Source organism: Teichococcus vastitatis (assembly GCF_003604215.1).
Taxonomy (GTDB): domain Bacteria; phylum Pseudomonadota; class Alphaproteobacteria; order Acetobacterales; family Acetobacteraceae; genus Pseudoroseomonas; species Pseudoroseomonas vastitatis.
In genome coordinates, this window is sequence record NZ_QXGS01000002.1 from 329139 (window position 1) to 494840 (window position 165702).

The following is a 165702-nucleotide window of genomic DNA, read 5'->3' on the forward strand; positions in this document are numbered from 1 at the left end:
AAGCGGCCGCCCACCAGCCAGCCGCCGCCCGCCTGCAGCGCGGTGTCCAGCGCGGCGAAGGGGCGGGCCAGCGTCGCCGCCGCAGCGGCGGCCTTGGCCGCGTCGTGCTTCGGGCCGGCCGGGCGGTGCGTCTGGATCTGCAGGCTGAACGGCTCCACCTCCGTGGCCGCCCAGAAGGCCCACTGGCTCATCAGCGCGTCCTCCACCGCATCGCGCGGGGCGAGCTCGCCGCCATGCTTGCGTGCCAGGTAGAGGTTGATGGCCAGCGACTCGTACAGCACCAGCCCGTCATCGGCGATCACCGGAACCCGGCCATTCGGGTTCAGCGCCAGGAAATCGGGCGAAGCGGTGTTGAACGGGGCATCCGCCGCGGCCGGGTCGGGCAGGCGGTAGGACTGGATCACCGGCACATGTTCGAAGGCAAGGCCCAGCTCGCGGGCCAGCCACACGGTGCGCGTCGCGCGGGAGCGCAGCACGCCATAGATCGTCAGCGCCATTCTCGGCCTTCCTTGCATCATCGGGCGGCGCAGCCTGCCCGCGCCGGGGCATGGCGGCAACCCGCCATGGGGCACGCGAACAGGGGGGGCGCGAACGGATCGGGACCTCGCCCTCGGCGGCGCTTTCTGGCAAGCAGCCCGCTTCATTCGCAACGGGAGCCCCGGCATGGCCGACATCGCCATCGACATCGGCGGAGAAATCTTTCACGCCTTCTTCGAGGACAAGGACGCGCCCAAGACCTGCGCGCGCTTCCGCCAGCTGCTGCCCTACCGGGACCGCATCATCCATGTGCGCTGGAGCGGCGAGGCCTGCTGGATTCCGATGGGCGAGCGCGACCTGTCGATCGGCTACGAGAACGCCACCTCCTATCCTGCGCCGGGCCAGATCATCGTGCATCCGGGCCAGATCACCGGCGTGTCGGAAACCGAGATCCTGGTGGCCTACGGCCCCTGCTGCTTCGCCAGCAAGGCGGGTCAGCTCGCCGGCAACCATTTCCTGACCATCCGCGAGGGGCTGGACCGCCTCGCGACCGTGTGCCGCTCCGTGCTGTGGGACGGCAACAAGCCGATCGTGTTCTCGGCCGGGGGCTGAGGCGCCGCCGGCCCGGAACGGCGCACGGCGCTGCCGCCTCGCGTCAGCGCGGCTTGCTCATGAAGCGGTGCGGGATCCCGGCGTCGAGGAACTCGCCGCCTTCCGCAGCGTAGCCCAGCTTCTCGTAGAACAGGATGGCATGGGTCTGCGCCTCCAGCACGAAGCGGCGCACCCCGGCGAGCGCGGGATCGGCCTCCACCGCGCGCATCAGCGCGGCGCCCAGGCCGGTGCCGCGCGCCGACTGCCGCACCGCGACGCGGCCGATCTTGGCAGTGGCGCCCCCGTCCTTCAGCAGCACGCGGGCGGTGGCGGCCGGCGCGCCCTCGCGCAGCGCCAGGAAATGCAGGGCGGTGGCATCGTGCTCGTCGATCTCGATCTCGGCGGGAACATTCTGTTCCCGCACGAAAACCTCCATGCGGATCGCCATGCAGGCCTCCACCGAGGCGGGGTCGGTGGCGCGGAAGATGGCGGGGGGCGTCGTTGGCGTCGTCGTCATGACGCAGGGCATGCACCGCGCGGCGCCGCAAGAAAAGTCCCGGCCCGCGACGCGCCGCTGGTCCGCCGCCGCCGGGCGGGTCGGCCGACATCCCGCCCCTGCCGATGATGCGCGGCATGCAGCCCGCAGGCCTGCCATGCGTTGCCCGGCAAAGGAGATCCCGGCCATGCCCGACACCCCGCCCGACGACCCGATGCAGCGCCCGGCACGGGAGCGGCCCGGCAACCACCCCAATGCCGCGCCCGGCGAGCATCCCGATCCCCGCGCCGCGCAGCCCGGGCCACGCCCCGGCGAGCCGGACCTGCAGGGTGGTCCCGCCGGTGCCGGCTCCACCGGCGGCACCGGCGACAGCCGCGGCTGACCCGCATCCGGCGCCGGATCAGCGCGACGAGCGGGAAATCACCGACAATGCCGCCGCGCTGATGGACAGCTGCCCCAGGGTTTGCGTCAGGTCGCGGATGAAGCCCCAGGTCTCGTAGGGACTGGGATCCTGCGGCACCACCACGAGGCTGCCGGGCGGGATCGGCGGCCCGCCGGCCTGCCAGGCGCCGAGCCCCGCCGGCACGCTCTGCCCGTTGGGCAGCACCACGAAGGCGCGCCCCCCGTCGGCGAAGCGCTGCTGCCCGCCCGAGGCCCGCACGTATTCGGCGGCCTTCCAGCCGGAGGTGAATTGCAAGCTGCCCGGGTTCAGCACGGCGCCCACCACCGTGACCTCGTTCGGGCGCTTCGGGATGGCGATCAGGTCGCCCGGCTCCAGCAGCACGTCGAGTTCCGGCCGTGCCGCCAGGATCACCGGGTTGGCTTCCACCACCATGCGGCCGGCGGCGCGCGCCTCGCGCAGCGCCCCGGCCATCTCCCGCCCCGCCGTGATGGCACCGCCGAGATCGAGCCCGCTTGCCTTGGAGCCGGCCACGGCCTGCCCGGCCGCCACCTGGATCAGGCTCTGCTCCAGCTCCCGCGCGGTGCGGTTGAAGCCTTCCTGCTGCTTCTGCCGCACACTGTCGCGGGTGAACACCGCGCCATAGGGATAGGCCTGGGGCGACAGCCCGCCGGCACGGGCGATCAGCTCCGACAGGCGCTCGCCGCGCCGGATGTCGTAGATGCCGGGGCGCAGGAACTCGCCCACCAGCGTCACCGGGCCGCTGTCGCGGTCGCCGAAGCCGCGCGGGATGCGGATGCCGTCGCGCGGCGACAGCCGCACCGCGGCGAAATTGCCGGAGCGCAGGTCGAGCAGGGTGCGCTGCAGGGAGATGGCGCCGGCCTGTTCCAGCGGCTCGCGCGACAGCTCCACCGCCGACAGATCGGCCGTGTCGGTATGGCCGCCGGCCGCCGCCAGCACCTGGTCGAGGCCGGTGTTGTCCAGGATCGGGTACAGGCCCGGCAGCCGCGCCTCACCGGACACCAGCACGGCCTGGTCGAGCAGGAAGGGCAGCAGCGCCGGGTAATCCAGAAACACCTGCGGGCAGGGCGGAGCGCCGAGGTCGGGGAAGCCGGCCCCCCGCACATGCGCGAAGCGCACGGGGGAGGAGCGGGCGGCGATGGCCAGGGATTGCAGCGCCGGGCATTCGGCGGACGCGGCCGGGGCGGATGGCAGCGGCACCCCTGCCGCGCCGGGTGCCGCCACCGGCATCGCCGCCGGCGGCGACACCGATGCCAGTTCGCCGCGCAGCGCCCGCTGCACCGGCGGGCTGGCCAGCCACAGGATGTCGGCCTGGGACAACAGGATGACCTCGTCATCCTCGCGCAGCGGCAGCTCGGCCTGGCGCTGCAGCACACGGCCGAGGTCGAAGGCGCTGAAACGGCGCACCCGCGTCGCCGGGTCGACCCGCCATACCACGCCGAGCCGCACATAGGGATCCGTCCGCACCAGGCGCGGATCGGCCAGCAGGCCGCGCAGCCCGCCCCCTGCCGGGCGCAGCAGCGGCTGCACCACGTGGCCCACCACCCGCACCTGCCCGGCGGCGACGTTGAGCCCGGCCTGCACTACCACCGCGTCGCCGCGCCGCAGCCGCGCCTGGGCATTCACGTCCGACAGGCTGCGGCGCCCGGCAGGGTCGGTGCCGTGCAGCAGGAAGCGGTTGCCGGCGGGGCGCAGCGCCTCGCCGCCCAGGCGCAACAGGCTGGAAACCGGCAGGGCGGCCACGCCGGCCGGCAATTCATAGATGCCCGGCCGCGTTACCTCGCCCGCCACCGCCACCGTGGGGCCGAGCGGCGGCACCACCACGCGCTCGCCCTCGCGCAGGCGCAGGTCGGGCTGGCCGGGCTCTGAGCCGATCACGCTGTACAGGTCGATCACCCGGCCGCCGCGCGGCCCCTCGACGCGGATCGCGCGCAGCGAGCCGCTGCGCTTCACCCCGCCCGCATGGCCCAGCACGTCCAGCACCGAGGCCAGCGCGGGCAGGGCCTGCAGCCCGGGCCGCATCACCTCTCCGGCGACAAACACGCCGATCTGCCGCAACTGGCCCACCGAAACGAAGGCTTCCGAGCCGCCCAGCTCGCGCGCCACCCGCTCCTCGATCTCGGCGCGCAATTCGCGCAAGGTGCGGCCGGCGGCGGAGAACGGGGCGAGGTCGGGCAGCATCAGCGTGCCGTCTCGGGTGATCCGCAGCGTCTGGTTCTGCCGCGTGCGGCCGCGGATCGACACCAGCACCTCGTCATCGCGGCCGAGGACGTAGTCATCCGGCAGGCCGCCGGACACCGGCGCGGCGGGCGCCGACAATAGGTCGCGGAAGGTGTCGTAGCCGAACTGCCGCAGCGGCGGCGTGCCCGGGGGCAGGCCCGCGGCGGAGTCGAGTCGCGCGGCGAAGAAGGCTTCGGTCTGCGACAAGGGCTCGGCGAAAGCCGCGCCGGCCATCGGCGGCTGTGCCGGGTGCGGCGGTGGCGCCAGGGTGGCGGGCGGCGCGGAAGGCACCGGGGCCGGCGCATGGCGCGAGCCGGTGGCCTCCAGGATCCGCTGCATGATGTCCTGCTGCACCGCCGGCGGCAGGGCGGGCAGCGGCAGGCCGCCCGGCAGCACGGAGGGCAGGGAGGGCGGCGACAGCCAGGGACTCGGCACCTCGCCGCCGGGGGCCGGCTGCGCCAGGGCGGGCGCCAGCCGCGTGCCCAGCAGGATGCCCGCCATCAGCAGCCGGGCAGCGCGGCACGGAAGGGCCGCCACGATCCCCTTCTGGGACCGGGCAGCCGGATCGGCGGGGCGGGACACGGTTTCGACGCCACCTTGCAGCGCGGGCAGCATCATGCCGCTCGCAAAAACGTGATGCTTGGCTTACCATTTCCTGTATGCCGATCCAAGGCCGCAATATGTCCTCGGCGAGAACCCTACTGCTGGTCGATACTGCCCGGCGGATCGGCCCTCGCCCCTTGACCTTCTACGCCCTGCACAAGCTGGGCCAGGCCGCCGGCCTGCCGCAGCGCCGGCTGCGGCCGGACGCGCCGCCGCGCCTGGAAGGCGGGGTGCTGCCGCCGCGCCTGCCGCCACCCCCGGAGCTGCCGCCCGCGCATCGGGCACGACTCCGCGCCGCGGCGGCGGCGCTGCCTCCGGCCGTTCATCACGGCCCCTTCGATCCCGCCGGCGGCGCCCTCGGCCTGGACCTGTTCCGCGCCGGTGACGTGCGCCCCGTGTGGGAGGTGAACCGCCTAGCGTGGCTGCCGCTGCTGGTGCAGGCGGAGCGGCTGTGGCCGGGCGAGGGCTACCGGGCGCTGCTGTCGGAGCGCCTGCAGGCGTGGTGCCACGCCAACCCGCCCTTTCGCGGGCCGAACTGGGCCTGCGGGCAGGAAGCCGCGTTGCGGGCGCTGAACCTGGCGCTGGCGCTGCTGCTCGCCGGCGCGGCCGAGGCGCCTTCCGCGGCGGCGCGGGAGGTGCTGCGGCTGCATGCGCGGCGCATCGCCGCCACCCGCGCCTATGCCCGCGCGCAGGACAACAACCACGGCATCAGCGAGCCGGCCGGGCTGCTGGTCTGCGGCTGGCTGCTGGGCGAGGCCGGCACGGCGCGCCGCGCGGCGCGCGCCCTGTCGGCGGCGGTGGCGCGGCTGGTGGCGCCGGATGGCGGCTTCGCGCAGGTGTCCACCGGTTATCACCGCCTGCTGCTGGACACGCTGGCGGTGGTGGAAGCGCTGCGCCGCGCCCTGCGGCGGCCACCGCTGCCGGCGCCCTTCGCCGCCCGCGCCGCCGCCGCCGCGCACTGGCTGGCGCGGCTGGTGGCGGATGATGGCGCGCTGCCGCGACTCGGCCACCAGGATGGCTCGGCGCTGGCGGACCTGTCGCTGGGCGGGCCGGAAGATGCGCGCGGCAGCGCCGAGCGCGCGCTGCGCCTGTTCGCCGGCGGATCGGCCGGCTTCCAGGAGGACGCCGGATGCCGGTGGCTCGGCCTGGAGGAGGCGGTGGCGGTGCCGCGCCCGGCGGCTTGGCGGGCCAGCGGCAGCATGGGCTGGGAAGCCGGCGGCGCCCGCGCGCTGCTGCGCACCGGACCGCTGCGTTTCCGCCCCGGGCAGGCCGACCTGCTGCACCTGGAGCTGTGGGACGGCACCCGCCCGGTGTTCGCCGATGCCGGCACCGGCGCCTACAACCCGCCCGAAGCGCAACAATGGTGGCTCGACTACTTCCCCTCCGCCGCCGCGCACAACACCATCACCTTCGACGGGCGCGAGCCGATGCCGCGGCTGTCGCGCTTCCTGCTGGCCCGCTGGCCGCGCCTGCGGCCCCTGCCGGATGGCGCGGCGCTGCGCGACGCGCGGAACAACAGCCACCGCCGCACCGTGCGGGCGGAGGGGCGCCACTGGCTGATCGAGGACCGGGTGGCCGGCCCGTTCCGCGCGCTGGAGCTGCGCTGGCGTCTCGGCCCCGGTGAGTGGCGGCTGGACGGGCAGGGAGCCTGCGGCCCCGCCCTGCTGCGCATCGAGGCCGACGCGCCGCTGGTGGTAGCACTGGAGCCCGGATGGGAAAGCCCCGCCTATGGCGAGGCGCGGCCCTGCACGGTGCTGGTGGCGCGCGCCGCGGCGCCGGTGCGCTGCCTGCTCAGCCGGGTGGCGCTGCCGTGACCATCGCGCCCTGATGCCGCTGCATCACCTCCTGCGCGGCGTGCTGCGCCTGTGGCGCTGGCTATTGCCGGCGCTGCTGCTGATGCTCGGGCTCGGCGGGGCGGTGATCCTGAACTGGCCGCGCGCCTACCTGGCCGAGGCGGTGGTGGCGCCGGCCGAAACCACGGGCGTCGCGGTGTCCACCCTGATCTCGGCCAATGGCCTGACGCCGGGCAGCCTGCTGGACACCCGCCCGGGCGGCAATTTCGCCGTCTACCTGTCGGCGCTGCGCAGTCCCGAGGCGGCGGCGATGCTGGCGCGCGATACCGCCATCCTGGCCGATCTGGCGGCGCAGGGCGAGGCCGGGCTGCTGGCCCCGCTGAAGCAGCTTCTCGGTCTTGGCCGGGCGCCCGACGGGGATGACGTGGAGCGCTGGCTCGACCGCAACTTGGCGGTGACCCAGTCGCTGGCTTCCGTGACCTGGACGCTGGAGCTGGCGCATCCGCGACGCGAGGCGGCGCTGGACGCCCTGGTCCGGCTGCACGGCTTCGCCGAGGCGCGGGTGCGGCAGGACCTGATGGCCGTGGCGCAGCGGCGCATCGCCGCGCTGGAAGGAAGGCTGGGGCAGGAGCGCGACATCTACGTCCGCACGCCGCTGTTCGAGCTGCTGGCGCAGCACCAGCGCATCGCCTTGGTACTGCGCGCGGACGAGGCGGTGGCCGCCCGCATGGTGTCGGGTCCGGGCGCGCCGCTGCGGCCCTCGCTGCCGAACCGGCCGCTGCTGCTGGCGCTGCTGCTGGTGGCGGCACCCCTGGCCTGCCTGTTCCTGGCCGCCTGCTGGGTGTTGCTGCGCGGGTCGCAGCCGCCGCGGCGCGCCGGCGCATGACGGTGCCGCCCGCCACGTCCTGGCAGCGGCTGGGCGCGGTGCGGATCGACGCCGCCGGCTGCGGCAGCCTGGCCGGACTGGCTGCGGCCGCCCTGCACTTCGCCGGGGCGCTGAAATCCACCCCGCCCGGCGCCGCCCTGCCGGTGGACCTGACGCTGCTATCGGCCGCGCTTCTGGTGCCATCGCTGCTGGTTCTGCTGCTGACCCGGCGCTGGTGGCTGCACGGCGCCCTGGCGCTGCCGCTGGCCGGCGCGGCACTGTTGTGGCTGTGGCTGGTGCTGGCCGGTTCCTGGAGCCGCTCCGCCGTGATCCTGCCGCAGAAGCTGCCCGAGATCGTGCTGCTGGGGCCGGTGATGCTGATGGCGGGCATGCTGGTGGGGGCGGATGCGGCCTCGCGCCGCTGGCTGGATCGGGCGACGCTCGGCACCGGGCCGCTGGTGGCGGCCTCGGTGGCCTGGGGGCTGGCCACCGGCAAGGTGGTGCTGGGGGGCCTGGCCGGCGCCAGCCCGGACCTGCTGCGGGTGCAGTACCAGCTGGCCGGGCTGGCCATCGCCTGCGCCGCCGGGCTGGGCGCCGTGCGCATCGTGGAAGCGGCGGCCTGGCCGTCCCGGTTGTTCTGGGGTGTCTTCACCCTGGCCTTGTCCGCTGCGGCGCTGCTGCCCGGCGGGCGGATGGGGCTGATCTCGCTGATCGTGTCGGTGCTGCTGACGCCGGCGCTGCGCTGCTGGTCGGCGCATCGCCCGGCCGCCGCGCTGCGCTGGGTCCTGGCGGCGGCACTGGCGGGCGGGCTGGGCCTCGGCCTGCTGCTGCTGCCATCGCAGGCCATGGACGGGCTGCGCACGCTGGAGCGCTTCACCGAAGGGGGCATGGAAGCCTCGGCACGCCCGGCGCTGTGGCGCGCGGCGCTGCACTGGGCCGGCGAAACGCTGCCGCTCGGCCTCGGCACCGGCGGGTTCACCATCGCCGCCGGCCATGGCGAGCGGCGCGGCCTTTATCCGCACAACCACCTGCTGGAAGCCCTGGCCGAAGGCGGCCCGGTTGGGCTGCTGTTGTGGCTCGGCTGCTTCGGCGGCGGCGCGGCGGTGCTGCTGCTGCGGGCCCGCCACGCGGCGCCTGGGCGGGTGGCGCGGATCGCGGCGCTGGTGCTGCCGGTCGGGCTGGCGGCCATGGTTTCGACCGACCTCGGAAACCGGATGGTCTGGTTTGCCCTGGGTCTGGCGCTGTCAACGGGCATGGTGGCCAAGCGTGTTGAGTGAAGGCTGGTACCGCCGCCGCGGCAAGCGGCTGGCGGATGTGATCGGGGCGGCGCTGGGGCTGCTGTTGTTGTGGCCGCTGCTGCTGGGCACCGCCCTGGCGGTTCGCCTGGCGCTGGGCCGGCCGGTGCTGTTCCGGCAACGGCGCGCCGGACTGGGGGGCGAGCCTTTCACCCTGCTCAAGTTCCGCTCCATGCGCGACGGGCTGGGCGACGACGCGGCGCGGCTGACGCCGTTCGGTCGCCGGCTGCGCGCCTCGGCGCTGGATGAGCTGCCGCAGCTGCTGAACGTGCTGCGCGGCGAGATGAGCCTGGTCGGGCCGCGCCCGCTGCCGGAAGCCTATACGGCGCGCTACACGGCGCGGCAGCGGCGCCGGCTGGAGGTGCGGCCGGGCCTGGCGGGCGTGGCGCAGGCGGCCGGCCGCAACGGCCTGCCCTGGGCAGAGCGGCTGGAACTCGATGCCCGCTACGCCGAGGCCGTCACGCTGCGCACCGATGGCCGGGCCGTGGCAGGAACCTTTGCCATTCTGCTGAGCGGGCGTGGCGTTCACGCCCCTGGCCACGCCACCATGCCGGCCTTCGGCCCCGCTGAAGCTGAAGTTGCGGAAAAGTCCAGAGGGAATTAGTAACTTCTGGTTGAATTCTCCTCTTGCTCCAAGGGGCGAAAGGCTGTTTCGATCCGCGTGTAACTTAAACGTGATGCCCGGAAATGGCCGCCATTCCCCTCCGCAGCAGCGGCGACACCCAGCAGCGATCGGCGGACAATGGCGCGACGGCGGTGCTGGTGTTTCCCAGCCGCTCCCTGCCATCCAAGGCGCCGCGGCTGCGCCTGCACCTGTCGCCGCCGAGCCTGGTCGGCGGCGAGCTGGCGGTGCTCAGCCGCACCCTGACCGATGGCTGGATCGCGCCCGCCGGCCCGGTGCCCGAGCAGTTCGAGCAGGCAGTGGGAGAGGCGGCCGGCTTCGCCCACACCGCTGCCGTGGCGTCCGGCACCGCCGCGCTGCATCTCGGCTACCGCGTGCTGGGGGTGGAACGCGGCGACGAGGTCTGGACCCAGAGCCTCACCTTTGTCGCGACCATCGCGCCGGCGGTGCAGATGGGCGCCCGCCCGCGCTTCCTCGACGTGTCGGCGGAGAGCTGGACGCTGGACCCCAACCTGCTGGAGGACCAGCTGCAGAAGGCGGCCACCAAGGGCCGCCTGCCGCGCGCCGTGGTGCCGGTGGACCTGTATGGCCAGCCCTGCGACCTGGATGCCATCCTGGCGGTGTGCGGCCGCTGGGGCGTGCCGGTGCTCTGCGACAGCGCCGAGGCGCTGGGCGCGCGCTACCGGGACCGCCCGGTGGGCAAGGGCGCGGCGCTGGCCGCCTTCTCCTTCAACGGCAACAAGATCATCACCGCCGGCGGCGGTGGCGCGCTGGTGTCGGATGACCCGGCGCTGATCGCCCGCGCCCGGCACCTGTCCACTCAGGCCAAGGAAACCGCGCCGCACTACCAGCACGAGACCACGGGCTATTCGTACGGCCTGTCCTCGGTGCTGGCCTCGGTGGGGCTGGCGCAGATCGGCGCCCTGGACGCCCGCGTCGCCGAGCGCCGGCGGGTGTTCGACCGCTATGCCGGGGCGCTGTCGGACCTGCCCGGCCTCAGCCTGATGCCGGAGCCGTCCTGGGCCCGCTCCTCCCGCTGGCTGTCGGTGATCCAGATCGACCCCAAGGCCTTCGGCACCACGCGGGAGGCGGTGCGCCGTGCCCTCGAGGCCGCGCAGATCGAGAGCCGCCCGGTGTGGAAGCCGCTGCACATGCAGCCCGCCTTTCGCGGCGCCCGCTTCCACGGCGATGGCCTGTCGGGGCGCCTGTTCGAGCGCGGCCTGTGCCTGCCCAGCGGCAGCATGAGCGCCGAGGAACAGGACCGGGTGATCGACGTGATCCGTGGCTGCTGCAAGGGCTGAACCAGCGATGCGCCTGCTCTACCTGCACCAGCATTATTCCGCGCCCGAGGGTGCCACCGCCACTCGCAGCCACGCCTTGGCGCACGCCCTGGTCCGGCGCGGCCACGCCGTGACCCTGGCCTGCGGCCGCTACGAAGGGGCCGTCACCGGGCTGGACGGGCCGTTCGCCGGCGGCCGGCGCGATGGCACCGTGCACGGCCTGCGCCTGGTGGAGTTCGACATCCCCTGCGGCAACAGCCAGGGCTTCGGCGCCCGCGCCGCCGCCTTCGGCCGCTATGCCGCCCGCGCCGGGCGGCTGGCGGCGGGCGGCGACTGGGATCTGGTGATCGCCTCCTCGACGCCGCTGACGGTGGCGCTGCCGGCGCTGCTGGCCCGCCGCCTGCGCGGCACGCCCTTTCTGTTCGAGATCCGCGATCCCTGGCCCGAGCTGCCGCGCGCCATGGGCGGCGTGCCGGGCTGGGCGCTGGCCGGCATGGGACACCTGGCCGATGCCGCCTGCCGGCAGGCCGCCGCCGTGGTGGCGCTGAGCGAGGGCATGGCGCAGACCGCGCTCAGCCGCGGCGCCGCGCCCGAACGGGTGCATGTGGTGCCGAATGGCTGCGACCTCGACCTGTTCGGGCCGCACATCCCCGCCTGGCGCCCGATGGAGGCGGCGCCGTGGGAGATGCTGGCGGTGTATGCCGGCGCGCATGGCCGCGCCAACGGCCTGGAGCAGCTGCTGGACGCGGCCGCCCTGCTGCTGGCCCGCGGCGAGCACCGAATCCGCCTGATGCTGGTGGGCGAGGGCAGCGAGAAGCCGCGCCTGCAGGAAGCGGCGGCAACGCGCGGCCTGCACAACCTTTCCTTCATGGCGCCGCTCGGCAAACGCAAGCTGGCCAGCCTGCTGGCGGGGGCGCAGGTCGGGCTGCACTGCCTGGCGCCGGTGGCCGAGTTCGCGGAATGGACGGCGCCGAACAAGCTGATGGACTACCTCGCCGCCGGGCTGCCGGTGGTGTCGAACCTGCCCGGCCACGGCGCGCGGCTGCTGGCCGAGGGGCCCTGCGGCATCGCCACGACGCCCGGCGATCCCGCCGCCCTGGCCGCGGCGCTGAGCTGGATGGCGAACAACCCTTCGCCGCGCATCGCCATGGGCCATGCCGCGCGCGAGCAGGCGGTGCGCCGCTGGGACCGCCGCCTGCTGGCCCGTGACTTCGTGGCCATCGCCGAGTCGGCGGCCGAATCCTCCTCCCTGGTGTCCCTGGTTGCCGCATGAGCCTTCCCGAACTGCATCTGGTCGCCGCCGCGCGGCCCAACCTGCCGAAGCTGGCCGCGCTGTGGCACGCCCTGGCGGCGCAACCCCGCTTCTGTCGCCCCGTGCTGCTGCACACCGGGCAGCACCAGGACCCGGCGATGTTCGATGCGCACCTGGCCGATCTCGGCCTGCCGCGGCCGGACGTGTCGCTCGGCGTGCTGTCGGGCGGCGGACACGCGGCGCTGACCGGCCGCACCATGATGGCCTGCGCCGAGCTGTGGGCGCGGCGCCGCCCGGCCCTGGTGGTGGTGGCGGGCGACGTGGACGGCACGCTCGCCGCCGCTCTGGCGGCCCGCAAGCTCGGCATCCGCGTCGCGCATCTGGAAGCCGGGCTGCGCTGCGGCGACCGCGACATGCCGGAGGAGATCAACCGCCGTGCCGTGGACGCGGTCAGCGACTTGCTCTGGGCGCCGGACCACGACACCGCCGTCCGGCTGCTGGCCGAGGGCCACGAGCCCGCCGCCGTGCGCGCCGTCGGCAACGCCATGATCGACACGCTGCTGGCGCGGCTGCCCGCCGCCCTGGCCCAGGATCTGCCGCTCGGCCTCGGCGAGCATCTCTCCGCCGGCGGCTACGGGGTGGTGACGCTGCACCGGCCGGCCAATGTGGACAGCCGCGCCACCCTTTCGGTGCTGCTGACGGCACTGGCGCGCGTCACGGCGCGGCTGCCGCTGGTCTGGCCGGTGCATCCGCGCACCGCCGTGCGGCTCCAGCAATTCGGCCTGGCCATCCCGCCGGGGGTGCGGGTGCTGCCGCCGCTCGGCTACCTCGACTTTGCCGGGCTGCTGGCCCGCGCCTGCCTGGTCGCCACCGACAGCGGCGGGGTGCAGGAGGAGGCGGCGGTGCTTGACATCCCCTGCCTGACGCTGCGCCCCTCCACCGAGCGGCCGGTGACCCTGGCCTCCGGCGCCAACCGGCTGGTGGACCCGGCTGCCCTGGCCGAGGCGGTGGACGAAGTGCTGGCCGGCGCCTGGCCGGCGGCGCGGCCGATCCCGCTCTGGGATGGCATGGCCGGGGCGCGCATGGTCGCGCATCTGCGCGAAACGCTGCAGCGCCCGGCGGCGCCCACCCTGGAGGAGGCGGCGGCGGCCGCCGCCCGGGCGGCCAGCCTGGCCGCCGCCCTGTCCCCGGCGCCGCAGCGCGCGCTGCAGGGGCTGCATTGATGCCGCCCGACGAGGCGGAAAGCGCCGCCCCGCCGCTGGTGTGCATGCTGTCGGCGGCGCATCCGCCGACCGATGTGCGGGTGGTGGCCAAGGAAGGCGCGGCGCTGGCCGGCGCCGGCTGGCGCGTGCTGCACCTGTGCCCGGCCGCTGACGCCGCGGCGCCGCGCAGCCATGCCGGCGTCGCCATCCGCACCTATCGACGGCGCGGCGGCTGGCGCGGGCGCATCGGCAACATCCCGGCCCTGGCGCGGCGCGCGGCGGAAAGCGGCGCCGCCGTGCTGCACGCCAGCGAGCCGGATGCCTGGCTGGCCGCCCTTCTGGCCGCCCGGCGCAGCGGCGCGCGCGTGGTGCTGGACGTGCACGAGCATTATCCCTCCCGCCTCGATGACCGCCTGCCGCAGGCGCTGCGCCCGCTCGGCCGCGCCGCTATCCGCCTGGCCTGCCGCGCCTTGTCCCGCCGCGCCGACGCGGTGGTGGTGGCCAAGGACGGGCTGGATGGCGACTTCGCCGACCCGGCGCGCATCGTGCCCGTGCGCAACTATGCCGCGCCGGAGCCGGTGGTGCCGCGCCATCACGCGCCGGGGCCGCTCACCCTGGTGCATCTGGGCGCGCTGGGCCGGGCGCGCGGCGCGATGGAGATGCTGGACGCGCTGGCGCTCTGCCCCACCGGCACGCGGCTGAGCCTGGTGGGCCGATTCACCGACGGGTCGGAAGCGGCGTTCGCCGCGCGCGCGGCGCGGCTCGGGCTCGAGGCGGCGGTGGCGCGGCATGGCTGGATGCCGCACCGGGCGGCGCTGGACCTCGCCGCCACCGCCGATATCGGCCTGGTGCTGTTCCAGCCAGGAGTGGAGAACCACCGCCTCGCCCTGCCGCACAAGCTGTTCGACTGCATGCTGGCCGGCCTGCCGGTGATCGCCCCCACCTTTGCCGAGGAGGTGGCAGCGGTGATCCGCGGGGCCGGCTGCGGCCTGCTGGTGGACACCGCCGACCCTGCCGCCATCGCCGCCGCCGTGGCGCGGCTGGCCGATCCGGAGCGGCGTGCGGCGCTGGGCGCCGCCGGCCGCGCCGCCGCGCTCGGCCGCTTCGGCTGGAACGCCGAGGCTGAGCGGCTGGTCGGGTTGTACCACCGGCTGGCGCCGCTGCCGCGCACTGCTGCCGCATGAAGCTCGGAGGTGCCATGCCGCTGCCGCAGGACGAGGAGGCGGCATACGCTTCACCGCGCCGGGCAGCCCGCCTATACGCGGCGATCATGGCCCTTCCCCGCATCCTGCTGAACCTCGGCCTCGACTCGCTGCTGGCCGTCCTTGCCCTGCCGCCCGCGCTGTGGATGGCATCGCCCGGGCAATGGCCCCCCGCCTCCTGGTGGCTGGGCGCCGTGCCCGGCGCGGTGCTGGCGCTGCTGGTAGCCGGGCTGCCGGTGCGGCTGCCGCAGCAATACTGGCGCTTCGCCGGCCTTCGCGACCTGGTGGCGGTGGTGGGCGCGGGCCTGGGCGGCGCGCTGCTCTTCGCCCTGGGCCTGCACGCCGCCGATGGCTGGGCGCCGGACAACCTGGCCTTTCCGCTGATCCACGCCTTCAGCCTGTCGGCGTTTCTGCTGGCGCCGCGCATCCTGGCCCCGCTGAAGCAGGCCCACCGCGTCGGCCAACCTTCCGAGGAACCGGCGCGGCCGGTGCTGCTGGTCGGCACCGGCGACGCCGCCGACCTGTTCATCCGTGCCCTGCAGCAGCAGCGCACGCCCGATTACCGCGTGGTCGGCATCCTGGCGCGCTGGCCGCGCTCGGCCGGGCGGCGCATCCATGGCCACCCGATCCTGGGCGGGCTGGAGGAAGCCGGCGAGGTGCTGGAACGGCTGCGCGCCGAGAACCGCCTGCCATCGGCCATCGTGCTGGCCGACCCTGACCTGCACGGGCCGGCGCTGGAGGAATTGCTCGACACCGCGGACCGCAACGGCGTGGTGGTGAAACGCGCCCCGCGCCTGACCGCGCTGGACCCGGCCCGGCGCGAGGCGCCGCTGCGCCGCGTCGACCTGCGCCCGGTGGCGATCGAGGACCTGCTGGACCGCCCGCAGGTGCCGCTGGACCGGGAAGGCATGGCCCGGCTGGTGCAGGGCCGGCGCGTGCTGGTGACCGGCGCCGGCGGCACCATCGGCGGCGAGCTGGCGCGGCAGGTGGCCGCCCTCGGCCCGTCGCAGCTGGCGCTGCTCGACCATGGCGAGTTCGCCCTCTACGGCATCGACCTGGAGCTGGCCGAGACCCATCCCGGCGTGCCGCGCCGCGCCCTGCTGGCCGATATCCGCGACAGCGCGCGCATCGCCCGGTTGATGGAGGATGTGCGCCCCGAGCTGGTGTTCCACGCCGCCGCGCTGAAGCATGTGCCGATGGTGGAGAACGATCCGCTGGAAGGGCTGCTGACCAACGCCCTCGGCACCCGGATCGTGGCCGATGCGGCGCGCTCGATCGGCTGCCTGGCGATGGTGTTCATCTCCACCGACAAGGCGGTGAACCCGACCAGCGTGATGGGCGCCTCCAAGCGGCTGGCCGAGATGTACTGCCAGGCGCTGGACGTGCAGGCGCGGCACGGCGAAGGCGGCATGCGCTGCGTCACCGTGCGCTTCGGCAATGTGCTGGGCTCCACCGGCTCGGTGGTGCCGCTGTTCCGCCGCCAGCTGGAGCGCGGCGGGCCGCTCACCGTGACCCATCCCGACATGCGCCGCTACTTCATGACGGTGCGCGAGGCGGTGGGGCTGGTGCTGCAGGCCAGCGTGGTGGGCGCCGAGGACAGTTATTCCAGGGATGGCGCCGCCCAGCCGCCCGAGCTGGCCGATGGCGGCATCTTCGTGCTCGACATGGGCAAGCCGGTGAAGATCGTCGACATGGCGCGCCGCATGGTTCGCCTGGCGGGGCTGCGGCCGGATGAGGATGTGGAGATCCGCTTCACCGGGCTGCGTCCCGGCGAGAAGCTGTTCGAGGAATTGTTTCACGGCCAGGAGCCGCCGCGGCCGACGCAGTTTCCCGGCCTGATGGTGGCGACGCCGCGCACGGCGGACACCGCGCTGGTGGGCCGCGCCATTGATGAGATCGCCCAGGCGGCGCGCGGCGGCCACGCCAAGGCGGCGCTGGCGCAGCTGGCGCGGCTGGTGCCCGAATTCGACCACAACCCCGGCACGGCGCCGGCGGCGAAGGCCTGACCATGCCTCTGCCGGCCGCCCTGCCTCGACGAGAGCTTGAGACATGGAAGGTCCGGCATTGCCGCCTCGCTGGTGGGGCCGCGCCCGCGCGGCGGACCCCGCCGCCCCGCTCGCGGAGCCGCTGATCGCCCGCATCGCGGCCCGCACCGCGCGGGTTGGCGTGGTCGGCCTCGGCTATGCGGGCCTGCCGCTGGCGCTGCGCTTCGCCGAATGCGGCTTCGCCGTGTCCGGCTTCGACATCGACCCGGCCAAGCGCGAGGCCATCGACGCCGGCCGCAGCCCGGTGCACGGCATCGACGATGCGCGGGTCGCCGCCGCCGCGATCCGCGCTGAGGCCAGCCCCGCCGCGGCGGCGGAATGCGACGCCATCCTGATCTGCGTGCCGACCCCGGTCGGGCCGCACAAGGAACCCGACCTCGGCCCGGTGCGGGACACGGTGGCGGCGCTGGCGCCCCATCTCCGCCCCGGCCAGGCAATCGCGCTGGAAAGCACCACCTATCCCGGCACCACGGAGGATTTCGTGGTCGCGGCGCTGCGGGAGGCCGGGCTCGCGGTGGGCCGCGACGCCTTCGCCCTCTACAGCCCGGAGCGCGAGGACCCCGGCAACCCGGAGGGCACGGTGGGCCGCGTGCCGAAGCTGGTGGCCGGCGCCACGCCGGACTGCCTGCGCGTGGCCGAGGCGCTGTACCGCCCGGTGGCCGGCACGCTGGTGCCGGTGTCCTCGCTGAAGGCGGCCGAGCTGGCCAAGCTGTACGAGAACGTGTTCCGGGCCGTGAACATCGGCCTGGTGAACGAGCTGAAGCGGATCAGCCACGCCCTTGGCCTCGACGTGCACGAGGTGATCGACGCCGCCGCCACCAAGCCCTTCGGCTTCATGCCGTTCCGCCCCGGCCCCGGCCTCGGCGGCCACTGCATCCCCGTGGACCCGTATTACCTGGCCTGGAAGGCGCGCGAGCTGGGCGTGCCGAGCGATTTCGTGGAACTGGCCGGGCGGGTGAACGATGCCCAGCCCGGCTACGTGGTGGGGCGGCTGCGCGATGCGCTGGATGCGCGCGGCCGGGCGTTGCGCGGCGCCCGCATCCTGCTGGTCGGGCTGGCCTACAAGCCCGGCGTGCCCGACACGCGCGAAAGCCCAGCGGCCGAGATCTTCCGGCTGCTGGACGGGCGCGGCGCCCGCATCGCCTATCACGACCCGCTGGTGCCGCATTTCCCGGCGACGCGCCGGCTGGACGGCGCCGCGCCGCCGCTGCGGAGCGAAGCGCTGACACCCGAGATGCTGGCGGCACAGGACGCCGTGTTGATCGTGACGCCGCAGCCCGGCATCGATTTCGCCCTGCTGCGCCGCCATGCCCGGCTGATCGTCGACACCCGCGGCGTGTACCGCGACGCCGCGGTGTGCACCGGCTTGCCCGTCGGATTGCCCGATGAAACGCGCGGTGATTTCCCAGAAATGGCCGAACCGGCTTATCACGCGGTGATCCAGGCCTGACCCCCGGTTCCTCCGGGGAGGGTTCCTACTTCCCGGAGCGATCCGCAGACATGCCCGACACCAACCCGCCGCCGATCAACCTGTTCGACATGAAGGCGCAGCAGGCGCTGATCCGGCCGGAGATCGACCGCCGCATCGCCGCCATCCTCGACAGCGGCGCCTTCATCAACGGCCCGGACGTGCAGGAACTGGAAGCGCAGCTGGCCGCCTTCTCCGGCGCGAAGCATGCGGTGGGCGTGTCCTCCGGCACGGACGCGCTGCAGATCGCCATGATGGCGGAAGGCATCGGCCGCGGCGACGCGGTGTTCCTGCCCGCCTTCACCTACACCGCGACCGCCGAGGTGCCGCTGGTGCTGGGCGCCACGCCGGTGTTCGTCGATGTGGAGGAAAGCAGCTTCAACATCGACCTCGCCGACCTGAAGCGCCGCATCGCGCTGGTGAAGCAGGAAGGGCGGCTGCGACCGCGCGCGGTGGTCGGCGTCGACCTGTTCGGCCGCCCCGCCGACTGGCCCGCCCTCCAGGAGATCTGCCGCGCCGAGGGGATGTTCGCCCTCGACGACGCGGCGCAGGCTTTCGGGGCTGCGCTGCACGGCAAGCGGCTGGGGCAGTGGGCGGATGCCGCGGCGCTGAGCTTCTACCCGACCAAAACGCTGGGCTGTTACGGCGATGGCGGCGCCATCCTGACCCATGACGGCGACCGGGCCGAACTGTACCGCTCCCTGCGCACGCATGGCGAGAAGACCCGCTACGAGGTGGCGCGCACCGGCATGAACGGCCGGCTCGACACCATCCAGGCGGCGGTGCTGCTGTGCAAGATGACGCTGCTGGAGCAGGAGCTGAAGGACCGCGCCCGCATCGCCGGCTGGTATGCCGAGCGGCTGGAGGGGCATGTGGTGGTGCCGGGCGAGCAGGATGGCGCCACCAGCGCCTGGGGCCTGTATTCCGTGCTGCTGCCCGACGCCGCGACGCGGGAGCGGGCGCAGGCGGCCATGAAGCAGCGCGGCGTGCCTTCGGCCATCTATTACCCGAAGCCGCTGCACCACCAGCCCGCCTATGCCGGCGCCCATGCCGAGGGGCTGCGCCAGGCGCCGCCGCTGCCGGTCAGCGAGGCCCTGTGCCACCGCATCCTGGCGCTGCCGATGCATCCCTACCTGGACGAGGCCCAGGTGGCGCGGGTGTGCGAGGCCTTGATCGCCGGGCTGTGACGCCGCTCAGCCCGCCAGCGCCACGCGCTCCGCGGACATGGGCTCCAGGGCAACACGCCAGGTAAAGGCGCGCGAGCCGGCGGGTGGCAGCACCACCACCCCCGGCTTGCTGGCGAACTCGCCATCCCAGCCGGCCGGGCTCGCCGTGCCCTGCCACGGCTCGATGCACAGGAAATCGGCGCCGTCCGGCTTCGACCACAGGCCAAGATCGGGATAGCCCTCCCAGGAGAAGGTCAGCGCCGGGCCGCCCGGCGCGGCATAGCGCACCGACCGGCTGGCGAGGCCGCGCCAGATCAGCGCATCCCGCGCGAACAGCCCCGGCGCCAGCGTCAGCTCGCGGCCGCGGATCGGTGACGGCTCGCCCTCGCCGAGCAGGCCGCCGGACAGGTAGTGCACCGGCCCCGGCTCCGCCGCTTCAAAGGTCAGCCTGTGCGCGTCCTTGGCCAGGCCGGGCCGCAGCGGCCAGCGGAAGGCCGGATGCGCGCCGAGGCTGAACGGCAGATCCCCCGGGCCAGGGTTGCTGACCGTCACGGTGCAGCGCAGCCCCGCCGCCCCGGCGGCGTATTCCACCTCGAGCCGAAAGGCGAAGGGAAAGCCGCCGCGGCTTTCCGCATCATCCTGCAGCACCAGCCTGACCGCGTCGTCACCCCGCGACAACCAGTCGAAGCGCCGGTCGCGGGCGAAGCCGTGCTGCGTCATGCCATAGGCCCGGCCGGCATGGCGCAGCGTGTCGCCGGCCAGCTTGCCAACGATGGGAAACAGGATCGGGGCGAAGCGCGGCCATTCCGGGCCGGCATTCCACAGATACTCAGTGCCATCGGCGCCGCGCAGGCCGCACAGCTCGGCGCCGCCGGTCTTGATGGTGGCGGACAGGCCGCCGCCGGTGATGCTGTGCTGCTCGCTCATGCGGGGTTCTCCTCGGCGCGGCGCTGCTCATACGTCTTGGCGTGCAGATAGGCGAGGGCGTGCAGCGTGGTGTCGAGGCCGGCCGCCCCGGCTTCCTCCAGCAGGAAGCCGAGGATCGGGTCGGCCTCGACGCGGTGGCCGGCTTCCAGGTCGCGCAGCATGGAGGCGGTGTAGCGGCCCGCCGGGTCGGCGAGCAGGGCGCGGTATTCGTCCAGAAAGGCCATTGTCATGGGATGGCCGCGATGCGCGGCGATGGCGGCGTTGCGCTCCAGCAGAGTGTGCATGAAGGCGGTGCCGCCCGGCGCGCGGGCGATCTGCCCGGTGGAGCCGCGCAGCAGCACCGTGCCCGCCGCCACCGTACCCAGGTGAACCAGCTTGGCCCAGAGCACCCGGCGGATGTCCGGCACCGCCTCGGCCAGCAGGCCGCCCTGCCGCGCCAGCGCGGCGAAGGCTTCGACGCGCGGCGACAGCCCGCCATCCAGCTCGCCGAGGGTGAGGCTGCGCCAGTCCGATAGGTTGCGCACGGTGCCGGTGGAATCGAGGGTGGCGCGGATCTTGGCCACGCCGCCCAGCACCGCCGCCTCGCCAAAGGCGGCCCGCAGCGTGTCAATATGGCCGAGGCCGTTCAACACCGGCAGGATCGCGGTGCCCGGCCCGACCGCCGGCCGGATCGCGTCGATCGCATCCTGCAGGTCATAGGCCTTGCAGGTGAGCAGCACGACGTCCCAGCCGGGCCGCACCTCCGTCGCCAGCAGCGCGGTGACCGGCCGGCGCCAGGCCCCGAACACCGGGCACTGGATCGTCAGCCCGTCGCGCTGCAGCTGTTGCTGCCGCCGCGGCCGCACCAGGAAGGCCAACTCGGCGCCGGCTTCCAACAGCCGTGCCCCGAAATATCCGCCAAGCGCTCCCGCGCCCAGAACCAGCACCCGCATCACCCGTCCGCCATCCGTGAGGGCGCCGATGATGCCGTGCGGTTCCCGGCCTGCCGAGCGATATTCGGCGATGCAGGGATGTTGCGTCCGCCAAAGATCCGGGCGGGCCGGGCAGCCATCCGGCCCGGCTTGCGGCATTCCGGCGTCACCCTCGCTGTTGGGGTGGTGAAACGCGGCGCTCATCGCCCCTTCCGGGTGCTGGTCAGCAGCCAGGAAGGCTTGGGAGCAACTCCTCCAACACGGCGCCACCCTCCGGCGACGCCGGCCCCGAGCACTTCTCGGTCAGCGGCATTCCGTTTCTGCGTCCGGCGCAGAAGGCCACGGTGAGCGAGAGCGGGCGGCTCGGCGCGCAGCAGAGCGACATCGTTTTCGCGGCCGCCGAGACGACCCGCATGCCGATGATCGTCACCAATGCCAGGCTGCCCGACATCCGATCATCTTCGCCAGCCGCGCCTTCCGGGAGATGACCGGCTACCACCTCGAGGAGATCCTCAGCACCCATGGCCGCTTCCTGCAGGGGCCCGAGACCGACCCGAACACCGTGTCGGAGGTGCGCCGCGCCATCCGCGAGCACACGGAGATCGCCACCGAGATCCTGAACTATCGCAAGGACCGCTGCACCTTCTGGAACGCGCTGTTCATCTCGCCCGTCTACACCGCGGATGGCGAGCTGATGTATTCTTCGGCTCGCAGCTCGATGTCAGCCGCCGGCGCAATGCCGAGGACGCGCTGCGGCAGGCGCAGACGATGGAGGCGCCGGGCCAGCTGACCGGCGGCATCGCACATGATTTCAACAACCAGCTGCAGGTCATGGTGGGCTATCTCGGCCTCGTGCAATACGCCCTCGACCGCCCGGATCTGGATCGCGAGCGGATGTGGCGGTCGCTGGAATCGGTGCAGTCGGTGGGGCGCGCCACCACCCTGATCCAGCAAATGCTGGCCTTCGCCCGCACGCAGCGGCTGGAGGGCCGCACGCTGGGCAACCCTGTCTCGCTGGAGCTGCAGCTGCAGCCCCGGCTGTGGAATTCCCGCCTGGACCCCAACCAGGCCGAGGTGGCGCTGCTCAGCATCCTGCTCAACGCGCGCGACGCCATGGCCGCCGGCGGCTCCCGTTGCCAGGTAACCATCACCACCGCCAAACGCGAGCTCGACACCGGCGCGGCCGCCGAGATCGGCAACTTGGCCGCCGGCCGCTTCGTGGAGCTGGCGATCGCCGATACCGGCACCGGCATGCCGCCGGAGATCCTGGCGCGCGTGGTGGACCCGTTCTTCACCACCAAGAAGGAAGGCAAGGGCACCGGGCTCAGCCTGTCCATGGTGTACGGCTTCGCCAAGCAATTCGGCAGCGCGCTGCGCATCGAATCGGAGGAAGCGGTCGGCACCACCGTCCGGCTGTTCTTTCCCGCCCATGCCGGCGAGGAGCGGCCGCTGCCGCAGCGTGACGTCCGGGCGGTCGACCGGCCGGGCAGCGAGGCCCTCCTGGTGGTGGATGACCGGGCCGACGTGACCGAGCTGGCCCGCGTCGTGCTGGATTTCGGCTCTTCCGTGCTGACCGCTTCCAACGGGCGCGAGGCGCTGGAGGTGCTGGACGGCGCCTGAAGGTGCTGCTGACCACCGGCTATGCCGGGACCTCGATAGAGCGCAGCGAGGCCGGCGGCAGCGAGTTCGAGATGATCGGCAAGCCCTATGGGCGGCTGGAAACGATCCGCCGGGTGCGCATGATCCAGGACGGTCCCACCGGGGTCGCGTGAGGCGGCACGGCGGCGCCTCTTGCAGCGCAGCGCCGCGAGGGCCTACTCCTTGCCGCCGGCATCCCCATGGCACGGCAGTGACGAACCAGAACCAGCATCCGGACACGAAGAACACCCTGACCCCTGCGCTGCTGCTCGGCGTGCTGGGGGTGGTGTACGGGGATATCGGCACCAGCCCGCTCTACGCGCTGCGCGCCTCGCTGCTGCACTTCTCCTCCGACGGGCTGGAGAACTGGGAGATCCTGGGCGTGCTCAGCCTGATCTTCTGGTCGCTGGTGCTGGTGGTGACGGTGAAATACGTGCTGCTGATCCTGCGGGCCGACAACCGCGGCGAGGGCGGCATCCTGGCGCTGATGGCGCTGGCGCAGCGGGTCGGCCGCGGCCAGTCCGGCAAGCATCTGATCATGCTGATCGGCATCGCCGGCGCCTCGCTGTTCTTCGGCGACGGCATCATCACCCCCGCCATCTCCGTGCTGTCGGCGGTGGAGGGGCTGAAGGTGATCTCCCCCGCCTTCACCGACGCGGTGATCCCGATCTCGCTCGCCGTGCTGCTGGCGCTGTTCCTGGTGCAGTACAAGGGCACCCACACCATCGGCAGGGTGTTCGGCCCGATCACGGCGCTGTGGTTCGCCAGCCTCGGCGTGCTCGGCCTGATCGAGATCGTGCGCGAGCCGGCGGTGCTGGCGGCGCTGTCGCCCTGGTACGCCATCGAGTTCTGCGTCCGCTACCACCTGGCGGCGTTCATCGCCCTCGGCTCGGTGGTGCTGGCGGTGACCGGGGCCGAGGCGCTGTATGCGGATATGGGGCATTTCGGCGCCCGGCCGATCCGGCTGGTCTGGCTGTGGGCGGTGCTGCCCGCCCTGACGCTGAATTACTTCGGCCAGGGCGCCCTGCTGCTGGCTGACCGCGCCGCGCTGGAAAACCCGTTCTACCTGCTGGCCCCGGATTGGTTCCGCCTGCCCCTGGTGGTGCTGGCCACCGGCGCCACCATCATCGCCAGCCAGGCAATGATTTCCGGCGCCTTCTCCATCGCGCGGCAATGCGTGCAGCTCGGCTTCCTGCCGCGCATGACCATCACCCACACCTCCGAAACGGAGGAAGGGCAGATCTACATGCCGCAGGTCAACGTTGCCCTGTTGATCGGAGTGATCATCCTGGTGCTGTCCTTCCATGATTCGGACAGCCTGGCGGCGGCCTACGGCATCGCCGTCACCGGCACCTTCCTGTGCACCACCTGCCTGGCCGGGCTGGTGTTCCGCCGCCAGTTCGGCTGGTCGCGGCCGGCCGTCGCCGCGGTGGTGGTGCCGATGCTGCTGCTGGATGCGTCCTTCTTCATCTCCAACGTGCTGAAGGTGCCGGAGGGCGGCTGGGTGCCGCTGCTGCTGGGGGCCTGGCTGTTCACCGTGATGCTGACCTGGCGGCGCGGCCGCGACCTGCTGTTCGCCCGCTTCCGCCAGGACAGCCTGCCGCTGAAATCCTTTCTGGCGCGGCTGCCGCAATCCCGCACCATCCGGGTGCCCGGCATCGCGGTGTTCATGACTGGCCAGGCGGATTACGTGCCCAACGCCCTGCTGCACAACCTGAAGCACAACAAGGTGCTGCATGAGCGGGTGCTGTTCGTCACCGTCGAGAACCTCGACATGCCGCAGGCGCCGCAGCGGCGCGAAGTGTCGGAACTGGCACCCAACATCCACCGCGTGATGCTGCGCTACGGCTTCCAGGAAACGCCCAACATCCCGCGGGAGCTGGAAACGCTGCGCGAGCAGGGCGTCGCGTTCGAGCCGATGCAGGCCAGCTATTTCCTGGGCCGCGAAACCGTGGTGGCGGCGGTGGTGCCGAAGATGGCGCGGTGGCGGCAATGGCTGTTCGGCGCGATGAGCCGCAACGCCATGCCGGCCACCGAGTTCTTCCGCATCCCGAGCGACCGCGTCGTCGAGCTTGGCGTCCGCGTCGCCATCTGAGGCGGGGTCGCGCCCACCGCCGCCGCGCCTGCTGCTGATCGGCGCAGGCGGCCATGGCCGCGCCGTGCTGTCGACGCTGCGCGACGCCGGCTGGCCCGATCCGATCGGCGTGCTGGATGATGGCGGTGCCTCCCTGCCGGGCGTGCCCTGCCTCGGGCCGGTGTCGCGGGCCGCCTCGCTGTGGCGGGAGGGGCCGCGCGCGGCGCATGTGGCGCTGGGGCAGAATGCGCTGCGCCGCCGCCTGGGCGAGGAGCTGCTGGCCCTGGGCTTCGGCCTGCCGCCGATCCGCCATCCCTCCGCCGTGCTGGCCGGCGATGCCGAGCTGGGGCAGGGCAGCATCGCCATGCCCCGTGTTGTGCTGGGCGCGGCGGCGCGGGTCGGCCCGCATGCCATCCTGAACACCGGCTGCATCGTGGAGCATGACTGCGTTCTCGGACCCGGCTGCCATGTGGCGCCGGGCGCCGTGCTGGGCGGCGGCGTGCGCCTCGGCGCCGGGGTGCTGCTGGGCATCCAGTGCGGCGTGCGCCCGGGGATCGCGATCGGCGAGGGCGCCACCGTGGGCGTGGGCGCGGCGGTGGTGGCGGACGTGCCGGCCGGCGCCACGGTGGCCGGCGTGCCGGCGCGGCCACGCCCGGGCTGAGGCGCCGCTTCGCAACCTGCCCCTCCCGTGGAATGCTGCCCCCGGTGGCCGCCCGGCAGAGGCGGCCCCGGGTGGAAGCAGGGGAGAAGCACCGCATGAACCGCAGGGACTTGGCGCAGGGCATGATGCTGGCGGCCACATTGGGCGTGCTGCCCGGCACCGGGGCGGGGGCGCAGACGCCCGCGGGACCGCAAGGCTGGGTCACCGCCTGGACCGGCTCGGCCCAGGGGCCCTACCCGATCGGCAACCCGTCCGCCCAGCCGAACCAATCCTTCGCCTTTCCCCGGCCGGAGGAGGGCGCGCGCGACCAGAGCTTCCGCCTGGTGCTGCGGCCCGATTTGTGGGGACGCCGGGCCCGGCTGCGCTTCTCCAACGCCTTCGGCACCCGGCCGCTGCAACTCGCCGGGGTGCATGCCGGGCTGCACTGGGGCGGCGCGGCGGTGCTGCCCGGCAGCAACCGGCCGGTGCGCTTCGGCGGTGCCGACTCGGTCACGGTGCCGCCCGGCGGCCAGATCTGGTCCGACGCGGTGGAGCTGCCCTTCGCCGCAGAGCCGGATGCGGCGCTGCTGTTCGGCCGCAAGCTGGCGGTGTCGTTCCACGTCGCCGGTTCCTCCGGCCCGATGACCTGGCACGCCAAGGCGCTGCAGACCTCATACGTGACGCCGCCCGGCGCCGGGTCGCGCGGCGCGGAGGAGGGCGAGGCGAGCTTCCCCTTCTCCACCGCCTCCTGGTTCTTCCTCGACGCGGTGGACATGACGGCGCCGTCCGGCACGCCGGTGGTGCTGTGCTTCGGCGACTCGATCACCGACGGCACCGCCTCCACCATGAACGGCGACGACCGCTGGCCGGACGTGCTGTCGCGCCGGCTGCACGCCGCGCTCGGCAACCGGGTGGCGGTGGTGAATGCCGGCATCGGCGGCAACCAGGTGGTCGGTCCGGCGGAATACGGGCCGCAGAAGCCCTTCCCCGGCGGCCCCTCGGCGCTCGCGCGGCTGGAGCGCGACATCACCTCCCTGTCCGGCATCCGCAGCGTGGTCTGGCTGGAAGGCACCAATGATTTCAGCCGCAACGGCAATGCCAGCTTCGAGGCGGTGCGCGACGGCATGCGCCAGGGGGTGGAGCGCCTGCGCGCCGCCATCCCCGGCATCCGGGTGGTGGGCGCCACGGTGACGCCGGCACTTGGCAGCAGCAGCGCCGCGCATGGCCATGCCGAGCAGGACGAGAAGCGGAAGGCGCTGAACAGCTTCATCCGCGAGGGCGGGCTGTTCGACGCGGTGGTGGATTTCGACGCGGCGACGCGCGATCCGGCGACGGGCGGGCTGCGGCCGGAAATGGTGCCCGATTCGACGATCGGCGGCCCCGGCGACAAGCTGCACCCGAACCGCGCCGGCTATCTGGCGATGGGCCTGGCGGCGGATCCGCAGGCGGTGCTGCCGCGCGGTTGATGCGGCGGGCGGGCGGGCCAATGTGCAGATCATGGACCGCACCTCCGTCACCACCGTGTTCGCGCTTCACTTCCTGGGCGGCAGCGCCCGCGAATGGGAGGCGGTGGCGGAGCGGCTGCCGCCCAATCTCCGCCTGATGGCGCTGGATCTGCCCGGCTTCGGCGACGCGACGGGCAGCGGCGGCCACGACGTGGCCGCCATGGCCGACCATGTCGCCGGCCAGATCCGCGCCCAGGCACCGCGCCGCTGGATGCTGGCCGGGCACAGCATGGGCGCCAAGGTGGCCGCCGCCATTGCCCGGCGGGCCGAGGACGGCGCGCCCGGCTTGTCCGGGCTCGCCGGGCTGGTGACGCTGGCCGGCTCGCCACCCTCGCCGGAGCCGATGGCGGAGGAACGGCGGCGGCGCATGCTGGGCTGGTTCGCCGGCCCGGCGGAGCAGTCTCGCGCCGAGGCGGAAGGCTTCATCGACGCCAACACCGCGAGCCGCCTGCCGGACCCATTGCGGGAGCTGGCGGTGGAGGATGTGCTGCGCGCCGACCGGGCCGCCTGGATGGCTTGGCTGGAACGCGGCTCGCGCGAGGACTGGTCCCGCCGCATCGGGCTGCTGAACACCCCGGCGCTTGTTCTGGCGGGGGAGGCGGACAGTGACCTGGGGCCGGATGCGCAGCGCCGCCTGATGGCGCCCTATTTCAACGCCGCGAAGCTCGCCACCGTGCCGGGTGCCGCGCACCTGTTGCCGCTGGAAGCGCCGGACGCGGTGGCGGAGCTGATCGGAGGCTTCGCCCGTCGGGCCGGCTGAGGCCCGCCTCAGCCGTCAGCCGTTCCGCCAGAACTGCCACGCCGTTCCCAGCAGGCCGGCCACGATCAGCAATAAGCAACAGCCTTTGAAGAAGCGCAGCTCAGCCCGGTTGTTCCGCCGTGCCGCAGCCCGGTCGGCCCGCGCTTCCAGCGACGCTGGCGGCTGTTGGCGGGCGTGGAACACGGCCAGGCTCCAGACGGGCACCTGGTCCGACAGCTCCGCGCGGGTGCACACCAGAAGCAACAGCAGCCCCAGGATCATCACGCCCGGGAAGCCCAGTAGCCACGCCACCAGGATGGCCAGCGCGGCGAGGCCGGCCAGCGCCGCCCAGGCGAGAAGTTGCGCCAGCCGGCGCGATGATGGGTCCATGATGGCGGCTCCGCAGCACCGGCCCAGGCTGGCACAGGCTGCGGCCGGGCGGGCGGCTTTCCTCAGCGCCCGGCCAGGGCCCGGTTTTCCAGCCGGGACACCAGCCGCACCACCGGCCAGAGCAGCAGGAAATAGGCCAGCGCCGCCGCCACGATGGGCGTCGCGTTGTAGGTGGCGTTCTGCGCCTGGCGCGCCTGGAACAACAATTCCGGCAGGGCAACCACGGACGCGATGGAGGTCAGCTTCACCACCTCCAGCGTGTTGCTGACCAGATCGGGCAGAACGTTGCGCACCGCCTGCGGCAGCACGACGTGGCGCAGCGTCTGGCCGCGGCTGAGCCCGGTGGAGCGCGCCGCCTCCATCTGGCCGCGCGGCACGCTCTCGATGCCGGCGCGGAACACCTCGCCGTAATAGCTGCCGGTGTTGAGCAGGAAGCCCAGCGCCACCGCGCCCCAGGCGCCCACATCGATCCCGGCGAAGGGCAGCCCGGCATACAGGAACACCAGCAGCACCAGGGGCGGGATGGCGCGGAAGACATCGGTCCAGCCCGCCGCCAGCAGCCGAACGAGGCGCGGGCCGGAGGTGGACAGCAGCGCCAGCACCACGCCGCCCGCGAGGCCGAGCGGCACCGTCATGGCCGACAGCGCCAGGGTATAGAGGAAGCCGCGCCACAGGATCGGCCAGGCCTGGGTGACGATGTCCCAGTTCAGGAAGGCGAACAGGAAGTCTTCCATGAGTGCTCGGCTAGCCTTTCACGGTGCGGTTCACGCTCTGCTCCTTGCTTCACTGCGCTGCTTGCGACCGCATGGTCGGGTTTCCAGCCATGCGGTTCACGCTCTGCTCCTCGCTTCGCTGCGCTGCTTGCGACCGCATGGTCGGGTTTCCGGCCATGCGGTTCACGCTCTGCTCCTCGCTCCGCTGCGGTGCTCGCGACCGCATGGTCAGCGCTTCCAGGCGAAGCGCGTCTCGATCCAGCGGCCGAGCGCGACGACGGGAATGAACAGCACCAGATAGGCGATCGCCCCCAGCGTCAGCGGCGACGGGTTGGCCGAGAACGACATGGCGCTCTGCGAGGCGCCGAGGATCTCGGCCACGCCCACCACCGAGCCGAGCGCGGTGCCCTTGGTGATGGCGATGGTGCGGTTGGTCAGCGGCGGCACGGTGATGCGCAGCGCCTGCGGCAGCACCACCATGCGCAGCGTCTGCAGAAAGGAAAGCCCGGTGGAGCGTGCCGCCTCCCACTGGCCCTTCGGCACGGCGGTGATGCCGGCCCAGAAGATCTCCTCGGAAAACGCCATCAGCACCAGGGTCAGCGACAGCCAGGTGGCGGCGAAGCCGGAGATCGACAGCCCCGCCGCCGGCAGGCCGAAGAACAGCAGCACGATGATGACCAGCGGCGGCAGGGCGCGGAACACGTCCACGGTGAAGATGATCGCCCAGTTCAGCACGCGCAGCCCGAAGGAACGGATCACCGCCAGCGCCAGCCCGAGGGCGAGGCCGCACACCACGATCAGCAGCGCCAGCACCACGGTCAGGCCGAGCCCCTGTGCCACCAGCGGCAGGTACTGCGCCATGACCTTCAGGTTGAAGAAGGAGAAGATGAAACTGTTCAGCGCGTCCATGGCGATCCGGCCTCAATGCCGGTCGATCTGGCGGATAAAGGCGCGGGTGCGCTCGTGCCGGGGCGCGTCGAAGATCTGCGCCGGCGGTCCTTCCTCCAGCTTCTGGCCATCGGCCATGAACACCACGCGGTCGGCGGCGGCCTTGGCAAAGGCCATCTCGTGGCTCACCACCACCATGGTCATGCCGTCCTGCCGCAGCTCGCGCATCACGTTCAGCACGCCGCCCACCAGCTCGGGGTCCAGCGCGCTGGTCGGCTCGTCGAACAGCATCACCCGCGGCTCCAGCGCGATGGCGCGGGCAATGGCGACGCGCTGCTGCTGGCCGCCCGAGAGCTGCGCCGGGTAATGGTCCATCCGCTCCGCCAGGCCGACGCGGTCGAGCGCGCGGGCGGCGAGCTGGGCCGCCTGGTCCTTGTCCTGGCCCAGCACCTTGCGCAGCGCCAGCATGACGTTGGCCCGCGCGGTCATGTGCGGGTACAAGTTGAAGCTCTGGAACACCATGCCGATGCGCCGCCGCGCGGCGTTGAGGTCGGTCTTCGGGCTCAGCAGCTCGATGCCGTCGACCTGGATGGAGCCGTCATCCGGCTCCTCCAGCCGGTTCAGGCAGCGCAGCAGGGTGGATTTGCCGGAACCCGAGGGGCCGATGATGAACACCAGCTCGCGCTCGGCGACGCTGAGATCCACGCCCTTCAGCACCGCCAGCCCGCCGAATTTCTTCCAAAGGCCACGGGCATCGATGATCGGGGGCGAGTGGGTCATCGGACCTCCTGAACGCGGCGCAAGGGGCGCCTATAGCGGGTCCGGCCCGCGGGGCGAATGGCCAAGGCCGCGGCGTGCCGGATTCCGGCACGCCGTTATCGCCGCTCGATCCGCCCGTCGAGGCGCGAGCGGGAGGCGCCCTCCAGCCGGATATAGGCCGCCACCACATCCTCCAGCGGCGGGCCGTTGTCGTAGGAATCCAGCGCCTTGTCGCGGAACGGCGTATAGCCGTCGCCGCCGCGGCGGGTGAAGTTGTTGGTCACCACGCGATAGACGCGCTCCGGGTCGAGCGGCTTGTAGCCATCGCCGTCCCGCACGCTGACGGAGCGGACGCGCTGTCCGGCCGGCGCGGCGGGATCGAAGCCGTAGCGCAGCCCGCCAACCTGGGCGAAGCCGCCGCCATTTTCGGCATAGCGACCGAGGCCGATCTCCAGCGCCTGCCGCAGGTCGCTGCCGCGGATGGTCAGCGTGGCCAGCGTGTTGCCGAAGGGCAGCACCTCCAGCACGTCGCCCAGCGATACCTGCCCCTGCGGCAGCCCGGCGCGCAGCCCGCCACCATTGGTCACCGCCACCTCGGCGCCCGGCACCGCGGCCAGCATGGCGTCGGCCACCAGATTGCCGAGGCCGCATTCGCCCTTGCGGCACTCGCTGTTGGACAGCGCCACCGGACTCTGCCCCACCGGGCGCGCGCGTAGCTCGGCCAGCGGCTTGCCATAGCCGGCCACCAGCGCGGCGACGGAGGCGTCCTCGGCCAGCTCCGGCGTGACCGGCAGCACCCGCCCGCCCTGCGCCAGGATCCTGCCATCCGGCGCGAGATCGAGGTCGAGCCGGCCGAGCCAGCGGCCATAGGCGCCGGCCTGCACGATGCGCACCGCGCGGTCGGGTCCGTCCACCATCACGGGGGAAGAGCCTTCCGCCTCCGGCAGGCCGTTGCCCAGCAGGGTGTGCGAGTGGCCGCCGACGATCAGGTCGATGCCGGGCACGGCGGCGGCGAGGCGCTGGTCCGGCACCAGCCCCAGATGCGACAGCACCACGATCGTGGCCGGGCCCCCGGCGCGGATCGCGGCGCTCGCGCGCAGCGCCGCCTCCCGCGCGTCGGTGAAGGCCACGGTGGGGCCGGGGGAGGAGGCTTCCGGCGTGGTCTCCGTGGTCAGGCCGATCAGGCCGATGCGCTGCTCGCCGTGGCGGAACACGGCGTGGCTGCCGATCCGGCCCTGCAGCAGCGGCTCGCGACTGACGTCCAGATTGGCCGAGAGCAGCGGGAAATCCACCAGCGCCGCGTAATCCGCGAGCCGCTGCGGCCCGCCGTCGAATTCGTGGTTGCCGAGCGTCATGGCGTGGGTGCGGTTGGCGCGCTGCACCGCCGCCTCGGTCCGGCCGTTGTGCGCCGTGTGGTACAGGCTGCCGGTGAACTGGTCGCCGGCATCGAGTCGCAGCACGCCGCGGCCCTCGGCGCGCGCCTCGGCCTCCAGCATGCTCCAGCCGCTGGCCAGCCGGGCCGAGCCGCCGACGCAGGGCCGACCTTCGCGGCAGGTGCCGCCGGTGGGCTGCTGCCCGTCATGCTTGGCGTGGAAGTCGTTCAGGTGCAGCAGGCTGACCCGCGATCCGATCCCCTGCGCACGGGTCCCGCGCAGCGCCGGAATGGCCAGGGGAACGGCGAGGCTTGTGGCCAGCAGGGCACGGCGGGACAGCAAGGCGCGCATCGGCAGCAATTCCCCGTTGGAGGCACAGAACTCTCTCGATACGCATGCTTTAGCCCAAGACTTGCCGTATTCGGAATGTCCCTTGTGCGAACCGGCCGGCGGGCGGCGGCCCGCCGGTCGTCCTGTTGCTGGCTGTGAGACTGGAACCACCATGCAGGTCTACCTGCCAATCGCCGAGATGTCGGTCGATGCGACGCTGCTGTTGGGCATCGGCTTTGGCGTGGGGTGGCTTTCCGGCCTGTTCGGGGTGGGCGGCGGCTTTCTGCTGACCCCGCTGCTGATCCTGGTCGGCATTCCCGCGCCGGTGGCGGTGGCCTCGGGCGCCAATCAGACGCTGGGCGCCTCGGTGTCCGGGCTGATCGCGCAGTGGCGGCGCGGCAATGTCGACCCGCGCATGGGGCTGGTGCTGCTGGTGGGCGGCTTCATCGGCTCGGCCATGGGGGTTGAGCTGTTCGCCTGGCTGCGCCGCCAGGGCCAGGTCGATCTGGCCGTCTCGATCTTCTACATCGTGGTGCTGGGCAGCGTCGGCGCGCTGATGGTGCGCGAAAGCGTGCGCGCCATCCTGCGCCGCCGCCGCTCCGGCGGCCCGGCGCGGCTGCACGCCCACATGTGGATGCACGGCCTGCCGTTCAAACTGCGCTTCCGCAAGTCGCGCCTCTACATCTCGGTAATCCCGCCCATGCTGGTGGGGCTCGGCATCGGCGTGCTGTCGGCGGTGATGGGCGTCGGCGGCGGCTTCATGCTGGTGCCGGCGATGATCTACCTGCTGGGGATGCCCACCTCGGTGGTGATCGGCACCTCGCTGTTCCAGGTGGTGTTCGTCGCCGCCAACGTGACGCTGCTGCAGGCGGTGCAGACCGGCAGCGTCGACATCGTGCTGACCCTGCTGCTGCTGCTGGGCGGCGTGGCGGGCGCGCAGTTCGGCGCTGCCATGGGCACGCGGCTGCGGGGCGAGGAAACCCGCGCCCTGCTCGGCCTGCTGGTGCTCGGCGTGGCGCTCAGCCTGCTGTGGGGCTTGGTGGCGACGCCGGACAGCCTGTTCGCCATCGGCCCGATCCCGACATGAGGCGCGCGAGGCGCGTTCTGCTGGCGCTGCTGCTGGGCCTCGGCATCGCTTCGGGCGCGCATCCCGCCCTGGTGCGGCCCCTGGCGGCGCAGCCCGCGCCGGCAGCCCCCCTGCCGCCGCCCCCGCCGCCCGCGCCGGGCAATCCGGCGGCCGCGCGCCCGCCCCTGGTGGCCGAGCTGTCGCAGGAGCGGGTGGACATCACCACCGGCTTCAGCGGCACCGAATTGCTGGTGTTCGGCGCCACCGAGCGGTTGCTCGGCGGGGAAGGCGGCGACGACGTGCTGGTGGTGGTGCAGAGCGGCGCCGAGCCGATGATCGTGCGGCGCAAGATCCGTGTGCTCGGTCTCTGGCTGAACGGCCCTTCCGCCCGCTTCCGGCAGGTGCCGGGCTTCTACCTGATGGCCGGAACCCGCCCGCTGCGCGAGATGCTGCCGCCGGAGGAACGGGAGGCCAAGCGGCTCGGCGTCGACCACCTGCCGCTGCAGTCGCTCGGCATCCAGGATCCGGCTTACCGCCAGGCCCTGCTGCAGTTGAAGCAGAGCGCCCGCCTCTGGCACGAGGAGGAGGAGGCGGTGCAGATTTCCGGCGCCCGGCTATTCCGCGCCCGCCTGCCGCTGCCCGCCGCCACCGACACCGGCGACTACCAGGTGCAGGTGCTGCTGGTGCGTGCCGGCCGCGTGGTGGCGCGGCAGGAGCTGGGCTTCCGGGTGGAGCGGGTCGGCGCCGCCGCGCGCATCGCCGATGTGGCAGCCACCGAGCCCGTGTTGTACGGTCTGGCCTGCATTCTGTTGGCCGCCTTCGCCGGCTGGCTCGGCAGCGTGCTGTTCCGGAGGGGATGAATGCCCGAAGCTGCGCGGCGCGACCGTGTTTTCCTGGTGATGGTGGATGACAGCCAGGAGCGGCGCGTCGCCATGCGCTACGCCTGCCTGCGGGCGCGCAATGGCGGCGGCCGCGTCGCCCTGCTGCGGGTGATCGAGCCGGAAGGCACGGTGGAATGGGCCGGCGTCGGCGCCATGCTGCAGGAGGAGCGGCGCGAGGAAGCCGAGAAGCTGCTCTCCGCCTTGGCCGCCGAGGTGCAGGAGATCACCGGCGGCCTGCCGATCCTGCTGATCCGCGAGGGCGAGACGCGTGACGAGCTGCTGGCCCTGCTGGAGGAGGATCCGCGCCTGTCGATCCTGATCCTGGCATCGGGCGTCAATGGCGGCGGGCCCGGGCCGCTGATTACCGCGCTGACCGGCCGCTACGCGCCGCGGCTGCGGGTGCCGCTGACCATCGTGCCCGGCAACCTGGATGACGTGGAGCTGGCCCGCGTCACCTGAGGGCGGGCGGTGCCGCGGCCCTTTGCGGTTGCAGCGGCGCGCCGGATGTCCCACATCCCATGCGGACCGGATACCCGACCTTCACGCACGGAAAAGCGCTCATGTTCATTGAAACGGAATCCACGCCCAATCCCGCCACGCTGAAGTTTCTGCCTGGCCAGGACGTGATGGGCGCCGGCGGCACTGCCGACTTCACCTCGGCCGAGGCGGCGTCCCGTTCTCCGCTGGCCGAGCGGTTGTTCGCCCTGGATGGCGTGGCCCGCGTCTTTCTCGGCGCCGACTTCGTCACCGTCAGCAAGACGGCCGGAACCGAGTGGGAGGCGCTGAAGCCGCAGGTGCTGGCGCTGCTGATGGAGCACCTGATGGCGGGCCGCCCGGTGTTGCTGGGGCAGGAGTTCACCGACGAGGCGGTGGAAGAGGACAGCGATCCCGCCGATGCCGAGATCGTGGCCCAGATCAAGGAGCTGCTGGACACCCGCGTGCGTCCGGCGGTGGCCGGCGACGGTGGGGACATCGTGTTTCGCGGCTTCCGCGACGGCATTGTCAAGCTGCATCTGCAGGGTGCCTGCTCGGGCTGCCCGTCCTCGCGCGCCACGCTGAAGCATGGCGTCGAGAACATGCTGCGCCACTACGTCCCCGAGGTGGTGGCGGTGGAACAGGTCGAGGTCTGATCCGGCCGCTTCCGCGGCGGGGCCAGTGCCCCGCCGCGGCCCCGCTCGTGTCAGCGCCCCGATCCCCGTGCGGTCAGCCGCGCCAGGGCGTTCTCCTGGCGCGGGCTGAGCGCCAGGAAGCGCAGCCGCAGCACGGCGTCCTCATGCTCCACCACCTGCGCCTCGATGCGGCCGAGCCCGTCGACATCCACGGCCAGCGCCTGCCCTGCCCGCATTGTGCCGGCCGCCCAGCGCAGGGCACTGCCGCCGCGCGACATGTTGATCACCGCGGCGCGCTGCGGCGCGGCACCGGGCAGCAGCAGCCGCGCGAACAGCGCCACCTCCGCCCGGTCGGCGCCGCGCCGCGCGGGAACGGAGCGCCGCCGCCACAACAGCCAGCCCACGCCCCCGAACATGGAAGCCGCCAGCCCCCCCAGCCACAGCGGTGCGGCGTCCTCGGCCTCGATGGTCGTCGACGCCGGTGCCCCGAACAGCGGCGGCAGCCGGTCGCCGGCCGTGCTGCGGCGGGGCGGCGTCGCGACGGAGGGCTTGGCCGGTGCCGTGCCGCCGCCCAGCAGAAGCACCCCGATCGCCTGCAAAGCCGCATCGTGGTTGCGCCGGCCCTGGTGCCATTCCCCGGGGGTGAGGGGCAGTGCGGCGGGGTGGGTGGCCAGCCGGTCCATGCGACGACGCAGGCTTCGCCGCGCGGCGAGCGTCGCCTCCACCAGCCGCAGCCGGGCCCGCAGCCCCTGGTCGGCCGGCAGGCCCGCATCGTCCCGCATGGCCAGGAACAAGCCCTCCAGGCTGCTGTCTGCCTCGGCGCGGGCGGCACGCAGCAACTGCCGGTCCGCCTCGGCCAGGGTGGAGCTCCGCTCCAGCAGCCGCAGCGTCACGGCGTCCTCGCGGGCCTGCGCGTCCCGCGCGGCGTGCCACAACAGCCGGGTCCGGGCCGAGGCGGCGAAGGACGAGCCCGCTTTCGCCGGCCGGTGGCGCAGCAATGCGGCCGCCGCGCCGAGGCGCAGCACCCGCAGCAGGCTGCGTCGAACAGGCCGAAGGGCCAGGAACACGGCGGCACGATCCTTGTTCTGCTGCGGCAAGGCGCCGGAGGGCCGGCGGCATCCGCGCAGACTGGCCCGATTGCTTTGCGAAACCATGAAGGCGCCACAAGGCCCGGCGCGCCCGCGATCGGGATTCCGCAACCGTTTCCCGGCGCCGCCTCCCGCAGCATCCCTCCCGGAACCATCCCCGGGGAACGATGTCCCATGAAGGAATTCCCCCGTGGACCCATCCTTGGGCAATCCCCCGGGCAATCCCCTGGGCAACCCCCGCCTCCCGGTCTAGGAAGCCCCGCATGGACAGCAAGCCGCGCACTGCCGACATCGCCCGCAGCACCAGCGAAACCCAGATCCAGGTGTTGCTCCGCCTGGACGGCACCGGGCAGGCGCGCGTCAACACCGGCATCGGCTTTCTCGACCACATGCTGACGGCGCTGGCGCGGCACAGCCTGATCGACCTCGAGGTGGACGCGAAGGGCGACCTGCACATCGACTTCCACCACACCACCGAGGATGTCGGCATCGTGCTGGGCCAGGCGGTGAAGCGGGCGCTCGGCGACAAGCGCGGCATCCGCCGCTACGGCGCCGCCCTGGTGCCGATGGACGAGGCGTTGGTGGAGGCCGTCATCGACATCTCCGGCCGCCCCTTCCTGGCCTGGACCGTGGCGTTCCCGCGCGACAAGGTCGGCGCCATGGACACCGAGCTGTTCGAGGAGTTCTTTCGCGCCTTCGCCATCAATGCGGGCATCACCCTGCATGTGATCCAGAAGGCGGGCAGCAACGCGCACCACATCGCGGAAGGCTGCTTCAAGGCGCTGGCGCGCGCGCTGCGCCAGGCGGTGGAGCCCGATCCGCGAGCGGCCGGGGCGATTCCCTCCACCAAGGGCTCGCTCGACGGATGAGCCGGGCCTGGACGGTGCACCCGCCGGCCAGCCTGCCGGCCTCCTCGGTTCCCGCCGCCGGCACGCCCGCCCGCAGGCCCGCCGCCGCGCCGGCGCGAGACGCCGGGCTGCTGCTGATCCCGGAGCGGTTCTCGCTGCTGGCGGCGCTGCTGCCGCCGCTGTGGTTCCTGCTGCACCGGCTGTGGTGGCCGTTGCTGGCTTATCTGGTCTTCAGCCTGGCGCTGGCCATGCTGGCGCCGCGGGGCAGCGCCCTGCCGCTGGGGCTGGCGGCGCAGCTTCTGGTGGGGCTGCACGCGCAGGATCTGCGGCGCTGGCAGCTCGCCCGGCGCGGCCGGCCGGCCGCCGCGGTGGTGCTGGCCCGGGATGAGGCGGCGGCGATGCTGCGCGCATTGGATGCGCGCCCGGACTGGGCCGCGCTGGAAGCGAAAGGACCTCGGGCATGAAGGTGGCGGTGGTGGATCCCGGCTCGGGCAACCTGGCATCGGTGCTGCGGGCGCTGCACCGTGCGGCGTCCGACGCCGGCCTGCATGCCGCCATCACAGTGGAAACCACGGCCGAGGCGGTGGCGCGCGCCGACCGCATCGTGATGCCGGGCCAGGGCGCTTTCGCCGCCTGCCGCCGCGGCCTGGACGCCATGCCGGGCATGGTGGAGGCGGTGCAGGAGGCGGCGATCCACCGGGCCGTGCCGTTTCTCGGCATCTGCGTCGGCATGCAGCTGATGGTGGAGCGCGGGCTGGAACACGGCGTGACGCCCGGCCTTGGCTGGATCGGCGGCGAGATGGCGCCGATGGACCCGCGCGATGCCACCGGCGACGCCCTGCCGCTGCCGCAGATGGGCTGGAACGCGCTGGATTTCACCCCCGAAGCGCATCCCGTGCTGCACGGCGTCACGCCGGGCGACCACGCCTACTTCGTGCATTCCTTTGCGCTGTCCGGCGGCCGTCCCGGCGAGGTGCTGGCCACCACCGATTACGGCGGGCCGGTGGCCGCCATTATCGGCCGGGACAACCTGTTCGGCACCCAGTTCCATGTCGAGAAAAGCCAGTTCACCGGCCTGCGCATGCTGGCCAATTTCCTGCAATGGTCGCCCTGAGCATGTCGGCGCTGAACCATGAGCTGCTGGTGGAGCGTACCGAGGCGCTCGACGAGGCCGATCTGGCGGATCTGTGCGAAGCCACCGATGCCGCCATCATCGAGGGTGGCGGCTTCGGCTGGGTGGAGCCGCAGGGACGGGAGGCGCTGGCGCGGCATTTCCGCGGCGTGCTGCTGGTGCCTTCGACCGAATTGTTCATCGCCCGGCTCGACGGCGTGCCGGTGGGCTCGGCGCAGCTGATCCGCCCGCCGCGCAACAACGAGGCGCAGGCCTTCGGCGCGCAGCTGACCCATGCCTATATCGCACCCTATGCCCGCGGCCACGGGCTGGCGCGGCTGCTGGTGCGGCGGGTGGAGGAGCGGGCGGCCTCGCTCGGCCACCGGGTGCTGAACCTCGACGTGCGGGAAACGCAGAGCACCGCCATCACCCTGTTCAAAACCATGGGCTACACCCAATGGGGCACGCACCCGGCCTATGCGCGGGTGCGCGGCCGCACCGTGGCGGGCCATTATTATTTCAAGCTGCTGGAGCCGCCGCATGGCCGCGCCCTCGACATGCGGGCCGGCGGCTGAGATCCGCGCGGCCGAAGGAATCCCGATGAGCTTCACCCTTTATCCCGCCATCGACCTCAAGCAGGGTCAGGCCGTGCGCCTCAAGCGCGGCGACATGGCGCAGGCCACCGTCTATGGCGACCCGGCCACCCAGGCGCGGGCCTTTGACGAGGCCGGCTTCGAATGGCTGCATGTGGTGGACCTCGACGGCGCCTTTGCCGGCCGGCCGGCCAATGCCGCGGCGGTGGCCGCCATCCTGTCCGCCACCTCCCGCCCGGTGCAGCTGGGCGGCGGCATCCGCGACATGGCGACGGTGGAGGCCTGGCTGTCGCGCGGCATCGCGCGGGTGATCCTGGGCTCGGCGGCGGTGAAGGACCCGGATTTCGCCCGCGCCGCCTGCCGCGCCTTCCCGGGCCAGGTGGCGGTCGGCATCGATGCGCGGGACGGCATGGTGGCGACGGAGGGTTGGGCGGAAACCAGCGGCGTGTCTGCCCTCGACCTCGCGCTGGGCTTCGAGGATGCGGGCGCCGCGGCCATCATCCACACCGACATCGACCGGGACGGCATGCTGGGCGGCGTCAATGTGGAGGCCACGGCGGCGCTGGCGCGGCGGCTGTCGACGCCGGTGATCGCATCGGGCGGTGTCGCCGGGGTGCAGGACATCACCGCGTTGCGGGCTGCCGGCAGCGTCGCCGGCACCATCATCGGCCGGGCGCTGTATGATGGCCGCCTGACGCCGGCCGAGGCGATCGCCGCCAGCCGCCCCTGAACGGCGGTTCGCCGGCCTGTGTTCCGGAATGGAACCGGCTTCCGGAGGCCGCGTTTACCGGCCGCCCGCTCGCTCCAGGGCGGCCGGAACAAGGGAACAGCCAGGATGTCCGAACTCGTGGTGGTGGGCTTCGATGACCCCGGCCAGGCCGACCAGGTGCTCGCCAAGCTGGGCAAGCTGCGCCAGGAATACCTGATCGACCTGGAAGACGCGGTGATCGCGGTGCGCGATGCCGATGGCGAGGTCCGCCTCAAGCAGAGCATCAACCTCACCGCCGCCGGCGCCGCCTCGGGCGGGTTGTCGGGCGCGCTGTGGGGCTCGCTGGTCGGGCTGCTGTTCCTGAACCCGCTGGCCGGCATGGCGATCGGCGGCGCCATCGGTGCCGGCACCGGCGCGCTGTCCGGCTCCATGGTCGATTACGGCATCAATGACGACTTCATCCGCTCCCTGGCGGACACCATCCCGAACAATTCCTCGGCGCTGTTCGTGCTGATCCGCAAGGTGCAGCCGGAAAAGGTGCTGGCGGAACTGGCCGGCATACAGGGTCGGGTGCTGCGCACCTCGCTGTCGCCGGAGCAGGAGGGCCGGCTGCGCGAGGCGCTGGCCGACCATCAGGCGGTCGCCGCCGCGCCGGCAGGGCCAGGGGCCGGGACCGGAACAGGAGTCGTGGGCGGGCTGGGGGCGATGCCGCGGCCGGGCGCCTGAGCACCCGGCGCAGGGATGCGGCGAGCGGAACGGGCCCGCCGCCGCCCGCGAGGCCACCCGGCAAGGTCAGGCCAGCGTCACGGCCTGGTCGAAGGCCAGGCGCGGCAGCCGGCCGAACAGCCCGCTCTCGTCGCCATAGCCCAGATTCACCAGCATGTTGGTCTTGCAGCCGCCATCCGGGAAGAACGCCTCGTCCACCTTGGCGGCGTTGAACCCGCTCATCGGCCCGGTATCGAGGCCGAGCGACCGCGCCGCCAGGATCAGATAGGCGGCCTGGAGCGAGGAATTGCGAAAGGCGGTGGCCTCGGCGAAGGCGGGGCTGCCGGTGAACCAGGACTTCGCATCGGCATGCGGGAACAGCTCCGGCAGCTTGCTGTAGAACGCCACGTCCCAGGCGACGATGGCGATCACCGGGGCGCTCATGGTCTTCTCCAGATTGCCGGATGACAGTGCCGGGCGCAGCTTCTCCTTGGCCTCGGGCGTGCGGATGAAGACGAAGCGGGCCGGTTCGCAATTGGCGCTGGTGGGGCCCATCTTCACCAGCTCGTACAAATCCCGCAGCGTCTCGTCGGACACCGGGCGATCCTGCCATTTGTAATGCGTGCGGGCGGTGCGGAACAGCTGGTCGAGCGCCTGGGCGCCGAGAGGTTCGGCCATCGGATCTCACTCCTGTGCGTTGCAGCACAGAATGAGCCGCGGCGGCGCGGCTGCCAATCCCGCCCGCCGATGATGGTGATTGCCCGCTTGAATGACGCACCTCCTCGAATGGCGCGCATGAAAACGCCCCGGATGGCGGACCATCCGGGGCGCGTCGTGTTCTCCGACGGGAGCGGCGAGGATTACTCGTCGCTGACCATCTGGTTGCGGCGGCGGATCGCGGCGCCAAGGATGTCGCCCAGCGACGCACCGGAGTCGGCGGTGCCGTACTCCTTCATCGCCTCGCGCTCCTCCTCCACTTCCTTGCCCTTGATGGTCAGGGCCAGGCGGCGGGCGGCACGGTCCACGGCCGTGACCTTCGCATCAACCTTCTCGCCGATGGCGAACTTGTCGGGGCGCTGGTCGTTGCGGTCGCGGGCCAGCTCGGCGCGCCGGATGAAGCCGGTCAGCACCTCGTCGACCTTCACCTCGATGCCGTTCTGCTCGACCTTGGTCACGATGCAGGTGACAACATCGTTCTTGCGAACGCGATCCAGCACCTCGGCGGCGGGGTCGGCGGCCAGCTGCTTGATGCCGAGGGAGATGCGCTCCTTCTCGACGTCAACGTCCAGCACCTTGGCCTTGACGACCTGACCCTTCTGGTACTCGGCCATCGCCTGCTCGCCGGCGACGTCCCAGGACAGGTCGGACATGTGCACCATGCCGTCGATCTCGGGAGCCAGACCCACGAACAGACCGAACTCGGTGATGTTGCGGATCTCGCCCTCGACGATCGAGCCAGGGCCGTGGCTCTCCAGGAACAGCTCCCAGGGATTGCCCTGGGCCTGCTTCAGGCCGAGCGAGATGCGGCGCTTCGGCTCGTCCACGTCCAGGATCATCACGTCGACTTCCTGCGATGTCGCGACGATCTTGCCCGGATGGACGTTCTTCTTGGTCCAGCTCATCTCGGAGACGTGGACCAGACCCTCGACGCCCGGCTCCAGCTCCACGAAGGCGCCGTAATCGGTGATGTTGGTCACGCGGCCGCTGAACTTCGCACCCACCGGGTACTTGATCGCGACGCCTTCCCACGGGTCGGACATCAGCTGCTTCATGCCGAGGCTGATGCGCTGCGTCTCGGAGTTGAAGCGGATCACCTGCACGCGGACCTGCTGACCGATGGTCAGGGCCTCGGAGGGGTGATTGATGCGGCGCCAGGCGATGTCGGTGACGTGCAGCAGGCCGTCCACGCCGCCGAGGTCGACGAACGCACCGTAGTCGGTGATGTTCTTGACCACGCCGTCGAGGATCATGCCTTCCTTCAGGCCCTGGATCAGCTCCGAGCGCTGCTCCGCACGGGTCTCTTCGAGGACGGCGCGGCGCGACACCACGATGTTGCCGCGGGCGCGGTCCATCTTCAGGATCTGGAAGGGCTGCGGCGAGCCCATCAGCGGGCCAACGTCGCGCACCGGGCGGATATCGACCTGGGAGCCAGGCAGGAAGGCCACGGCGCCGCCGAGATCGACGGTGAAGCCACCCTTCACGCGGCCGAAGATGACGCCGTTGACGCGCTGCTGCGCGTTGAACGCCTTCTCCAGGTTGGTCCAGGCTTCCTCGCGGCGGGCCTTCTCGCGCGACAGCACGATGGAGCCGTCACGGTCCTCGTAGCGCTCGACGAACAGCTCGATGACGTCGCCGGGCTTGACTTCGGCCTTCTGGCCCTGCGGCGCGAATTCCTTGAGAGGGACGCGACCCTCAGACTTCAGCCCGACATCCACGACCGCGAAATCGTCGTCGACGCGGATGACCTTGCCGGTAACGACGGAGCCGGCGAAGCCGGTATCGGCGCCAAGCGTGGCGTCGAGCAGGGCGGCGAAGTCTTCCATGCCACCCTGGGTCGTGGAAAGGCTGTTGGCATTTGCCATGAAGTGCGATGTTCCTGATCCGGCCGCGACTCGCCGCCACGGCAGGATTCCTGCGCCCCCATTCGCATGGGCACGGCTTGACCGGGCATCCTGCGCATGGGCGGATGCCGCTCGGTCCTGTTGATGTGGGTGGTGTTTCCGGCCCGCCCGTTTCCGGCCCGGCATCACGGCCGGGGCCATGAAGCGGGGGCGCCCCGGCACCAGTTCGGTTCCAGGGCGAAGCGTTCGCCTAGGCTAATCCCGCGAAGGCGTCAAGCGGAATCACGGCGTGGGCGGAAGCGTGATCCCGGTGCCCCCGCTTCAGGCGGAAACCCGCGCCCCGCGCACCGCATCCGCCAGCCCGCGTACTTGGTCGAGCACCCGGCGCAGCGTCTCCGGGCGGGCCCGGCCGCGCTCGTCGAGCGACTGCGCCAGGGTGTCGATCAGCGCCGAGGCGACCACAGCGCCGTCCGCCACCTGCGCCGCCTCGGCCGCCTGCTGCGGCGAGCGGACGCCGAAGCCGATGGCGATCGGCAGGTCGGTGTGCCGGCGCAGCCGCGGGATGGCCTCGGCCAGCGCATCGCGGGTGGCGCTGCGCGTGCCGGTGATGCCGGCGATGGCGACGTAGTAGATGAAGCCGCTGGTGCCTTCGAGCACCTTGGGCAGCCGCGCCTCGTCGGTGGTCGGCGCCACCAGGCGAATCAGGTCGAGGCCTTGCTCGCGCGCCGGGATCGCCAGCTCGTCGGCTTCCTCCGGCGGCAGGTCCACCACGATCAGCCCGTCCACGCCGGAACACGCCGCCTCGGTGCAGAAGCTGTCGATGCCATAGGACAGGATCGGGTTGAGGTAGCCCATCAGCACTACGGGAGTGTCATCATCCGCGCGCCGGAAGTCGCGCACCATGGCCAGCGCGCCGGCTAGGCTGCCGCCCGCCTTCAGCGCCCGTTGCGCCGCCAACTGGATGGTCGGGCCGTCCGCCATGGGGTCGGAGAACGGCACGCCCAGCTCGATCAGGTCGGCACCCGCCCCGGGCAGGCCGCGCAGCAGCGCCATGGAGGTCGCCGGGTCGGGGTCATAGGCCTCGAGATAGGGCATCAGCGCGCCGCGTCCCTCGGCCTTGAGCTGGGCGAAGCGCGCGGCGATGCGGCCGCGGCGGTCGAAGCAATCGCGGCCGGAACCGGGCGGCCCGGAGTCGGAGGGGCTCACAGCTGCTCTCCCAGGTGCTTGGCCACGGTGAAGATGTCCTTGTCGCCCCGGCCGGACAAGTTGAGGATGATGATCCCGTCGCGATCCATGGTGGGCGCCAGCTTCAGCACCTGCGCCAGGCCGTGCGCCGATTCCAGCGCCGGGATGATGCCTTCCAGGCGCGAGCAGAGCTGAAACGCGTCCAGAGCTTCCCCGTCGGTGGCGCCAACATAGGTGACGCGGCCGATCTCGTGCAGCCAGGAATGCTCCGGCCCGATGCCGGGATAATCCAGCCCGGCCGAGATGGAATGCGCTTCCTGGATCTGCCCGTCGCCGTTCTGCAGCAGGTAGGTGCGGTTGCCGTGCAGCACGCCGGGGCGGCCACGGTTCAGCGAGGCGGCGTGCTCCGGCGTATCCATGCCGCGCCCGGCGGCCTCGACGCCATAGATGGCGACGCCCTCGTCATCGAGGAACGGGTGGAACAGCCCCATGGCGGAGGAGCCGCCGCCGACGGCGCAGACCAGCGCATCCGGCAGCCGGCCTTCGGCGGCCAGGATCTGCTCGCGGGTTTCCTCGCCGATCACGCATTGGAAGTCGCGCACCATCTGCGGGAAGGGGGCCGGGCCGGCCACCGTGCCGATGCAGTAATAGGTGTCCGCGACATTGGCGACCCAGTCGCGCATGGCGTCGTTCATCGCGTCCTTCAGCGTGCCGGCGCCGGAGGTGACCGGCCTCACCTCGGCGCCCAGCAGCTTCATGCGGAACACGTTGGGCGCCTGCCGCTCCACGTCGGTGGCGCCCATGTAGACGATGCATTTCAGGCCGAACAGCGCGCAGGCCGTGGCGGTGGCGACGCCGTGCTGGCCGGCACCCGTCTCGGCGATGATGCGCGGCTTGCCCATGCGCTTGGCCAGCAGGATTTGGCCCAGCACGGCGTTGATCTTGTGCGCGCCGGTGTGGTTCAGCTCCTCGCGCTTGAAGTAGATCTTCGCGCCCTTGTCGGGCTGGCCGGAGGCCGCGCGGCAATGCTCCGTCAGCCGCTCGCACAGCCAGAGCGGGCTGGGGCGGCCGACGTAATCCTTCAGCAGCCGTCGCCATTCCGCCAGGAAGGCGGGGTCGTTGCGCGCGGCGTTGTAGGCCTGTTCCACTTCCTGGATCACCGGCATCAGCGTTTCAGCGACGTAGCGGCCGCCGAACTCGCCGAAGCGGCCGCGCAGGTCCGGGCCTTGGCGGAGGGAATTGGGCAGGGGCTGCTGGTTCACGGTTGCCTCCGTTACTCGGAAGGCAGTGTTAGCGCGGGCCAACGCGCGCGGGTAGGGGCGCCTTCGGGCCGGATCGCCGCGTCAGGGCCAGGCGGCATCCTCGGCGGCCAGGGCCACGCCGCGCAGGATGCGCCGTTCCTCGGCCAAGGTCAGGCCGGCCTCGGCGCGTTGCAGCGCCTCCGCGGAGTGGCGGCGCGTGGCATCGCCGAGGCCCGGCAGCGGCGCCAGCAGGCTCAGCGTCTTCTGCAGCCGGATGCCGACCTCCAGCAGGCCGGCGCCGTCCCGCGCGATGGGGCGGAAGAAGCCGTCCAGCAGGTCATCCGCTGACAAGGCCGGCACATGGACATGCGGGTGCTCGACCGTCGGCTCGGCCGGCGTGGTGGACCATTCCTCCAGCAGCCGGCCGCCGGCGGTGAGCACGCCGATGGCGGTGCCGGGGTCGTTCACCGCGGGCGACAGGGCGCGCGACGCGATCTCCGACAGCACCACCAAGCCGAAGCGCGGGTCCTGGTCGTAGGACCGGCTCTGTTCAAGGGAAAAGGCGCCGCGCAGCCGTTCGTCCACCTCCTCGCCGGGATCGGTGGCGAGGCAGCAGAGCGGACGCCGCGGATGCGCGTAGCTGCCGGGCAGCATGACGAGGTGGACCTTTTGCCCGGCTTCCTCGGCGAGCGCTTCGAGCCGCCCGAGATCGACGTGCTGCAGGTAACCCTGTTCGGCGGGAAACACCGGATGGGCGGAAGGCGGCAGCGGCACGGCGGGGCAGCCGCCGAGATGCGGCTGCTTCGCCAACTGCTGCAGCGCGACCCGCGCCGCCTGCTCGATGCGCGCCGTGGTTTCGCCGACGCGGCCGAGTCGTGACAGGTGCTCCATCCAGCGCACCAGCGTCACCACGATCCAGCCGATCACCAGCACGGTGACGACGAACAGGATCACCCGGCCGCTTTCGCCATAGATGCCGGTGCTGAGGGCGATGATGCCCGACACCGCGAACAGGAAGCTGCCCAGAAAGGTGGAGATGGCGTTCTGCGCCGAGCGGTCCTCGATCAGCAGGCGGGTGGCGCGCGGGGTGGTGTTGTTGGTGGCCGCGGAAAAGGCCGACACCATGGTGGTGAGCGAGAAGGTCGTCACCGCCAGCATCGACGAGGCCAGGATGCCCAGGATGTTGTCCACCGCCTCGGCACCGATCGAGGCGGTGATCCGGTAGGGGATGAAGGGCTCGGCCACCGCGGCGAACAGGGCGGTCGCGACCGCCAGAAGCGTGAACAGGGCTGCCCGGAACCACAGCCGGCGGGTCAGCCGGGTCCACAACCACCGCCAGCGGCTCATCCCTCGCGCTCCTCGTTCCTGCCGGCAGCAAAGCGCCAGCGTCGCGGACGGTTGCGACCCGGATGGCGGCGGCGGCCGCTCGCTAGCCCGCCGTTTCGGCCATCTCCAGAACCCGGAGGCGGTTCGTGAAGGAGCGCACGTGCGGCGTCTCGGTGCAATCCTCCATGCCCGGCCGCGGCCGCCGGCACCACACCACGAACACGGCGTTGGCCAGCACCGGCTGGTGGTCCGCCGGCAGGGCGCGCAGGAAATCGAGCGGCATCTGCTCAAGGCGGCCCTTGTGCAGCACGACCCAGGCATATTCGACGCCCGCCGCCGGCTGCTCTGCCTGATGAAGCCGGAGTGCCAGCACCTGGCGGAAGGGAGCCGGCGCTAGCACCAACTCCTCCGCCGCGGCATGCCCGGCCAGGAACTCGGCGACCTCGGCCCAGGCACGGTCCTGGTACGGAAAGGACAGGGCGGGGGGCGTGCTGGTGCGCAGGAAATGCTGCAGGGAAGCGAGGTGCAGCGGGCCATCCCGGTCGCCAGCGGCGAAACCGGGATGCAGGCGCCACACCACGAACACGGCATTCGCGAAGATCGGCGCGGCCCGGCGTGCCAGCTCCGGCAGGAAATCGGGCGGCAGCCGCGAAAGCTCGCCCTTGTGCAGCACCACCAGATCGGGCCATTCGCCAGGCTCCGGCGCGTCGCTGACCTGGCGGCAATGGGCCAGCCACGGATGGAACGGCGCCGGCGCGACAACGCGATCCGCCGCGGCGGCGCGGTCCTGCAGCAGCGTCGCGACGTCCTGCCAGGCCGGGTTCAGCGGCGCCGGAGCCGGGATGCTCCGCGCCGCCGCGAGGGCCGGCCCCCCGGTCCTGGGCAGGCCGATCAGGTGCAGCCTGAAGGCCTTGAGCCGCAGCCGGCCCGCAACGCCCGCCGGTTGCGTCAGGCGGAACTCCAGATCAACGCCGGCCAGCGCCTCCGGCACTTCGAACAGCAGCGAAGCGTGCAGCCGCCGGGTGAATTCCAGCTGAGCAAGGATGGTGTGCCCGCCCTGCGCATCCACCTGTAAACAGAAGGGGCCTTCCCCATCGGCGTCCGCATCGATTTCAAGGGCGAAGCGGCCGGTGCCGAGCTTCTGATAGGGACCGTAGAACGCCCATCGCCCAGTGCCCGTGAGCGGAACGGTGACCGCCTCCCGCTCCACCGTCGCCACGCCGGCGGTGCGGAACTGCGTCATCCCGTTCGCGAGATAATCCTGCAGGATGGTGCTCTCGCCACGACGCACCGCGAAGCGGCGATGCTGCGCCAGCACGAATGCCTCGATCGCGTCGATGGTGCGGCGGGCGGCCTGGCCATCCCGCGGGCCGAAGGCCATCTCGGCCCAGAAGGCGCGCCGGGACGCATGCGCGGCGGGATGGCTCAGCGCGAAGGCAACGGTGTTCGCGAGGTTCGCAAGGGTGCAGACGGGGCCGTAATCGACGCGGACCGGCTGTTCCAGCATACGGGCCAGCAGGAAGTCCGGCTCGGCAGGATTGTCGAGCAGCACCATCGGCATGTCGATCGCACAAAGCTCGAAGCCGATGCCGGAGGTGTCGGTCACGGCGCAGTCGAGGCCCAGGAAATGGTCCAGCCGCGACAGGGTGGGTGAGGCGCGGAAGCGGAGTTCCGCGACCTCCGCCGCGTCGGTTTCCAGCGAATGGGTGAGCATCACCACGTTGAAGCGCTGCTCGAGGATGGCCTCGGCCTCGCGCAACCGGTGGCCGCGTTGCGCGTGGTGCAGGCTTCCGTCATGGCGAAAGGTCGGGCAGTAGCCGACGATCGGGCGGGCGTCGAAACCATAGGTGGCGCGCATCTGGCGCTGGATCTCGGCCTTGCGCGCGGCGCCGCGCTGCAGCAGGTCGATCTTGGGCGATCCCAGGCTGCGCACCACGGTGGTCCGGCTGCGCCACTCCGGCGACATGTGCTGCTGGTCGTCGATGATGCCCTTGCCACTGTAGGGCAGCAGCAGCAGGTCCACGTCCAGCGTCAGCGCGCCCCGCTTGGCGAGGCCGAGGCCGTGGGTGAGGAACACCCGTGGGCGCGGCGCGGCGCGCAGCGCGACGTCCTGCAGGCTGACATAAGCATCGGCATCATAGCGGTGGACGCAGCGCAGCCCCGTGGTCACGGTGTGCCGGCGGCCGCGCGCCTCGGCGATCAGCGCCTCGAACAGCGAATTGTATTGCGGTTCGTCCAGGACGAAGTGGAAGTGCATCAGGCCGGTTCCGCAGGGTCAGGTCAGCCGGGTAGCCCGGTGCAAACCCGCCGTCGCCCTGCGGCCCGGGGGCCGGGGCCGGAGGGCGGGATCAGCGCGACGCGGCGGCGATGCCGGTACCGGCGCAGGGAGGCGGGATGGCGGCATCGGCACGCGCGTGGCCTCAGGAAACCGCCTGCACCACCGGAGCCAGGGCGGGACGCGCCAAGCCGTGCTTGATGGAGGTGGTGGAAATGCCCTCGGTGCGCGGCAGGTACACCACCTCGCAGATGTCCTTGTACTGGTCGAACCGGCCCGCCCAGTCATCGCCCATCACCAGCACATCGGCCCGGTAGTGGCGGATGTACTCGCCCTTCAGCTCCAGGCTTTCCTCGGCGAACACCTCATCGACGTGCTGCAGGCTGGCGACGATGGACATCCGCTCGTCCTGCGGAAACACCGGGCGGAGGCCCTTCTTGGAATAGTTCAGCGCATCGGTGGAAACACCCACCACGAGCCGGCTGCCGAGGGCGCGGGCGCGCTGCAGGATGCGCAGGTGGCCGATGTGAAAAAGATCGTATGTTCCGAAGGTGATCACGCACCGCGCTCGACCACTCATGCCTGCATCCTGTTCCGCGATGACGCTTTATGCCGCCTCGGCATTCTCATAACATTATGGAGAGCGCTACCGAAAGGCAATTTCGTCCGGTTGTCTATTCCTCCGAGTTGTAGCTCACGCGGCTGACCACCCGATTAAGTTGAGGCCGGCGAAGGGGAAATGCCGCGATTCGGCGCCGCCCGTGGTGCCGGCGGAGATGCGGGCCCGGAATGCAAAACGGCCCGCCGGATTGTTCCGGCGGGCACGGGAGGGCAACGGGCCACAGCGGAGGCCGTCGCCGGCGGAACCGCTGGCGGCAGGCGGGGCCGGAGCCGCCGCCGCAGGATCAGTAGCGGTATTCTTCGTGCTTGAACGGACCGTTCACCGGCACGCCGATATATTCGGCCTGTTGCTGCGACAGCCTGGTGAGCTGCGCGCCGACCTTAGCCAAGTGCAGCGACGCCACCTTCTCGTCGAGCTTCTTGGGCAGGGTGTAGACCTTGCACTCGTAGTTCTTGTGGTTGGTCCACAGCTCGATCTGCGCCAGCGTCTGGTTGGAGAAGCTGGCCGACATCACGAAGCTCGGGTGGCCGGTGGCATTGCCGAGGTTCACCAGGCGGCCTTCCGACAGCACGATCAGCCGCTTGCCGTCGGGGAAGATCACCTCGTCCACCTGCGGCTTGACGTTGTCCCACTGGAAGTTGCGCAGCGCGCCGATCTGGATCTCGGAGTCGAAGTGGCCGATGTTGCAGACGATGGCGCGGTGCTTCATCGCGCGCATGTGGTCCAGCGTGATGACGTCCACGTTGCCGGTGGCGGTGACGAAGATGTCGCCCTTGGGCGCGGCATCCTCCATGGTCACGACCTCATAGCCTTCCATCGCGGCCTGCAGGGCGCAGATCGGGTCGGCTTCGGTCACCATCACGCGGCAGCCGGCGTTGCGTAGCGACGCCGCCGAACCCTTGCCCACGTCGCCATAGCCGGCGACCACCGCGACCTTGCCGGCCATCATCACGTCGGTGCCGCGGCGGATCGCGTCCACCAGCGACTCGCGGCACCCATACAGGTTGTCGAATTTCGACTTCGTCACGCTGTCGTTCACGTTGATGGCCGGCACCTTCAGCGTGCCCTTCTTGGCCATCTCCCACAGGCGGTGGACGCCGGTGGTGGTTTCCTCCGACAGGCCGCGCACATTCGTCAGCAGCTCGGGGTACTTGTCGTGCATCAGCACGGTCAGGTCGCCGCCGTCATCGAGAATCATGTTGATGTCCCAGCCATTCGGCCCGCGGACGGTCTGCTCGATGCACCACCAGAACTCCTCCTCGTTCATGCCCTTCCAGGCGAAGACGGGGATGCCGGCGGCGGCGATGGCGGCCGCGGCGTGGTCCTGGGTGGAGAAGATGTTGCAGGACGACCAGCGCACCTCGGCGCCGAGCGCGGTCAGCGTCTCGATCAGCACGGCGGTCTGGATGGTCATGTGCAGGCAGCCGGCGATGCGGGCGCCCTTCAGCGGCTGGGACGGACCGTATTCCTCGCGGATCGCCATCAGGCCGGGCATCTCGTCCTCGGCCATGGAGATCTCCTTGCGGCCCCATTCGGCCAGCGAGATGTCCTTCACCTTGAAGTCGTTGAAGCCGGTCGCGTTCGTGTCGGGCATGGGTGTTCTCCAGACGATGACGCGCCGGGTAGCACGGGCCGAGGCCTGAGGACCAGCCCTGTTCGAAAGACATAAGAATGTCTTTATGTGGTCATCCGAAGGTCAGCAGATGCTGCAGAAAGGCCGGCAGGAGACGCAGCGGATCCGGCCCCGGGCGGGGCCGCAGCACCCAGAGCGACGCGGCCTTCGCCTCCACGTCGTAGAACTCCAGCACGGCGCCGTAGCCGCGCAGCCGGTGCTCCACCATGTCGTGCATCATCAGGCGCGGCGGCGCCGCCGGGCAGGCGAGCAGCGCGGACAAGGCGCAGGCGACGCGGAACCGGCCATCCACGAACAACAGATCCGGCGTCTCGTCGCGCTCCGCCCAGGCCTTCCACTGCGTCGCCACATAGTTCGGCCACAGCTTCATGCTGTCGGTGCCCACGGGTCCGCCCCAGGCGCCGGTCGGGCCGATCTGGCCGTGCAGGATGTTGAGCCGGCCTTCCCGGATCGCCGGGCGCAGCTCGGCATGGCTGCGCAGGGCGCTCACCCAGTTGCGGTCCGAATCCACCGCCACCACCGCGTCGAAGCCCTGGCGCACCGCTTCCAGGGTGGAGCCGCCGGTGCCGAACTCGGCGTAGCGGCGGTGGCCCTCCGCCAGCACCTGGCGGAACAGCGCCAACTCCGCTTCCGACATGTGCGGGGCGCCGATCACCGGCGGGGAAAGGGCTTCGGGCATTTTGCCTCCGGGTTCGGACATCCACTCAGTGGCGATCGGCGCCACCCTCGCCGAAGCCCATCACCAGTTCCTGGATCCGCTTCGGGTCGCCCTGCTCCATGACGCGGCGGGCGAAGCGGGCGCAATCATCGATCTTCAGCGTCCGCACCACCTGCTTCACCCGCGGAATGGCGCTGGCGTTCATCGACAGGGTGCGGATGCCGAGGCCGAGCAGCAGCGGCACCAGGCGCGGATTGCCCGCCATCTCGCCGCACACCGAGACCGGCATGCGCAGGCGCAGCGCCGCCTCGGTAGCGAACTGCACCAGCCGCAGCACGGCGGGATGCAGCGGGTCATAGAGATGCGCCACCTCGGTTTCCGCACGGTCCACCGCCAGGGTGTACATAGCGAGGTCATTGGTGCCGATGGCGAAGAAATCCGCCTCCAGGGCGATGGCGTCCGCCGCCAGCGCCGCGCCCGGCGTCTCGATCATGGCGCCGAGCAGCGGCAGCTTGTCCGGCAGCGGCACGCCCCGGCGGCGCAGCCGGCGCACCACGCGGTCATAGATCTCGCGCGCCTGCCGCACCTCCTCCGGCACCGTGACCATGGGCAGCAGCACCCGGATCGGGCTGGCGGTGGCGCCGGCGACGCGCAGGATGGCGGCGAACTGCGCTTCCAGCAGATCCGGCTTCTTCAGCAGCATGCGGATGCCGCGCAGGCCGAGCGCCGGGTTGGGGCCGGCATGGAACGGCTCGATGCCGTCCGCCAGCGCCTGCATGTCCTTCTCGCCGCCCCAGTCCAGCACCCGGATGGTGACGCCGTCGCCCGCCATGGCCTCCACCACCTGGGTGTAGGCGGCGACTTGGGCTTCCTCGTCCGGCAGGTCCTCGCGGTTCATGAACAGGAACTCGGTGCGCAGCAGCCCAATCCCCTGGGCGCCGGCCTGCGCGATCAGCGGCAGCTCGGCCGGGATTTCCAGATTGGCCTGCAGCTCCACCTCTTCCGCGTCCACGGTGATGGCAGGCAGGCGGCGCAGCTTGGCCAGGCGGGATTTCTCCCGCGCATAGCCGGCCAGGGCGTCGCGCCCGGCCTCCAGCGCCGCGGCGCCCGGGCGCAGCACCACGGTGCCGGCGCCGCCATCCAGCACCGCCTCGTCGCCGCGCCGCGCCGCCTCGGTCAGGCCGGTGCAGCCGAGCACGGAGGGGATGCCCAGCGCCCGCAGCATGATGGCCGTGTGGCCGTCCGAGCCGCCTTCCTCGGTAGCGACGCCGGCGATGCGGGTGGGGTCGAGCAGCGCGGCATCGGCCGGGGTCAGCTCCTCCGCCACCAGGATGGAGCCGGCCGGCACTTCCTTCAGGGAACGGAACGGGGTCGCGGTCAGGTTGCGGGTCAGGCGGCGGCCGATCTCGCGCACCTCGCCGGCGCGGCGCCGCAGCCCGGCCTTGTCATCGTCCTTGGCCGCCAGGATGGCGCCGGCGATGGCTTCCGCCTCGTCATTCACCGCCGTTTCGGCCGACAGCAGCTCCTCGGCGATGCGGCGGCGGGCGCCGCGGATCAGCCGGCTGCCGCTCAGCATCATGGCATAGGCGTCGAGCAGCGGCTCCAGCTCCTCCTGCGCTTCCTCAGGCAGCACGCCCAGGCGGGCCTTGAGCTTGGAGATCTGCTTGCGACTGGCCGCCACGGCGGCGTCGAGTCGCTGCCGCTCCCCCTCCACCTGCGCCTCGGTGACGACGCGGCGGGGTGCCAGGGCGGGCGGCTCGCTGGTGTCGAACACCGCCCCGATGGCGACGCCGGGACTGATGGCGATGCCGGAGAAGCGCGCCTCGCGCGATTTGCGCGGAAGGCGCCGGGCAGGCTCGTGGAGGGAGGTGGCGGGCGGGGTCTTCTCGCGCTTCTCAGTCTTCATGGAAACCGGCCTCGATCAGGCCGGCCACCGCATCCAGTGCTTCCCTGGCGTCCCACCCTTCGGCTTCCACCACGACTTCGCTCCCCTTGCCCGCGCCCAGCATCATCAGCCCCATGATGGAGCATGCCGGCACCTTCTGGCCATCGCGCCCGACGGTCACGCAGGCAGAAAAACGCTCCGTCAGCGAGACCAGCTTGGCGGCGGCGCGGGCGTGCAGGCCGCGGCTGTTGATGACCGGCACCACGCGGCGCAGCAGCAGGGGGTTGCTGGCCTCCTGCCCGGCCGCCGGCGGAAGCGCGGGCTGGCCGCCCAGGGTGTCGGACGGAGCCAGAACGGGCACCGGGCGCCGGAACGGGCTGTTCATGTCGGGATTTCCTTCGGTGACGCCACGGCGCCGTGGTTCAGGCCGGCTTGACGCAGGCCATGGCATTCGCCGCGGCACAGCGGGCCGGGGTGGCGCAGGCGATGTATTTGCGCCCCGCCATCATGGCGTGCTCCACCGCCGGGCCCAAAGTCTCGGCGCTGCGGATCCGCGCCAGCTTCACCAGCAGCGGCAGGTTGAGGCCGGCGATCACTTCCACCGGGCAGCCGGGATGGCCATCCCCCTGCGCCACCGCCGTGGCCAGATTGGACGGGGTGCCGCCGAACATGTCGGTCAGGATCACCACGCCATCGCCCTGATCCACGGCGGCGACGCGCCCGAGGATGTCGCGCTTGCGCGCCTCCATGTCGTCATCGGGACCGATGCAGACCGTCTCGACCTGCGGCTGCGGGCCGACCACGTGTTCCATCGCCAAACGGAATTCCTCGGCGAGGTGGCCATGACTGACCAGAACCATGCCGATCATGAGGGGTACGCCGTTAAGTGGTACAAGTAGAAGGGGCCTCCCGACCCGTTGCGCTGAGCGGCGGGGCGACATTCTGTTCGCCGCCTCCCGCACCCATGGCCCCCATGCTGGGGGCCTGCAAGGCACGCAGTTCTCGGTGAGTTAGATCGACGCGCCAACCCTGTTCGGCAAGATGCGCCGAAAGCATCTCGGCCATCAGCACGGAGCGATGCTTGCCTCCCGTGCAGCCAAGAGCGACCGTCAGGTATTTTTTGCCCTCCGCGGCATAGCGCGGCAAGAGCGGGTCCAGCAGCGCCGTCATGCGTTGCCAGAATGGATCAAAATCCGGGTCCTGCCGGATGAACCCGGCCACCGCCGCGTCGCGCCCGGTCTGCGGCCGCAGCACCGGGTCGTAATGCGGATTGCGCAGGAAGCGCAGATCGAACACCAGATCCGCCTCCCGGGGCAATCCGCGCGGAAAGGCAAAGGACATCACCGCCACCGCCAGGCCCGGCAGAGCGTCGCCGGCGGGGCGGAAATGCCGCTCCACCAGCCGTCGCAGATCCGGCAGCGGCCGCTCGCTGGTGTCGACCACCCAGTCAGCATCGTCGCGCAGCGGCGCCAGCAGCGCGCTTTCCCGCGCGATCCCGTCCGCCACCGAGCCGCCCAGGGGGCCGCCGGGCGCCAGGGGATGCCGCCGCCGGGTTTCCGAGAAGCGCCGTAGCAGCACCGCCTCCTCCGCCGTGACAAACAACAGCTCCGCGGCGGTGCCAGGTGCCTGGCGCAGGCGGTGCAGCAGCGCCAGCAGCTCGGCCGCGTCGAAGCCGCGCGTGCGGGCATCGACGCCCACCGCCAGCGGCACGGTGCCGCCGTCACGCACCACGTCTTCCAGGATCGCCAGCGGCGGGTTGTCGATGCTCTCGAAGCCGAGGTCTTCCAGAATGCGCAGCACGGTGGCCTTGCCGGCGCCGGACAAGCCGGTGACCACCACCACCGGCCGGCGCGACGCTGCCGCGGGGCTCACGCCGCGAAGGCCCCGGCACGCTGTGTCATGCGGGCCTCGGCCGCGGCCAGCGCCAGGCTGAGCTTGGCGGGGGCGGAAGCCTCGAAGGCATGGAGCGCGAGACGGGGCAGGCTGCCGCCGGGCACCGCGAAGCGGCACGGCTCCGGCAGCCGGGGAATGGCTGCCTGCGGCGCGAGGTCGACCACCAAGCGAAGGGGGGCCGGGCCATGCGGCAGGTTCTGGAAGATGCCGACGCCGCGGACCTCCAGCAGCCCGGCCAGCGCGTCCGGCGCCGTGGCCAGGGCGGTGCCCTCCGCCTCACGCAGCGAAACCTGATCATCGGCCACGAGCGCCCAGCCGAGCTGCATCAGCCGGAGCACCAGATCGGACTTGCCGGATCCCGGAGGACCCAGGAACAGCACGCCGGCCCCCTGCGAGGCCGCGCAGCTCCCATGCAGCAACATATCGACTTCCGGCTCCGCTTCGGGGGGGTGGTGCTGAAATCTGGTGAAATATGACATTTCCTGGGCGAGTGTGGAAGCAGGAGAACTGGACTACTTCAGGTTGAAATTTGGGGGTTTCTGGGAATTTGCCTATGACCAGATCCATGACCACATGAGTATATCAAGGATATTGTAGTGCTGTAGGATCCATCCTCAATCGTGGCTCATGAAAGATGCTTGCTCCTCAACAATAAATGTGGATTGTAAACATCTATATTGTGGAGAACTCGAGTGCAGAACTTCAGCGTTCGGAACTCGGCCGGCGCTGCTGGATCCGCAGCCGCCAGCATAATCAATCGATGGATGCCCTGACCTTCACCAACGCTCCCGGCGCCATCTCTGCCAGCTTCAACGTCGGCGCCGGGCTGAAGCCGAGAGCTTCAGCTTCCAGAACGGGAAGATGACCGAGGATCAGGCCCCATAAACGATCTCGCCTGGAGCACTACGCTGTGATTCACAGCTCCTCCTGAAGAGAAGTGGATCATGGCCGACTCGTTCTGGCTCACCGACAAGCAGATGGAGCGTCTGCGGCCGTTCTTTCCGAAGCCGCGTGGCCAGGTGCGGGTGGATGACCGGCGGGTGCTGAGCGGCATCATCTTTGTGAACCGTAATGGTCTGCGCTGGTGCGATGCGCCCGCAGCTTATGGCCTGCCAATGGCCCTCGACAATGGCTGGCTCCTTTGGAGCCGCAGGGCGTGTTCGCATGGATGCTGCTCGAGCCCGCCAAGGTTGGTCAGGACAACGACACAATTATGATCGATGCTACCCACCTCAGGCGCACCGCACCGCCGCGAGCCTCAATGCTCAACAGGGGGCTCTGGCAACAAGCGAGGCCGCTTCATCGGTCGAACAAAGCGAGGGCTGGACTCCAAGCTCCCTGGTACTACTGATGCCGAGAGCCGGCCGGTGGGCATGCTCCTCAGCGCCGGCCCGCGATGCGACTGTCTCGGAACCAAGGCGCTGCTCTCTTCGCTGCCCTCGGCCAAGGCGCTGATCGCCGGCCGGGGCTATGACGCGGACTGATTTCGTTGGGCTCTGGCAGATCGCGGTATCGAAGCCTGCATCCCCTCCCGCAAGGGGCGCAAGCTCCCCATCCCTCATGATCCGGTCCTCTATCGTCAGCGCCACCGCATCGAGAACCTGTCTGCTCGGCCAAAGGACTGGCGTCGTATCGCTACGCGTCACGACCGCTGCGCCAAGGTGTTCCTCTCGGCCCGCGCCTTGGCTGCGGTGGTCATGTCCTGGCTGCGACGACCGCATCAGTGGGTGCGCTTGCTCGCCTCAGCCCTCCGATCCCGCCTTTTGCTGCCCGAGCCGCCGCCCTAGCGCCAGGGTCAGCGGTGCTCCTGTGATGCCATGCGCCACGACCGATCCGCAGATCGCCAGGCTCACGGCGTGCCAGATGACGGGCTCTCCTGTTCGGTGCTCCATCAGCGATGCGTAGTAGATGGCGGCCACTGCAATAGGTCCGAACCAGCCCATGAACAGCGCCTCCGAGGGGGTGTGGACGTCGCGAAGGAAGGGGCGCAGGAGTAAGAGCACTGGCGGGCGGCGCAGCAGGAGAACAGCGACCACGAGCAGCAGCCCGCTCCAGCCCAGGTCGAGCCAGCCCTTCCAGGGCAGCACGGTTCCCAGCATAATGAAGATCGGGATGGCGAAGAAGCGATTCACGGCCTCCTGTCCATGCTCCTCGTTCTGGCGGTCATCCTGGCTGATGACCTGCGTGAACATGGCGCCGGCCGCAAAGACCAAGAGCACCTCGTCGCTCTTGATCAGCCGTCCCGCGCCCACCGCGAGCAGGGCGAGCGCCACTGTATAGACGAGGCGCCACTCGCTCTTGATCGCATCGCGCCGCTCCGCTGCTTGCAGGAGCCTGGCTGCGCCGTAGCCGATCGCGAGCCCGAACAGAGTGGCCACGCCCACGTCCCATAGAAGCGTCTTGGTCAGCCAGTGAATGAGCGCCTCGCCCTCGGGCCGCGTCAGTATCAGAAAGGGCAGGAATACGAAGAGGTAGCCCAGCCCGTCATTGGCTCCGGACTCGAAGGAGATGGCGTGGCGGATGGGCTCGGGGATGTTCTCCTTGGCCTCCTGGCCGGTGACGATGGGGCTCGCGGCCACGGGATCGGTGGGGGTGATGATGGCGCCGATCAGCGCGGCCATCCAGAAGGGGAGCCCCAGGATCAGGAAAACCAAGGCCGTGCTGATGGCCCACATCAGGACCATAGCGAGGCCAATGAGCAGGAGCATCTCACGCCAGTTCTGGCGTGGGTAGCTGCCCGGGATACGCAGCGCCACGCCCACGAGGCCGATACCGAGCGTCAGGCGGGCGGCCTTCTCCATCAGGGTAGCGCGGTCCCCCGTCGCTTCGGCGTCGATCAGGTTGAAGACTTCGGGGCCAACGAGGACGCCGATGGCCAAGGCCAGCAGCGTTGGAGGGAGCAGGCTGCGGGACAGCCGCTTGGAGCCGAGCCCCAGCATCAGGGTGGCGGCCCCAAGCACGGTGACGATGGTGTTAAAGTTGTTCATCCGAGGTCCTGACCCGCTGCCTGTCTGATGGCTTGGCGATGCCGGGCGCCTGAGCCACTGACCAGACGTCAGACGGGAGCGAAGGTTCCCGGCCGTACGGATAAAGTTGTCCCTCTGTCGCGCCGAGGCACTCGAGGAGAGATCCCGATCTGATTAATGAGGCCTGACCTTGGTTTCTGCTTCCTGCGCGGCACCCAGTTGATGATGCTATGTGGCCCGGTGACGATCGAGGCGCTGCGGGTAGGCGATGAGGTGACCACCTGCGCTGGGTTCCGCCCGGGTGACGTGGCTGGGCCAGCGCGTCGTGGACCCGGCGGCGGTGCAGAGGCCGGCCAAGGCGATGCCGGTCCGCATCCGCATGAGCGCGCTGGGTGAGAACCTGCCGCAGCGCGATCTGCTGGTGTCGCCCGACACTGCCTGTTCTTTGATGCCCGGCCGTTCACCAGCCGGTCGGCGGTGAACAGCGCCAGCATCGCGGAGCGCGCCCGGGCGCTGGGCCTGGCGGAGCCCGCGCTGGCGCTCGCGTCCTGAGATCGCGGGCAGCCCGGGACACCGGGCCGCCTTAACCCAGCGGCAGCCGCACCACGAAGCGGGCGCCGGCGATTTTGCCGTTTTCGCCCCGCCGGTTCTCGGCGGCGATGCGGCCACCCAGCCCCTCGACGATCTGCCGGCTGATCGACAGGCCGAGGCCTGAATGCTTGCCGAACTGCTCGCCCTGCGGCCGTTCGGAATAGAAGCGGGCGAAAATGCCGTCCAGCTTGGCTTCCGGGATGCCGGGCCCCTCATCCTCCACGGTGAACTCCATCACGCTGCCGGCCGGGCGGGCGCGCAGCCAGACCTTGCCATTGGGTGGGGAAAACGAGATGGCGTTGCCCAGCAGGTTGCGGAACACCTGCACCAGCCGGCCCTCGACGCCGCGCACCACCATGGGCCCCGGCGGCATCTCCAGGATCACTTCCGGGTCTTCCGGCTTGCGGGTGGTGTTGTGCAGCTCGGCCAGCGCCGGGAGGATCGGCGCGATGTCCACGGGCTCGGAGGCGGTGCGCGACAGCTCGGCATCGACGCGCGACGAATCGGCGATGTCGGCGATCAGGCGATCCATCCGCACCGCATCATCGGCGATGATCGCCAGCAGGCGCTTCTGGTGGTCCGGATTCTCGATGCGCCGCAAGGTCTCGATCGCCGAGCGCACGGAGGTCAGCGGGTTGCGCAGCTCATGCGCCACGTCGGCGGCGAAGCGCTCATTCTGGTCGATGCGGGCCCAGAGCGCCGTGGCGGAGGATTGCAGGTCGCGCGCCAGGATGCCGATTTCGTCGGTGCGCGCCAGCAGCGGCACCGGCACCGACCCGGCACGGCCCTTGCCCTGCCGCATCGCCGCCGCGGCGCCAGCCAGCGCCAGAATCGGCGAGGCGATGGTGCGCGCGAGATAGAAGGACGCGGCCACCGTCAGCAGCAGCGCCAGCAGAAACAGCGCCAGCACCGAGGAGCGGATTTCCAGCAGCCGCTCATCCACCTGCCGCGCTTCCCGGGTCAGCAGCACGATGCCGACGCTCTGGCTGCCGCGCCGCGCCGGCTCGGCCACCGACACCAGCAGCCGCCCCTCATTGGTGCGGCGGATATAGGGGCGCACGCCGCCTTCCAGCGCCAGCCGCAGCTCCTGCTGCCGGTCGGGACCGAGGGCGGGCTGCCAGTCGAAGGAGGGTGCGCCGGGAGTGACGTCCACCACGACCTCGCCACCGCCGCCGCTGCGCCAGCGCGGCAGCCATGCCAGGATGCGGTCATAGATGGAGGCCAGCGTGCCGGAAAAGGCCGAGCGCGGCTCGGGGGGCGGCAGCGGCTCGGTGACGATGGCGCCGCCCTGGCCCTCGCGCACCCGGCTGTCGGCCACCAGCAGGCCGGTGGTGTCGAACAGCTTGGCCTGGGTGTTGGGGCTGGGCTCCACCAGCCGGCGCAGCAGGGGCCGCGCCACGTCGGGCACCAGCACCGGGCGGTCGTCCTGCACCCGCGCCGCCGCTTCGGCGATGCCGCCGGCGTAGATCCGGGCCTGGGTGCGCAGGCTCTCGACCTCGGCCGAGAGCAGGCCGTTCTGGTACTGGTCGAGATACAGCAGCGACGCCGCCAGCAGGGCCGGCGCCACCGCGTTGAGCAGCAGGATGCGGCGCAGCAGCGGCGAGCCGCGCAACCGCGTCTGCTCGGGCCGGGTGACCATGGGGGCAGCCTCGGCGGGGCGGCCGCTGGCATCAGGCATGGACGGTCCCTGACCTGGTGTTCCCCGGCATCAGCCTTCCTTGTAGCGATAGCCGATGCCGTACAGCGTCTCGATCATCGAGAAGTCGTCGTCCACCTGGCGAAATTTTTTCCGTACGCGCTTCACATGGCTGTCGATGGTGCGGTCATCGACGTAGATCGCCTCGCCATAGGCCGCGTCAATCAGCTGGTCGCGGTTCTTCACCATGCCGGGGCGCTGGGCCAGGGTCTTCACCAGCAGGAACTCGGTCACCGTCAGCTGCACCGGTTGGCCCTTCCAGGTGCAGGTGTGCTTGGTCTCGTCCAGCACCAGCTCGCCGCGGGTGATCACGCCGGAGGGCGGCGCGCCCGAGCCCTCGGCGCGGCTCGCCTCGTTGCGGCGCAGCAGGGCGCGGATGCGCTCCAGCAGCAGGCGCTGGGAGAAGGGCTTGGTGATGTAGTCGTCGGCGCCGAGGCGCAGCCCCATCAGCTGGTCCAGCTCCTCATCCTTGGAGGTGAGAAAGATCACCGGCATGGAGGAACGCTGGCGCAGCCGCTGCAGCAGCTCCATCCCGTCCATGCGCGGCATCTTCACGTCCAGCACCGCGAGGTCGGCGGGGCGCGACAACAGCCCCTGCAGGGCGCTTTCGCCATCGGTGTAGGTCCGCACCTGGAAGCCTTCCTGCTCCAGGGTCATCGACACCGAGGTCAGGATGTTGCGGTCGTCATCGACCAGGGCAATCGTGGCGGGCATGGGGTGCGGCTCCTGAGGTCCTTCTGCGGCGCCGGGCGAGAACAAGGATAGCCCCTGCGGCACAGTGTAAGATACGCGACGATTGTGGCACGGGGCGGGCCGCAAGATGGTGGATAAGGGGTGATTCGGATGATGGACAAGGCCGAGGCCGCCTGGACGGCCCGGGCGCTGCTGCGCGGCGCGCGATCCGCGGTGCTGGCGACGCAGCGGGACGGGCAGCCCTTCGCCAGCCTGGTGACGCCGGCCATGGCGCCGGACCTGTCGCCGCTGCTGTGGCTGTCCAGCCTGTCGGAGCACACGCGGCAGTTGCAGGCGGAGCCGCGCTGCGCCCTGCTGATCCAGGGCCAGGCCACGGAGGCGAACCCGCAAACCGCCCCTCGCGTCACTGTGACCGGCCTGGCCGAGCGGGTGGAGCCCGATCACATTCCTGCGCTGAAGGCACGGTGGCTGGCCCTGCATCCCTATGCCGCCCTGTACGCCCATTTCAGCGACTTCTCCCTTTGGCGGGTGAAGCTCGGGGGCACGCAGGTGGTGGGAGGGTTCGCCGCGGCGTTCCGGCTCCGGCTGGCCGATCTGCTGCCCGATCCCGTCTCCGTCCGGGCCATCGCCGAGGCCGAGGCGGGGGTATGTGCGCACATGAACGAAGATCACCCCGATGTACTTGAAAACATGGCGATTGCACTGGCCGGGCAGCTCTCCGGCGAGTGGCGGATGGCGGCCTGCGACGTGGATGGCTGCGACCTCGTCGCGGGGGAGGACCGGCGCTGCCGGGTGACGTTCAAGCTACCCGTGGTTGATGCTTCGAGCCTGCGGGATGCACTGGTGGCGGCGGCGGATAAGGCCCGAACGCTTCTCAAAAAGTGAACTTCATGACCGAAGAGCCTGCGATCTTGTACGGCAATATGACGACTACACGAACGTTGACCCGGGAAGTTGCGTTGCCCTAGGGTCCGCCTGCCTGCCGGAAACGGTGCCCATGCGGTACGATGGTGTACGAGATGCGGACCTTTCGGAGGACAATCAATGGCTACTGCCCCGGGGCCTTTCCCTGGAGGAACAGCGCCTTGACCGGAGATGACCCGCTGATGACCACGCCGAACACCGTTCCCGCCGCCCAGGCTCTCGCAGGGACGGGCGTGACCTCTTCCTTCGCCATTCACCCCAACCTGACCGCCGCCGGGCTGTACGCCCACGCGCTGCGCCGCGGCGAGGGCCGGCTGTCCGCCGACGGCGCCTTCATGGCGGTGACCGGCGTGCACACGGGCCGCTCCGTCGCCGACAAGTTCGTGGCCGAGGACCCGGAGGTCTCCAAGGAGATCTGGTGGGGCAAGGTCAACCAGAAGCTGGATCCGGCCAAGTTCGCCGCCTTCACCGCCGATGCCCGCAAGTGGCTGGGCGAGCGGAAGGAGCTGTTCACCCAGGACCTGTATGCCGGCGCTGATCCCGAGCACCGCATCAAGGTCCGGCTGGTGACCACCAATGCGTGGCACGCCCTGTTCGCCCGCAACATGTTCATCCGCCCGCCGGTCGGGGAGTTGGAAGGCTTCGCCCCGGACTTCACCATCCTGCACGCCCCGGAGATGGAGGCGAAGCCGGAGCATGGCGGCCGCCCGAACTCCACCACCCTCATCGGGCTCTCCTTCGCGCAGAAGACCATCTGCATCGCCGGCACCTCCTATGCCGGCGAGATCAAGAAGAGCATCTTCACGGTGATGAACTGGCTACTGCCGGCGCGCGGCGTGCTGCCGATGCACTGCTCGGCCAATGTCGGCAAGAATGGCGACACCGCGCTGTTCTTCGGCCTGTCCGGCACCGGCAAGACCACGCTGTCCTCCGACCCCGAGCGCGCGCTGATCGGCGATGACGAGCATGGCTGGTCGCCCAAGGGCGTGTTCAACTTCGAGGGCGGCTGCTACGCCAAGGTCATCAAGCTGTCCCAGGAGGCCGAGCCGCAGATCTGGGACGCCTCCCACCGCTTCGGCGCCGTGCTGGAGAACGTGGTGGCCGATGAGCGCGGCAACCTCGACCTCGACAACGGCTCGCTGACCGAGAATACCCGCGCCTGCTACCCGATCGAGTTCATCCCGAACACGGTGCCGGGCGGCCAGGCGGGCCTGCCGAAGAACGTGGTGATGCTGACGGCGGACGCCTTCGGCGTGCTGCCGCCGATCGCCCGGCTGACGCCGGCGCAGGCGATGTACCACTTCATGTCCGGCTACACCGCCAAGGTGGCGGGCACCGAGAAGGGCCTGGGTAAGGAGCCGCAGGCCACCTTCTCCACCTGCTTCGGCGCCCCCTTCCTGCCGCGCCACCCGGAAGTGTACGGCAAGATGCTGGCCGACCTGATCGCCCAGCACGGCGCCCAGGTGTGGCTGGTGAACACCGGCTGGACCGGCGGCGCCTATGGCACCGGCCAGCGCATGAGCATCAAGCACACCCGCGCCCTGCTGCGCGCCGCGCTGGACGGCTCGCTGGCGCAGGCCGAGTTCGCGACCGATCCGTTCTTCGGCCTCGCCGTACCGCAGAACGTGCCCGGCGTGCCGGCCGAAGTGCTGAACCCGCGCGACTCCTGGGCCGACAAGGCGGCCTATGACAAGCAGGCCAAGCACCTGGTGTCGCTGTTCGAGAAGAACTTCGAGAGCTTTGCCGGCGCGGTGAGCGACGAGGTGAAGGCGGCGGCGCTGAAGAGCGCCGCCTGAACCCGCCGGATCGGCGTTGAAGGGGGCGGGGCCGCGAGGCTCCGCCCCTTTTTCGTGGAAACAGCCCCTCCATGGCGCACAAAAAGCCGCACCTGCCGCAGAAGATCTGCGCCGCCTGCGGCCGCTCCTTCGCGTGGCGGCGCAAATGGGCGCGTGACTGGGACCAGGTGCGCTACTGCTCCGATGCCTGCCGCTCCGGCCGCAATCCGGCCTTGCGGGCGGCGGTCCCACCCGCCCCGCGGCGGCGCTGAGACCGGCGCGGACTTGGCCGCGCCGGACGGCTTCCTCTGGGGCGCCGGCCGATTTTTCCATGGCATCCCGGTGAATGAGCGTTCATAACGCCGCGCGGGCCGCCCGACTCGGATGGCCCGGACCCGCCGGTGAGCGGGGAGCACGAGGCTGCACCGGGCGCGACCCCCTTCAGGGACGCGTGGCGGCGTTTCCGGCCACATGGTGCGTTCCGCGGTTCCCGCGGCCACCCCATGCCGCCCGAGACGCCGATTGCCCCTTGAGGGGGCGAGATCCCGGTTCGGTGTTCGCCGCTGTCCGCATCGCCCCACAAGGACCCCGCCCGCGGCACTGCCCGGCGGGGGGACGCCAGGCCCGCAGGCAGAACCATGCCGCGGACCGCGATGCCAAGGACGATTCATGTTCGACAACTACTTCCGCAAGGACATCGACTGGGCCGGCAAGACGCTGACGCTGGAAACGGGCAAGGTTGCCCGCCAGGCGGACGGCGCCGTGATGGCCCGTCTCGGCGACACCATCGTGCTCTGCACCGTGGTGGGCGCCCGCTCGGTGAAGCCGGGGCAGGATTTCTTTCCGCTCACCGTGAACTACCAGGAGAAGGCCTTCGCGGCCGGCAAGATCCCGGGCGGCTTCTTCAAGCGCGAGGGGCGTCCCTCCGAGGCCGAGACGCTGATCTCTCGCCTGATCGACCGCCCGATCCGCCCGCTGTTCCCGGAAGGGTTCCGCAACGAGGTGCAGGTCATCGCGACGGTGTTGTCGCATGACATGGAGAACAATCCGGACATCGTGGCGATGGTGGGCTGCTCCGCCGCGCTGACGCTGTCGGGCATTCCGTTCTTCGGCCCGGTGGGCGCGGCGCGCGTCGGCCTGATCGAGGGCGCCTATGTCCTCAACCCGACGCTGGAGCAGATGAAGACCTCCAAGCTCGAGCTGGTGCTCGCCGGCACCGCCGAGGGCGTGCTGATGGTCGAGTCGGAGGCCAGCGAGCTGTCCGAGGACGACATGCTGGGCGCCGTGACCTTTGGCCACAAGGGCTTCCAGCCGGTGATCGAGGGCATCATCGAGCTGGCCGAGCGCGCCGCCAAGGAGCCCTGGGACCTGCCCGAGGAATCCGCCGAAACGGCCGCGCTGAAGACGAAGCTGGCCGAGCTGGGCTCCGCCTCGATCGGCGAGGCCTACAAGGAGACCCAGAAGCTTCTCCGCCAGAAGAAGGTGGGCGAGGCCAAGAAGGCGATCCTGGCGCAGCTGTCGCCGGAGGAGGCCGAGGCCGCCAAGGGCCTGCTGAAGGAGCTGGAGGCGGACGTGGTCCGCAACGCCATCCTCGACACCGGTATCCGCATCGACGGCCGCGACACCAAGACCGTGCGCCCGATCATGGCCGAGGTCGGCGTGCTGCCGCGCTCCCACGGCTCGGCGCTGTTCACCCGCGGCGAAACCCAGGCCTTCTGCGTGGCCACGCTGGGCACCGGCCAGGATGAGCAGATCATCGACCAGCTCGCCGGCGAGTACCGCGAGAACTTCATGCTGCACTACAATTTTCCGCCCTACTCGGTGAACGAGACGGGCCGGATGGGCAGCCCGGGCCGCCGCGAGATCGGCCATGGCAAGCTGGCCTGGCGCGCCATGAAGCGCCTGCTGCCGGAGAAGTCGACCTTCCCCTACACCATGCGCGTGGTCTCCGAGATCACCGAGTCGAACGGCTCCTCCTCCATGGCCACCGTCTGCGGCACCTCGCTGTCGCTGATGGATGCGGGCGTGCCGCTGAAGCGCCCCTGCGCCGGCATCGCCATGGGCCTGATCAAGGAGGAGAAGGGCTACGCCGTCCTGTCCGACATCCTGGGCGACGAGGATCACCTCGGCGACATGGACTTCAAGGTGGCCGGCACCGAGGAGGGCATCACCGCCCTCCAGATGGACATCAAGATCACCTCCATCACGCCCGAGATCATGCGCATCGCGCTGGAGCAGGCCAAGGGCGGCCGCCTCCACATCCTGGGCGAGATGGCCAAGGGCCTGACCGGCGCCCGCACGGACGTGGCCGCGAACGCGCCGAAGATCACCGTGATCCAGGTGCCGAAGGACAAGATCCGCGAAGTGATCGGCACCGGCGGCAAGGTGATCCGCGACATCGTCGAGACCACCGGCACCAAGATCGACATCGAGGATGACGGCACGATCAAGATCGCGTCCACCTCCCCCGAGGCGACCCAGGCCGCGATCGACCGCATCCGCGGCATCACGGCCGAGGCCGAGATCGGCGTGATCTACAACGGCACCGTGGTGAAGACGGCCGATTTCGGCGCCTTCGTGAACTTCCTCGGCGCCAAGGACGGCCTGGTCCACATCTCCGAGCTGTCGAACGAGCGCGTCAACAAGACCACCGACATCGTCAAGCAGGGCGACAAGGTGAAGGTGAAGGTGCTGGGCTTTGATGACCGCGGCAAGGTGAAGCTGTCCATGCGCGTGGTGGACCAGGCCACCGGCGCCGACATCACCGAACAGGTCGGCGCCCGCCGCCCGCGCGGCGAAGGCGAAGGCGGCGAGGGCGGCGAGCCCCGGGGTGAGCGCGAGCCTCGCGGCGAACGCCGTGAGCGCCGTCCGCGCCGGGACTTCGACTGATCGGTTTTCCGGCCAATGGGAGCGCGACCGTGACCGGTCGCGCTCACCAAAGATTTCAAAAAATTTCAGGGAGAGGTCTGAGATTCCGTGCAGGCCTCCCTAAGTGACGCTATCGTTAAAATAGTTTGCAGGGACGGTAAGCTGCGGTGAAGGCAATCAACGCGATCCGGATGGGCGGTGTGGACGTTCTTCCACTGGTGGAAGGCGGCAAGGGTGTTGCGGTTTCCACCGGCGCGTCCTGTGGCGAATGGGCGGGCGCCGGCGGCGTCGGCACCTTCTCCGGCGTCAACGCCGACAGCTATGACGGGGACGGCAACGTCATCCGGCAGGTGTATCACGGCCGCACCCGGCGCGATCGCCACGAGGAACTGGTGGCCTATGGCATCTCCGGCGGCATCACTCAGGCGCGCGAAGCCTATGAGCGGTCCAACGGCCAGGGCCGGGTCCACATCAACGTGCTGTGGGAGATGGGCGGCGCCGAGCGCATCCTGCGCGGCGTGCTGGAAGGCGCCAAGGGCCTGATCAACGGCGTCACCTGCGGCGCCGGAATGCCCTACAAGCTGGCCGAGATCGCCCGCGAATTCGGCGTGTTCTATTATCCGATCGTGTCTTCCGGCCGCGCCTTCACGGCGCTGTGGAAGCGCTCCTACAGCAAGGTGTCCGAGCTGCTGGGCGGCGTGGTGTATGAGGACCCTTGGCTGGCCGGCGGCCATAACGGCCTGTCGAACTCCGAGGACCCGCACAAGCCCGAGGCCCCCTACGACCGCGTGCTGAAGCTCCGGCAGCAGATGCGGCAATTCGGCCTGGGCGAGGTGCCCATCATCATGGCGGGCGGCGTCTGGTGGCTGGAGGAATGGGAGGACTGGATCGACAATCCGGAACTCGGCCCGATCGCCTTTCAGTTCGGCACCCGCCCGCTGCTGACCCAGGAAAGCCCGATCAGCGAGGCCTGGAAGCAGCGCCTGCTGACGCTGAAGCCCGGCGACGTGCTGCTGCAGCCCTTCTCGCCCACCGGCTTCTATTCCTCGGCAGTGCGCAACGAGTTCCTGCAGGACCTTGAGGCCCGCAACGAGCGGCAGGTGGCGATCAGCCCCGAGCCGGTCGGCGAGCACACCGCTGAATATGGCGTGGGCCCACGCAAGCGCCTAGTCTGGCTGGCACCGGGCGACCTGGCGCGGGTGAATCAGTGGGAAGCCCAGGGCTATACCGAGGCCCTGCGCACGCCCGACAACACCCTGGTCTTCGTGACGCCCGAGAATGCGCGGGAGATCCTGAAGGACCAGACCGACTGCATGGGCTGCCTTTCGCATTGCCGGTTCTCCAACTGGACGCAGCACGCGCCCGACTACAGCAATGGCAAGAAGGCCGATCCGCGCTCCTTCTGCATCCAGAAGACGCTGCAGGACATCGCGCATGATGGCGCGATCGAGCACAACCTGATGTTTGCCGGCCACAATGCCTACCGCTTCGGCCAGGACCCGTTCTACTCCAACGGCTTCATCCCGTCGGTGAAGCAGTTGGTGGAGCGGATCATGTCCGGCCGCTGAGCCGGACCACCCGGCCCGGAACGGAACGGAACGCGCCTCGCCGCAAGGTTGAGGCGCGTTTTTCATGTGTGCCTCCTGCCTTTCTTTTGCCAGCCAAAGCAGGCAGCCTGAGGATGGCTGTTTGTGCAGAGGCGCGGGTCGGGCCCGCCGGCTTCCGGATGGCCACCCGAAACGCCTAGCAGGAACATCCGAGATGTTGTTGTTGATACCCGGTCCCGTGCAGACCCGTCCCGAAGTGCGGGCTGCCATGGCGGTGGATATCGCCCCGTGGGACCGCGACTTCTTTCCCGAATACATCGCCATCCGCGAGAAGCTGCGCGACGTGGCCGGCGGCGTGGCCGGCCAGCACGCCTGCCTGCCGCTGCAGGGGGCCGGCCACTTCATCACCGAGGCGGCGATCCGCTCCTTTATCCCGCCTCAGGGGCAGCCCGGCGCCGGCAGGCTGCTGATCCCGATGAACGGCGCCTATGCCGAGCGCATGGCGCGGCTGGCGCGGGAAGCCGGGCGCGCCGTGGTCACGCTTCCCTGCCCGGATACACGCGGCGTGACGCCCGCCGAGATCGCCCTGGCGCTCGCCGCCGACCCGGCGATCTCCCATGTCGGCGTGGTGTATTCGGAAACCGGCAGCGGCATCGTCAATGACGTGCCGGCGATCGGCGCCGTGGTGCGGGAACACGGCCGGCGCATGATCGTCGATGCCGTCTCGGCCTTCGGCGCGCTGCCCTTCGACCTGAAGGCGCAGCCGGAGGTCGACGCGGTGGTGTTCACCTCCAACAAATGCATCGAGGGCCTGCCCGGCCTCGGCTTCGCCATCTGCCCGGTCGAGCGCGTCGAGCAGGCGGCGGGCCAGGCCGGCTCCTGGTCCTTCGACCTGGCCGACGTGTATGCTACGGCGCAGCGCGCCGGCTGGGGCAGCTTCCGCTTCACCCCGCCGGTGCAGGCGCTGCATGCCTTCGGCATCGCGCTCGACATCTTCCTGGCCGAGGGCGGGCAGCCGGCGCGCCTCGCCCGCTACCGCGAGAATTGCCGCATCCTGTACGAGGGCGGCCGCGCGCTGGGGCTGAAGCCCTATCTCGACTGGAAGCAGCAGGGGCCGATCATCGCGCTGTTCCACCAGCCGGAGCATCCGGGCTTCGGGCTTCAGCGCTTCGTCGACGCGCTGAAGCGGCGCGGCGTGCTGATCAGCAATTTCCACAACACGGTGGAGCCGACCTTCCGCATCGGCTGCATCGGCCATGTGGGGCCGGACGAGATCCGCTTCGCGCTCGGCGCCATGCGCGGCGCGCTGGATGAGCTGGGCGTGCGGCGGCGCGACGCCGCCTGAGGCGGCCGGGGTGGCGCCACGCCACCCCGGGGCGCGGCGGCCCTCAGTCCACCGCGATCCTGGCGTCGCTGACCAGCCTGGCCCAGCGCAACCGCTCCTCGCCCATGAACCGGCCGAGCGCGGTGCCGCCCATGCGGGACGGCTCGGCGCCTTCCTCGCGCAGGCGGCGGGCCACCTCCTCGGTGGTCAGGCTGTCGGCGATGGCGGCCTCCAGCCGGGCGCGGATCGGGGCGGGCGTGCCCCTGGGCGCCAGGATGCCGTACCAGGCGGAGGCGCGGTAGCCGGGCAGGGCAGCCTCGGCCACGGTGGGCACCTCCGGCAGGGCGGCGATGCGGTGTTCGCCGGTCACCGCCAGCGGCCGCACCAGCTCGCCCTGGATCAGCGCGACCACGGATGGCAGGGTGGTGATCATGAAGGGGATGTGCCCCGCCACCACGTCGTTCAGCGCGGGGCCGGCGCCGCGGAAGGGCAGGTGCTCCGCCTCGATCCCCGCCATCTGGAACATCAGCGCCGCGGCCAGATGGCTGGCCGAGCCGTTGGAGGCGGACGCATAGGCGAAGGCTCCCTTGGCCGCCTTGGCCTCGGCCAGCAGCGCCGTCAGATCGCGCGCCTGGCTGCCGGGGCCGGCGACCGCCACCAGCGGGGCGTCCGCCAGCAGGGCCACCGGGTCTAGCGTTTGCAGCGGGTCGAAGCGCATGTTGGGAAACAGCGACTGGTTCACCGTCATCGGCCCCTGATTGCCGACCAGCAGGGTGTAGCCATCCGGCTTGGCCCCGGCGACCTGGTCGGTGGCCAGGTTGCCGCCGGCACCCGGCTTGTTCTCCACCACCACCGCCTGGCCCAGCACGGCCTGCAGCCGCGCCGCCACCACGCGGGCCACGTTGTCCGTGCCGCCGCCCGGGGCATAGGCCACCAGCAACCGGATGGGGCGGGTGGGCCATGCTTCATCCGCCTGTGCCGCGAGCGGCAGGCTGGCGAAGGGTGCGGCGGCGAGGGCTTGCAGCAGGCTGCGGCGATGCATGGCGGGACGTTCCTTGTTATGGGGGTTCATTCGGCGGCGAGGCGCGGTGCCGCCGCCTCGGCCAGGCCCTGGGCCGGCAGCAGCAGGTGGCCCTCGAAGATGCGGCGGGCGGTGCGCAGCACGCTGGCCCAGCGCACCGCCTCCCCCTCCATCCCGAGGCCGATCTCCAGCACTCCGGCGGGGTGGGCGATGCGCACGCCAGCTACCCCGGCGCCCTCGTCCGACGTGGCGAGTTCGAAGGCGACGGTGCCGGGCGTGCGCGCGGCGACCGCCAGGGTGATGCCGCCGGTCACCGCCATGGCGCGGTGCACCGCGTGCGGCGTCAGGTAGCGGGCGGTGAGGGTGGCGCCGTCCCGCCCCGGGCCGAGCAGGGCCGGCTTCGGGATCACGCTGTTCGCCACCGCGCCGAGGCCCATGCGCCGGCCGGCTTCCAGCCGCAGCGCCTCGATCCGCCCCAGCAGGGCGGCATCGGCCTCGATCGCCTCGGGCGCCAGGGCGGCATCGATGTTGAGGCTGGCGGCAGCCACCAGCAGCATCGGCATGGCGCCGTCCACCAGCGTAACGTCCAGCCCATCGATCAACTCCCGCCGCAGGCCGGAGGGAAACAACCGCCCGGTCTTGCTGCCGGCCACGTCGCAGAAGCGCAGCGCGACCGGCGCGGCGGTGCCGGACACGCCGGGGATGCTGGCCGCGCCCTCATAGGTCACCTGGCCGTCCGGGGTCTGCACCACCGCTTCCACCCGCGCGCCGGTGTTGCGGTTGCGGATGCGCACGATCGTGCTGGGGTGGCGCGGCGTCACCAGGCCGCATTCCAGCGCGAAGGGCCCAACGCCGGCCAGCATGTTGCCGCAATTGGGGCGGGTATCGACGGTGCGGCGCTCCACCGAGACCTGCGCGAACAGGTATTCCACGTCGATGTCGGGCTCGGCCGAGGGGCCGATGATCGCCACCTTGCTGGTCAGGCTGTTGCCGCCGCCGATGCCGTCGATCTGCAGGGGATGCGGCGAGCCGAGCGCCGCCAGCAGCCATTCGTCGCGCCGCGCCGGATCGGCGGGCAGGTGGCCGGCCAGAAAGAACGGGCCACGGCTGGTGCCGGCGCGCATCAGAATGCAGGGCAGGCGGATCGGCATCGGCGTCTCCAGTGCGGTGGCGGTTTGTTGCCGCGAGTTCTGCGCCCGCACCAGATCTTGCTGAAGTGCAAAGATCGGCAGAATTCTTGCGTCCGACGCAAGAAGGCCCAGTCATGCCGATCGACCTCGACCAGCTCCGCACCTTTGTCGCCGTGGCGGAAGCCGCAAGCCTGACCCGCGCGACGGAGGTGCTGCACCTGTCGCTGCCGGCGGTGTCGCGGCGCTTATCGGCGCTGGAGGAGGAACTCGGCGTGGCGCTGCTGTCGCGCTCGACGCGGCGCGTGGCGCTGACGCAGACGGGGCGCGAATTCCTGCCGCGCGCCCGGCGCCTGCTCGACGAGCTGGAGGAAAGCCTGCTCGGCATCCGGGAAACCGCGGCGCGGCGCCGCGGCCTCGTCACCATCGCCTGCATCCCGACGGCGGCGTATTATTTCCTGCCGGCGACGCTGGCCGATTTCGCGCGGCGCTTTCCGGCGGTGCGGGTGCGGGTGATGGACCTGTCGGCGGACGGCGTCATCGACGCGGTGGCCACCGGCGGCGTCGAGTTCGGCATCGGCATGGAAGGCGCCGGCCATCCGGAGGTGGAGTTCCGCCCGCTGCGGCGCGATCCCTTTGTGCTGGCCTGCCGGCGCGACCATCCGCTGGCGCGCCGCCGGAGCCTGCGCTGGGCCGACCTGGCGGAGGAGAAGCTGGTCGGCGTGTCGCGCCGGTCCGGCAACCGGCTGATCCTGGACCGCGCCCTGCTGCCGCTCGGCATCCAGCCCAACTGGCGCTACGAGGCGGAACACCTGTCCACCAGTCTCGGCCTAGTGGAAGCCGGGCTCGGCGTCGCGGTGGTGCCGCGCCTCGCCCTGCCGCGCGGGCCGCATCCGGTGCTGGTGGCGCGGCGGCTGGAGGAACCGCGCATCGAGCGGGCGACCGGGGTGGTGTTCCGGCGCGGCTCGGCGCCCGGGCCGGCGGCGCGCGCGCTGCTCGACCTGCTGGAGCGGCGCATGGCGGCCGGATGAGGCGCCGGTCGCCCGCGGCCGGCGGTCAGCCGGTTGCGCCGCCGCGTCTCAGAAGATGAACCCCACCGCCTGCCAGCCGAACCAGCACAGCGCCACCAGCACGCCGGCGGCGAACAGGCATCCGGCGGCGGTCACCGCCATGCCGATGCCGGTGACGCGGCTGTCCTGCTCCACCACCCCGAGGGCCATGATGATGGTGCCGAAGGCCGGCGGGCCGTTGGTGCCGGGGCCGGGCAGGATCAGCATCGCCGCCGCCAGCACCGTCAGCCAGCCGACCAGCCGCTCCCCCGCCGGCTCGATGAACCAGCCGGACCGGGGGCGCACGAAGCGCTCCACCAGGCTCAACCCGCGCGAGGACGCGTTGGCCAGCCGCAGCAGGTCGGAGCGCTTCACCGTGCGGTCGGCCAGGAAGCGCGGCAGGGTCGGGCGGGTGCGGCCGAGGCCCATCTGCACGCCCAGGATCAGCATCGGCAGGCCGAACACGCTGGCCATGCCGGGCAGCAGGCTGGGCAGGCAGAGCAGCAGGATCAGCAGGCCGAAGGCGCGCTCGCCAAAGGCTTCCGCCATCTCGCCCAGCGAGATCCGCTCACCCGGAAAGGTGTTGGCGACCTCGGCGATGATGCGGGTGATCGGGGCGGCGGCGGGACCAGGCGGCCGGGGGCCGGGCGTGAACTGGTCCATCGTGGCGTCCGGCGGGGCGGTGCCGGTTCGTCCGTCCATTATCCATCCTTAACAGCAGTCGCGGCCGGTTGAGCCAAACCTTACGGGAAAGTCAGGAAAGCGGGAGGTGAGGGCCAGGCACCGGCGCTTCAATGCCGGACAAGCTGGAAGGGTGCATTTTCCACCCTTCCCCACCGCGGAAGCGCATCCTAACCGTTGCCGCGGCGAAGTGGGAGAAGAATGCATGCAGCCGGTGGATCTGGCGCTCTGCCTCGCGGTGGACGTCTCGGCCAGCGTGGACTTCGCCGAGTTCGGGCTGATGATCGGCGGCCTGGCCGGCGCCTTCCGCGAGCCGGACATCGCCCGCGCCTGCGCCGCCGGGCCACGCGGCGCGGTGGCGGTGGCGGTGGTGTTCTGGTCCTCGGCGCAGGAGGTGGCGGTGCCCTGGGCGCGGCTGGACGGCCTGGCCGCGGCCACGGCCCTGGCGGACGCGATCGACAATGCGCCGCGCCTGCCGCAGCCCGGCGCCACCGCGCTGGGACCGGGCATGGCGGCCGGGCTGGCGCTGCTCGGCCGCTGCCCGGCCGAGGCGGGCCGGCTGGTGCTGGATGTCTCGGGGGATGGCGCGCACAACCAGGGCCGCGCGCCGGCGCCGGTGCGCGACCTGGGCGTGGCCGCCGGCGTCACCCTCAACGCCCTGGCGGTGCTGAACGAGGAGCCGGATCTGCTGTCGCATTACGAGGCCGAGGTGATCGGCGGCCCCGGCGCCTTTGCCATGAGCTGCGCCGATTACGCCGCTTTCGCCGAGGCCATCCGCCGCAAGCTGCGGCGGGAAATCGGCGGCGGCGGGCTGGTGGCCTGAGGTCCTACTCGGCGGCCAGGGCGTCGTCGGCCCAGGCGGCGTCCTTGGGCAGGCGGCGGATCTCGGCGCGCTGGCGCGGCAGCGCGCCGGGATGCTCGGCCTGCAGCCACGCGATCATCTTCTCGCGCACCTCGCAGCGCAGGTCGAAGGTGCGGCCAGCATTGCGGGCGGACACCAGCATGCGGACCTGCATGGTCTCCGGGCTGAAATCGGTGACCTGCAGGTTCACCACCTGCCGGTCCCATAGCCGGGATTCGCGGGCGACCTCCTCCAGCTTGTGCCGCATGGCGCCGATCGGCGCGGAATAATCGACGTAGAGCATCACCGTGCCGATCAGGGAGGAGCTTTCGCGCGTCCAGTTCTGGAACGGTTTCTCGATAAAATACGACAAGGGCAGCACCATCCGCCGCCAGTCCCACAGCCGCACCACGACATAGGTGGCGGTGATCTCCTCCACATTGCCCCATTCGCCTTCCACGATCACCGCGTCCTCCAACCGGATCGGCTGGGTGACGGCGAGCTGGATGCCGGCCACCAAATTCTTCAGCAGCGGCTGCAGCGCGAGGCCGAGCACGATGCCGGCGGCGCCGGCCGAGGCCAGCAGGGACACCCCGTATTGCCGCACCCCGTCGAAGGTCATCAGCGCGACCGAGGCGGTGATCAGCACGATCAGCACGTTGGCCACCCGCTTCAGGATGCGCGACTGGGTGGTGTGCTTGCGGGCGAGGAGGTTGTCCTCCGAATCCAGCTTGAACCGGCGGAGGTAGATGGTGGTCCAGATGTGCAGCGCGGTCAGCGCCACCCAGCCCACCAGGCAGATGAAGCAGATCGCCAGGGCGTGCCGCACCACCCCGGCCTGGCCGGTGGTCAGCGGCGCGATGGTGGCGCCCACGCTCAGCGCCACCACGATCAGCCCGAGCCGCACCGGCCCTTCGGTTCGCTGCACCAGGGAGCGCCAGAACAGCTCGCGGTCCTGCACCAGGCGGTTCAGGATGCGGAAGATCACGCGATAGGCCAGCAGGGCCGGCAGCAGCGACACGGCCAGCACCGCCAGGCTGAGCAGCCAGTCCGGCAGCCAGGTCACCGAGGCGACCACATCCCGCGCGGTTTCGTCGAATTGGTCGAGCAAGCGCTCCTCCCTTTCGCCAGGAACCTCGGATCAGGGGCAAATGGGGCGGCGGCGGCATTTTTGCACCGCAGCAACTCAGTTCGCCGAACAGGAGAGGCTGCGCCCGCCGGCGGTCGCGGCCGGATGGAACGCCGCCGCGCCAGGCTCCACACGCCGCCAGGGACGGCGCGGCGTGCCGCCCGGAGAGGCTCAGGGAAGGCTGCGGTCGGCCGCGCCCAGTCCGCGCTGCATCTGCACCACATCCAGCCAGCGGCCGAATTTCAGCCCCGCCGCGCGCAGGATGCCCACCTGCCGGAAGCCGAGCGACAGGTGCAGGCCGATCGAGCCTACATTCTCCGAATCGCCGATGATGGCGAAGATCTGCCGGTAGCCGGCCGCTTCCGCCCGCTGCAGCAGGGCGGCCACCAGCGACTTGCCGAGGCCCTGGCCATGCACGTCGTGGCGGACATAGATCGAATCCTCGGCCGAGTAGCGATAGGCCGCGCGGTCGCGCAGCGGCGCGAAATAGGCGAAGCCCACCACCCCCTCGGCTTCCTCGGCCACCAGCCAGGCGCAGCCCTTCTCCCGGATGCGGGCGAGGCGGTCGGCCATCTCCGCCTCGCTGGGCGGCACCTCCTCGAAGGTGCCGGTGCCGTGCAGGACGTGATGGGCGTAGATCGCGGTGATCGCCGGCAGATCGGCAGGGGTCGCGTCACGCAGCGGCATGCAGTCGGTCTCCACCAGGTTTGCCCTTTCAGGGGTAGGCGCGGCGGCGGCGAACGGCAAGCCGTCAGCGGCCGCGCCCTCCGCCGGACCGGCGCGGGCGCGGCCGCCGCAGCGGGGCCTCAGCGCGTGCGCAGCAGGTCCGGCACGTGCAGCAGGATCAGCTCATTGTCATCGGCGCGGGCCAGGTGGCGGCCGGCGGAGAAGGGCAGGTTGTTGTCATTGCCGACGATGATGTGCTCGGCATCCACCACCGCCACGTCCTCGATGGTGAAGAAGGGAAAGGTGAAGCGCTCCTTCGGCACGGCGGCGGCGCGGTCGCCGTTCTGGCGCGACAGCCCCTCGGGGTCGCGGATGTCGAGCAGGTCGAGATGCGCCAGCTTGCGCACGAAGCCCTCGGCATCGGGCGCGCCAAGATCCACCAGCGAGATGCGCTTCACCCTGGCCGGGGCGGGAAAGCAGCCCGGCGGGTTCCGGCCCTGTTGTCCCTCGGCCGCACAGGCGAGGGAGGCGTCGCCCTCGCCATTGTCGCGCTCGATGATCAGGGCGCGGCGCTCATCCACCATGTTGAAGTCGCCGATGGCGGTGACGCCCGGCTCCAGCCGCAGCTTCAGCGAACGGCCGGTCCAGTCGCCCCGGGCGGTGTCGAACTCCAGCATGCGCAGGAAGCCGCCTTCGGCCTGGTCGCTGTTCGCGTTGAACAACGGCTGCTCCAGCAACGCCCAGAGGCGGGAGCCGTCCGGCACCATCGCCATCCCCTCGTAGCCGCCCGAGCGGCGGACGCGGAAATCGGTGCCGGCGGTGGGCGTGGCGCCGACGAACAGGGCCGGGTGGTCGGGGCTGCGCAGCACCTGACCGTCGAGTCGGCTCTCCACCACCTGCTGCACGCGGCCCTCGGCATCGACGCGGATCAGGAAGGGGCCGAATTCCTCCCCGATCCAGAAGCCGGAGCCGTCGGGGAGGGGCTGGATGCTCTCGGGGTCGAAATCCGCCCCGGTGAGGTAGCGCTCGGCGGTGCCCTCATGGGCGATGCGGAACGGCACGCGGCGGTTCGGGTCGGACAGGAACACCGTCCGCTCCACCGCCACCTGCCCGCCCTGCGAGCCGGTCCGGAAGTCGGGGCGGATCTTGTGGAACATCAGCAGCGCGTCGCCGCTGTTGCGCTTGTTGCCGAAGCCGTTGTCGGTCAGCACCCAGAAGGCGCCCTGTTCCCCGTGAACCGGCTTGATGCCGGAGAAGCCCTGCACCGGCTGGCCGATGAAGGGCAGAGAGATGCCGGTCGGCCGGCCCGCAGGCGCCGGGGCGGTGGTGCCAGGGATGCTGCCCGGCCGGTCCTGCCGCGCGGCGGCGGTGAACTTGCCGGACACCAGGGCATCACGCGGCGCGTCGGCCGGCGGCAGGGTCATGGAGAAGGCGGGCAGGATGGCGTGGCCGGCCAGCCGGGCCTCGACCTTGCGGTCGGTTGCGGCGCCGCCGGGAGCCGGCTGGGCGAGGGAAGCGCCGCCCAGCCCGATCAGGGCGGTGGCGGCCAGCAACAAGGTGCGCATGAGGTCCATCTTTCCGTGCTGCCCCGTGCGGGGCGATGGGATGCGCTGTTACGGAGGCGGTGTTGCGGCCGCTTGACGGTTGCGTGACGAAACCGCGTCAGCGGGCGCGTGCCACCGTGTCCGCCATCCGCGCGCCGCGCTGGCCGAGCCTCACCTCCGGCCCCGTGGTGCTGTCGCGCGCCGTCTGGTGCTCCATCTCGGCGTTCAGCTCGGCGCCGAGCAGCACCACCATGGAGGACAGCCAGATCCAGGTCATGAAGCCGATCACCGCGCCGAGGGAGCCATAGGTCGCGTCGTAGTTGCTGAACCGGCTGACATAGATCGAGAAGCCGGAGGAGATGATGACCCACAGCACCGCCGCGACCATGCCGCCCCAGCTGACCCAGCGCCAGCGTGCCCGTTCGCGGCTCGGGCCGTAGCGGTACAGCACCGCCAGCAGGCCGGTGATGATGGCCAGCAGCAGCGGCCAGCGCGACAGCCGCAGCAGCAGCTCGGTGGAGCCGCCGAGGCCCACGAAGTTCAGGGCCACAGGCAGGCCGACCACGGCGGCCAGCGCCAGCATCATGAACACCAGCGCGCCCAGGGTGAAGGTCAGGGTCACCACCGTCAGCTTGACGAAGGAGCGCTTCTCCTTCTCCTCGTAGACGATGTTCAGCGCGTCGAACATCGCCTTGGTGCCCTGATTGGCGGACCACAGCGCCACCAGCAGGCCGGTGATGGCGCCGAAGCCGAGCGCGCTCTTCTCCCCGGTGGTGAGGCGGACCAGCTGCTCGTCGATCAGCCGCATGCCGCTGTCCGGCACGAACCCGGAGAGCAGCTGCAGGTGCTTGCTGACGATCTGCGGGTCCGCCACCAGCCCGTAGAGTGACACCAGGGCGGTGATCGCCGGGAAGATCGACAGCAGCGAGTAGAACGTGATGCCGGCCGCCTCGGTCATCACCCGGTCGTTGTAGGCCTCGATGAAGGTGCGCTTGATGATGCTCCACCAGCCGCTCGCCGGGATCTGCGAGGGATGGGTGGCGCCCCGGCCCAGCTCCGCGGCCCTGGGCGGCGGCTCCGGCAAGGTGCCCTTTGCGGCCCGGATGGTTTCGCGGACCTGATGCAGCCTCTCGGTCTGGGACATGGAGAGATCCTGGGATTTTCCTGGAGGGCGGTCGTTGCGGAAGGGCTCTGGCGTTACAACGAACGACCCCAGGCCTGGGTTACGCTTGCCCTTGCCGGAGGCTGCGGCGGGCGATCCCGCGATGGTCGAAATTCTCCTCGGCCAGCCAGGCAGCGATGGCGTCGCGGCGGGACGGCCATTCATCCTCCAGGATCGAGAACCAGGCAGTGTCGCGCCGCCGCCCCTTCACCACCAGATGCGCCCGGTGCTCGCCCTCAGGGACGAAGCCGAGGCGCGCGGCGGCCCGGCGGGACGGGGCGTTCAGCGCGTTGCACTTCCACACCAGCCGGCGGTAGCCGAGATCGTCCATGGCGTGCCGCATCAGCAGGAACATCGCCTCGGTGGCGGCGCGCGAGCGCTGCATGCGGGGGGAGAACCAGATGTTGCCCAGCTCGATCGCGGCATGGGCCGGCTGGATCTCCATCAGCGTCAGCCAGCCGAGCGCCCGACCGGAAATATGCGGCCGCACCGCCCAGGCGATCGGGTCGTGCGTGGTGGCGAAGCCGCCCAGGAAGCGGCGGAAGGCGGCGGGGTCGGGAAACGGGCCGTAGCCCATATAGGCCCAGCTGTCGTCGGCGCCCTGCACCGCCTGCCACAGCTCCTCCGCGTGGCGGAGGCCGAGCGGCTCCAGCGTCACTGCGGCACCGCGATGCGGTACCCGCGCCGGCAGCGGCCGCGGCGTCGGGTCCACCTCCGGCCCGACCGGCAGGAGGGACAGGGATGCGGGCTCGGCGGTGGCGTCGGATGGCTTGCTCATGATAGGCGAAGGCTCACCGCAACTGCGGCCGCATGCAAGCCGTGTCATGGTCCTGCCCCTGCCCCTGGGCCTCCGTGACTTGCCCGGCGCCCTGAGAAGGCCATTTCTTCGCCGATGAACGCCGAAACCCGACCCGCTTGGAAATCCGCCCACCCGGCCTATTCCACCGAAACGGTGGAGCAGGTGCATCATTGGACGGATCGCCTGTTCTCGTTCCGCTGCACCCGCAACCCGAGCCTGCGCTTCACCGCCGGGCAATTCGTGATGCTGGGGCTGACGGTGGACGGCAAGCCGCTGGTGCGCGCTTATTCCGTGGCCTCGCCGCCCTGGGACGAGGGGCTGGAATTCCTGTCGATCAAGGTGCAGGACGGGCCGCTGACCAGCCGGCTGCAGCACATCCGCCCGGGCGACGAGGTGCTGGTGGGCCGCAAATCGGTCGGCACGCTGGTGATGGACGCGCTGCTGCCGGGCCGGACGCTGTGGCTCTACGGCACCGGCACCGGCCTCGCCCCCTTTCTGTCGCTGATCCGCGAGCCCGAGGTGTATGACCGGTTCAAGCGCGTGGTGCTGCTGCACGGCGTGCGCGAGGTCAAGGAGCTGGCCTATGCCGAGATGATCGAGGCGCTGCCGCGGGACGAGGTGCTGGGCGAGCTGGTGGCCGGCAAGCTGCTCTACTACCCCACCGTGACGCGGCAGCCGTTCCGCAACCAGGGCCGCGTCACCGACCTGATCCGCTCCGGCAAGCTGTTCGGCGATCTTGGCCTGCCCGCCTTCAACCCGGCGGAGGACCGCGTCATGCTGTGTGGCAGCCCCGAGATGCTGGCCGAAACCAAGGGCCTGCTGGAAGGCATGGGGTTCGAGGAAGGCGCCAACAGCCGCCCCGGCCATTACGTGATCGAGAAGGCCTTCGTGGAGAAGTAACTGCCGCGGGAGGGGCGGCGCCCCTCCCGCGATCCTCAGTTCGCCGCCTGGCTCTGCGGGCCTTCTTCCGCCTTGCCGCTGCTGTAGGTCGGTCCCTGCCGCTTCTCGCCCGGTGCCGGGCGGTTCGGCAGCGGCGGCAGCGCCAGCGCCTTCTGCAGGTCGATCCCGGCGCCTTCCGCGACGCGGCGGCCGTAATCCTCGTCGCAATGCCACCAATGCCAGATCATGCGCAGCGCGATCGGCTCGGGGCATTCCTTCATGTCGGCGACCATGTTGGCGATCAGGTCGTCGCGCTCCCAATCCTCGAAGGAGCGGTAGCGGTCGCCGGCCTGCTTGTAGTCGTCGGTGGTGCGGGTGGTCTGGTAGCGGCCGAGATGGCCTTCCACCCACTGGTGGTATTCCCGGGCCGGCTTCGGCGCTTCCTGCAGCCCGCCCATCATGCTGGGCTCGTAGTTGACGTGCTTGTTCTGGCCGCCGCGGTCCACGTGATAGGCCATCATGCCGTCGCGCTGGTTGGTGTGGGCGCGGGCCTGTTCCTGCGGCGCGTTGATCGGCAGCTGCAGGTAGTTGGCGCCGACCCGGTAGCGCTGCGTGTCCGAGTAGGACAGGGTGCGGCCCTGCAGCATCTTGTCGTCCGAGAAATCGATGCCGTCCACCAGCACGCCGGTGCCGAAGGCGGATTGCTCGACCTCGGCGAAGAAGTCGTCCGGCGCGCGGTTCAGCACCATGCGGCCCACCGGCAGCAGCGGGAACTGGTCCTCCGGCCAGCGTTTGGTGTCGTCCAGCGGGTCGAAATCCAGCTCGTCATGCGGATCGTCCGACATCAGCTGCACGCAGAATTCCCATTCCGGGTATTCGCCGCGCTCGATGGCGTCGTACAGGTCGCGGGTGGCGTGGCCGGTGTCCTTGGCCTGCAGCTCCGCCGCCTGCTGGCTGGTCAGGTTGCGCACGCCCTGCTTCGGCACCCAGCTGAACTTCGCCAGATGCGCGATGCCCTGGTCGTTAACCAGCTTGTAGGTGTTGACCGAGGAGCCTTCCATCTGCCGGTAATTGGCCGGGATGCCCCAGGGGCTCTTGACCCAGGTGACCATGTGCAGCGCCTCGGGGTGGTGCGCCACGAAGTCGTAGAAGCGCCAGGCTTCCTGCCGGTTGGTCACCGGGTCCGGCTTGAAGGCGTGGATCATGTCCGGGAACTTGATGGCGTCGCGGATGAAGAAGATCCGCAGGTTGTTGCCCACCAGGTCCCAGTTGCCGTCCACGGTCTTGAACTTGACCGCGAAGCCGCGCGGGTCGCGCGCCGTCTCGGGGCTGTCCTTGGCGCCGATCACGGTGGAGAAGCGCACGAAGAGCGGCGTCTGCACGCCCGTCTCGGTCAGCACGCGGGCCTTGGTGTACTTGGCCGCGGGCTCGTCGCCGATCTTGCCATAGGCCTCGAAATAGCCGTGCGCGCCGGCACCACGCGCATGCACCACGCGCTCCGGGATGCGCTCCCGGTCGAAATGCGTGATCTTCTCGATGAACTGGTAATTCTCAAGCGTCGCCGGGCCCCGCTCGCCAACGCTGCGCAGGCTCTGATTGTCGTAGACAGGATGGCCCTGCCGCGTCGTCAGCACCTTGTGGTCTTCTGCCATTCTGGTGTTGTCCCTTTTTTCGGTAGGGGTTTCTGCCTGAAACAACGGCCGAGTGCGGGATCGGTTCCCGTTCTCCCCGGCCGGTGGCCCTGGTTGCAGGGGCAACCCGGCAGGCCCGCTACACTTGGTTGCTGAGCGTGCGACACGGTGACATGCCGCAGCCCTACATGTGTGGGGCTCCGGGGCCTCCCGGACAACAGAAAAAGGGGATCAAGAGATGCGTAGATGGCTGATGCTGGGGGTGGGTGCCGCGTTCCTGGGAACCGCAGGCTTGGCCGCGGCGCAGCCCGCTCCCCCGGCGCCCCCCGGCGCGGAGGCCGCCCGCCCGGCACCCAGCGGCCCCGCACCCGGCGGCCCGGACGGCGCGCCGCATCGTGGCCCGGGCGGACGCGACGGGATGCGCGGCCCGCACGGCATGATGCATGGCCGGCATCATGCGCCGCCGGGCGCCAGCTTCGCCTTTCGCCGCGGCGACACCATGGTGCGGATCCAGTGCTCCGACCGGGAGCCGGTGCAGGCCTGCGTCGAGGCGGCCAACGCCTTGTTCGACAAGTTCAACGCCGCGCCGCGCTGAACCGCCGGGCCGGGGGGAGGGCGGAAGCGCCCCCCCCGCGCTCAGCCCGCAAAGGCGGGAAAGGAGGAGGGCGAGAGCCGTTCGATGTCGCGCCCGGCCCAGTCGCGGCGCTGCATGCCGTCCCACATCGCCTGCGCCCCCTCCTGCACCGCGCGGCCCAGCGCCACCGGGTCATAGCCCGGCACGGCGCCGTTCTGCATCACCACCCGCCCGTCGATGATGGAGGTGTCGAGGTCCTCGGCGGTGGCGGAGAAGACCAGGTTGCGGATCGGGTCGCGCAGCGGCGTCATGAACAGGCTGTCGGTGCGCCACAGCAGCAGGTCGGCCTTGGCCCCCGGCGCGATGCGGCCGAGGTCGTCGCGGCCCAGCGCGCGGGCCCCGTTCAGCGTCGCGGCGTTGAACACGTCGGCCGCCGTGGCCACCTGGGTTTGCCGGTCCTGGATCTTGCTGACCACGGAGGTCCAGCGCATCGCCTCGATCATGCTCTGCGGGCAGGTATCGGTGGCAATGGTCATGTTGACGCCGCGCGCCTGGTAGCGGGCGAAGCTTTCCATGGCGATGCCGCGCCGGGCGAACACCCACACCGCATGCGCCACATTGGCGCCGCTGTCGGCCAGGATGCCGACATCGTCGGCCTGGTAGTTGGCCCAGGAGCTTTCGCCCGGGATGATGCAGTGGCCAAGGATGCAGCGCTCCGACAGGAAGCCGATGTCGCGCAGCCACTCGATCGGCGTGCAGCCGTGCCGGCGGGTCATCTCGTGGAATTCGGGCACGGATTGCGAGACGTGCAGCGCCAGCGGAACCTTCATCGCCCTCGCCGCCTCGGCCGAGCGGCGCAGCAGCGCCTCGGAACAGGTATCCACCTGCATCGGCGTCAGGAAGCCCTTGATGCGCCCGTTCTCGCGCCCATCGACGCGCTCGATGAAGTCGATGGCGGCGTCCATGGCACCGACGCCGTCATCTTCCGACCATTCGTAATCGACGGTGCGGCCATTGGCGGTGAACCAGCGCCCCGAGCGGTAGCCCTGGCCGATATAGGCGCGGAGGCCGCAGCGCGCCGCGTGCTCGGCCACCACGTCGCCGTGCCAGCCGATCTCCATGATGGTGGTGGTGCCGGTGCGCAGCAGCTCGGGCATGGAATAGGCGATGGCGGCGCGCCGCGCCGCCTCGGTGATGGCGCCGTCGCGGGCGGACAGGAACTCGAACAATCCGGACAGGTAGAACTGCCGCGGCCCGCGATCCTCGACGAAGCTCTTGTCCAGCGGCGACTCGGACAGGTGCGCGTGGGTGTTGATGAAGCCCGGCGTCACCAGCCGGTCACCGGCCTCGATCGTGCTGTCCACCGCGCCGTCGAAATCGCGCCCGACATGCAGGATGCGGTCATCCTCCAGCACCACCACGCCGTCCTTCAGGTGCCGGTGCCCGCCATCCTGGAAGGCGATGATGTGGGCGGCGCGGATCAGGGTGCGAGGCATGCGGCGGAGCTCCGGCTGTGTCGCGCCCAGCCTTCGGCAGCGCCGGCGGCGCGTCAAGCCACGGCTTCAGCCGCTGCCGATCAGGATGCCGGCGGCCAGCACCAGGGCACCGCCCAGCATCACTTTGGCGGTGGCGGCCAGCGGCGGCGTGTCCATGTACTTCCACTGGATCCAGGCGATCGCCAGCAGTTCCAGCACCGTGACGATCACCGCCAGCACGGTGGCGGTCCAGAAATCCGGGATCAGGTAGGGCAGGGTGTGGCCGATGCCGCCCGCCATGGTCATCAACCCGCAGACCGTGCCGCGCAGCAGCGGCGTGCCGCGCCCGGACAGCTTGCCGTCATCCGCCAGCGCCTCGGCAAAGCCCATCGAGATGCCGGCGCCGACGCTGGCGGCGAGGCCCACCAGCAAGGCATCATGCGAGTTCTGCGTGGCGAAGGCGGCGGCGAAGACCGGCGCCAGGGTGGAGACCGAGCCGTCCATCAGTCCGACCAGCCCCGGCTGCACGATCTGCAGCACGAAGCGGCGATGCGCGCTGTCGTTCTCCGCTTCCCGCACGCCGCCCGACAGGTGCTGCGCCTCCATGGCGTCGATGCTGTGGGTGTGGCCGGTCTCGGCCGCCGCCAGATCCCCCAGCAGCTTGCGGATGCCGGCATCGGTGGTGCGCGCGGCGGCGGCGGTGTAGAAGCGGCCGGCATCCTCCTCCATCTGGCGGGCGTGCCGGCGCACCGCCTCGATGCCCAGCGGCAGCACCTGCCAGGCCGGCCTGCGGCGATACCAGCCGCGGATGTCCTGCCGGCGGATCAGCGGAATGTGCGTGCCGAAGCGCTGCACGAACAGGTCGATCAGCTGGCGGCGATGATCGCTTTCCTCGGCTGCCATCGCCTCGAACACCGCCGCGCTGGCGGCATAGTCGGCACGCAGGCTGTCCGCGAAGTCGGCAAAGATGCGCCCATCCTCCTCCTCGTTGGAGATGGCTAGGGCGAGAAGCTCGCGTTCCGTGAGGTCGTTGAGGCTCGGCATGGACGGCACCATGCCGCATTCGCGGCAAAACTCCAAGTAAGCCACAAATCATGAGATCGTTTCTCAATCTCATTCGCAGTAAATAGGGAAACGATTACTGAAGGAGTTGTTGCGGCGGAAGAACGCGCTCAAATCCCTGCACGGCCCCTCCGGTCGTGCCGGGCGGCGGCCGCGGCGCCGGCAAGGCCGCGCCCGCGCTGGCCTCGATCCGCGCTTGCCCCTATCTTCCACCCCATTCGAGACGAACGGAACGCCACCGATGCGCGATGAGAAGCTGACCGGCTACACTCCCACCCTGATCCCCGGCGTGACGCCGGAGGAGAGGACGGTGGTTCAGAGCCGCAAGGTCGCCTGCAACAATGGCGGCGGCACGATGGGCCATCCCATGGTGTATCTGCGCATCGAGGACAACCAGGTCACCTGCCCCTACTGCTCGCGCACCTATGTGCTGGCCGAAGGCGCCGGCGACGACGGGCATCACTGAGCAGACGGAAAGGGCGAGCACCATGGCGGACGCGGCGGTCAGCCCCGACATCCTGGCCGAACCGGTGAAGGAGGCGGAGCCGCATCTGATCCTGGTGGACGGCTCCGGCTATATCTTCCGCGCCTTCCACGCCCTGCCGCCGATGACGCGGCCGGATGGCGTGCCGGTGAACGCCGTGTTCGGCTTCACCAACATGCTGGGGCAGTTCCTGACCCGCCATGCCGGCACCCACATCGCGGTGGTGTTCGATGCGTCCCGCGTCACCTTCCGCAACGCCATCTACGACCAGTACAAGGCGCACCGCCCCGAGGCGCCGCCGGAGCTGGTGCCGCAATTCTCCCTGATCCGCGAGGCCACCGCCGCCTACGGCGTCGCCTGCATCGAGCTGGATGGCTACGAGGCGGATGACCTGATCGGCGCCTACGCCAAGGGCTTTCAAGGGTTGGGGGGGCAGGTCACCATCGTCTCCTCCGACAAGGACCTGATGCAGCTGGTGCGCCCCGGCGTGCAGCTGCTGGACCCGATCAAGCAGAAGCCGATCCGCGAGCCGGAGGTGATGGAGAAGTTCGGCGTCACCCCGGACAAGGTGGTGGACGTGCAGGCGCTGGCCGGCGACAGCACCGACAACGTGCCCGGCGTGCCCGGCATCGGCATCAAGACCGCCGCCGCGCTGATCAATGAATATGGCGACCTGGAGGGGCTGCTGGCCGCCGCGGCGGCGATCAAGCAGCCGAAACGGCGCGAGGCGCTGGTCAACAACGCCGAGCTCGCCCGCATCAGCAAGAAGCTGGTGACGCTGGATTGCGACGCGCCGCTGCCGCGGCCGATCGACGAGCTGCTGGCCCGCCCGCCGGAGCCGGGACGGCTCGCCGGCTTCCTCAGGGAACAGGGCTTCCGCTCCCTGCTGCACCGCATGGGCCTCGATGGCGACGCCGCGCCCGAGACGGCGCCGGTCAGCCGCCCGCGCTTCGTGCCGCAACTGCCCGAGGCCGCGCCCGGCACCACCACCGAGATCACCCCGGCCGCCGATTCGGCGCCCTTCGGCCCGTATGAGACCGTGGTGGACGAGGCGGGCCTCGCCCCCTTCATCGCCGCCGCGCGGGAAGCCGGCGTGATGGCAGTGGACACGGAAACCGACAGCCTGGACGCGCTGCACGCCAATCTGGTGGGCATCTCCCTCGCCGTGGCGCCGGGCCGCGCCTGCTACATCCCGCTGCGGCATGGCCTGCCGCCCGGAACCGGCGACATGCTGCAGGAAGCGCCCGTCGCCCCCGCGCAGATGAGCCAGGACGCCGCCGTGGCCGCGCTGCGGCCGCTGCTGGAAGACCCGGCGGTGATGAAGGTGCTGCACAACGCCAAATACGATCTGGAAGTGCTGTGCCGGCCGGAGCATGGCGGCATCGCCGTGTCGCCGGTGGATGACACCATGCTGATCTCCTACAGCATGGATGCCGGGCGGCACGGCCACGGCATGGACGAGCTGTCGCTGCGCCATCTCGGCCATAAGCCGATCACCTATGACGAGGTGACCGGCACCGGCCGCGCCCGCATCCCCTTCGGCCAGGTGGCGCTGGACAAGGCCACCGCCTACGCCGCCGAGGATGCCGACGTCACGCTCAGGCTGTGGCACGCGCTGAAGCCCCGGCTGCGCCCGGATCAGGCGCTGGTGCTGTACGAGCAGGTGGAGCGCCGCATGGTCGCCGTGCTGCGCGACATGGAGATCGCCGGCATCAAGGTGGACGGCGCCGAGCTCACCCGCATCGGTGAGGATTTTTCCCAGCGGATGGTGGTGCTGGAGAAGGAGATCCAGGACCTCGCCGGCCGCCCCTTCAACGTCGGCTCGCCCAAGCAATTGGGGGAAATCCTGTTCGACGAGCAGAAGCTGCCGGGCGGCAAGCGCGGCAAGGCCGGCGCCTGGGGCACCGACGCGGCGGTGCTGGAGGATCTCGCCTCCCGCGGGCATGAGCTGCCGCGCAAGGTGCTGCACTGGCGCCAGCTGTCGAAGTTGAAATCCACCTATGTCGAGGGGCTGGCGGCGCAGATCGACCCGCGCGACCACCGGGTGCACACCGATTTCTCGATGGCCATCACCTCGACGGGGCGGCTCTCCTCCACCGAGCCCAATCTGCAGAACATCCCGATTCGCACGGAGGAGGGCGCGCGCATCCGCCGCGCCTTCGTGGCCGAGCCGGGCCACGTGTTGCTGGCCGCCGATTACTCGCAGATCGAGCTGCGCCTGCTGGCGCATCTCGCCGACGTGCCCTCGCTCCGCGAAGCCTTCGAGAAGGGCGAGGACATCCACAGCCGCACGGCCGCGGACATCTTCAACCTGGCACCCGACCAGGTGGACCGCGAGGCGCGGCGCCGCGCCAAGACCATCAATTTCGGCATCATCTACGGCATGTCGGCCTTCGGCCTGGCGTCCCGCCTCGGTATCCCCGCGGCCGAGGCGCGCTCCATCATCGAAGCCTATTTCTCCCGCTACCCCGGCATCCTGGAGGAGATGGAGCGGCTGAAATCCGAGGCGCGCGAGAAGGGCTACGTGACGACGCCCTTCGGCCGCAAGCTGTGGATCGACGGCATCCAGGCCAAGGAACAGGCGCGCCGCGGCAATGCCGAGCGTGCCGCCATCAACGCCCCGTTCCAGGGCGGCGCCGCCGAGATCATCAAGCGTGCCATGGTGCGCATGCCCCGCGCGCTGCGGGAGGCCGGCCTGTCCGCCCGCATGCTGCTGCAGGTGCATGACGAGCTGCTGTTCGAGGTGCCGGAAGCCGAGATCGAGGCCACCGCGAACTGCGTGCGACAGGTGATGGAAGGCGTGGCCGAGCTGCGCGTGCCACTAAGGGCCGAGATCGGGCACGGGCCGAACTGGGGTGTCGCGCACTGAAGGCGGCTGCCCGGGGTGACGAGGATCACCCCGGCGGAGGTCCAGGGGCGGCGCCCCTGGCGTCTCAGTGCCGGAAATGCCGCATCCCGGTGAACACCATGGCGAGCCCCGCCTCATTGGCTGCGGCGATCACCTCGTTGTCGCGCATCGAGCCGCCCGGCTGGATCACCGCCGTCGCGCCGGCCGCCGCCGCCGCCTGAAGGCCGTCGGCGAAGGGAAAGAAGGCGTCGGAAGCAACCACCGAGCCATGCGCCAGCGGCGCGTCCAGCCCGGCGGCCTTGGCGGCCTCGGCCGATTTCCAGGCGGCGATGCGGGCGGAATCGACGCGGCTCATCTGCCCGGCGCCGACGCCCACCGTGGCGCCGCCCTTGGCATAGACGATGGCGTTGGACTTGACGTGCTTGCCGACGCGGAAGGCGAAGATCAGGTCGGCCATCTCCTGCGCGGTGGGCGCCCGCTTGGTCACCACCTTCAGCTCGGCCTCGGTGATGCGCCCGGCATCGCGCGACTGCGCCAGGAAGCCGCCCGAGACGGAGCGGATCACGCGCCCCGGCTCGGCCGGGTCGGGCAGGCCGCCGGTCAGCAGCAGGCGCAGATTCTTCTTGCGGGCGAAGATGGCGCGCGCCGCCTCGTCCGCGTCGGGCGCCACCACCACCTCGGTGAAGATCGCCGTGATGCGCTCGGCGGCGGCGGCGTCCAGGGTGCGGTTGGCGGCGACGATGCCGCCGAAGGCCGAGACGGGGTCGCAGCGCAGCGCCAGGTCCCAGGCATGGGCGAGGTCGCTGCCCTGCGCCACGCCGCAGGGATTGGCATGCTTGACGATGACGATGGCGGGCGCATCGAACTCGGCCACGCATTCAAAGGCGGCGTCGGTGTCGTTCAGGTTGTTGAAGCTCAGTTCCTTGCCTTGCACCTGCGCCGCCGTGGCGATGCCGGGACGGTTGGAACCGTCAGTGTAGAAGGCGGCGTGCTGGTGCGGGTTCTCGCCGTAGCGCAGCGTCTGGCGCAGCCCGCCGGCGACGGCGAGGCTGGGCGGGAAATCCTGTTCCAGTTGCCGCGCGAACCAAGTGGAGATCGCCGTGTCATAGGCGGCCGTGCGGGCGAAGGCCGCCGCCGCCAGCGTCTTCCGGGTGGCCAGCGTGGTGCCGCCCGAGGCCTCGACCTCGGCCTGCACGGCGGCCATCTGGTCGGGATGGGTGATCACGACGACGTCGGCATGGTTCTTGGCCGCGGCGCGGGTCAGCGCCGGGCCGCCGATGTCGATCTCCTCGACGGTCTCGGCATAGCCGGCGCCCTTCGCCACCATGGCCTCAAACGGATAAAGGTTGGACACCAGCAGGTCGATCGGCGCGATCCTGTGGCTCTCCATCTGCGCCACATGCTCCGGCAGGTCGCGCCGGCCGAGCAGGCCGCCATGGATCTGCGGCACCAGCGTCTTGACCCGGCCGTCCAGGATCTCGGGGAAGCCGGTGTGGTCGGAGACCTCGACCACCGCCACGCCATTCTCGCGCAGCAGCCGGGCGGTGCCGCCGGTGGACAGGATCTCGACGCCCTTGGACGCCAGGAAGCGCGCGAAATCCAGCAGCCCGGTCTTGTCATAGACCGAGATCAGGGCGCGGCGGATGGACACGGTGTCGGCCATGGCGGAGGGGAACCTTCTCACGCAGTCTCGTCGCGGGCGGGATAGACCCTTGGGCCGGAAGGCTCAACCTGGCACGGCGCGGGTCAGCGCTGCGTGGCGGGGGGCAGGCCGGCCCGGAAGCAGCCGGCGGAGGGCAGGGCGGCGAAGCGGCGGTTGATCTCGGCCCGGGTGGCGGCCGGGCCGATCCCGGCGAACACATCGGGCCGCGTCCAGCCGGCCAGCGCCTCCACCGCCAGGATGGCCGGCGGCACGGCGCCGAAGAAATTCCACAGCCCGTGCGCCCGCCCCTGCCGCATGGCCGCGGGGGAGGACAGCCCGGGCACCTGCAGCGCCCCTGCCAGGGATCGCCGTGCCGCATTCTCCGCCACGCGGGGGGATCGAGAAGCCGCCCGATCCCGACCCGTTCCGCAGCCCGGGCACCACCGGCCCGTTGCGGAACCTCGGCCTCGGCCTCAGCGCGCCACATCGGGTCGAGCTCCATCGACCACGGCAACGGCGGCGGCAAGGTCAACGGCGTGAGGCTGCTGGATGTCGCGATCCGCTACGAACTCGATGCCGTGGCGCCGGCGCTGACGGGCATGCAGGTGGCGGTGAACGCCAACAACCTGACCCACAAGAACCACTCCACCCGCGCAGAGCTGCTGCTCCTGGGGCAGCGGCCAGACCGTGACCGGTTCGGTGCGCCGCCGCTGATGGTCACGGGCGAGGCAGGCGGATGTTTTCGGCGTCTCAGCTCTCGGTCTCGATCTTCGCCGCCGCGATCACGCCCTTCCACAGCGCGATCTCGCCGGCCAGATAGGGTGCGAAGCGCTGTTCCGGCATCGCCGCCGCGGCGAAGCCGGAGGTGGCATAGGCTTGCCGCACCTTGGGCAAGGCCAACGCCGCGGCGGCCTCGGCTTCGAGCCGCGCCAGGATGGCCGGCGGCAGGCCGGGTGGCGCCACCAGCCCGTACCAGTTGCTGACGCGGAACTCGCCGGCCCTGCCGTCCAGCACGGGCGTTCCCGGCGAGCGTGCCCAGGGCTCGGCGGTGGACACCGCCAGAAGCTTCAGCGTGCCCTGGTCGATCATCGGCCACACCGCCGCGTCGCTGAAGCCCACATCGACGATGCCCGCGGCGAGGTCGGTCAGCAGCGGCGCCGTGCCGCGATAGGGAATGTGCAGCATGTCAGTGCCGAGGCGGATGTTCAGCAACTCCAGCGACAGATGCGTCGAGGAGCCGATGCCGCCGGAGCCGAAGCGCACCTCCCGCGGCTTCGCGCGGGCCCAGGCCAGAAAGGCGTCCAGCTCGGCGGCCGGCAGATCGCGGCGTGCCACCAGCAGCAGCGGGCTGGTGGTCAGTCGGCTGACATGCGTCATCGCCATCGGGTCATAGGGCGTCCGGCGCAGCAGCGGGCCGATGGTGACATTGCCGGCGGAGGTGATGCCGAGCGTGTGGCCATCCGGCGCGGCGCGGAACACCTGCTCGATGCCCAGCGCGCCGGCGGCGCCGGCCTTGTTCTCCACCACCACGGGCTGGCCCAGCACGGGCGACCAGGCCTCGGCCAGGACGCGGCCGACCAGGTCGAGGCCGCCGCCCGCCGGAAAGGGCACGACGATGCGGATCGGACGTTCCGGCGCCCAGACGGGGGCGGCGGCGCGAGTGGTGCGGGGCAGGGCGGGCGCGGCCAGCAGGCCCAGCGCGACGCGGCGGCTGATGCTGTTCATGGCGATGTTCCGGTTCAGGCGTGGGGCAGCGCGACGTGGCCCCGCGCCCCATGCGAGGGACGTGCCAGCCCCAGATGCTCGCGCAGGGTGGTGCCGGCGTATTCGGTGCGGAACAGGCCGCGTCGCTGCAATTCGGGCACAACCAGCGCGGTGAAGGCGCGGAAGCCTTCCGGAAAGGTGGGCGGCATCACGTTGAAGCCGTCCGCCGCGCCGGTCTCGAACCATTCCTGCATGCGGTCGGCGACCTCCGCCGCGCTGCCCACCACCATGTGGTGCCCGCGCGAAACGGCGATGCGCTCATAAAGCTGGCGGATGGTCAGGTTTTCGCGCCGCGCCAGGTCGGCGATCACCTTCAGCCGCGCCTTGCCCACGTCGGTGTCCGGCAGCTCCGGCAAGGGCCCGTCCACGTCAAAGGGCGAAAAGTCGAAGCCGCCGGTCAGGAAGGACAGCAGCGACAAGCCGACATCCGGGTGCAGCAGGCGCTGCAGCTCGGCCATGCGGTCCTCCGCCTCGGCCCGGCTGCGGCCGACCACGGGGAACAGCCCGGGCATCACCTTCACCGCCTCCGTGTCGCGGTTCCGCGCGGCGAGGCGGCTCTTGATGTCGGCGTAGAATTCCTGCGCGTCCGGCAGCGCCTGGTTGACCGCGAAGATCACCTCGGCGGTGCGGGCGGCGAGGTCGCGGCCGGCTTCCGACCCGCCGGCCTGCACCAGCACCGGATGGCCTTGCGGCGGCCGCGCCAGGTTCAGCGGGCCGCGCACGCTGAAATGCTCGCCCCGGTGATCCAGCACGCGCAGCTTCGCGGCATCGAAGTAGATCCCGCTTTCCACGTCGCGGCGGAAGGCGTCGTCGGCGAAGCTGTCCCACAAGCCTTTCGTCACCTCGACGAACTCGGCGGCCCGGGCGTAGCGCCCGGCATGCGCCATGTGGCTGTCGCGGCCGAAATTCCACGCCTCGTTGCTGTTGGAGGTGGTGACGATGTTCCACCCCGCGCGCCCGCCCGAGATGTGGTCCAGCGTGCCGAAGGCGCGCGCGATGTGGTAGGGCTCGGAATAGGTGGTGGAGCCGGTGGCGACGAGGCCGATACGCTGCGTCACCATGGCCAGCGCGGACAGCAGCGCGATCGGCTCGAAGATGTTGGCGCGGGTGGTGCGGCGCACCGCCGGCCAGTCGGTCTGCGGCACGCAGTTGTTGTCGGCCAAAAACACCATGTCGAAGCAGGCGGCCTCGGCCATGCGGGCGATGTCGGCATAGGCGCGGATGCTGGTGGGCATGTCCGCCTGTGCGCCGGGATGCCGCCAGCCGGCGATGTGGTGGCCGGTGGAGAGCAGGAACAGGCCGAGGCGCATCTGGCGCCGGGAGGAAGCAGCAGGCATGGCGGAATCCCGGAAAAACGGCCGCGTCGCTCCCCTGTCCGTTATTCCTGCATCAGGTAGCGTGGTTTCCCGGATTGAACAACATCATGCCGTGGTTGGGGCGCGGCATTCCACCGTGACATGCGCCAGTTCGTGAATGGGCGCGAGGCGCGCGCGGATCGCCTCCACCGCCGCGCTGCCGGTGACGCTGACGATCGCCGCATGCGCTTCGGGCCCGACGCGCCACACATGCAGGTCGGTGATGCGCGCATCGCCCGCGGTCTCGACCTGGGCGCGGATCTCGGCCTCCAGCTGCGGGTCGGTGACGTCGAGCAGGGTGGCGGCGGTGTCGCGCAGCAGCCCCCAGGACCAGCGGGCGATCACCACGGCGCCGACGATGCCGATGGCCGGGTCGAGCCACACCCAGCCCAGATAGCGCCCGGCCAGCAGCGCGACGATGGCCAGCACCGAGGTCAGCGCATCGGCCAGCACGTGCAGATAGGCCGAGCGCAGGTTGTTGTCGGCCTGGCCATGGTGGTGATGCCCGCCGTGATGGTGGTGATCATTGTGCCCGTGCCCATGGTGGTGTCCGCCGGACAGCAGCAGCGCGCTTGCGAGGTTCACCACCAGTCCGACCGCCGCCACCAGGGTGGCCTGGCCGAAGGCGACCTCGCCGGGATCAAGCAGGCGGCCGACCGATTCGGCGGCAATGCCGAGGGCGAAGATCCCCAGCCCCAGCGCCGAGGCGAAGCCGGCCAGGTCGCCCACCTTGCCGGTGCCGAAGGAGAAACGCCGGTCATGGGCGTGGCGCCGGGCAAAGGCGTAGGCGCCGGCGGCGATGGCCAGGGCACCGGCATGGGTCGCCATGTGCAGCCCGTCCGCCAGCAGCGCCATGGAGTTGAAGGCCAGGCCGGCGATGATCTCGGCCACCATCATGGCGGCGGTGAGCAGGACCACCCACAGGGTGCGGCGCGCATTCTCGTCATGCGCGCGGCCCAGGAAGACGTGGCTGTGCGGCTCGGCCATGGACAGCTCCTAGTTCGAATACCGGCGGATCACGGCGATCAGCTCCCCGGCGCCCGCGGCCCGCTCGGCGTCGCTGAGGCCGGGGCGGGCGACGTGCTCTTGCAGGTGGTCGGCGACGATCTCGTCCAGCAGCCCGTTCACCGCGCCGCGCACGGCGGCGACGCGCTGCAGGGTCGTGGCGCAATCCGCCTCCTCCAGCAGGGCGCGCTCCACCGCTTCCAGCTGGCCGGCGATGCGGCGGACGCGGTTGAGCAGGGGCTGGCGCTTCTCGGACAGGTGCATGATACCTTACCTGGGTAGGGTATTCACTGCCTGCAAGAAGCGTCCGGACGGGTGCCCTCAGGCGGCGAGCCGCTTGAACATGACGGTGGTGGCCGCGGTGCCCAGCACGCCATCCCGCGGCAGCAGCGCGTAATCCGGCACCTGCCCGGCTTCCTGCCAGCCCAGGCCGCGATACAGCGTCTCGCCGGCATCGCCGGTCAGCGTGTCCAGCACCAGCAGCCAGCGGCCCTCCCGCGCCGCCAGGGCCTCCAGCGCCCGCATCAGCGCGCGCCCCAGGCCGAGGCGGCGGGCCGCCGGATGCACCATCAGCTTGGAGATCTCGGCGCGGTGGCGGCCATTCGGCAGGCCGGCGGGGCAGAGCGAGCCGGTGCCCAGGATGCGCCCGTCCCGACGCGCCACCAGCAGGCGGCGGCTGCCTTCGGCGATCGCCGGGCACAGCCCCTGCCAGAAGGCCAGCGCTTCCGCCTCCGCCAGGGGCGGCAGGAAGCCGATGCTGGCGCCGTTATCGACGCAGGCCCGCAGCAGCGCCGCCAGCTCGGGCAGCGCGGCGGGCAGGGTGGCGGCGGTGAGTTCCTCGATCATGCGCGGGATCTTTCAGGACGGGCAGGGTCAGGACGGACAGAGTCAGGGCGGGCAGAGTCAGGGCGGGCAGAGCGCCAGCACGTAACGCGCGGCGGCGCTCCCGGCGGGGCAGTGGAAGCGGCTCGGGCCGAACAGCCGGTAGCGCAGGCAATCGCCGGGGGAGAGGCGGTGCGTCTCCCCGTCCACCGTCAGCTCCAGCGCGCCATCGAGCAGCCACAGATGGTGCTCCAGCCCCGGCTGCGGCGCGGTGTCGTAGGCGAGGGTGGCGCCCGGCGGCATGGTGCCTTCCAGCAGCTCGGCCCGCAGCCCGCCGCCGGGCGGCGACACGATGCGGCGGCGGAAGCCACTGCCGGGATCGGTCCAGCATGGCTGCGCGGCGGCGGGGATCAGGGCGGGCGCGGCGTCCTCCACCTCCGTCATCAGCCGGGACAGGGTGCGGCCATAGGCGGTGCAGAGCCGGCCCAGCATGGCGGCGGTGGGGCTCGCCTCGCCGCGCTCCAGCCGCGACAGGGTGGCCCGGCTGATGCCGGTGCGCTCGGCGAGTGCGTCGAGCGACAGGCCCTGCTCGGCGCGCAGCGTGGCGAGCCGGGCGGCCAGGCGGGTTTCCAGCGCGTCAGACGGGTATTCTCTCATAACTGAGAGGATTTCCCGAATCTGAACAGAAGGTCAAGCCATGCCTCGCCTTGTTTCCCCTTCCGTTCCTATCATGGCGCGATCTGCCTGGAGTCGCGCATGCCGGACTGGCTGCTGCCCTTGTCTCTCGCGGCCGTACCGGTGGCCCTGCTGCTGCTGGTTCTGGCCCTGCGCCGCCCCACCCCAGCGGTGCCGGCCGATGCCCTGGCGCTGCTGGCCGGCAAGCTGGAAGCGGTGGCGGGCACCCAGGAACGCCTCGCCGCGCTGACCGCCGATCGCCTCGCCCAGCAGGACCACGCCCTGGCCGAGCGGCTGGACCTGTCCGCCCGCCGCCTCGACGCGGCGCTGCGCGCGCAGAACGACCGGCTGGCGGCGCAGGAGCGGGCCATGGCCGACCGTCTGGCGCGCTCCACCCAGGGCATCACCGACAGCATCGCCCATGCCCTCGGCAAGCAGAACGACCGCATGGCGGCGACCGGCCTCGCGCTGAACCAGGCCATCGCGGCGCAGAACGAGCGGCTGGACGCGGCGCTGGCGACGCAGGGCGAGAAGCTGGCGCGCAACCTGGCCGAGCAGGCGCAGCGGGCGCAGGACACGGCGGGGCAGATCCAGGAGCGGCTGGCGGTGATCGACGCGGCGCGGGCCAACATGGAGGCGCTGGGCGGGCAGGTCACCAACCTCGCCGCCATCCTGGGCAACAAGCAGCAGCGCGGCGCCTTCGGCGAGATGCAGCTGCGCCAGCTGATCGAGGACCGGCTGCCGCCGGACGGCTTCTCCTGGCAGCACACCCTGTCCACCGGCGCGCGCTGCGACTGCCTGATCCAGCTGCCCTATCCGCCGGGCCCGGTGGCGGTGGACAGCAAATTCCCGCTGGAAGCCTGGCAGAGCTGGCGCGACGCCGCCGAGGATGTCGGCGCCCGCACCGCCGCCGGCCGCCAGTTCAGCGCCGACATGCGCCGCCACGTCGACGACATCGCCCGCAAATACCTGATCCCCGGCGAGACGGCCGACGCCGCCATCCTGTTCGTGCCTTCCGAGGCGGTGTTCGCCGAGCTGCACACCGGCTTCACCGCGGTGGTGGACGAGGCGCAGCGGCGGCGTGTCTACATTGCCTCCCCCACCACCCTGTGGGCGATGCTCTCGGCCATGCGCTCGCTGATGCAGGACGTGCGGATGCGTGCCCAGGCGGGGCGCATCCGCGAGGAGGTGGCGCGGCTGATGGCCGACCTCAACCGGCTGAACGACCGGGTGGGCAAGCTGAAGTCGCATTTCACCCAGGCGCAGGACGATATCCGCATGATCGACATCAGCACCGACAAGATCCTGCGCATCGGCGCCCGCATCGAATCCGCCGAGATGGACGACGCGCCCGCGGCCGCGCCCGCCCTGCCGGTCCCGGTGGCCGGGGTGGCCGGCGGCGAATGAGCCTGCTGCAGGCGCAATCCGCGCTCGGCCTGGTCGGGCTGGCGGCGCTGGCCTGGGCCTGCGGCGGCTTCCGCCGCCCTATCCCCTGGCGCATCCTGGCCGCCGGGCTGGCGCTGCAGATCGGGCTGGCCGCGCTGCTGCTGGAACTGCCGCCGCTGCGCGCCACCTTTGACGGGCTGGGCAAGGGGGTGGAGGCGCTCTCCGCCGCGACCCAGGCGGGCACGGCGCTGGTGTTCGGCTATCTCGGCGGCGCGCCGCTGCCGTTTCAGGAAACCCGGCCGGACGGCGGCTTTATCCTGTTCTTCCAGGCGCTGCCGCTGCTGCTGGTGGTGGGCGCCTTGTCGGCGCTGCTGTACCACTGGCGCATCCTGCCGCTGGTGGTGCGCGGCCTTTCGGTGCTGCTGCGCCGCGCCTTCGGCATTTCCGGCGCGGCCGGGTTCTCCGTCGCCGCCAACGTGTTCCTCGGCATGGTGGAGGCGCCGCTGCTGATCCGTCCCTGGCTGGCGCGGCTGAGCCAGGCGGAGCTGTTCATGGTGATGGTGGCCGGCCTCGCCACCATTGCCGGCAACATGCTGGTGATCTACGCCACGCTGCTGGCCCCGGTGGTGCCCGGCGCGGCCGGCCAGCTGCTGACCGCCAGCCTGATCTGCGCCCCGGCCAGCGTTCTCGCCGCCGCGCTGATGCGCCCGCCGGCCGTTCCAGCGGCCGGCGCCGGTGCCGCGGTGCTGCCGGACGAGATGGCGGCGCCGCGCCTGTATGACAGCGCCATGGAGGCGGTGGTGCAGGGCACCGCGGACGGGCTGCAATTGCTGCTCGGCGTGATGGCGACGCTGATCGTGTTCGTGGCGCTGGCGGCGCTCGCCAACATGATGCTGGAACCGCTGACCGGCTGGACGCTGCAATCCCTGCTGGGCCTGGTGTTCCGTCCGCTGGCCTGGCTGATGGGCATCCCCGGCGAGCACCTGGCCACGGTGGGGTCGAGCCTCGGCCTCAAGGTGGTGTTGAACGAGTTCGTGGCCTATCTGGGCTTCGCCACGGGCGGCGGCCTCGGCCTCGACGGGCGCTCGCGGCTGATCCTGACCTATGCGCTGTGCGGCTTCAGCAATCTCGGCTCGGTCGGCATCATGCTGGGCGGGCTGACCACGATGTGCCCGGAACGGCGGGCCGACATCGTGCGCCTCGGCCTGCCCGCGCTGGTGGCCGCCAACATCGCCTGCTGCATGACGGGCGCGGTGGTGGGACTGCTCACCGCGCCCTGAGCCCCGGAGCGTGAACTCCGGGGCGTGGGGCGCCTACTCCGCCGGCACGCCGAGCAGGCGGCTGCTGCGGGCGCGTTGCTGCCGGTGCGCCAGGATCGACACGATCACCAGCGCGCCGATCATGCCCACATGCTCGGCGGCGGTGTGGAAGGCGTGGATCGCGCGATCCCCGTCCATGGCCCAGAAATGGTGCACGATGGGAATCGTCAACGCGGTGAACACGCCCAGGGCCCCGGCGCCGAGCCAGGTCCAGCGGTTCAGGATGATCAGCGCCGAGCCACCCAGCTGCGTGACCAGCACCAGCGTGTTGAACAGGGCAGGCGGGTTCAGGCCGAACATCGCCATCTCCGCCATGCCGCCGCTGAAATCGAGCAGCTTGGCGAGGCCGCTGCCCCAGAAGGGCAAAGTAAGCAGGATACGCGCCAGGGTCTCGACCACGGCGCTGTTCAGGATGGAGCCGATCACTGGCGGCATGGCACGTCCTTCGCATCTTCGCGGCGGGCAGCCTTAGCGGATTCGTTGCGAGTATGAAACGTGAAATCCGCGCCGCTCGCCGGATCGTGCGCCGGTCAGCCGGAGCGGAAGCGCGCGCTGGTGACGCTGTCGCCGGCCAGCGCCGCGGCGACAGCGTCGCGCCCGGCGGCGGTGCGGGTCACCGCCAGGATCTCGGTGAACCAGGGCGCGTCGCCGCGCGCGCGGGCTAGAAACAGCCGGTCCAGCGCGATGGCCACTGGGCTGCGCGGCTGGCAGCAGGCGCAGCCGCCAGGATGGGCGCCGGGCGGCCGCGCGCCGGCCGCAGGAGGGGCCGCGAAATGCTCCACGCGCACCGCATCGCCGGGCAGGGCGGCCCCGTCCTCCGCCAGCACCACCGCGCCGGGTGGCGCGTCGGGCGTGGGGAGCAGGCGGACGGGCGTGCGGGCGTCGAGGGACCAGACCATTGCCCTGGACATAAGGATATCTTTATGTCATTTGCAAGCCCCATGGAGCCCTTGCTGGCGCAATTGCGCGCCACCGCCGAACCGACCCGACTGCGCCTGCTGGCCCTGTGCGCCCGCGGCGCCTTCTGCGTGACCGAGCTGTGCGCCATTCTGGGTCAGTCGCAGCCGCGCCTGTCGCGCCACCTGAAGCTGCTGGTGGAAGCCGGGCTGCTGGAGCGGCTGCCGGAAGGCGCCAACGTGTATTTCCAGCTGCCGCCGGGCGCCGAGCTGGTGCGGCAGGTGCTGGCCCGCCTGCCGGAAGACGACACCACCGTCGCCGCCGATCGCCGCGCCAGCGCCCGCATCGCCGCCGAGCGCGCCCGCGCCGCCTCCGAGGCCTTCCGCCGCGACGGCGCCGACTGGGACGAGATCCGCGCCCTGGGCCTGCCGGGTGCCGAGATCGAGGCGGCGCTGCTGGCGCTTCTGCCGGAACGCCTCGGCCGCGCGGCCGATATCGGCACCGGCACGGGGCGGCTGCTGGAGCTGATGGCGCCGCGCGCCGGCGCCGTGCTGGGGCTGGACGCCAGCCGCGAGATGCTGGCGCTGGCCCGCGCGCGCCTCGGCGAGCGCAACATCGGCAACGCCTCGGTGCGGCTGGCCGACATGTACCGCGTGCCGCTTCCGGATGCCGCCTTCGATGCCGTGACCCTGCAGATGGTGCTGCACTACGCCGAGGACCCGGCCGCCGCCCTGGCCGAGGCCGCGCGCCTGCTGCGCCCCGGCGGGATGCTGGTGGTGATCGACCTGGCGCCGCACGGGCGCACCGAATTGCTGACCCGGCAGGCGCATCGCTGGCCCGGCTTCGATGACGCGGCGCTGGCCGGATGGCTCGGCGCCGCCGGCTGCGCGCCGCTGCCGGCGGTCGAGGTGGCGGGGCCGGTTCCCGTGCGCCTCTGGCCGGCACGCCGCCTGGCCGCCACGGTGGCGCCCGCCACCGAACCTGTTCTGACCTTCTGAAAGGCCCATCCCATGGCCCGTCCGTCCCTGCTGCAAGCCCTGCGCGACCGCGTCCTGCTCTGTGACGGCGGCATGGGAAGCCGTGTCCAGGCGCTGACGCTGGATGTGGAGAAGGATTACTGGGGCAAGGAGAACTGCACCGAGGTGCTGAACCTGTCCCGCCCCGACCTGGTGCGGGAAATCCACCGCGGCTACTACGAGGCCGGGTCGGACATGGTGCTGACCAACTCCTTCGGCGGCTCGCCCATCACGCTGGAGGAATTCGAGCTGGGCTCGAAGGCCTTCGAGATCAACAAGCTCTCCGTGGAGCTGGCGCGCGAGGCCGCCGAGAGCTTCGCCGATGGCCGCGACCGCTGGGTGATCGGCGACATCGGCCCGGGCACCAAGCTGCCGAGCCTTGGCCACATCGACTACGACACGCTGGAAGCCGCGCTGACCGAGCAGTGCCGCGGCCTGATCGCCGGCGGCGCCGACGCGCTGCTGACCGAGACCAACCAGGACACGCTGTTCATCAAGGCTGCGGTGAACGCCGCCAAGATCGCGCTGCGCGAGGCCGGCCGCGACGTCCCGATCTTTGTGCAGGTGACGGTGGAGACCACCGGCACGCTGCTGGTGGGCGCCGACATCGCCGCCGCCGCGACCGTGGTGCAGGCGCTGGACGTGCCGCTGATGGGGCTGAACTGCGCCACCGGCCCGCAGGAAATGGCCGAGCACGTGCGCTACTTGGCGCAGAACTGGCCCGGCCTGATCTCGGTGCAGCCCAATGCCGGCCTGCCCGAGCTGGTGGACGGCAAGACCCACTACCCGCTCGCCGCCGCCGAGATGGCGAGCTGGATGGAGCGTTTCGTGGCCGAGGACGGCGTCAACCTGATCGGCGGCTGCTGCGGCACCTCGGTGCCGCACATCCAGGCCCTGGATGCCATGCTGCGCCGCGTCGATGGCGGGCGGTTCCGTCCGGCGCCGGTGGCGCGCCGCGTCCACTGGGTGCCGCAGGTGGCGAGCCTTTACGGCGCCACCACGCTGCGGCAGGAAAACAGCTACTTCTCGATCGGCGAGCGCTGCAACGCCAACGGTTCCAAGGCCTGGCGCGAGCGGCAGGCGGCGCATGACTGGGATGCCTGCGTCTCCATCGGGCGCGAGCAGGTGGGCGAGGGCTCCAACTCGCTCGACATCTGCACCGCCTTCGTCGGCCGCGACGAGATGGCGGAGATGAACGAGGTGGTGCGCCGCTTCACCGGCTCGGTCAACGCGCCGCTGGTGATCGACAGCACCGAGACGCCGGTGATCGAGGCGGCGCTGAAGCTGCATGGCGGCAAGCCGATCATCAACTCGATCAATTTCGAGGATGGCGAGGGCCACGCGACCGACCGCCTGAAGCTCGCCAAGAAGTTCGGCGCCGCCGTGATCGCGCTCACCATCGACGAGGTGGGCATGGCGAAGACGCCCGAGGACAAGCTGCGCATCGCCGAGCGCCTGGTGGACTTCGCCTGCAACCGGCACGGCCTGCCGCAGAGCGACCTGCTGATCGATCCGCTGACCTTCACCATCGCCACCGGCAACGAGGATGACCGCAAGCTCGGGCAATGGACGCTGGAAGGCATCCGCCTGATCCGCGAAAAATTCCCCGACATCCAGATCATCCTGGGCCTCTCCAACATCTCCTTCGGCCTGAACCCGGCCTCGCGCCACGTGCTGAACAGCGTGTTCCTGGACCACGCGGTGAAGGCCGGCATGACCGGTGCCATCGTGCATGTCTCCAAGATCAAGCCGCTGCACTCCATCCCGCCCGAGGAGGTGAAGGTCGCGGAAGACCTGATCTTCGACCGCCGCAGCGAAGGCTACGATCCGTTGCAGCGCCTGCTGGAGATGTTCGCCGGCCGCAAGGCGGCGGACACGGCGAAGAAGGTCAAGGCGGAGACGGTGGAGGGACGGCTCAAGGACCGCATCGTCGATGGCGACCGCAAGGGGCTGGACGACGAGCTGGCCGATGCGCTGGCCAAGGGCATCCGCCCGCTCGACATCATCAACGGCATCCTGCTGGATGGCATGAAGGTGGTGGGCGAGCTGTTCGGCTCCGGCAAGATGCAGCTGCCTTTCGTGCTGCAATCCGCCGAGACCATGAAGGCCGCCGTCGCCTATCTCGAGCCGCACATGGAGAAGATCGAAGGCCAGGAGAAGGGCACCATCGTGCTCGCCACGGTGAAGGGCGACGTGCACGACATCGGCAAGAACCTCGTCGACATCATCCTCACCAACAATGGCTACAAGGTCGTCAACCTCGGCATCAAGGTGCCGCTGAACGACATGGTGGCCGCGGTGCGCGAGCACCGGGCGCACGCCATCGGCATGTCCGGCCTGCTGGTGAAATCCACCGTGGTGATGAAGGAAAACCTGGAGGAAATGTCACGCCAGGGCGTCGAGGTGCCAGTGCTGCTGGGCGGCGCCGCGCTGACGCGCAACTTCGTCGAGGATGACTGCGTCCGCGCCTACGCCAACGGCAAGGTCGCCTATGCCCGCGATGCCTTTGACGGCCTGCACCTGATGGACAAGGTGATGGGCAACGGCTTCGAGGACTACCTGGCGGCGCTGCAATCCAAGCGCTCCGGCAAGTCCAAGAACAGCACGCGCACGCTGGGCACCGCCGATCCGCGCGGCTTCGCGCCGGTGGAACTGGGCTACGCGCAGGAACGCCGCCGCCGCCTGACCGCCGGGGAGGCCGTGCCGACGCCGCCCTTCTGGGGCGCGCGGGTGATCGAGGCGGCGCCCAAGGCCATCGTGCCCTTCGTCAATGAGCGTTCGCTGTACCAGTTCCAGTGGGGCTTCCGGAAGCAGGGCCGCAGCCTGGAGGATTTCATCGGCTGGGCGAAGCAGGAGCTGCGCCCGGTGCTGAAGCGGATGCTGACCCTGGCCGAGGCGGAAAACATCCTCCGGCCGCAGGCGATCTATGGCTATTGGAAATGCGCCGGCCAGGGCAATGAGGTGATCCTGTTCGCCGAGGACGGCGTCACCGAGGCCGCGCGCTTCGCCCTGCCGCGCCAGCCCAAGCAGGATGGCGATTGCATCGCCGATTTCGTGCGCGACATCGACGACGGGCCGGAGCATCGTGACGTGATCGGCCTGCAGGTGGTCACCGTGGGCCAGAAATCCAGCGACGTCGCCCGCGAATGGTTCGAGGACAACCGCTACCAGGATTACCTGTACCTGCATGGCCTGTCGGTGGAGATGGCCGAGGCGATGGCGGAATACGTCCACAAGCGCATCCGCGCCGAGCTCGGCTATGCCGGGGAGGACGACCGCGACATGGAGAAGATGCTAAGCCAGGGCTATCGCGGTGGCCGCTATTCCTTCGGCTACCCTGCCTGCCCGCGGCTCGAGGACCAGGTGCCGCTGCTGAAGCTGCTCGGCGCGGAGCGGATCGGCGTTTCCATCAGCGACGAATGGCAGCTGCACCCGGAGCAATCCACCAGCGCCATCGTGCTGCACCACCCGCGCGCGAAATACTTCTCCGTGTGAGCAGGCCGGGGGCAGGTGCCCCCGGCCGCGCCGGTCAGCGCTTGGTGACGCCGGCGGCGCCGATCTGCTCCGCCTGAGCGCCGGAAGCCGGGCGGGCGGGGCCGAGCACGGGAACCTCGCCCATCGGCATCGACTGGATGGTGGAGAACTGGCCCTTGCCGTCCAGCGACGGGCCGGTGTTGAAGCGGCCCTCCGGAGGAGCGACGTTGTTCACGTCCGTCCCCATGAACACGTAGGAGAATTCCTGCTTCTCCAGCGACTGGTCGAAGCTGTTGGGGATCGGCAGCGCGGCCGAACCGCCGGTTTCCTCGATCACCGCCAGCCATTGCTGCTGATGCATGGTGTCACGCGCGATCAGGAAGCTCAGCATGTCCTTCATGCCGGGATCATGCGCAGCGTTGTAGAGCCGCGTCGCCAGCACGCGGCCGGTGGCTTCGGCGGCGACGTTGGCGAACATGTCACCGGCCAGGTTGCCGCTGGCATAGATGTGCGAGCAGTCGAACGGCACACCGTCGGAATTCACCGGCATCGCGGCCAGGCCGCTCGACAGCAGGTGCCGCTGCAGCATGCCTTCCACCACATGGCGGGGACGCTCGCCGCCCATCACCGCGGACACCACGGGATTGGCCTCGGCCGCGCTTTCCTGCAGGCTGAGCGGCGCTTCCTCGAGGTTCAGCGCCACCGCGGTGGCCAGCATCTCGATGTGGCCGATCTCCTCGGTGGCGGTGTGCAGCAGCATGTCGCGGTATTTCGGATTGGGACTGCGATTGCCCCAGGCCTGGAAGAAATATTGGAGACAAACCCGGATCTCACCCTCGACGCCGCCGATCGCCTGCTGCAGCTGTCGGGCGAACAGCGGGTCCGGCGTCTCGACGCGCACGGGGTATTGCAGTCGCTTGTCATGGAAGTACATGGCGGCTCGCTTCCTTTCTGAAGGGTCCAGCGGAGGAAGTCGAAAAGCCGTTCCGGGTTGCGGTGCGGATTCGTACAAAGCCCATCCCGGGCTTGGCATTTTCCGGTTGCTTCGCTGGGAAGAGGCGGCTTTAGAAGCGGCGGCACAGCCGGCGAGAAAAAGGAATTGTGATGGAGCGTGCGGCAAAGCTCGCGGCTGGCAGCCTGCTGGTGGCCGTGCTGGTGCTGGCCATCAAGGGCTTGGCCTGGTGGCTCACCGGCAGCGTGGCCTTGTTTGCGGATGCGCTCGAATCCATCGTCAACGTGGCGGCGGCGGCGGCGGCGCTGATCGCGGTGCAGCTCTCGGCGCAGCCGCCCGACGCCAACCATCCTTATGGCCACGCCAAGGCCGAATATTTCTCCGCCGTGCTGGAAGGCGCGCTGATCATCGTCGCGGCGCTGCTGATCCTGCGCGAGGCCTGGGGCGCCTTTCTGGCGCCGCGCGTGCCGGACATGCCACTCGCCGGCCTCGCCGTGTCCGTGCTGGCGACGGCGATCAATGCCGCCTGGGCGACCAGGCTGCTCCGCCGCGGGCGGCAGCTGCGCTCCCCGGCCCTGGTGGCGGATGCGCGCCACCTGTTCTCGGACGTGGTGACCTCCGCCGGCGTGGTGATCGGCGTCGGCGCCGTGGCGCTGACCGGCATTCTGTGGCTCGATCCGCTGCTGGCGGCGCTGACGGCGGTGAACATCCTGGTGTCCGGCTTCCGGCTGCTGCGCGACAGCGTCGGCGGCCTGATGGACGAGGCCGTGGAGCCGGACCTGCTGGCGCGCATCCGCAGGCTCGTGTCCCAGGAAGCCGCCGGTGCGCTGGAAGCGCATGACCTGCGCACCCGGCATGCCGGTCCCAATACCTTTGTGGAGTTCCATCTGGTGGTGCCGAGCGACATGCGCGTGGTGGAAGCGCACGAGATCTGCGACCGCATCGAGGGCGCGCTGAAATCCGAGCTGGGCAGCGCCGTCATCACCATCCATGTGGAACCGGAAGGCAAGGCCAAGCACCACGGCGTGCTGGTGCTCTAGGGGGATGGCCGGGGCTCCGCGGAGCCCCGGCCCGGCCGCGTCAGCCGAGCAGGAAGCCCTGGTCGGTCATGTTGGCGCTGGTCAGCGCGACATGCTCCAGGCTTTCGGAAAAGCCGAGAACCACGCCGCCGCGGCCAAGCGACGGCAGCGCATTGAGCCAGCCCTGCAGCCCGGCCGCGTCCGGCTCGCGGTCCAACGTGTTCTCGTACAGCGCCGTAACAAAGGCCCGGTCATCCAGCCCGCCATACCGCCCCTGGAACTCGGCCGAGTTGATGAAGCCTTCCGCGATGCCGCGCAGGTCCAGCGTGCCGGCCTCCAGCGCGGAATCCCAGAACACCAAGCCGTCGGCATCGGGAAGCCGGCCGAACACGGTGTCATACATCCGCATCACCTGGCTGGCCTTCCAATCGTTCACCCACAACCCCGCATCGAAGGTGGGGCGGGACTGCTCAACGTTCTCGGCGCTTTCGGAAAAGCCGAGCAGTGTGCCGCCACGACCGATCTGCGGCAGAATGGCGAGCCAGCTCTGCAGGCCGGGCGAATCCGGGTCGCGCCCCAGCACGTTGCGGTAGAGCTGGGTGACGAAGGCCTCGTCCGAAAGCGGACCGTAGGTGGCGGTGAACTCGGCCGAATTGGTGAAATCCAGCGCGATCTGCTCGAGGCTCGCGCCGCCCGGCTGCTCCAGCTGCTGGGCCGCTAGCCGGTCGAGGTGAAAGGACAGCCCGTAATCATCCGGCGCGCGATCGAAGGCGGCCTGGTAGAGCCGGTACACTTGCGCGGCGATGTCCTGCACATCAGCGGTGTAGCGGCCATCGGCGAATTCCCAGGCCTCGATGCCGTCAACGGTGTAGGTCTGGCCGGGGCCGGCCGGGTTGCGCGCCGGGCCGCTGGCGAAGAACTGCGTCTGCGCTGCCGCGTAATCCGACACGAAGGTGTCGATGCCGGCCTCACCGGATACGGACTGGACGGCGCCCGGGCCGGGGATCAGCCAGTCATTGCCGGCGCCGCCAAAGAGCCGGTCTTCGCCGGCCGCGCCGTACAGGATGTCGTTGGTGGGTCCGCCGCCCAGGTTATCATTGTTGTTGGTGCCTCGGATCGTCGCCATGTCGTTCTGTCTCCGGTGGATGGCGAGCATAGAATCTTGCGGAAGCTCAACAATCCCGCGTGACCCGGGTGCCGGAAAGTTCAACGGCGGCGTCTACCTTGGCAAAGCCCGCCTGCCTTGCCATAGGCTGTGCGGCGCATGCAGCGCGGAGGCCGGCTCATGGTTCGCCTGGACGTCATCACCACGCGCGGCGGCGATGCCGGGCAGACCTCGCTCGGCGACGGTTCGCGCGTGGCCAAGGATTCGCTGCGCATCGAGGCGATCGGCGCGGTGGACGAGGCCAATGCGACGCTCGGCCTGCTGCGGCTGCAAACCCGCGGCGATCCGCACGATGCCATGCTGGCGCGCATCCAGAACGACCTATTCGACCTGGGCGCGGATCTCTGCGTTCCGGGCGACAGTGCCGAGGGGCGGCTGCGCGTCGCCGATGCGCATTGCGCTCGGCTGGACGCCGAGATCGCGGCGATGAACGCCGAATTGCCGCCGCTGCGCTCCTTCGTGCTGCCCGGCGGCACGCCGGCGGCGGCGCATGCGCATCTGGCCCGCACCGCGGCGCGGCGGGCGGAGCGCGTGGTGGTGGCGCTGGCCGCCGCCGAGGCGGTGAACCCGGCGGCGATCCGCTACCTGAACCGGTTGTCGGACCATCTCTTCGTGCTGTCGCGCGCGCTGAATGCCGGCGGCGACGTGCTCTGGGTGCCGGGCGGCAGCCAGGGCTAGCCGGGCAGCCCCAGCTCGTCCTGCCGCCGCTTGTCCAGCTCCTCGCTGTAGCGGCGCAGCAGGTGGGACGCCTTCAGCAACCCCAGCACGCGGGAGGTGTCGCGCTGGTCCACCACCGCCAGCGCTTCCGCGTCGCTGGCGTCGAACAGCGCCATGGCCTGCTTGGCGTTCTGCGCCGGCAGCAGCACCTGGTCCGCCAGATGCACCAGCGTTGCCACGGTGTCGCCGTCGTCGCGCTCCGGCGCATGCGCCTCGGCCACGTAGATCAGCCCGGCGTACCGCTCCGCCGGATCCAGCGCCACCACGTATTCCATGGCGCCCAGCGGGAAGTCGCGGCGGAAGGAGGAGATGCGTGTGTCGGTGCGCACCGTGCGCACCTCGCGCCGCATCAGCTTGCCCACCGTCAGGTCCTGCAGCCAGCCAATGTCATGCGCCGAGCGGATCGATTCGCCGCGCAGGTGAAAGCGCCAGGTAGCGAAGGAATAGCCGAACAACCGCCGCGTGGTGGTGGTGGACACGATCACCGCCGCCACGGCGAGGCCCGCCACGGCGAAGTCGCCGGTGGTTTCCAGCGCGATAAAGGTCATCGCCAGCGGCGCGCCGATCACCGCCGCGCCGAACGCGCTCATGCCGACGATGGCGGTCAGCAGCGGGTCCACGGTGATGCCGAGCCACGCCGCCGGCGTCGCCATCAGCTTGCCGAGCAGCCCGCCGAGCAGCAGCGAGGCGAAGAACAGCCCGCCGCGGAAGCCGGCGCCGATCGAGATGGCGGAGGCCAGCGCCTTCAGCACCAGCAGCACCAGCAGCGGCAGGGCCGGGCCTTCCACCATGAAGGTGACGTGCAGCGCGCCGTGGCCGGCCGAGAGCACGGCGGGCGTCGCCTGCGCCAGCGTGCCCACCATCAGCCCGCCCACCGCCGGCCGCGCCCAGCTCCAGGGAATCACCCGGCGCAGCGTCGCCTCGGTCACGGTGACGCCGCGCATCAGCGCGATGGCGGCCAACGCGCAGAACAGGCCGACCACCAGCGCCACCAGCATGTCGTCCCAGTCGGGCGGCGCCACGCCGCCGGAGATCACCGGCGTGGTGCCGCCCAGCACGCGCGCCACCATCGTGCCGGTCACCGCCGCCGCCAGCACCGGGGCCAGATGCGCGATGGCATAGGCGCCGATCACCAGCTCGAAGGCGTAGAAGGCGCCGGTCAGCGGCGCCTGGAAGGAGGCGGCGATGGCGCCCGCGGCGCCGCAGCCCACCAGCACCCGCAGGTCGCCGCGCCGCAGCCCGAAGGAGCGCCCGAGCCGCGAGGCCACGCCGCCGCCCGCCTGGGTGTAGGCCGCCTCCAGCCCCACCGAGGCGCCGAAGCCGTTGGATACCAGGTTCTGCGCCCCCACCACCACCCCATCCATCAGCGACATGCGGCCGCCATGCAGCGCGTTGGCCTCGATCGGGTCGATCGGCGCGTGCGGCCAGTACCGGGCGATCAGCACGCCGAGTCCGGCCAGCAGCAGCCCGCCCGTTGCCGGAGCCAGCAGCAGCACCAGCGGGTCGACCTCGCGGATGGCGCTCAGGCCATGGCGGCTCTCGGGGCCGAACAACAGGGCGTGCAGCCCCTTCGCCGCCAGCCCCAGCAACGACGCCAGCAGCCCGCTCACCGCCCCGGCCACGATGCCCAGGGCGATGATGCCCAGTTCGCTCTGCCGCACCGTGTCGCGCAGCCGGGTGGTGGCGAAGCGGCGCTCCAGCCAGTCCCGGACCAGGGTGAGGTCGGCGGCGACGCGGGGCAGCGGCATCAGGGTTCGTCCTGCCAGCCGCAGGCGGCGAAGGCGGCGCGCATCGCCACCGGCACCGGCGCGGTGGCCTCAAGGGAAGGGATCAGGGCCTGGGGAACAGGGGAGCGGGAACCAGACGCCAGGGAACCAGATGCCAAGGGGATCGGGGGCAGGGCGATGGTGCGCGCCAACAGGTGCAGTCCGCCCGGCGCGGCCGTGCCGTAGAACGGATCGCCCAGGATCGGCCAGCCCTGGGCGGCGCAATGCACGCGCAGCTGGTGGGTGCGGCCGGTCTCGGGCCGCAATTCCAGCCAGGTGAGGCCGGCGCCGCGCCCCTTCACGCGCCAGCGCGTCAGGGCCGGCTGGCCGTCGGCATGCGCCTCGATGCGCCAGCCGGCGGCAGCGCTGCTCACCTTGCGCAACGGCAGGTCGATGCGGCCGGACTGGGTCGCCGGCGCCCCGGTCACCACGGCCCAGTAGGTCTTGCGGGCGCGCCCCTGGGCGAAGGCCGCGCCCAGCCCGGCCAGCGCCGGCCGGGTGCGGCCGAGAACCAGGCAGCCGGCGGTGTCGGTGTCGAGCCGGTGGGCCGGCTGCGGCGGGCGCTTCTTGCCCAGGGCGAGCGCCGGCAACGCGTCCTCCAGGCTCGGGCCGCCGCGCGGCCCGGCATGCACGGGAAGCCCGGCAGGCTTGTTGATCACCAGCACCGCATCCGTCTGCAGCAGGATGTCGGGAACGGCCACGCCGTTCCCGTCCTGGATCCTCCCCGGGATCCGCCCCATCCGGGCGGGGATCAGGCCGCCTTGGGCAGCAGGCGCGACGTGCGCTCGGCCCAGTCGAAGTACAGCGCGCGGGCCTTCTGCGCGACCGGCCCGATCGGCAGGGCGCGGCCCTCGAAATTGGTGCAATACTGCACCTTGCCGAAATTGCCGGTGGCGAAGATCTCGTCGGCCTCGTGCAGCATCTGCTCGGTGACGATGCATTCGCGCGCCTCGATGCCCGCTTCCCGCAGCAGGCCGAGCACGCGGGAGCGGGTGATGCCGGCGAGGTAGGTGCCGTTGGAGACCGGCGTCATCACCACCCCGTCCTTGACCAGCATCAGGTTGGAGGTGGCGAATTCGGCGATGTTGCCCTCGTGGTCGCGCATCACCGCGTTGTCGAAGCCGCGCTCCCGCGCCGCGCCGGCGGCGCGGGATGAGTTCGGGTACAGGCAGGACGCCTTGGCATCGGTTGGCGCCATGTCGGAGGCCGGGCGGCGGAACGGCACCATGCAGGCCGAGAAGCCCTTGGACACGTCCGGCATCGGCGAATCGTAGATCGACAGGATGAACTCGGTGGTGCGGCCATCCGGCTGCGCCGCGCCGATGCCCTGGCGCACGAAGAACATCGGCCGGATGTACAGCTCGGCATCGGCCGGCATCATCGCCACGCCCTCGCGGCACAGCGCCTCGATCTCCGCGGCGCTGTGGGTGGGCTGCATCATCATGGCGTGGGCGGAGCGGATCACGCGCTGGCAGTGCTGGTCGAGGTCCGGCACCAGGCCGCGGATGGAGCGCGCGCCGTCGAACAGGATCGAGCCCAGCCAGAAGGCGTGGTCCATCGGGCCGAGCACCTTCGGCTCCTCGGTCATCCACTTGCCGCCGTGCCAGAAGACGCCCGCCATGATCCGTATCCTTTTATCGCTTGCCACAGGAGGGGGCGGAGAGTGGCACGGCCGCCGCCGGGTTTGAAGGGCGCGCGCGCGACGCGCGCCCCGACGCGTCAGCCGACGCCGAACGCGTCCGGATAGGCGAACAGCCCGACCGCGCCGCCCGTGTGCAGGAACACCACGTTCTCGTCCTTGCCGAAGCGGCCCTGGCGCACCAGGTCGATCAGCCCGGCCATGCCCTTGCCGGAATAAACCGGGTCGAGCAGGATGCCCTCCTTCTCGGCCAGCAGCCGGATGGCATCGACCATGCCCTCGGTCGGAATGCCGTAGCCCTGGCCGACATAGTCGCAATTGGCCACCACATGCTCCGCCCGCACCGTGCCCTCCGGCAGGCCGAGATGCGCCGCGGTGCGCTGCGCCAGGGACAGCACATTGGCTTCCTGCTGCGGGCGCGGCGCGCGCACGCCGATGCCCAGCACCGGGATGCCCGCGTTTAGCGCGACCAGCCCCGCCACCAGCCCGGCCTGGGTGCCGGAGGAGCCGGTGGCGTGCACCAGGTGGTCGATGCGCAGCCCCATCTCGGCCGCCTGGTTCACCAGCTCCAGCGCGGCGTTGACATAGCCCAGCGCGCCCACCGGGTTGGAGCCGCCGCCCGGGATCACGTAGGGCCTGTGGCCTTCCGCGCGCAGCTCGGCGGCGCGCGCCTCCATGGCGGCGGCCATGTCGGTGCCGCCGGGGAAGCGGCTGATCGTGGCGCCGTGCAGCAGGTCCAGCAGCACGTTGCCGGAGCGGGCATAGGCCGCGTCCTCATACCCCGTGCGGTCTTCCAGCAGGATGTGGCAGGCCAGACCGAGCTTGGCCGCCGCCGCCGCTGTTTGCCGCGCATGGTTGGACTGCGTGGCGCCCTGGGTGATCACCGTGTCGGCGCCGGCGCCGTCATGCTGGGCCAGCGCGTCGGCCATCAGGTATTCCAGCTTGCGCGTCTTGTTGCCGCCGGTGGACAGGCCGGTCGCGTCATCGCGCTTGATCCACAGCCGCGGCCCGCCGAGATGCTTCGACAGGTTCTCCATCGGCTCCAGCGGCGTCGGCAGGTGGCCGAGGCGGATGCGCGGAAAGCGGGCGAGGTTCATGGCGTTTCTCCGGTGACGTGTTGTTGCCGGAGCCTAGGCCGCCCTCCGCGCCGGGCAAAGCCCGGCAGCCGGTCCGGCGTCAGGAATGGGGCGGCAGCATGGAACGGTGAGGGGGGCAGCGTCCCGTCCGGCCGCGTGCTATCGCGCGCCGATGCCCCAACCCCCGACCCGCCGGCCGCCTCCCGGCCCTGTCCGTCCCCCCGCCCCGGAACCTGACCGGCTGTGCGGCCCCGCCGCCGTCGGCGCTGCCTTTGTGCGCCGCCCGGAAGCGGTGCTGCGCCTGTTCTACGCCGAGTCGCGCCGGGAGGTGGCCGGGCCGTTCTGCGCCCGCATGGCGCGCGACAAGAAGCCCTACCGGGAGGTGCCGCCGGAGGAGCTGGCAAAGATCGCCGGCACCACCCACCATGGCGGCATCGTGGCCGTGGCCACGCCCCGCCGCGTGCCGCGCCTGCCGGACATCCTGCCGGACATCCTGCCCGAGCCGATGTTCCGCGCCGGGCTGCTGCCGGTGCTGGACGGCATCGGCAACCCGCACAACCTCGGCGCCATCGCCCGCTCGGCGGCGTTCTTCGGCTGCGGCGCGCTGATGCTGTCGGGCGATCCGCGCCAGGCCGGCGTGTCCGACGCCGCCTTCCGCACCAGCGAGGGCGGGCTGGAGGCGCTGGAGCTGGTGCGCGCGCCCGACCTGCCCGGCGCGCTGCACCGGCTGGCGCCGCATTGCCTCACGGTGGCCGCCGTGGCGCGCGGCGGCATGGCGCCCGGGGCGGTGCCGCGCGACCGGCCGATCGCCCTGGTGCTGGGCAATGAGGAGGGCGGCCTGCCGGAGGCGACGCTGGCCGCCTGCGCCGCCCGGGTGACGCTGCCGGGGTCCGGCGTGGTGGAAAGCCTGAACGTGTCCGTGGCGGCGGCGGTGCTGATCCATAGCCTTGCGCGCATGTAATCCTGCTTGATGCGCGCGGAATGCTGCGCCAGAACGGCCGCGGATCCCACGGAGTTCCCAACGCCATGACCATCCGCCGTCGTGCCCTGCTGGGCGCCGCCGCCTTCCCCGCCGCCCTGGCCGCGCCGGCGGTTGTCCGCGCGCAGGCCGGCTTTCCGTCCCGCACGCTGCGCATCGTGGTGCCCTATGCGGCGGGCGGCTCGGTTGACATGACCGGCCGCCTGATGGCGCAGATGCTGCAGCCGGTGCTGGGCCAGAGCGTGGTGGTGGACAACCGCGGCGGCGCCGGCGGCAATCTCGGCGCCGCCGAGGCCGCGCGGTCCGAGCCGGATGGGCACACCCTGCTGCTCGGCGCCGCCTCCATCCTGGCGGCCAACAAGTTCCTCTACACCAAGTCGATGCCGATCGACCCGTTGAAGGATCTGGCGCCGGTGACCCGCGTCACCACCGGCACGGTCTACATGACGGTGAACAGCAACAGCCCCTACAAGAGCTTTGCCGAGGTCATCGCGGCCGCCAAGAAGGACCCGGGCAAGCTGACCATGGGCTCCTCCGGCACCGGCACGATCAGCCACCTCACCATCGCCAAGGTGAACAAGGCGACCGGCGCCGACATCACCCACGTGCCCTATCGCGGCGGCGCCCCGGCGCTGCAGGACCTGCTGGCCGGCAACATCGACATGATGTTCGACGTGATCCCGCTCTCCATGGCGCATGTGCGCGAGGGCCGGCTGCGCGTGCTGGCCGCCGCCTCGGCCGAGCGCACCACCTTTGCCGAGGAGCTGAAGAACGTGCCGGCGATGAAGGAGCTGCTGCCCGGCTCCAACATCGACATGCAGTCCTGGTACGGCGTCAACGTCCCCGCCGGGGTGCCGGCCGACCGCATCGCCCGGCTGCACGACGCCATCGTCAAGGTGGTCGACACCGACGAGTTCCGCTCCAAGATGGAGCCGAACGGCTTCACCACCGTGGTGGACCGCAGCCCGGCCGAATACGGCGCCTACATCGCCTCGCAGGAAGCGGTGTGGCGGGCGCTGGTTCAGGAATCGGGCGCCAGCCTGGACTGAGCCGCCTGGACCGAGCCCCGCTGGCCCGAGCCGCCCGGGACTGATCCGTCCTGCGGCGGCCCGTTCCGCCGGGCGCGGCGGGGCCCGCCCGGCGCCGCCCGCCGGGTAACGGCGGAACTTTCCGCGCTGCGTGGCTGATGCGGCGGCGCCAAGCCTGTTCTAGACTGGCCGGCTCCACGGAGAACCACCGCATGCGCCGCCATTCCACCGCGCTTTCCGCCGCCGCGCTGGCCCTCGCCCTGCTGGCCGGCCCCGGCATGTCCCCGGCCCGCGCCGCGAGCGAGGCGCCGCCGCCGGAACTGACCTGCCCCGACGACGCCGCGATGCAGGCCATGGCCGCCTCGCTGCTGGACAAGGCGCCGGTGCAGCCCTTCGGCCGCAGCCTGTCCTTGCGCGACGGCCTGTGCGCCCAGGGCAAGCTGGTGGAGGCGATGAAGAAGCGGCTCGGCGACACGGTGGGCTGGAAGGTCGGGCTGACCAACGCGGCGGCGCAGAAGCGCTTCGGCACCGACCACCCCGTGGCCGGCCCGATCTATGCCGAAACGGTGCGCGCGAAATCCGGTGCCACCCTGCCGGCGAAGTTCGGCGCCAGGCCAGCGATCGAGGCCGACCTTCTGGTCCGCGTGAAGGATGCCGGCATCAACCAAGCGGGCGAGAACCACGTCGAGATCCTGCGGCATATCGACCAGGTGATCCCCTTCATCGAGATGCCGGACCTCGCCTTGGAGGACCTGTCGAAGATGAATGGTCCGAACCTCCTGGCGATCGGCGTCGGCGCCCGGCTCGGCGTGGTGGGGGCGCCGATCCTGCCGGAAGCGACGGAGGATTTCGCCCGCCGCCTCGGCAGCATGACGGTGACGCTGCAGGCCGAGGGCAAGGAGCCGTCCTCGGCGCCCGGCACGGCGCTGCTCGGCCATCCGCTGAACGTCATCCCCTGGCTGGTGAAGGAGCTGGCCGCGCGCGGCACGGCGCTGCACCCGGGCGACCTGATCTCGCTGGGCGGCTTCTCGCCCGCCCTGCCCGCCGAGCCCGGCGCCTGGAGCGTCACCTATTCCGGCCTGCAGGCCGAGCCGGCGCGGGTGGCGGTGACGCTGGAGTAAGGCCGCGGCGGGGATCCGCGCGCATGCGCGCGGGCGGCCGCGGCCGCCACCCGTGCCGCGGCGCCTGGGGAGGGCGGCTCATCCCAGGCCGCGCCAGGCCAGCTCGCCCCCCAACGCCAGCAGGCCGAGAAAGAAGCACAGCCTGAAGGTGCCCGGCCGCACCCGGGCGCGCAGCCACCCGCCCAGCGCCATGCCGGCCAGCGCGGGAACCAGCGCGAGCAGGGAAGCGCCGGCGGCCTGCAGGGGCAGTGCGTCGTGCCAGAACAGCCCGGCGGCGAGGGCCAGGGTGGAGACGGTGAAGGACAGGCCCAGCGCCTGCACCAGGTCGTCGCGCGCCAGCCCCAGCGCCGCGAGATACGGCACGGCCGGGATCACGAACACCCCGGTCGCCCCCGTCACCACGCCGGTGACCGCGCCCAGCACCGGGCCGGCCCAGGGTTCGGCGCGCGGCGGCACGCGCAGGGCGGGCCCGAACAGTCCGACCACCGCATAGGCCGCGAGGGCGAGGCCCAGCGCCGTCGTGGCGGCCCCGGTCGCCGGGCCGGCGATCAGGCCGGAGCCCGCGACGGTGCCGAGGGCGATGCCGAGCATCATGCCCCGCAGGCGGCGCAGCAGCGCGCCGAAGCGCGGTCCGGCGAGAAGCTGCCAGAGATTGGTCACCAGCGAAGGCACCAGCAGCAGGGCCGCGGCCTGCACCGGCGGCATGACGAGGCCGAGAAGGCCCATCGCCACGGTGGGCAGGCCGAGGCCGATCACGCCCTTCACCACGCCGGCAAGCAGAAAGGTGCCGGCGATGATGGGGATGGAGAAGATGCTGTCGCTCATGATCGCCAGGCTGCGGCCGGCACGGGCTCGCCACAATGCGGGAGTGGTGTAGCCTGCCTTCGGCACCCACAGAGGCACCCGCCCCCGAACACGGCTGATGCATTTCGACCTCACGGATCTGCGCCTGTTCCTGCACGTGGCCGAGGCCGGAAGCATCACGGCCGGCGCCGCGCGCTCCGGCCTCGCCCTGGCCTCGGCCAGCGCCCGGGTGCGGGGCATGGAGGCGCAGGCCTGCGTGCCGCTGCTGGAGCGCGGCCGCCGCGGCGTGGTGCCGACGCCGGCGGGCCGCACGCTGCTGCACCATGCCCGGGTGATGACCGGGCAGATGGAACGGATGCGCGGCGAGCTGGGCGAGTTCGCGCACGGGCTGAAGGGCCATGTGCGCCTGCTCGCCAACACGGCTGCGGCGGCCGAGTTCCTGCCGGAGATCCTGGCCGGCTTCCTGCTGGCCAACCCGAATGTGGACGTGGACCTCGACGAACTGCCCAGCCCCGAGGTCGCGCGGGCCGTCGCGGAAGGGCTGGCCGAGATCGGCATCGCCGCCGACCATGCCGACCTGTCGGGCTTGGAGGCCCGGCCGTTCCGCCGGGACCGCCTGGTGCTGGCCGTGCCGCCGGGGCACGCTCTGGCCGGGCGCCAGCGGATCGCCTTCGCCGAGGCGCTGGCCAGCGAGTTCATCGGCCTGTCGGATCACAGCGCCCTGGGCGGGCACCTGGCCCGGCACGCGGCGCGGACGGGCGCGCAGGTGCGGGTGCGCGTACGGGTGCGGGGGCTGGACGCCGCCTGCCGGATGGTGGCGCTCGGCGCCGGTGTCGCCGTGATCCCGGAAGCGGCGGCGGCCCGCTGGATGGGCCACCCGGCGGACCCGCGGAGGGACAGCGCCGGCCTGGTTCTGGTGCCGCTGGAGGATGCCTGGGCCGAGCGCCGCCTCCTGGTGGTGGTGCGCCGGCTCGACCTGCTGCCGTCCCATGCGCGGCGGCTGGCGGAGCATCTCGCGGGCGCCGGAGCGCCATGACCAGCGCCTAAACGACGCGTGGCCGCCCCCGGCACCGCGATTGCGGTCCGGGATTCGCGGCTCCGGGATCTTGCGCGGCTGTAACCGGGGCCGGACAGGCGCTTTTCGGTTCCATGCTCTTGACCAGGGGCGCAACCGGGCGCATCGCCTTACCCATTCCCCACGTCGTGGTGCAGAGGGCCCCGCCATGCTGGCCTTGCGAGTGATTCCGTGCCTGGACGTCAAGGACGGGCGGGTTGTGAAAGGGGTGAACTTCGTCGCGCTCCGCGATGCCGGTGACCCGGTGGAGCAGGCCCGCGCCTATGACCGAGAGGGAGCCGACGAGATCACCTTCCTCGACATCGGTGCGACGCATGAGAACCGCGACACCATGTACGACGTGGTGTCGCGCACCGCGGCCGAGGTGTTCATCCCGCTCACCGTCGGCGGCGGGGTGCGCTCGGTGGAGGATGTGCGCCGCCTGCTGCTGGCCGGGGCCGACAAGGCATCCATCAACTCCGCCGCCGTGTCCGACCCCGACCTGGTGCGCCGCGCGGCCGAGGCCTTCGGCTCCCAGGCCATCGTGGTGGCGATCGATGCCCGCGCCGTGTCGTCCGGCCGGTGGGAAATCTTCACCCATGGCGGCCGCCGCGCCACCGGCATCGACGCCCTGGACTGGGCGGCGCGCATGGCCTCGCTCGGCGCCGGCGAGCTGCTGGTGACCTCGATGGACCGCGACGGCACCAAATCGGGCTTCGACCTCGACCTGCTGCGGGCGCTGCGGCGGCGGGTGCGGCTGCCGCTGGTGGCGTCAGGCGGCGTCGGCGAGGCGCGGCACTTCGTGCAGGGGGCCGAGGCCGGCGCGACCGGCCTGCTGGCCGCCAGCGTGTTTCACTATGGGGAGATGCGCATCGGAGAGGCCAAGGCGGCACTGGCCGCCGCCGGCCTGCCGGTGCGCCCGGTTCTGCTGGGAAAGGTGGCCTGAATGGCGAAGGACGCGAAAAAGAAGCCAGTGAAGGCCAAGGCGCTGCCAAAGAGGGCGGCCGTGAAGACCAAGGCGGTGCCGAAGGCGGCGAGGGCGCTGCCGATGCCCGACGCGATCCCCGCCGCGGCGGCGCCGCGCAAGGCCACTCTGCGGGCCGAGGCGCGCCACCTGGCGCCGCTGGACGTGGCGGCGCCGGGTGACGTCAACGTGCTGCAGCGGCTGTGGGACACAGTGGAAGCGCGCCGCCTGTCCGGCGACACCACTCAGTCGCATTCCGCCCGGCTGATGGCGCGCGGCACGCCCAAGGTGGCGCAGAAGCTGGGCGAGGAGGCGGTGGAATGCGTCATCGAGGCGACGCTCGGCAACCGCCGCGAAACCGTGCTGGAGAGCGCCGACCTGTTGTATCACCTGATCGTGCTGTGGGTGGATGCCGGCATCCGGCCGGACGAGGTGTGGTCGGAGCTGACCCGGCGCGAGGGCATCTCCGGCATCGTCGAGAAGGCGTCCCGGCCCAAGGGCATCCTGCGCGCCGCCGAGACCACCAAGCTGCCCTGACGCTTCACGAAAGGAACCGCCATGCCAGTGTCCGGCCTGCCGCCCTATGATGACGGCAACATCTTCGCCCGCATCCTGCGCGGCGAGATCCCGGCGCGAAAGGTCTATGACGACGCGCACGCCCTGGCCTTCCACGACATCGCGCCGCAGGCCCCGGTGCATGTGCTGGTGATCCCGAAGGGCGCCTATGTCTCGGTGGCGGATTTCTCCGCCCAGGCCAGCCCGGAGGAGGTGGCCGGCTTCTGGCGCGCCGTGGCCCAGGTGGCGCGGCAGCTCGGGCTGGAGAACCAGGGCTTCCGGGTGCTGACCAACATGGGCGCCGATGCCGGGCAGGAAGTGCCGCATTTCCACGTCCACATCTTCGGCGGCAAGCCGCTCGGCCCGATGCTGGCGCGCGGCTGAGGCGCGCCGATCTGCGGCGGCGGATCTTGATCGGCCGCCGCCGCATCGCCACCCTTTCACCCGACATGGCCGACATCACCGCCGAGGCGGAAGCGCGCACCGCGCTGGACGCCGCGGGGCAGCTCCCGGATGAGGAGCTGGACCTCGCCACCGTGGCGCTGCAATGCGCCCGCATCGATGCGCCGGACGCCGATTGGCGCGCCGCCGCTGCCCATCTGACCGAGCTGGCCCGCGCCGCCGTGGAGGCCGCGACCGCCGATCCCGCGGCCGATGCCGGGGACGGCGCCCGCCGCGCCGCGGTGCTGCGCGCGCTGATGCAGGACCGCTTCGGCTATGCCGGCGACACGGCGCGGTATGACGCGGCGGAGAATGCCAACCTGATCCGCGTCACCGAGCGTCGGCGCGGCCTGCCGGTGGCGCTCGGCATCCTGTGGCTGCACGCCGCCGAGGCGGCGGGCTGGAACGCCTGGGGGCTGGATTTCCCCGGCCACTTCCTGATCGCGGTGGAGGGCCAGGAGGGCCCCGCCGTGCTGGACCCGTTCAACCCCGGCCCGGCGCTCTCCGCCGCCGAGCTGCGCGAGCTGCTGAAGCAGGTGCAGGGCGGCGCCGCCGAGCTGCATCGCTCCTATCTGGCGGCGGTGGGCAAGCGGGCGGTGCTGGTGCGGCTGCAGAACAACCTGAAGCTGCGCCGCCTGCAGGCCGGCGACGTGGCCGGCGCCCTGGCCTGCACCGAGGACGTGCTGCGCTTCGCCCCCGCCACCCCGCTGCTGTGGCGCGAGGCGGCGCTGATGAACCAGCGCCTGGACCGCATGGGCGCGGCGCTGGCCTGCCTGGACCGGTTCCTGGCGCAGGTGCCGTCCGGCAGTGAGGCGGCGCAGCGCGCCCGCGGCCTGGCGGCGGAATGGCGCCAGCGGCTCAATTGACCGCCTGCGCCGGCTGATCGCCTGATCTGGCTGGCCGCCTGAGCGGCCGGCGCGCCTACTGGATGTCCTCGTCCGGGCCGACGCCCCACAGATCGGCCCGGCGCAGAAAGCCTTCCCGCCCGCCCACCGACACCTCGCACCAGGCATTGCCCGCCCGGCAGGCGCGGATGCGGCCGACCACGCCGGATTCCAGCTTGGCCACCACGGGGCTCGCCTCGGCGGCGGCGGCGCGCAGGATCAGCTCGTGCGGCGTTTTCACCAGAAAGGTGCGGCGGCCGGCCAGGGTCGATTGATGCACCCAGCCCTCGGTGCCCTCCATGTCGCGGATGCGGCGCCACTGGTTGTATTCGCGCACGATCATCACCGGCAGGTCGCGCCGCTGGTAGCTCCACTCGATCGGGAAGCGGGTGTCGGGGCCGATGCGCAGGTTCACGTCGTCGCTGCGCAGCGACACGAAGCGCGGGATCGGCAGGCCGGTGGCCGTGCCGATGCTGGGCTGCTCGATCTCCTCGCGGCTCGGTGCCGGGGAAGCCGGCACCGGCACCGCGGCGGCCGCCGCGCCCGCTGCCGCGGCGGCCGCCGTTCCCCCCGCGGCTGCGCCCGCGGCCGCCCCCGGGCGCTTCACCGGGGTTTGCGGCGCCGCCTGGGTGGGGGCGGCGCGCGAAGGCGCGGCCTGTTGCGGGCGCTGCTCCTGCCGGCGCGGCTCGACGGCGCGGGCCGGCGGCGTGGCCGGGCGGGCCGGGGCGGCGCCCGGGGCCGGGTTGCGCTGCGAGGCCGGCGGCCGGTCCGTCCCGGCGGGCGGCGCCACGCGCTGCGCGCCCGGCGGCGGGCGCAGAACCTGCGGCTCGGGCGCGGTGCCGCGCGGCACCGGCTGCGACAGGCCGGGCTGCGGCGCGCCGAGGTTGGAGGTGCCGAGGCTGGATTGCGCCGCCGCCGGCAGCGCCAGCAGCAGCGTGATGAGCGGGGATGCGAAACGAAGCCAAGCCATAGCGGGATCTGGCCCGCAAGCGGGGGTTGCGGTCAAGCAGACAGCTGCAACGAACCCATGACTTTCTTCAGTGCCGGCGATTTTCCCCGCAGGCGCGGCCCGGCGGCCGCAGATCCGGCCCGATTTGGCGCCCGATACGGCGCCTCGTTCAGCGCCCGGTGCTGCCGAAGCCGCCGGCGCCGCGCGCGGTGTCCGGCAGGGTCTCCACCACCTCCCAGTCCGCGCGCGTCACCGGCGCCAGCACGCCCTGGGCGATGCGGGTGCCGCGCTCCACCGTGAAGGGCGCGTCGCCGGCATTCAGGACGATGACCTGGATCTCCCCGCGATAATCCTCGTCCACCGTGCCGGGGCTGTTGGGCAGCATGATGCCGTGCTTCAGCGCCAGGCCGGAGCGCGGCCGGATCTGCAGCTCGTGGCCCGGCGGCAGGGCGACGCACAGGCCGGTCGGCACCAGCGCGCGGGCGCCGGGGGCGATCACCAGCGGCGCCGCCACGGCGGCCAGCAGGTCGAACCCGGCGGCGCCGGCGGTGGCGTAGGTGGGCAGCGGCAACCCCTCGGCATGGGGCAGGCGGCGCACGGCGACGGTGGCGCGGCTCATGCCTCGGCGCCCCCGGCCAGGGTTTCGGCGATGCGCGCGGCCAGGCGGCCCGCCACCTCCTCCTTGGGCAGGCGCGGCCAATCCTCCACCCCGCCGGCGGTGACCAGGTGCACGGCATTCTCGGCGCCGCCCATCACGTCGCCCGACACGTCATTCGCCACGATCCAGTCGCACCCCTTGCGCTGCCGCTTCGCCAGGGCGTTGGACACCACGTTCTCCGTTTCGGCCGCGAAGCCCACCACCAGCCGGGGACGGCAGGCATGAGCGGACAGGGTGGCCAGGATGTCGGGGTTCAGCGCCAACGCCAGCGGCGGCGGCGCCTCGCCCGGCACCTTCTTGAGCTTCTGTTCGGCCGCGCCGGCGCTGCGCCAATCGGCCACGGCGGCGGCGCAGACCGCGGCATCGGCCGGCAGCGCCGCCTCGCAGGCGGCCAGCATCTCGGCCGCGGTGTTGACCCGCAGCACGGTGGCGCCGGGCGGGTCCGGCAGGATGACGGGGCCGGACACCAGCGTCACCCGCGCCCCCAGCGCCGCCAGGGCGCCGGCGATGGCATGGCCCTGCCGGCCGCTGCTGCGGTTGGCGATGTAGCGCACCGGATCGATCGGTTCATGCGTCGGGCCGGAGGTCACCAGCAGGTGCCGCCCGGCCAGGGGACGTCCAGCCATGGGTAATCCGGCCGCGGGTGGACGCTCGCGCCGGTGCCGCGCCGCGTCCAGCGCTGCCTCGATGGCGGCCAGGATCTCGGCCGGCTCGGCCAGCCGGCCGGGGCCGGATTCCGCCTCGGCCATGGCGCCCACGTTGGGGCCGACCACCCCGACGCCACGCTCCCGCAGCGCCGCCAGGTTGGCGCATGTCGCGGGATGCGCCCACATCGCCCAGTTCATCGCCGGCGCCACCAGTACCGGCCGGTCGGTGGCCAGCAGCAGGGTGGTGGCGAGGTCATCGGCCAGGCCATGCGCCATCCGTGCCAGCAGGTCGGCGGAGGCCGGCGCCACCACCACCAGATCGGGCAGGCGGGCGAGCCGGATGTGGCCCGTCTCCGCCTCGTCGGCGAGCGACCAGAGCTCCTGGTGCACCACTTCGCCGGCGATCGCCTGCAGCGCGTGCGGGGTGACGAAGCGGGCGCCGCCGGCCGTCAGCACGGGGATCACCCGCGCCCCGGCCTTGCGCAGCAGCCGTGTCAGCTCCAGCGCCTTGTAGGCGGAGACGCTGCCGGAAACGATCAGGAGGATGCGGGTATCGGCCAGCATGGGCCGCAAGCTAGACCGGACCAGGCCGGCCGGGAAGCCGGGCTTGGAATCCAGGGTGCACCGCCGCAAATCTAGGCGGGTCCGGAACTCGGACGTATCTTTTGTTGAAACACTGGATGAAGATGAGCCGGCAAACCCGACCCCACAAAATTGTCAGGATCAAGGAAACGTGAGGGCTTGTCCCGGCGTAATGTCCTAGAAGCTACAGGAAGCGGCCTGGAGGGCCATTGGGTTGCCTGACTTATCTATTCGGTTGAAATGTTGCGAGGTGGCATTCAACCCGAAGCGCTGTTGGCGGAACGTTCATCCAAAAACTCTCGTTTCTCGTCCCGTTGTCCACCAACGACCATCATGGGAGCTGTGATGCCGGAAAACCGCGATAATCTCGCCCGGTGCGATCTGGATGATGCGCTCCGGCAGCGGGCTGCGGATGACGACGGTGACGTGTTCGTTGATTTCGACCACACCATCTTCTCCTGCAACAGCACCGAACTGTTCATCGCCTCCTGCAAGCCGTCTCTGCTGGTCGCGATGATCGACTTCCTGGTGCGGCAGTGCATTCCCTGGCGCTTCACCGGGCTGCCGCGCTGGTTCCGCCTGCGCGACTACGCCTGCGTGCTGATGATCGTGCTGCTGACGCCCTGGAACCTGTGGCTGTGGAAGCGGCGGGCCCCGGCGCTGTTCGCCGAGCACGAGAGCCGCACGGTGCGGCGCAGCCTGTCGGTGCTGGACCCGGCCCGGATGGTGATCGTCACCTTCGGGATGGATTTCGTGGTGCGCGCCCTGCTGCGGGGCAGCCAGTGGGAGCAGACGCGGCTGGTGGCCACGCCGATGCTGCCGCGGCCGAGCCATTTCGCGCGCGGCAAGCTGTCGCTGCTGACGGAGCTGTTCGGGCACCAAGCGGTGGCGGCATCAACCGCCGTCACGGATTCGCTGGACGACCGCGACCTGCTGCTCGGCTCCCGCCATGGCATCCTGATCGAGCCGCAGGGCGGCGAGTTCCGAGCCGCCGAGCATCTCTACGTCCCGATGCGCTACACCGCGCGCGCCAAGTACACGCGGTCCTACGTGATCGACCAGATCCTGCTGGTGGACGTCGCGCTGCTGATGCTGGCCGTGGCGCAGTCGGGGCTGCAGGTGATCGAGGCGGCGGTGTATGTCCCGCTGCTCGTGATGTCGATCATGTGCGTCTACGAGATGGGCTATTTCGAGAACGACATGGTGGCCGCCCGGCGCGAGGTGAAGCCGACCCTCACGGCCGAGGTGAAGCGCTTCATCGCCTACCCGATCTATCCGGGCGCCTGGGTCTGGGCGATCACCCTCGGCATCGCCGGCATCGGCATGGCGCATTGGCGCGGCGAGCTCAGCGTGCACAGCGTGCCGGCGGCGATCGGCTTCTGGGTCGGCGCGCTGATCGTGCTGCGGGCGGTGTTCTTCGCCTACAACCAGCGGCGCACCGATGCGCGGCTGGTGATGTATCCCATGCTGCACTTCATGAAGTACTGCCCGATCTTCGTGCTGATCCACCCGACGCCGATGGGCGTGGTGCTGGCGCTCAGCCAGGTCGCGACCATGTGGGTGGTCTACATGACCTACCGCCTGGGCGGGAACCAGAAGGCGATCCCGAAGGAGGTGTTCCGCACCGGGCTGTGGGCCATCGGCATGGGCTTCCTCGGCACGGCGGGGCTGTTCGGCTCGCGCGAGAACATGGTGATCCTGACCTTGATGGGCATGTGGTCGGTGGCCCGCCTCAGCAAGCCGATGGTGCTGCAATGGGCCCGCAGCAACGACCTGCGCAGCGCCCTGAAGGCGACGCTGTCGCCCTGATCTGGCGCCGGACCCGGCCGGGCCGGACTAGGCGCGACGAAACAAAGGGGGCCGCGGCCCCCTTTTCCATGTCCGCCGCTACAGCTTCCAGCCGGTGTGAATGGCGCAGATCCCACCCGACAGGTTGCGCCAGCCGACCCGCTCGAACCCGGCCCGCTCCATCATGCCGGCCAGCGTCGGCTGGTCGGGGAACATGCGGATGCTCTCGGCCAGGTACTGGTAGCTCTCGGCATCCTGTGCCACGCGCTGCCCGATCATCGGCAGCGCCTTGAACGACCAGGCGTCATAGAGCGGCCGAAGCGCCGCGACCTCCAGCCGCGAGAATTCCAGCACGCACATCCGCCCGCCCGGGCGCAGCACGCGGAAGCCTTCGCGCAGCACCGCGTCCTTGTCGGTGCAGTTGCGCAGCCCGAAGGCCATTGAGACGCGTTCCACATGGCCGTCCGGCAGCGGGATCTTTTCCGCGTCGCAGCAGACGAAGGACAGCCCCTCGACGAGGCCCTTCTGCGCCGCGCGGCCTTCGCCCACCACCAGCATGGCGGCGTTGATGTCGGCTAGGATCACCGATCCGGCGCCGCGGCGCTTGGCCAGAAAGGCCACGTCGCCGGTGCCGGCCGCGAGGTCGAGCAGCGTGTCGCGCGGCCCGGCGCCGATCGCGGCCACGAAGGCCTGCTTCCAGGCGCGATGCAGGCCGAGCGACATCAGGTCGTTCATCACGTCGTATTTCGGCGCGACGCTGTTGAACACCTCCCGCACCATGGACGCCTTGGCGTCGCGGGGCACCTCGCGGAAGCCGAAATCGGTGGTTTCTGTCATGGGTCGAAGATAGCGCGGCCCGGCCGGGTGGAAAGCCGGCCGGGCCGGGAAATCGCGTCGCCGGCGCGGGCCGGCGCCTCACCGCCGGACGCGGCGCAGATCCTGCATGCGCAGCGCGCCCAGGGCCTGAGTGCTGCCGAAATAGAGCACGAGGCCCAGCACCACCAGCAGGCCGAGCCCGGCCAGCCGCATGATCCCGGTGCTCCAGCCGAGCAGCGGAAACAACAGCGGCAGCGCCAGCGCCAGCCCGGCCGCCATCACCGCGGTGGCCACAACCAGCCGCCACAGATTGCGCCGCAGCCGCCGGTCGGCGCGGAAATGGCGCCGCCGCCCTAGCAGCGCCAGCAGCAGCCCGGCATTGCACCAGGCCGCCAGCGAGGTGGCGAGGGCGATGCCCACATGCTGAAGGAACTGGGTCAGGAACAGGGACAGCGCCAGGTTCACCGCCACCACGGCGATGCCGACCTTGACCGGCGTCGCCGTGTCGCCGCGGGCGAAGAAGCCGGGCGAGAACGCCTTGATTAGCACAAAGGCCGGCAGGCCCACCGCATAGGCCCGCAACGCCCAGGACACGGATTCGGCATCCGCCACGCTGAGTGCGCCGCGCTGGAACAGCGTCAGCACGATGGGCGCCGCCAGCACGATCAGCGCCGCCGCCGCCGGCAGGGTCAGCGCCAGCGACAGCTCGATGGCGCGGTTCATGGAGCGGTGGGCGGATAGCGGCTTGCCGCCGCGTAGCTGGCGCGACAGCACCGGCAGCAGCGCCGTGCCCACCGCCGCGCCGACCACGCCGAGCGGCAGCTGCGCCACCCGGTCGGCATAGGTCAGGAAGGAGATGGCGCCGACCGGCAGCAGGGAGGCGATGAACACGTCGATCGCCAGGCTCATCTGCGTCACGCTGGCGCCCAGCACGCCGGGCAACATGGAGCGCAGCACGCGGCGCGTCTCGGGCGTCACCCGCGGCCAGGACAGGATGGGAAAGCCCATGCCGACCCGGTGGCAGGCCACCACCACCAGCACCAGCTGGGCGATGCCGGACAGCATGGTGCCCCAGGCCAGCGCATGCGCCGGCGTCGCCACGAAGGGCGTCAGCGCGAACAGCGACACGATGGCGAACATGTTGAACATCAGCGGCGCGCCGGCGGCGAGGGCGAATTTGTCGATCGCGTTCAGCACGCCCGACACCAGCGCGGTCAGGCAGATGAACAGCAGGTAGGGGAAGGTGATGCGCGACAGCTCGATCACCAGCCCGAAGCGCAGCGGCTCGTCGCGCAGGCCGGGGGTCAGCACCGCCATGATCTGCGGCATGAAGAGCATGCCGAGGCCGACGATCAGCGAGAGCCACAGGGTCATCAGCGTCGACATGCGCGCCGCCAGCTCGCGCGCCCGCTTCGGCCCTTCCAGCGTCAGCGTGCCGGTGAAGGCAGGCACGAAGGCGGCGTTGAAGGCGCCCTCGCCGAACAGGCGGCGGAACAGGTTGGGCAGGCGCAGCGCGATGAAGAAGGCGTCCGCCAGCGGGCCGGCGCCCAGCGTCGCGGCGATCAGCATGTCGCGCGCGAAGCCCAGGATGCGGCTGGCAAAGGTCCAGCCGCCGATGGTCAGGACGTTCTTCAGCATGCCTCAGACCGGCGCGCGGGGCGCCGGGATCAGGCCTGCGGGGCCGCGGCGGCGCCGCCCGGCTGGCCGCGGCGGGACTGCCACAGCGCCACGAAGTCGATCGGCGACAGCAGCACCGGTGGGAATCCGCCATCGCGCGTCACGTCGGCCAGGATGTTGCGGGCGAAGGGGAACAACAGGCGCGGGCATTCCACCAGCAGCAGCGGCTCCACCATGTTGGGCTCCACATTCACCGTGAAGATGCCGCAATACACCAGCTCGGCGATGAACGCGGTCTGCGGCTTGCCGTCGGGGCCGTTGGTCTGGGCATCGGCGCGGATCTGCAGCGCCACCTCGAACACGTTCTGGTCCTGCTGCAGCGGGCGCGCCTGCACGTCCAGCGCCAGGTCGATGCGCGGCGGCTCGCGCATGGTGGCGAACAGCTCCGGCGCTCCCGGCACCTCGAAGCTCAGATCCTTGGTGTATTGCAGGTTCAGCAGCAGCGGGCCCTGCGGCGCGGCGCCGGCCTGCCCAGGATTTCCGGACGGATTGTTCCCGGAACCATTCGGGGTGGCGTTCTCAGGCGGGAAATTGGTGTCGGACATGCGGGCCCCAAGGAAAATGCGGTGAGATGCGGTTCCGGTTGCGCGGCGCGGGGTAGCACGACCGGCCGCCGCTGTCACAGCCGCGATGCGGCACCGCAACGCCGTCCGGCGGCGCGCCGGGGCGGTTCCTCGGGAAGACGGTGTGGAAGCGGGCCGGGGCCTGGCCCGGCGTCAGGGATGCTTCCAGGAGATGCTGGCCGGCGCCGGCTCGGTCGGGTTGCAGCGCAGCCAGCGGCCATTCGCCACCGATTCGCCCGTCATCGACAGGATGAAGCCCCAGTGCGACACCACCACGGTGCGGTCCCAATCCTCCAGCGCGCTCATCTCGGCGCGGAACAGCTTGGCACGGCCCTCGACCTGCGGCGCCGGTTCCTCGGCGGCAGGCCACCAGACCTCGTCAACATGGGCGAGGTCGAGCTCCGGCCATTGCAGCGACAGGGCGGTGCGGGGCGTGCCGATGTCGCAGATAAAGGCGTAGCGCTCCCGCACCAGCGGCTGCACCAGCACCGGCAGGCCCAGCATCCGGGCCAGCGGCGCCGCGGTCTGCAGCGCGCGGGTGTAGGGGCTGGCGATGATGCGGGTAATGCCTTCGCTGGCCAGGGCCGCGGCCGCCTGCTCCGCCTGGTACTGCCCGAGCGCGGTCAGCTTCGGGTCCTTGATGCCCGGATCGCGCCGGGTGGCCGTGAAATGCAGGTTGAACTCGCTCTGGCCGTGGCGCAGCAGGATCATCGCAAGCCCTCCCTTGGCATGGCCTGAGCCATGGCTGGTGCGGGAGGTAGCCTCGCCCCTGGCGCGCCGCAAGGCGCCCGGTGCCGGCCTGGGCCGCCGATTGAGCCCTGGGCGACCGTTGCGGCCCCGCCGTGCGGCACCTAGATAGGACACATGAGGAGAAAGCAATGTCCGGCGGCTTCCCGATCGATCTGATCCTGTTCGGCATGGTGGCCGCGTTCCTGGTGCTGCGGCTGCGCAGCGTGCTGGGACGGCGCCAGGGCTTCGAGCGTCCGCCGCAGGAACAACCTGTCCCGGCGGCCGGCGTTCCCCCGGTGCGCGAGCCGGACCCGACCACGACCCTGCATGGCGGCAGCGGCAGCCGGCAGATCCTGCCGGCCGGCGGCTCCGCGCCCGGGCAGGCGCTGGAGGAGATCCGCCGCACCGACCCCACCTTCGACCCGCGGGCCTTTCTGGCGGGTGCCGAGGGCGCCTTCGGCATGGTGATCACCGCCTTCGCCGCCGGCGACCGTGCCACCCTGCGCAACCTGCTCTCGGACGACACCTATGCCGGCTTCGAGCAGGCCATCACGGCGCGCGAGGCGGCCGGCGAGCACCAGCGCACCGAGCTGCGCAGCATCCAGGAGATGGCGGTGGAAGCGGCCACCCTGCGCGGCAGCATCGCCGACATCACGGTGCGTATCGTGTCCGACCAGGTGAACCTGACCACCAATGCCCAGAACGAGGTGGTGGCCGGCACCGAGGCGGTGACCGAGCTGACCGACATCTGGACCTTCCAGCGCGACCTGCGCAGCAGCGACCCGGCCTGGAAGCTGGTGGCGACGCAGTCGGCCTGATCCGCTTGCCGCGCTTCGCCTGGGGGCTGGCGGCGCTCGCCGCGCTGCTGGCCGCCTGCTCCACCCCGCCACGGCGCGTCGCCGAGCTGCCGGGCTGGGGCGAGGACCGGCTGGCCGATGCGGTGCCCGCCTTTGTGGCCGGCTGCGGGCGTTCCGGCCTGCCGGCGCCGCTCTGCGCGGAGGCGGCCGCCCTGCCGGCGGGAGACGACGCGGCGGCCCGCGCCTTCTTTGAACGGCGCTTCACCCTGCGCGACGCCGGCGAAGGGCTGGTGACCGGCTATTACGAGCCGGAGCTGCGCGGCTCCGCCACCCCGGCCGCCGGCTATCCCGCGCCGCTGCGCGGCCGGCCCGCCGATCTGGTGGAGGTCGATCTCGGCCGCTTCGCCACCGACCTGAAGGGGCGCCGCGTCGCCGGCCGGGTGGAGGATGGCCGCCTCGCCCCCTATCCCGACCGCGCCGCCATCGAGGCAGGCGGCAGCTCCGCCCCCATCCTGCTCTGGGTGGATGATCCGGCGGCGAAATTTTTTCTGCAGATCCAGGGTTCCGGGCGCGTGGTGCTGCCGGATGGCAGCGTCCGCCGCATGGGCTACGCGGCGCAGAACGGCCGCGCCTATGTGCCGATCGGCCGCCTGCTGGCCGATCGCGGCGAAATCCCGCGCGAGCAGGTGTCGATGCAGACCATTCTCGCCTGGCTGGACCGCGCCGGCCCCGACCGCGCCCGGGCGCTGATGGAGGAGAACCCGTCCTACGTGTTCTTCCGCGACACCGCGGCGCGGGCGGAGCAGGGGCCCTCCGGCTCGCTCGGCGTGCCGCTGACGCCGGGGCGCTCGGCGGCGGTGGACCGCACGGAGATCCCGCTCGGCCGCCCGGTCTGGATGGTGGCGCGGCATCCGCTGACGGGCGAGCCGCTGCGCCGGCTGGTGATGGCGCAGGACACCGGCGGCGCCATCAAGGGCGCGGCCCGGGCCGACCTGTTCTGGGGCTGGGGCGAGGCCGCCGCCGAGGCGGCCGGGCGGATGAAGGAACCCGCGCGGCTCTACGTGCTGGAGCCGCTGCCGGCATCCTGAGTCTCCACCAGGCGCAGCAGCGCCGCGAGGCTGCTGTCCGGCAGGAAGCGGATGCGCTCCGCCAGCCGGTTGGCCAGTTCGGTGGCGACCGGCGACAGCCCGGCCGTGTTCAGCACCACGCGCGGGTGCGACAGCCGGGCCAGCCGCGCCACTTCCTCGGCATCGTCCCAGATCAGGCCGAAATGCTCGTTCACCTGGTGCACCAGGCCCGGGGACGGGCGGCCGCGCCGGCCATGCTCCAGGGCCGAGAGATAGGCCGAGGACACCTGCAGCGCGCCCGCCATCTCGGCCAGGGTCATGCCGCGCGCCTGGCGCAGCGCGCGCAGCTTGGCGCCGAAGGGCGTCATCGTGGCGGCGCGGCCCGGCGGCGCCGCAGCAACAGGTGCACCACGCCGGAATTCGGCGCCGGATGCGCGGCACCCAGCACCAGCGGCCGCAATTCCGGATTGTTCAGCCAATGCGGCAGCTCCCGCCGCAACACCCCGCCCTCCGGCGCCGGTCCCTTGCCAGTGACCACCGCCACGCAGCGCAGCCCCTCGGCATGCGCCGCCAGCAGAAAGGCGCGCACCGCCAGCCAAGCTTCCTGGGCGCGCCGGCCATGCAGGTCCAGCGTCCGCTCCGGCCGCGTGCGGCCGCGGCGCAGATCCTTCCAGCGATGGTGGTCGAGCCCGCTGGGCTGGTGGCCCACCGCCACCTGCGGCGGTGGCGCGGGCAGGCGCGGCATCCGCACCGCCGTTCCGGCCACGGGCGGCAGGGGCGGCGGGTCCGGCTCAACCGGGGCGGCAGGCAGGGATGGCAGCGCATGGCCGGGCAGCGGCGTCACCGTGGTGGCATAGGCGCGCCACAAGGCTTGTTCCGACTCGGTCAGGCGGCGGCCGCGGCGAGGCATGATGAGGCAAACAGATCCAGGAGAAGAACGGCACACCGGCGACCCGCTTGTGCCGCAGGATCGGCCGGCGATGCGGCATTCCCCCAGATAGGGAGGATTGCCGGCCGGGTCCAGGCGGCGTCACTCCGCGCCGGCGCCGCATTCACCCTGCCCCTGGATGGGGGGGTGGGGGGCCGCTCTTGGCGGCGGGGCAGCCCGGGCCGGGATGCGCGCCGGCCGGAAGATCCCGCCCTCGATGGGATGGAGAGCGCCAGTGCCGGCCGCCGGAGCCCCGGGCGGGGTGGAAACGGATCTGGCGCCCGGCGGTGGGCGCGCAGCCGATGCCGAACAGAAAGGCGGGATGCGGGCGCATGGGATGCGAAACGCCCTGGGGGCGCGGGGGGCGCGCCGGCCAGGGTGAGGGCCGTTCCAGGAAAGGGTTGCGCTCCCGATCCGGGAGCGCAACCCCGAGGCCGGCTTAGCGGATGCCGGGGCCGCGGTCGTCCTGGCCCTGGATCGGCGAGGTGGTGGAGCTGCCGGCCGACGGGCTGCCCATGCCCGGGCGCGCGGGCTGCGAGTTGTTGCCCTGGATCGGGTTGATGGTGCCGGTGCCGGCGGTGGGCGCGCCCCTGCCCTCAGAGGAGGAGCCGGCGCCGGCGCGGCCCGGGCCGAGGTCATCCTGGCCCTGGATCGGCGAGATGGTGGAGGAGGAGTTCGGCGCCGTGCCGGCCGGCAGCGGCGTGATGCCGGCGCCGTTCGGGCCGCCGGAGTTGCAGGCAGCCAGCATCAGGCCGAGGCCGCTGAGAAGAACGAGGGAAGTGCGCATGCGCAGGATCTCCAACGGTGAAGCGCGACGGAGCGCGCAGGCACGGTGAACGCCGTGCTTCCGCTCTGGTTGCGCCGTTTCGCGAGAGTTCAAGCGCGGGTCGCTTCCTCCTCCTCCGCCGGCGGCGGGGCCAGCGCGGCCAGCAGCGCCGCGCGCAGCGAGGCGAGCTTGCGCTCGTTCTCAATCTTCAGCCCGAACACGTCCTTCACATAGAACACGTCCACCGCACGCACGCCGTAGGTGGTAATGTGCGCCGAGGCGATCTGCAGCCCCTGCGCCGAGATCGCCCCGGTCACGTCATGCAGCAGGCCCGGTCGGTCGCGGCCGTTCAGCTCGATCACGGTGTGGGTGTTGGAGGCGAAATTGTCGATCACCACCCGGCCGGGGATCTGCACCGCGCGCAGCCGCGCCGGCTCCCGCCGCACCTTGCGGATCTCCCCCACCAGGTTGAGCCGGCCGCTCAGCGCCTGCTCGATCAGCACCGACAGCTTGGCCAGCTTGTGCGGCGCGTCGAAGGCGCCGCCCGTGCCCGCCTGCGCGTCCTGCACCCAGAAGGTGTCCAGCGCCATGCCGTTGGTCATGGTGTGGATGCGGGCATCGACGATGGTGGCGCCGGCCACCGCCAGCGCCCCAGCGATGCGGGAAAACAGGCCGGGATGGTCGGAACAATACACCGTCACCTCGGTCACCGCCCGCGCTTCCAGCACGCGAGTGGCGACGGACAGCGGCGCGCCGCGCTCCTCCGCCTCGCGCAGCATGCCGGCGTGGCGGGCATGGCTCTCGGGGTCGAAGGAAAGCCAGTAGCCGGGATAGCCGAGGCCCAGGAAATGCTCCACCCACTCCTTGGGCTGGCCTTCCAGCATGGATGCCGCCGCCTGCTTGGCGCGGGCCACGCGCACGTCGCGCTCCGGCACCGATAGGCCGCCGGCCAGCACCTCGGCCACGCGCCAGTACAGCTCGCGCAGCAGCGTCGCCTTCCAGCCGTTCCACACCTTGGGGCCGACCGCGCGCATGTCGGCCACCGTCAGCACCAGCAGCAAGCGCAGCCGTTCGGGCGATTGCACCACCTCGGCGATGTCGAGAATGGTCTTGGGATCGTCGATGTCGCGCTTGAAGGCGGTCTGGCTGACCAGCAGGTGGTTCAGCACCAGCCAGGACACCGTCTCGGTTTCCTCCGGCGTCAGGCCGAGGCGCGGGCAGATCTCCTGCGCCAGGCCGGCGCCGAGTTCCGAATGGTCGCCGCCGCGGCCCTTGGCGATGTCGTGCAGCAGCATCGCGACGTAGAGCGCGCGGTGCGAATGCAGCTGGCCGATCAGCTCGGAGGCCACCGGCACCGCCTCGCCCAGCTCGCCGCGCTCCAGCTCGTTGAGCACCTGGATCGCCTCGATCGTGTGCTCTTCGACGGTGAACACGTGGTAGGTGTCGAACTGCATCAGCCCGACGATGCGCGCCCAGTCGGGAATGAAGCGGCTCAGAAAGCCGACCTCGTTCAGCACCCGCATCCAGCGCGCCGAGTTGCGACCTTCCAGCAGGTTCAGGAACAGCTCGCTGGCCCGGGCGTCGCCGCGCATGCCGACGGCCAGCGGCGCGTTGCGGATCAGCGCGCGATGCGCCAGCGGGTGCAGCTCCAGCCCGCGGTCGCGCGAGGCCTGCACCAGCCGCAGCATCACCGCCGGGTCCTGCTCCACCGGCAGGCCGGGGATGATCAGCAGCTTGCCGTCGGCGATGCCGAGGCCGGCCGCGGTCAGCGCCGGGTCGGCGCTGCGGCTGACGGCGGGGGCGCCCAGCGTGGCGCGCTCGATCGCCGGCTCCAGCAGGCGGGACAGCCGCACCACGTCCCTCGCGGTCAGGAACAGGTGCTTCATGAAGCGCTCCACCCCGTCCTGCTTGCCGTGGCGGGTGTAGCCCATGCGGGCGCCCACCACCGGCTGCAGGTCGAAGGTGAGCCGCTCTTCGGCCCGGCCGGTGACGTAGTGGAGGTGGAAGCGCACCGTCCACAGGAAGTCCCAGGCGCGGCGGAAGGCGCGTGCCTCGCGCGCCGTCAGCAGCCCGCCGCCGGGGCTGTCCGGGCCGACCAGCTCCGGCATCTTGCGCACCCCGAAGGCGTAGCGCGCCAGCCAGTACATGGTCTGCACGTCGCGCAAGCCCCCGCGGCCCTCCTTGAGGTGCGGCTCCACCAGATAGGGGCTGTCGCCGTAGCGCTTGTGGCGCGCCGTGCGCTCGGCCCGCTTGGCGACGAGGAACTGGCCCATGCCCCAGCGCTGGCGGGCCTCGGTGAAGGCCTCGTCGAACCGGGTGAACACCGCCGGATCGCCGGCCAGGAAGCGGGCGTCGAGCAGCGCGGTCTGGATGGTGGCGTCAGAGCGCGCATCCTCCAGGCATTCCGGGATGGAGCGGGTGGCGTGGCCGACCTTCAGCCCCAGATCCCACAGCAGGTAGAGCATGAACTCCACCGCGCGGCGGCCGGCCGGGCCCATCGGGCGGTCGGACAGGAACAGCAGGTCGATGTCCGAATACGGTCCCAGCACGCCGCGGCCATAGCCGCCGGTGGCCGCCAGCACGAAGGAGGGCTCGGCAGCGCCGGCACCCGGGCCGGAGCGGTCGGGAACCACCTGCGCCAGGGTGTAGGCGTGGATGGCGAAGATCAGCCCGTCGGTCAGCTCGCCCAGCATGCGCGCGGCGGTGAGGCCGGACAGGGCATGCGCCTCGAACACTTCCTGCACGCGGGACTGGATGCGGCCGAGCTGCCGGCGCAGCAGCGTCAGCGCGGCATCGCGCGGCAGGGGGGGCGCGCCGCGCGGCACGAGGTCGAGCACCACGTCCGGCAGGGGCCGCAAGGTGGTTGGGACTGGTTCGGCAGGGGCAATGGCGTCGGGCAGATCGCCGGAGCTTCTCATTCCACCGATGTTATCGTGTCGCGCGCCGGGGCAACAGCTTCGTGATGGCAAAATGCCGGCTCATTTCGCTGGTGCAGCATTTTCAGGCGGTACAGCGCTGCCAGAGCATCCCGCGGCGACAGGCTGTCGGGGTCGAGCCGGTCCAGCTCCGCCAGCAGGGCCGGCTCCACCGCCGGCGGCCCGGAGGGCGGGCCGACTGGCCGGACCGATGTTGGCGGTGCGCTGAACAGCGGCAATTCCTCCGCCAGCGGCTCCAGCCCCGCCGCCCGCTGCTCCAGCGCCGCCAGCACGGCGCCGGCCCGCGCCACCACGGCGCGCGGCACGCCGCCGAGCCGCGCCACGTGCAGGCCCCAGGATTTCTCGGCGGCACCCGGCGCCACCAGGTGCTGGAACACCACCTCGCCGCGATGCTCGCGCACCTGCATGTGCGCCAGCCGCAGCTCCGGCAGCTTGCCGGACAACGCGGTCAGCTCGTGGAAATGGGTGGCGAAGATGGCGCGGCAGCGGATGCGGTCGTGCAGCGCCTCCAGCACCGCCCAGGCGATGGCGAGGCCGTCCCAGGTGGCGGTGCCGCGCCCCACCTCGTCCAGCACCACCAGCGAGCGCGCGGTGGCCTGGTTCAGGATCGCCGCGGTTTCCGTCATCTCCACCATGAAGGTGGAGCGGCCGCCGGCGATGTCGTCCGCCGCGCCGACGCGGGAGAACAGCCGGTCCACCAGGCCAAGCCGCGCCGCGGATGCCGGCACGAACAGCCCGGCCTGGGCCAGCACCACCAGGATCGCGTTCTGCCGCAGGAAGGTGGATTTGCCGGCCATGTTGGGACCGGTCAGCAGGCACAGGCGCTGCCCGGCGGACAGGTCGGCATCGTTGGGCACGAAGGCCGGCCCGCGGGTGCGCCCCAGCGCCGCCTCCACCACCGGGTGGCGCGCCTGCCGGATGGCGAAGTCGGCGCGGTCGGTCAGCTCCGGCCGGCACCACACGCCGCCCGCCGCCAGCTCCGCCGCGCCGGCCTGCACGTCGATCTCGGCCAAGGCCGCGGCGGCGGCGTCGATCGCCGCGCCGGCGCCGAGGCACAGCGCGCGCAGGTGGCGCACCACCACGGCCTCGCGCTTCTGCGCCTGTTCGCCGGCGGCGGCGAGCCGCCGGTCCAGCTCGGCCAGCGCCGCGCAGGTGAAGCGATGCGCATTGGCCATGGTCTGCCGGTGCACCGGGGCATGCGGCGTGCCCTCCAGCGCGGCGGGGGCGCCGCGCAGCAGCTTCTCCCCGGCGGCGGCCGGCAGCTCGGCCAGGAAGCCGAATTGCTGGTGGTGGCGGATCTTCAGGCTGGCGACGCCCCAATCCTGCGCCAGCTGCATCTGCATCGCCGCGATGGCGCCGCGCGCGTCGTCGCGCAGCTGCTTCAGCGCGTCCAACTCCCCGTCATAGCCGGGGGCGACCAGGTTGCCGTCCTCCAGCCGGGCGGGCAGCTCGGCGGCCAGGGCGCGCTCCAGCTCGGCGCGCGGCGAGGTGCCACCGGAGACTTCCGGGCGCAGCGCGGCGCGGGCGTCGCGCAGCAGGGCGGGCAGGGGCGCCGCCTCGTCCAGCGCCGCGGCCATGGCGTCGGCGCGCGCCAGCCCGTCGCGCAGCGCCGCGAGATCGCGCGGCGCGAAGCGGTCCAGGGCCAGCCGGGCCAGGGCGCGCGCCATGTCCGGCGCCCCCTTCAGGCAGCCGCGCAACGCGGTGCGCAGCGGCGGCGCGTCCAGCAGGAACCCCACCGCGTCGTGGCGGGCGGCGATGGCGGCGCCATCGGTCAGCGGCGCGCCGAGGCGCGAGGCCAGCTCGCGGCAGCCGGCGGCGGTGAGCGTGCGGTCCACCGCCGCGTGCAGGCAGTTGCGGGTGTCGCCGCGCTCGCTTCGCAGGATCTCTAGCGAGCGGCGGGTGGCGGCGTCCATGCGCAGCGTGCCGCGCCCGCCCTGCGGCTCCGGCGGGCGCAGCCGGGGCACGGCGTCCTCGCCCGCCATTCCCGTCCCCTGGGTCCGGCGCAGGTATTCCAGCACCACCGCACAAGCCGCCGCCTCGGCCGGGGCGAAGCTGCCGAAGCCATCCAGCGAGGCCACGCCGAAAAAGGCGGCGACGCGCGCGGCGGCGTCGCGCGGCGCCTCAACAGGCGTCAGCCGGTCCGCCACCGGGTGCAGGGCCGGGCGGCCGAGCCAGTTGTCCGGCGCCAGCACCTCGGCCGGGTCGAGCCGCGCCAGCAGGGCCGGCAGCTCGGCCGGCGGCAGCGTTTCGCAGGCGAGGGCGCCGGTGGAAAGGTCCGCCCAGGCGGCCCCCAATTCCCCATTCGCCTCGGCCAGCGCCAGCAGCCAGGGCTGGCGGCCATTCTCCAGCAGCGCCTCCTCGGTCACCGTGCCGGGGGTGACCACGCGCACGATTTCGCGCCGGATGGTGGGCGCGCGGCGCGCCTTGGCCTGTTCGGGGGTTTCCCGCTGCTCGCAGATGGCGACGCGGTGGCCCTGGCGGATCAGCCGCGCCAGATAGCCCTCCAGCGCGTGCACCGGCACCCCGGCCATCGGGATCGGCTCGCCCTGATGCTCGCCCCGATGCGCCACGGCGAGGCCCAGGATCTCGGCGGCCCGCTGCGCGTCCTCGAAGAACATCTCGTAGAAATCGCCCATGCGGAACAACACGAAGCCGTCCGGATGCTGCGCCTTGGCGGCGAACCATTGCGCCATGGCGGGGGTGGCGCCGGCGGCGGAGCGGGGCGGGCGGGGGGCGTCGGTCTGCATCACGCGCCCTTTCCTAGAGCAGATCAGGGCGCGGCGAAATCAGCCGCGACCGGGAACCGGCCGCCCCGAACCGGCGCCCCCGCCGCGCAGCCGCCGGGGCGCGGTCCCGCCCGGTTGTCAGGCCGGCACCAGGCCGTGGCGCAGCATCACCTCCCGCGCCCTGGCCGGGTCGGGCCGGCCGGGGCCGTTCACCACCTCGGCGATCTCCTCGAAATAGGCGCGCCCGATGCTGCCCGGGGTGATGACCACCAGGGCACGGGCCACGTCATCATGCGGGTTCTCGTGGTGGTGCACGCTGCCGCGCGGGATAAAGACTACCTCGCCGACGCCCAGCTCCACCCTGCGGTCACCCACCGTGACGGTCAGCACGCCGGCCAGCCCGTATACCAGCTCGTCGGCATCCCGGTGCGAATGCGGCACCGGCACCCGCGCCCGCGGCGGCACGGTGAACTCGAACACGGTGGCGCCCGCTTCGCCGACCATGAAGCGCAGCTCCAGCTCGCCGATCCGCACCGTGTCGCCCTGGTTCGCCGTCATGCTCGTCTTCCTTGATCTGAGGCCACGTCATTCTGCGCCCTCGACGCGGCGCTGGGCAGTGCCAAAGCCACTGGCCGCCAGCCACCCCTGCGCGGCGGGGTGCCCTGGCCCTGGCCCGGCGCCCCCTCCCGCCGCCGCCGAGCCGCGCCATGGCCGCGCCCCCCATGACGCCGCCATCATTCTGTGGTTCGCTTCCCGATCCTCCCGGTCTGCCGCAAGGAAGCGCCCGATGCCCCGTCCCTGTCTGCCCAGCCTGATCGGCGCGGCCCTGGCCACGCTGCTCGCCGCCACGCCCGCCCCGGCGGCCACGCCGCGCGACTCCCTGGTGGTGGCCTGGAACATCGATGCCATCTCGACCTTCGACCCGGCGCAGATCGCCGAGGTCGTCACCAACGAGATCTTCGGCAACACCTGCGACAGCCTGGCCGCCTTCGACCCGGCCGATGAATCCAAGGTGGTTCCCGCCCTGGCCGAGCGCTGGGAGGTGTCGGAGGACGGGCTACGCATCACCTTCCACCTGCGCGACAAGCTGGTCTTCCCCGATGGCCGCCCCGCCACGGCCCAGGACCTCGCCTGGTCGATGCAGCGCGTGGTGAAGCTGAACTTCGGCAACGCCGCGACCCTGACCGATTACGGCTTCACCCGCGACACTGTGGAGCAGCGCATCACCGCGCCGGATGCACGCAGGCTGGTGCTGACGCTGGACAAACCCTACCCCGCCGGTCTGATCCTGCAGGCGATCGCCGCCAACCGGGTTTCCGTGCTGCTGGACCGCCAGACGCTGACCGCCAACCAGGTCGATGGCGACATGGGCCATCGCTGGCTCGCCAGCCGCACCGAATGCGTCGGCCCCTACCGCCTGCGGCAATGGAATTCCGGCGAGGTGGTGGTGCTGGAAGCCAACAAGGCCCATTGGGGCCCGGCGCCGAAGCTGCGGCGCATCATCATCCGCCATGTCGCCGAGGCCGGCACGCAGCGCCTGCTGCTGGAAAAGGGCGACATCGACGTGGCCCGCAACCTGACGCCCGAGGACATGCGGGCGCTGGAGCAGGCGCCCGGCGTGCGGCTGGAGCGCACCCGCAAGCCGACGCTGTTCTACTGGGGCTTCAACAGCGCCGACCCGGTCTTCGCGAAGGAGAAGGTGCGCCTCGCCATGCGCTACCTGGTGGATTACCAGGGGCTGGCCAACAGCGTGATGGCCTATGACGGCGTGGCGCGCGCCAGCTTCGTGCCGCTCGGCTCCTTCGGCGCGCTGAACGAGGCGGAAGGCCAGCCCTTCTCCCTCGACCTCGCCAAGGCGAAGCAGCTGCTGGCCGAAGCCGGCCATGCGGACGGCTTCGAGGCCGCCATGATCATCGGCAGCCATCCCTACGGCCCGGCCATCGCGCAGAACATCCAGAACAACGCCGCCAAGATCGGCGTGCGCCTCCGGCTGGAGCAGATGGCCAATGCGCAGCTCTTCGCCAAGCATCGCGGGCGCGAGTTCCAGACGGCGCTGCTGGGCTGGGGCGCCGGCATGCCGGACGCGCACGCCAATGCGTCCCGCCTGATCTACAACCCGGACAACCGGGCGGAGGCCAAGCTGACGCAATTCCCCTCCTGGCGCGCGGCCTTCCAGGACGAGGCCGCCAACAAGGTGGTCGAGGCCGCGCTGATGGAGCGCGACGAGGAACAGCGCGCCGAGATGTACCGGCAGTTGCAGCGCGACATGATGCAGCGTGGCCCCGCCGCCTTTCTGTTCCAGACCGTCTACGTCGCCGGCGTGCGCGACACGGTGCGGAACTGGAGCTGGAATGGCTTCGCCACCTATTTCGACCGCGTTTCCAAGGAGTAGCCCGCCCGCGCCGCCGTCTTGCGGGCGGCGGGCAAGTCCCTATCGTGCCGGATCCGGTGGCGGTGTCCGGCGCCGGCACGACCAAGGGAGCCTTCCGATGACCTCGTTCCACCGACGCACCCTGCTGAAGGCTGCGGCCGGCGTGCCGCTGTTGCCGGCGCTGTCCATGCCGGCCCTCGCGCAGAACACGGCCGCCACCACGCTGCGCTTCATTCCCCAGGCCAACCTGACCGCGCTGGACCCGGTCTGGACCACCGCCACCGTCACCGGCAACCACGGCTACTACGTCTTCGACACCCTGTATTCGCTGGATTCCAAGGGCCGCGTGCAGCCGCAGATGGCCGAGGGCCACGAGGTGTCGGAGGACGGCAAGACCTGGCGCATCCGGCTCCGCCCCGGCCTGAAGTTCCACGACAACGAGCCGGTGCGCGCCGCCGACTGCATCGCCAGCGTGAAGCGCTGGGCGGTGCGCGACCCGTTCGGCCAGCTGCTGGCCAAGGTCACCGAGGAATGGCGCGCGGTGGATGACCGCACCCTGGAGATCCGCCTCAACCGGCCCTTCCCGCTGCTGCTGACGGCGCTCGGCAAGGACACCAACTGCGCCTTCATCATGCCCGAGCGCCTGGCGCAGACCGACGCCACCAAGGCGATCACCGAGATGGTGGGCTCCGGCCCGTACCGCTTCCTGCCCGCCGAGTTCAACTCCGGCAGCCGCGTCGCCTATGCCAAGTTCGACGGCTACGTGCCGCGCCAGGAGGCGCCGGACTGGGCCACCGGCGCCAAGGTGGCGCATTTCCAGCGCATCGAATGGAACATCATCACCGATCCCGCCACCGCGGCCGGCGCGCTGATGAATGGCGAGGTGGATTGGTGGGAGCGGCCCCTGGCCGACCTGCAGCCGATGCTGGCGCGCAACAAGGACATCCGGCGCGAGGTGCTGGACAAGGCCGGCCGCATGGCCCTGGCGCGGCTGAACTGCCTGCAGCCGCCCTTCAACGACGTGAAGGTCCGCCGCGCCGTGCTGTGCTCGGTGATCCAGGAGAACTACATGCGGGCGTCGCAGGGCGACGACACCGCCGCCTGGACCGACACCCGCTCGGTCTGGCCGAAGCACACGCCCTACTACGCCGACAACAAGGACCTGATGCCGGGCGACCTCGACCGCGCCCGCGCGATGCTGAAGGAATCCGGCTATTCCGGGCAGAAGGTCGCCATCATCAGCCCGACCGACTTCCCCGATATCGGCCCGCTCGGCCATGTCAGCGCCGATGCGCTGGCGCAGATCGGCATGAATGTGGACCTGATGGAAAGCGACTGGGGCACGGTGATCCAGCGCCGCAACTCGCGCGAGCCGGTGGAGAAGGGCGGCTGGAGCATGTTCCACACCACCGGCGGCGCCACCTTCTACGGCAGCCCCGCCATGTCGCCGCTGGCGCGCGGCCAGGGCGAGGAAGGCTGGTTCGGCTGGTACAAGAGCGAGCGGGCCGAGGCGCTCACGGAGGAATGGCTCTACGCGCCGGACGAGCCGGCGCAGAAGAAGGTCGCGGCCGAGCTCGGCCGGCTGGCGCTAGAGGAGGTGGCGACGGTGCCGCTCGGCCAGTTCACCATCAGAACGGCCTTCCGCTCCAGCCTGACCGGAATCATCGAGGGCACGGCCCCCTATCCCTGGGGCGTGAGGCGGGCCTGAGGCAGAGCGGGGCCGCCGGCGGCCCCACCCGCCATGATTGAATTGCCCCGGCGCCGCATCGCGGGTTCCGCCCGCCACGCGCCGGGGCGGCTTAACCAGGGCACGGTTAACGCCGGAAAGGCCGAACCCAGGCAACAGCTTAGGCTTCTTCGCAGGCGCGAGACGACTGGGTTTCCGACCGCGCCGCATCCCGACATAAAGGGACGCTGGAATGCTCGGGAGCCCGCATCATCATGGACGACACCACGAAGCTGCCGGTGAGTGACACGCGCACCGCGCGGATCACCGCCGAGGAAGCTCTGGCACTGCATTCGGAGGGCAAGCCCGGCAAGCTGGAAATCCGGCTCACCAAGCCGCTGACCACGGCGCGCGACCTCAGCCTGGCCTATTCACCCGGCGTCGCCGAACCCTGCCTGCACATCCACCGCGACCCGGCCCTGGCCTATGACTACACTGCCAAGGGCAACATGGTGGCGGTGGTCTCCAACGGCACCGCGGTGCTGGGCCTCGGCAATCTCGGCGCCCTGGCCGGCAAGCCGGTGATGGAAGGCAAGGCGGCGCTGTTCAAGCGCTTCGCCGACGTCGATTCCATCGACCTCTGCATCGACACGGAGGACACCGACGCCTTCATCAACGCCGTGCGCTACCTCGGCCCCTCCTTCGGCGGCATCAACCTGGAGGACATCAAGGCGCCCGAATGCTTCGTCATCGAGCAGCGCCTGCGCGAGCTGATGGACATCCCGGTGTTCCACGACGACCAGCACGGCACGGCGATCGTCGCCGCCGCCGGGCTGATCAATGCCTGCCACCTGACCGGCCGCGCGCTGCAGGACACCAGGCTGGTGATCAACGGCGCCGGCTCGGCCGCCATCGCCTGCGCCGAGCTGGTGCGGGCGATGGGCATGCGGCCCGAGAACATCCTGATGTGCGACACCAAGGGCGTGCTGTACCGCGGCCGCGCCGAGGGCATGAACCAGTGGAAATCGGCCTATGCCGTGACCACCGACCGCCGCACCCTGACCCAGGCGCTGGACGGCGCCGACGCCTTCTTCGGCCTGTCGGTGAAGGGCGCGGTGACGGAGGACATGGTGCGCGCCATGGCCCCCAACCCGATCATCTTCGCCATGGCCAACCCCGATCCCGAGATCACGCCGGACGTGGCGCGCGGCGTGCGGCCGGACGTGATCATCGCGACCGGCCGCTCCGACTATCCGAACCAGGTCAACAACGTCCTGGGCTTCCCCTTCATCTTCCGCGGCGCGCTGGACGTGCGGGCGTCGACCATCAACGACGCCATGAAGGTGGCGGCGGCGGAAGCTCTGGCCATGCTGGCGCGCGAGGACGTGCCGGAGGAGGTGGCCGGCGCCGGCGGCGGCAAGGGGCTGCGCTTCGGCCCCGACTACATCATCCCGCACGCCTTCGACCCACGACTGATCGCCCGCGTCTCGCCCGCCGTGGCCCGCGCCGCGATGGAAACCGGCGTGGCGCGCAAGCCTATCCCCGACCTGCAGCGCTACGCCCGCGGGCTGGCCGGGCGGCTCGATGCCGGCATCTCGGCGCTGGAAACCATCACCGAGCGCCTCAAGGCCGATCCGCGCAAGGTGGTCTTCGCCGAGGGCGAGGAGGAGAAGGTGATCCGCGCCGCCATCGCCTATCGCCAGGCGGGCTACGGCACGCCGGTGCTGGTGGGGCGGGAGGACCGCATCAACGCCACCGTGGCGGCGCTCGGCATCCCGCTGCCGGACGGCATCGAGATCCACAACGCCCGGCTGTCCGGCAGCAACCGCCGCTATGCCGAGTTCCTCTACACCCGCAAGCAGCGCCAGGGCTTCCTGTTCCGCGACTGCCAGCGCCTGGTGAACCAGGACCGCAACGCCTTCGCCGCCTGCATGGTGGCGGCGGGCGACGCGGATGCCATGGTGTCGGGCATCACCCGCTCCACCGGCGACACGCTGGAGAATGTGCGCCTGGCCATCGACACCTCGCGCGACACGGTGCTGTTCGGCCTGACCATGATGCTGTCGCGCCGCTCCGGCACGGTGCTGGTGGCCGACACCGCCATCCATGAGCGCCCCGACGCCGCGACGCTCGCCGAGATCGCCCGGCAATCGGCGGCGGAGGCACGCCGCCTCGGCCTGACGCCGCGCGTCGCCTTTCTGTCCTTCTCCACCTTCGGCGATCCGGGCGGCACGATCCCCGGCTCGGTGCGGGAGGCGGTGCGGCTGCTGGACGGGCAGGAGACGGATTTCGAGTATGATGGCGAGATGGCGGCGGACGTGGCGCTAAGCCCGCAGCTGCGCGAGCTTTACCCGTTCTGCCGCCTGACCGGCCCGGCCAATGTGCTGGTGATGCCGGGGCTGCACGCGGCACAGATCCTGACCAAGGCGGTGCCGTTCCTGACCAGCGCCACCACCATCGGGCCGCTGCTGGTGGGGCTCGAGAAGCCGGTGCAGATCGTCAACATGGGCAGCACCGTGAACCAGATCCTGGACATGGCCTGCTTCGCGGCGCACGCGGCGATCCCGCGCTGATCCGGCCGCGGAGGGGGAGGCGCCGCCTCCCCCTCCGGCCGCCCCCTTCGGGCCGCTCAGAAGCCTTCCAGCACCACCTTGCCGCGGGTGCGGCCGCTTTCCAGCAGCGCATGCGCCTGCCGCAGGTTGGCGGCGTTGATCGGCGACAGGCGCTGCGTCACGGTGGAGCGCAGCCGGCCGGCATCCACCAGCCGCGACACATCGTTCAGCAACGCGCCCTGCGCCGCCATGTCGGGCGTCCCGAACAGGGAGCGGGTGAACATCAGCTCCCAATGCACCGACACCGATTTACGCTTGAAGCGCAGCACGTCGAGCGCGTCCGGGTCGTCGATCAGCGCGAAGCGGCCCTGCGGCGCGATCAGCTCGGCGATCTCCGCCAGGTGCCGGTGCGTCTCGGTGGTGGAGAACACAAAGCCCGGGGCGCCGAGGCCCAGTGCCGCCACCTGCGCCGCCAGCGGCCGGCTGTGGTCCACCACGTGCTGCGCGCCCATCTCCCGCACCCATCCGGCGGTTTCCGGGCGGGAGGCGGTGGCGATCACCGCCAGCCCGGTCAGCGCCCGCACCAGCTGGATGGCGACCGAGCCGACGCCGCCGGCCCCGCCGATGATCAGGATGGCCTCCGCCGCGCCCGGCACCGGGCGATGAATGTCGAGGCGGTGGAACAGCGCCTCCCAGGCGGTGATGGCGGTCAGCGGCAACGCCGCCACCTCGGCCGGGGCGAGGGAGGCGGGCGCGCGGCCGACGATCCGCTCATCCACCAGGTGGAACTCGCTGTTGGTGCCGGGGCGGATCAGGGAGCCGGCGTAGAACACCGGGTCGCCCACCGCGAAGCCCGTCACTTCCGGCCCCACCGCCGCCACCGTGCCGGCGGCGTCCCAGCCCAGCACCTTCCACGCGCCCGGATCCGGCGCGGCGCTGCGGCGGACTTTCGTATCCACCGGGTTCACCGACACCGCCCGCACCGCCACCAGCAGGTCCCGCCCGGTGGGCTCCGGCTTCGGCAGCTCGATGTCGAGGAGGGAATCGGCGCGCTCGATGGCGCCGGGCTCGCGGTAACCAACACTCTTCATGACGCCGTCTCCAACTGGATGGGACCGCACGTTAGGCCTAGTGTCGGGGCGCGTGGATACGCACAAGCACCGCCCATAGTGTCAGAAGGGATACCACCCTGGCCAAGCCCCGCCATTCCCGGCTGGATTGCAACCCGGGCTGCGCCGTCGAGGCGACGTTGCGGCTGATCGACGGCAAGTGGAAGGGCGTGATCCTGTTCCACCTGCTGGACGGCACGGCCCGCTTCAACGCCATCCGCCGCCGCATTCCCGGCGTCACGCCGCGCATGCTGACCAACCAGCTGCGCGAGCTGGAGCAGGACGGCCTGATCCTGCGCCAAGTATACGCCGAGGTGCCGCCCCGCGTGGAATACAGCCTCACCGAGCGCGGCCGCAGCCTGGCGCCCGTGCTGGAAGCGCTGCGGAGCTGGGGCGATGCGAATCTCACCTTGTTCGGCGCGGCGCCCCCTCCGGCGGTGGCCGCCGCCTGAGGGCGGCGGCCCAGGCGGGCGGACCAGGCGGGCGGCCCTTACTCGGCGAGGCCCAGCCGCACCAGATGCGCCGCCCCTTCCGGCAGCGTCGCCTTGTCGCGCAGCTCCAGGATCAGGCGCGGGTTGGAGTTGAGGCCGGCCAGCGCCTCGAACAGGCCGGGCCACAGGATGGTGCCGCGGCCCGGCGCCCAGTGGCGGTCGGCATGGCCGTCCGTGTCCTGCAGGTGGACGTGGTGCAGCGCGTCGCCCGCCAGCCGGACGTGGAAATCGACCGGCGGGGCGCCGGTGGAGCAATGGGCATAATGTGCGTGGCCGGTGTCGAGCGAGACGCGCACCGCCGGGCTGTTGAAGGAGGCGGCCAGCGCCACGCGGTCCATCGGGTCCTTGTCCTCGATGTTCTCGATCACCAGGGTGCAGCCCTGGCTCTCGGCACGGGCGACGACCTCCTTCAGCGTCAGGTGGACCCGCTCGGCCAGCTGGGCGCGGGCGCCGGGAAAGGCGTCGAGGTTGTTGTTGTCCCAGGTGGTGAAGGGCGAGTGGATCACCATCTGGTCGGCGCCCAGGAAGGCGCAGCATTCCAGCCCCTGCAGCAGGCGGCGGCGCACCACGGCGCGGATCTCCGGGTCGTGGCTGTCGATCTTGAAGCCCCAGAACGGGCCGTGCAGCCCGCGCCGGCCGGTGTGGCCGTCCAGCAGGCGGCGGGTTTCCTCGGCCAGCGGGCGCCAGTCATCGTCCAGCGCGGCGGCGGTGTGGAAATCCTGCAGCTCGATGTCGCGCTGCCGGTCCATCACCCAGCCGAGATGCGTCATCAGGCCGTTGAGGCCGAGGGCGGCGCCGAGGATCGGCTTCGGGCGGTCAGTCATGCGATGGTCACTCCCCTGTCGGATGAGCGTCCGATTAGGCGAGCGAGGCTGCGATCGTGTGACGCTTCCGCCAAGAAGCGATGACGGCGCAGGAACCGGCCGGGGCGGCCTCAGCCGCGGCGGGCGATCGCCGCCTCCACGGTGTTCTCCAGCAGGCAGGCGATGGTCATCGGCCCGACGCCGCCCGGCACCGGGGTGATGGCGCCCGCGTGCTGCCGGACGGCGGCGAAATCCACGTCCCCCGCCAGCCTGCCATCCGGCAAACGGTTGATGCCCACATCGATCACCGTGGCGCCCTCCGCCACCCAGTCGCCGCGCACCATCCCGGCCCGGCCCACCGCCGCCACCAGGATCTCGGCCCGGCGGCATTCGGCAGCCAGGTCGCGCGTGCGCGAATGCACCACGGTGACGGTGGCGTCGGCGGCCAGCAGCAGCGCCGCCATCGGCTTGCCGACGATGTTGGAGCGGCCCACCACCACCGCCCGCGCGCCCGGCAGGGCGGCGCCGGCGGCGGCCAGCAGGTGCATCACCCCCTTCGGCGTGCAGGGCACCAGCCCGCGCTGCCCGGTGGCCAGCAGGCCGGCATTCATCGCATGGAAGCCGTCCACGTCCTTGGCCGGGTCGATGGCGGCCAGCACCTTCAGCGCGTCGATCTGCGGCGGCAGCGGCAGCTGCACCAGGATGCCGTCCACCTCCGGATCGGCGTTCAGCCGCGCCACGGTGGCAAGCAGCGCGGCCTCGGAGGTGTCCGCCGGCATCTGCATCGTGGCGCTGTTCAGCCCCGCCCCCTGCGCCGCGCGGTCCTTGTTGCGGACATACACGCCGCTGGCCGGGTCGTCGCCCACGCGCACCACGCGCAGCCCCGGCGCGAAGGGCAGGGTGGCGACCCGGGCCGCGACGCGGGCGCGCAGCTCCGCCGCCACGGCCTTGCCGTCGATGATGCGTGCGCTCATGCCAGTCTCTCCAGTGCATCCGCCAGCCGGGCCGGGTCGCCCGCGATCCGGCAGGTCTTCTCGCGCGAGGCGGCGCCCTGCACCACCGCGATGGCCGAAGGCGGAACACCCAGCGCGCCCGCCAGCAGGGCGCAGATGGCCCGGTTGGCGCGCCCATCCTCCGGCGCCTCGGCCACGGCCAGCTTCAGCCGCGCCCCGTCCACGCCCTCGATCCAGCCGGCAAGCCCCGGGCGGCGGGATTTCGGCTGCGCCTTGACGCGCAGCTCCACCCCGCCGGCCACCACCCGCCAGCCACTCAGCCGGCCACCAGCGGCCACAGCGTGGTCCACAGGAAGATCCTGAGCGCGTAGAGCAGCAGGATCAGGATCATCGGCGAGATGTCGATGCCGCCGAGATTGGGCAGGAAATTGCGGATCGGCCGCAGCACCGGCTCGGTGATCTTGTGCAGGAAGTCGCCGATCGCCCACACGAAGCGGTTGCGCGTGTCGAGGACGTTGAAGGACACCAGGATGCTGAACACCGCAGCGATGATCAGGGCCCAGACATAAAGACCGATCGCCTGATCGACGAACCAGAACACTGCGTACATAGCCATCCCCATCGGTGAGGCATCCATCTACGAAGCCCAAGCCCGGGCGGCAAGCACCGCTTGACTTGTTGTGAGCCGTCGGGGATAAGCCGGCCACCGCGCGTGTGGGGCTGTAGCTCAGATGGGAGAGCGCCTCGTTCGCAATGAGGAGGTCAGGGGTTCGATTCCCCTCAGCTCCACCACCCGGCGGCCTCACCATCTGGTATTCCCTAGTATTTCCTTCTGAGCGGAAACGGGTTGCATCCGGTCTCCGCTCAACGCGTTTCCAGGGGTCGCTCTTGGCCGGCCGGCCGAGATGCGTGACGGCCGATGTCGCCAGGATTCTCTGGCTCGCCTCCTTCGTGTATCGCTCGATGTCCGCCAGGGTCTGATGGCCCGTGACGGCGGCGATCTGGTGGGGAGTGCAGCCGGCCTCGGCCAAGCGCCGTGCCGCTGCCTTGCGCAGCCCGTGAGGGGACAAGCCCTTGTCCACTCCTGCCTCGGCGGCGCAGTCCATGAACCAGGTGTGGAGGGCATTGCCTGACGCGAAGGGCGCCCCCGTGGCGTCGTCAGGAATGCCAGATGCTGGCCCTCCGCCGCTGCCAGGATGGCCGGCAGATCCGGGTGCAGGGGATATGCCCAGCGGTGCGCGTCTTGCCCTGGCGCAGTTCCAGATAGCCGTTGCGCCCATGCTGCGGCCCGAGCCGGATCACGTCGCCCGGCATTGTCCGGTGAACAGCAGAAGCCCCAGCGCCAGCCTCGCCCGGCTGCCGATCGGCCAATCTGCCTCGAACGCGGCGATATCGCTCTCCGCCCAGGTGGCGAACGGCTTCTTTCGATAGCGAAGCCGCTTCACGTTCCTGGTCGGGTTGTCCTTCCGTGGTCCCCGCTCGAAGGCATGCTGCAAAAGCAGGCGCAACACGGTCCGCAGGGCATTGGCCTGAGCCGGCGTCTCGCGTCGCTCACCCAGGACCCGGTGCAGGTGCCGCGGCTCCGGACCGACCAAGGGCCTCGTGCCGTGCCGGGCGAGGAAGCCTTCCAGAAGGCGGCGACAGGTTCGCTGCGGAATTGGCGCGAGGCTGGCGAATCGGGAACTCCTGGACCAGGACGCCGCGAGCGCAGCCATGCTGCCAGCCGCCACATTGGCGCTACCGATCAGTGGCTGAGGCTGTTCAAGCGCGGCCTGACAGGCAGCCATGAACGCCCTGGATCCAGGAAGCCCAGGCAGCGGAAGGCTCGGAAAGCCAGGCCGCCGGAAGTGTTGGTACGGGCGGCCTTCTTCATGACGCGATGGACGTAGCGCAGGCTGAGGCTGGTCATCACGCAGCATCCCACGGGGTGATCGTCGCGGCTTGCGCGCTGCGCTCGTCATCAATCCAGGCGTCCAGATCGTCCCCTACCCATCCCTTGAGCGTGGCCGCAACCGGAACGGGAAAGGGGATGCGGCCCTCGGCCCCCTCGCGGTCAAGCAGCGATGGGCTCAGGTCAAGGTAGGCTGCCGCCTTAGACCACGTTTGAAGTGGAGGCTCCGCCATCGATAGTAGCTGGGGCGCATGCCGGCGCTTCTTGTGCGGTTTCGTACTTATATCCGGTGCCTCCCCGCACCAGATACCGTTTATTGCCTGCTGAGGCCCCTCCGGCGCAGGCAGCTGAGAGATGCCATGCGCTCCCGCCGACACCCTGTCGCTGGAGCCCATCATGGCCCCCCCTCTCGGCCCGCTCCCCGCAATCGCCTGCTGGCCGCCTTGCCGCCTGAAGACCTCGCGACGCTCTGGCCACAGCTGAAGCTTGTTGAACTACCCATCCGGCAGGTCCTGCACGCGCCGGAACAGCCCATCACCGAGATCTACTTCCCCGAGACCGGCTATGTTTCCATGCTGGCCTACATGGAGGATGGCGATGCCATCGAGGTAGGGCAGATCGGCTTCGATGGCGTGGTCGGGATTCCAGTTCTGCTTGAAGGTGATTCCGATGGCCTGGAGGCCATGGTGCAGCACCCAGGCACCGCGTTGCGGATGAGCGCGGCGGCACTGCGGGAGATGCTGGCGAGCATGCCCACGCTCCACCCTCTCCTGCTCCGCTACGCCTTGGTGCATCATCAGCAGGTGGCCCGCACCGGCGCCTGCAACGGGCGCCACGGAGTTGCCGAGCGTCTGGCCCGGTGGCTGCTGATGGCGCATGACAGGACTGAAGGCGACACCTTCCCGATGACACAGGAGTTTATGAGCATGATGCTCGGGGTGCGCCGGGCCGGCGTCTCCGTGGCGGCAAGGCTTTTGCAGAAAGCAGACTTCATCCACTACGAGCGGGGGCAGATCACCGTGACCAACCGGCCCGGCCTGGAGGCTGCAGCCTGCGAGTGCTACGGCATCGTGCGCCGTGCCTCGGATCGCTTTCATGGACAGCACACCGGAGCATCGCGCCTCGCCTGCCAATATGGGGCCAGGTGCCAGCCGGAAGCGGGTTCCTGATGCCTGATCATAGCCATGACAATGAAATGTCTGCCGGTCGCAACATCGCCAGCCTGAAGGAGCAAGGTGGCGCATTCGTTGAGGCAGTCGAATCTAGCCGGATGCCTATGGTCGTCACCGACGCCAACACGGCCCGACACTCCATCATCTACGTCAACCGATCTTTTCTGACGCTGCTGGGCTATGAGTGCGTGGCGGAGGTCGTGGGGCAGGACTACCTCTTTGTCGCAGGCAGACATGTCGAGCCCGAGGTGCAAAGACGCATCGAGGCGGCATTGGCCTCCCGCACCAGCAGCACCGACGACCTCCTGTTCCACGCAAAGGATGGCCGCCAAGTCTGGGTTTCGCAGCTCATCGAGCCCATGGAGGAGGATGGCCGCATCATGCGGCACTTTTCCTCCTTTTACGACATCACGGAGCGGGTCCGGCGCGAGCAAGCCCTTCAGCAAGAGAAGGAGACGCTGGAACGGCGCGTTGCCACACGGACCAAGCGGCTCCAGCAGGCCAAGGAGAAGCTGGAAAAAGAAGTCGAGCGGCGGCGGCGCACCGAAGCCACGCTGCGCGATGCGCTGGCGCAGGGGCAGGAGGATCTCCGCTTCCGCGATTTCCTGGTCCGCGAAGTGAACCACCGGACCAAGAACGCATTGCAGCTTGCGGTGTCACTTCTAAGCGTTCAGGCATCACACGCCGCGCCAGAAACCCGCGATGCACTCGAAATTGCCTCTGGTCGCCTTCGGCGTATTGGCGAGGTGCATGACCTCCTGACCTACCAAAGCGAGGCGCCGGAATCGGTGGACTTTCCCGTTTACCTCCAGCGTCTCAGCCAGCAGATGGCTGAGAGCTTGGTGGCGGAGCCTGGGCGGATACGTCTTGAGGTCAAGGCTGAAGAGGACGCCACCTGGGGGCCTGACCTTGTGGTGCCACTGGGGCTGATCGCGGGTGAGGCGCTGACCAACGCACTGAGATATGCCTTTCCGAATGACCGCAAGGGGCAGGTCCGCATGGTGCTGCGGTCTCTGGACGGCGGCCTCATGTGCCTCTGCATCGAAGATGACGGTGTCGGCATGCCTGGCACACGCCGTGCGGGCTCACTGGGGCTGCAATTGATCGACATGTTTGCAAATCAGATCGGGGGTAAAGCCACGCTCGAAAGTGGGTCTGGCGGAAAGGGAACCATAGTGGCGGTAACCTTCCCCGATCCCCGCTACTCCCTGGGATGATCGGTCAACGGCAGAAGGTTCTGCTTCCGTCCATTCCGGCCATCGCGGAGGGTTTTCTATCCAAGAGCTAAAATGCTTCGCCCGACTAGCCGCTTTGGCGAATTGCTTGAAGCTGGGGACGAGGCGATGCTCACAATCTTGTCTCTCCGTATGCGGGGAAAACTTAAGGATGAGCGCCAGTTCAAACCTCCATTTTGCGAAGGCGTGAGAACGCTGAGGGTCGCGATCTACATCCGCCCACTCGGAACGATGTTCAGGCGGCGCCTCCCAGCCAAAAAAATCGTTGTGGTTCAGAGTCGCGCTGTTGAGGGGGCGGTCTACTGCTCCAGCGGCTGGAGAATTCATGAAGCCGCAACCTCTTCATCGTGCTGCTTAACCTCGGCCCCCGTTCCCGCTCGAACCCTGGCCGCCGGGTGAATGCACGTTCCTGTCATTAACTCGGCCGTGATGATTCAACATCGAAACTTTGTGGAAGAATTTGCTCAGCCGCAGCTTGGGTTCAGGCGGCTTACGGAGCATTGTTATGGACGTTGATCTGATCATCTGCGCCCTCGTCATCCCGGTGGCAGCCATCTTCCTGTTCGAAAACCTCATTGCTAAGCCAGTAGTCGAGGCGGCACTGCGAGAAGCTGCTGCTGAGCAGCGCGGCATACGAGTTGGAGAAGGTGAACAGGCTGTTCATCATAGGCCGCATAGTTCTGAAATCTCAGCAGGGCTGGGAGCTGGTTCGGCCTTTAGCTGAGCCGAAACCGCTGCTATTTTCCTCAACTCCTAGCTGTTGTCCTGAAAGCCGCATCGATGAGCGTCATGTCCTGACGCACTTCAGAGTGCGTCAGGTTGTCGCTGAACCACGGGCCACCCAGCACGGCGCACGCAGTGGACTTCATCGCACCCTGCGCGCCCTCCAGCACCATCATATAATCGGCCTTGCAGCCAGGCTGGAACACGCGAGCCACCATCGCGACCAGGAACATGGTGCCGGTGCCGGCGGTGTAGGCGTTGGCTTCGGCCCCGAGATAGGTGTGCAGCCACGTCGCCAGGCGTGGCTTGCCGTCCCTGCTCAGCCTATTGAGGCACTGCTGCACCGGGTGAAAGCCGCGCTCGCGGGCGCGGAGCGCAACCGCCTGATGCACCGTATCCTTGCCGACCTTCTCCAATCCCCGACGCTGCAGGTACTCCTGGATCATCGACACGTCGGCGTCCTGGATCGGCCGCGCGTCCTCTGGTGGGCAGAAGCTGTCCGGAACAGGGTTGGCTAGCCTCTCAGCGCGCAGCATCTGCTCATAGGCGAGCAGATCCTCCAGCCGCGCATCCTCGCGCAGGGCCAGCATGACGCTGGCGAACTTGCCGCGTGGGTCGCCCTCCTTGTCGGTCTGGCAGCCCTCCAGCCAGGAAGCTGCGGCTGTCGATTCGAAGGGTGGGTTGTCTGCTCATTCTGGGAGTATCTGGCGGCCGGCTCATGAGCCTTCGCCCGCGTCACCAGCTCCAGCAGCTGTGGGATGGTGCCGCCGGTCGCCAGCCAATCCGACACGTCGCCTTTTTCAGGCAGGGCGGGCAGCGGCAGAATAACCATGCGCTCAGCCATGCCATGGAGGCTTTGTGCCACCGCCTCGGCCTGCTCCCGACCCGCCGCGTCACTGTCGGGCAGGATGACCACGCTGCGATCCTTGAAGTAAGGCGCGAAGCTCGCGTGCTACTAGCCGGCACCGCCGCTGTTGCAGGTCGCGATCTGCCGGTGTTGCGCTAGCGCCTCGGCGTCCTTCTCCCCTCCACGATCAACACGGTGTCCATAAAGCAAGCAGCCAGCACATCCGGTAGCCGGTAGGGCAGGGGCTGGGTGCCTTTGACCGACCACTCCCAGCCACCGCTTCCGTTCGGCCGGCGCTGGCGGAAGGTCTTCGGCTCCATCCGAACGACCTGACAGGCGAGCACGCCATCGGCGCCGCAGTAGTCATGGGTGGCGACGACTCGGTTGTGCCGGCCTGCCTGCTCGGGCTGATCGCCCAGCATCTCGACGCCGATCTCACGCTTGAGCCAGTCAGTCTCCCATCCCTGGGAACACGCCCCTTCCCTCAGCTCCACCACCGGCGGTGTTCCCCGGTCCCAATCCTGTCCGCTTGCGCCGTGTCAGCCCGTGCCGCCCGGCAGCAGGCGCCGCGCCTCGTCGTCGCGCTCGCGCGGCCAGGCATAGAAGGTGAACACGTAAGGGTCCGAGGCCGCGAACATCGACGGGTCGGGGCTGGCGCGCTGCATGGTGGCGCGGTCCAGCGCTGCCACCGGGTGCCACCGCTCCTCCAGCGCGAAGCAGGTCACGTAATCCAGCGCGTCCAGGAAGGCCGGCACGGCAAAGGTGCTGCCCTCGCGGTGGCGCTCCTCCAGCTCCAGCGTCAGCACCGGGCGGCAGCGCCGCAGCGTGTCGCGGGCACCGCGGACCACCTCGTATTCCGCCCCCTCCGCATCGACCTTGATCGCCGTCACGTCCGGCAGCGCCAGATCGTCCAGTGCGATCACCGCCACCTCGTGGCGCCGCACGCCGACACCCGGGCCGAAGCCCGCGTAATCTTTGGCGGTGGAGGCCCATTGCTCCTGCGCCACCCCGTCCAGCAGCGGCAGGGACAGGGCGGCGCGGCCCGGTGCGTCGCCCAACGCCTCCGGCCGCAGCGTCACCTGCGGCAGGCCGGCACAGGCGGCCGACAGCCGGGCGAAGGCGCTGGGCAGCGGCTCGAAGGCCAGCACCCGCGCGCCAGGCAGCCGCGCCAGCGGCAGCGTCAGCAACCCGTCATGCGCCCCCGCATCCACCAGCGTGCCGGGGCGGTGCAGCGCGGACAGGAAGCCGATCTCGTTCATGATGTGCCTCGGGCGGTGGAGGGCGGGTGCAGGGCCGCGGCTGGCGGGCCGGCCCACCACCGGACCAGCAGACCACGCCCTGCGCCCGAGGCCCATCCCGATCCACCTGCCGGGGTGGATGGGACGGCGCCGGGGCGCCGCCCGCGCGCGCCGATCCCTGCCTCAGCGGCAGCCGGAGGCGCCCCCCGCCCTCGGCGTCAGCCGGGCACAGCCATTCTGCAGCGTTTGCCGCGCCTGGCGCATGCCGCCGGTCGTGGTGGTGGTCCTGAAGGATGGAAGGCCGCCGCCGCCCGGCGCATCGGGCGGCGCCACAGGCGCGCCGGCGGCGCATCCCGCCAGAACGAGAACCAAAAGAAGAAGGGGCTTCACGACGATCGCCATCCCTGTGCGTGCGAGGGATGGACATCAAGCCGCGCTCTGGTTGCCGGGCGCTTAAGCCCAGGGGCTCAGGCCATTGGCCGCCCGCGCCGCCGCGCCCGGCCGCCGCGCCTCACATGCGGCGCAGCCGGATCTCCTGCACGCGATGATCCGCGCCCTTGCGCAGCACCAGCCTAGCGCGTTCCCGGGTGGACTGGATGTTCTCGCGCAGGTTGGGCAGGTTGATCTGCTGCCAGATCCGCGTGGCGACCGACAGCGCCTCCTCCCGCGGCAGGTCCTTGTAGCGGCGGAAATAGGATTCCGGCCGCTGGAAGGCAGTGCGCTGCAGCAACAGGAAGCGCTGCCGGTACCATTCGGCGATGTGCTCCTCCTCGGCGTCCACATAAACCGAGAAGTCGAAGAAATCCGAGGCCAGCACCGGCGCGCTGGCCGAATGCTGCAGCACGTTCAGCCCCTCGAAGATCAGGATGTCCGGGCGGCGCACCATCTGCGTCTTGCCCGGCACGATGTCGTAGGTGAGGTGAGAATACACCGGCGCCGCCACCTCCGGCTCGCCCGCCTTCACCGCGCTGAGGAAGCTGATCATGCGCCGCAGGTCGTAGCTTTCCGGGAAGCCCTTGCGCTGCATCAGCCCGCGCTGCTCCAGCACCGCGGTGGGGTAGAGAAAGCCGTCCGTGGTGATCAGCTCCACCTTGGGATGGTCGGGCCAGCGCGCCAGGATGGCCTGCAGCACGCGGGCGAAGGTGCTCTTGCCCACCGCCACGCTGCCGGCGATGCCGATGATGTAGGGCGGCAGCGCAGCGGGCCGGCCGAGAAACGTGTCCTGCACCACGCCCAGGCTGCGCGCCGCCGCCACCTGCAGGTTCAGGAGGCGCGACAAGGGCAGGAAGATGTCGGCCACCTCGGCCAGCGACATCTGCTCCGCCACGCCGAGCAGGCTGTCAATGTCGCGGGCGGACAGGGAGAGCGGGGTGCTGGCGCGCAGCGCCGCCCATTCCGGCCGGCTGAAGCGGCGATAGGTCGCCAGGGCGGCGCCTTCCTCGGCCGTGACCACGATGTCATGCATGGGGCGGCCTTTCATGCCGGCGCGGACATTGGCCCGATCCTGGCATTGCTGCGCCGCAAACGCAAAACCGCCTTTGCGTGAGAACGCTGCCGCGCCCCGCGCCGCGCCGGGCGTCAGGTTTCCAGCATGCGCCGCAGCAATTCCACATCCTCGGCGAAGGCGCCGTCGGATTGCATCAGCTCGGCCACGCGGGACACCGCGTGCATCACCGTGGTGTGGTCGCGGTTGCCGAAGCGGCGGCCGATCTCGGGAAGGGAGCGGGAGGTGAGCTGCTTGGCCAGGTACATCGCCACCTGGCGCGGCCGCGCCACGTTGCGCGCCCGCCGCGCCGAGGACATGTCGGTCAGGCGGATGTTGTAGTGCTCGGCGACCTTGCGCTGGATCTCCTCGATCGTGACCCGGCGGTCATGGGCGCGCAGGATGTCGTGCAGCACCTCCTGCGCGGATTCCAGCGTGATCGGCCGGCCGAACAGGTTGGCGTGGGCGATCAGCCGGTTCAGCGCGCCTTCCAGCTCGCGGACATTCGACGTGATCTTGTGCGCCAGGAATTCCAGCACGCGCGGCGGCACCTCGACCTCCGCGCCCCCCTGACTGCCCCCCTGCGCCTTGGCCTGCAGGATGGAGATGCGCAGCTCGTAGGTGGTGGCATGGATGTCGGCCACCATGCCGCAGCCGAGTCGCGTGCGCAGCCGGTCCTCCAGCCCCGACAGGTCGGAGGGCGACTTGTCGGCCGAGACGACGATCTGCTTCCCGGCATCCACCAGCGCGTTGAAGGTGTGGAAGAACTCCTCCTGCGTGTTGTCCTTGCCGATCAGGAATTGCAGGTCGTCGATCATCAGCACGTCGACCGAGCGGAGGCTTTCCTTGAACTCCATGGTCGATTGCGAGCGCAGCGCGGCGATGAAGCGGTACATGAACTTCTCGGCCGACATGTAGGCGACGTTGCGCTGGCCGTTGAAGGAGATCGCCCAGGCGATCGAGTGCATCAGGTGCGTCTTGCCGAGGCCGACGCCGCCATACAGGAACAGCGGGTTGAAGCCGGGCGAGGCCGGCTTCTCGGCGACGCGGCGGGCGCAGGCATGGGCGAATTCGTTCGGCTTGCCGACCACGAAGCTGTCGAAGGTGAAGCGCGGGTCGAGCGGCGCCGCCCAGTCATGCTTCGACTCGGCCCGTGCCTCGTTCCGCGGCGGGGAGGAAAGCGGCTCGGCCAGGGCCAGGGCGGCCTGCTGCGGCCGGGCGCCGGGGGCGGTCAGCGGCGCGGCGCCGGACGGGCCGGCCTTCGGCGCCCCATCCCTCAGCGTCCCGTCGGCCAGGGCCGGCTCGGCCTCCTGGTTGCCGCCGCGCAGCTCCGGCGCCACGCGGATGTCGACGCGCCGCACGCCGAGCGGCTCGGCCGCCCAGAGCGAGCGCAGGCGGTCGCCGTAATGGCCGCGCACCCAGTCGCGCAGGAACCGCGTCGGCAGCAGGATCACCGCTTCCTCGCCCTCGATGGCCGACAGCGTCATCTGCCGCAGCCATGAGCGATACTCGACCTCGCCCACTTCCTCCCTCAGCCGGCCGCGAATCCGGGCCCAGGCTTCGGCCACCTGCCCTGTCGCGGGGGTGGTGGAAGTCTCGAGATCTTTCTCCATGCGAAGCACCTGCCACCCTTTCGGCCTTTGGCCAGCCTGATGCGGCCCCTTGCGGGGCGGGAGAGCCGACAGCCCAGCACATGCGCGGCACCCTATTCTCCGGCCAGGCCGGAAACCTCAGGATGCCACGACCTTGCCGCGATTCGACAAGAGCGCAAACAACCGATCCGTTCACGACTTCAGGTCAAGTAAAACCTGAATCGCGAAAGACGACCGGAAGCTGTCGTGATGTATTGGGGTACGCTAGTCCAGCGGCTGTTCTTGAAGGCTACCGCCCGGCACCCCGGGGGTGCAACGGGATCATGGTGAGAACATGAAGGCCGCCGGTCAATCCGCCGTGCGGCAGGGGGCGCGCCCCTGCCGGTTCGGCCGCCAGGTCAGGCCTGGGCGGCCAGCGCCTTGATGCGCGCGGACAGGCGGGAAAGCTTGCGGGCCACCGTGTTGGCGTGCATCACGCCCTTGGTGACGGCGCGGTGCAGCTCGGGCTGCGCGTCCTTGAAGGCGGCCTGAGCGGTGGCCTTGTCGCCACCGGCGACGGCCTTCTCGACCTTGACCAGGAAGGTGCTGACGCGGGACCGGCGGGCGCGGTTGCGCTCGTTACGAGTCGCCGTCTGCCGGATGCGCTTGCGCGCTGAAGCCGTATTCGCCATGGCGGTGCTTTGAACCAGTCACACTGTGTCTCGGGAACGCACGACACCCTCGCCACCGCAACGGGCAACAGGGGGTACGCGACGGAAGGCGCGGTTTAGCCCTCGGGCCGCGCGGGAGTCAATGCATTGCTGGGCGCATTGCTGGCCTGCCTCGGCCCGAGGGCTGCGGCGCCACCGGGGGCTTGGCCGCCAGGAGCCGCCGGGCGGCGGGGCATTGCTGGGCGGCGGAGAGGGGGTCAGTATGCGCCGCTTGGCAAACGGATCGGCTCCACGAATGATCGAACGCATCACCCGGACCCCCATCATGCACCGCGTGGTGGCCGCCCATGGCGTGCTCTACCTGGGCGGCATCGTCGCCGAGGCGCGCGACGGCGTCGGCATGAAGGGGCAGACCGAGCAGGCCCTGGCCCGCATGGAGGAGATCCTGCGCAGCGCCGGCAGCGACCGCACCAAGGTGCTGACCGCCACCGTCTACGTCACCGACATGGCGGCCAAGGCCGAGATGAACGAGGCCTGGGTGTCGTTCTTCGGCGCGGAGAACCTGCCCTCCCGCGCCACCGTGGGCGTGGCCAATCTGGGCAGCGCCGACACCCTGATCGAGGTGGTGGCCACCGCCCTGAAGGGCTGAGGGGCGGGAAGCGGGCGCTCAGCCCCGGAAGGCGGGCGGCCGCTTCTCCAGAAACGCGGCCATGCCTTCCTTCTGGTCCGGCGTGCCGAACAGGCTGAGAAAGAAGCGCCGCTCCAGCCGCACGCCTTCGCGCAGCGGCAGCTCAAAGGCGGCGTTCACCGCCTCCTTGGCCATGGCCACGGCCGGCGGCGACAAGGTGGCGATCTTTTCCGCCAGCTTCACCGCCTCGGGCAGCAGCTCGGCCGCCGGCACCACGCGGGCGACCAGGCCGGCGCGCTCCGCCTCGGCGGCGTCCATCATGCGGCCGGTCAGCACCATCTCCATGGCCTTGGACTTGCCCACCGCCCGCGTCAGGCGCTGGCTGCCGCCGGCGCCGGGCAGGATGCCGAGGTTGATCTCCGGCTGGCCGAACCGCGCCGAATCGGCGGCCAGGATCAGGTCGCACATCATCGCCAGCTCGCAGCCGCCGCCGAGCGCGAAGCCCGCCACCGCGGCGATCACCGGCTTGCGCACGGCGAGCACCGCCTCCCAGGGCGCCACGAAATCCTTCATGTAGGTGGCCGGAAAGGCGCGGTCCTGCATCTCGCGGATGTCGGCGCCGGCGGCGAAGGCCTTGTCGCTGCCGGTCAGGATGATGGCGGCCACGGCCGGGTCGGCGTCCAGCCCGGCCAGGGCCTCGGCCAACTCGGCGGTCAGCTGGTCGCACAGCGCGTTCAGCGCCTTGGGCCGGTTCAGGCGGATCAGCCCGGCCGGGCCCTGCCGCTCGACCAGGATCATCTCATAGGAGGAATGGGGGGCGGGCGCGGTTTCGCTCACGGTGGTGTCCTCGTTCAACGGCGGCCCGCCGAACCGTGGCCGGGGCGGCGGGCGGACAGGCTAGCGTTGGGTGCGGGCGCAGAAGAAGGTGCTGCGCCCCGATTGCACGATGCGCGACACCCCGGCGCAGGCGGGCGGCCCCGGGCAAAGCGGGCAGGGCGCGCCTTCGCGGTCATAGACCTGGAAGCGGTCCTGGAAATGCCCGAGTTCGCCATCCGCCTGCACGTAGTCGCGCAGCGAGGAGCCGCCCGCGGCGATCGAATCGAGCAGCACCGCCTTGATCGCCGGCACCAGCCGGGCCGCGCGGGCGCCGGGAATGGTATGCGCCAGCCGGCGCGGCGACAGGCCGGCGCGGAACAGCGCTTCCGCCACATAGATGTTGCCCAGCCCCGCCACCACGCGCTGGTCCAGCAGCGCCGCCTTGATCGGCGTCTTCTTGCCGAACAGCGACTCGGACAGCACGCCGGGGGTGAACGCCTCCTCCAGCGGCTCCGGCCCCATGCCGGCCAGCAGCTTGTGCGAATCCTCGGCAGCGGTCGGCACCAGGTCGACGCTGCCGAAGCGGCGCGGATCGACGAAGCCGACGCGCTGCCCGTCATCGGTCTGCAGCACCAAATGCTCATGCGCCGGCGGCGGGGTGTTGGCGCCGGCCGGCCGCGCCACCATCCGCCCCGACATGCCGAGGTGGATCAGCGCCGAGTCGCCGCCCGAGATCCGCATCAGCATGTATTTGCCGCGCCGCCGGAAGCCTTCCACCCGCGCACCGGTCAGGCGCTCGGCAAGGCCGGGCGGGAACGGCCAGCGCATGCCCGCCCGGTGGGTGGCGGCGAACACCAGCACGCGGCCGGTGAGCAGCCCGGAGAGGCCGCGCATCACCGTCTCGACCTCGGGAAGCTCAGGCACGGGCGGAACCCCGGCGCGCCGCGGCGGCGCGCGTCACGGGGCCAGCACCTCGAAGCCGGTGACCCCGGTGGACAGCAGCGCCCGCAGGTCGCGCGCTTCCAGCGCGATGCAGCCCTCGGTGGGCGGATAATCCGGCCGCGCCAGGTGCAGGAAGATGGCGCTGCCGCGGCCACGCACCACCGGGGCGTCGTTCCAGCCCAGGATGCCGATGATGTCGTAGACCGGGTCGGTCCGCCACAGCGCCTCGTGCCGCGCCTCGTGCGGCAGGCGGAGGCGGGTGTTGTAGGCCGGATGCGCCGGATCGTCGCACCAGCCATCGTCGCGGGCGATCGGCTCCACCGGCACGGCGCAGGCGGGCGCCGCGCCGCGGTCGGCGCGGTACAGCACGCGGCGCAGCGGCAGCAGGCCGGCCGGCGTGGCGCCGTCACCTTCCTCCTTGTCGCGCCGCACCCCGCCCTTGCCCAGGGCACAGCGCCAGGTCTGGCCCCGCAGGGTCAGGCGGCCATCGGGAAACACGGTGGCGATCAGCTCCATGCCGCGCAGCATGGCGCGGCGCCCCGGCTTGGCAAGAGGCAGCCAGGGCAGGCGAGCGTCAGCGCAGCAGGTGGCCGAAGCGGTCCGCCTTGGTTTCCAGGTATTTGTCGTTGACGCCGTTGGCGGCGAAGCGGTGCGCCACCCGGCCCACCACCTCGATGCCGCAGGCGGCGAGGCCCGACATCTTGTCCGGATTGTTGGTCAGCAACCGGATGCGCGGGATGCCCAGCTGCTCCAGCATGGTCGCTGCCACCAGGAAGCCCCGCTCATCGGCGCCATAGCCCAGCGCCCGGTTGGCATCCAGCGTGTCCAGCCCGCCATCCTGCAGGGTGTAGGCGCGCAGCTTGTTCACCAGCCCGATGCCGCGGCCTTCCTGCGCCAGGTAGAGCAGCACGCCGGTGCCGTCCTGCGCCATGCGCTGAATGGCGCCGCGCAGCTGCGGCCCGCAATCGCAGCGCAGGCTGCCCAGCAGGTCTCCGGTGAAGCATTCCGAATGCGCCCGCACCAGCGGCGCGCCGCCCGAGGCCGCCATCTCCTCCGGCTGCCCCACCAGGATCGCCAGGTGCTCGATGCCGCCATCGGCGGCACGGAAGGCGACGATCCGGGCATCGCGCGCATCCTGCAGCGGCACCCGCGCCTCGGCCACGCGGACCAGGGTGGTGGCCGCGGTGGCCGGGTAAGACAGCACCTCGGCCGCCGGCACCCGCAGCAGGTCGAGCCCGCCCGCCACGTGCTCCTGCGCCGGGGCCGCCACTAGGGCCGGCAACAGGCGGCCGAGTTTGGCCAGCCCCAGCGCGGCCGGCGCCAGCACATGCGGCAGCACCAGCTCCGGCACTTCCGGCAGCAGCCGTCCGGCCACCGGATCGGCCAGGCGGCGCAGCAATTCGGGGTTCAGCAGGGCGGGGCCGAGCTTCAGCGCCGCCACGCCATCCTCGGTCTGCAGCGCGCCGGGCTTCAGCGCATCGCCGCGCCGTGGCGGGGTGGCGGCGTTGATCGGCCGCTGCAACACGGCCGCGGCGCGCACCGGCGCCAGCAGCAGCACCGGCGGCGCCAGGGCCGCGGCGGCGATTTCCGCCAGCCCGCGCGCGCCCACGGTTTCGGCGGCGGCAACCACCAGGGCACCCTGCGGCCCCGTCAGCAGCACCGGGGTGCCGCGGCGAAGCTCGCTGACCGCACGATGCACCCCCCGCATGGCGCGAGACGCGGCGTCCGACAGGGCGGCGCCGAGTTCGGGATCATGCGGCAATTCGGGCGCAACATTGCCTGGAGGGGTCATGCCATCGCTTTCCGTGCATCCCGGACATTGTGCGGCCCTGCCGGGCTCATGCCAAGATTGTGAGCCTGGGGCTTCCGCTTTCTGCGAAACCCGTGTTCAATGCCGTCAGATCTTGGGCCTTGCCGTGCCTCTGGCAATGGCTCGAAAAATGATTTCGGCGCGCGGCAGGAGACAAGTATGGCTTGCCACACGGCCGCGTTACCGCCACGATGGGGCTTGGTGGCCGTCCGGCCGCATGGCTGCTTCCGGGAGGTGCCAGCCTTGTCTTTCCACCGTGTTTCTCTGGAGAGCGCATGACTGGCCCTCGGCCGATCCTGATCGTGGATGATGATGACGCCCTTCGCGTCACCCTGTCCGAGCAGCTGGCAATGGATGGCGAGTTCGCGCCGGTCGAGGCCGCAACCGCCTCCGACGCCGCCGGCCAGCTCCTGACCGCCGACAGCCGCTGCGACGCCGTGCTGCTCGACATCGGCCTGCCCGATGGCGATGGCCGCGACCTGTGCGCCAAGCTGCGCCAGGAAGGCGTCAAGATCCCCATCATCATGCTGACCGGCGCCGATGGCGAGCAGGACGTGGTGCGCGGCCTCGATGCCGGCGCCAATGACTACATCGCCAAGCCGTTCCGCATCGCCGAGCTGCTGGCCCGCCTGCGCGCCCAACTGCGGGTCTTCGACAATTCCGAGGACGCGGTGTTCGTGATCGGGCCCTACACCTTCCGCCCCTCCGCCAAGCTGCTGCTGGAGCCGGTGAAGAACCGCAAGATCCGCCTGACCGAAAAGGAAGCGGCGATCCTGAAGTTCCTCTACCGCGCCGGCGGCCGCCCGGTGGCCCGGCAGATCCTGCTGAACGAGGTGTGGGGCTACAACGCCGCCGTCACCACGCACACGCTGGAAACCCACATCTACCGCCTGCGCCAGAAGATCGAGCCGGACCCGGCCAACGCCGCCCTGCTGCTGACCGAAGGCGGCGGCTACCGCCTCGACCCGCAGGCCGGCCGCGCCGCCGCCGCCTGAGGAGGCGCGACGCGCCATCGTGACCAGGGCCGGGAACATCGCGTTCCCGGCCCTTTTTCGTTCCGGGCCGCGCCCCGGCCCGGCAGGAGGAGACAAGGCATGGACGGGTTCCCCGGCGGCGCCATCGTGGTGTTCATCCTGCTCGCCCTCGCGGTGCTCACCGCCTTCAAGGGCATCCGCGCCGTGCCCCAGGGCGAGAACTGGACGGTGGAGCGCTTCGGCGCCTTCACCCGCACCCTCACCCCCGGCCTCAACTTCATCATCCCCTTCATCGACACGATCGGCCGCCGCATGAACGTGCAGGAGGTGGTGCTCGACATCCCCGAGCAGGCGGTGATCACCCGCGACAACGCCAATGTCTCGGTGGACGGCATCGTCTATTACCGCGTCATGGAGCCGGACAAGGCCGCCTACCAGGTGCAGAGCCTGACCCAGGCGCTCTCGGCGCTGGCCATGACCAACATCCGCGCCATCATCGGCGAGATGGACCTCGACCAGGCGCTCTCCTCCCGCGACAAGATCAACTCCCACCTGCTCAACGTCCTCGACGGCGCCACCGACCCCTGGGGCGTCAAGGTCACCCGCGTCGAGATCCGCAAGATCGAGCCGCCCGCCGACCTCGTCGCCGCCATGAACACCCAGATGATGGCCGAGCGCGAGCGCCGCGCCGTGGTGATGCGTGCCCAGGGCGACCGCGAGGCCGCCATCGCCCGCGCCGAGGGCGCCAAGGCCGCCCAGGTCCTCGAAGCCGAGGGCCGCCTCGAAGCCGCCCGCCGCGACGCCGAGGCGCGCGAGCGCTTGGCCGAGGCCGAGGCCGCCGCCACCCGCTCCGTCGCCGCCGCCGCGCAGGAAGGCGGCGCCCCCGCGCTGAACTACTTCATCGCCGACCGCTACGTCGCGGCCTTCGGCAAGCTGGCCGGCAACCCGGCCTCCAAGCTGGTGGTAGTGCCGGTGGAATCCGCCTCGCTCGCCGGCAGCGTCACCGCCGCCCTGGAACTGTTCCGCCAGCCCGGCGCCATGGCGCCCCCTGGGGCTCCCTTCGCGGCTCCCCTGGGCGCTCCCTTGGGCACGCCCCCCGCGCCGCCGCGCGGCAGCGTGCCGCCCACCTGAATGGCCGGCGGCTGGAGCCTGTGGGTCGCGGCCGGCCTGCTGCTGATGGCGGCGGAACTGCTGCTGCCCGGCATCTTCCTGGTCTGGGTCGGCGCCGCCGCCCTCGGCACTGGCCTGGTGCTGGCGGTCATGCCCCTCGGCCTCTTGGCCACCGCGATCCTGTTCATCCTGACCCTGGCCGCCGCCATCGCCCTCGGCCTGCGCTTCCGCCCCTCCTCGTCGAACGGCCTCAACACGCCGGGCGCCGGGCTGGTCGGCCGCACGGGCACGCTGCTGGAGGGCGACCGCGCCCGCATCGGCGACTCGGACTGGCCGGTGCGGGGGCAGGGGACCACCGCCCCCGGCGCGGCGGTGCGGGTGGTGGCGGTGGAGGGAACCACGCTGGTGGTGCGCGCCCTTCCTCCCCCGGCCAGGGCCGCCGAGCCCGGTGCCGCCTCCGCCCCGAGCCCCGGGCCGTCCCCGAGCTGAGCGCCCGCGCTTCAGTCTCCGCCGCTTACCGGCGCAGGACGGCCGGAACTACCCGCCCGCCAATCCCTGGATGACGATGCCGGTGCCGCCGCAATTCTGGCAGTCCTGGTCGTCGATCTTGCCGCTGCCTTGGCAATCCGGGCAGACATCCTCGCCGGTGCCGGCCGTGCCAGGGGCGGCGTCATCACCGGGATTCACCTGCTCCGCCGGCGATGCCGCCGTGCCCGAAGCTCCGCTTTCGTTCGAAGGTCCTTGCGTCACGTTACCCCTCCCAGCGTTATTCTGGCGCCCCAACAAAACGCTGCTCTAGCAGTCTGTCGGATTTCCCTCCGGTCTGAAATCCGCGAATCTGATGGGCATGACGCAGTTTATCCCCTTC

At 71.1% G+C, this 165702-nt stretch carries 159 protein-coding genes, 1 tRNA gene and 2 pseudogenes (1 of these 162 cut by a window edge); 73 read left to right on the top strand and 89 right to left on the bottom strand.

Translation table 11 applies throughout. The features are described 5' to 3' along the window. On the bottom strand, positions 1 to 497 hold the 5' portion of the coding sequence (locus tag D2K64_RS05250; protein WP_120007146.1) for a glutathione S-transferase family protein. Its footprint begins 160 nt before the window's first position; the window shows 497 of its 657 coding nt (coding positions 1-497); the start codon lies at positions 495 to 497; its stop codon lies off the left edge, out of view. 166 nt (positions 498 to 663) lie between these two features. Between D2K64_RS05250 and D2K64_RS05255 the strand changes: the two genes are divergently transcribed. Next, entirely contained in the window at positions 664 to 1089 is a 426-nt protein-coding gene (locus D2K64_RS05255) for a DUF3830 family protein (RefSeq protein ID WP_120007147.1), read from the top strand. A 43-nt stretch (positions 1090 to 1132) separates the two neighbouring features. Here the strand turns inward: D2K64_RS05255 and D2K64_RS05260 are convergent, their stop codons facing one another. Beyond that, on the bottom strand, positions 1133 to 1585 hold the full coding sequence (locus D2K64_RS05260; protein ID WP_120007148.1) for a GNAT family N-acetyltransferase: 453 nt from the start codon (positions 1583 to 1585) through the stop codon (positions 1133 to 1135). Between the two features lie 166 nt (positions 1586 to 1751). Between D2K64_RS05260 and D2K64_RS24250 the strand changes: the two genes are divergently transcribed. Continuing rightward, a complete protein-coding gene (locus D2K64_RS24250; protein ID WP_157985730.1) occupies positions 1752 to 1946 on the top strand; it encodes a hypothetical protein in 195 nt (64 codons plus the stop codon). A gap of 18 nt (positions 1947 to 1964) precedes the next feature. Here D2K64_RS24250 and D2K64_RS05270 read toward each other — a convergent pair whose 3' ends face one another. Further along, on the bottom strand, positions 1965 to 4823 hold the full coding sequence (locus D2K64_RS05270) for an SLBB domain-containing protein (RefSeq protein WP_238384022.1): 2859 nt from the start codon (positions 4821 to 4823) through the stop codon (positions 1965 to 1967). 122 nt (positions 4824 to 4945) lie between these two features. On the opposite strand from D2K64_RS05270, the gene D2K64_RS05275 reads away from it, so the two are divergent. The 11 genes from D2K64_RS05275 to D2K64_RS05325 all read left to right on the top strand — a co-directional run bounded on the left by D2K64_RS05275 (position 4946) and on the right by D2K64_RS05325 (position 19019). Further along, positions 4946 to 6622, top strand: a complete 1677-nt coding sequence (locus D2K64_RS05275) for a heparinase II/III family protein (protein ID WP_238384023.1) — start codon at positions 4946 to 4948, stop codon at positions 6620 to 6622. Between the two features lie 13 nt (positions 6623 to 6635). Next, positions 6636 to 7487, top strand: coding sequence for a hypothetical protein (locus D2K64_RS05280; RefSeq protein WP_120007151.1), 852 nt, complete (start codon positions 6636 to 6638; stop codon positions 7485 to 7487). Next, positions 7484 to 8743 (top strand): O-antigen ligase family protein, encoded by a 1260-nt coding sequence (locus D2K64_RS25905; protein ID WP_120007152.1) that lies wholly within the window; start codon positions 7484 to 7486, stop codon positions 8741 to 8743. The genes D2K64_RS05280 and D2K64_RS25905 overlap by 4 nt, the downstream gene beginning before the upstream one ends. Further along, positions 8733 to 9365 carry a sugar transferase gene (locus D2K64_RS05290; RefSeq protein WP_202910490.1) on the top strand — a complete coding sequence of 211 codons (633 nt, stop codon included), beginning with the start codon at positions 8733 to 8735 and terminating at the stop codon, positions 9363 to 9365. Before D2K64_RS25905 ends, D2K64_RS05290 begins: the two co-directional genes overlap by 11 nt. 83 nt (positions 9366 to 9448) lie before the next feature. Further along, positions 9449 to 10684, top strand: a complete 1236-nt coding sequence (locus D2K64_RS05295; protein ID WP_120007154.1) for a DegT/DnrJ/EryC1/StrS family aminotransferase — start codon at positions 9449 to 9451, stop codon at positions 10682 to 10684. Between the two features lie 7 nt (positions 10685 to 10691). Then, entirely contained in the window at positions 10692 to 11936 is a 1245-nt protein-coding gene (locus D2K64_RS05300; protein WP_120007155.1) for a glycosyltransferase family 4 protein, read from the top strand. Then, positions 11933 to 13138 (top strand): non-hydrolyzing UDP-N-acetylglucosamine 2-epimerase, encoded by a 1206-nt coding sequence (wecB, locus tag D2K64_RS05305; RefSeq protein ID WP_120007156.1) that lies wholly within the window; start codon positions 11933 to 11935, stop codon positions 13136 to 13138. The genes D2K64_RS05300 and wecB overlap by 4 nt, the downstream gene beginning before the upstream one ends. Next, positions 13138 to 14301 carry a glycosyltransferase gene (locus D2K64_RS05310; RefSeq protein WP_120007157.1) on the top strand — a complete coding sequence of 388 codons (1164 nt, stop codon included), beginning with the start codon at positions 13138 to 13140 and terminating at the stop codon, positions 14299 to 14301. The genes wecB and D2K64_RS05310 overlap by 1 nt, the downstream gene beginning before the upstream one ends. Positions 14302 to 14387: 86 nt before the next feature. Beyond that, positions 14388 to 16325, top strand: a complete 1938-nt coding sequence (locus tag D2K64_RS05315) for a polysaccharide biosynthesis protein (RefSeq protein WP_120007323.1) — start codon at positions 14388 to 14390, stop codon at positions 16323 to 16325. Positions 16326 to 16383: 58 nt separating this feature from the next. Then, entirely contained in the window at positions 16384 to 17814 is a 1431-nt protein-coding gene (locus tag D2K64_RS05320; RefSeq protein ID WP_238384024.1) for a nucleotide sugar dehydrogenase, read from the top strand. A 50-nt stretch (positions 17815 to 17864) separates the two neighbouring features. Then, complete coding sequence (locus tag D2K64_RS05325; RefSeq protein ID WP_120007159.1) at positions 17865 to 19019, top strand: DegT/DnrJ/EryC1/StrS family aminotransferase; 1155 nt, start codon at positions 17865 to 17867, stop codon at positions 19017 to 19019. A 6-nt stretch (positions 19020 to 19025) separates the two neighbouring features. Here the strand turns inward: D2K64_RS05325 and D2K64_RS05330 are convergent, their stop codons facing one another. From D2K64_RS05330 to D2K64_RS24910, 3 genes are read right to left on the bottom strand one after another with little or no spacing between them, the layout of a single operon-like run. Then, positions 19026 to 19925 (bottom strand): aldose 1-epimerase family protein, encoded by a 900-nt coding sequence (locus tag D2K64_RS05330; RefSeq protein WP_120007160.1) that lies wholly within the window; start codon positions 19923 to 19925, stop codon positions 19026 to 19028. After that, complete coding sequence (locus D2K64_RS05335; protein WP_238384025.1) at positions 19922 to 21040, bottom strand: ketopantoate reductase family protein; 1119 nt, start codon at positions 21038 to 21040, stop codon at positions 19922 to 19924. The genes D2K64_RS05330 and D2K64_RS05335 overlap by 4 nt, the downstream gene beginning before the upstream one ends. Positions 21041 to 21059: 19 nt before the next feature. Beyond that, entirely contained in the window at positions 21060 to 21287 is a 228-nt protein-coding gene (locus D2K64_RS24910) for a hypothetical protein (protein ID WP_162306143.1), read from the bottom strand. 33 nt (positions 21288 to 21320) lie between these two features. Between D2K64_RS24910 and D2K64_RS25025 the strand changes: the two genes are divergently transcribed. From D2K64_RS25025 to D2K64_RS05360, 7 genes are all read left to right on the top strand, one after another. Continuing rightward, positions 21321 to 21626, top strand: a complete 306-nt coding sequence (locus D2K64_RS25025; protein ID WP_202910492.1) for a PAS domain-containing protein — start codon at positions 21321 to 21323, stop codon at positions 21624 to 21626. Further along, the gene (locus D2K64_RS25030; RefSeq protein WP_202910494.1) at positions 21605 to 22456 is read left to right on the top strand and encodes an ATP-binding protein; all 852 of its coding nucleotides are present in this window, start codon (positions 21605 to 21607) and stop codon (positions 22454 to 22456) included. The genes D2K64_RS25025 and D2K64_RS25030 overlap by 22 nt, the downstream gene beginning before the upstream one ends. Before the next feature lie 2 nt (positions 22457 to 22458). Continuing rightward, positions 22459 to 22608 carry a hypothetical protein gene (locus tag D2K64_RS25035; RefSeq protein WP_202910496.1) on the top strand — a complete coding sequence of 50 codons (150 nt, stop codon included), beginning with the start codon at positions 22459 to 22461 and terminating at the stop codon, positions 22606 to 22608. A gap of 77 nt (positions 22609 to 22685) precedes the next feature. Further along, positions 22686 to 24569 carry a potassium transporter Kup gene (locus tag D2K64_RS05345; RefSeq protein WP_238384026.1) on the top strand — a complete coding sequence of 628 codons (1884 nt, stop codon included), beginning with the start codon at positions 22686 to 22688 and terminating at the stop codon, positions 24567 to 24569. Beyond that, positions 24547 to 25209, top strand: coding sequence for an acetyltransferase (locus D2K64_RS05350; RefSeq protein WP_202910498.1), 663 nt, complete (start codon positions 24547 to 24549; stop codon positions 25207 to 25209). The genes D2K64_RS05345 and D2K64_RS05350 overlap by 23 nt, the downstream gene beginning before the upstream one ends. Before the next feature lie 95 nt (positions 25210 to 25304). Then, positions 25305 to 26654: a GDSL-type esterase/lipase family protein gene (locus D2K64_RS05355; protein WP_202910500.1), complete on the top strand. Its 1350-nt coding sequence runs from the start codon at positions 25305 to 25307 to the stop codon at positions 26652 to 26654. Between the two features lie 31 nt (positions 26655 to 26685). Further along, positions 26686 to 27453: an alpha/beta fold hydrolase gene (locus D2K64_RS05360; RefSeq protein WP_120007328.1), complete on the top strand. Its 768-nt coding sequence runs from the start codon at positions 26686 to 26688 to the stop codon at positions 27451 to 27453. A gap of 15 nt (positions 27454 to 27468) precedes the next feature. Here D2K64_RS05360 and D2K64_RS05365 read toward each other — a convergent pair whose 3' ends face one another. From D2K64_RS05365 to D2K64_RS05385, 5 genes are all read right to left on the bottom strand, one after another. Further along, entirely contained in the window at positions 27469 to 27822 is a 354-nt protein-coding gene (locus D2K64_RS05365; protein ID WP_120007161.1) for a hypothetical protein, read from the bottom strand. Positions 27823 to 27884: 62 nt separating this feature from the next. Next, positions 27885 to 28556 carry an amino acid ABC transporter permease gene (locus D2K64_RS05370; protein ID WP_120007162.1) on the bottom strand — a complete coding sequence of 224 codons (672 nt, stop codon included), beginning with the start codon at positions 28554 to 28556 and terminating at the stop codon, positions 27885 to 27887. A 207-nt stretch (positions 28557 to 28763) separates the two neighbouring features. Further along, positions 28764 to 29444 carry an amino acid ABC transporter permease gene (locus D2K64_RS05375; protein ID WP_202910502.1) on the bottom strand — a complete coding sequence of 227 codons (681 nt, stop codon included), beginning with the start codon at positions 29442 to 29444 and terminating at the stop codon, positions 28764 to 28766. A 12-nt stretch (positions 29445 to 29456) separates the two neighbouring features. Then, positions 29457 to 30203, bottom strand: coding sequence for an amino acid ABC transporter ATP-binding protein (locus tag D2K64_RS05380; RefSeq protein WP_120007163.1), 747 nt, complete (start codon positions 30201 to 30203; stop codon positions 29457 to 29459). 95 nt (positions 30204 to 30298) lie between these two features. Further along, entirely contained in the window at positions 30299 to 31906 is a 1608-nt protein-coding gene (locus D2K64_RS05385; RefSeq protein ID WP_120007164.1) for a bifunctional metallophosphatase/5'-nucleotidase, read from the bottom strand. A 151-nt stretch (positions 31907 to 32057) separates the two neighbouring features. Between D2K64_RS05385 and D2K64_RS05390 the strand changes: the two genes are divergently transcribed. The 4 genes from D2K64_RS05390 (at position 32058) to D2K64_RS05405 (ending at position 34962) form a co-directional block, all read left to right on the top strand. After that, the gene (locus tag D2K64_RS05390) at positions 32058 to 32972 is read left to right on the top strand and encodes a sulfite exporter TauE/SafE family protein (protein WP_120007165.1); all 915 of its coding nucleotides are present in this window, start codon (positions 32058 to 32060) and stop codon (positions 32970 to 32972) included. Then, positions 32969 to 33811, top strand: a complete 843-nt coding sequence (locus D2K64_RS05395) for a TIGR02186 family protein (RefSeq protein WP_120007166.1) — start codon at positions 32969 to 32971, stop codon at positions 33809 to 33811. The genes D2K64_RS05390 and D2K64_RS05395 overlap by 4 nt, the downstream gene beginning before the upstream one ends. Further along, positions 33812 to 34291, top strand: a complete 480-nt coding sequence (locus D2K64_RS05400) for a universal stress protein (protein WP_120007167.1) — start codon at positions 33812 to 33814, stop codon at positions 34289 to 34291. A gap of 101 nt (positions 34292 to 34392) precedes the next feature. Continuing rightward, a complete protein-coding gene (locus D2K64_RS05405) occupies positions 34393 to 34962 on the top strand; it encodes a NifU family protein (protein WP_120007168.1) in 570 nt (189 codons plus the stop codon). 50 nt (positions 34963 to 35012) lie between these two features. Here the strand turns inward: D2K64_RS05405 and D2K64_RS05410 are convergent, their stop codons facing one another. Continuing rightward, positions 35013 to 36008 (bottom strand): PilZ domain-containing protein, encoded by a 996-nt coding sequence (locus D2K64_RS05410; protein WP_157985731.1) that lies wholly within the window; start codon positions 36006 to 36008, stop codon positions 35013 to 35015. 284 nt (positions 36009 to 36292) lie between these two features. Between D2K64_RS05410 and hisB the strand changes: the two genes are divergently transcribed. From hisB to D2K64_RS05440, 6 genes are all read left to right on the top strand, one after another. Next, positions 36293 to 36898 carry an imidazoleglycerol-phosphate dehydratase HisB gene (gene hisB / locus D2K64_RS05415; protein WP_120007170.1) on the top strand — a complete coding sequence of 202 codons (606 nt, stop codon included), beginning with the start codon at positions 36293 to 36295 and terminating at the stop codon, positions 36896 to 36898. Next, complete coding sequence (locus D2K64_RS05420) at positions 36895 to 37341, top strand: DUF2628 domain-containing protein (RefSeq protein WP_120007171.1); 447 nt, start codon at positions 36895 to 36897, stop codon at positions 37339 to 37341. Before hisB ends, D2K64_RS05420 begins: the two co-directional genes overlap by 4 nt. Continuing rightward, positions 37338 to 37991, top strand: coding sequence for an imidazole glycerol phosphate synthase subunit HisH (hisH, locus tag D2K64_RS05425; RefSeq protein ID WP_120007172.1), 654 nt, complete (start codon positions 37338 to 37340; stop codon positions 37989 to 37991). Before D2K64_RS05420 ends, hisH begins: the two co-directional genes overlap by 4 nt. Next, positions 37979 to 38563: a GNAT family N-acetyltransferase gene (locus D2K64_RS05430; RefSeq protein ID WP_120007173.1), complete on the top strand. Its 585-nt coding sequence runs from the start codon at positions 37979 to 37981 to the stop codon at positions 38561 to 38563. Before hisH ends, D2K64_RS05430 begins: the two co-directional genes overlap by 13 nt. 25 nt (positions 38564 to 38588) lie before the next feature. Next, complete coding sequence (hisA, locus tag D2K64_RS05435) at positions 38589 to 39311, top strand: 1-(5-phosphoribosyl)-5-[(5-phosphoribosylamino)methylideneamino]imidazole-4-carboxamide isomerase (protein ID WP_120007330.1); 723 nt, start codon at positions 38589 to 38591, stop codon at positions 39309 to 39311. 105 nt (positions 39312 to 39416) lie between these two features. Beyond that, a complete protein-coding gene (locus D2K64_RS05440; protein WP_120007174.1) occupies positions 39417 to 40016 on the top strand; it encodes a DUF1269 domain-containing protein in 600 nt (199 codons plus the stop codon). A 66-nt stretch (positions 40017 to 40082) separates the two neighbouring features. Here D2K64_RS05440 and D2K64_RS05445 read toward each other — a convergent pair whose 3' ends face one another. The 14 genes from D2K64_RS05445 to D2K64_RS05510 all read right to left on the bottom strand — a co-directional run bounded on the left by D2K64_RS05445 (position 40083) and on the right by D2K64_RS05510 (position 55696). Continuing rightward, positions 40083 to 40673: a malonic semialdehyde reductase gene (locus tag D2K64_RS05445; RefSeq protein WP_120007175.1), complete on the bottom strand. Its 591-nt coding sequence runs from the start codon at positions 40671 to 40673 to the stop codon at positions 40083 to 40085. 182 nt (positions 40674 to 40855) lie between these two features. Next, positions 40856 to 42577, bottom strand: a complete 1722-nt coding sequence (gene rpsA, locus D2K64_RS05450; protein ID WP_120007176.1) for a 30S ribosomal protein S1 — start codon at positions 42575 to 42577, stop codon at positions 40856 to 40858. Between the two features lie 300 nt (positions 42578 to 42877). Continuing rightward, entirely contained in the window at positions 42878 to 43762 is an 885-nt protein-coding gene (gene trpA / locus D2K64_RS05455; protein ID WP_120007177.1) for a tryptophan synthase subunit alpha, read from the bottom strand. After that, positions 43759 to 45003, bottom strand: a complete 1245-nt coding sequence (trpB, locus tag D2K64_RS05460) for a tryptophan synthase subunit beta (RefSeq protein WP_202910504.1) — start codon at positions 45001 to 45003, stop codon at positions 43759 to 43761. Before trpB ends, trpA begins: the two co-directional genes overlap by 4 nt. A gap of 81 nt (positions 45004 to 45084) precedes the next feature. Further along, on the bottom strand, positions 45085 to 46329 hold the full coding sequence (locus tag D2K64_RS05465) for a DUF2254 domain-containing protein (RefSeq protein WP_120007178.1): 1245 nt from the start codon (positions 46327 to 46329) through the stop codon (positions 45085 to 45087). 82 nt (positions 46330 to 46411) lie between these two features. Further along, positions 46412 to 48565, bottom strand: a complete 2154-nt coding sequence (locus tag D2K64_RS05470) for a CDP-glycerol glycerophosphotransferase family protein (RefSeq protein WP_120007179.1) — start codon at positions 48563 to 48565, stop codon at positions 46412 to 46414. Positions 48566 to 48728: 163 nt separating this feature from the next. Beyond that, positions 48729 to 49163, bottom strand: coding sequence for an adenylyltransferase/cytidyltransferase family protein (locus D2K64_RS05475; RefSeq protein WP_120007180.1), 435 nt, complete (start codon positions 49161 to 49163; stop codon positions 48729 to 48731). Between the two features lie 325 nt (positions 49164 to 49488). Then, positions 49489 to 50799 (bottom strand): adenosylhomocysteinase, encoded by a 1311-nt coding sequence (gene ahcY, locus D2K64_RS05480; RefSeq protein ID WP_120007181.1) that lies wholly within the window; start codon positions 50797 to 50799, stop codon positions 49489 to 49491. A 91-nt stretch (positions 50800 to 50890) separates the two neighbouring features. After that, a complete protein-coding gene (locus tag D2K64_RS05485; RefSeq protein ID WP_157985732.1) occupies positions 50891 to 51517 on the bottom strand; it encodes a hypothetical protein in 627 nt (208 codons plus the stop codon). A 25-nt stretch (positions 51518 to 51542) separates the two neighbouring features. After that, a complete protein-coding gene (ptsP, locus tag D2K64_RS05490) occupies positions 51543 to 53402 on the bottom strand; it encodes a phosphoenolpyruvate--protein phosphotransferase (RefSeq protein WP_120007183.1) in 1860 nt (619 codons plus the stop codon). Next, entirely contained in the window at positions 53392 to 53766 is a 375-nt protein-coding gene (locus D2K64_RS05495; protein WP_120007184.1) for an HPr family phosphocarrier protein, read from the bottom strand. The genes ptsP and D2K64_RS05495 overlap by 11 nt, the downstream gene beginning before the upstream one ends. 37 nt (positions 53767 to 53803) lie before the next feature. After that, positions 53804 to 54250 carry a PTS sugar transporter subunit IIA gene (locus tag D2K64_RS05500; protein ID WP_120007185.1) on the bottom strand — a complete coding sequence of 149 codons (447 nt, stop codon included), beginning with the start codon at positions 54248 to 54250 and terminating at the stop codon, positions 53804 to 53806. Between the two features lie 13 nt (positions 54251 to 54263). Further along, on the bottom strand, positions 54264 to 55253 hold the full coding sequence (gene rapZ, locus D2K64_RS05505) for an RNase adapter RapZ (protein ID WP_238384027.1): 990 nt from the start codon (positions 55251 to 55253) through the stop codon (positions 54264 to 54266). After that, complete coding sequence (locus tag D2K64_RS05510) at positions 55250 to 55696, bottom strand: HPr kinase/phosphorylase (protein ID WP_120007186.1); 447 nt, start codon at positions 55694 to 55696, stop codon at positions 55250 to 55252. Before D2K64_RS05510 ends, rapZ begins: the two co-directional genes overlap by 4 nt. 522 nt (positions 55697 to 56218) lie before the next feature. Here D2K64_RS05510 and D2K64_RS05515 point away from each other — a divergent pair. Next, positions 56219 to 56983 (top strand): annotated as a pseudogene (locus D2K64_RS05515) (IS5 family transposase); the annotation flags it as partial. 33 nt (positions 56984 to 57016) lie between these two features. Here the strand turns inward: D2K64_RS05515 and D2K64_RS05520 are convergent. Continuing rightward, positions 57017 to 58213, bottom strand: coding sequence for a cation:proton antiporter domain-containing protein (locus D2K64_RS05520; RefSeq protein ID WP_157985733.1), 1197 nt, complete (start codon positions 58211 to 58213; stop codon positions 57017 to 57019). A gap of 328 nt (positions 58214 to 58541) precedes the next feature. On the opposite strand from D2K64_RS05520, the gene D2K64_RS25385 reads away from it, so the two are divergent. Then, a complete protein-coding gene (locus D2K64_RS25385; RefSeq protein ID WP_274379290.1) occupies positions 58542 to 58721 on the top strand; it encodes a Hint domain-containing protein in 180 nt (59 codons plus the stop codon). 102 nt (positions 58722 to 58823) lie between these two features. On the opposite strand, the gene D2K64_RS05535 is transcribed toward D2K64_RS25385, so the two are convergent. Beyond that, on the bottom strand, positions 58824 to 60509 hold the full coding sequence (locus tag D2K64_RS05535; RefSeq protein WP_120007190.1) for a sensor histidine kinase: 1686 nt from the start codon (positions 60507 to 60509) through the stop codon (positions 58824 to 58826). Positions 60510 to 60539: 30 nt separating this feature from the next. Further along, entirely contained in the window at positions 60540 to 61241 is a 702-nt protein-coding gene (locus tag D2K64_RS05540) for a response regulator transcription factor (protein WP_120007191.1), read from the bottom strand. Positions 61242 to 61370: 129 nt separating this feature from the next. On the opposite strand from D2K64_RS05540, the gene D2K64_RS05545 reads away from it, so the two are divergent. The 6 genes from D2K64_RS05545 to D2K64_RS05570 all read left to right on the top strand — a co-directional run bounded on the left by D2K64_RS05545 (position 61371) and on the right by D2K64_RS05570 (position 69679). Then, a complete protein-coding gene (locus D2K64_RS05545; protein ID WP_238384028.1) occupies positions 61371 to 62105 on the top strand; it encodes a HugZ family pyridoxamine 5'-phosphate oxidase in 735 nt (244 codons plus the stop codon). Between the two features lie 221 nt (positions 62106 to 62326). Next, positions 62327 to 63940 carry a phosphoenolpyruvate carboxykinase gene (locus tag D2K64_RS05550; RefSeq protein WP_120007334.1) on the top strand — a complete coding sequence of 538 codons (1614 nt, stop codon included), beginning with the start codon at positions 62327 to 62329 and terminating at the stop codon, positions 63938 to 63940. A 71-nt stretch (positions 63941 to 64011) separates the two neighbouring features. Next, positions 64012 to 64191 carry a DUF2256 domain-containing protein gene (locus D2K64_RS05555; RefSeq protein ID WP_120007192.1) on the top strand — a complete coding sequence of 60 codons (180 nt, stop codon included), beginning with the start codon at positions 64012 to 64014 and terminating at the stop codon, positions 64189 to 64191. A gap of 397 nt (positions 64192 to 64588) precedes the next feature. After that, positions 64589 to 66808 (top strand): polyribonucleotide nucleotidyltransferase, encoded by a 2220-nt coding sequence (pnp, locus tag D2K64_RS05560; RefSeq protein WP_120007193.1) that lies wholly within the window; start codon positions 64589 to 64591, stop codon positions 66806 to 66808. 146 nt (positions 66809 to 66954) lie between these two features. Then, entirely contained in the window at positions 66955 to 68355 is a 1401-nt protein-coding gene (locus tag D2K64_RS05565) for an NAD(P)H-dependent flavin oxidoreductase (protein WP_120007194.1), read from the top strand. A gap of 193 nt (positions 68356 to 68548) precedes the next feature. After that, the gene (locus D2K64_RS05570) at positions 68549 to 69679 is read left to right on the top strand and encodes a 2-aminoethylphosphonate--pyruvate transaminase (RefSeq protein WP_120007195.1); all 1131 of its coding nucleotides are present in this window, start codon (positions 68549 to 68551) and stop codon (positions 69677 to 69679) included. A gap of 43 nt (positions 69680 to 69722) precedes the next feature. Here the strand turns inward: D2K64_RS05570 and D2K64_RS05575 are convergent, their stop codons facing one another. Both D2K64_RS05575 and D2K64_RS05580 read right to left on the bottom strand, forming a co-directional pair. Further along, on the bottom strand, positions 69723 to 70700 hold the full coding sequence (locus tag D2K64_RS05575; protein ID WP_238384029.1) for a Bug family tripartite tricarboxylate transporter substrate binding protein: 978 nt from the start codon (positions 70698 to 70700) through the stop codon (positions 69723 to 69725). A 26-nt stretch (positions 70701 to 70726) separates the two neighbouring features. After that, positions 70727 to 71830 (bottom strand): 4-oxalomesaconate tautomerase, encoded by a 1104-nt coding sequence (locus D2K64_RS05580; protein WP_120007335.1) that lies wholly within the window; start codon positions 71828 to 71830, stop codon positions 70727 to 70729. Between the two features lie 113 nt (positions 71831 to 71943). Here D2K64_RS05580 and D2K64_RS05585 point away from each other — a divergent pair, with 113 nt between their 5' ends. Continuing rightward, complete coding sequence (locus D2K64_RS05585) at positions 71944 to 72837, top strand: LysR family transcriptional regulator (protein WP_120007197.1); 894 nt, start codon at positions 71944 to 71946, stop codon at positions 72835 to 72837. A gap of 48 nt (positions 72838 to 72885) precedes the next feature. Here D2K64_RS05585 and D2K64_RS05590 read toward each other — a convergent pair whose 3' ends face one another. Beyond that, the gene (locus D2K64_RS05590) at positions 72886 to 73557 is read right to left on the bottom strand and encodes an exopolysaccharide biosynthesis protein (RefSeq protein WP_238384030.1); all 672 of its coding nucleotides are present in this window, start codon (positions 73555 to 73557) and stop codon (positions 72886 to 72888) included. A gap of 184 nt (positions 73558 to 73741) precedes the next feature. On the opposite strand from D2K64_RS05590, the gene D2K64_RS05595 reads away from it, so the two are divergent. Then, complete coding sequence (locus D2K64_RS05595; protein ID WP_120007198.1) at positions 73742 to 74359, top strand: DUF1194 domain-containing protein; 618 nt, start codon at positions 73742 to 73744, stop codon at positions 74357 to 74359. A 4-nt stretch (positions 74360 to 74363) separates the two neighbouring features. Here D2K64_RS05595 and D2K64_RS05600 read toward each other — a convergent pair whose 3' ends face one another. From D2K64_RS05600 to D2K64_RS05620, 5 genes are all read right to left on the bottom strand, one after another. Then, positions 74364 to 75488, bottom strand: a complete 1125-nt coding sequence (locus D2K64_RS05600; protein ID WP_120007199.1) for a mechanosensitive ion channel family protein — start codon at positions 75486 to 75488, stop codon at positions 74364 to 74366. 189 nt (positions 75489 to 75677) lie between these two features. Next, the gene (locus D2K64_RS05605) at positions 75678 to 76193 is read right to left on the bottom strand and encodes a GNAT family N-acetyltransferase (RefSeq protein WP_120007200.1); all 516 of its coding nucleotides are present in this window, start codon (positions 76191 to 76193) and stop codon (positions 75678 to 75680) included. 119 nt (positions 76194 to 76312) lie between these two features. Continuing rightward, positions 76313 to 77737 carry an esterase-like activity of phytase family protein gene (locus tag D2K64_RS05610; RefSeq protein WP_238384031.1) on the bottom strand — a complete coding sequence of 475 codons (1425 nt, stop codon included), beginning with the start codon at positions 77735 to 77737 and terminating at the stop codon, positions 76313 to 76315. Between the two features lie 97 nt (positions 77738 to 77834). Further along, positions 77835 to 78860 (bottom strand): YihY/virulence factor BrkB family protein, encoded by a 1026-nt coding sequence (locus D2K64_RS05615; protein ID WP_120007202.1) that lies wholly within the window; start codon positions 78858 to 78860, stop codon positions 77835 to 77837. Between the two features lie 79 nt (positions 78861 to 78939). Continuing rightward, complete coding sequence (locus D2K64_RS05620) at positions 78940 to 79656, bottom strand: GNAT family N-acetyltransferase (protein WP_120007203.1); 717 nt, start codon at positions 79654 to 79656, stop codon at positions 78940 to 78942. Between the two features lie 114 nt (positions 79657 to 79770). Between D2K64_RS05620 and D2K64_RS05625 the strand changes: the two genes are divergently transcribed. Beyond that, positions 79771 to 80577: a ferredoxin--NADP reductase gene (locus D2K64_RS05625; RefSeq protein WP_120007204.1), complete on the top strand. Its 807-nt coding sequence runs from the start codon at positions 79771 to 79773 to the stop codon at positions 80575 to 80577. Positions 80578 to 80612: 35 nt separating this feature from the next. Here D2K64_RS05625 and D2K64_RS05630 read toward each other — a convergent pair whose 3' ends face one another. Then, on the bottom strand, positions 80613 to 82208 hold the full coding sequence (locus tag D2K64_RS05630; RefSeq protein WP_120007205.1) for a catalase: 1596 nt from the start codon (positions 82206 to 82208) through the stop codon (positions 80613 to 80615). 217 nt (positions 82209 to 82425) lie between these two features. Between D2K64_RS05630 and D2K64_RS05635 the strand changes: the two genes are divergently transcribed. Further along, complete coding sequence (locus D2K64_RS05635; protein ID WP_157985735.1) at positions 82426 to 82782, top strand: hypothetical protein; 357 nt, start codon at positions 82426 to 82428, stop codon at positions 82780 to 82782. Positions 82783 to 82823: 41 nt separating this feature from the next. On the opposite strand, the gene D2K64_RS05640 is transcribed toward D2K64_RS05635, so the two are convergent. Then, on the bottom strand, positions 82824 to 84257 hold the full coding sequence (locus tag D2K64_RS05640; protein ID WP_120007207.1) for a chlorohydrolase family protein: 1434 nt from the start codon (positions 84255 to 84257) through the stop codon (positions 82824 to 82826). Positions 84258 to 84323: 66 nt separating this feature from the next. Beyond that, positions 84324 to 85280, bottom strand: coding sequence for an iron exporter MbfA (gene mbfA, locus D2K64_RS05645; RefSeq protein WP_120007337.1), 957 nt, complete (start codon positions 85278 to 85280; stop codon positions 84324 to 84326). 259 nt (positions 85281 to 85539) lie between these two features. On the opposite strand from mbfA, the gene D2K64_RS05650 reads away from it, so the two are divergent. Both D2K64_RS05650 and polA read left to right on the top strand, forming a co-directional pair. After that, positions 85540 to 85764, top strand: a complete 225-nt coding sequence (locus tag D2K64_RS05650; RefSeq protein ID WP_120007208.1) for a zinc-finger domain-containing protein — start codon at positions 85540 to 85542, stop codon at positions 85762 to 85764. Positions 85765 to 85786: 22 nt separating this feature from the next. Next, a complete protein-coding gene (gene polA / locus D2K64_RS05655; RefSeq protein ID WP_120007209.1) occupies positions 85787 to 88651 on the top strand; it encodes a DNA polymerase I in 2865 nt (954 codons plus the stop codon). Positions 88652 to 88715: 64 nt separating this feature from the next. Here polA and purH read toward each other — a convergent pair whose 3' ends face one another. The 8 genes from purH to D2K64_RS05695 form a co-directional block, all read right to left on the bottom strand. Continuing rightward, positions 88716 to 90293, bottom strand: a complete 1578-nt coding sequence (purH, locus tag D2K64_RS05660; RefSeq protein ID WP_120007210.1) for a bifunctional phosphoribosylaminoimidazolecarboxamide formyltransferase/IMP cyclohydrolase — start codon at positions 90291 to 90293, stop codon at positions 88716 to 88718. Positions 90294 to 90376: 83 nt separating this feature from the next. Then, a complete protein-coding gene (locus tag D2K64_RS05665) occupies positions 90377 to 90661 on the bottom strand; it encodes a hypothetical protein (protein WP_120007211.1) in 285 nt (94 codons plus the stop codon). A gap of 361 nt (positions 90662 to 91022) precedes the next feature. After that, complete coding sequence (locus D2K64_RS05670; protein ID WP_120007212.1) at positions 91023 to 91997, bottom strand: Bug family tripartite tricarboxylate transporter substrate binding protein; 975 nt, start codon at positions 91995 to 91997, stop codon at positions 91023 to 91025. Between the two features lie 14 nt (positions 91998 to 92011). Beyond that, positions 92012 to 93373 carry an LLM class flavin-dependent oxidoreductase gene (locus D2K64_RS05675; RefSeq protein ID WP_120007213.1) on the bottom strand — a complete coding sequence of 454 codons (1362 nt, stop codon included), beginning with the start codon at positions 93371 to 93373 and terminating at the stop codon, positions 92012 to 92014. A gap of 84 nt (positions 93374 to 93457) precedes the next feature. Continuing rightward, complete coding sequence (gene dmeF, locus D2K64_RS05680) at positions 93458 to 94378, bottom strand: CDF family Co(II)/Ni(II) efflux transporter DmeF (RefSeq protein ID WP_120007214.1); 921 nt, start codon at positions 94376 to 94378, stop codon at positions 93458 to 93460. 9 nt (positions 94379 to 94387) lie between these two features. After that, on the bottom strand, positions 94388 to 94660 hold the full coding sequence (locus tag D2K64_RS05685) for a metal/formaldehyde-sensitive transcriptional repressor (protein WP_120007215.1): 273 nt from the start codon (positions 94658 to 94660) through the stop codon (positions 94388 to 94390). Between the two features lie 57 nt (positions 94661 to 94717). Then, entirely contained in the window at positions 94718 to 95242 is a 525-nt protein-coding gene (locus tag D2K64_RS05690; protein ID WP_120007216.1) for a GNAT family N-acetyltransferase, read from the bottom strand. A gap of 57 nt (positions 95243 to 95299) precedes the next feature. After that, positions 95300 to 95875, bottom strand: coding sequence for a helix-turn-helix domain-containing protein (locus tag D2K64_RS05695; RefSeq protein ID WP_120007217.1), 576 nt, complete (start codon positions 95873 to 95875; stop codon positions 95300 to 95302). 99 nt (positions 95876 to 95974) lie between these two features. Between D2K64_RS05695 and D2K64_RS05700 the strand changes: the two genes are divergently transcribed. Then, positions 95975 to 97300, top strand: a complete 1326-nt coding sequence (locus D2K64_RS05700) for a DNA recombination protein RmuC (RefSeq protein WP_120007218.1) — start codon at positions 95975 to 95977, stop codon at positions 97298 to 97300. Beyond that, positions 97297 to 98559 (top strand): NupC/NupG family nucleoside CNT transporter, encoded by a 1263-nt coding sequence (locus D2K64_RS05705; protein ID WP_120007219.1) that lies wholly within the window; start codon positions 97297 to 97299, stop codon positions 98557 to 98559. Before D2K64_RS05700 ends, D2K64_RS05705 begins: the two co-directional genes overlap by 4 nt. Before the next feature lie 33 nt (positions 98560 to 98592). Here the strand turns inward: D2K64_RS05705 and D2K64_RS05710 are convergent, their stop codons facing one another. Continuing rightward, positions 98593 to 99033 carry a DoxX family protein gene (locus tag D2K64_RS05710; protein ID WP_120007220.1) on the bottom strand — a complete coding sequence of 147 codons (441 nt, stop codon included), beginning with the start codon at positions 99031 to 99033 and terminating at the stop codon, positions 98593 to 98595. Positions 99034 to 99128: 95 nt separating this feature from the next. Next, positions 99129 to 99509, bottom strand: a complete 381-nt coding sequence (locus D2K64_RS05715; RefSeq protein ID WP_238384032.1) for a hypothetical protein — start codon at positions 99507 to 99509, stop codon at positions 99129 to 99131. Positions 99510 to 99521: 12 nt separating this feature from the next. On the opposite strand from D2K64_RS05715, the gene D2K64_RS05720 reads away from it, so the two are divergent. Together D2K64_RS05720 and metH are read left to right on the top strand one after the other, a co-directional pair. After that, the gene (locus D2K64_RS05720) at positions 99522 to 100493 is read left to right on the top strand and encodes an ArsR/SmtB family transcription factor (RefSeq protein WP_456316366.1); all 972 of its coding nucleotides are present in this window, start codon (positions 99522 to 99524) and stop codon (positions 100491 to 100493) included. Between the two features lie 12 nt (positions 100494 to 100505). Next, complete coding sequence (gene metH, locus D2K64_RS05725; protein WP_120007222.1) at positions 100506 to 104006, top strand: methionine synthase; 3501 nt, start codon at positions 100506 to 100508, stop codon at positions 104004 to 104006. A gap of 34 nt (positions 104007 to 104040) precedes the next feature. On the opposite strand, the gene D2K64_RS05730 is transcribed toward metH, so the two are convergent. After that, positions 104041 to 104919: a manganese catalase family protein gene (locus D2K64_RS05730; protein ID WP_120007223.1), complete on the bottom strand. Its 879-nt coding sequence runs from the start codon at positions 104917 to 104919 to the stop codon at positions 104041 to 104043. 170 nt (positions 104920 to 105089) lie between these two features. Here D2K64_RS05730 and D2K64_RS05735 point away from each other — a divergent pair, with 170 nt between their 5' ends. Continuing rightward, positions 105090 to 105977 carry a cation diffusion facilitator family transporter gene (locus D2K64_RS05735; RefSeq protein ID WP_120007224.1) on the top strand — a complete coding sequence of 296 codons (888 nt, stop codon included), beginning with the start codon at positions 105090 to 105092 and terminating at the stop codon, positions 105975 to 105977. Between the two features lie 40 nt (positions 105978 to 106017). Here the strand turns inward: D2K64_RS05735 and D2K64_RS05740 are convergent, their stop codons facing one another. Then, positions 106018 to 107082: a DUF4214 domain-containing protein gene (locus D2K64_RS05740; protein WP_162306151.1), complete on the bottom strand. Its 1065-nt coding sequence runs from the start codon at positions 107080 to 107082 to the stop codon at positions 106018 to 106020. Between the two features lie 159 nt (positions 107083 to 107241). Between D2K64_RS05740 and D2K64_RS05745 the strand changes: the two genes are divergently transcribed. Next, on the top strand, positions 107242 to 107799 hold the full coding sequence (locus D2K64_RS05745; RefSeq protein WP_120007226.1) for a cob(I)yrinic acid a,c-diamide adenosyltransferase: 558 nt from the start codon (positions 107242 to 107244) through the stop codon (positions 107797 to 107799). On the opposite strand, the gene D2K64_RS05750 is transcribed toward D2K64_RS05745, so the two are convergent. The 4 genes from D2K64_RS05750 to cuyA all read right to left on the bottom strand — a co-directional run bounded on the left by D2K64_RS05750 (position 107796) and on the right by cuyA (position 112340). Beyond that, positions 107796 to 109586: a chloride channel protein gene (locus tag D2K64_RS05750; protein WP_120007227.1), complete on the bottom strand. Its 1791-nt coding sequence runs from the start codon at positions 109584 to 109586 to the stop codon at positions 107796 to 107798. The genes D2K64_RS05745 and D2K64_RS05750 overlap by 4 nt on opposite strands. Continuing rightward, positions 109586 to 110305: an RluA family pseudouridine synthase gene (locus tag D2K64_RS05755; RefSeq protein ID WP_238384033.1), complete on the bottom strand. Its 720-nt coding sequence runs from the start codon at positions 110303 to 110305 to the stop codon at positions 109586 to 109588. Before D2K64_RS05755 ends, D2K64_RS05750 begins: the two co-directional genes overlap by 1 nt. Before the next feature lie 50 nt (positions 110306 to 110355). Beyond that, entirely contained in the window at positions 110356 to 111225 is an 870-nt protein-coding gene (locus D2K64_RS05760) for a branched-chain amino acid aminotransferase (RefSeq protein ID WP_120007229.1), read from the bottom strand. 98 nt (positions 111226 to 111323) lie between these two features. Then, a complete protein-coding gene (gene cuyA / locus D2K64_RS05765; RefSeq protein WP_120007230.1) occupies positions 111324 to 112340 on the bottom strand; it encodes a D-cysteate sulfo-lyase in 1017 nt (338 codons plus the stop codon). Between the two features lie 151 nt (positions 112341 to 112491). Here cuyA and D2K64_RS05770 point away from each other — a divergent pair, with 151 nt between their 5' ends. The 3 genes from D2K64_RS05770 to D2K64_RS05780 all read left to right on the top strand — a co-directional run bounded on the left by D2K64_RS05770 (position 112492) and on the right by D2K64_RS05780 (position 115447). Further along, positions 112492 to 113280 carry a TrmH family RNA methyltransferase gene (locus tag D2K64_RS05770; protein ID WP_120007231.1) on the top strand — a complete coding sequence of 263 codons (789 nt, stop codon included), beginning with the start codon at positions 112492 to 112494 and terminating at the stop codon, positions 113278 to 113280. A 65-nt stretch (positions 113281 to 113345) separates the two neighbouring features. Further along, entirely contained in the window at positions 113346 to 114347 is a 1002-nt protein-coding gene (locus tag D2K64_RS05775; RefSeq protein WP_120007339.1) for a Bug family tripartite tricarboxylate transporter substrate binding protein, read from the top strand. 191 nt (positions 114348 to 114538) lie between these two features. Beyond that, positions 114539 to 115447 carry a 2-keto-4-pentenoate hydratase gene (locus D2K64_RS05780; protein WP_120007232.1) on the top strand — a complete coding sequence of 303 codons (909 nt, stop codon included), beginning with the start codon at positions 114539 to 114541 and terminating at the stop codon, positions 115445 to 115447. Between the two features lie 78 nt (positions 115448 to 115525). Here the strand turns inward: D2K64_RS05780 and D2K64_RS05785 are convergent, their stop codons facing one another. Beyond that, positions 115526 to 116272 (bottom strand): sulfite exporter TauE/SafE family protein, encoded by a 747-nt coding sequence (locus tag D2K64_RS05785; RefSeq protein WP_120007233.1) that lies wholly within the window; start codon positions 116270 to 116272, stop codon positions 115526 to 115528. Positions 116273 to 116369: 97 nt separating this feature from the next. Between D2K64_RS05785 and D2K64_RS05790 the strand changes: the two genes are divergently transcribed. From D2K64_RS05790 to D2K64_RS05810, 5 genes are all read left to right on the top strand, one after another. Continuing rightward, entirely contained in the window at positions 116370 to 117287 is a 918-nt protein-coding gene (locus tag D2K64_RS05790) for a LysR family transcriptional regulator (RefSeq protein WP_120007234.1), read from the top strand. A 187-nt stretch (positions 117288 to 117474) separates the two neighbouring features. After that, complete coding sequence (gene hisF, locus D2K64_RS05795) at positions 117475 to 118251, top strand: imidazole glycerol phosphate synthase subunit HisF (RefSeq protein ID WP_120007235.1); 777 nt, start codon at positions 117475 to 117477, stop codon at positions 118249 to 118251. Beyond that, entirely contained in the window at positions 118252 to 118806 is a 555-nt protein-coding gene (locus D2K64_RS05800) for a phosphoribosyl-ATP diphosphatase (protein WP_202910506.1), read from the top strand. A gap of 21 nt (positions 118807 to 118827) precedes the next feature. Then, positions 118828 to 119208, top strand: coding sequence for a histidine triad nucleotide-binding protein (locus tag D2K64_RS05805; protein WP_120007236.1), 381 nt, complete (start codon positions 118828 to 118830; stop codon positions 119206 to 119208). A 26-nt stretch (positions 119209 to 119234) separates the two neighbouring features. Continuing rightward, positions 119235 to 120131: a SirB1 family protein gene (locus D2K64_RS05810; protein WP_238384034.1), complete on the top strand. Its 897-nt coding sequence runs from the start codon at positions 119235 to 119237 to the stop codon at positions 120129 to 120131. A gap of 55 nt (positions 120132 to 120186) precedes the next feature. Here the strand turns inward: D2K64_RS05810 and D2K64_RS25040 are convergent, their stop codons facing one another. From D2K64_RS25040 to coaBC, 3 genes are all read right to left on the bottom strand, one after another. Beyond that, a complete protein-coding gene (locus D2K64_RS25040; protein WP_202910508.1) occupies positions 120187 to 121119 on the bottom strand; it encodes an SH3 domain-containing protein in 933 nt (310 codons plus the stop codon). Positions 121120 to 121267: 148 nt separating this feature from the next. After that, positions 121268 to 121717, bottom strand: coding sequence for a dUTP diphosphatase (dut, locus tag D2K64_RS05820; RefSeq protein WP_120007237.1), 450 nt, complete (start codon positions 121715 to 121717; stop codon positions 121268 to 121270). After that, positions 121714 to 122967: a bifunctional phosphopantothenoylcysteine decarboxylase/phosphopantothenate--cysteine ligase CoaBC gene (gene coaBC, locus D2K64_RS05825; protein ID WP_120007343.1), complete on the bottom strand. Its 1254-nt coding sequence runs from the start codon at positions 122965 to 122967 to the stop codon at positions 121714 to 121716. Before coaBC ends, dut begins: the two co-directional genes overlap by 4 nt. 363 nt (positions 122968 to 123330) lie before the next feature. On the opposite strand from coaBC, the gene D2K64_RS05830 reads away from it, so the two are divergent. Beyond that, on the top strand, positions 123331 to 124794 hold the full coding sequence (locus D2K64_RS05830) for a hypothetical protein (protein ID WP_120007238.1): 1464 nt from the start codon (positions 123331 to 123333) through the stop codon (positions 124792 to 124794). 78 nt (positions 124795 to 124872) lie between these two features. Here the strand turns inward: D2K64_RS05830 and D2K64_RS05835 are convergent, their stop codons facing one another. The 4 genes from D2K64_RS05835 to D2K64_RS05850 form a co-directional block, all read right to left on the bottom strand. Next, complete coding sequence (locus D2K64_RS05835; RefSeq protein ID WP_120007239.1) at positions 124873 to 125610, bottom strand: class I SAM-dependent methyltransferase; 738 nt, start codon at positions 125608 to 125610, stop codon at positions 124873 to 124875. 78 nt (positions 125611 to 125688) lie between these two features. Next, complete coding sequence (gene murJ / locus D2K64_RS05840; protein WP_120007240.1) at positions 125689 to 127227, bottom strand: murein biosynthesis integral membrane protein MurJ; 1539 nt, start codon at positions 127225 to 127227, stop codon at positions 125689 to 125691. 29 nt (positions 127228 to 127256) lie between these two features. Further along, the gene (secB, locus tag D2K64_RS05845) at positions 127257 to 127811 is read right to left on the bottom strand and encodes a protein-export chaperone SecB (RefSeq protein ID WP_120007241.1); all 555 of its coding nucleotides are present in this window, start codon (positions 127809 to 127811) and stop codon (positions 127257 to 127259) included. 171 nt (positions 127812 to 127982) lie between these two features. Beyond that, positions 127983 to 128540, bottom strand: coding sequence for a histidine phosphatase family protein (locus tag D2K64_RS05850; RefSeq protein ID WP_120007242.1), 558 nt, complete (start codon positions 128538 to 128540; stop codon positions 127983 to 127985). 167 nt (positions 128541 to 128707) lie between these two features. Here D2K64_RS05850 and D2K64_RS05855 point away from each other — a divergent pair, with 167 nt between their 5' ends. Further along, on the top strand, positions 128708 to 129376 hold the full coding sequence (locus D2K64_RS05855) for a Tim44/TimA family putative adaptor protein (RefSeq protein ID WP_120007243.1): 669 nt from the start codon (positions 128708 to 128710) through the stop codon (positions 129374 to 129376). A 5-nt stretch (positions 129377 to 129381) separates the two neighbouring features. Continuing rightward, a complete protein-coding gene (gene mltA / locus D2K64_RS05860) occupies positions 129382 to 130443 on the top strand; it encodes a murein transglycosylase A (protein WP_238384035.1) in 1062 nt (353 codons plus the stop codon). Here mltA and D2K64_RS05865 read toward each other — a convergent pair. The 6 genes from D2K64_RS05865 to D2K64_RS05890 all read right to left on the bottom strand — a co-directional run bounded on the left by D2K64_RS05865 (position 130413) and on the right by D2K64_RS05890 (position 138336). Beyond that, complete coding sequence (locus tag D2K64_RS05865) at positions 130413 to 130790, bottom strand: helix-turn-helix domain-containing protein (protein ID WP_120007245.1); 378 nt, start codon at positions 130788 to 130790, stop codon at positions 130413 to 130415. The genes mltA and D2K64_RS05865 overlap by 31 nt on opposite strands. Then, positions 130787 to 131332 (bottom strand): Smr/MutS family protein, encoded by a 546-nt coding sequence (locus D2K64_RS05870; protein ID WP_120007246.1) that lies wholly within the window; start codon positions 131330 to 131332, stop codon positions 130787 to 130789. Before D2K64_RS05870 ends, D2K64_RS05865 begins: the two co-directional genes overlap by 4 nt. Positions 131333 to 131789: 457 nt before the next feature. Then, positions 131790 to 132137, bottom strand: coding sequence for a hypothetical protein (locus tag D2K64_RS05875; protein ID WP_120007247.1), 348 nt, complete (start codon positions 132135 to 132137; stop codon positions 131790 to 131792). Positions 132138 to 132226: 89 nt separating this feature from the next. Further along, positions 132227 to 135034, bottom strand: coding sequence for a [protein-PII] uridylyltransferase (locus tag D2K64_RS05880; protein ID WP_120007248.1), 2808 nt, complete (start codon positions 135032 to 135034; stop codon positions 132227 to 132229). After that, positions 135031 to 137799, bottom strand: a complete 2769-nt coding sequence (gene mutS, locus D2K64_RS05885; RefSeq protein ID WP_120007249.1) for a DNA mismatch repair protein MutS — start codon at positions 137797 to 137799, stop codon at positions 135031 to 135033. Before mutS ends, D2K64_RS05880 begins: the two co-directional genes overlap by 4 nt. Before the next feature lie 117 nt (positions 137800 to 137916). After that, a complete protein-coding gene (locus tag D2K64_RS05890) occupies positions 137917 to 138336 on the bottom strand; it encodes a cupin domain-containing protein (protein WP_120007250.1) in 420 nt (139 codons plus the stop codon). Positions 138337 to 138565: 229 nt separating this feature from the next. Between D2K64_RS05890 and D2K64_RS05895 the strand changes: the two genes are divergently transcribed. The 3 genes from D2K64_RS05895 (at position 138566) to D2K64_RS05905 (ending at position 144388) form a co-directional block, all read left to right on the top strand. Further along, complete coding sequence (locus D2K64_RS05895; RefSeq protein WP_120007251.1) at positions 138566 to 140170, top strand: ABC transporter substrate-binding protein; 1605 nt, start codon at positions 138566 to 138568, stop codon at positions 140168 to 140170. A gap of 97 nt (positions 140171 to 140267) precedes the next feature. Continuing rightward, on the top strand, positions 140268 to 141857 hold the full coding sequence (locus tag D2K64_RS05900) for an ABC transporter substrate-binding protein (protein ID WP_120007252.1): 1590 nt from the start codon (positions 140268 to 140270) through the stop codon (positions 141855 to 141857). Between the two features lie 233 nt (positions 141858 to 142090). Continuing rightward, positions 142091 to 144388 (top strand): NADP-dependent malic enzyme, encoded by a 2298-nt coding sequence (locus D2K64_RS05905; RefSeq protein WP_120007253.1) that lies wholly within the window; start codon positions 142091 to 142093, stop codon positions 144386 to 144388. A 56-nt stretch (positions 144389 to 144444) separates the two neighbouring features. On the opposite strand, the gene D2K64_RS05910 is transcribed toward D2K64_RS05905, so the two are convergent. Then, positions 144445 to 145458 (bottom strand): zinc-binding alcohol dehydrogenase family protein, encoded by a 1014-nt coding sequence (locus D2K64_RS05910; RefSeq protein WP_120007254.1) that lies wholly within the window; start codon positions 145456 to 145458, stop codon positions 144445 to 144447. Between the two features lie 98 nt (positions 145459 to 145556). Between D2K64_RS05910 and D2K64_RS05915 the strand changes: the two genes are divergently transcribed. Further along, on the top strand, positions 145557 to 145928 hold the full coding sequence (locus tag D2K64_RS05915; RefSeq protein ID WP_120007255.1) for a winged helix-turn-helix transcriptional regulator: 372 nt from the start codon (positions 145557 to 145559) through the stop codon (positions 145926 to 145928). A 38-nt stretch (positions 145929 to 145966) separates the two neighbouring features. On the opposite strand, the gene D2K64_RS05920 is transcribed toward D2K64_RS05915, so the two are convergent. From D2K64_RS05920 to D2K64_RS05935, 4 genes are all read right to left on the bottom strand, one after another. Continuing rightward, positions 145967 to 146791, bottom strand: coding sequence for a sugar phosphate isomerase/epimerase family protein (locus D2K64_RS05920; protein WP_120007256.1), 825 nt, complete (start codon positions 146789 to 146791; stop codon positions 145967 to 145969). A gap of 110 nt (positions 146792 to 146901) precedes the next feature. After that, a complete protein-coding gene (gene folD, locus D2K64_RS05925; RefSeq protein ID WP_120007257.1) occupies positions 146902 to 147744 on the bottom strand; it encodes a bifunctional methylenetetrahydrofolate dehydrogenase/methenyltetrahydrofolate cyclohydrolase FolD in 843 nt (280 codons plus the stop codon). Continuing rightward, entirely contained in the window at positions 147741 to 148073 is a 333-nt protein-coding gene (locus tag D2K64_RS05930; protein ID WP_120007258.1) for a DUF167 domain-containing protein, read from the bottom strand. The genes folD and D2K64_RS05930 overlap by 4 nt, the downstream gene beginning before the upstream one ends. Continuing rightward, on the bottom strand, positions 148040 to 148345 hold the full coding sequence (locus D2K64_RS05935; protein ID WP_456316367.1) for a YggT family protein: 306 nt from the start codon (positions 148343 to 148345) through the stop codon (positions 148040 to 148042). Before D2K64_RS05935 ends, D2K64_RS05930 begins: the two co-directional genes overlap by 34 nt. A gap of 94 nt (positions 148346 to 148439) precedes the next feature. On the opposite strand from D2K64_RS05935, the gene D2K64_RS05940 reads away from it, so the two are divergent. Next, positions 148440 to 148515: transfer RNA gene (locus D2K64_RS05940), tRNA-Ala, on the top strand. Positions 148516 to 148670: 155 nt separating this feature from the next. On the opposite strand, the pseudogene D2K64_RS26125 reads toward D2K64_RS05940, so the two are convergent. Continuing rightward, positions 148671 to 149003: pseudogene (locus D2K64_RS26125) on the bottom strand (tyrosine-type recombinase/integrase); the annotation flags it as partial. An 18-nt stretch (positions 149004 to 149021) separates the two neighbouring features. After that, on the bottom strand, positions 149022 to 149510 hold the full coding sequence (locus tag D2K64_RS24255; protein WP_157985736.1) for a hypothetical protein: 489 nt from the start codon (positions 149508 to 149510) through the stop codon (positions 149022 to 149024). Positions 149511 to 149865: 355 nt separating this feature from the next. On the opposite strand from D2K64_RS24255, the gene D2K64_RS05960 reads away from it, so the two are divergent. The 3 genes from D2K64_RS05960 to D2K64_RS24260 all read left to right on the top strand — a co-directional run bounded on the left by D2K64_RS05960 (position 149866) and on the right by D2K64_RS24260 (position 152745). After that, the gene (locus D2K64_RS05960) at positions 149866 to 150783 is read left to right on the top strand and encodes a Crp/Fnr family transcriptional regulator (protein ID WP_238384036.1); all 918 of its coding nucleotides are present in this window, start codon (positions 149866 to 149868) and stop codon (positions 150781 to 150783) included. Beyond that, the gene (locus D2K64_RS05965) at positions 150783 to 152003 is read left to right on the top strand and encodes a PAS domain S-box protein (RefSeq protein ID WP_120007263.1); all 1221 of its coding nucleotides are present in this window, start codon (positions 150783 to 150785) and stop codon (positions 152001 to 152003) included. Before D2K64_RS05960 ends, D2K64_RS05965 begins: the two co-directional genes overlap by 1 nt. A 523-nt stretch (positions 152004 to 152526) precedes the next feature. Next, positions 152527 to 152745, top strand: a complete 219-nt coding sequence (locus D2K64_RS24260) for a hypothetical protein (protein WP_157985737.1) — start codon at positions 152527 to 152529, stop codon at positions 152743 to 152745. A 22-nt stretch (positions 152746 to 152767) separates the two neighbouring features. On the opposite strand, the gene D2K64_RS05970 is transcribed toward D2K64_RS24260, so the two are convergent. The 7 genes from D2K64_RS05970 to rpsT all read right to left on the bottom strand — a co-directional run bounded on the left by D2K64_RS05970 (position 152768) and on the right by rpsT (position 158575). Then, entirely contained in the window at positions 152768 to 153334 is a 567-nt protein-coding gene (locus tag D2K64_RS05970) for a VapE domain-containing protein (protein ID WP_120007264.1), read from the bottom strand. Between the two features lie 412 nt (positions 153335 to 153746). Beyond that, positions 153747 to 154088 carry a hypothetical protein gene (locus D2K64_RS05980; protein WP_120007266.1) on the bottom strand — a complete coding sequence of 114 codons (342 nt, stop codon included), beginning with the start codon at positions 154086 to 154088 and terminating at the stop codon, positions 153747 to 153749. 42 nt (positions 154089 to 154130) lie between these two features. Continuing rightward, positions 154131 to 154850 (bottom strand): FkbM family methyltransferase, encoded by a 720-nt coding sequence (locus D2K64_RS05985; protein WP_120007267.1) that lies wholly within the window; start codon positions 154848 to 154850, stop codon positions 154131 to 154133. Between the two features lie 162 nt (positions 154851 to 155012). Further along, the gene (locus D2K64_RS05990) at positions 155013 to 155219 is read right to left on the bottom strand and encodes a hypothetical protein (RefSeq protein WP_157985738.1); all 207 of its coding nucleotides are present in this window, start codon (positions 155217 to 155219) and stop codon (positions 155013 to 155015) included. A gap of 121 nt (positions 155220 to 155340) precedes the next feature. Then, positions 155341 to 156294 carry a type I pantothenate kinase gene (coaA, locus tag D2K64_RS05995; protein WP_120007269.1) on the bottom strand — a complete coding sequence of 318 codons (954 nt, stop codon included), beginning with the start codon at positions 156292 to 156294 and terminating at the stop codon, positions 155341 to 155343. Positions 156295 to 156407: 113 nt separating this feature from the next. Next, positions 156408 to 157925 carry a chromosomal replication initiator protein DnaA gene (gene dnaA / locus D2K64_RS06000; protein WP_120007270.1) on the bottom strand — a complete coding sequence of 506 codons (1518 nt, stop codon included), beginning with the start codon at positions 157923 to 157925 and terminating at the stop codon, positions 156408 to 156410. A 377-nt stretch (positions 157926 to 158302) separates the two neighbouring features. Further along, positions 158303 to 158575, bottom strand: a complete 273-nt coding sequence (gene rpsT / locus D2K64_RS06005) for a 30S ribosomal protein S20 (protein WP_120007271.1) — start codon at positions 158573 to 158575, stop codon at positions 158303 to 158305. Between the two features lie 274 nt (positions 158576 to 158849). On the opposite strand from rpsT, the gene D2K64_RS06010 reads away from it, so the two are divergent. Next, the gene (locus D2K64_RS06010; protein ID WP_120007272.1) at positions 158850 to 159203 is read left to right on the top strand and encodes a RidA family protein; all 354 of its coding nucleotides are present in this window, start codon (positions 158850 to 158852) and stop codon (positions 159201 to 159203) included. Between the two features lie 18 nt (positions 159204 to 159221). On the opposite strand, the gene D2K64_RS06015 is transcribed toward D2K64_RS06010, so the two are convergent. From D2K64_RS06015 to D2K64_RS06030, 4 genes are all read right to left on the bottom strand, one after another. Then, a complete protein-coding gene (locus D2K64_RS06015; RefSeq protein ID WP_120007344.1) occupies positions 159222 to 159980 on the bottom strand; it encodes an enoyl-CoA hydratase in 759 nt (252 codons plus the stop codon). A gap of 99 nt (positions 159981 to 160079) precedes the next feature. Then, on the bottom strand, positions 160080 to 160922 hold the full coding sequence (gene mutM / locus D2K64_RS06020) for a bifunctional DNA-formamidopyrimidine glycosylase/DNA-(apurinic or apyrimidinic site) lyase (protein ID WP_120007273.1): 843 nt from the start codon (positions 160920 to 160922) through the stop codon (positions 160080 to 160082). A gap of 33 nt (positions 160923 to 160955) precedes the next feature. Further along, positions 160956 to 161468 (bottom strand): L,D-transpeptidase family protein, encoded by a 513-nt coding sequence (locus D2K64_RS06025; protein WP_238384037.1) that lies wholly within the window; start codon positions 161466 to 161468, stop codon positions 160956 to 160958. 46 nt (positions 161469 to 161514) lie between these two features. Beyond that, positions 161515 to 162732, bottom strand: a complete 1218-nt coding sequence (locus D2K64_RS06030) for a GTP cyclohydrolase II (RefSeq protein ID WP_120007274.1) — start codon at positions 162730 to 162732, stop codon at positions 161515 to 161517. Between the two features lie 293 nt (positions 162733 to 163025). Here D2K64_RS06030 and D2K64_RS06035 point away from each other — a divergent pair, with 293 nt between their 5' ends. The 3 genes from D2K64_RS06035 to D2K64_RS06045 all read left to right on the top strand — a co-directional run bounded on the left by D2K64_RS06035 (position 163026) and on the right by D2K64_RS06045 (position 165323). Next, positions 163026 to 163745, top strand: a complete 720-nt coding sequence (locus D2K64_RS06035) for a response regulator transcription factor (RefSeq protein ID WP_120007275.1) — start codon at positions 163026 to 163028, stop codon at positions 163743 to 163745. A gap of 99 nt (positions 163746 to 163844) precedes the next feature. Further along, positions 163845 to 164855, top strand: a complete 1011-nt coding sequence (locus D2K64_RS06040; RefSeq protein ID WP_120007276.1) for an SPFH domain-containing protein — start codon at positions 163845 to 163847, stop codon at positions 164853 to 164855. Then, positions 164856 to 165323 carry an NfeD family protein gene (locus tag D2K64_RS06045; protein WP_120007277.1) on the top strand — a complete coding sequence of 156 codons (468 nt, stop codon included), beginning with the start codon at positions 164856 to 164858 and terminating at the stop codon, positions 165321 to 165323. 48 nt (positions 165324 to 165371) lie between these two features. Here D2K64_RS06045 and D2K64_RS06050 read toward each other — a convergent pair whose 3' ends face one another. Further along, a complete protein-coding gene (locus D2K64_RS06050) occupies positions 165372 to 165584 on the bottom strand; it encodes a hypothetical protein (RefSeq protein ID WP_120007278.1) in 213 nt (70 codons plus the stop codon). Positions 165585 to 165702 lie beyond the last annotated feature (118 nt).

What these genes read in the sequence shown, in the direction of transcription:
- D2K64_RS05315 (WP_120007323.1), top strand. Translation starts at nt 14,388, where the DNA reads ATGGCCCTTCCCCGCATCCTGCTGAACCTCGGCCTCGACTCGCTGCTG.
- D2K64_RS05865 (WP_120007245.1), bottom strand. Translation starts at nt 130,790, where the DNA reads ATGACGCCCTTCGGCGCCAAGCTGCGCGCGCTGCGCCAGGCGCGCGGC.
- hisB (WP_120007170.1), top strand. Translation starts at nt 36,293, where the DNA reads ATGGACAGCAAGCCGCGCACTGCCGACATCGCCCGCAGCACCAGCGAA.
- D2K64_RS05790 (WP_120007234.1), top strand. Translation starts at nt 116,370, where the DNA reads ATGCATTTCGACCTCACGGATCTGCGCCTGTTCCTGCACGTGGCCGAG.
- D2K64_RS05870 (WP_120007246.1), bottom strand. Translation starts at nt 131,332, where the DNA reads ATGCCTCGCCGCGGCCGCCGCCTGACCGAGTCGGAACAAGCCTTGTGG.
- D2K64_RS05785 (WP_120007233.1), bottom strand. Translation starts at nt 116,272, where the DNA reads ATGAGCGACAGCATCTTCTCCATCCCCATCATCGCCGGCACCTTTCTG.
- D2K64_RS05760 (WP_120007229.1), bottom strand. Translation starts at nt 111,225, where the DNA reads ATGGCGGGCGTCTTCTGGCACGGCGGCAAGTGGATGACCGAGGAGCCG.
- D2K64_RS05495 (WP_120007184.1), bottom strand. Translation starts at nt 53,766, where the DNA reads ATGAACAGCCCGTTCCGGCGCCCGGTGCCCGTTCTGGCTCCGTCCGAC.
- D2K64_RS05295 (WP_120007154.1), top strand. Translation starts at nt 9,449, where the DNA reads ATGGCCGCCATTCCCCTCCGCAGCAGCGGCGACACCCAGCAGCGATCG.
- D2K64_RS05985 (WP_120007267.1), bottom strand. Translation starts at nt 154,850, where the DNA reads ATGAACGAGATCGGCTTCCTGTCCGCGCTGCACCGCCCCGGCACGCTG.
- D2K64_RS05800 (WP_202910506.1), top strand. Translation starts at nt 118,252, where the DNA reads ATGGCGAAGGACGCGAAAAAGAAGCCAGTGAAGGCCAAGGCGCTGCCA.
- D2K64_RS05700 (WP_120007218.1), top strand. Translation starts at nt 95,975, where the DNA reads ATGCCGGACTGGCTGCTGCCCTTGTCTCTCGCGGCCGTACCGGTGGCC.
- D2K64_RS05395 (WP_120007166.1), top strand. Translation starts at nt 32,969, where the DNA reads ATGAGGCGCGCGAGGCGCGTTCTGCTGGCGCTGCTGCTGGGCCTCGGC.
- D2K64_RS05745 (WP_120007226.1), top strand. Translation starts at nt 107,242, where the DNA reads ATGGTTCGCCTGGACGTCATCACCACGCGCGGCGGCGATGCCGGGCAG.
- D2K64_RS24250 (WP_157985730.1), top strand. Translation starts at nt 1,752, where the DNA reads ATGCCCGACACCCCGCCCGACGACCCGATGCAGCGCCCGGCACGGGAG.
- D2K64_RS24255 (WP_157985736.1), bottom strand. Translation starts at nt 149,510, where the DNA reads ATGGCTGCCTGTCAGGCCGCGCTTGAACAGCCTCAGCCACTGATCGGT.
- D2K64_RS05610 (WP_238384031.1), bottom strand. Translation starts at nt 77,737, where the DNA reads ATGCGCACCTTGTTGCTGGCCGCCACCGCCCTGATCGGGCTGGGCGGC.
- polA (WP_120007209.1), top strand. Translation starts at nt 85,787, where the DNA reads ATGGCGGACGCGGCGGTCAGCCCCGACATCCTGGCCGAACCGGTGAAG.
- D2K64_RS05365 (WP_120007161.1), bottom strand. Translation starts at nt 27,822, where the DNA reads ATGGACCCATCATCGCGCCGGCTGGCGCAACTTCTCGCCTGGGCGGCG.
- ahcY (WP_120007181.1), bottom strand. Translation starts at nt 50,799, where the DNA reads ATGCCCGACACGAACGCGACCGGCTTCAACGACTTCAAGGTGAAGGAC.
- D2K64_RS05540 (WP_120007191.1), bottom strand. Translation starts at nt 61,241, where the DNA reads ATGCCCGCCACGATTGCCCTGGTCGATGACGACCGCAACATCCTGACC.
- D2K64_RS05750 (WP_120007227.1), bottom strand. Translation starts at nt 109,586, where the DNA reads ATGCCGCTGCCCCGCGTCGCCGCCGACCTCACCCTGGTCCGGGACTGG.
- wecB (WP_120007156.1), top strand. Translation starts at nt 11,933, where the DNA reads ATGAGCCTTCCCGAACTGCATCTGGTCGCCGCCGCGCGGCCCAACCTG.
- dmeF (WP_120007214.1), bottom strand. Translation starts at nt 94,378, where the DNA reads ATGGCCGAGCCGCACAGCCACGTCTTCCTGGGCCGCGCGCATGACGAG.
- coaA (WP_120007269.1), bottom strand. Translation starts at nt 156,294, where the DNA reads ATGCATGACATCGTGGTCACGGCCGAGGAAGGCGCCGCCCTGGCGACC.
- D2K64_RS05850 (WP_120007242.1), bottom strand. Translation starts at nt 128,540, where the DNA reads ATGATCCTGCTGCGCCACGGCCAGAGCGAGTTCAACCTGCATTTCACG.
- D2K64_RS05630 (WP_120007205.1), bottom strand. Translation starts at nt 82,208, where the DNA reads ATGGCAGAAGACCACAAGGTGCTGACGACGCGGCAGGGCCATCCTGTC.
- D2K64_RS05705 (WP_120007219.1), top strand. Translation starts at nt 97,297, where the DNA reads ATGAGCCTGCTGCAGGCGCAATCCGCGCTCGGCCTGGTCGGGCTGGCG.
- D2K64_RS05520 (WP_157985733.1), bottom strand. Translation starts at nt 58,213, where the DNA reads ATGCTGGGGCTCGGCTCCAAGCGGCTGTCCCGCAGCCTGCTCCCTCCA.
- D2K64_RS05380 (WP_120007163.1), bottom strand. Translation starts at nt 30,203, where the DNA reads ATGACCCACTCGCCCCCGATCATCGATGCCCGTGGCCTTTGGAAGAAA.
- D2K64_RS05545 (WP_238384028.1), top strand. Translation starts at nt 61,371, where the DNA reads ATGATGGACAAGGCCGAGGCCGCCTGGACGGCCCGGGCGCTGCTGCGC.
- D2K64_RS25025 (WP_202910492.1), top strand. Translation starts at nt 21,321, where the DNA reads ATGACCGGCTACCACCTCGAGGAGATCCTCAGCACCCATGGCCGCTTC.
- D2K64_RS05330 (WP_120007160.1), bottom strand. Translation starts at nt 19,925, where the DNA reads ATGAGCGAGCAGCACAGCATCACCGGCGGCGGCCTGTCCGCCACCATC.
- D2K64_RS05895 (WP_120007251.1), top strand. Translation starts at nt 138,566, where the DNA reads ATGCCCCGTCCCTGTCTGCCCAGCCTGATCGGCGCGGCCCTGGCCACG.
- D2K64_RS05805 (WP_120007236.1), top strand. Translation starts at nt 118,828, where the DNA reads ATGCCAGTGTCCGGCCTGCCGCCCTATGATGACGGCAACATCTTCGCC.
- D2K64_RS05595 (WP_120007198.1), top strand. Translation starts at nt 73,742, where the DNA reads ATGCAGCCGGTGGATCTGGCGCTCTGCCTCGCGGTGGACGTCTCGGCC.
- D2K64_RS06030 (WP_120007274.1), bottom strand. Translation starts at nt 162,732, where the DNA reads ATGACCCCTCCAGGCAATGTTGCGCCCGAATTGCCGCATGATCCCGAA.
- D2K64_RS05875 (WP_120007247.1), bottom strand. Translation starts at nt 132,137, where the DNA reads ATGCGCACTTCCCTCGTTCTTCTCAGCGGCCTCGGCCTGATGCTGGCT.
- D2K64_RS05615 (WP_120007202.1), bottom strand. Translation starts at nt 78,860, where the DNA reads ATGTCCCAGACCGAGAGGCTGCATCAGGTCCGCGAAACCATCCGGGCC.
- D2K64_RS05270 (WP_238384022.1), bottom strand. Translation starts at nt 4,823, where the DNA reads ATGATGCTGCCCGCGCTGCAAGGTGGCGTCGAAACCGTGTCCCGCCCC.
- D2K64_RS05335 (WP_238384025.1), bottom strand. Translation starts at nt 21,040, where the DNA reads ATGAGCGCCGCGTTTCACCACCCCAACAGCGAGGGTGACGCCGGAATG.
- D2K64_RS24910 (WP_162306143.1), bottom strand. Translation starts at nt 21,287, where the DNA reads ATGTCGGGCAGCCTGGCATTGGTGACGATCATCGGCATGCGGGTCGTC.
- dut (WP_120007237.1), bottom strand. Translation starts at nt 121,717, where the DNA reads ATGAGCCGCGCCACCGTCGCCGTGCGCCGCCTGCCCCATGCCGAGGGG.
- D2K64_RS06010 (WP_120007272.1), top strand. Translation starts at nt 158,850, where the DNA reads ATGATCGAACGCATCACCCGGACCCCCATCATGCACCGCGTGGTGGCC.
- D2K64_RS05695 (WP_120007217.1), bottom strand. Translation starts at nt 95,875, where the DNA reads ATGAGAGAATACCCGTCTGACGCGCTGGAAACCCGCCTGGCCGCCCGG.
- D2K64_RS05780 (WP_120007232.1), top strand. Translation starts at nt 114,539, where the DNA reads ATGCGCCGCCATTCCACCGCGCTTTCCGCCGCCGCGCTGGCCCTCGCC.
- metH (WP_120007222.1), top strand. Translation starts at nt 100,506, where the DNA reads ATGGCCCGTCCGTCCCTGCTGCAAGCCCTGCGCGACCGCGTCCTGCTC.
- D2K64_RS05710 (WP_120007220.1), bottom strand. Translation starts at nt 99,033, where the DNA reads ATGCCGCCAGTGATCGGCTCCATCCTGAACAGCGCCGTGGTCGAGACC.
- D2K64_RS24260 (WP_157985737.1), top strand. Translation starts at nt 152,527, where the DNA reads ATGGACGTTGATCTGATCATCTGCGCCCTCGTCATCCCGGTGGCAGCC.
- D2K64_RS05420 (WP_120007171.1), top strand. Translation starts at nt 36,895, where the DNA reads ATGAGCCGGGCCTGGACGGTGCACCCGCCGGCCAGCCTGCCGGCCTCC.
- D2K64_RS05620 (WP_120007203.1), bottom strand. Translation starts at nt 79,656, where the DNA reads ATGAGCAAGCCATCCGACGCCACCGCCGAGCCCGCATCCCTGTCCCTC.
- D2K64_RS05355 (WP_202910500.1), top strand. Translation starts at nt 25,305, where the DNA reads ATGAACCGCAGGGACTTGGCGCAGGGCATGATGCTGGCGGCCACATTG.
- D2K64_RS05735 (WP_120007224.1), top strand. Translation starts at nt 105,090, where the DNA reads ATGGAGCGTGCGGCAAAGCTCGCGGCTGGCAGCCTGCTGGTGGCCGTG.
- D2K64_RS05720 (WP_456316366.1), top strand. Translation starts at nt 99,522, where the DNA reads ATGTCATTTGCAAGCCCCATGGAGCCCTTGCTGGCGCAATTGCGCGCC.
- D2K64_RS06045 (WP_120007277.1), top strand. Translation starts at nt 164,856, where the DNA reads ATGGCCGGCGGCTGGAGCCTGTGGGTCGCGGCCGGCCTGCTGCTGATG.
- D2K64_RS05900 (WP_120007252.1), top strand. Translation starts at nt 140,268, where the DNA reads ATGACCTCGTTCCACCGACGCACCCTGCTGAAGGCTGCGGCCGGCGTG.
- D2K64_RS05690 (WP_120007216.1), bottom strand. Translation starts at nt 95,242, where the DNA reads ATGATCGAGGAACTCACCGCCGCCACCCTGCCCGCCGCGCTGCCCGAG.
- D2K64_RS05510 (WP_120007186.1), bottom strand. Translation starts at nt 55,696, where the DNA reads ATGTTGCTGCATGGGAGCTGCGCGGCCTCGCAGGGGGCCGGCGTGCTG.
- coaBC (WP_120007343.1), bottom strand. Translation starts at nt 122,967, where the DNA reads ATGCTGGCCGATACCCGCATCCTCCTGATCGTTTCCGGCAGCGTCTCC.
- D2K64_RS05635 (WP_157985735.1), top strand. Translation starts at nt 82,426, where the DNA reads ATGCGTAGATGGCTGATGCTGGGGGTGGGTGCCGCGTTCCTGGGAACC.
- D2K64_RS05935 (WP_456316367.1), bottom strand. Translation starts at nt 148,345, where the DNA reads ATGGGGATGGCTATGTACGCAGTGTTCTGGTTCGTCGATCAGGCGATC.
- D2K64_RS05830 (WP_120007238.1), top strand. Translation starts at nt 123,331, where the DNA reads ATGCCGGAAAACCGCGATAATCTCGCCCGGTGCGATCTGGATGATGCG.
- D2K64_RS05255 (WP_120007147.1), top strand. Translation starts at nt 664, where the DNA reads ATGGCCGACATCGCCATCGACATCGGCGGAGAAATCTTTCACGCCTTC.
- D2K64_RS05260 (WP_120007148.1), bottom strand. Translation starts at nt 1,585, where the DNA reads ATGACGACGACGCCAACGACGCCCCCCGCCATCTTCCGCGCCACCGAC.
- D2K64_RS05920 (WP_120007256.1), bottom strand. Translation starts at nt 146,791, where the DNA reads ATGACTGACCGCCCGAAGCCGATCCTCGGCGCCGCCCTCGGCCTCAAC.
- D2K64_RS05650 (WP_120007208.1), top strand. Translation starts at nt 85,540, where the DNA reads ATGCGCGATGAGAAGCTGACCGGCTACACTCCCACCCTGATCCCCGGC.
- rpsT (WP_120007271.1), bottom strand. Translation starts at nt 158,575, where the DNA reads ATGGCGAATACGGCTTCAGCGCGCAAGCGCATCCGGCAGACGGCGACT.
- purH (WP_120007210.1), bottom strand. Translation starts at nt 90,293, where the DNA reads ATGGCCGACACCGTGTCCATCCGCCGCGCCCTGATCTCGGTCTATGAC.
- D2K64_RS05400 (WP_120007167.1), top strand. Translation starts at nt 33,812, where the DNA reads ATGCCCGAAGCTGCGCGGCGCGACCGTGTTTTCCTGGTGATGGTGGAT.
- D2K64_RS05675 (WP_120007213.1), bottom strand. Translation starts at nt 93,373, where the DNA reads ATGCCTGCTGCTTCCTCCCGGCGCCAGATGCGCCTCGGCCTGTTCCTG.
- D2K64_RS05855 (WP_120007243.1), top strand. Translation starts at nt 128,708, where the DNA reads ATGTCCGGCGGCTTCCCGATCGATCTGATCCTGTTCGGCATGGTGGCC.
- D2K64_RS05375 (WP_202910502.1), bottom strand. Translation starts at nt 29,444, where the DNA reads ATGGACGCGCTGAACAGTTTCATCTTCTCCTTCTTCAACCTGAAGGTC.
- D2K64_RS05910 (WP_120007254.1), bottom strand. Translation starts at nt 145,458, where the DNA reads ATGAAGAGTGTTGGTTACCGCGAGCCCGGCGCCATCGAGCGCGCCGAT.
- folD (WP_120007257.1), bottom strand. Translation starts at nt 147,744, where the DNA reads ATGAGCGCACGCATCATCGACGGCAAGGCCGTGGCGGCGGAGCTGCGC.
- D2K64_RS05740 (WP_162306151.1), bottom strand. Translation starts at nt 107,082, where the DNA reads ATGGCGACGATCCGAGGCACCAACAACAATGATAACCTGGGCGGCGGA.
- D2K64_RS05730 (WP_120007223.1), bottom strand. Translation starts at nt 104,919, where the DNA reads ATGTACTTCCATGACAAGCGACTGCAATACCCCGTGCGCGTCGAGACG.
- D2K64_RS05905 (WP_120007253.1), top strand. Translation starts at nt 142,091, where the DNA reads ATGGACGACACCACGAAGCTGCCGGTGAGTGACACGCGCACCGCGCGG.
- D2K64_RS05470 (WP_120007179.1), bottom strand. Translation starts at nt 48,565, where the DNA reads ATGCACTTCCACTTCGTCCTGGACGAACCGCAATACAATTCGCTGTTC.
- D2K64_RS05570 (WP_120007195.1), top strand. Translation starts at nt 68,549, where the DNA reads ATGTTGTTGTTGATACCCGGTCCCGTGCAGACCCGTCCCGAAGTGCGG.
- D2K64_RS05280 (WP_120007151.1), top strand. Translation starts at nt 6,636, where the DNA reads ATGCCGCTGCATCACCTCCTGCGCGGCGTGCTGCGCCTGTGGCGCTGG.
- D2K64_RS05605 (WP_120007200.1), bottom strand. Translation starts at nt 76,193, where the DNA reads ATGCCGCTGCGTGACGCGACCCCTGCCGATCTGCCGGCGATCACCGCG.
- D2K64_RS05465 (WP_120007178.1), bottom strand. Translation starts at nt 46,329, where the DNA reads ATGAGCCGCTGGCGGTGGTTGTGGACCCGGCTGACCCGCCGGCTGTGG.
- cuyA (WP_120007230.1), bottom strand. Translation starts at nt 112,340, where the DNA reads ATGAACCTCGCCCGCTTTCCGCGCATCCGCCTCGGCCACCTGCCGACG.
- hisH (WP_120007172.1), top strand. Translation starts at nt 37,338, where the DNA reads ATGAAGGTGGCGGTGGTGGATCCCGGCTCGGGCAACCTGGCATCGGTG.
- D2K64_RS05880 (WP_120007248.1), bottom strand. Translation starts at nt 135,034, where the DNA reads ATGAGAAGCTCCGGCGATCTGCCCGACGCCATTGCCCCTGCCGAACCA.
- D2K64_RS05385 (WP_120007164.1), bottom strand. Translation starts at nt 31,906, where the DNA reads ATGCGCGCCTTGCTGTCCCGCCGTGCCCTGCTGGCCACAAGCCTCGCC.
- D2K64_RS06025 (WP_238384037.1), bottom strand. Translation starts at nt 161,468, where the DNA reads ATGCTGCGCGGCATGGAGCTGATCGCCACCGTGTTTCCCGATGGCCGC.
- D2K64_RS05325 (WP_120007159.1), top strand. Translation starts at nt 17,865, where the DNA reads ATGCCCGACACCAACCCGCCGCCGATCAACCTGTTCGACATGAAGGCG.
- D2K64_RS05390 (WP_120007165.1), top strand. Translation starts at nt 32,058, where the DNA reads ATGCAGGTCTACCTGCCAATCGCCGAGATGTCGGTCGATGCGACGCTG.
- D2K64_RS25040 (WP_202910508.1), bottom strand. Translation starts at nt 121,119, where the DNA reads ATGGCTTGGCTTCGTTTCGCATCCCCGCTCATCACGCTGCTGCTGGCG.
- D2K64_RS05670 (WP_120007212.1), bottom strand. Translation starts at nt 91,997, where the DNA reads ATGAACAGCATCAGCCGCCGCGTCGCGCTGGGCCTGCTGGCCGCGCCC.
- D2K64_RS05535 (WP_120007190.1), bottom strand. Translation starts at nt 60,509, where the DNA reads ATGCCTGATGCCAGCGGCCGCCCCGCCGAGGCTGCCCCCATGGTCACC.
- D2K64_RS05445 (WP_120007175.1), bottom strand. Translation starts at nt 40,673, where the DNA reads ATGGCCGAACCTCTCGGCGCCCAGGCGCTCGACCAGCTGTTCCGCACC.
- mbfA (WP_120007337.1), bottom strand. Translation starts at nt 85,280, where the DNA reads ATGCCGAGCCTCAACGACCTCACGGAACGCGAGCTTCTCGCCCTAGCC.
- D2K64_RS05585 (WP_120007197.1), top strand. Translation starts at nt 71,944, where the DNA reads ATGCCGATCGACCTCGACCAGCTCCGCACCTTTGTCGCCGTGGCGGAA.
- D2K64_RS05500 (WP_120007185.1), bottom strand. Translation starts at nt 54,250, where the DNA reads ATGATCGGCATGGTTCTGGTCAGTCATGGCCACCTCGCCGAGGAATTC.
- D2K64_RS05405 (WP_120007168.1), top strand. Translation starts at nt 34,393, where the DNA reads ATGTTCATTGAAACGGAATCCACGCCCAATCCCGCCACGCTGAAGTTT.
- dnaA (WP_120007270.1), bottom strand. Translation starts at nt 157,925, where the DNA reads ATGGAGAAAGATCTCGAGACTTCCACCACCCCCGCGACAGGGCAGGTG.
- D2K64_RS05715 (WP_238384032.1), bottom strand. Translation starts at nt 99,509, where the DNA reads ATGTCCAGGGCAATGGTCTGGTCCCTCGACGCCCGCACGCCCGTCCGC.
- D2K64_RS05835 (WP_120007239.1), bottom strand. Translation starts at nt 125,610, where the DNA reads ATGACAGAAACCACCGATTTCGGCTTCCGCGAGGTGCCCCGCGACGCC.
- D2K64_RS05685 (WP_120007215.1), bottom strand. Translation starts at nt 94,660, where the DNA reads ATGCACCTGTCCGAGAAGCGCCAGCCCCTGCTCAACCGCGTCCGCCGC.
- D2K64_RS05965 (WP_120007263.1), top strand. Translation starts at nt 150,783, where the DNA reads ATGCCTGATCATAGCCATGACAATGAAATGTCTGCCGGTCGCAACATC.
- hisA (WP_120007330.1), top strand. Translation starts at nt 38,589, where the DNA reads ATGAGCTTCACCCTTTATCCCGCCATCGACCTCAAGCAGGGTCAGGCC.
- rpsA (WP_120007176.1), bottom strand. Translation starts at nt 42,577, where the DNA reads ATGGCAAATGCCAACAGCCTTTCCACGACCCAGGGTGGCATGGAAGAC.
- D2K64_RS06015 (WP_120007344.1), bottom strand. Translation starts at nt 159,980, where the DNA reads ATGATCCTGGTCGAGCGGCAGGGCCCGGCCGGGCTGATCCGCCTGAAC.
- D2K64_RS06040 (WP_120007276.1), top strand. Translation starts at nt 163,845, where the DNA reads ATGGACGGGTTCCCCGGCGGCGCCATCGTGGTGTTCATCCTGCTCGCC.
- D2K64_RS06035 (WP_120007275.1), top strand. Translation starts at nt 163,026, where the DNA reads ATGACTGGCCCTCGGCCGATCCTGATCGTGGATGATGATGACGCCCTT.
- mutS (WP_120007249.1), bottom strand. Translation starts at nt 137,799, where the DNA reads ATGCAGACCGACGCCCCCCGCCCGCCCCGCTCCGCCGCCGGCGCCACC.
- ptsP (WP_120007183.1), bottom strand. Translation starts at nt 53,402, where the DNA reads ATGAAGACTGAGAAGCGCGAGAAGACCCCGCCCGCCACCTCCCTCCAC.
- D2K64_RS05310 (WP_120007157.1), top strand. Translation starts at nt 13,138, where the DNA reads ATGCCGCCCGACGAGGCGGAAAGCGCCGCCCCGCCGCTGGTGTGCATG.
- pnp (WP_120007193.1), top strand. Translation starts at nt 64,589, where the DNA reads ATGTTCGACAACTACTTCCGCAAGGACATCGACTGGGCCGGCAAGACG.
- D2K64_RS05475 (WP_120007180.1), bottom strand. Translation starts at nt 49,163, where the DNA reads ATGAGTGGTCGAGCGCGGTGCGTGATCACCTTCGGAACATACGATCTT.
- D2K64_RS05485 (WP_157985732.1), bottom strand. Translation starts at nt 51,517, where the DNA reads ATGCCCGAAGCCCTTTCCCCGCCGGTGATCGGCGCCCCGCACATGTCG.
- D2K64_RS05550 (WP_120007334.1), top strand. Translation starts at nt 62,327, where the DNA reads ATGACCACGCCGAACACCGTTCCCGCCGCCCAGGCTCTCGCAGGGACG.
- D2K64_RS05625 (WP_120007204.1), top strand. Translation starts at nt 79,771, where the DNA reads ATGAACGCCGAAACCCGACCCGCTTGGAAATCCGCCCACCCGGCCTAT.
- D2K64_RS05430 (WP_120007173.1), top strand. Translation starts at nt 37,979, where the DNA reads ATGGTCGCCCTGAGCATGTCGGCGCTGAACCATGAGCTGCTGGTGGAG.
- D2K64_RS05360 (WP_120007328.1), top strand. Translation starts at nt 26,686, where the DNA reads ATGGACCGCACCTCCGTCACCACCGTGTTCGCGCTTCACTTCCTGGGC.
- D2K64_RS05960 (WP_238384036.1), top strand. Translation starts at nt 149,866, where the DNA reads ATGCCGGCGCTTCTTGTGCGGTTTCGTACTTATATCCGGTGCCTCCCC.
- hisF (WP_120007235.1), top strand. Translation starts at nt 117,475, where the DNA reads ATGCTGGCCTTGCGAGTGATTCCGTGCCTGGACGTCAAGGACGGGCGG.
- D2K64_RS05970 (WP_120007264.1), bottom strand. Translation starts at nt 153,334, where the DNA reads ATGCTGGCCCTGCGCGAGGATGCGCGGCTGGAGGATCTGCTCGCCTAT.
- D2K64_RS05580 (WP_120007335.1), bottom strand. Translation starts at nt 71,830, where the DNA reads ATGCCGATCCGCCTGCCCTGCATTCTGATGCGCGCCGGCACCAGCCGT.
- D2K64_RS05370 (WP_120007162.1), bottom strand. Translation starts at nt 28,556, where the DNA reads ATGGAAGACTTCCTGTTCGCCTTCCTGAACTGGGACATCGTCACCCAG.
- D2K64_RS05890 (WP_120007250.1), bottom strand. Translation starts at nt 138,336, where the DNA reads ATGACGGCGAACCAGGGCGACACGGTGCGGATCGGCGAGCTGGAGCTG.
- D2K64_RS05590 (WP_238384030.1), bottom strand. Translation starts at nt 73,557, where the DNA reads ATGGACGGACGAACCGGCACCGCCCCGCCGGACGCCACGATGGACCAG.
- D2K64_RS05775 (WP_120007339.1), top strand. Translation starts at nt 113,346, where the DNA reads ATGACCATCCGCCGTCGTGCCCTGCTGGGCGCCGCCGCCTTCCCCGCC.
- D2K64_RS05440 (WP_120007174.1), top strand. Translation starts at nt 39,417, where the DNA reads ATGTCCGAACTCGTGGTGGTGGGCTTCGATGACCCCGGCCAGGCCGAC.
- D2K64_RS05555 (WP_120007192.1), top strand. Translation starts at nt 64,012, where the DNA reads ATGGCGCACAAAAAGCCGCACCTGCCGCAGAAGATCTGCGCCGCCTGC.
- secB (WP_120007241.1), bottom strand. Translation starts at nt 127,811, where the DNA reads ATGTCCGACACCAATTTCCCGCCTGAGAACGCCACCCCGAATGGTTCC.
- D2K64_RS05300 (WP_120007155.1), top strand. Translation starts at nt 10,692, where the DNA reads ATGCGCCTGCTCTACCTGCACCAGCATTATTCCGCGCCCGAGGGTGCC.
- murJ (WP_120007240.1), bottom strand. Translation starts at nt 127,227, where the DNA reads ATGCTGAAGAACGTCCTGACCATCGGCGGCTGGACCTTTGCCAGCCGC.
- D2K64_RS05770 (WP_120007231.1), top strand. Translation starts at nt 112,492, where the DNA reads ATGCCCCAACCCCCGACCCGCCGGCCGCCTCCCGGCCCTGTCCGTCCC.
- D2K64_RS25030 (WP_202910494.1), top strand. Translation starts at nt 21,605, where the DNA reads ATGGAGGCGCCGGGCCAGCTGACCGGCGGCATCGCACATGATTTCAAC.
- D2K64_RS05575 (WP_238384029.1), bottom strand. Translation starts at nt 70,700, where the DNA reads ATGCATCGCCGCAGCCTGCTGCAAGCCCTCGCCGCCGCACCCTTCGCC.
- D2K64_RS05640 (WP_120007207.1), bottom strand. Translation starts at nt 84,257, where the DNA reads ATGCCTCGCACCCTGATCCGCGCCGCCCACATCATCGCCTTCCAGGAT.
- D2K64_RS25905 (WP_120007152.1), top strand. Translation starts at nt 7,484, where the DNA reads ATGACGGTGCCGCCCGCCACGTCCTGGCAGCGGCTGGGCGCGGTGCGG.